This window comes from Streptomyces sp. NPDC047315 (assembly GCF_040643215.1).
Classification (GTDB): domain Bacteria; phylum Actinomycetota; class Actinomycetes; order Streptomycetales; family Streptomycetaceae; genus Streptomyces.
The window spans coordinates 113,510-316,726 of record NZ_JBEYTZ010000006.1 but is presented as its reverse complement, the minus strand read 5'-3'; the positions used below and the strand labels follow the sequence as shown (position 1 = coordinate 316,726).

Here is a 203,217-nt window from a genome sequence, read left to right as displayed (position 1 = left end):
CGGAGAACAACACCACCGGACGCTCGAACTCCCCCGCCACCTCCCGCACCACATGAACCGACTCCGACTCCAACGCATCCAAATGCGACAAGGCGTACGGACTGTCATCCACGTCGGCGCGCACGCCGGTCACCAGGCTCACACCAGGCCCCTCTCGGTCAACAGCGCGAACACGGCGTCCGCGGACTCCGCCACGGTCTGGTCCTGTGACTGGATGCGCAGGTCCGGGGAGACGGGCTCCTCGTACGGGTCGTCCACTCCGGTCAGTCCGCTGATCTCGCCGGCCGCCTGCTTGGCGTACAGCCCCTTCACGTCGCGCTCGGAGCACACCTCCACCGGCGTCGCGATGTGCACCTCGACGTACGGGGTGCCCGCGGTCTCGTGGCGCTTGCGCACGGCCTCGCGGCTGTCCGCGTACGGTGCGATCACCGGGACGAGCACCTTCACGCCGTGCGAGGCGAGCAGTTCGGCCACGAAGCCGATCCGCTGGACGTTCGTGTGGCGGTCCTTGCGGTCGAAGCCGAGTCCCGCGGAGAGGAACTCGCGTATCTCGTCGCCGTCCAGCACCTCGGTGCGGTGGCCGGCCGAGCCGAGCTGCTCGGCCAGGGCGTACGCGATGGTGGTCTTGCCGGCGCTGGGCAGGCCAGTCAGCCAGATGGTGGCTCCGGTCATGGCAGTCTCCTGAGTCGTCATCAGCCGTGCAGCCCGCATTCGGTCTTGCCCCGTCCGGCCCACCGGCCGGCGCGGGCGTCCTCGCCCGCCAGGACCCTGCGGGTGCAGGGCGCACAGCCTACGGAGGCGTACCCGTCCATCAACAGGGGGTTGGTGAGGACGCCGTGCTCGGCGACGTACGCGTCCACGTCGTCCTGGGTCCACCGGGCGATCGGTGACACCTTCACCTTCTGCCGCTTCTCGTCCCAGCCGACGACCGGGGTGTTCGCCCGGGTCGGGGACTCGTCCCGGCGCAGGCCGGTGGCCCAGGCGTCGTACCCGGCCAGCCCCTGCTCCAGGGGACCGACCTTGCGCAGGGCGCAGCACAGGTCCGGGTCGCGGTCGTGCAGCCTCGGCCCGTGCTCGGCGTCCTGCTCCGCCACGGTCTGCCGCGGCGTGATGGTGATGACGTTGACGTCCATCACGGCCTCGACGGCGTCCCGCGTCCCGATCGTCTCCGGGAAGTGGTAGCCGGTGTCGAGGAAGACCACGTCCACGCCCGGCAGGGCGCGGGACGCGAGGTGGGCGACGACCGCGTCCTCCATGGAGGAGGTGACGCAGAAGCGCGCGCCGAAGGTCTCGGCGGCCCAGGTCAGGACGGCGAGTGCGGGCGCGTCCTCCAGGTCGCGGCCGGCGCGCTCGGCGAGGCCGCGGAGTCGTTCGGCAGTCTGAGTGACCGTCATATGTCGTTCTCTCCACTGTCGTTGCGCTGAAGCCCACGGGCCAGCAGCCCGAGGAACTTCAGTTGGAAGGCTCGACTGCACGCCGCGCATTCCCAGGCGCCGTGCCCTTCTTCGCTGGGGCGCAGGTCCTCGTCCCCGCAGTAGGGGCAGTAGAACGGCGCGGCCCGCTCGCTCATGCCGTCCTCCTGTTCACGGGCGTGCTGGTGGGGGTGGTGGAGATGGTGGTGGTAGTGGTGCGGTACGGGCGGGGGACGCTCACTTGAGCGCCTCCTCGGCGGCCCTGGCCGCCCAGGTGGCGAAGCGCTCGCCCTCCGTGCGCTCCTGCTGGAAGCGGCGCAGGACGCGCTCCACGTAGTCCGGGAGTTCGTCCGCGGTGACCTTCAGGCCCCGGACCTTGCGGCCGAAGCCGGGGTCCAGGCCGAGCGCGCCGCCCAGGTGCACCTGGTAGCCCTCGACCTGGTTGCCGTCGTCGTCGAGGACGAGTTGGCCCTTGAGGCCGATGTCGGCGACCTGGATGCGGGCGCAGGCGTTCGGGCAGCCGTTGAGGTTGATCGTGATCGGCTGGTCGAACTCCGGGATGCGGCGCTCCAGTTCGTCGATGAGCGAGGCACCCCTGGCCTTGGTCTCGACGATGGCGAGCTTGCAGAACTCGATGCCGGTGCAGGCCATCGTGCCGCGGCGGAACGGCGAGGGCGTCACCCGCAGGTCCAGCGCCTCCAGGCCCGCGACCAGCGATTCGACCTGGGGCTCCGCGACGTCGAGCACGATCATCTTCTGCTCGGCGGTGGTCCGCACCCGGCCGGAGCCGTGCTCCTCGGCCAGCTCGGCGATCTTGGTGAGGATCGTGCCGTCCACCCGGCCGACGCGCGGTGCGAAGCCGACGTAGAAGCGGCCGTCCTGCTGCCGGTGCACGCCGACGTGGTCGCGCCACTGCTGCTGGGGCACCTCGGGCGCCGGCCCGTCGGCGAGCTTGCGCAGCAGGTACTGGTCCTCCAGGACCTGACGGAACTTCTCCGCGCCCCAGTCGGCGACGAGGAACTTCAGCCGGGCGCGGTTGCGCAGCCGGCGGTAGCCGTAGTCGCGGAAGATGGCGATGACGCCCTCGTAGACGTCGGGCACGTCCTCCAGCGGCACCCAGGTGCCGAGCCGCACGCCGAGCTTGGGGTTGGTGGAGAGTCCGCCGCCGACCCACACGTCGAAGCCGGGGCCGAGTTCCGGGTGGCGCACGCCGACGAAGGAGACGTCGTTGATCTCGTGCGCCACGTCCAGCAGCGGGGAGCCGGAGATCGCCGACTTGAACTTGCGGGGCAGGTTGGAGAAGTCCTTGTTGCCGATCACGCGGCGCTGGATCTCCTCGATCGCCGGGGTGCCGTCGACGATCTCGTCCTCGGCGATGCCGGCGACGGGCGAGCCGAGGATCACGCGCGGGGTGTCGCCGCACGCCTCCGTCGTCGACAGGCCCACCGCTTCGAGGCGCCGCCAGATCTCGGGGACGTCCTCGATGCGGATCCAGTGGTACTGGACGTTCTGCCGGTCGGTGATGTCGGCGGTGCCGCGGGCGAACTCCTGGGAGATCTCGCCGATCACCCGCAGTTGACGGGTGGTCAGCCCGCCGCCGTCGATTCGGACGCGGAGCATGAAGTACTTGTCGTCCAGCTCCTCCGGCTCCAGGATCGCGGTCTTCCCGCCGTCGATCCCGGGCTTGCGCTGGGTGTACAGGCCCCACCAGCGCATCCGACCGCGCAGGTCGGCGCCGTCGATGGAGTCGAAACCGCGGTGGGCGTAGATCGTCTCAATACGTGTCCGTACGTTGAGACCGTCGTCGTCCTTCTTGGTCTGCTCGTTGGCGTTCAGGGGCGTCATGTGGCCCACGGCCCACTGTCCCTCGCCGCGGTGCCGGCCGGTCTTGCGGTGGGGTGCGGCGGGGGCGGGCTCTGGAGGCGTGGCGGCCATGGCGGTGTCCTTCGAGGCAGCAGGAGGGCGGCTCTGAGCAGCACACCCGCTGGAGGCGCGACGGTGCGCAGGATGCGGTGTGCGGTGCGGTGCGGAGCGGGGCGTGCGAAAGCGCTGGAAGCGGGGCGAGGCGAAAGCGAGCAGGCAGGTGCGTGCAGAGGTGAAACGCGGCAGGGCGGATCAGATCAGGCGGCGGAGATGCTCGGCTGGTGCGACCGGGTACGGCTGTGCGGCGAAGCGTCAGCCGGCGGGACAGATGGCGCTGGACATGCGGCCGTGGTCGACGTGCCGCCGACTCACCAAGGCGATTCCAGGACGAGACATGGGGGAAGCGTGGCACGGCGGTCCGAGGCGAGTCCACCATCATCCGAATGGTGGACAATGATGTCTCGCTTGATGAGATGATGAGTGGTCAGTCGGAGTGGTCCCGACCGGGCGGCAGGCGCACCCGGTCGGGTCGTCGGGGCTGTCGGGTCGGCCGTCGGTCGGCTGTCTCGCCGGCTCAGCCGTGGGCGCCCGGCCAGGGCCCCGGGGTGGGCTGCTCGGTCTCGTCCGCCTCTTCCGTCTCGAAGAGCGTGAAGCCGCGCCGGACGTAGTTGTCCATCGCGTGCGGGCCGTCCTTGGAGCAGGTGTGCAGCCACACCCGCTTGGTCGGCGCGAGCCCCGGCCAGCGGTCCGCGAGGTCCCAGGCGCGGGCGGTGGCGTACGACAGCAGGTGCCCCCCGATGCCGCGCCCGCGGAAGGCGGCGATCAGCCCGAAGTAGACGATCTCCACCGAGCCCTCGTCCTGCGCCTGGATCTCCGCGTACCCCGCGGGCGTCCCCTTCTCGTACGCCACCCAGGTCTCGGTGCCGGGCCGGGTCAGGGTCTGCTCCCACTGCGCGTACGTCATCGGGAGCCGGTCGGTCCAGGTGACGTCCCCGCCCACGGCCGTGTACAGGAACCGGCTGAACTCGGGCGACGGCACCTCGGCCCGGACGACGGTGACGTCCGCGCCGGCGGGCTTGGCGGGGCGCTGGTCGGCGGGCGAGGTCTGTTCGAGGGACCAGGTGGTGACGCGGATGCTCATGCGGCCAGGGAACCACGTGCCGCTGCCGGCCCCAAGCGCGGGGCTCCCCGGCCGCCCCGGTCACTCCTTCTCGTACACCGAGACGTGGCTGCCGCTGTCCCGGGTGAAGGGGGACCGGTCCCAGCCGGCCCAGCGGTGACGCAGCCGCAACCCGGCGAGCCGCGCCATCAGGTCCAGCTCGCTCGGCCAGACGTAGCGCAGCCGCAGCGGGCTCAGCCGGGTGCCGGCCTCGCTGAAGGCGACGCGCTGGAAGGTGATCGCCTGCTCCACCGGGTCGTGGACCAGGAACTCCATCCGCACCGAGTCCTCGGTCAGCCCGCGGGTGGCCACCCGCTGGTGCTGGTCGAACTGCGTCAGGTCGACGAGGAAGCCCTCGACCACGAAGACCCCGCCCGGCGCCAGCACCGCCGCCACGTTGCGGAAGCAGTCGAGCTGGCGCTGCTGGCTCGGCAGGTTGTAGAGGGTGTTGTAGACGAGGTACGAGAGGTGGAAGGGGCCCTCCACCGCCACGTCGGCCATGTCGCCGATCGTGACCGGGATCTCGGCGCCGCCCGGCTTGGCCCGCAGCTGCTCCACCATCGCGGACGAGCCGTCGATCCCCTCCACCCGCACCCCGCGCGCGGTGAGGGGGAGGGCGACGCGCCCCGTGCCGATGGCGAGTTCGAGGGCGCGTCCGCCCTGCGGCGCCAACTCGGCCAGCACGTCGACGGCGGCGGCGGGGTCGCGCCAGCTGTGTTCGTCGTAGTCGGATGCGTAACGGTCGAAGAAAGCGGGATCGTTGAGTCCTGTCACGGCGCAGGAGTCAACCAGCCGGCCGTTCGCGGGCGCGAACGATTATCGCGGTGATGCCCCCGCCGACGGGGCGAACGGGCCGTGGATCAACAGGAGTGGGGGTCCGCGTGCGGGCCGCGCAGCACCTCCACGTCGATGCCGTCCGCGAATCGATAGGGCCGGCTGGCGAGCACGTGGGGGAGTTGGCGGCGTAGCCGGGACATCTCCGCGCGGACGGTGACCGTGCGCGTCGGGTCGCCGAACAGGTGCTCCGCGAGCTGGGCCGCGCTGCGGCCGTCGCGGTGGACGGCGAGCGTGCACAGCAGCTCGGCATGGCGCGGGCTGAGCTCCTGCACCCAACTGCCGGCCTCCCCGGACACCGTCGCGGAGGCGTGCCGCGGCCGGCTGAGGTCGAGCGCGATCTTGGCGACCGGGCCGGGGCCGCCGGGGCCGGTGGCCCGCAGGAGCCAGCCGCCGGGGACCGGCTCGACGGTGGCCGTGCCGAGCGAGGGGATCCAGCACGGGCCGGCCGCCGGGTAGCGGGGTAGTTGCAGCCGCCCCGGCGGGGGCGGCATGCCGATCACCGCCGCGGTCCAGCCGTTCGCGTCCACCACCACGGCCCGCCCGGTCATCTTGCCCAGCAGCGGCAGCGCGACGCTCCGCAGTCGCTCCAGCGCCGTGAGGTGCCGGGTGCGCAGCTCCGCCTCGGCGAGCCGGGTGACGGCGGTGACCAGCGGCAGCGTGGTGGGGTGCACGGTGGCGAGCGGGCCGCTGACGTTGATGACCCCGAGCAGCCGGCCGTCGCGCGGATCGGTCACCGGCGCGCCCGCGCACGTCCAGGAGTGGTACGCGGCGACGAAGTGTTCCGCTGCGTGCACGTGCAGCGGCCGACGGGCCACCAGGACCGTGCCGATGCCGCTGGTCCCCGTCAGCTCCTCGCTCCAGTCGGAGCCGACGACGAAGCCGTGCGCGTCGCCCTTGCGCAACACCGCCGCCTTGCCCTCGCGCCACAGCAGCCGGGAGTCGGCGTCCGCGACGGTCACCATGTGCTGGGCCGCGTCCGCAATGGACACCAGGCCCTCGCGCAGCACCGGCAGGACCTCGCGCAACGGGGACTCGCCCCGGCGCCGTTCGACCTCCTCGCGGGGGAGCACCCCGGGCCGCCGCCCCCGGTCGGGATCGAGGCCGGCGCGCAGCAGCCGCTGCCACGACGCCTCGATGTCCGCCCTGGGCCCGACCGGCGAACGACGCCCGCCGAGCGCTGCTTCCCGCACCCCCTTCAGCAGTCTGGTGGCCTCTGCCAGGTCCATGGCGGCGAGCTTGGCCAGATCCATCGGCTTGGTGGGCACGACGCGGTGGTCCTCCTCGGCCGCGGTACGGATGGCGTACCCGTGATGCGGCGATAGCTCGCAATGGCTGCAACCCCCTGCAACCCTCGCGAATGGGCGTGCGTGTGTACGAAGGTGTACAGCGCGAGGGGTGGTGCCGTGTCGGCGCAGCACCACCCCGACCATGATCATCTTTGTGGGCGGCCCCCGCAATACCGGGTGCCAAACCCTTTTGAACACGGTGCCCGGTGATGGCCCGGACCCCCGTTCGGCGCCGCCGTCACACCACGGCCCGCGCCCGCTCCACGATCGCCTCCGTCGGCAGGCCGCCGGGCAGCGTCCCGAACGCCGCCCCCCAGTCCCCGCCCAGCCGCGACGCGCAGAACGCGTCCGCCACCTCCGACGGGGCGAACCGCACCAGCAACGACCCCTGGTGCACCAGCGCCAGCCGCTCCACCAGCCGCCGCGCCCGCCCCTCGATGCCGTCGAGGTCGGCCAACTCGGTCAACAGGTCCTTGATCGCCCCGTCCAGCCGGTGGTCCGCGCCGCGCGCCTGCCCGACCTCCTGGAGGAACGCGTCCAGCGCCCCCGGCTCCCGCTGCAGCGCCCGCAGCACGTCCAGCGCCTGGACGTTGCCCGCGCCCTCCCAGATCGAGTTCAGCGGCGCCTCGCGCAGCAGCCGCGGCATCCCGGACTCCTCCACGTAGCCGTTGCCGCCCAGGCACTCCAGCGCCTCCGCCACCATCGGCGTGCAGCGCTTGGTCACCCAGTACTTCGCCGCCGGCACCGCGAGCCGCAGCAGGGCCCGCTCCTGCTCCGTGTCCGCGTCGTACGCCGCCGCCAGCCGCAGGCCCAGCACCGTCGCCGCCTCCGACTCCAGCGCCAGGTCCGCCAGCACGTTGCGCATCAGCGGCTTGTCGATCAGCAGCCCGCCGAAGGCGCTGCGGTACGCCGAGTGGTGCACCGCCTGCGCCACGGCCTGACGCATCTGCGCGGCCGAACCCACCACGCAGTCCAGCCGGGTGGCCGCGACCATCTCGATGATGGTCCGCACGCCCCGGCCCTCCTCGCCGACCCGCCGCGCCCAGGTGCCGTCGAACTCCACCTCGCTCGACGCGTTCGAGCGGTTGCCCAGCTTGTCCTTGAGCCGCTGGATGCGGAAGACGTTGCGCGTGCCGTCCGCGAGCACCCGCGGCACCAGGAAGCAGGTGAGTCCTCCCCCGTAGCCTTCGGCACGGGAGGTGCCCCCAGGGGCCTGCGCCAGCACCAGGAAGCCGTCCGACATCGGGGCCGAACAGAACCACTTGTGCCCGGTCAGGACGTACTCCCCGGCCCCGCCCGCCAGCGGCACCGCCGACGTGGTGTTCGCCCGCACGTCGCTGCCGCCCTGCTTCTCCGTCATCCCCATGCCGAAGAGCGCACCCGGCTTGTGACCGGCCGGCAGCAGCTCCTTTACGTACACGTGCGAGGTCAGCCGGGGCTCCCACTCGGCCGCCAACTCCGGGTCGGTGCGCAGCGCCGGCACCGCCGCGTGCGTCATCGACAGTGGACAGCCGTGCCCGGCCTCCGTCTGCGTCCACACCAGGAACCCGGCGGCGCGCCGCACGTGCCCCGCCGGCCGCCCCCAGGCGTCGGTGAGCCCCGCCCCGACGGCGTGCCCCAGCAGCCGGTGCCAGGACGGATGGAACTCGACCTCGTCGATCCGATTGCCGTACCGGTCGTGGGTGCGCAGCTTCGGGGGGTGCTCGTTGGCCAGCGCCCCCCACTCCTGGGCCTGGGCCGACCCCGCGGTACGACCCAGCTCGCCCAGTTCCTCGCGGACGGCCCCGATCAGCTCCGGCGCCACATGGCGCTCGACGGCTTCGGAGAGCGCGCGGTCGGACGCGTAGACGTCGTACCCCACCAGGGGCGGAGCCTGGTTGGTCACTGTGTGGGTGCTAGTCGCCATGCCGATACGGTAAGGAGGTGCAGGCAGCAAAAGAAACACCCGAACGGTCATCGGGCCGGCTCCACAGGGCCCGCGTCCTCTACCGGAACGTCTCCAAGCGGAGGATGGCCTGGCTGCTGCTGAAGGACACCGTCAACTCCTGCATCGAGTACCGCATCCTCGGGCTGGCGGCGGAGGCGGCGTTCTTCACCCTGCTGTCGCTGCCGCCGCTGATGATGGGTCTGCTCGGGCTCCTCGGCTACATCGACTCCTGGACCGACACCACCACCGTCGCCTCCATCGAGCAGAACATCCTCAGCGCGGTCGGTACCGTGCTGTCCGACCGGGGCGTCAACGAGATCGCCCGGCCCCTGCTGTCCGACGTCACCCACGGTGGCCGGCCCGACCTGATCTCCATCGGCTTCGCGATCGCCCTGTGGTCCGGCTCCCGGGCCGTGAACGTCTTCATCGACACCATCACCGTCATGTACGGGCTCGACGGCCACCGCGGCATCGTCGCCACCCGGCTGCTGGCGTTCCTGCTCTACCTCGTCGCCCTGCTCATCGGCGCGGTCGTGCTGCCGCTCGCGGTCGTCGGCCCCGACCGGGTGGTGGAGCTGGTGCCCTGGGGCAACACCGTCGTCACCGTCCTGTACTGGCCGGTGGTGATCCTGCTCTCCGTCGCCTTCCTGACGACGCTGTACCACGTCTCCGTGCCGGTCCGCTCGCCCTGGATCGAGGACGTGCCCGGCGCGCTGGTCGCCCTCGGCATGTGGGTCCTCGGCAGCTTCCTGCTCCGCATCTACCTCACCAGCACCGTCGAGGGCCCCACGATCTACGGCTCACTCGCCGCGCCCATCGCGGTGCTCCTGTGGATCGGCATCTCCGCCTTCGCCGTGCTCGTCGGCGCCGCCGTGAACGCGGCGATCGACCGCGTCTGGCCGTCCGTGGCCACCGCCGCCGCCCGCGCCGCCAACGAGCGGCTGCGCGAGGCCCAGGCGGTGGAGGTGCTGGCGCGGGCCCAGGCCGCCCGGCTGTACGAGGCGGAGGCCGACGACGACGGGGACGGCGGCCCCGGCGACATGCCGTCGGAGTTCCCCGAGCGCTGGTCCCGCTTCCTGCCCCCGGACGACGTGAAGTCCCGCATCCTGCACCCGGCCAAGACGGACCGTCCCGAGTCCCAGCAGAAGCCCGGACCCCCGCCCGAGGTCAACGGGCGCAGCCGCCCCAAGGACGGCCCCTGAGGACCGTTCCGTAACCTCGCAACGGTGTACGAGGAACGTGTCAGCGCGGTGGACGGCGCGGTGCTCTGGACGCGGGAGCAGCGCGCCGCGGACCCGGTGCGGGCGGTGCTGCCCGACGGCTGCATGGACCTGCTGTGGACCCCCGGACGTCTCTACGTGGCCGGCCCCGACACCCGGGCGTACGTACCGGGGGAGAGCGGGCCGCGCCGGTACGCCGGCGTGCGCTTCGCACCCGGCACCGCGCCCGCCGTCCTGAAGGTGCCCGCGCACGAACTCCTGGACCGCCGGGTGGACCTGGCCGACCTGTGGGGCGCACGCGCCGCGCGCCGGCTGACGGAGCGGATCGACGCCGCACCCGACCCGGTCGCCGCCCTGGAGGAGATCGCGGTCGCCCGTGCGGCCGACGCGCCCTTCGACCCGCTGCTGCGCGAGGTCGCCCGGCTCCTGGACGGCGGGGCGACGGTCGCCGCCGCGGCCGGCGCGGTGGGCCTCGGGGCCCGGCAGTTGCACCGCCGCGCCCTGGTGGGCTTCGGCTACGGCCCCAAGACCCTGGCCCGGGTGCTACGGCTCCAGCGGGCGCTCGACCTCGTCTGGCGCGGCGCCCCGTACGCCGGGGCCGCGCTCGCCGCGGGCTACGCCGACCAGGCGCACCTCGCGCGGGAGGTGCGCGACCTGGCCGGCATGACCCTCGGCGACTACTGCGCGTCGGCGAAGAGCGAGACGCCCGCGCCGTCGGGGTCGAGCACGACCGCGTAGCGCTGCCCCCACACCGCGTCCCACGGCGCCAGATGGCTGCGGTGGCCGGCGGCGACGAGGTCCGCGTGGAGCGCGTCGACGTCCTCGGGCCGGTCGCAGCGGAAGGCGAGGCCGAGTCGGTCGCCGCCCTGCGGGCGGGTCCACGTCGGGTCGTAGGTGCGCACCACGTCCTCGGTGTCCCACAGGACGCGCAGCCCGCCCGGGAGGACGGCCTCCACGTGCGGGGCGGCGTCCGCGTCGGCGGGCAGGTCGAGCCCGAGGCGGCGGTAGAAGGAGAGGGAGGCGGCCATGTCGGCGGCCACGATGCTGATCGCGTCGAGTCGTACGGTCATGAGCCCACCGTAGGAGCCGGCCGCGCGGCCGGTCTTGAACGAATCGGACACCCGGGGGTCGACGGGGCGGCGCCGGACCTGCGGCCGGCCGATCCGAACGGGTGATCTCCCGGCGCCACGGGCGTGGCCAGCCGCCCCGGGCGCGCAGCGGGCCACTCAATGAGGATCCAAGGGGGGCCACGACATCGACCCATCCCACGGAAACTCACGCACCGAGGACTCCACCGATGACCGAACTCCCCTCCGGGGCCCCCGCGCCCGGCGCACGCCGGGCCGTGGCGCGCCCCCGCAGCATCCGCCGTACCCGCACGGCCCTGGTCGCGCTGTGCGCGCTCGCCCTCGTCCCCGCGGCCGTCGCCATCGGCTCGCCCGCGGCGACCGCCGCCGCCCCGCGGCCCCAGGCGACCGGGCCCGCCGAGCCGGCGCCGGCCACGCCGCACCCGGGCACGCCCGGTCAGGGCGCCCCCCAGCCCGACATCACCCACCAGATCGACCCCAAGCCGACGCCCGCGCGGCCCCGGGCGGTGGTGACCGTCGGCGACGGCTTCCTGGCGGGGGAGGGCGCCCGGTGGGCGGGCAACGCCCAGGGGCTGAAGAACAACGGCGGCGTGCCCCAGGAGCTCCGGGACGCCACCGACCGCACCCGGTCCGCGGGCGTCGCCCTGGAGAAGATCTACAGCGCCGACTGCCGTCGCTCGGACGCCGTGGTGCTGGCCGCGAACGACGCCGGCCGACACCACAACATCGCCTGCTCGGGGGCGGCGACCGAGCAGCTGTCGCGACCGGTGGAGAACCAGCAGGCCCAACTGGAGCAGCTGCGGAAGCTGGCCACCGAGAACGACGTCACCGCCGTGATCGTCTCGGTCGGCGGGACGGACGTCCGCCTGACGGACACCATGGCGGTGTGCGCCGACGCCTGGAAGGACAACCGCTACTGCTCCACCGACCCCGCGATCACCGGCCCCGCCGGCGAACGCACCGCGGCGGTGGGGGAGAAGGTCGCCGAGGCCGTGCAGGCGGTGCGCGCCGCCGTCGAGGGCACCGGGTCGGCGCCGCGCGTGATCCTCCAGTCCTACCCGCTGCCGCTGGCGTCCGGCGAGGCCGCCGCCACCGACGGGCACGACGAGAACAGCTGGGACCGCTGGAGCGCGTACGGCTGCCCCTTCTACAACCGCGACCTCCAATGGCTCGCCAAGGACATCGGGCGGGCCCTCAACGCCGAGATCAAGAAGGCCGCGAAGGCCGCGGGCGCCGACTTCGTGGAGCTGGGCCGGCTGCTGGAGGGCCACCAGGTGTGCGCCAGCCAGCCGCTCCAGACGACGTTCACGGCCGACGGCACCGTGGATGCGCCGTCCGCGGCGCAGGCGCAGTGGGCCCGCTACGTACCCCGGGCGCGGGTGCAGCTGCCCGCCGACGAGGCGCGGGAGGTCCTGCACCCCAACTACTACGGGCAGCAGGCGCTCAGCCACTGCCTGACCGAGGTCGTCGGCAAGCTCACCGCCACGCCCGACCAGCCCGCGACGCGTGCGCGCTGCGTGGGCGCGGCCGACCGCTCGCCGCAGCAGATCACCGTTTCGTACGGCGGCTGAGCGGGCTCGTACTGTGCGCCCCCACCGGGCTTCGACGGCATCCGGTGGGGGCGCACGGCGGTGGGCCCACGGCGGTGGGCGGTGGATCAGCCGACCGGTGCGGAGGTCCGCTCCGCGGAGGTGCGGCGGCCGGCTCGACCGGGCGTGAGCAGCCGCTCGGCCAACTCGCCGAAGACCAGCCCGAAGACGGTCCACAAGGTGGCGTGGATCGCCAGCGTCGCGAGTCGGAACTCCCAGACCACGGAGGCCGGGAAGCCCTCTGGCACCTCGTCGAAGGACGGCAGGAAGGCGAACGCCAGGCCGACCGCGACGACGAAGCCGGCCGCGACCGCGACGGTCGCGTGCCAATTGCCCAGCCGGGGCGCCAGCCGCCGGCCGACGAGCACCGCGGCCACCGTGAGCAGCACGCTCAACACGATCATCAGGAAGTAGAGCGTGGTGCGCTCCCCGATGGTGTCCGGGTCGCCGACGGCCGGCGGGTTCGGCGGGTACTTCAGATACGGCACGACGTACGCGGCGAGCAGGGCGCCGGCCGAGACCAGCGCGGCGGTGGCGCGCGGCCCGAACCGGCCGATGCGGCCGAGGGCCACGCAGTACGCGAGGCCCGCGATGCCGCCGACGGCGAGCCCGAAGACCAGGACGCCGGTGGCGAGCCCGGCGGTGGACTGCACGGTGCGGCTGACGAGTTCCTCGCCGCCTTCGTGGTGGCCCTCGCTGTGCGCCTCCTCGAAGGCGATGGCTGCGTCGACCGGCCCTTCGCCGAGGAAGTACGCCACGGCCAGCGCGAACACGCCGGCGACCAGGCCTGCGAGCATGCCCCGTACGAGCAGGGCTCTGACGGATGTCGAGTTCACGGGGGCGGTCAGTGGCAGGGGAAGCCGAGCAGGTGACGGCCGTCGTGCACCCATTCGTGCACGGTCTCACCGGATATGACGGCGACGGCGCCCTGCTCGGCGCCGACGAAGTACAGCAGGACCAGCATCAGCACGCCGAAGAAGGCGGCCCACGGGGCGACGGCCTTCAGCGAGATGGGCGTGACGGCGACGGGCGGCGCGGTGGTGGGCGCGGCGGCAGGGGTGATGGAGTGGGCCATGGCAGAACCTCCAGTGGGAGCGACGCGTCCCGTTCGTGGTGCCTGAGAGTGCCGTGGCGAAGGGGTGGGGTCTGACTTCCCGTTCCCTGGGGGGCGCTGGCCCCCTGCGGGTGCGGGTACACAGTGGCGCGACCGTGCCGGAATCTCACCGGGCTTCCGTCACTCCTTCGTCATGTACACGTGACCGTATCGCGTACGGGTCGCTGCCGCCACGGCCTGAGGCAACGCCCGTACCCCCCTTGGGTCAAGACTGCGCCAAGCCCCGACCTGCGCCGTCGCCCTGCGAGCGCGTCGGCCGCGTGCGGCCTGGTGGCCGGTTGCTCGTGCAGTTCCGCCCCCTACGCCCAGGGGCGTCCAGCGCCCCTGAACCCTTCGTTCGCCCGCGGCCCGGTGGTGGGCTTGTCGCGCAGTTCCCCGCGCCCCTGAAACCCTCGTTCGTCGGCCGGCCGGTGGTCGGTTGCTCGCGCAGTTCCCCGCGCCCCTGAAACCCTCGTTTGTCCGCGGGCCGGTGGGTGGTTGCTCGCGCAGTTCCCCGCGCCCCTAAAAGCCCCTGCCCGACCCGCAGACAAGTGACGGGGGTGGCGAAACAGGGGCGCGGGGAACTGCGCGACAAGCCCACCACCGGGCCGCAGGTGTAAGACGGCACTCGGCGTTACGGCGCGTGGTTGAGGAAGGAGGGCTAGCCTGGCGCGGGCGCGCCGAAGGGGGTAGGGGATGGCCGTGCGGGTTGCTCTGCTGGCCGCGGGGAGCACCGCCGTGGGGCGCGACCCGCAGTTCGACCGCGGCGCACCCCTCGGCGAAACCGCACGCGCCTCCGTACGCGCCGCCGCCAGCCGCGTGCCCCGCACCCCGACCACCCTCACCGCCCCCTCGCCCCGCTGCCGCGACACCGCCGCGGAACTCGGCCGGACGGCCCTCGTCGAAGGCGCCATCGACGACTGGGACATGGGGCGCTGGCGCGGGCGCGCCCTCGCGGAGGTCGCCGCCGGGGAGCCCGACGCCGTCGCCGCCTGGCTCGGCGACCCCGCCGCCGTACCGCACGGCGGCGAGTCGCTGCTCGCGCTGTGCGAGCGGGTCGGCGGCTGGCTGGACCGGCTCGCCGACCCGGCGCCCGCGGGGCGCGTGCTCGCGATCGTCGAGCCGGCCGTCGTGCGCGCCGCGGTCGTGCACGCCCTGCACCTGCCGCCGCCGGCGTTCTGGCGGCTGGACGTACGGCCGTTGGCGCTCACCGAGCTCTCCGGGCGCGCGGGCCGCTGGAACCTGCGCCTGGGCGCGTGATCTCGCCCACACCCGCGGCGCGGGCGGGCGCGCGGCGGCCCCGCACCCCGGTGGCGAACGCCGCCGCGGAGCGCGGGAGTCCCGATCCGCGGCGCCGTGCGCGCGGTGGTGCGCGGACGTCCCCACCCGCCGCTCCGCCGTGCGCGGCGCGGCGTAACGTCAGCGGGTACCCGTACAGCTGCGAGGAGAGCCGACGTTTGACCGAGGAGGAGTTCGAGGACTTCTACGCACGCTCCGTCCACCGGCTCACCGGGCAGCTGTACGTCATGACCGGTGACTTCCACGAGGCGCAGGACGTGGTCCAGGAGGCGTTCGTACGGGCGTGGGGGCACCGGGCCCGGTTGGCGCAGGACCTCGGGCCCGAAGCGTGGGTGCGCACGGTGGCGTGGCGGCTCGCCGTGAGCCGTTGGCGGCGGGTGCTGCGGGGGCAGCGGGCCTGGCGGCACCGGGCGGACTCGACGGTCAGCGCGGGACCCGACCCGGCCGCGGTCGACCTGGAGCGGGCACTGCGGGACCTGCCCGCCCGGCAGCGGCTGTGCGCCGCGCTGTACTACGTGTGCGACCTGCCCGTGGAGCGGATCGCCGCCGAGACCCGGCTGTCCGCGGGGACCGTCAAGACCCATCTGTCCAGGGCGCGCGGCAAGCTCGCCGCCCACCTCGTCGACCACGCCGACCACGTACCGACCGGGGAGAGCCGCGATGCCTGACCACGACGAGTTGGTGGCGGACCGGCTCCGCACCGCGGCGGAGTCCGCCGCGCGACGGGCCAGACCCGCGGACGCCCGCACCATCGAGGCCCGGGGCCGGCGCCGGCGTCGCCGCAGGGCGACCGCGATGACGGGCGCGGGCCTGCTGTGCGCCGCGGTGTCGGTGGTGGCGTTCGCGATGACGGGCAGCGGCGGCGAACCGGCGCGGCCCGCCGAGCCGTCCGTCCACGTGCCGACCGTCGGCGTGCCGTCGGCCGACGTGAGCCCGCCCGTGCCGACGGCCACCTTCCCCGCGCCCCCGCCGACCCCGTCGCCGACCACCCCCGACCTGCCGCGCAGGGACACGCCTTCGGGCGGCTGAGCCCGCGACCGGCGCGATGTGATGTGCATCACGCGATGTCAACCAGAGTGCCGTCGAGGAACGTAAGGACGGCGAAGTCCGACCTGCGAGGAGCACGATGGCCGATCCGATCCTGACCGACGCCCCGACGACCGCCGCCGGTGCCTCCCTGGTGCCGACGCAGCCCGGGCCCGCGCCGTCGAAGTCGCCCCGGTCCCCGTCGACGGGCGACGGGGACGCAGACGGGGACGGGGACGCGGAAGGGCCCACGGCGTCGGCCTCCGCGGCGCGCCCCGACGCCCGCGGGCACGTCGTACGGACCGTCCTCGGCACGTACGTGTTCAGCACCCTCGTCCACCTCTCGGTGCTGGCCGTGATGATCCCGCCCGGCGGCCCCGGCATACGCGACCGGCTGCTGGCCTGGGACGCGCTGCTGTACCTGGACATAGCCACCGACGGGTACCCCGAGGGGTTCACCCGTACCGAGACGGGCGAGATAGGCGGCAACAACCTCGCGTTCTTCCCGCTCTTCCCCCTGCTCACCGGGGGACTGCACCGCATCACCGGGCTCGACGCCGGCGCGGCGGCCCTGGTGGTGGCGCACCTGTCGCTGCTGGGCGCGATGTTCGCCGTCCATGCCCTGCTGACCCGGCTGTACGACGGCCGCACCGCGACGGTCGGGATCGTGCTGCTCGCCGGCGCCCAGCCGATGGCCCTCACCTTCCTGATGGGCTACAGCGAGGCCCTGTTCGTCGCCCTGGCCGCCGCCGCACTGCTCGCCGCGCACCGCGGCGCCTGGCTGACCGCGGGCTGCGCCGGCCTGTTGGCTGGGCTGACCCGACCCGCGGCCTTCGCACTCGCCGTCGCGCTCGCGCTGGCCGCCCTGCTCGCCCTGCGCCGCGCCGGGCGCCTGGAGTGGCGCCCCCTCGCGGCGGTGGCGCTGGCCTGCGTCGGAACCCCCGCGTACCTGCTGTGGGTGGGCTGGCGCGCCGGCCAGTGGAACGCCTGGTTCCTGATCCAGGAGGCCGGTTGGGGGACCGCCTGGGACAACGGCGCGGGCTTCTTCGGCTTCCTCAAGGACACCTTCGAGCGCGGCGACGGCTGGGTGCCGGTGAGCACCGCCGTGCTCCTGGTGGGCGCGGTCGTCGCGACCGTGGTGGCCTGGCGCCGGGACGCCTGGCCGCCGCTGCTCGTCTACGGCACGACGGTGGTGGTGCTGACCTTGGCGCAGAGCAACTACTACCACTCCAAGCTGCGGCTGCTGGTGCCCGCGCTGGTGTTCCTGCTGCCCTTCGCCCGCGCGCTGGGCCGGGCCCGGCCGCGTACGGCCGCGGTCGTCCTCGTCGGGGCGACGCTGTTCGGCAGTTGGTACGGCGCGTACATGGTCACGGTCTGGCGCTACGCCATCTGAACCCGGCCCGGTGCGGGCGGATCAGCTCTCCATCGGGGTCACGGTCAGGTCGTCGCCGAGGGCCGCCGCGATGCGGGCGGCCCGCCCGTGGTCGCCCAGGCGCCGAGTCAGGTAGGCCACCGCGTGGCCCTGCCCCGGTGACCACCAGCCCGCCGAACCGCCGATGCCGCCCTTGGCGATCTTGTGCCGGTCCCTGAGCAGCCCCAGCGTCCAGGTCAGTTCGGTGTCGAAGAGGTCGTCGTGCCCGGTGACCTGGGGGGTGACGTACGCCTCGTGCAGCTCGCGGCCCAACAGCCGCCCGAGCGGTCCGTCCGCGTCGGTGAGGAGGGAGAAGAACCGGGCCACGGACGAGGCGCTGGCGTGCAGGTTCACCGCGCCGAACACCGAACGCCGCCAGGCGGCCGAGTTCGTGACGGCGGGGTCGAGCGGGCCGGCGGGGACCTGGAGCCAGGGGGCCGCGGGCAGTTCGGCGCGCCACGCGGGATGCGCGTGCTCCAGGTCGGCCACGCGCCCCAGGGCGTCGTCCGGCACCCCGAACCAGGCGTCGAGCCCAAGGGCCGGCCGCACCTCCTCGTTGAACACCTCGCCCAGCGTGGTCCCGGCCCCGGCGCGCAGGGCCCCGTCGATCAGATGGCCGTAGGTGAGGGCGTGCTCGCCGACGCGGGTGCCGGGCGCGTACTCCGGGGGCGCGGCGGCCAGGCTCGCCCGCAGCGCGGCGTCGTCCAGCGGGTCCACGCCCGCCGCCGATGCGGGGAAGCGGGGTTGGCCCGCCCGGTGGGTGAGCACCTGCCGCAGCGTGGTCCGCTCCTTGCCGTTGCCGCCGTACTCGCGCCAGACGTCGGCGAGCGGGCGGTCCAGCTCCAGCGATCCGGCGCGCACGGCCACCAGCGCCGCGAGCGCGGCGAAGGGCTTGGACACCGAGTACGGCTGGACGAGGGTGTCGGGGCGCCAGGGGCGGGTGCGTCCCGCGTCGGCCCAGCCGGCGCCGAGCCGCACCACCTCCTCTCCGCCGCGCCAGACCGAGAGGCCGGCGCCGGTCTCCGCGCCCTCGTCCACCAGCTCCTGGAAGACCCGGCGCGCTCCGTCGTATCCGTCCGTGGGCAATCCCCCGACTTCGACTGTCACTGCGCCCGCCTCCCGTGTGATCGATGAACGTCGATCAATATACCCCGTGGGGGTATATTTCGCGGGTGATGGCAGGTCAGCCCGTGCCGTACGTCTTGCCGAAGCGGGCGGACGGGGACCGTGCACCCGTCCGCCCGCACCGCGGGAGCCGCGCCGCAGCCTCACTCACGAGGCGCTCGGCGGTGGCCGGTACCGGAAGGTCAGCAGACGACCATCACGGAGAACGCACGGTTGTCGTCGACGCTCCCCGCCGATGGCGTCGCCGTACGGACGAAGATCTCGTTCGGGCCGCCCCGGTTGACGAAGACCGACGACGTGCCCGGGCCGGGGTCGGCGTCCTGGTCGCCGTTGAGCGTGCCGATCAGTCCGCAGTTGCCGAGCCCGAGGGTGGTGATCAGGCTGTATCGGCCCGTGCCGAATCTGGTGACGCTGCTGATGTTCTGGCCGCCGAGCAGCACTCCGTTTCTGCTGACCTTCGCCCAGATGTTGACGCTCGCCGCGCGCGACTCCGACGCGGTCTTCTGTAGGGGCTTGGTGGACTCCGCCGACGCGGACGAGACGGCGAAGGTGCCGCCGCCGACGAGCGCGAAGGCTGCCGTGGCCACGATCATTTTCCTGAACCGGTTCAAGGCCGTTCCTCTCTTCCGTTGCTGCTGTCTCTCTGTCGTCCTCTGCTGTCGCTTCCACCACCCCGTGAAGACCCCTCGGCGCAGCACAAAGCCGAGGGGAAGGGGGTGGGTGGGGTGCGGGACGACCCGGTGAGGGGTCCCGTAGGAAGAGAGATTCCTCGCGTTCCGGAGGCTGGGGAAGAGGCTGAACCCCCCGCCACTCAAAGGGGTGATGAAGCAGGTCGGGGGCGTGTTCGGGGGGCGGTCGCCAGCGCTTCTGGTCGGGGGGCGGCGCCGTCAGAACTGCGACAGCGGCTGCTCCGTCCAGATCACCTTGCCGTCCGTGGTGTAGCGGGTGCCCCAGCGGTCCGCGAACTGCGCCACCAGGAACAGCCCACGGCCGCCCTCGTCCGTGTTCGCCGCCTGGCGCAGGTGCGGAGAGGTGCTGCTGTGGTCGGACACCTCGCAGATCAGGGCCCGGTCCCGGATGAGTCGCACCCGGATCGGGCCCACCGCGTAGCGGATGGCGTTGGTGACGAGTTCGCTGAGGATCAACTCCGTCGTGAACGCCTCCTCCTCCAGCCCCCAGTCGGTGAGCGTACGGGCCACCCGGGCCCGTACGTCGCTCACCGCCGACGGGTCCGACGGCACGGCCCACTCGGCGACCTGGGATGCGGTCAGCAGCCGGGTCCGGCCGACCAGCAGCGCGATGTCGTCGCGCGGGCTCTCCGGCACCAGGGCCGAGAGCACGGCGTCGCAGGTCTCCTCGGGCGAACGGTCGCCGTGGCCGGAGAGGACGTCGCGCAGCACGGCGAGCCGCTCGTCGATGTCGTGGTCGCGGTCCTCGACGAGACCGTCCGTGTACAGCACCAGCATGCTGCCCTCCGGCAGGGTCATCTCCAGCGTCTCGAAGGGGAGCCCGCCCAGGCCCAGCGGCGGCCCGCCGGGCACGGCGGCGAACGCGGCCGTGCCGTCCGGGCGGACCACCAACGGCAGCACGTGCCCCGCCCGGGCCATCGTGCAGACGCCGGTGGCCGGGTCGTAGATCGCGATCAGACACGTCGCGCCGGTGACCCCCGCCTCCGGCTGGTCCACCAGGCTGGGCTCCTCGCCCGCGCCACCCGCCGACCCCGCCGAGCCCGTTGGTCCCGCCGATCCCGGGTCGGCGGCCGTCTCCTCCTGGTCCATCCGGGCCACCAACTCGTCCAGGTGCCACAGCAACTCGTCCGGCGGCAGGTCGAGGGTGGAGAAGTTGTGCACCGCCGTGCGCAGCCGGCCCATCGTGGCGGCGGCGTGCAGCCCGTGCCCCACCACGTCCCCGACCACCAGCGCCACCCGGGACCCCGGCAGCGGGATGATGTCGTACCAGTCGCCGCCGACCCCGCCCAGGCCAGCCTTCGCCGGGCGGTAGCGGTACGCGGCTTCCAAAGCGTTCTGCTCGGGCAGTCCGCGCGGCAGCAGACTGCGCTGGAGCGTGACCGCCATCGTGTGCTCCCGGGAGTAGCGGCGGGCGTTGTCCACGCTCACCGCGGCCCGCGCCACCAACTCCTCCGCCAGGGAGAGGTCGTCCTCGTCGAAGGGCTGGGGCCGCTGCGCACGCCAGAACATCGCCACCCCGAGGATCGCCCCGCGGGCCCGCAGCGGCACCGCGACCATCGAGTGGAAGCCGGCGGCGACGAGCCGACGGGCCCGGGACTGGGACTGCTGCTGCCACCCCCCGTACGCGGCGAGGTCCGCCTCCAGGACGCCCTCGCCGTTGCTGATGCCCGCCCCCAGCGCCGTCGACGGCAGGAAGCGGATCGTGGTGCCCAGCGTGAACAGGGCCGTGTCGTCGCGCGGCCCGCTGAAGGCCGTGCGCCGCATGTCCGCGACCGCCCCCGTCGGCGTCGGCTCCTCACCCCGCAGCACCGCCTCGGCCAGGTCGACGGTCGCGTAGTCGGCGAACCGGGCCGCGGCGAAGGCTGTCAGCTCTTCGCAGGTGCGCACCACGTCCAGCGTGGTGCCGATCTCCTCGCCGGCGTCGTACAGCAGCCGCAGCCGCTCGCGGGCCACGTCCACCCGGCCGCTGAGCGCCTCCAACTCCGTGGAGTCCCGGATGGTGGCCACCGTGCCGGGCGGGCCGCCGGCCTGGTCCGTGGCGCGCTGGTTCACCGCGAGCAGCCGCTGGCCGACCCGGTACACCTCGTCGTTGGCGATCCGGCCGGACGACAGCAGCCGTGCCGTGTGCGGGTCCAGGTCCAACTCGTCGACCGTGCGCCCCTCCACCTCGGCGGGCAGCCCCAGCAGCCGACGGGCCTCGTCGTTGACGAGCAGGATGCGCCGGTCCTCGTCGAGGATGAGCACGCCCTCACGCACGGCGTGCAACACCGCGTCGTGGTGTTCGTACATCCGGGTCATCTCCTCCGGACCGAGCCCGTGGGTCTGGCGTCTGAGCCGCCCGGTGACCAGGGCCGTGCCGACCGTGGCGAGCAGCAGCACGCACGCCGCCACCCCGAGCAGCAGCGGGAACTGCTCCTCGACGACCCCGCTCACGCGCTGTAGCCGCACTCCGGCCGCCACCAGTCCGATGACGGTGCCGTCGGAGGCGTGGACCGGCACGGTGGCCCGTACGTAGGGGCCGGGCGGCCCGCCGATGTGCTCGACGGTCGTGCCCCCCTTCAACACCGGTTCGATCGGGCCCGTGAACTTCTTCCCGATGAGGTCCGGATACGGGTTGGTGTACCGGATGCCCTCGGTGTTCATGACCGTGATGAAGTCGACGCCGGCCAACTTCCGGGCGGCCTCGGTGCGCGGCTGGAGGACGGCGGTGGGGTCGGGGCCCTTGAGGGCCGCCTCCACGCCGGGCGAGTTGGCGAAGGTCTCCGCGACGGCGAGGGCCCGGCGCTGCGCCTCGCGGTCGCCGTCCGACTGCGCGTTGAAGACGAGCGCGGTGATGCCCGCGGCGACGAGCAGCACCACGATCACGACCTGGAGGAGGAAGACCTGGCCCGCGACGGTGCGCACCGTGAGCATCCCCATCAGCGCACGCAGCCGTGGGCGACCGGATCGTACGGTCATGTCCTCTTTCTACACCTCCCTCAGGGGGCGGGCCATCCGCGCTCGGCGGGGCCGGACGGTGCACGCACGGGCGGCTCCGGGCCGCGGGAGGCGGGGCCGAACGACGGCGTCCGGGCCGGGGGACCCGCGGGAACGGCGTCCGGGCCGGGGACCCGCGGCGCCCGGGCGGGCCGCGCGCGTCGGCGCCCACTCAGACGCGGGAGTCGCGGGAGTCGCTGGGGTCGTTCACCTCCCCGGCGAGCATCCTGACCTCCTGGTCCGGGGTGCGCGTCGCCAGGCTGAACACCGCCGTCAGGGCCTCGGCCACGGCCGCCTCCGGAGCCGGTACGGGACCGGCCGCCCGCCAGGCGACGAAGCCGTCCGGCCGGACGAGCAGCGCCCCGCCGGGCTCCACGCCGTGCACCGCGGCCCAGTCCACCTCGTCCTCCGGCACCAGGTCCGCACCCGGGCCCCGGCCGAAGGCCAGCACCTCCAGCGGCACCGACAGCCGGGCCGCGTCGTGGCGGGCCGCCTCGCACCACACGGACCCCTCCCCGCACAGCAGCACCGGCACCCGCTCGTACAGGTCGAGCGTGGAGATCCGGGTGCCCGCGCGGGTCACCCACAGGTGGGGCGCCCGGGTGCCCGGCTCGGCCGTGATCCGCATCCGGTCCGGGACGACGGGCATCCGGGCGTCCGCGCCGAGCACCGCGCCCTGCGGATAGCAGTAGCCCATGGCGACCGTGAGGACGTCCCCCTGACGGGTGCTCGCGGACGCGGCGGGCGCGTAGCCGGGGTGGCTGTGCTCCGCGGAGCGGGCCGAGGCGCGGGCGCTGGTGGCCCGGGCGACCGGCAGGCGCTCGGCGCCGTACGTCTCCAACAGGCCCGGCCCCGCCCAGCCCCGTAGCACCGCCGCCAGCTTCCACGCCAGGTTGTGCGCGTCCTGGATGCCGGTGTTGGAGCCGAAGGCACCCGTCGGCGACATCTCGTGCGCGGAGTCGCCGGCGAGGAAGACCCGACCGGACGAATAGCGGTCGGCGACGCGTTCGGCCGCGTGCCAGGGCGCCTTCCCGGTGATCTGCACGTCGAGGTCGGGCACTCCGACGGCGGCCCGGATGTGGTCGCTGCACCGCTCGTCGGTGAAGGCGGACAGCGGCTCGCCCTCTTCGGGGTGCCAGGGTGCGTGGAAGACCCACAGCTCTTGGTTGTTGACCGGCAGCAGGGCGCCGTCCGCGCCCGGGCTGGTGAGGTAGCAGACGATGAAGCGCCGGTCGCCGACGACCTCGGCGAGGCCGTGCGAGGTGAAGGTCATGCTCACGTTGTGGAACAGCTCGCCGTTCCCGCTCTGTCCGATGCCGAGCCGCGAGCGCACCGGGCTGCGCGGCCCGTCCGCCGCGACCAGGTAGTCCGCCCGTACCCGGAAGAGCGCGCCGGTCTCCCGGTTCTCCACGACGCCCGTCACGCCCTGCTCGTCCTGCTCGAAGGAGTGCAGTTCGTGGGAGAAGCGCAGATCGGCGCCGTACTCGCGGGACCGCGCGTCCAACACCGGCTCGATGTCGTTCTGGCTGCACAGGCACCAGCCGCTGGGGCTGATCCTGCTGTGGCCGCCGCCCGGGTCGATCTCCCTGAACAGCCACTCCTCGCCGGCCCCCGTCAGGGAACGCGCCTGGAGGATCCCGTGGTTGTCGGCGAGCACCGCCGACGCCGTACGGATCTCCCGCTCCACGTCGGCGACCCGGAACAGCTCCATCGTGCGCAGGTTCATCCCCCGTCCGCGCGGATGCGTGGAGGTGCCCGAGTGCTTCTCGACCAACAGGTGCGGGATGCCGTGTCGACTCAGGAAAAGGGACGTGGCCAGGCCCACCAGGGACCCGCCCACGACCAGCACCGGCACCCGGTGCGCGGGCGCTTCGGGGGTCGGTTCGGCGGCTGCGGTCGTCGACTGCTTCGTGGGTCCGTCCATGGCGTTCGTGGGCTCTTCCATGGCTTCTGTGTGCCCGGTGCAGGAACGGTTCCCCCGCCCATTCACCCGCATGGTGCCCATCTCTCGCGCCGCCCGGGCCGGCGGATCACGATCGGATCACGGGAGCGCTCCGGCACGCCGGGGCGAACGCGCACAGCCGTGGAGCACCGCCCCGCCGCCGGCGCGCGGACCACCCCGACACCAACGAGGGACACGAACAGGCAAGCGACGGACGGACGACGGACGAGCGGGTCGGCCCGCAGCCCGACGGGCGTGGTCGCGAAGGAGCGTGAACACCGATGACCACCTTGTCGGAACGCATATCGCAGTCCGTCTTCGACGGCTCCCGGCTGCGGGTGATCCTGCTGCTGGACCTGCACGAAGGCGCCCAGAAGGAATTCCTTGAGGCGTACGAGCACATGCGCAACAGCGTCGCCTCGGTCCCCGGCCACATCAGCGACCAGCTCTGCCAGTCCATCGAGAACCCCTCGCAGTGGCTGATCACCAGCGAGTGGGAGAGCGCACCGCCCTTCCTCGCCTGGGTCAACAGCGAGGAGCACGTGCAGACCGTCCAACCGCTGCACGGCTGCGTGCGGGACACCCGGTCGCTGAAGTTCAACGTGCTGCGGGAGACCGGGCAGGCATTCAGCGTCGCCCCCGAACAGCAGCGCAGGCCGGCGGCCGACGCCCGCGCCTCGGTGCGCGTCGGCGACGGCGTCGTGCGCCACGCCCTCACCTTCACGGTCCGGCCGGGCAGCGAAGAGACCGTCGCCAAGATCCTCGCCGGCTACAGCTCACCGGCTGCCCGCGTCGACGACCACACCCGGCTGCAGCGCACCTCGCTCTTCATGCACGGCAACCGCGTCGTGCGGGCGATCGAGGTCCAGGGCGACCTGATGGCCGCACTGCGGCACGTCGCCAAGCAGCCCGAGGTGCGGGCCGTGGAGGAGGCCATCAACCCCTATCTGGAGCAGGACCGGGACCTGGACGACCCCAACTCCGCCCGGATCTTCTTCACCCGCGCCGCGCTGCCCGCGGTGCACCACGTCTCCGGCGAGGGCCGCCGGCCGCGCGAGGTCAACCGGCACGCCCTGTTCTACGAGGCCAAGGAGGGGTGCGGCCTGGCCGTCGCCCGACTCCTGTCCGAACAGGACGAGGAGGCCGCCGCGCACCCCGAGTACCCGATCGTCAGCAGCACCGTCTTCCACCGGGAGGACATCGTCGTCCGACTCGTCGACGTCAGCGGCCCGATCGAGGACCACGCGGTGGCCGCGCTCGGCGTCCAGGGCCCGCGCAAGGCCGCCGCACTCGCCCGACTGCTGGTCGACGGCGACCGACTGCCGCAGTCCCTGGACGTCCAACCGGGCGACGCGACGGTGGCCCGCTACGTCAGCCGCGCAGACATGCAGCTCATCACGGACCGGTTGGCACCGGACGAGAACTGACCCGCGCTCGAAGACGGAGCCCGATCACGGAGCCCGATCACGAGGCCCGACGTCGGGTCCCGACGTCGGGCCTCGAAGACGGAGGAAGAAGCCAGCATGACCACGCACACCCCACGCATCGTGGACCTCAGCGAGACCAAGCCCAACACCCGGCGCGGCGGAGACCTGCGCGCTCTGCTCACCCCCACCGCGGTGGGCGCGACCAGCGGGTTCATGGGCCTCGCCATCGTGCAGCCCGGCGAACGCATCGGCGAGCACTACCACCCGTACTCCGAGGAGTTCGTGTACGTCGTCAGCGGCCTCCTGGAGGTGGACCTGGACGACGTGACCCAGCAGATCCGCCCCGACCAGGGCCTGCTGATCCCGAAGGACGTACGGCACCGGTTCCGCAACGTCGGCGACGAAGAGGCCCGGATGGTCTTCCACCTCGGCCCGCTCGCCCCCCGGCCCGAACTCGGCCACGTCGACACCGAGGAGACCCCCGCCGCGGCGCCGCACGGCAGCCCGCCGCAGCGGTCGGAGGCCGTTTCATGAGGCGGCGGGTGGCGGTCACCGGGGTTGGCATCGTGGCCCCGGGCGGTGTCGGCGCCCCGGCGTTCTGGGACCTCCTGGAGAACGGGCGTACCGCGACCCGCGGCATCACGCTCTTCGACCCGGCGGGCTTCCGCTCCCGGATCGCCGCCGAAGTCGACTTCGACCCCCGTGCCCACGGCCTCGACCGGGAGGACGTCGCCCGCCAGGACCGGTACATCCAGTTCGCCCTGGTCGCGGCCCGCGAGGCGATACGCGACGCCGGGATCGAACCCGGCACCGAGGACCCCTGGCGCATCGGGGTCTCCCTGGGCAGCGCCGTCGGCGGCACCACGCGACTGGAGCACGACTACGTCGCCGTGTCCGCCTCCGGCACCCGCTGGGCGGTCGACCACCGCCCCGCGGGCCCCCATCTGCACCGCGCCTTCACCCCGGCCACCCTCGCGTCGGCGGTCGCCGAACAGGTCGGCGCCAAGGGCCCCGTGCAGACCGTCTCCACGGGCTGCACCTCCGGCCTCGACGCCGTCGGATACGCCTTCCAGACCATCGAGGAGGGCCGCGCCGACGTCGTCGTGGCCGGTGCCTCGGACTCCCCGATATCCCCGATCACGGTGGCCTGCTTCGACGCCATCAAGGCCACCTCCCCCAACAACGACGACCCCGAGCACGCGTCCCGGCCCTTCGACGCCGACCGCGACGGGTTCGTGATGGGGGAGGGCGGCGCGGTCCTCGTCCTCGAAGAGCTCGAACGCGCCCGCGCCCGCGGCGCCACCGTGTACTGCGAGCTCGGCGGCTACGCCACCTTCGGCAACGCGTACCACATGACCGGGCTCACCAAGGAGGGCCTGGAGATGGCCCGAGCCATCGACGAAGCCCTCGACCACGCCCGGGTCGACCGCACCGACGTCGACTACGTCAACGCCCACGGCTCCGGCACCAAGCAGAACGACCGCCACGAGACGGCCGCCGTGAAGCGCTCCCTGGGCGAGCACGCGTACCGCACGCCCATGAGCTCCATCAAGTCCATGGTGGGGCACTCGCTCGGAGCGATCGGCGCGATAGAACTCGTCGCCTGCGTCCTGGCGATGGACCGCCAGGTGGTGCCGCCGACGGCCAACTACCAGACCCCGGACCCCGAGTGCGACCTGGACTACGTGCCGCGCACCGCCCGCCCGCGGAAGCTGCGCACCGTGCTCTCCGTCGGCAGCGGGTTCGGCGGATTCCAGTCCGCGGTCGTCATGACCCGGCCCGGAGGGAGGACCTGATGGGCAGTTCCACGGGTGCCAGGCCCGACAGACGCACCGTCGTCACCGGCATCGGAGTCGTCGCCCCCAACGGCATCGGCGCCGACGTCTTCTGGAAGGCGACGCAGGAGGGCATCAGCGTCCTCGACAGGATCTCCCGCGACGGCTGCGAGCAGCTTCCGCTGCGGGTCGGCGGCGAGGTGCGCAACTTCGAAGCGGGCTCCGTCATCGAGGACCGGTTCGTGGTCCAGACCGACCGCTTCACGCACTTCGCGATGGCCGCCGTCGAACTCGCCCTCGCCGACGCCCGGCTCGGCCGCGCCGACTACGAGGACCAGCCGTACGCCGTCGGGGTGGTCACCGCATCCGGCTCGGGCGGCGGCGAGTTCGGCCAGCGCGAACTGCAACAGCTGTGGGGCCGCGGCTCCCGCTTCGTCGGCCCGTACCAGTCCATCGCCTGGTTCTACGCGGCCACCACCGGCCAGGTGTCCATCCGCGGCGGCTTCAAGGGCCCCTGCGGGGTGGTGTGCAGCGACGAGGCCGGCGGCCTCGACGCGCTCGCCCAGTCCGCCGCCGCGGTCGCCCGCGGCACCGACGTCGTCGTGGTGGGCTCCACCGAAGCGCCCCTGGCGCCCTACTCGGCCGTCTGCCAACTCGGATACCCGGAGCTGAGCCGCGGCGACGACCCGACCCGGGCCTACCGGCCGTTCACCTCCGACGCGTGCGGCTTCGCGCCCGCGGAGGGCGGCGCGATGCTGGTGACCGAGGAGGAGTCGACGGCGCTGCGGCGCGGAGTGCGCCCCCGGGCGTACGTCGCCGGGCACGCCGCCACCTTCACCGGGCCCTCCCGGTGGGAGGAGTCCCGCGAGGGGCTCGCCCGGGCGATCCGCGGCGCGCTCAAGGCCGCCGACGCCGCCCCGGAGGAGGTCGACGTGGTCTTCGCGGACGCGCTCGGCACCCCGGCGGCCGACCGGGCGGAAGCCCTGGCCATCGTCGACGCGCTGGGCGCGCACGGCCGGCGCGTACCGGTCACGGCGCCCAAGACCGGCATCGGCCGGGCGTACTGCGGCGGCCCGGTGCTGGACGTGGCCGCCGCCGTGCTGGCCATGGAACACGGCCTGGTGCCGCCGACGCCGAACGTCTTCGACGTCTGCCACGACATCGACGTCGTCACCGGCCGGGCCAGGCGCACCCCGCTGCGCACGGCGCTGGTGCTCAGCCGCGGGCTGATGGGGTCGAACGCGGCCCTGGTGCTGCGCGGCGCGGCACCCGACTGACCACTGCACCGACCGCGGCGATCGCACCGACCGCGACGGCCGCACCGACCGCGGCGATCGCACCGACGGCCGGTGCACCGCCGCACGCTTCACCGAGCGAGGGCACGAAGGAGTACCACCCATGAGCGAAACGGACAGCACGACCAGCCTCACCCACCGCGAACTGGCCGATCTGATGCGCAAGAACGCCGGCATCAACGTCGACCCCGTCGCGCTGGCGGACAACCCCACCACCCCCTTCGAGGAGTACGGCCTGGATTCGCTGGGCCTCCTCGGCATCGTGGCCACGCTGGAGAACCAGTTCGGCCATCCGATGCCGCAGGACGCGGAGCGCTGCAAGACGCCCCGCGAGTTCCTCGAACTCGTCAACGACACCCTGATGAAGAGCGGAGCCTGACGTGCCCGGACACACCGAGAACGAGATCACCGTCGCCGCCCCCCTGGACCTGGTCTGGGAGATCACCAACGACCTGGAGAACTGGCCGCAGCTGTTCAGCGAGTACGCCTCGGTCGAGATCCTCGACCGGCGCGGCGACACCACCACCTTCCGGCTGACCATGCACCCCGACGAGAACGGGAAGGTGTGGAGCTGGGTCTCCGAGCGCACCCCCGACCGGCAGAAGCGGCAGGTCGCCGCCCGCCGCGTGGAGACCGGTCCGTTCGAGCACATGGACATCCACTGGGAGTACTCCGAAGTGCCCGGCGGCACCCGGCTGCACTGGCGGCAGGACTTCGCGATGAAACGGGACGCGCCCGTCGACGACGCATGGATGACCGACAACATCAACCGGAACTCGAAGGTCCAGATGGCGCTGATCCGCGACAAGATCGAAGCGCGGGCCGGGGCGCGGCGATGAGCCCCGACCCCGCCGCGCCGGCCGCCCACCAGGCGCTGATCGTCGCCCGGATGGCACCGGACGCGGCGCCGGGGATCGCGGAGCTGTTCGCCGAGTCCGACCGGGGCGAACTGCCGCACCTGGTCGGTGTCACCCGGCGCAGCCTGTTCCAGTTCGGTGAGGTGTACCTGCACCTGATCGAGTCGGACCGGCCGCCGGGGCCCGCGATCGCGAAGGTGACGGAGCATCCCGACTTCCAGCGGCTGAGCGAGGACCTGAGGGCGTACGTCAGCGCGTACGACCCGGCGACCTGGCGCAGCCCCAAGGACGCGATGGCACAGCGCTTCTACAGCTGGGAGCGCGGCGGCTGAGCACGGACGCGCCCGACACGGCGACGCCCCGGAGACTCCAGGTCTTCGGGGCGTCGGCTCGACTGCGGTTCCTAGTCCGGAACGACTGCTTCGAAGGCGTGCAGATACGGGTTGATCGGCCGGACCGCGTCGATCCTCAGCCCCGCCTGCGTGATCCGCTCCACCATGCTCTCCCGGGTGTGCTTGGCGCCGCCGACGTTCAGCAGCAGCATCAGGTCCATGCCGGTGGTGAACTTCATCGACGGGGTGTCGTCGACCAGGTTCTCGATGACCACGACCCGGGCGCCGGGGCGGGCGGCGTCGATGACGTTGCGCAGCGTCAGCAGGGTGCTGTGGTCGTCCCACTCCAGGATGTTCTTGATGACGTAGAGGTCGGCGGCGACCGGGATCTCGCGTCGGCAGTCGCCGGGGACGATCTCGGCGCGCTCGGCCAGCGCGCCGCCCTCCCGCAGCCGGGCGTCCGCCTTCGCCACCACCTCGGGCAGGTCCAGCAGGCTGCCCCGCAGGTCGGGGTGCTTCTCCAACAGGCTCGCCAGCACGTGCCCCTGGCCGCCGCCGATGTCGGCGACCGACGCGACGCCTGTCAGGTCGAGCACCTCGGCGACCTCCCGCGCGGACTGCTCGCTCGACGTGGTCATGGCGCGGTTGAAGACCTGCGCCGACTCGTGCGCGTCCTGGTGCAGGTACTGGAAGAAGCCCTTGCCGAACAGTTCGTCGAAGACGGTGTCCCCGGAGCGGACCGCGTCGTCCAGCCGCGGCCACGCCGCCCAGGTCCACGGCTCGGTGCACCACAGCGCGATGTACTTCAGGCTGCGCGGGTGGTCCTCGCGCAGCATCCGGGACATCTCGGTGTGGGCGAAGGTGCCGTCCGGCCGCTCGCTGAAGACGTCGTAGCACGCCAGGGCCCGCAGCAGCCGGCGCAGCGGCTTCGGTTCGGCGGTCACGGCGGCGGCGAGTTGCTCCGCGGTGGCGGGCTCGTCGCCGAGGGCGTCGGCGACGCCGAGCCGGGCGGCGGCCCGCACCGCGGCGGCGCAGGCCGCGCCGAAGGCGAGTTCGCGCAGCCGCATCGCTGGCGGAGGGGCAGCGGGGTCGGTGACGGCGGCGGTCCGGTCGGGTCTGGTGCTCAGGGTGGTCATGGCTTCGTTCTCCTGGCGCGTGGGGGCGGGCCGGGCGGGGCCGACCATGGGGTCCGCCCGGCCCGGCCGGGGTGGTGCGGGGGAAGGTGCGGCGGCTGGCGTCAGCACAGTCCGCCGGGCTTGGACGAGGCGCACTCGTTCCGGGCGAAGGTGTTGCCCGAGCCGTTGCCGCGGTCGACCAGGTCCGCTGCGGTGTTGTCCGTCACGGTGTTGTGCTCGATGACGTTGTTGGTGTTCGTGGCGCCCACGTAGCTCTCGGCCAGGATGATGCCGCCGGCCAGCAGGGTGGTGCTGTGGTGGCCCTTGACGACGTTGCCCCGGATCTCGGTGGCGTCCGAGCCGGTGAGCACGATGCCGGAGCCCTGGATCGCGGGCAGCCGGGGCGTCTTGGCGCAGTACTTGTTGTTCTCGCGGATGTCGTTCGAGCGGATCGTGATGTCACCGGAGCCCGGCCGCGACTCGTCGCTGACGACGAAGATCCCGGCGCAGTTCGCGGAGATCTCGTTGGTCTGCGCGGACACGTTCCTGATCCGCTTGAGCATGATCCCGAGCCGGTTGTCGGTGAGCGTGTTGTCCGCGACGACCGAGCGGAGGCTGTCGTGGGCCGCGGCCTCCTGCCCGACGATGTTCGTCAGCATGATGCCGGCGTCCTTGTTGCCGCGGGCGACGTTGTCGCGGAACTCGGCCCGGGTCGACGCCTCCTGCCCGATGCCCCAGGTGCCGTTCTTCTCGGCCGTCACCTGTCGCACGGTCAGCCCGTCCGTGTGGGAGGCCCACAGCCCGCCCTTGGCGAACCCCGAGACCGTCAGGGAGCGGATGGTGACCCCGCTGACCCGCGCGTCCTTCGTACCGATGACACAGATGCCGTTGCCGCCCTTCGCACAGGCGTGCTCGGCCCTGCGGCGCTCGGCGTCGGCGGGCGGCGCGATCACCGTGCCGGGCCCGGCACCGCGCAGGGTGATGTCCGAGGTGGTGATCTGCACGCTCTCCCGGTACGTGCCGGGGGCGAGGACGACGACGTCCCCGGGCTTGGCCGCGTCCACGGCCGCCTGCACGGACTCGCCGGGCTGCACCGTGTGGCGCGCGCCGTGGTGACCGGCCGCGGTGGCCGCCGTCGGCGCCGCGGCCACGCCGGACACCAGCGCGGCGGCGGCGACGGCCAGGGCGCCGACGCGCCGCCGACGACGGCTGGGCAATCTGTGGTTTTTATGGGTTTTCGTCATGAGGCCGAAGCTAGGGGCGTTCCGGTGACCCTGCCACACGGGGTGACCAGATGGCTTCACGCTGTGCTGCGACCGGGTTGCCTTCCCGCCCCCGCCCCGGCAGGCGCGGTCTCGCCGTGCGGTGTGCTGCGGTGTGGCGTCTGCGGCCTGTCTGTGCCTGGTCGCGCAGTTCCCCGCGCCCCTGTTTCGCTTCCCCCGCCATTCGCCTGCGGGCTGGAGGTGGAGGTATTTAGGGGCGCGAGGAACTGCGCGAACAGCCCACCACCGGCCAGTGGAGATTAACGCTCCATCAGGGAAACGGCGGGGCTGTTAGGGGCGCGAGGAACTGCGCGACAAGCCACAGGCAAGCCACAGACGCCGCGGCGCAGCCCGCCGCACGGCGGAACCGCGCCTGCCAGGGCCCGGGCGGCGTCGAACGGACGTGCTCACCGTGCTCGGAGTGACGCCGAGTGGTCGATCGCCTACGTTGAGTCGGTGATCGGTTCGCGGCTCGGCGCGCTCGCCGGCAGGTCCCGGGGACGCCTCGTCCTGCTCGTGGGCCTCGCCGTGCTCGTCGTCGCGCACCTCGCCGGCGCCGTGCACCGGTCCGGGTCCACCGGGCCGCACCTCACCGTCGCCGCAGCGCCGTGCCATCACGAGGCCGCCGGCGCCTCCGCGCCCGCGCACGAGGGCGACGACGGGGGCGAGCACATCGACCACGGGTTCGACCGGCCCCGCGCCGCGGACGCGGACGCGGCCACCGCGCCGCAGCCGGACGCGGCGATCGAACCCGTCGCGCGCCGCGGCCCGTACCGGCCGGCCCCGTTCCGCGGCGCGGACGGCAGAACGACGCTCGTACGCCACTGCGTACTGCGGCAGTAGGCCGCGCCGCGCACCCCACCCCCCGGTGATCGCACCGGCAGTGCGGTGCGCCCGCGCGCCCCTGCACCTTCTGCCCATGCGCACCCGCGCCCTCGCCGCGGTGCGCAGGAGTCACGCACATGAACCGTTCCCCGTCGCTACCGCACGCCCCCGCGCCCAAGCGCCGACCCGCGCAACTGGTCGGCTCCACCCCCGTCCTGTGGATCGACGAACCCTTCGCGCCGCCCGGGCGCGGGTTCCACGCCAAGTTGGAGGGGGCCAACCCCGGCGGCATCAAGGACCGGCCCGCCCTGCACATGATCAAAGAGGCCCGCCGCCGCGGCGAGTTGGCGCCCGGCGCCCCCGTCGTGGAGTCGTCCAGCGGGACCCTCGGCCTCGGGCTCGCACTGGCCGGGCTGACCTACGGCCACCCCGTGACCGTCGTCAGCGACCCCGGGATGGAACCCGCCCTGGTGCAGCTGCTCGCCTCGCTCGGCGCGCGGGTGGACCAGGTCACGGCGCCGCACCCCGCCGGGGGCTGGCAGGAGGCCCGTCGGCTGCGGGTCGCCGAGCACCTGGCCCGCCGCCCGCAGGCGTACTGCCCCGACCAGTACGGCAACCCCGACAACGCCGCCGCCTACGGCCCGCTCGCCGCCGAACTGGTCGCCCAACTCGGCCGGGTCGACGTCCTGGTGGCCGCGGTCGGCACGGGCGGCCACTCGGCCGGGATCTCCGCCGCCCTCAGGGCGGCCAACCCCGACCTGAAGGTGATCGGCGTCGACGCCGTCGGCTCGACGATCTTCGGCCAGCCCGCCGGGCCCCGGCTGATGCGCGGCCTCGGCTCCAGCATCCACCCCGGCAACGTCGACTACGCGACCTTCGCCGAAGTGCACTGGGTCGCAGCCGCCGAAGCGGTGTGGGCCTGTCGGCTCCTCGCCCGCCGCCACTACGCCTCCGGAGGGTGGAGCGTGGGCGCGGTCGCGCTGGTCGCCGGCTGGGCGGCCCGTACGCTGCCTGCCGCAACCCGGATCGCGGCTGTCTTCCCCGACGGGCCCCACCGCTACCTGGACACCGTCTACAACGACGCCTGGTGCCACGGACACGGCCTTTTGGGCGCACCGCCCGCAGCCGACCCGGACGAGATCGCCGAGCCCGACGAACGCGCCGTCCGACGGTGGACGCGGTGCCGACGGGTCCGCGACCCGCTGGGCCGCGCCCCGCTGTCCGCGACGGCCGGGGCCGGCCCCCGGTGAGGGCCGCCCGGGCCGCCCTGGCCTCCTTCGACCCCGCCGTACGGCTACTGATGTACAACCAGTTCGGCATCAACCTCGGCTTCTACATGCTGATGCCGTACCTGGCCGACCACCTCGCCAACGGGCTGGGCATGGCGGCGTGGACCGTGGGCCTCGTCCTCGGTGCGCGGAACCTGTCCCAGCAGGGCCTGTTCCTCGTCGGCGGCGCGCTCGCCGACCGCTACGGCTGCACCCCGCTGATCGTCGCGGGCTGCGTGCTGCGCACGGTCGCCTTCGCCCTGCTCGCGGTGGCGAGCACCCTGCCCCTGCTGATCGCGGCCCTGCTGCTCACCGGCTTCGCCGGGGCGCTGTTCAACCCCGCCGTCCGGGCCCAGTTGGCCGCCCGGGCCGGGGAGGAGCGCCGGGTGGCGGCGTTCGCCCTCTTCAACGTCTTCTACCAGGCCGGCATCCTCGCCGGGCCCGTCGTCGGCCTCGCGCTGCTGACGTGGGACTTCCAGATGGTCTGCGCCGTCGCCGCGGCCGTCTTCGGGCTGCTTGCGGCGGGCCAGATCCGCTCGCTCCGCGGCGACGGCGCCGCGGAGTCGACAGACCGGGGCGCCCGACCGGCCTGGCGGACGGTCGCGGACGGCTGGCGCGCCATCGTCGCCAACCGGCCGTTCGTGCTGTTCGCCGCCGCCATGAGCGGCTCCTACGTACTGGCCTTCCAGCTCTATCTGGCGCTTCCGCTGCGCGCGAGCGAGGTCTTCGGCGCGGACTCGGGCCCGGTGACCGGAGCCGTCTTCGCCGTCTCGGCGCTCGCCGCCGTCCTCGGGCAACTCCGCCTGACGGGCTGGGCGAAACGCACCCTCGCGGGGCCGCCGGCGATCGCCGTCGGACTGCTGGTGATGGGCGCGGCGTTCCTCCCCCTCCTGGTGCCCGTGGGTACGAGCGCGGGCGCGGCCCCGCGGGCGGTGGCCCTGGCCGCACTCGTGCTCTGCGCCGCGCTGCTGGCCTGGGGCGGCGCGCTGCTCTACCCCTTCGAGATGGACACCGTCGTACGGCTGGCGAAGGGGCGCCTCGTCGCCACCCACTACGGGGCGTACAGCACCGCGTCAGGCGTGGCGGTCTGGCTGGGCAACCTCGCCGTGGGTGCGCTGTTCGACCTCGGGGCGGCATGGCTGCCGTGGGTCGCGCTGGCCGCCACCGGCGCCGGTTGCTCGGCCGCGGTGGCCGCACTGCACCGGCGCGGACACCTGACCTCCCGCAACGAGGAGCGCACCACCGCTTCGGCCGAGCCCGCCGCGTCCGCCGAATAGTCGAACAGCCGAACAGTCGAAGGGGGCCGGCGCTCGACGGAACGGCACCACCAGACCGGCCCGGTGGTCCACGGAACGGACTCCGGGCCGGTCGCCCCGAGGGCCCATATGTCGGTCCTCATCGATAATGCGAACTATGTCGAAAAAGTTCGATAGCCCGCACGAGCCGTCGACCCTCACGGTCAAGGGCCGGGACGTGCGGTTGCGCACCATCGGCCTGGTGCTGCTCGCCGCCCTGGCCATCTGGTTCATCGCCGCCAACACGGGGTCCGTGACCATCAGGCTCTGGATCCCCACCGTCACTCTCCCGCTCTGGAGCGTCCTCACGGTCACCCTGGTCGTGGGCATCGTGCTCGGCCTGCTCATCGCCCGACGCCGCGCGCGGCGGTGAACGGCAAGGCCGCCCGTCGGCGGGTCCTGGGCGAGGAGTCCGCCACGCTGCAGTCGCACCTGTCGCGGCTGTCCCGACTGCTGCCCTTCCTCCTCATCGCGGTCGGGATCGCGTTCCAGATCGCCACCCCCGCTCAGCTCAGCGGCACCCCGTTCTTCATCGCCGCCCCACTGATGGCCGCGCCGCTCTTCAGCACCGGACAGACCGTGGCCATCGGCGGGCTGGCCCTCGCCACCGCCGTGGCGCTGTGGGTGATCGAAGGGGAGGACGGCGACCCCGCCTCCCTGCGGAACTCGGTGACCCAACTGACCACGATCGTGTTCGTCACCGCCATCGCCGTCCTCCTGAACGTCGTGGTGCGCCGCGGACGCGATCAGCTCGCCTCCTCCCGCGAGGTGGCCGAAGCCGCCCAGCGCGCGGTGCTCCCCACCCCCGCCGAGAACATCGCGGGGCTGCGGGTGGCCGCCCGGTACGAAGCGGCCCAGCGGGAAGCCCTGATCGGCGGCGACCTCTACGGCGTCCGCCCCACACCCTTCGGCGTACGGCTGGTGATGGGCGACGTCCGGGGCAAGGGCATCGCCGCGATCGAGACCGTCTCCGTCGTCCTCGGCGCCTTCCGGGAGGCCGCGGACCAGGAGGAGACGCTGCACGCGGTGGCTCGGCGGCTGGATTGGGCGCTCGACCGGGAGCGGCTGGCCCGCGCGGGCGCCGACGACCCGGAGGACTTCGTCACCTGCGTCCTCGTGGAGATCCCCGCCGGCCACCGGGTCGTACGCGTCCTCAACTGCGGTCACCCCGCCCCCCTCCTGCTGGACGTCGAGGGGCGGGTCACCGCCCTCGCGCCCCGGTCCTTCCGCGTGCCGCTGGGCATGACGGACCTGGCCCCCGCCCACCACGGGCCCGACACCTGGGACTTCCCGCCGCAGGCCACGCTGCTCCTGTACACCGACGGCATCTCGGAGGCGCGGGACGCCGCCGGCGTCTTCTACGACCCCGCCGCATGGCTGACGGGCCGCGGGTTCCCGACCCCGGCCCGGCTCCTGAGCACCCTCGTCGACGACGTGCGCCGCTTCTCCGGCGGCCTCACCACCGACGACACCGCCCTGCTCGCCGTGTACCGGCCGCTGCCGCACCCGGTCCGCTGAACCGGCGCGCGAGGCCGCTCGTCACGGCCGGTCCGCCTCGACCCGCGCCCCCCATCGCCCGGTCGGCGGCCCGGGCCCGCAGCCGGTCGAGGTCGCCGACGAAGAGGCTCTCGTCGTACAGGCTGTTGATCGCCTGCACCGTGCCTCCGAGGCTGGTCGTGCCGGAGCGCAGGGCGAGCACGGCGGTCCCCGCCGCGGACATCGCCACCGCGCCCGAACTCGGCGCCGGCCACCAGCCGCACCGCCGGCGCGTCGGCTTTACGCGCAAGACGGACGGTGGTGCGCACCAGCGCGGGCAAGGTCCGCAGCACCGGCCACAGGCCGAGCCGGGCGAAGGCGCCGTCGTGGGTGCCGGCGCCGTCGGCGTACAGGAGGGCCCGCCGAAGAGGAGGTGCTCCGAGAAGTCCCCGGGCCGGGCGTCTGGCGGTGGATGGGTCGGCACGGAGTCCTCACGACGTCGGATGCGGGGCGACGCCGAGGTGCGGGGCTCCGTCAGGAGTTGCGCACCATGATGTCGACGAAGGTCTGCATGAGGCGCAGCTGCGGCACCCACTCCTGGACGAACAGCCACTGGCCGTTCGGATTCAGCTCCAGGAAGACGTGCTCGTCGTCGGGCGTCACGATGAAGTCGAAGGCCCCGTAGCGCAGGTCGAACTCGTCCAGCAGCGCGAGACAGGCGTCCGCCACCGATGGGGGGAGCTCGCCGACGGTCGCCCGGGGCTGCGAGTCCTGACGGCGCCAGTCGTACCTCGTTAGCTCGTTTTGCTGGGACTCGATCCGACAGGTGAAGATCTGGTCCTCGAAGACGGTGACCCGCAACTCGTGCTTCTTCTCCACGAGTTCCTGGAACATGCAGGCGCTCTGCCGCACGCTCTCGACCTTCGCCATGTCCTCGTCGGTGAACGGCCGGACCAGCGGCATGCCGGGCACGAACGTGTCGGGCGCGTGGTTCGCCACCTCGCCCGGCAGCAGGAACGGGCCCGTCATGGACTTGAAGACCATCCGCCGCGAGCACTCCTCGTAGAACGCGCGCACGTCCTCGGGGTCGTTGGTGACGACGGTCCTCGGCGAGGTGAGGCCGTGGGCCGCGCCCCTGGCCATCTGGATCATCTTGCTGTTGGCGTTGCGGATGTTGTTCGGGTCGCTCATCCAGTAGACGTCGGGATCGGCGAGGACGAGGTCCCACAGCCCCTTCAGGGCGGCCTCGCTCTCCCGCCTGGCGTAGGGGAACTCGACCCGGGAGAGGGACGGCGAGGGCCGGGCCACGAAGGGCTTGCGCCACCACACGGCCTTGATGCCGTCGAGGTCGATCGACCCGTCCTCGGTGTGCAGCCTGTTGGACCACTTCCCCCGCCGGAAGACCGAGTCGAGCCGTGCGCGCTGCGGAACGTCCTCGGGGTAGAAGAAGGCCGACTCCCGGCCGTTCCTGCGCAGCACCTCGGCCGCGGCGTAGGCGGTGGTGTCCCACCTCGCCGTGACGATCAGAATCGTCGCGTTGCCCATGACGTCACCCTCACCCTGTTCTGTCGAAGGACTCTCACCGTCGAGCGGTCGAACCGGGGCGGGGCACCGCGTTCCCCGCGGTCCGGAGAACGGCCCGTCACGTCGACGTCCTGCCGGCGCACCCGGAATACCGAAGGAGACCCGCCCCGATTCACCGGGTCCCGAGACCTACGCGACCGGCTCGATCACCGGGGCCACGGGACCGCGTCACGCTGCGTTCCGCACGGATGCGTCAGTCGTCGTTCTGCCACTCGTTGTCGCTGTCCGCGTCGGGAACGGTGTTGGTACTGGTGTGGTTGGCCATGCCGCCGCTCAACGCGAAGGGCGCGGTCGGCTCGGGGTCCATCAGGTACTCGACGAGCCGGTCGAGCTGCTGCTGGGCGTCCAGGTCCGCGAGGACGTCCGTGGTGCCCTTGATGGGCTCCACTTCGCTCAGCAGATGGCTGGCCATGACACGCGGTGCGGTTTCCATTCACGTCCCTTTCTGTGCGTCTTCTGTGCGTCGTGTTCCTGGCTGCGCGGTGCGTTCGTGTGCTCGTGAGGCAGCTCCCTTCGGCGGAGGCTTCAGCCGCCGGCGACGGCGGCCAGGATCGACACCGTGGTACCGGGCGCGACGACGGGGTCCACCGGACCCAGGCTGCGTACGTCGTCCTCGCCGACGTAGACACGGACGAAGGGGAGGGGTTGGAAGCGGTCGTTGACGATGCGCCCGACGAGGAGCGGAAACGCGTCGTGCATGTTCTCCAGCACCTGACGCACCGTGCCCCCTTGCACGGAGAAGCGCAGGACGCCTCCGGTGAACTGCGCCAAAGACGACGGGAGAGCGATGTGGACGTCACCCACGGGATCACCTCGGACGGCTAGGGAACGGACGGGACGGGAGTCAGGCGGGGGTCTTGAGGGGCACGGCCCGCGGAATGCTGTTGCCGCCCCTGCCGGGGTAGTCGAGGCCGGGGCAGACCACCCTGGCCACCGACATGAGCTCGGGCCGGGTCGACAGGTCGGCGACGACCGGTGGCATCCCGGTGTGCCGTTCGACCCGGGCGGCGACGTCCCGCAGCTCCGCGTCGAGGTCGTCGTGGGCGGCGCCGTACCCCTCGGTCGCCTCGGCCAGGGGCCGCCCCGCGACCGCGGACAACAGGGGGTCGGACACATGGGGCGGCCGGAAGTCGGACGGCAGGTTGTCACGGGTGGTGGCGATCCTGGTGAGCCGCGTCTGGACCGCCTCGGTGATCGCCCGGCTCATGGCCACGGCGACGTCCAGGTGGGCGCCGGAGCCCGCCGCGACGAGCGGGTAGAGCGGGGACCAGACGAACGCCACGAACACGGGAACCGACAGGTCGTTGCGGACCATCGCCACCTCGCACTGCACGTCCGCGTGGGCCAGCCGGTCGAGCAGGGACACCAGGTGCTCGTCGTGGACGGTGGAGAGGTCGACCGGTACGCGGGCGTCCGGGCCGAAGGAGTCGAGTCCGGCCAGCGCGTGGCGCTCGATCACCTCGTAGATGCCGTGCAGGCACGCCTCCGACGACGAGTTGCCCGACGCGAGGCCGTTGGAGGTGGTCCGGAACACCCGGGGCTCCCACTCGTCCGGGACCAGGGACGACAGGTGCAGCAACTGGACCGGCAGCGGCACCGGGGTGCCGTCGGTCAGCGTGCGGCCCTGCGTCCAGCCGAGCCGCACGTGTTCGAGCGGCTGGCTCAGCGGCCGGACGTTCAGCGCCCGCATCGGATAGGGGAGTTCGAGGTCGTGGGCGGTCGCTTCGAACCGGGGCGGGGCGAAGCGCTCCGCGTGCCACATCTCGATCGACTCCATCGCCGCGGATATCCGGGCCAGGAGCGGGGTGGCCCCCTTGCCCTGGGAGGTGCCGTACGTCTGGGACAGCGGGCGGACCGCCATCATCACGGGGATGCCGATGTGGTCCAGATGGGTCACGTCGGCGACCCGGGTGATGCCGAAGTCCCCGAGGTGCGGTGCGATGCGCGACCACGTCGCTTCCGCCGAAGCGGCGCGGTGCGTTCCCTTCAGCACGACCTTCTTCGTCATGCCGTCTCCGCCCGTCGGTGCTTCTGCCCTTTGACGGCCCCGACGACGAACGGTTGGAGGATCCTGACCGCCGCCTTCACGGTGGGGATCCCACGGCTGCGGCACTCGCGGGACAGCTCGTCGGACGAGATCCGCCACAGCTGGCACAGCAGGAGCCTGCTGGCGCCGTCGGAGAGCACGTTCGACGATTCCTGACGCAGGGGGTCGGCGTTCAGGCGGGCGAATTCCTCCGCCTGCTGGAGATGGAGAACAACGGCCTCGACGTCCGACGGTTCCTCGGCGTCCAGCAGGAGTTCCACCTCGTAGGGATCGCTCAGATCGGGTATCGGGCAGATGAAGTCGAACAGCCAGCTCCCTTTCCCCCTTGTGCTCGACTCCGGGAACCGTGCCACGCCGATCTTCCTGGAATAGGAGTCCGCCAGATCGCCCTCGTGTTCCCCGGGAGATTCCCGCTGGTGTCGCCGGTGGGTCTCCTCCACATACCGTTCCCAGGTGCGCGCATAACGAGGGTTGAAGATCTGCTGGTACGCGAGACGGCGGCCCAGCGGAGGGTCCCCGGCCATTCCCACGAAATGGTTGCTCCACCGGCGAAGGAACACCGTCTTCCACTCGGTGCCCTCCGTCCCCGTCACCCGTGCGACGACACCGGAGGCGACGAAGCGGCGTGCCGCGGCGACGGCGGAGAGGCAGTCCTTGCGCTTCAGGTCGAAGACGTACGGATCGGCGGCCACCTGTCGCCCGTACCACCGCGCCAATTCGGGCCGGCCGATCTGACGCAGGATGCGCAGGACGCGTTCCGGCGTCCGTGAGGGGTAGTACTCGCGGCGGAGCGCCGCGACGACGCCGTCGACCTCCTCCTCGCGCAGCAGGCCAGCGGAGCACGCGGCCCGCGCCGCGGCGTGCAGGTTGACCAGGGGAACGCTCAGGCTCGTGTACGGCGGTTCGCCCTCGTGCGCCACCGCCACCGCGTCGTCGCCGTCGAACACCCCGGCGCGGTAGAGCTCGTACACGGCGCCGACGCCCCGCATTCCGAAGGCGCTCAGCTCCAACGCCCGCAGGGCGCCGATGCTCGCCGCGCCGATGACGGTCACGCCTCGGTCCAGTGCGTACAGGTATTCCTTGTGACGCGGGCCCAACCTCTGGTGGTAGAAACCGTCGACGACCACCGCCACGTCCCCGGGAGCGAAGTCAGCGGAGAAGAAGTCCCCGTGGGAAACCGGTGGATGCAGTACGACTTCCGGGAACCGTCGGAGTATTTCGTCCGCCGGGCACGTCGGGCCGACATGGACATGGATCCTTCCCTTGGTCATGGGCCATCCCTCTGATACCGAGACGCGGAAGAACATCCTTGAGAAGGAACTCTAGAAGAGATGCGGAATCTTCTGCTGATCAGGATTGCGGGGTCCGTGACGGAAGTTGCGGGTCACCGAGCGCGCCTTGGAACTCCTGCGCCGTTTCGTACGTGGTCGTGATCCGATTTCAGGTGCCCGTGGTCATGGCACGGACGGGTACCGCCCTCGCTGCCGGTACTCCGACGGCGAGCAGCCGACGTGCTTCCTGAACGCCCGGGCGAAGTTCGCCGGGTTCGGGAAGCCGCAGACCCTGCCCACCTGGTTGATCGGGTCCCGGCCCGCGGCCAGCAGGTGGCGGGCGGCGTCCATCCGCAGTCCGGTCAGGTACTGCATGGGCGTCTTCCCCGTGGCGACGGAGAAGCGCCGCAGGAAGTGGTAACGGCTGAGATGCGCCTGGCCGGCCAACTCGTTCAGCGTGATGTTCTCCGACAACCTCCGCTCCATGTAGGTCCGTACGGTGAACAGCTGTTCCGCACTGAGACCGCCCGCGCCCGGGGACGCGGCCCGGAACGGATGGAGCAGGTACTGGGCCAGGTAGTGCGCGGCGGCAACGGCGTAGGGCTGCCCCGCACCCGTCCGCCAGGCGTTCAGCAGCACCGGTGCCATGGATGCGATGTGCGGGTCGAAGGCGCGCAGCGTGTGCAGCTCCGCGACGTCCCGGACGGGGGCCGTCGGGTGCGCGTCGAGGGTGTGCTGGAGGATGGGCAGGGGGAGCTGGATGCAGACCACGGTGAACGGCAACCGTCTCGGCGGCGTTCGACCCAGCCGCACGTGGTTGTTGGGCGCGATCCGACAGATCTCGCCGGGCATGAGCGTGGCGCTCCGTCGGCCGTGACCGTCCCGGCCCTGTATCAGGCACGACCCCTGTAACGGCGTGATGATCCCGAACCGTTCGTCCGGTATCCGGTACGCCCAGGCGTCGCCGTCGATCCCCGTGGCTTCCTTCTCCAGCACCAGCTCCTGCCAGCGGAAGTCGTGCAGTTGAGCAGCCATGTGGGTCTCCCTTGCGTGAAGGTGTGGGCGGTGCGCGGGAGGCGGGCAGCCGGCGTCACCGGGACCAGTGCCGGTACTGGTACTGGTGCTGGTCCTGGTGTGAGTGCGCCGCGGGCGCGGCCCGGAGCCTCGGCGACCGCTTCGCGGCACCGTGAAGGAACGCGTCGGGCTCGGGCCCGGGCACCGCGTCGTGCGGTGCCGATGGCCCCGGTCCCGTGAGTGCTTGCGTCAGCCGGCCGGTCGGGTGTCTGCGATCTGCGCCAGCCACTGTCCGAGCAGGGCCGACTCGGCCGACGTGAAGGGCTGTGGGGTGAACTCGTGCAGGGAGGACGCCAGCGTGGTCGCCGCCGCCTTCCGCGCGTCGTCCGCCGGCGAGGCGTCGGTGGACGGTTCGATCAGGATGGCCCGGTGGATCGCGTCGCGGACCAGGACCGACAGGTGCCCGTCCGGGTACTGCGAGGGACGGGAGATCAGGGCGAGCGCGACGCCGGTGTTCGCGGCCATGACCATGCGGGCGGCCTCCTCGGGAGGCACCCGGAGGCGTCCCTGCACGGCCAGCCGGTCGAGGACTTGACGCAGCAGGCGCATGGCCTCCGCCGTCGCCTCGGGCACGGAGCGCAGCGTCGGCGAGAACATCAGCTTGTAGGCGTTGGGGTTGGCCAGCGCGAACGCGGTGTGGCTGTCCCACCCCGCCCGCAGGTCGGCCAGTGGGTCCTCGGACTTCTTGGCGGCCCGCTTGACCGCCAGGTACTGGTCCCAGATGTGGTCGATCGTCGCCGAGAGCAGATCGTCCTTGTCATTGAAGAACCGATACAGCACGGGTTGTTGCACGCCGGCCGCCTCGCACACGGCGCGGGTGGACACGTCTCCGCTCGGCGACCCTGCCAGCAAGGTCGCCGCAGCCTCGATTATCGCCGATCTCGTATCCACGCAGTCGACGATAGCGCCCCCTGCATTCAATGACAACAAGAATCTGTATCGCCGATACGGCCGCGGCCGGCGCCGCCGGCCGCGGTCATGCGCACGACGGGAAGCGAGTGAAACGTATGGGTTTGTCGAGTTTGGTGCTATTTGTAGGTAGAGCGCATGGGTGGGAATTACTTGAAGCGGTATAGCCGGTCGACTGAGAAATGCCCCGCTCATGATGGGTTTCGCTCGTTCGGCGGTTTTCCGTCGTGCGGGCGGGCTTCATCCTGATGCCGTTCGGGAGATCTCGGTGAGGCCCTTGGTGGGGTAGATCGGTCGGGTATTGCGATGCGTTTCTTGGTGGATTCACAGAGGGGGTCGGCGCGAGCCCTGGCGTGTGCGATTGCTGCTTTGCTGATCACCTGGGTGGGAATGAGCGAGGCGACGTCGGCGCAGGGCGTGTTCACCTACACCGATGCGGCGACGGGGCGGCTGGTCTCGCTGGAGTATCCGTTGGACGCCAAGTGCTACGCGGCCAATGCCTCCGGTCATGCGCAAAACGGCACGGACAAGACTGCCCAATTGTTCGATGGCTATTCGTGCTCGGGGCTGCTCGTCGGTGAAATCGAATCGGGCGGGGTGCGGGGGCATGCGAAATTTCATTGGGTGCGGTTCATCTAGCGGGGCCGGTCCGGAATCGAAAGGAATCACGTCGTGAGGCGAAAGTCCATGCTGGCGGCGGTGACCGCTGGTCTTGCGCTGGTGCTGTTGGCGCCGATGGGCGGCAGCGCCGCCGAAGGCTACTTCTACTACACGACTCCGAACAACCAGCGGACGTTCGTGAAGGATCCGGAAGACCTGCACTGCTACAAGAGGGAGGGGATGGGTTTGACGAAGAACCTCACCGACACCCCCGTGGACGTGTACGGAAATTCGCAGTGCCTCGGAAGCCCGCTGGACACCCTGCAAGCGGGAGACGAGGAGACGGTTACCTTCACGGCGTTCCGGTTCCGCCCCGGTGAATTGCCTCGCTGAATTCCCTCGGTGATCCCGGGCCTTCGTCCGTCAACCAACGCGCGCCGCGGGCGCCGTCGGTTGGTGTGGTGGTGTGATGTGGCGCGGTGTTGGGGTGACTTGGACTGGTCGGGCACGTGGGCGAGGTGATCGTGCTGGTGCACTGGCATGGTCACCGCCCGGGCAACGGACCTGGGCCCACATCGAAGGGATTCGCCACCATGAGGCGAAAGTCCACGCTGCTGTCAGCGGCGACCGCTGCCCTTGCGCTGGTGCTGCTGACGCCGACCGGCGCCAGTGCCAGTGCCGAGGGCTACTTCTACTACACGACCAAGAACAAGGTGCAGTACATCAAGGACCCGCACGTCGAGGAGTGCTACAAGCGGGACGCCGACGGACACACCGAGAACGCCACCAACAAGACGGCGTACCTCTACGACAACACCCAATGCCACGGAACGCCGATCGAGACGATGCACCCCGGCGACTCCGAGCAGGTGCAGTTCCAGGCTGTGTACTTCCTGCGTTGACCTCGTTGCCGCCCCGCGTCGAGCGGGGCGGCAACTCGGGACCGCTCGGACATCCCCCGGATGCCGACCGCGGTCACAACCGTCGCGGCGTCAGCGGAGGAACTTCAAGCCGGCGAAGCTGATGCTCTCCACGTCGCCCGGGCGCATCGAGTCGATGGGCGTGCCCAGACACTGCGCGTTGTCGTAGAGGAACACCGTCTTGTTGGTCTCGTTCGAAGCGTGCCCGTTCCCCTCGCGCTTGAGGCACTCGTCGTCGTGCGGGTCCTTGATGAACTTCAGCGCCCCGTTGCTGGTGTAGTAGAAGTAGCCCTCGGCGGCGCCGGCTCCCAACGGTGCCAGCAGCGCCAGGGTCAGCCCGGCGATCGTCGCGCCGAGCAATGTGGTCCTTCTTCTCACGGCAGTCAGCCCTTTCCGATTCGCGCCGGGTCCATTGCCCCGGCCTCGTCCCTGCCAGTGCACCAGCACGATCACCTCGGCCACGTGCCCGACCAGCCCAAGTCACTCCAACACCGCGCCACATCACACCACCACAGTCATTCGCCGATCGGCGAAACGGACGGTCCACCCGGTCGGAGGCTGGCGGCACAACCTCCGGCGGTGAAAAGGTGAATCACGCGCACCAGCCGCATTCGGATTGGTGTGCGGAGAACGGCAACTCGCAGCAGACGACGAGAGATCCGGAACTCATGCCAGGTTACAAGCTCTTCATCACCCAGGACCCCGGGGCGCCCTACGCCAATGTCGACGACGTGACCATCGGAGGCCACGTGGTGGGTTCGGCATGGCACCACATCCTCCCCAAGGGGGATTTCCGGCACGATGGCGGTGCGAACCTTGCAGCTGGTTTGGCATCCCTGTGGAACACGATGATTCTGAAGAACAACGACGCCAGAATCGCCAAGCCGGTTCTTGACGCGATCATCCGCAGGATCGGGGATTACGGGACGAACCTCACCGCGGTCGACATCGAGCAAGCGAAGACCGTCGCCAAGGATCTCCGGGACGGGAAGATCACTCATCCGGGAAGCGGCACTCCGGACGGCTGGGACAGCTTCATCCAGGTGTACATCTGGCTGCCCGGAAACCTCTTCAGAGGGCCGCGGAACCGGGCGGACGACCCCAAGAACGGTTTCGACACGCCCGCTCAGTTGATCCTTCCCCAGAAGGATCAGTACAACTTGCTGTACGACGCCTATGGTGAAATCACCGCCTACCTCGGCAACCCGAGCAAGACGGGGTACGCCCAAACGGCCTTCACGAAGCTCGGGAAGGTCGCGGACACCTATCGAACGCGAACGGAGTTCTCCGCCGCCCAGTGGACGTGGGACTCCGGCAAGAACGCGCCGAAGGTCAAGGGCAGCAAGTAGACCCGACGAGCCCGCTGCGACGTCGGATGATTCGCCAACGAACTGGGGCTCCGGGCGCGGTCCGGAGCCCCAGTTCGCTCCAGTCGATGGGGCGACAGATCAGGAGTGTCGCCGCGCCGCCTACCGGTCCCGGGCGGGAGCCGCGATCCGGGCGCCCAGGCTGTCCCGCTCGTCCTGCGGCCAGTCGGCCCGCTCCTCCAGCAGCCCCCGTCCCGAGGCGTGCGCCCGGGATTCGGAAGCGGCCCAGGCGAACACGCCCTTCGCCATGGCGGAGGTGGCCCTCCGGGCGCGCTGCTCGTAGACCTCGGCGCGGATCGCGGCGACCGTCACGTCTTCGGGTTCGGCCCGGGCAGCCCATTCGACGAGGTGTCCGGCGAGCCGGTCGGCACCCTCGGCGAGCAGTTCCCGCGCCCGGGCGGCCAGCGCTCCGGCGCCGCCGGCCAGGGCCGCCACCTCCGCGGCGAGTGCGGACTCCGGTGCGGGCTTGAGGTGGGCCGGGTTCTGGTCGTACCAACCCCCGTACAGCCGCCACAGGTTGCGTACGACGAACTCGGGCTCGTCGTACGAGGGCTGGAGGTACGGCAGGTCCCGCAGTCCGTGCGGCGGCGCGACCGCGTGCAGGACCTCGTCGAGGGTGGCCCCGGTGTTCATGAGCTCCAGGGTCTGGGTGACGAGGGACTCCAGGTACGCCGCCGTGTTCTCCAGCGCCTCACGGACGCGGTCGGCGCCGAGGATGGGCACGCCGTGGCCGGGCAGCAGGGTCTCCGCCCCCAGCAGCGCCATCTGCCGCAGGGCGCGGGCCCAGTCCTCGGCGTAGCGCTGGACCTTCTGCGGGTTGCCGGCGTTGGGGGAGCTCCAGATGAACAGGTCGCCCGTGCACAGGGTGCGCAGTTCGGGTATCCACACGTAGGTGGCGTCGTCGGTCTCCCCGCGCGCGTGGACCAGTTCGAAGGTGAGGTCCCCCCGGCGCAGGGTGAGGCCCTCGCGGTACGTGGTGTCCGGCGCGCGGTAGTCGGTGGGCCAGGTGAGCCGGGGCTGGCGGAACTGGCGGCGGTTGATCGCGCCGTTGTACCCGGCGGTCCGGGCGTAGCGCTCGAACCGCTCGACGACGGCCTCGTGCGCGAACACCTCCGGCCGCGGCGCACCGCGCTCGTCGGCCTCGGCGTCGAAGGGGTGCACGCCGAAGACGTGGTCGAGATGGCCGTGGGTGAAGACGACGGACGTCAGCGCCGCGGACGACCAGTTCCGCACCGCGGCGTGCAGTTCGTCGGCGCTGCGCCACTCGCCCGAGTCCACCATGACGAGACCGTCGCCGGTGTCGAAGACGGCGACGTTGGCGAACCCGGTGAACAGGCCCGTGCGTTCGCCCACCGGGACCAACCCGAGGTCGCGCCAGCGCCCCGAGAGGTGGTCGACCAGCGGCGCCCGGCCGTGCCAGACGCGGTCCACGTACTCCAGATACTCCGTTGTGCTGTGCTGCGTCACAGGGCCCTCCGTCAAGGGAACGTCTCCAGCGGCTTGCGCTTTGGCCTATTAGCCTCGGAAGTCTCGTGACCGGGCGGGTTCGGTGCCAGTGCCTTGCCCCACAGGAGTTCGGGGGCGAGACTGTGACGCATCACAGAAACCGGTACGTGTTGGAGACGGCATGGGCGACAGCGACGCGATACGGGCGATCACCGAGCGCTGCGAGCGCAGGGTGAACGAGATCACCCGCCGGATCACCGTCGCGGAACTGGCGGCGGTGCCCGGTCTGCGTGAACTTCCCGGTGACGCCAGGGACACCGAGTTGGCCGCTTCGGTCCGGCACGGCCTGCGGCTCTTCCTCCGTCTCGCCCGCGGCGACGACGCACCGGGTGCCCGCGGCATCGACCACTTCCGCGAACGGGCCGCCGTGCACGCCGAGGAGGGGATCGCCCTCTCCGCCGTGCTCCAGGGGCACCTCGTGTGCAGCCGGGCGCTCTGGTCCGCCCTTCAGGAGTGCGCCCTGCCGGACGAGTCGACCGCGCTGCTGCGGCTGGCCGACCAACTGCTCGCGGCCCAGGCGCGGGTGCTGGGCGAGGTCGCCGACACGTACGCGGCCACCCGCGCCGCACTGGAGTCCGAGCGACAGGAGGAGCTGAGGGCCCTCGCCCGGGCGCTGCTGGCCGGCACCCTCCCCACCGAGCGCCGCTGCGAACTGGGCGTGACCGACGGGGGCCTGGTGATCGCCCTGCACCTCGGTCGGCTGGGCTCCGCGGTCGCGGCGCAACGGCGGCTGCGTCGGCTGCGCACCGACGTGGAGCGGCTGACGGGGACTCGACCGCTGATCCACTTCGAGGATCCACGAGGGGGCCAGGGGTACGTCGTCCTGCCCCACGGGCCGGACGGCGACGACGGATCGCCGCGGGAGCTGGCCGCGCGCCTGGACCGCGGCCTCGGTGAACCGACCCACCTGGCGTGGGCGGAGGCCGCCGGGTCCGAAGGGATCGCCACGGCGGCACGGACCGCCGTCGAGGTGCTGCGGGTGGTCCGCTCGCTCGACCGTCCCCCGGGCGCGTACGCCCTGGACGACGTCCTGTTGGAGTACCACCTCTCCCGGCCCGGGGAGAGCGGACGGGCCCTCGCGGGGGTGCTGGATCCGGTGGGCGGCCACCCCCAGCTGATGGAGACGCTGCGGGCCTATCTCGACGAGGGCCAGGACCGTCGCGCCACCGCGGAACGCCTCGCCCTGCACCCCAACACCGTCGACAACCGCATCGCCAGGGTCCGGGCCCTCACCGGCGTCGACGCCTCGACACCCCGCGGCTTCGCCCGGCTGCTCGCCGCGCTCGTCGCCCGCGACCTGCGGAGCGAGCCGCCGCCCAGCGCGCCGTCCTGACGCAGCGCGCCGTAGGCCCCCGGTGCGCGTGGGGTGCCGGGCCGGGCGCGTACGCGTCAGTGCCGCGCGAGTCGTACGGCGTCCCGCTCGGGCCGCAACCACACCAGGCTCACCACTGCAGCGACGACCAGCAGCCCGGCCGAGAGCAGGTATCCGTCGCGGTAGCCGGCGGCAGGGGTCGCCGCCGCGTCGACCACCGTGCCGACCGTCCACGGGGCCAGCCCGCCGGCGAGGGAGAAGACGAAGGACAGGGCTCCGAGCGAGACGCCCCGCCGGGCCGCGGGCGCGATCCGTCCCACCGCGAACTCCGCGCGACCGTTGCCCGTTCCGCGACCGTCGCCCGTTCCGTCATCATGGGCCTTCTCGGCGCCTCCGCACCTCCGCACCTCCGCACCTTCGGTGAGGCCGGAGTCCGGCCCCTCCCTGCCGAGTCGGGCCCAGACCACCGCCCACACCAGGCCGATCACCCCGACGGTGCCGAAGGCGGCGCGCCAACCGAAGCGGTCGATGACGACGGAGAGGACGGGGCCGGCGACGACCACCCCGGCGACGGCTCCCACGTTCACGATCGCGAGCGGAAGCTGACGCTCACGGGCCCGAACCAGCCGAAGAGGTGGTGGAACGCCACGGGGGCGGCGGGCCCTGTGGAGGCCGCGCCGAACTCGCTCCGGGGCAGGTCCATTTCCTCCGTGATCGGCGTCGCGGCCAGTCCGAGCACGGCCTTGTCGGCGAAGTTGACCAGCATGAAGCCCAGGAGCAGCCAGGTCGCCCGCCACCCCTGGCGCAGCACTGCGTCCCGTTCGGGCGTTGCCGGCGCCGTGGACGGGATCCTGGGGCTTTGCGTCGTCATCGGTTCCTCCTCGACGTCATCGCTTCCTCCTCGACACCGGTCCGGCCGCCGGGGAGGGCTTCCCGGCGGCCCGGGGCGCGTGTTTCGGGGAATGTGCTGACCTCGCGCCACGAGGGGCCATGGGGCGGGTTCACACGTTCGTGGACGCGGGCGTGTGACGGGTCACAAGACGGCCGGCGCTCTGCGCAAGCCCAGTCGATCCAAATCTCAGATCGCTGAACCTCTCGGCTTCAGACCCCTTGACATCAGGGAAATTCGATCAAAAACTAAATTCCAATTCACATCATCTCTTGGGAGGTGCGATGAGTCGACGAGTCCTTGTCGCGGGCGTCGGGATGATCCCGTTCGCCAAGCCGGGCAGCAGCGACGACTACGACGTCATGGGGGCCCGCGCGATCCGCGCGGCCGTCGAGGACGCGGGGGTCCCCTACGAACAGGTCCAGCAGGCGTACGCCGGATACGTGTACGGCGACTCCACGAGCGGACAGGCCGCGCTCTACCGCGTCGGCATGACCGGCATCCCGGTCGTCAACGTGAACAACAACTGCGCGACCGGTTCCTCCGCCCTGTGGCTGGCCCGCCAGGCCGTGGAGTCCGGCGCCGTGGAGTGCGCGCTCGCGGTCGGCTTCGAGCAGATGCAGCGCGGAGCGCTCACCACCCACTGGAACGACCGGCCCAGCCCCACCGGGCGCTTCAACGACCTGCTGGACGAACTGCACGGCATCGACGCGACGCTGCCGCGAGCGGCCCAACTGTTCGGGGGCGCGGGCATCGAGTACGTCGAGAAGTACGGCGTGGACCCCCGGCTGTTCGCCAAGGTCGCCGTGAAGTCCCGCACGCACGCCGCCCGCAATCCGTACGCCGTCTTCCGCGACCCGGTCACGGAGCAGGAAGTCATGGACTCCCCGCACATCTTCGGCCCGGTCACCCGGCTCCAGGCGTGCCCGCCCACCTGCGGCGCGGCGGCGGCCGTCGTGTGCAGCGAGGAGTTCGCCCGACGGCACGGCCTGCGCGCCGACGTGGCGATCAAGGCGCAGGCGATGGCCTCCGACCTGCCCGGGACCTTCGAGAAGAAGAGCATGATCGAGCTGGTGGGAGCCGGGTTGACCCGTTCCGCTTCGCAGCAGGTCTACGAGGCCGCCGGGGTCGACCCGCACGACATCGAGGTCGTCGAAGTGCACGACTGCTTCACGGTCAACGAAGTCCTCACCTACGAGGCGCTCGGGCTGTGCGAAGAGGGCGGATCGGAGAAGTTCGTCGCCGAGGGCGACCACACCTACGGGGGCCGGGTCGTCGTCGGGCCCTCGGGCGGGCTGATGTCCAAGGGACACCCGCTGGGCGCCACCGGACTCGCCCAGTGCACCGAGCTGGTCTGGCAGCTGCGGGGCGAAGCGGGGGCGCGGCAGGTGGACGACGTCACGCTCGCCCTCCAGCACAACCTCGGGCTCGGCGGCGTCGGCGTCGTCACCCTCTACGAAAGGGTCTCCTGAACATGCCCCTGGACCGATCCCTCATCGGCACCACCTCGCCCGAACTGGTCGTCGACGTCGAACGCGGCCGGCTGCGCTTCTTCGCCAAGGCCACCGGCCAGACCGATCCCGTCTACCGCGACCTGAACGCCGCCAGGGCCGCCGGCCACCGCGACCTGCCGGCGCCCCCGACGTTCCTGTTCTGCCTGGGCATGGAGGTGCCGAACCCCTTCGAATACCTGGAGGAGTTGGGCATCGACCCCGTGACGGTCCTCCACGGCGAGCAGGGCTTCGAATACCTCGCCCCGGTGTACGCGGGCGACACGCTCACCTACTCCACGCGCATCTCCGACATCTACGAGAAGAAGGGCGGCGCGCTCGAATTCCTCGTGCGCACCACGGAGGTGACCCGCCGGGGCGAACTCGTCGCCCGGCTCACCGCGTCGGCCGTCATCCGCAACAGGACCCACGAGGAGACGACCGCATGAGCGCCCTTCGACTCTCCCCCGGGGACGCGGTGCACCTCGACGTACCGAGGATCAGCCGGACGACGCTGGCCCTGTACGCCGGAGCTTCGGGCGACCACAACCCCGCACACGTCGACATCGACGCGTGCCGGGCCGTGGGCATCCCCGACGTCTTCACGCACGGCATGCTCTCCATGGCGTACCTGGGCCGGCTGCTGACCGACTGGGTGCCGCAGGACCGCGTCCGGGCCTACCGCGTGCGCTTCGCCGCGATCACCCCGGTGAACGCGGAGCCCGTGTGCCGCGGGGTGGTCACCGTGGTCGAAGACGGCCTCGCGCACCTCGACCTCACGATGAGCCTGCCCGACGGCACGGTGACCCTGAAGGGTTCCGCCGTCGTCGCCACCGACTGACCATCACGCACCGCCCCACCACGTAAGGACGTCACACCATGGGAACCATGGACGGCAAGGTCGCCATCGTCTCCGGCTCCGGCCGCGGCATCGGCCGGGAGATCGCCCTGAAGCTCGCGTCCGAAGGTGCCGCCGTCGTGGTCAACGACCTCGACGCCGAGCCCGCCGAGGAGACGGCCAAGGACATCGAGGCTGCCGGCGGCCGTGCGGTGACCTGCGTCGGCTCCGTCGTCGACGCGGACTTCGCGGAGCGGTTCGTCAACACCGCCGTCGAGTCCTTCGGCGGGCTCGACGTCATCGTGAACAACGCCGGCTACACCTGGGACACCGTCATCCAGAAGATGTCCGACGAGCAGTGGGACGCCATCCTCGACGTCCATCTCAAGGCCCCCTTCCGGATCCTGCGCGCTGCCCAGCCGTACTTCCGCAACAACCCCGTCGACCACCACCGCAAGGTCGTCAACGTCTCGTCCACCTCCGGCCTCGCCGGCAATCCCGGCCAGGCCAACTACTCCTCCGCCAAAGCCGGCATCATCGGCCTGACGAAGACGCTCGCCAAGGAGTGGGGCCGCTACCGCATCAACGTCAACGCTGTCGCCTACGGATGGATCCTCACCCGCATGACGGAGGCCACCGCCGCCGACGACGCGTACGTCGAGATCGAGGGCCGCAAGCTCCAGGTGGGACTCAACCCGCAGGTCGCCGAGACCCTCGCCCGCACGATCCCCCTCGGCCGCCCCGGCACCCCGAAGGAGGCCGCGGGCGCCGTGTACCTGCTGTGCACCCAGGAGGCGAACTACGTCTCCGGCCAGTGCCTCACCGTCGACGCCGGACAGCGCTGACCCCCTGCGCCGCACCGCAGGCCCCCTGTCCGGCCGTCCGTTCCGCGGCCGGACAGGCCCCCGTGCTCCCCATGGCCCGTCGCCGCCGCCGGGTCGTCACCGGAGGATGTCGTGTACCTCACCCAACCCCTGCACAGAGCACTCCAGCACGCGCCCGACGCACCGATGACCGCGTACGGCGAACGGACGAGGACCGCCCGGCAGGTCGCCGACCGGGTCGCCCGGCTCGCCTCGGCCCTGAAGGGCCTGGGCGTCACCGTGGCGGACCGCGTCGGGATCCTCATGCTCAACTCCGACCGCGTCCACGAGTCCATCTTCGCGATCTGGTGGATCGGCGCCGCGGCACACCCCGTCAACAGCCGCTGGTCACCCGCCGAAATCGGCTACGCCCTCAACGACTCCGGAACCGAGCTGCTCCTGGTCGACGACGCCTTCGCGGACCTCGTACCGGACCTCCGCACGCGCTGTGCCGGACTGCGCACCGTCGTCCACTGCGGCGACGGCCCCGCTCCCGGCGGGACGCTGCGCTACGAGGACCTGATCCGCTCCAGTACCCCGGTCCCCGACGGGCGGCACGGCGGGGACGCACTCGCCCTGCTCCTCTACACCGGCGGGACGACGGGGCTGCCCAAGGGCGTGATGATCAGCCACCGCGGCCTGCGCAGCTCGCTCGCCGGCTCCATGCTGGCCATGCGCAACGTCGACCGGGGCGGCGCGACCCTCGTGACCGCGCCGCTGTTCCACATCGCCGCCGTGTGCAGTTGGTACGCGCAGCTCGTCATGGGCGGAACCGTGGTCTTCCTGCCCCTCTTCCGACCCGCGGACTTCCTCGACGCCGTACAACGGCACCGCGTCACCACCTGCATCCTGATTCCCACCATGGTGCAGCTGCTCTGCGAGCACCCCGCCCTCGGCGACCACGACGTCTCCAGTCTGCGCAGCATCACCTACGGCGGCGCGGCGAGCTCCGGCGCGCTCCTGCGCCGGGCGATGGAGACCTTCCCCGGGGCCGGCTTCTCCCAGGGGTACGGCATGACCGAGACGGGGGTGCTGTGCACGCTCGGCCGGGAGGAGCACGCGGCGGGCGGCCCCCGGCTGCGTTCGACCGGGCGCGCCACCCCCGCGGTGGAGATCGCCGTGCTCGGTCCGGACGGCTCCCGGCTGCCGACCGGACAGGTCGGCGAGATCGTCACCCGCGGCGACCACGTGATGCTCGGCTACTGGGGGAAGCCGGACGAGACGGCCCGGGCGCTGCGCGACGGCTGGATGCACACCGGGGACGCGGGCCTACTGGACGAGGACGGCTACCTCTACGTCGTGGACCGCATCAAGGACATGATCATCACCGGCGGGGAGAACGTGTACTCCGCCGAGGTCGAGAACGCCCTCGCCACCCATCCCGCCGTCGCCTCGTGCGCCGTGATCGGCGTCCCCGACGACCGCTGGGGCGAACGCGTCCACGCCGTCCTCGTCCTGCGCCCTGGCCGCACGGCCACCGCCGAGGAGATCCGGGACCACTGCAAGACCCTCATCGCCGGCTACAAGGCGCCGCGCACCGTCGAGTTCGCCGACGCACTGCCCACCTCCGCGGCCGGAAAGATCCTCAAGCGCGTCCTGCGCGACGCGCCCCGCCCCGCCGCGCCCTGACCCCTGCCACCGCCCTTCGTGCAGGCCCCTTCGTACAGGCCCCTTCACACAGGAACGAGACGACACCCATGAAGCGCACCGTCTTCAACGAGGACCACGAAGCCTTCCGGACCGTGATCCGCGACTTCGTCCGCAACGAGGTGGTCCCCCACTTCGACGCCTGGGAGAAGGAGGGCCTGCCGCCCCGCGACCTGTTCCGCAAGCTGGGCGCCCTCGGGGTGATGGGCTTCGACATCCCCGAGGAGTACGGCGGACCGGGCGAGACCGGCTACAAGTACCAGGCCGTCCTGAACGAGGAGTGCGCGTACGCCGGAGTGATGCTCGGCCACTACGGCGTCAGCACCAGCATCGTGCTGCCGTACCTGCTCCACCTCGCCGACGAGGACCAGCGGCGGCGCTGGCTGCCCGGCATCGCCACCGGCGACATCATGCTGTGCATCGCGATGACGGAGCCCGGCACCGGCTCCGACCTGGCCGGCATCCGCACCACGGCGAAGCTGTCGGCCGACGGCAGCCACTACGTCCTCAACGGCGCCAAGACCTTCATCACCGGCGCCCGCAACTCGGAACTCTGCGTCGTCGTCGCCCGCACCTCGCCCGCCACTGCCGAGGACCGCAGGGCGGGCCTGAGCCTTCTCGTCGTCCCCACCGACAGCGAGGGCTTCGCCTACGGCCGCAAGCTGGAGAAGATCGGGCTGCGCTCGTCCGACACCAACGAACTGTCCTTCACCGACGTCCGCGTGCCCGTCGAGAACCTCCTCGGCAAGGAGGGCGAGGGCTTCGCGTACCTGGGCAACAACCTCGTCCGCGAACGCCTCGCCATCGGCGTCGAGGCCGTCGCCCGGGCCCGTGCGGCCATCGACTTCACCCAGGAGTACGTCCTGCAGCGCACCGTCTTCGGCCAGCGCGTGGGAGCCTTCCAGAACACCAAGTTCGTGCTCGCCGAGTGCGAGACCGACGTGACCGCAGCACAGGCGCTGTGCGACCGGGCCCTGGACCTGGAGGAGACGGGAGACCTCACGGCGGCCGACGCGGCGAGGGTGAAGCTGCACGGCACCGAGACCGCGGGCCGCGTCATCGACAAGTGCCTCCAACTGCACGGCGGCTACGGCTACATGCTGGAGTACCCGATCGCCCGGATGTACGCCGACACCCGGGTCAACCGGATCTACGGCGGCACGAGCGAGGTGATGAAGACGATCATCGCCAAGGACATGGGCCTGTGAGCACGGCCCGCCGCGGGGTGCTTCCGGGCTCGGAGGAGGTGGGAGGGCCGATCGGATGGCCTGGTCGGCCAGCGGGCGGGTCCGGCCCTCACTGTCCACCACCGGCGACCACCTGCATCGGCGTCCGGCATCCGGCGTCCGCGTTGGGCATTCGACAATCGGCATTGGCAATCGACATCGACATCGACATCGGCATTCGGCGGAAGAGCGAAGACGTGGCAGCGCGCAGACCACCCAACCGCAAGGCGCTCATCCGCTCCGCCGCCACCGACCTCTTCGTCCGGCGCGGATACCACAACGTCTCCGTGGCCGACGTCGCCGAAACCGTCGGCATCACCCCGGCCGCGCTCTACCACCACTACCGCAACAAGCAGGACCTGCTGTTGCACACCGTCCTGGACGCCCTCGACACGGTCGACACCACCATCCGCACGGCCGGCGACCTCGACGCCGCGATCCGCGCCCTGACGGCCCTCGTCGTCGGCCCCGGAAACCTGCTCGCCGTCTGGGAACGAGAATCCCGCCACCTGGAGGAGTCCCAGCGGGCAGCGGTCCAGGACCGCGAGGCGGACATCGTGGCGGACTTCCTCCCGCTGCTGCGAGCCGAGCGACCGGATCTGGACGCCCCCGAAGCGGAACTCGTCGCCCGCGCCGTCCTCGGCACCCTCGGAGGCCAGTCCCTGCGGCGCGGTGCTCCACGGCGCAAAGAGGAGGCCCTGGTCTTCCGACTGGCGGCGGCGGTGGCACGGGCACCCTTGACGCCGGCGCCGACGAGGCCGCCGGAGCCCGAGCCCGCGCCCGGCCCGTACGGCACGGGCACCTCGATGCCCCGCCGACGCCGCGACCAACTGCTCACCGAAGCCGTCCGACTCTTCGACGAGCGCGGCTACCAGTCCGTGACCATGGCCGACATCGGCGAGGCCGCCGGGATCGTGGCCTCGGGCGTCTACCGGCACTTCCCGAGCAAGACGGACATCCTGGTCACCGCCATGAACCGCGGCGGCGAACAACTGCGCACCGGGGCGGAGCGGGCGTTCTCCCTCGCCCGCTCCGCCGACGAGGTCCTGGCACTCCTGCTGCGCGCCCACGTCTCCGTCACCGTCGAACAGCGGCACCTCGTGGGGCTCCTCACCCACGAACGCAACCACCTGCCGAACAAGGAACGCACCGCGCTGCGCCACTACCAGGTCGACTACATGGACGTCTGGCTCCAGGCGCTCGGCGCGGTCGAGCCCGAGTACGGCGACTCCGACCTCCGCACCGTCGTCCACGCAGCCCACGCGATGATCCACTTCGTGGTCCGCACGACCACCGCGCCCTTCTCGCCCGACCTCCCCGAGCGCCTGACCGAGTTGGGCACCGCCCTGCTGTCCGCGAAGCGGTGACCGTCCCCTTCCAAGGCCCACCGCCTGAACAGAGGTTGGGCGGGCGACCTCGCGGACTGCCATGAGACGTCCGCACCGTTCCTGCAGCCGAGGATGGGTCTTCGGAGCGCGAGTTCATCCGTTCACCGCATCCTGCGGAGCGCGTCCGAGGGTGCCGCAGCCTCTGGGGTCGCTCGCATGTGGCGCGTCCAACGGAGTCCGCGACCGGGGACGGATCGCGGCGACTGGTCACGGCGCGGATACGTCTCAGCGGTCTGGTACCTCAGGGCCGTCGCCTTCGTCGACTTCCTGGGCGCCGTGTGGGTGTCCCTCGGAAACGACATCCGGCGGCACGGCGACGACGAGTTCGGCACGCCGTACCTGCTGACCGCAGGATTCTCCTCCGGAGCCATCGCCCTGTTCCTGGCGATCACCATGCGCCGGCGCAAACGTGCTGCCTGGATCTTCAATCTCGCCGCGGCCGGGCTGACTCTGGTGCTGACCGCCCTGGCCCTGGGGTTGCCGGCGTACCGGCCGCACGTCCAGAACTGGCTCGCGGCCCTGCTGACCGCGTTCTTCGTCGCCGCGCTGCTCGTCGGGCGGCGCGAGTTCTACGCGAAGGGCGACCCCGCCAACTCGAAACTGGCGGCGGTGGTGGGGATCCTCGGGCTGCTGGTCGGTTCGCTGCTCGCCGCCGCCATGGTCACGGTGACCAACGCGGCCCCCCATCCCGAACGTTCCGACTTCCCGGAGCGCTGGCACTACGGCCTGCTCCGCATGTTCTCGCTCGCCTACGACGACGTCCACTTCGAGGGCATCGCCACCCCTGGCTGGGCCAATGTGCTCATCAACCTGATGAGCACGACGCTGATCCTGGTGGTCCTGTACGCGGCCTTCCGGTCCCGGCGCGCCGTCGACCCGATGACCGAGGAGGACGAGCGGGACCTGCGGGCGCTGCTGGAGCGGCACGGCGACCGGGACTCCCTCGGCTACTTCGCCCTGCGTCGCGACAAGAGCGTCATCTGGTCGCCCTCGCGCAAGTCGGCCGTTGCCTACCGGGTCGTCAGCGGGGTCTCGCTCGCGTCCGGCGATCCGATCGGCGACCCGGAGGCATGGCCGGGAGCGATCGACCGATGGCTGGTCCAGGCCCGCGAACACGGCTGGACGCCCTCCGTGATCGGGGCGAGCGAGGAGGGCGGCACGGTCTACGTCCGACACGGGCTGAACGCTCTGGAGTTGGGCGACGAGGCGATCGTCGACATCGGCGAGTTCACCCTGGAAGGCCGGGCCATACGGGGTGTCCGCCAGGCGCACCGCCGCGTGGAGCGCGCCGGGTACACCGTGCGCATCAGGCGGCACGAGGACATGCCGCCGGAGGAGATGACGGAGATGATCGAGGGGGCGGACGACTGGCGCGACGGATCGACGGAACGCGGATTCTCCATGGCGCTGGGCCGACTCGGCGACCCGCAGGACGGGCGCTGTGCTGGCCACCCTCATCAGCGAGGGCGCCCTGCTGTGGGCGATCCGGCACGGCCTCGCGCCGCACTCGGCCGTCAACACCCTCGACGTCGGGGTGAGCTACGCGCTCGCCGGTGTCGTCGGCGTGCTCACCTATCGCATCGTGGCACCTTGGCGATACGCGTACCTCGCGGTGGTCCTGGCCGTCTACGGCATTCCCCTCGTCGTCGGCCGGACCTTCACCGACCTCGGCCACTTCACCTCGGTCCTCATCGGGCTGGCCTGCTATCCCCTCACCCGGCACCGGGGCCCCGCCTGGAACCCGAGGGACGTCCTGCCCCCGAACATCCGTCCCTGGAAGGGCGGTTGATACGCCATGTGCTGGTGGGCCCCGGTCCGCCGCCGGGTGCCGGAGTGAAGGAGCCGGGTGAGCGCCGGGCCCGATGCAAATGCGCCGGGGCGTGAGCTCGAACGGGCCGGAACACCGAGGTGTCCGGCATCGGGGGCGGGTATGCACCAACCGGTACGGAAGCCGCATCACACCCGGCCGCGCCGGGAGACCGCGGAATCCGCTGCCCACAGAGGCGTATCAGGCGTCCGGTATCCGCGGACGCCCCCAGCGAGGGGACGCACGGTCATGACCGTCAAGGGTGTGGATGTCTCGGCCTATCAGCCGACGTACGACGCGAGCGGACTCGACTTCGTGTTCGTCAAGGCCACTGAAGGGCACACCTGGACCAGTCCGGTACAGGGCAAGCAGGCTGCAGCGGCGCGGGACGCGGGCGTCGTGGTCGGCTTCTACCACTTCCTGTGGCCCCGTGACATCGCCTCGCAGGCCGCTCACTTCGTCGAGCGCTGCGCCGGTGTGCCGGGCGACGTCCTGGCGTGCGACTGGGAGACCACGAGTGACGGCACGGCCGCCTCCTGCGCGGAGAAGGACGCCTTCCTCGCCGAGGTGAGGCGGCTGCGGCCGAAGAACCGCGTGGTCCTGTACTGCAACACCGATTTCTGGCTCCACCGGGACACGAGCTCCGACTGCGGTGACGGCCTGTGGATTGCGGATGTGACCGAGGCCGGGCATCCGCGCGTCAAGCACGCCTGGCGCTTCCACCAGTACAGCTCGGCGGGCGGGCTCGACCGTGATGTCGCCGACTTCCCCAGCCACGCGGCGCTCCGCACCTGGGCGAGGGGGCTCCTGGCCTGAACGCGGGCGCGCGGTCGGCTCAGAGCGTGCCGCTCTTGCCGTGGCAGGGCTCGTCAGGACACTCGGCGTGGCTGGGTGACGTGGCCTGTGGGGTTGGTGCTGCACGCCGGCTGGGTAGTCGTCGATAAATGGATGGCGTGCCGCGTCGGCGTGGGACTAGCCTTCATCCCGTTCCGCCGGGAGGGCTGTGCCCCTCTCGGTTCGGTTGGTTGAGGAAGTCGGAGGTGAGGACTGTGATGACTGCCAAGGTGACGGGTCGTGCCCGTGTTCAGGAGTTCATCGTTTTCACCCCCGTGGTCTCCGGCTGACACCCTTTCGCTTCCGCGCGCCGAGCGCGCTGCCGGGGCCACCCTTTGAAGGGTTTCCCCATCTTGTCCAGCAATCTGCTGAACCCGTCTACCTCCACTTCCTCCGTTGACGTCGAACCTGCCCTCGCCCTCTACGGCTGGGACGACGCCTGGTCCGCTGCCTTCGCCCCGTACGCCGCGCAGGGTCTCGTGCCTGGCCGGGTCGTCCGGGTCGACCGGGGGCTGTGTGACGTCGTCACCGCGGACGGCACCGTGCGGGCCGACACCGAGTTCGTGGTGCCGCGTGATCCGATGAAGGTCGTGTGCACCGGCGACTGGGTCGCGGTCGACCCCGGCGGCAGCGATCCGCGGTACGTGCGGACGCTGCTGCCGCGCCGCACCGCCTTCGTGCGGTCGACCTCGTCCAAGCGGTCCGAAGGCCAGGTCCTGGCCACCAACGTCGACACCGTCGTCATCTGCCTGTCCCTCGCGGCCGAACTCGACCTCGGGCGGCTGGAACGGTACCTCGCCCTGGCCTGGGAGAGCGGCGCGCAGCCCGTCGTCGTCCTCAGCAAGGCCGACCTCGTGCCGTCAGCCGCCACGGTCGAACACCTCGTCCAGGACGCCGGGTCCACCGCGCCCGGCGTGCGGGTGATCCCCGTCAGCGCCCACACCGGCGCCGGCACCGACGTCCTCGCGGGCGTCGTCGCCGGCGGCACCACCGTGCTGCTCGGCGGCTCCGGTGCCGGGAAGTCCACCCTCGCCAACGTGCTCACCGGGGTGGACGCCATGGAGGTGCAGGCCGTACGGGACGTCGACGGCAAGGGGCGGCACACCACCACGACCCGCAACCTCCTGCTCCTCCCCGGCGGCGGAGTGCTCATCGACACGCCGGGGCTGCGCGGCGTCGGACTGTGGGACGCCGGCTCGGGCGTCGGGCAGGTCTTCGCCGAGATCGAGGAACTGGCCGCCCGCTGCCGCTTCCACGACTGCGCCCACCGGTCCGAGCCGGGGTGCGCCGTCCGCCGCGCCGTCGACGCGGGCGAGTTGCCCGTACGGCGGCTGGAGAGCTACGACAAGCTGCAGCGGGAGAACCGGCACATCGTCGCGAAGACGGACGCGCGGCTGCGGGCCGAACTGCGCAGGGACTGGCGGATCAAGGGCGCGCAGAACCGGGCCGCCGCCGACGCCAAGCGGGGGCGCCGGCCGCGCTAGAAGCAGCCGTCGGGCGCGAGCGCGTAGGTGATCGCCGAGGCCGGGGTGAGGCGCGCGCCCTCCTCGTGGGCGGCGGTGAAGCGGTCGGTGCCCAGTGCGGCGCGGATGGCCTCGGAGTGCCGCGCCCGGTCCCGGATTAGGCGCTGCATGCCGAAGAGGCCGATGGCGCCGATGGGCCGAACGGCCTCGGCCGCGCCGATGAGGCGGGCCGCGGTCTCGTGGCCGCCCAGTGCGTGGGCGGCCCAGGCCAGCGTTTCGACGACCGCCGCGGCGCCCACCCGGTCCTTGAGCACGCGCTTCGCCTCGATGCACTCCAGGAGCAGCGCCACCGCGGTTTCCGGCGCACCACGCTCCAGGTGGAGCAGGCCGAGGCACCACAGGACGTACGAGTGGTGCCACCGTTCGCCGGCCACCCGCCCCATGTCCATCGCCCGGGAAAGGTGCTCCTGTGCCTCGTCGTCGTGGCCCAGGTGCAGATGGGCCAGTCCCATCTGGGCCTGGGACATCGCGATGCCCATCCCGTCGTCGACGGATCGGCACACGGCCAGCGCCTCGGACGACTCGTGGATCGCCTCGTTCGACTCCTCGGAGAACAACCTGATCAGGCCGCGCACCATCTTCGCCCGCCCCCTGAACGTGGGCGTGTGCAGCATCTCCGCCTGCTCCTCCGCCGCGTCGGCGTACCGGCCGGCCGACGTGAGGTCTCCTTGGATCAGGGCGAGGAAGCTGACGGCCCACAGCGCCGGGAGCCGGTCCGCGGCGGGACCGCGGTCCTCGGCAGGTTCCTGTTCGAGACGCCGCCGCCCTTCGCTGACGTGCCCGCACGCGCTCCAGTACAGCCATAGCGCGCCCGCGATCCGTAGTCGGTCGGCCGCGCCGCCCGGGCAACTGGTGGACAGCGCGGTACGGAAGTGGTGGTGCTCGGTGCTGATCCCGTGCAGCGCGGACATCTGACCGGGGCCGTACCACTGCTCGGCGGCGGCCTCGGCCTGCTCGCGGCACCAGGCCAGGTGCTTTCGTCGGACGGCGGTCTTCTGCTGCTCCGACAGCCGGCCCGAGCCTTGTCCGCGGATCGTCTCCGGCATCTGGTAACGCATCACGTCGTCGTGGACCGAGGTGAACAACAGCGACTTGTCCACGATCCCCGAAACGGCGGCCAGCGGCTCGGGGACCCCGCTGCCGCCGGCGAGCGCCGCCACGAGATCCAGCGACATCGTGCCCGGCACCAGCGAGATCCGTTCCCACGCCCGGTTCTCCGCCTCCGTGCACAGGCTCTGACTCCAACTGAGGACGGAGTGGATCGTTCGGTGGCGGGTGTTGCCGGGCGGCCCGCTGGTGGCCGGGAGGGTGAAGGTGGTGTCCAGGTGTTCCAGCAGCTGGCCCACGGTGAGGGTGCGCAGCCAGCGGGTCGTGAGTTCGACGGCGAGCGGCAGCCCGTCGAGCCTGCGGCACAGTTCCACGACGGCGGCCCGGTTGGCGGTCGTCACCGCGAAGCCGCCCCGCACGGCCGCGGCGCGGTCCTGGAACAGGCGCAGCACGGGATAGCGGTCCACGGTCGTTTCGCTCGGGGCGGCACCCGGAGGAGGGAGCTCCAAGGGTGCGACGTGCAGCAGGTGCTCGCCCAGTACGCCCAGCGCCTGTCGACTTGTCGCCAGGAGCGTCAACCGGGGGGCCGCGCGCACCAGGGTCCGCACGAGGTGGGCGCTCGCCGCGTGCAGGTGTTCGCAGTTGTCCAGCACCAGCAACATGCGTCGGCCCGCCAGTTCCATCGCCAGCGCGGCTGCGGTGGTGCGCGCCGGGTCGTCTGCTATGCCCAGGGCGGTGGCCACCCGCTCCGGCAGCACGGCGGGATCGGTCAGGTCCGCCAGTTCGACCAGGCACACGCCGTCCGCGTAGTCACCGGCGTGCCGGCGGGCGAGCCAGTACGCCAGCCTCGTCTTGCCGACGCCTCCGGTGCCGATCACGGTCACGATCCGGGCGCGCGTCAGGAGGTCCTTTACCTCGCCCAACTCCCGCTCGCGGCCCACGAAGCTCGTCGGCTCGTCCGGTACCGACGTCTGCGTGTGCCACCACGGGCCGGACGACCGGCCCGGAGGTTCCGGTGCGGGTGCGTCGTCGTCGACCCCGGCGAGGGAGCGCCGCAACGCGTCCCAACGGAGCTGCCAGGCGTGGACGTCCCCACCGCAGCACCGCACGTACGCGAGGACGACGTCCAACGAAGGCAGGCGGTGGCCCGTCGCCGCCTGAGAGAGCGTGCTCGCGGCGTAGTTCGCGACGGCGGACATGTCCGCGTACGTCATGGCGGCCCGCCGGCGCAGTCGACGCAGGTCTTCGGCGAACTCGGTCAACGGGTCCGAACAGGACAAGTCAAGCGGCTTCTCCCTGCGCCCCGGCCCGTGCTGCACGGTTAGCCCCCCGACGCTTTGTTCGGTCGTTGACCGGTTGATTTCCTTCCCGGCTGAACTGGAGAACATTCTCCACCCTCGGCGATCCTCGTCCCCCGCCTTCTTGCGCTTCTCGCGCGACGGTCTCCGCACCGGGGCGGGCGTACGAAGGCGAGGAACGAATCCAATTGAGGTGTTTATGACAGCGCGTCCTGTGCGTTGGCTCCTGGCCGTGGTGGCTTCGACGGTCACGTTCGGCCTGTGCTTGTGGGCGGTCAGTGCGGTCTCCGCGCGATGGCTGCCGGAGGGGGAGGAGGCCCGCTGGGGCGTGTTGGCCGCGTTCGCGGGCGTGACCGCCGCCGCCGTCGGTGGCGCCGTCGGTTGGTGGGCCGCACAGGACGGAGCGGACCCGTCCGCGGATCGGCAGCGGATCGACCAAGAGGCGGACGTCACCGACGACGGGGACGTGGTGCAGATCGCGGGCGACGCGGGCGCCGGTGCGCCGAGGTCCGACGGGGGCCCGGGAGCGGGCTGAGCCAGCGGGCGAAAGCGTCGGGCAACGGCCGCGTCGTCCAGGTCGGAGGCGACCACGGCCGCCGAAAGAGGCGCCGTCGTGGCTGACGAGGACGGGCCCAGGAAGCACGACCAGCGCGCCGAGGCGTCCGAAGCCGGTAGCGTCATCCAGTACCAAGTCGACCGCCAAGAGAACCACTTCGGCCTCTCGCCCAAACTGGGCGTGGCCGGAATCCTCGTGATGACGCTCCTCGTGGGCTCGTTCTGGCTGCGCGACCGGCCGTCGGACCCGCCTCCCGCGGCGGGGGCCGAGGCGCCCTCACCCGCCGTGGCCACCGCGACGCCCCCTCCCGCGGACGGTTCCGCCGCGCCGTCGCTGGCGACCGAGGCGCCGACGGCCCCGACTACGCGAGGAGGCTGCCGGCAACCCGCCGTCAAACTCACCTCGACGACCTCCGGTCGTCCTTGCATCAAGGTGACCGACGACGGGAAGCTCCGGATCGAGGGCCACGTCGTCGCGAAGGGCGCCGGGGAGGTCACCGTGTTCGTCTGGTTGACCCACGGCAAGGACCACCGTCCCGACCGCGCTCCCCGACGTTGCGTCTACGAACTCGCAGCAGGCGGCACCCAGACGTGCGCCACGACCGTCGAGCCGGACCGGCCGGGAACGAAGTGGGACGTCGCCATGGAGGTCGAGGAGGGGAAGGTCGAGCTGCCGTCCTGGTGGGACAGCTTCCCCGCGGTGGTGGGCACCCAGAGCGGCCACCTGATCACCTGGCCGCTCGCCCCGTGAGGGAACTCGGCGCCGCGCCGGGGCACTTCCCGCCCCGCTGGCCGGCGGGTGTGAGGGCCGGTGCGTCCGGCGCCCTCCCGCAGCACCGGCCGCATTCGGCACGACTACTCCTCCGTCAGCCCCCAACTGTGGATCTTGCGGGGGTGGATGCGGATCAGTTCCCCGCTGAAGTGCGGGCCCAGCTCGTGCGGGCCCGTCAGGAGTTCCGCCACGCCGCGGACGTCCACGCCGCGCACCCGCCACGGGGTGACGCTCGCGATGTCGTCGACGACGATCGCGACCTTCGGGTTCCGCTGGAGGTTGCGCCACTTCTTCGTCGTCGCGAGCGCGAGGCCCCCGATCAGGATCGTGTCGTCGGGCTGGGGGAAGAAGGCGACGGGATTCGCCTGCGGCTGGCCGTTGGGGTCCACGGTCGCCAGGCGCCCCAGCCGCTGGGTGGCGAGGTAGGCCCGCTCGGCTTCGGTGAATTCGGTCATGCACGCAGCCTCACACGCCGACCGCAGCCGCGGGCATCGGACCATCGGCCTACGACCGTCGGTCGGGGGTGTCGCTACGTACACCCCCGATCCTCGCCCTGCCCCACCTGCCCGCGCCGCCGCGGCTGCCTAGCGTCGACGTGCGACGGACGGCGCGTCAGAAGCGCCACCGGTACGACGGGGTGAGGAGCACGCCATGAACAGCAGCGACGCACGAGCACAGGGCCACGCCCAGCGAACCGCGGACGACGACGCACGAGGGCTGCCTCCGGGGCCCCTGCGCATCGGCCCGGACGACCCCCGCTACGGCCATCTGGTCTCCCGCGGCGCCAGCAACCGGTTCCGCGGGAGGCCCGACCGGGTCTATCTCGCCGGCTCGACGCAGGACGTGGTGCGCGCGGTGCGGGAGGCCGTGCGGTCCGGGGCGCGCATCGCCGTCCGCAGCGGCGGGCACTGCTTCGAGGACTTCGTCGACCACCCGGACGTGACCGCGGTCATCGATCTGTCGCCCCTGCGGGAGGTCGTCTACGACCCCCACCACCGGGCCTTTAGCGTCGAGGCCGGGGCCACCGTCGGCGAGGTGTACCGGCAGCTGTACCTCGGCTGGGGCGTGACCCTGCCGGCCGGCTACCACGCCGAAGTCGGCGTCGGCGGACACGTGCCGGGCGGCGGCTACGGCCCGCTGTGCCGGCTGTACGGGCTGGTCAGCGACCACCTCCATGCGGTCGAGGTCGTGGTGGTCGACCGGGACGGCGAGGTGCGCACCGTGGTCGCCACCCGCCGCGAGGACGACCCGAACCGCGAGCTGTGGTGGGCCCACACCGGCGGCGGGGGCGGCAGCTTCGGCGTCGTGACCCGGTTCTGGTTCCGCTCGCCCGCGGCCCCGGCCGACGCCGACCCGACGCGCGCGCTGCCCGTACCCACCGCGACCGCGCTGACCTTCACCGCGAAGTGGAGTTGGGAGGGCATGGACGAGGAGCGCTTCGCCCGCCTCGTGCGCAACTACGGCGACTGGGCCGAGCGGCACGGAGCCGCGGACGACCCGGCCGCCGCGCTGTACGCGGAGTTCGTCCTGATGCGCCGCGCCACCGGCGACCATCTGCTCATCGGGCAGGTCGCGGCGGAGGAGGGACCCGACCGCAGGCTGTTGGACGGGTTCCTCGGCGCCCTGAGCGCCGGGACCGTACGGCCGGCCGAGGTGCGCCCCCGCCGGCTGCCCTGGCTCACCGCCGCGCTGCGCGGCTCCGGGGAGTCGGTCGGGGACTGGCACGTCAAGATCAAGTCCGGCTTCCTCCGCGGCGGGCTCACCGACCGTCAGACGGCCGTCGTCCACCGGCACCTGACGCGGGCCGACGTCGACGTGGTCGCCGGGAGCGTCGCCCTCAACACCTTCGGCGGCGCCGTCAACACCACTCCTGTCGCCTCGACCGCCGCACCGCACCGCGATTCGGTGCTCAAGCTCGCGGCCCTCGCAGCCTGGGAGCGGCCCGACCAGGCGTCCGCCCACCTCGCCTGGATCCGCGACTGCTACCGCGACCTGTTCGCCGACACCGGAGGGGTGCCGGTGCCGGGCGGCAACGTCGACGGCGCCTTCGTCAACTACCCGGACACCGACCTCGCCGACCCGCGGTGGAACACCTCGGACACCCCCTGGCAGACGCTGTACTTCAAGGACAACCACGCCCGGCTGCGCGCGGTCAAACGGCGCTGGGACCCGCGCGACGTCTTCCGCCACGCGCTCTCCGTCCGCCCCTGAATCGCGCCCCAGGGCACGCCCGGGACGCGCCCCAAACACCTCCACCTCCAGCCCGCAGACAAGTGACGGGGGATGAACAACAGGGGCGCGGGGAACTGCGCGACCAGCCCACCACCGGGCTGTGGAGACCAACGCTCCCTCAGGAAACGGCGGCTCCGTCCAGGCGCGGAACCTCGCGGGCACGGCCTAGGCCGGTAGGCCCCACCGCGGTGCCGGTGCGTTCGGCGCGACCGGGGCGATCCGGAAGTCCGGGCGGTCGCCGCGCCGCGCGACGAGCGCGGTTCCGCCGCGCGTCAGCTCGATCCGGATCGCCCCGTCCTGCGCCGCCTCCCACCGCAGGGGGCGGCCGTGGGCGTCGGTCACCTCCACCGGGCCGTCGATCCCGTGCCGTACGACGCACGGCGCACCCGCCTCGCTGCGCAGCCGCACCCAGCGGGTGCGGCCGTCCTGGCGGACCGCGCTCAGCAGGAACGCGCCCTGGGTGCGGAAGTCGTGCACCACCACGTCGCGCCAGAGCGCCGGGAGCGCGGGGAAGACCCGGATCACCCCGCCCCACGACTGGCACACCATGTCGTGCACCGACTGGGACGCCGACAGCGGCGTCTCGATCACCGGACCCGACTCCTTGTACATGGTGTTGGGCTGGATGTACCGGGCCATCAACTGCTCCAGGTAGCGCAGCGCGTCCTCGCCGGAGCCGAGCAGTGCGGACATCGAGGCCGCGCCGGTGAAGGTGTAGCCCTGGAGGGCGCCCTCGAAGCTCACCCAGTGGTCCAGGGACCGCTGGATCAGGGCGCGTTCCTCGGCGGTGCGGCCCGTGACCTCGTACAGCGGGTAGACCGCCAGCAGGTGCGAGTAGTGCCGGTGGGACTTCGCGAAGGGGACACCCGCCCCGATCATGAAGCCGTCTCCGTCGACCGGGTACGGCACCAGCTTGGTCAGCACCTCGCGCCAGCGCGGTGCCAGCGGATCGGCGATCCGCAGCTCCTGCGCGGACTCCAGCAGGGTGCGACAGCCCCAGCGCAGCAGCATCAGGTCGTAGTTGCAGTCGGGCGCGTCCACGCCGTACTCGGGGGAGAAAGTCGGCGGCAGGTGCAGCTTGCCGTCCGGGCCGGGGGAGAGGAAGTGCAGGTAGTACGAGACCGCCCGGCGCAGCAGCGGGAAGAGGGTGTCCCGCAGCAGCGCGCGGTCCAGGGTGTGGCGGTAGGAGAGCCAGACGTTGTGCAGGGCCCAGGTGAGGTTGCCGACCTCGGGGGTCGGCGGGTTGCGGCCGGGGACGCCGACGCCGTAGCCGTTGCCCGGCGGGGTGGCCCCGCCGTTGACGAGCCGGGTGTCGGTGGTGCGGGGGACGCCCGCGCAGTCGGCCCGGTACGGGGGCGCGACCTCGGCCGTCAACTGCTCGCGGTACTCCCCGAGGGCGCGGCTGACCGCGTCCAGCTCCAGGTGGTTGGAGCCGTGGATCAGCCAGTACTCCAACTGCACGTTCAAGTTCCACCAGGTGTTCGGCCACGGAGTGGGCTCCAGCCAGGGGCCGCACGTCGCCATCACGGGGGCGTCCCGGCGCGCCGCGGAGGCGACCTTGTAGAGCTGGATCCAGTAGAAGCGCTGGAGTCGGGCGTCGGGCAGGGAGAGGAAGCCCTTCCGGTAGAAGCGGTCCCACCAGGTCCGGTGGGGGCCGGCGAGGGAGTCGTACGGGGACGTCGACGCCCGGCGCACCGTGGCCAGGGCCCGGACGCGGGCGGTCGTCCGCGGGAAGGAGTGGGCCACCGTCACGTACAGCGTCCGGCGCGGCGGTCGGTCCGCGTTCGGAGCCGTCGTGCTCGCGTACGCCGTCCCGCCCCCGTACGGCGTCGTGCCGTGTGCGTACGGCGTCGTACGGTCGGTGCGCTCGCGCCAGGCGGTGACGTGCTGGCCGCCGGCGAGCAGCGGTTGCACCGCGGCCGTGACCGCGCCGTGCCGTTCGACGACGGCCGGCGGGTTGCCCGTGTAACCGTCGGGCAGCGGGCGGAAGGCGGCGCGCGGACTGATCGCCTCCGCGGGGTGGAAGACCCAGCGGAAGCCCGCCTCGCCGGTCGAGGGGGCGACCTCCACGGCCAGCACGGGCGAGGTGGCGTGGACGAAGGCCCGCAGCCGGAGTTCCCCGGCGGTGGTGGTCACCGTGCCCGTGAGTTCGGCGCCGTGCAGGCGCAGCCGCCAGTCGACCGCGGTGATCGTGCCGACGGGCTCCAGGGTGAAGTGGCCGATCGGCAGCCGGGCCAGCCCGAAGAGGGAGCCGAAGCGCGGGCGGTGGTCCTGGACGCCGGAGTGCTGGACGTTGAAGCGGACCGCGTTCGCGCCGCCGGGCTCGGCGTAGATGCCGGAGCCGAGGTGACCGTTGCCGAGGAAGGGGCCCTCGTACCAGGTCTTCGGCAGCCGGTGCCAGACCAGGTCGGCGTCGTCGAGCACGGTGCGCCAGGGGTCGGGGGCCAGCGCGGCGCCGTCGGGCGCGGCCCGGACGGGCAGGGCACCGGCGGCGGGGGTGGCGGCGGCGGTCAGCGCCGCGGTGCCGGAGGCGAGGACGGTTCTCCTGGACGGGGCGGGCGGGGGTGCCATGGAGCCTCCAGTCGTCCCAGTGAGCCGGCTTGGGCGCGCCGGTGAGCGAACGGGGCAGGGGCGGATGAAGGCGCCAGTCATCCGAGCTCTGTGTAGCGGAAGGTAGGGAAGGGAGTGAAGCGCGTCAATACAGCAGGGAGAGATCCGATGTGCGGGCGCGTATGTGAACGGTGGTGACGGAAGCCGCACACGGCGGGGCTTCCGAAAGGCACGCGCTAGCCCCAGATGACCGCGCCCAACCACGCCCCCACGACGAGTAGACACCCCAACAGCTCCACCAACACGCTCGTCCCGGCCGCGCGCATCGCCGTGCGCGTGGCGGCGGCGGCTTGGCCGTGGCCGCCCAGGCGGCGTCGCTCGCACAGATAGATGCCTCCGACGAAGCCCACGACGGCACCCACCACCGGCACCACGAAGAACCCGACGATCCCCCCGGCGCCCGCCCAGGCCGCCGTACGGCGGCTGGCCCCGGAGTCACGGATGCGGCGCGCCGGCAGCAGCCAGAGCACCACCTGGACGATCAACAGGAGGGCGGTCGAGCACACCAGCAGCACCCAGGCCAGCGCGGTCTGCTCGTGCAGCGACCACCAGAGCATCGCGGCCCACACCAGCCAGCGGCCCGGGACGCCCGGGATGAGCACCCCGACGAGCCCGAGCAGCATCACCAGGCCCAGCAGCAGGAGCTGCCCTATGCCGCTCATCTGCCCAGCGTGCCGGATGCCGGGCAGCTCCGCCGCCCGAGATCCGTCCCGCCCCGACCCCAGGCCCGCGGGGCCCTACGAGGGCAAGCGGGTCAGCCAACCGTTGGCGTGGGCGTGCCAGCCGAGTTGGAGGCGGGTACTGACGCCGCTCAGCTCCATCAGGCCCTTCACCCGCCGCTGGACCGTCCGCAGGCCGAGGTCCAGGTGCTTGGCGACCCGCGCGTCCGTCATCCCCGCCAGCAGCAGGGACAGGATCTCCAGGTCGGTCGCGTCGGGCCGCACCGGCGTCTCCTCGACCGCGGCCCCCTGCGCGCCGCTCCCGCCCGCACCGCCGAGCCGCAGCGGCACCGCGTCCCGCCACACCGCCTCGAACAGGCCCAACAGCGACTCCAACAGCCCGCTGCCGTGCACCACCAGCGCCGAAGGCTCGCCCAGCTCCCGCAGCGGCACCATCGCCAGCGCCCGATCCGCGATCACGAGCCGGGTCGGCACGCGGTCGGCCACCCGTACCTGATCGGCCCGGCCGAGCGCCGCCGTCACCCCGTGCACCCCGCCGGGCGCGGACAGCCGCTCCCGCGCCACGACGACGCGATGCGCAACGCCCGGCGCACCGGGACCCCCGTCCGCCCCGTAGCCCACCGGGTCGCCGGTGGCCAGGACGCACACCTCCGCCACCGCGCCGAGCCCCAACTGACGGAAGCGCTGCGCCACCGCGCCGGCGCCCGTCACGATCTCCACCAGATCGTGCACCGCGGGCTCGGCCGCCTCCGCCCGGTACGCCTCCGCGAGGTGCTCCGCCGCCCGCTCGGCCTGCTCCAACTCCTCGCGCTGCCGGGTCAGCAGCGCCCCGAGCGCCACCGCGGGCGGCGCCGCGACCCAGCGCCCGAGCCGCGCCGACGACTGCGCGGCCAGCCCCTGCCGTTCGAGGTGGCGCAGGGTCCGCTCCGTATCGGTCCTCGGCAGCGCGAGCCGGTGCGCGAGGTCCGAGACCTCGGCCGCCCCCAACGCCACCAGAGCCCGATAGGCGGACTCCTGCCTCTCGTCGAGACCTATCGCTCCCAGCACCAGACCCCGCCCCTCCCCGGACACCTGCGAACGCGTCCCGCCAGCCGCCGCGCTGACCGCGTCGAGCCTTCGCATTCTCCCGGCACACCTCACTGTGCCAAGGCGGCCGGGTCGAAACACGGTCGTCGGCGGGCGCGTCGCGCGTTCGTGACACTTATAGCTTTTCGACAAGCGCCGTTTTCCCGCGGCCCGTGCGGTGGAAAATATGGGCATGAGCCAGCAGGGGGAGCAGCCCACCGACGCGGCGGACGACTGGTGGAACCGGTTGTACGACGAGTCCGCCCTGGACACCGGCCGTCCTGCGGCCCGTACGGACGACGCAGTCGACACCCTCGACGACCGCTTCGCCTCCGCCACGGACGCAGTGTCGGAGCCCGTGCCGGCCGAGGAACCACCGGCCGCACCGCCCGCATCACCCGCACCGTTCACGCCATCCGCACCGGCTCCGCCGCCTGCTCCGTCCGCTCGGGCCGTGGTGCTCGACGAGCCGTCCGCCGCGTCGGACCCGGGGGCCGTGCGCCCCCGGGCCTGGTGGGAGGCCGACCCCGCCGACACCCTCGACGACCCCGAGTTCACCGCCGGGGAGCCGTCGCGCTCCGCCGAGCAGCCGCCTCACCTGGCCCGTACGACGACGGTCGACTTATCCCCGCCACCGCCGCCCGCAGTGGCGGCCCCGCCGCGGCCACCGGACCCCCGCCGCCCCGCCGACGCGGCACCCGCCCGGCCCGGCGCGGGCAGCCCGTGGGACGAACCGACACCCCCGCCCGTCAGCGCACCGCCCGTCAGCAAACCGTCCGCCGGCGCACCGTCCGTCCCCCGCGCCCGCAGGCCCGCCGACGCACGGCCCCACCCCGGATACGTCGGCGACGGACCGCCGACGTACGACGCGGAGCCCACCGCGCTGCCCGCCGCCGACCCCGACGCCGTCGAAGAACTCGTCGCCGACACCGTCCTGGACGGCGCGCACTACGGCGGCCTCACCCTGCGCGCCGCGTCCCTGCGCGGCGACTCCGCCCGCTACCGGGGCGAGCCGAGGCGCGACGCCCTGCTCACCGCCAGGTTCGGGACGGGCAACGGCGCACTGGTGCTGGTCGTCGTCGCCACCGGAGCCCGCGCCGCCGAAGGCGCCCACCGGGCCGCCGCCGACGCGTGCCGCTGGATCGCCGCGGCCGTCGGGCGCAGCCACGCCCGGCTGGCCGAGGACATCCGCGCCGGTCGGCGCGGCGACCTCAAGTCCGGGCTGCACCGGCTCACCGACCGCAGCCTCGGCAAGCTGCGGGCCACCGCCGCCGACCTGGGCGTGCCGCCCGAGGAGTACACCGCCGCGCTGCGCTGTCTGCTGCTGCCCGTCGACGCCCAGTGCCGCACCCGGGTCTTCTTCGGGGTCGGCCCCGGCGGCCTCCTCCGGCTCCGCGAGGGGGAGTGGCAGGACGTCGAGCCCCAGCCCTCCGAGGCGGCGGCGCCCACGGCCGGGGGAGAGCCGTCGGCCGGGCCGTTCCGCTTCCGGGCGTCCGTGGCCCGCCCCGATGACGTCCTTCTGCTGTGCAGCACCGGACTGGCCGATCCGCTGCGCGACGAGCCGGCGCTCACCGCCGAGCTGGCCACCCGCTGGGGCGCCGACGAGCCCCCGGGCCTGGCCGCCTTCCTCACCGACGTCCAGCTCAGGGTGAAGGGGTACGCCGACGACCGCACGGCCGTCGCCGTGTGGGAGTCCGGCGAAGCCACCGGGCGGGCAGGCGGGTAGCCGGAGTAAACGGGAGGCGAAATGCGGCGCGGCGTGGGTTGATGGATCTTCGGACCGTCAACGCGAGGAAGGGCACCCTCCCATGGCCAAGCAGAACGTGGCGGAACAGTTCGTCGACATCCTCGTCCGGGCGGGGGTGCAGCGCCTGTACGGAGTCGTCGGCGACAGCCTCAACCCCGTCGTCGACGCCATCCGCCGCAGCTCCTCCATCGACTGGATCCAGGTCAGGCACGAGGAGACCGCCGCCTTCGCGGCCGGTGCCGAAGCCCAGATCACCGGCAAGCTCGCGGCCTGCGCCGGCTCCTGCGGCCCGGGCAACCTCCATCTGATCAACGGGCTGTACGACGCCCACCGCTCCATGGCCCCGGTGCTCGCCCTCGCCTCGCACATCCCCTCCAGCGAGATCGGCCTCGGCTACTTCCAGGAGACCCACCCCGACCAGCTCTTCCGGGAGTGCTCCCACTACAGCGAGCTGATCTCCAACCCCAAGCAGATGCCCCGACTGCTCCAGACGGCGATCCAGCACGCCATCGGCCAGAGCGGTGTGAGCGTGGTGTCCCTGCCGGGCGACATCGCCTCCCAGCCGGCGCCGGAGAAGACGGTCGAGCACGCCCTGGTCACCTCCCGCCCCTCGGTCCGCCCCGGTGACGCGGAGATCGACAAGCTGGTGGCGATGATCGACGCGGCCGACCGGGTGACCCTCTTCTGCGGCAGCGGCACCGCCGGGGCGCACGCCGAGGTGATGGAGTTCGCGGAGCGGGTGAAGTCGCCCGTCGGCCACGCGCTGCGCGGCAAGGAGTGGATCCAGTACGACAACCCGTACGACGTGGGGATGAGCGGACTGCTCGGCTACGGCGCGGCGTACGAGGCCACCCACGAGTGCGATCTGCTGATCCTGCTGGGCACGGACTTCCCGTACCAGGCGTTCCTCCCGGACGACGTGCAGATCGCCCAGGTCGACATCCGCCCGGAGAACCTGGGCCGCCGCTCCAAGCTGGACCTCGCGGTCTGGGGCGACGTCCGGGAGACCCTGCGCTGTCTGAACTCGCGCGTCCGCGTCAAGAACGACCGCCGCTTCCTCGACAAGATGCTGAAGAAGCACGCCGACGCGTTGGAGGGCGTCATCAAGGCGTACACCCGCAAGGTGGACAAGCACGTGCCGATCCACCCGGAGTACGTGGCGTCCGTCCTCGACGAGCTCGCCGACGAGGACGCCGTCTTCACCGTCGACACCGGCATGTGCAACGTCTGGGCCGCCCGCTACATCTCGCCCAACGGCCGGCGCCGGATCATCGGATCCTTCAGCCACGGCTCGATGGCGAACGCCCTGCCGCAGGCGATCGGGGCGCAGTTCATCGACCGTGGCCGCCAGGTGGTCTCCATGTCGGGGGACGGCGGGTTCACCATGCTGATGGGCGACTTCCTCACCCTGGTCCAGTACGACCTGCCGGTGAAGGTGGTGCTCTTCAACAACTCCTCGCTCGGCATGGTGGACCTGGAGATGCTGGTCGCCGGGCTGCCCTCGTACGGCACCCACAACCAGAACCCGGACTTCGCGGCCATCGCGCGGGCGTCGGGCGCGTACGGCGTACGGGTCGAGAAGCCCCGGCAGCTCGCGGGCGCCCTCAAGGACGCCTTCAAGCACAAGGGGCCGGCCCTCGTCGACGTGGTCACCGACCCGAACGCGCTCTCCATCCCGCCGAAGATCAGTGCCGAGATGGTCACCGGATTCGCGCTCTCCGCGAGCAAGATGGTCCTGGACGGCGGCGTCGGACGCATGGTGCAGATGGCCCGTTCCAACCTGCGCAATGTGCCCAGGCCGTGAGGCCGGCGACTGTCGCATCGGACGTAGACGACATCCGCCCACTGCGGGAAAAATCCCCTCCCCGCGCAGCTTGACCACTTCGTCATGCGTGGCCCGCCCCTGATCAGGGCAGGGCTCTCGTGGAATGGTTCGACACGGAGAGCCGTGTCCGGAGGTCCGATGTCAACGGGTGGGGATGATGACTGGGCGTCAGGGAGGGGTCGGCTCCGCTGCAGAGGGAGCCGACAGGTACGGGGGCCAGCCCGCAGGGGTCCGGGGAGGGGAGCGGCTGCACCGGCGCATGGGGTGCGGCGATCTGAAGGCCGTGCCGGAAGTGCGGCACGGATTACGCGAGTTGTTGGGGCGCTGGGGCGGCCGGGAGGCCGCCGACGTGGCCGAGTTGTTGGCGAGCGAACTGGTGACCAACGCACTGATCCACACGGACCACGGAGCCGTGGTCACGGCGACGGTGGGGACGTCGACGCTGCGCGTGGAGGTACGGGACTTCGTCGAGGGGTTCCCGGAGCCACCGTCAGCGCTGACCGCCGTGGGCGGGCCGGCTGCCGGCGCGGGCATCTGCACGGGAATCGGCACGGGCGTTGGCAACGCTTCCGGCGCCGGCAACGCGTCCGGCACTGGCGGCACTTCCGACACCGGCAACGCGTCCGACACAAGCACAAGGACAAGCACAAGCACCGGCTTCGACGAGGCGGAGGCCATGCCGGACCCGGACCTCCTGGAGACGCACGGCCGGGGCCTCGCCCTGGTGCAGAGCCTCGCGGACTCCTGGGGCGTCCACACCCAACGCGCCGGCAAGGTCGTCTGGTTCGAACTGAACGCGCTGTCGGCCTGAGCGCCGGCGGCAGCCGCACATGCCGAAGGGGCGGTCCCGGTGGTTTCCCGGGGCCGCCCCTTCGGCATCACTGACGGTCGGTGCTCGCTCGTCGCCCGACAGTCCGGCCTCCGCTCAGCCGAACTGTTGCTCCAGATCCTTCAGCTTCCGCTCCAGCGAGTCCAGTTTGGGCAGCGTCATGGTGTCGTCCTCGGCCGTGAGGTCGACGACCTTGGCGTCAACGGGGGCCGGGGCCCCGGCCTGAAGGGAGGGCATGGATCGAAGCGGCGACAGTCCGGTTTCTATGGCAGGCTCCGCTACGGGTTTCGCACCCTCCGACAGGGCCGTGGCCGAACTCCCCGAGGCGCTGGAGCTCGCTCCGACGGCCGCGCTGGACGTCAGCACGGGCAGGTCTGGCTCGGGCAGGACCCGACCGCGGCCCCAGGCGCGGTGCGACCGGTTTATGGCCTTCAGCCGCGCGCGCTCCAACTTCGCGTGCTCACGGGAACGCTGCCGGTTGGCTTCCTTCGCCGCCCGGTCCTCGCGGACCTCCTCGACCGCCTCGTCCAGCGTCCGCACGTTCTCCAGCAGCATCAACGACCAGGCGTTGAAGGTCTCGCGGGGAGCGCGCAGCCACCGGACGACCCGGATCTGCGGCAGCGGGCGGGGCACCAGGCCCTGCTCGCGCAGGGCAGCGCGACGGGTCTGCTTCAGGGCGCGGTCGAAGAGGATCGCCGCGGACAGCGACATGCCGGCGAAGAAGTGGGGCGCGCCCGCGTGGTCGAGGCCGCGCGGGGCGTGGACCCAGTTGAACCAGGCCGCCGCACCCGCGAACATCCACACCAACAGGCGGGAGCCGAGGGCCGCGTCACCGTGGCTGGCCTCACGCACGGCGAGCACCGAGCAGAACATGGCGGCGCCGTCGAGCCCGAACGGGACCAGGTACTCCCAGCCGCCGGACAGGTTCAGGTTCTGCCGGCCGAAGCCGACCAGGCCGTGGAAGGAGAGCGCGGCTGCGACGGCGGCACAGCAGAAGAGCAGGACGTAGGAGGCCGTGGCGTACATGGCTTCCTTGCGCCGCCGGCGCTCCTCGCTGCGCTCCCAGGAGTCCTCGGGAGCGGCCTTGGTGGCCTTCTTGCCGCGCTGGAGCACGACGATCGCGATCAGCACTCCCACGAGCATCACGCCGCCGGGAAGCAGCCAGGAAAGCGATATGTTCATAGTGAATGGCGTCCCTTACATCTGCATCGCGGTAGGGCGTTTCAGCCGCCATACTGACCGAAGTCCGGGCGATCCCAGGGGTTTTCGTGGCAAGAGAACGCCAATGGGGCCATACGGCATACGGATAGGTGGGTTTAACTCGAACTGCCGTGCGGGCAGCGGGAGTTGCGTACGTTTTATATCACCCGGAAGGGGGGAGTGGCATCCGGAGCGTGACAACCGTCCTGCGCCGGTGGATCAGGCGCTCGGCAGTAGCCGCGCCACCCGGTCCGCATCGCAGGTGCGGGGGCAGGTGACGCAGGTGTCGTCGGGCCGAAGTGTATAGAACAGGCAGCAGCTCGCCCGGTCCCGGGTCGCCAACTGCTCGCCCGCGGGCCCGTGCAGCATGCGGAAGCCGGGCGTCCCGACGTACGGTTTGGCCACCGGCGTCCCCGGCAGCAGCATCTGAAGCTCCGTCATGGCCCGGGCCTCCTCGTCCGGGCCGAGCAGGCTGGCGACGTACCAGAGGCCCTCGACGACCTCGTCCGTGACCATGCCCCACAGCGCGCGCCGGCCGCGGCGCATCCGCGGGCCGAAGCCGTCCAGGAGGGGGCCCAGGTGGTCGGCGACGGCGGTGCGCACCTCGTCGCGCAGCGCCGCCTCGTCCGGGACGACGCGGGCGCCGGGCAGCCGCGCGGCCGGGTCGCCGGGCAGGCAGGCGAAGTCGGTGACGCGCAGGGTCAGCTGACGGAGGGTGCGCTGGTAGGCCACGCTCGACGGCGGCAGGTGGGGCACGCGGCGGCGCAGGAACCACGGGACGGTGATCAGCAGCAGCGCCGGCCAGGCGTAGCGGTGCAGGCCGAAGGTGGCGATGACGTCGGAGCGGGCGTCCTGGCCGTAGTCGCGCCGGAGCTGGTCCGCGTCCCAGGTGAGGAAGGCGTCGAGCGCGGCGCCCCCGGCCGCGAGGTCGTCGCCGCCGACCCAGCCGTCACCGCACGGGGTGGGGTCGCCGGGCCCCAGCTCGCGAATGCCCAGCGCGGGGTACACCTCGGCCAGTTGGGCGTACGCGTCCTGGACCGGCGAGGTGAGCGCTGGCAGCAGCGAGGGCAGGGTCATGGAGGGCCGCCGAATCACGATCGACTTCAGGTAAGGCTTACCTTACCTGAAGGAGGTGCGGTTTGACGTCCTGCCCGGTCCGCCTATCGTGCACACAGAGCACCGGGCGCGCGAGTCGGGCCCGGCGAACGGTGTGGCGCGGGCGCAGGAGGGGGCGCGATGGAGCGGGCTGCGGCTCAGCCCTCGGCGGGAGGCCGGGCGCGTTCCGCGACGGGTCCCCCCGGGGAAGGCCCGGCGGGGAGCGGCGGAACGCGGGGGCGCGGGCCCGGGGCGGAGGCGTCGGGGCGGGCGCCGTCCGTGCCGCTTCCCCGCTCCACCTCCGCGCCGCGCGTACCGGAGCAGGCGGGCCGGGCGGCAGCGGCAGCGGCGGGGCCGCAGGACGGCACCCACGGCACCGCGCAGGGCCCCGCGGCCGGGAAGGGCGTCGTCGCCGTACGACGCCACCTGGTGCGCGAACAGATCCTCCAGGCGCTGCGCGCCGCTCTCGCCGGCGGCGAACTCGTCCCCGGCGAGGTCTACTCGGCCCCCGCGCTGGCGGGTCGCTTCGGGGTGTCGGCGACGCCCGTGCGCGAAGCCATGCAGCAACTCGCCGCCGACGGCGCGGTGGACGTCGTGCCCAACCGCGGCTTCCGGGTCGCCGTCCGCAGCCCCCGCGAACTCGCCCAACTCGCCGAAGTGCGCGCCTTGATCGAGGTGCCGGTCGTCCTGGAGCTGGCGCGCACCGTCCCCGGCGAGCGCTGGGCCGCCCTGCGCCCGCTGGCGGACGCAGCCGCGACGGCCGCGGCCACCGGCGACCGCGCGCGGTACGGGGAGGCCGACCGCGCCTTCCACCGCGCGGTGCTCGCCCTGTCCGGCAACGACCAACTGGTGGCCGTCGCGGACGACCTGCACCGCCGCTCTCAGTGGCCGTTGCGCGCGGCCGGTGCCGACGGTGCCGCCGTGGCCGGGGGGCGGGCGGCGCTCCTCGCCGACGCGGCGGAGCACGGCGCCCTGCTGGACGCGCTGACCGCCCGCGACCTGACGGCGGTGAGCCCCCTGTTCCGAGGCCATTTACGGCCCGTGTGACGGGCCGTGTGGCCGTCCGGGCGACCCTGGCCCGGACGGGCCGGTTCGGGTTCGGAAGGTGGCGTCGTACGCCCTCAGGGCGGACCGGACGCGGCCCGGGCCGTGCCCGGTGGGTCAGGCCGCTGGCTTCGACGGCGTCGTGGTCGACCGGTCCGTACGGCCCTGACCGTCCGTCTGGGTGGGGAACGCGGGGGCCAGCCGGTCCGCCAGCCACACCGGCACGCCGCCCAGCAGCCGGAACAGCCGCCGCGCCTCGGCCAGCAGCCGCCCGGCCTCCGGCTCCGGCTCGCAGTCGGCGAGCGCGGCGAGCGCCGGCGCCACGCCGATCAGATAGCCCAGGTCCACCCGGATCCGCAGCGCCTCGGCGAAGCCCTGCTGCGCTTGGAGCAACTCGCCTTCTCTTAAGGCGAGTTGGGCCTGGTGATGATGGGTGAAGGAGAGCAGGAGCACGTCGCCCTGGGCCCGGGCGCCCTCGTGCGCACGCTGGTACGCGGCGCGGGCGGCCTGCGGCGAGTCCGCGATGTGCTCGGCGACCAGCCCGCGCCGGAAGTCCAGCAGCGGGCGCTGTGGCGACGTCGGGGACAGCAGGGCCGCGGCCCGGCCGAGTGCGGTGCGGGCCTCGTCCGCCCGGTCGCGCACGCCGAGCGTGGTCGCCGCGTAGGCCAGCCGTCCGCGTTCGCAGGCGGCGCCGCCGCGCTCCTCGTCGTCGCGGGCGCCGGCCTCGGCGATGCGGAGGGCGTCCTCCGCGTCCGCCCACCCGTCGGCGGTGAACATGCACCGTTCGACGAGGAGTCCGACCCGCTCCAGGGCCGCGGCCGGCTCCGCCGCGTGCGGGGCGAGCAGGGCCGCCGCATCGGTCCAGCAGCCGCGGGAACGCAGCCGCCACACCGCGGTCTGGAGTGGGTCGTCACCTGCTGTGGTTCCGGAACCAGACATGGCGGAATGCGCCACTACGCCCTCCCCGAGCACGCCAGCGAGCTGTTGAGTATGGGGAATCTCAGCATGGATCGGGCTGCCTGGCCAAGGGGTTGAGTGAATCAATTCACAATCTTTGGAAGGCGTGCGGGCAGCGGGACGACCACGCCCCGATGAGCCCCCGATGCGCGGTCGGGGGCTCATCGGGGCGTGGCTGCGCGGGCCGTGTCCCGTACGGCCCGAAGGGGTTCCCGGTCCCGTGTTCGAGCTGCTTCCGGCCGGTTCTCGATGATGCGGCCGACGCGCGGTCGAACGGATTTCGGCAGGGGCGCGGGATGGTTTTCGCGGTTGCGTTCGGCCGGTTTTCGACGGCAGTTCGAGGGGCGGTGCCGCGGGTGGCCGGGCGGGCTTTCAGGAGTGGTGGAACGTGCCCTCGCCCGCCGTCGACACCGTCACCCGATCGCCGGGGCGGAACTCCGGGGCGCCGGACGAGCGGACCGTCACCCGGCCGACGTCGGGGACTTCCAGCAGGAACAGGGCGTCGTGGCCGTGGAAGCGCACCTCGGTGACGCGGCCGTGGGCGCCCGGCGCCGCGTCGTCCGTGTCGGCTGCTTCGTCAGCGGAGCGCAGGCGCAGTTGCTCGGGCCGCAGGACCACGGTGCCGCTGCCGCGGGCGCCGCCTTCGACCCGTACGGCTCCCAGCGCGGTGGTGGCGGTGCCGGCGTCCGCCGTGCCGGCCAGCAGCACCGCGTCACCGACGAACGACGCCACCCACGGGTCGATCGGCCGGTGATAGAGCTCCTCGGGGGTGCCGCACTGGGCGATCTTGCCGTCGCGCACGACGGCCACCCGGTCCGCGGTGGACAGGGCCTCCTCCTGATCGTGCGTGACGAGGACGGCGGTGGCGCCGGCGGTGCGCAGCGCGGCCCGGACGTCGGAGCGCAGGCCCGCGCGCAGGGCGCTGTCGAGGGCGCTGAACGGTTCGTCGAGGAGGACCAGCGCGGGGCGCGGGGCGAGCGCCCGGGCGAGGGCGACGCGCTGCTGCTGGCCCCCGGAGAGCTCGTGCGGCATCCGCTCGCCGTACGCGCCGAGCCCGACGAGTTCCAGCAGCTCCGCGGTGCGCTCGGCCCGCTCGGCGCGCTTGGTGCCGGTGAGGCCGAACGCGACGTTCCGGGCGACGCTCAGATGCGGGAAGAGCGCGCCCTCCTGGGCGACGATGCCGACGCCGCGCCGCTCCGGCGGCACGTGGACGCCGGGCCCGCTGACGATCCGCCCGCCGAGGGAGACCTCGCCGGAGTCGGGGGCGACGAAGCCGGCGACGACCCGCAGCAGCGTGGTCTTGCCGCAGCCGGACGGGCCGAGGACCGCGGCCAACTCGCCCGCGCCGACGGTGAGGTCCAGGCCGTCGAGCACCCGCTCGCCCCGACCGTACGAGCTGGTCACCGCGGTGATGCGGAGATCCGTCATGAGCGCCTTCCGAGCAGATAGGAGGGAACGGCCGCGATGAGGACGATGGCCGCGGCGTACGGCGCGGCGCCGGCGAAGGCGCCCGCGCCCGTCTCGGTCCACAGCCGGGTCGCCAGCGTGTCCGTGCCGGTGGGACGGAGCAGCAGCGTCGCCGGCAGCTCCTTCATGATCACCACGAAGGTGAGGGCCGCGCCCGCGCCGATGCCGGGCGCCGCCAGCGGGACGGTGACCTCCCGCAACACCTGCAGCGGGCTGCGGCCGAGCGAACGCGCCACGTCCTCCAGCACCGGCGGGGCCTGGAGCACGGCCGCCCGGGCGGAGGCCACGGCGACCGGCAGGAAGAGGACGACGTACGCCACGATCAGCAGCGGCAGTTCCTGGTAGAGCGGATACGCGTACCGCACCGCGAAGAAGACGAGCGCCAGGCCCACCGTGATGCCGGGGACCGCGTGCCCCGCGTACACGGACTGCTCCAGCAGCCGGGCCAGCCGGCCGCGGTGGCGGGCGGAGAGCACGCCGACCGGGATCGCGAGCACCGTGGTCACGGCCGCTCCGACCGCGGCCACGGTGACGGTGGTGACCGTGGCGGACAGCAGCTTCTCGCCGTCGAAGCCGGAGTTGCCGACGGTGAGCCAGTAGCCCAGGGTGGCCAGCGGGAAGGCGACGGATGCGGCGGCGACGCCGGTGCACCACGCGAGCGCGGGCGCGGTCCAGGCGCCGAGGCGCAGCCGCACGGGCGGCCGGGCGCTGCCCCGGCCGGTGCGGGCGTGACCGGCGCGGCCTCGGGTGCGGTTCTCGGCCAGCACCAGCAGCACGGTCATGACGACCAGCACGCAGCCGAGCACGGCCGCCGGAGTGCGATCGAAACTGGCTTGATAGGACGCGTGGACGGCGCGGGTGAAGGTGTCGTAGCGGGTGATGGAGACCGAGCCGAAGTCGGAGAGCACGTACAGCGCGACGAGGATCGCACCGCCGGCCGCGGCGGGCCGCAGCTGCGGCAGGGTGACCTGCACGAAGGTCCGCAGCGCGCCGTGCCCCAGCGAGCGCGCGGCCTCCTCCTGCGCGGGGTCGATGCCGCGCAGGGTCGCCGCGACCGGCAGGAACACGTACGGGAAGCAGGCGAAGGTGAGGGTGATCGCCGCACCGGGCAGCCCGGCGAGCGACGGGGCCGCGGAGATCCAGGTGAAGGCGGCGACGTAGCTCGGCACGGCCAGCGGCAGCGTCGCCAGCACGGCCCACGCGCGGCGGCCCGGCAGGTTCGTACGGACCGTCAGCCAGGCCAGGGAGATGCCGAGCAGCAGGGATCCGGCCACCACGATGGCGGTGAGCTGGAGGCTGCGGCCGAGGAGTTCGAGGGTGCGCTGCTCGGTGACGATGCCCCAGGCGAAGCCCCAGCCGCGTTCCATGGCGCGGACGCCGAGGTAGCCGAGGGGGAGCAGGGCGAGCAGGGCCGCCGCGGCGGCCGGGAGCAGGAGGACGAGCGGAGGCGTACGCCGACCGGCTGCCGCGCGGGGCGCGGCAGCCGGGGTGCGCACGGGCCGGGAGGTGTGCGTGCTCATGGGCGCGTGAGGACGGGGCTGGCTCAGACCATCCCGGCTTCGCGGATCATCTCCAGCGTCTTCTGGAGCGAGTCCAGCTCACCGAGGTCGATCTTCGGGGCCTTCAGCGAGGCCAGCGGCGGGAGGTCCTTGACGGGCGAGACGACGCCGGCGGACAGCGGGTACTCCTTGGTCTCCGCCGCGAAGTACTGCTGGGCCTCGTCGGAGAGCAGGTAGTCGACAGCCTTCTGGGCCGCGGCGCTCTGGCCGCCGTTCTTGAGGACACCGACGCCCGCCACGTTCACCAGGGCGCCCGGGTCGCCGCCCGGCAGGAAGTGGATCTTGGCCTTGAGCTTGTCGGCGCCGACTTCGGCGGCCTTCTCGTACCAGTAGTAGTGGTTGATCAGGCCGAGGGAGACCTCGCCGGAGTTGACGGCGTCGAGGACGGCGCCGTTCTTGTCGTAGGGCTTGGCGCCGTTCGCCTTGAAGTCCTTCAGCCACTTCTGGGTGGCGTCGTCGCCCTTCAGGACGCGCATGCCGGTGACGAACGCCTGGAAGGAGGCGTTCGTGGGCGCGTAGCCGACCTTGCCCTTCCACTCCGGCTTGGTCAGGTCCATGACGCTGTCCGGGGCCTTGGGGGCCTTCTCCGGGTGGTACGCGATGACGCGGGAGCGGCCGGAGACGCCGACCCAGTCGCCCTCGCCGCCGCGGAAGGCGGCGTCCACCTTGTCCAGGGAGTTCTTCGGCAGCTCGGCGAGAACGCCCGCCTTCGACAGCGCGCCGAGGGCGCCCGCGTCCTGCGAGAAGAACAGCCCGGCCTTGGTCTTCTTGCCCTCTTCCAGGATCTGGGCGGAGAGCTCGGCGCTGTCGCCGTAGCGCACCTGGACCTTGGTGCCGGTGGCCTTCTCCAGCTTCTCGATGATCGGGGAGATCAGCTTCTCGTTGCGGCCCGAGTAGATGACCAGCTCGTCGGAGCCCTGGGCCTTGGCGTCGCCGTTCTTGCCGTTCTTGTCGTCGCCGCTGCCCTTGTCGTCCGAGCTGCCGCAGGCCGCGAGGACGGGGAGGAGCAGTGCGGACAACGCGAGTGCGGTGCCGCGACGAAGGGACGGACGGCGCATGGGGGCCTCCTGGACAGCCCGCGGCGCTCGGGGGGACCGGTCGTCGCACGGGAACACAAACGGAACGGTCCAATAAATATGGTGAGGCTTTCCTAACTGTCAATTTTCAGCCAGGTTGGAGATTGGCCGATGGCGGGGGTTTTGGTGCGCTCTGGTGGCTGTTCGTGGCGTTTTGTACGCCCCCTGGCTGTGATCGGATCGTTGGCATCCGGTCAGGCGGGGCAGGGTGTGTGGCGGGGTGTGTGGGTGTGTGGCGGGGGCCTCAGCCCATGCGGAGCGCGAGGAAGAAGTCCAGCTTGTCTTCCAGGCGCGACAGGTCGCGGCCCGTGAGCTGTTCGATCCGTCCGACCCGGTACCGCAGGGTGTTCACGTGCAGGTGCAGCCGGGCCGCGCACCGCGTCCACGAGCCGTCGGACTCCAAGAACGCCTCCAGCGTGGGGATCAGCTCGGCGCGGTGGCGCCGGTCGTAGTCCCGCAGCGGGTCGAGCAGGCGCGCGGTGAAGGCGCGGCGCACGTCGTCCGGGACGAACGGCAGCAACAGGACGTGCGAGGCCAACTCGTGGTGGCCGGCGGCGCACACCCGGCCGGGGCGGGCGGCGGCGACCCGACGGGCGTGCCGGGCCTCCTCCAGCGCACCGCGCAGGCCCTCGGCGGAGGAGACCGCGGCGCTCGCCCCGATGGTCAGCCGTCCGTCGTCGCCGAGTCCGGCCGACAGCGGCTCGCGGACCGCGGCCAGCAGCGCGTCCGCGTGCAGTGCCTCGGCGGAGGCGGGGGAGTCGCCCACCGGCGGTAGGGCGGACAGCGGTACGAGGGCGACGGCTTCGTCTCCCGCGTGTGCGACGGCGAACCGGTCGGAGGCGTCGGCACCGGCCGCGGCCGGGTCGACCAGGACTTCCTCCAACAGGGCCTGCGCGACGGCGCCGGCGTCGACGCCGGCCGCGTCCGGGCCCCAGTCGACCCTGGCGACCACGATCTGCCAGTGCGGGGCGGTGTCCAGACCGGGCAACAGGACGGGGGCGGCCACCCGCAGCCGGGCGGAGACCTCGGCCGGCGCCGCACCGGTCTGCACCAACTCCAACACCTCCTGGGCGAGCCGGCGGCGCACGGTGCGGGCCGCGTCGCGGCGGTCGCGTTCGACGGCGATCAGCTGGGTGACGCCCTGGAGCAGATCGAGCCGGGCGGACGGCCAGTCGCCGGCGTCCGCCTCGACGGCGAGCAGCCAGTCGGACAGCACACTCTCGCGCACGTCGTGGGAGCCGGGGGCGGCGGCGCGGTCGGCGTGCTGGACGGGGAAGAGCGAGTAGACCGTGCCGGCCACGGTGGTGCGGTGCGGGGGGCGGTGGCCGGCACGGGTGGCGGACAGGTGCTCACCGGCGAGAGCGGTGCTCACTTCGGCGGGCAGTGCTCCGGCGGTGGTTTGGTGAGCGGTGCTCTTGGTTGTGAGCGGCGCTCCGGTGGCGGTTCGGTGAGCGGTGCTCTCGGTTGTGAGCGGTGCTCCGGTGGCGGTTTGGTGAGCGGTGCTCTTGGTTGTGAGCGGCGCTCCGGTGGCGGTTCGGTGAGCGGTGCTCTCGGTTGTGAGCGGCGCTCCAGCTTCGCGAGCACCGCTCTCGGTTACTGCTGTGGCTCCTGCACCACCTGTGACTGGTGTGCTGCCTGAGGTGGCAGTGCCTGAAGTGACGCCCGCGCCCCCTGTGCCTCCCGAGCCCCCTGCACCACTTGCACCCCCCACACCACTCACGTCACTCGGCCCGGCGATCTGCCGCCCCGTCGGCGACAGCACCCAGGCACGCAGGTCCAGGTCGGAGCCGAGGAGGTCGAGCACCACTTCGGGGCCGCCGCCCGTCGGGCCCGACGTCATCAGCCTCCGGTGCCGGTCCACCACCGCCGCCAGGTCCCCGGCCCGTTCGCCGGACACCTGGCGCACCACGTACTCCGTGATCGTCGCGAACGCCACCGACTCGTGCACCGCGAACAGCGGCAGCCGGTGCCGTGCGCATGCCGCCACCAGGTCGTCCGGGACCGCCCCCAGCTCCGCCTCGCCCGCCGCGAGCCCCGCCACCTGCGCCTGCACCAGGATCCGTACGAACGGCTCCGAGTCCTTGGGCGAGTGCCGCCACGCCAAGCCGGTGAGCACCAGCTCACCGCCCGACAGATAGCGGCTCGGGTCGCGCAGGTCGGTCGTCATCACCCCGCGCACGCCGCGGTCCAGCTCGTCCTCGCCGCCCAGCAGCCGCAGCCCCAGCGCGTCGTTCTCCAGCAGTGCGCGCAGCCGCATCCGTCGCCGCCGATCCCTTGTCCGTGGTGGCCCGTCGACCTCGGTGGTTCGCACCACCCGACCCACGAACCAGCCGTGGGAGCCGCCGCCACTCGTCCTGCTTCCTCTTCGTCTGAATCTACAAGACGCCTGTACGGACCAGCCAACTCCTTCATGTCTTCGGTGACTGCACCTGGTGGGGCGCCGCTTGTGTACTGGCCCCACAGCGCGTGAAACAGGACAGCGAAGCACCCACCGCCAGGCCACCACCAGACCATCGTCAGGCCACCACCAGGCCAGTGCCATCGGCAGAAGAGAGCCCCGCATGGAGTTCCTCCGGCCCGCCAGCTGGGACGAAGCCCTCGCCGCGAAGGCCGAGCACCCCACCGCCGTGCCCATCGCCGGCGGCACCGACGTCATGGTCGAGATCAACTTCGACCACCGCCGCCCCGACCGCCTCATGGACCTCGGTCGGATCGACGAGCTGCGCCGGTGGGAGGTCGGCGCTGACACCGTCCGGCTGGGCGCCGGCGTCCCGTACGCGCAGATCGTCGAGCACCTGCGCGCCGAGCTGCCCGGCCTCGCGCTCGCCGCGCACACCGTAGCCTCCCCGCAGATCCGCAACCGCGGCAGCGTCGGCGGCAACCTCGGCACTGCGTCCCCCGCCGGGGACGCCCACCCCGCGCTGCTCGCCGCCGGCGCCGAGGTCGAGGTGGCGTCCGTACGCGGCACCCGCCGCATCCCCGTCGACGACTTCTACACCGGCGTCAAACGCAACGCGCTCGCGCCCGACGAGCTGATCCGGGCCGTCCACGTCGCGAGGGCCGACGGCCCGCAGCAGTTCAGCAAGGTCGGTACGCGCAACGCCATGGTCATCGCGGTCTGCGCCTTCGGCCTCGCGCTACACCCGCGCACGCGCACCGTGCGCACCGGCATCGGCTCGGCCGCGCCCACCCCCGTGCGCGCCCGGGTCGCCGAGGAGTTCCTGGCCGCCGCGCTGGAGGAGGGCGGCTTCTGGGAGAGCCGCAAGACCGTCACGCCGTCCGTCGCCCGCCAGTTCGCCCAACTGGCCGCCGGCGCCTGCCAGCCGATCGACGACGTCCGCGGCACCGCCGCCTACCGCCGGCACGCCGTCGGCGTGATGGCCCGCCGCACCCTGACCTGGGCCTGGGAGTCGTACCGCGGCACCGGTCGCCGCACCACCGAGGGAGCCGCCTGATGCGCGTCAGCTTCACCGTAAACGGCCGCCGTCAGCAGGCGGACGACGTCTGGGAGGGCGAGAGCCTGCTGTACGTGCTGCGCGAGCGCATGGGCCTGCCGGGCTCCAAGAACGCCTGCGAGCAGGGCGAGTGCGGCTCCTGCACCGTACGTCTCGACGGCGTGCCCGTCTGCGCCTGCCTGGTCGCCGCCGGGCAGGCCGAGGGGCGCGACGTGGTGACGGTCGAAGGGCTCGCGGACCACGCCCGACAGCGCGACGACCCCGCGAACGCCTCCGGAACCCCGCTCGACGAGGCACGCCGTTGGACCGCCCACGGCCACCCCGCCCACGCGGCCCCCGCACACCCCGCCCCTGCCCCTCCGGCCCTCGCCCACGAATCCGCCGGAGCCGAACTCGCCCCGATCCAGCAAGCCTTCATCGACGCCGGCGCCGTCCAGTGCGGCTTCTGCACCCCCGGCCTGCTCGTCGCCGCCGACGAACTCCTGGAACGCAACGCCGACCCCTCCGACGGCGACATCCGCGAAGCGCTCTCCGGCAACCTCTGCCGCTGCACCGGCTACGAGAAGATCCTCGACGCGGTCCGCCTCGCCGCCGTCCGTCAGCAGGGGGCCACCTGATGAGTACGCCAAGTACACGGAGTACACCGTCCGCACCGCGCACCCCCGCCACGCCCGCCGGCACCCCCACCGGCCTCACCCAGGGCTCACCCACCCCCGGCGGAATCGGCGAATCCACCCTCCGCCCCGACGGAACGCTCAAGGTCACCGGCGAGTTCGCGTACTCCTCCGACATGTGGCACGAACACATGCTCTGGGGCCACACCCTGCGCTCCCCCCTCGCCCACGCCGAGATCCGCGCCGTCGACGTCACCGCGGCCCTGGCCACCCCCGGCGTCCACGCCGTCCTCACCCACGACGACCTGCCCGCCGACGTGAAGCACTACGGCCTGGAGTTCCACGACACCCCCGCCCTCGCCCACCGCAAGGTCCGCCACCACGGCGAACCCGTCGCCCTCGTCGCCGCCGACCACCCCGAGACCGCCCGCCGCGCCGCCGCGAAGATCGTGGTCGACTACGCCGAACTGCCCGTCGTCACCGACGAGGCGTCCGCCACCGCACCCGACGCGGTCCTCGTCCACGAGCACCGCACCGACCACCACGCCGCCCACGTCCCGCACCCCAACGTCGTCCACCGCCAGCCGATCGTGCGCGGCGACGCCGCCGCAGCGGCCCGCCGCGCCGACGTCGTCGTCACCGGCGAGTACGTCTTCGGCATGCAGGACCAGGCGTTCCTCGGGCCCGAGTCGGGGCTCGCCGTCCCCTGCGAGGACGGCGGGGTCGAGCTGTACGTGGCGACCCAGTGGCTGCACTCCGACCTCGCCCAGATCGCCCCCGTCCTCGGCCTGCCGCCGGAGAAGGTGCGGATGACGCTCTCCGGCGTCGGCGGCGCGTTCGGCGGGCGCGAGGACCTGTCGATGCAGATCCACGCCTGTCTGCTGGCCCTGCGCACCGGCCGCCCGGTGAAGATGGTCTACAACCGCTTCGAGTCCTTCTTCGGACACGTCCACCGCCACCCGGCCAAGCTCCGCTACGAGCACGGCGCGACCCGCGACGGGAAGCTGACCCACGTCACGTGCCGCATCGTCCTCGACGGCGGTGCGTACGCCTCCTCCTCGCCGGCGGTCGTCGGCAACGCGGCCTCCCTCGGCGTCGGCCCGTACGTCGTCGACGACGTCGACGTGGAAGCCCTCGCCCTCTACACCAACAACCCGCCGTGCGGCGCGATGCGGGGCTTCGGCGCGGTCCAGGCGTGCTTCGCGTACGAGGCCCAGATGGACAAGCTCGCCGCCGCCCTCGACCTCGACCCCGTCGAACTGCGCCGGCGCAACGCGATGGAGCAGGGCTCGACCATGCCCACCGGCCAGCGCGTCGACTCCCCGGCCCCGGTCGCCGAACTGCTGCGCCGCGTCAAGGCCAGGCCGCTGCCGCCCGAGCGCCAGTGGGAGGTCGCCGGCGGCGGCGTGGACGTGCGGGCGCTGCCCGGCGGGCTGTCCAACACCACCCACGGCGAAGGCGTCGTGCGCGGCGTCGGCTACGCCGTCGGCATCAAGAACGTCGGGTTCTCCGAGGGCTTCGACGACTACTCGACCGCGCGCGTGCGGATGGAGGTCGTCGGCGGGGCGCCCGTCGCCACCGTGCACACCGCGATGGCCGAGGTCGGCCAGGGCGGCGTCACCGTGCACGCCCAGATCGCCCGTACCGAACTCGGCGTCGCCCAGGTCACCATCCAGCCCGCCGACACCCGGGTCGGCTCCGCCGGGTCCACCTCCGCGTCCCGTCAGACGTACGTCACCGGCGGCGCGGTCAAGCACGCCTGCGAGGCCGTCCGGGCGAAGGTCCTCGACCTCGGGCGCGCCAGGTTCGGCCCGTACCACCCCGCGTGGGCGACCGCCGAACTCCGCCTCGAAGGCGGCAAGGTGGTCACCGAGGGCGGTGAGGCCCTGGCGGACCTGGTCGACGTGCTGGCGGACGAGGCCGTCGAGGTTGTCAGGGAGTGGCGCCACCGGCCCACCGCGCCCTTCGACCGGGTCACGGGCCAGGGCGACGGCCACGTCCAGTACTCCTTCGCCGCCCACCGGGCCGTCGTCGAGGTCGACACCGAACTCGGCCTGGTGAAGGTCGTCGAGTTGGCGTGCGCCCAGGACGTCGGCAAGGCGCTGAACCCGCTGTCCGTGCTCGGCCAGATCCAGGGCGGCAGCACACAGGGCCTCGGCATCGCGGTGATGGAGGAGATCCTCGTCGACCCCGTCACCGCACGGGTGCGCAACCCCTCCTTCACGGACTATCTGATCCCCACCGTCCTCGACACCCCCACCATCCCCGTCGACCTGCTCGAACTCGCCGACGACCACGCCCCCTACGGGCTGCGCGGCGTGGGGGAGGCGCCCACGCTCTCCGCCACCCCAGCGGTGCTGGCGGCGATCCGGGCCGCCACCGGCCTCGAACTGAACCGCGTTCCGGTCCGCCCGGAACACCTCGCCGACACCTCGTGAGCCGGCCGCCACCACCGTGAACTGCGACGAGGGTAGAGGGGAGATCGCCGTGCTGGACATCGCCGACCGACTGCACCAATGGGCGCGGCGGGGGCGCGCGTTCGCCGTGGCCACCGTCGTCTCCGTCAGCGGCAGCGCACCGCGCGGGCCGGGCGCCGCGCTCGCCGTGGACCACGACGGCACGGCCGTCGGCTCCCTCTCCGGCGGCTGCGTCGAAGGCGTCGCGTACGACCTGTGCCGCCAGGTGCTGCACGACGGCCGGCCCGTGCGCGAACGCTTCGGCTACGCCGACGAGGACGCCTTCGCCGCCGGACTGACCTGCGGGGGCGAGATCGAGGTGCTGGTGGCGCGGGTCGAGCCGGACGACACCGCGGCGCGCGCCCTCGCCCTGGCCGCCCGCGGCACGACCTTCGCGCTCGCCCAAGTCGTCGACGGCCCGGCCGAACTCCTCGGCCGGTCCCTCCTCGTCCACCCCGACGGGCGGTACGAGGGCACCCTCGGTGGCCGCCCCGAACGGGACGCCACCGCCGCCGCGGAAGCCGGCGCCCTGCTCGACGCGGGCCGTACGGACACGGTCGTCGTCGGAGCGGACGGAGGTCGGTGCGGCGCCCCGCTGACCCTGCTCGTGCAGACCCGGACGCCGCCGCCCCGGCTGATCGTCTTCGGCGCGATCGACTTCGCCGCCGCCCTGGTGCGGATGGGGAAGTTCCTCGGGCACCGCGTCACCGTGTGCGACGCACGAGCGGTCTTCGCGACCCGGGCCCGCTTCCCCGAAGCGGACGAGGTCGTCGTCGACTGGCCGCACCGCTATCTCGCCCGCACCGAGGTCGACGCGCGGACCGTGCTGTGCGTGCTGACCCACGACGCCAAGTTCGACGTGCCGCTGTTGGTGCGGGCTCTGCGGCTGCCCGTCGCCTACGTCGGGGCGATGGGCTCGCGCCGCACCCACGAGGACCGCGAGCGCCGACTGCGCGAAGCCGGGCTCACGGACGGCGAACTGGCCCGGCTGCACAGCCCCGTCGGGCTCGACATCGGGGCGCGGACGCCCGAGGAGACCGCCGTGTCGATCGCGGCGGAGATCGTCGCGCGGCGGCGCGGCGGCAGCGGTGCGCCGCTGACCGACACGCAGACGCCCATCCACCACGACGGACGCACGGCGGCGCTGCGCTGATCGGACGCCTGCGCCGAGCGGGCGTCAGCCGGTGCGGCGCGCCACCACCAGCCGGCACCGCGGGCTGCCGTCCTCGCGCCGCCCCAACTCCTCCATCGGCCGCAACTCCACCGCGAACCCGGCGTCTTCGAGGGCCCGGCACACCGGTGCGAGCGCGAACGTCCGGTAGTACATGACGAACGGCGGCTTCCACACCGCGTTGCGTACGCGCATCGCCGCGTCGAAACCGAGGAGCGCCCAGTACGGCCGGGAACCGACCCTGGGCGGTGCGGGCTGCGGAAAGGCGAAGACGCCGCCGGGGCGCAGCGAGCGGTGGACGCCGTCGAACAGCGCCGGCCACTCCTTCGGCAGGAAGTGGCCGAACGCCCCGAAGCTGACGGCCAGGTCGTACGAGGCGGTGAAGGGGAGGGCGCGCGCGTCGGCCCGCACCCAGTTGACCACGGGCGCCCCGGGCTCCGCGTCCGCGCCCGTATCCGCGTCCGCCTCCGTGCTGGCCCTGGCCCGGGCGAGCATGCCCGCGCTGAAGTCGACGCCGGTGACCCGCTCGTCGCACAGCTGCCGCAACACGCCGACGCCCGCACCGGTGCCGGTGCACACGTCCAGGCCCGCCCGGAAGGGCCCGAGCGGGCGCACGGCCCGTACGAAGGGGTCCAGCAGCCGGTCGGGCGTGCGGAAGGGCGTCGCGTCGAACTTGGGGGCCAGCAGGTCGTAACCGCGCTCGACCGAGGAGAGCGCCTGCACGGCCAGCTCGCGGAGCGTGGGGCCGGATGAGGTGAACATCGTCCTCACCCTACGACGCCCCGCGCCCGGGCGGACGGGCCCGCGGCTCCGATCCGTCTCGACCCGGCCCGATCCGTCTCGACCGACCCCGACCCGACCCGTGTCGACCCGCCCCGACCCCGGCCCGGTCCGCCGGAATCCGGACGTCCGTGCCGCCCGGGCCCGAAGTTTTCCGATGCCCCGTGCATTCGAGCCAGCCGGGGGGACGATGATAAGTAAACGATGAGCAAATGCGAACATCGGGTCGTACGCGGGGGATACGTTCACCCCCATGAGTCCGACGAGTCCGACTGAAGTCCTTCACCTCAGCGCAGGCCACCCGGCCCGGACCCGCTCCGTTCTCCTCCCGGGCCCGGTCCCGGGTTCCGGACCGGCGCCCGGCCCGACCGCACCGCCCCTCCCGCGGGCGGTGCGACCGGGTCTGTAGCTCGTCACGGCCGACTGAGCCCCGGCCGTTTCGGCGAACAATTCCGGCCTTTGTCCAGCGAAACTCCGACGAGCAATACCCATTGGTGCGTCACATGTTGATCCACAACCTTGGCCAGGTCTCCGCTCCCGTGTGCGAAAGCGCGCCGGGCGGCGCAATTCCACAAAGAAGCGGCGCCCTTGCCGCCGTCAGGTCGTGTTCTCACCGCCCCGCCCCGGATGCCCTTGGCAGCACGGGCTACGCCGCCGTCGGTGCCGTGCGAGCCGTTGGCGCCGCCGCTCCGTCCGGCCGTATGGTTCGGTAACGCCGAATGTTCGGTCGGCACTACACATGGTCGACAGCAGGGACGCAGATGACCAACGAGCCTCTTGTTCCGGCGCAGCTGGGAAGGCCCGAACGCATGTGGCAACGCGCCGTCGTGCTGGTACTGATCGCTGTCACGAGAACCACGAGGCCGGTATTCCGCCTGGGCGACCGGGAACTGTCCTGTTCGCATTCCAACGGTGGTTGGACGCTCTCCCTCCACTCCGACGGAAAGGCGATCTTCTTCGGTCAGGACGTCGACTGCAGCGACACCACCTATGAGGGTGACAAGCCCGTGGACCTGCTCGCGGACGCCCCGGACTGGTTGCCGCACGATCGGCTCCGGGAACTGAACGACGGTTATGAACTGGGATATCTCTACTGGTGGGAAGAGGGCGCCTGGGCGCGGGCGCCCTATCCCGACTACGTGGCCGACGACGGCCTGGCCGCCTCCTGCGACGGATACGCCGGCATTTTCGACGACAAGTCGCTGGCGGACAGCTTCGCCGACGCCGGCTACCGCGACCGGGCCGCCGCGGAGCGGTTCGTACGACGGGTCGCGGAGGGCACGGTGGACACGGAGGCGCTGGAGGAGCTGATGGACTCCGCCTCCGAGCCGGGCCCGCTGCCCCGGGAGTCCCGGGTCCCCAACGCCCTGGAGTGGGCGGCCCGCCTCGGCGTCGCGGACCGCCGCGCCCCTTCGCACACCAGGTGACCCGAGCGGTCAGCCCGTCCTGACCAACTGGTCGGCCAGCTTGTTCAGCCGCTTGACGGTGCGCTCGTCGGTCGCGCCGGGCGCCGGCTCGACCCGGCGATCCAGCTCGTAGTACGCACCGTTGACGACTTCGGTTGCCGGGTCGCACAGCCGGACGACGTGCGCGGCGCCCGCGCTCGCCGCCGCGCCCTGGTGCGCGTACAGCGGCAGCAGTTCCGTCTCGCAGACGCCGGGGTGGACCGAGACCGCCGTGACGCGCCGGTCGGCGGCGAAGACGGTGAGCGCCAGTTGCGACTGGGCGTACGCGGCGAGCCGTGAGTAACGGCGGGTGCGCTGGGGGTCGTTCCACTGGATCGACGCCGTGCGGTGCAGCGAGGACGACACGTTGACGACACGGCTGCCGCCGCCGCCCGCGGCGCCTGTCGTGAGCGCCGGCTCCAGCAGGTTGGTGAGGAGGTAGTGGGCCAGGAAGTTCACCTGGAACGCGATCTCGTTGCCGTCCTCCGTGACGGTGTGGCGCTCGGGCGCGGCGACGGCGGCGTTGTTGACCAGGACGTCCAGTCGCGGATGGGCCGCGATCACGCGAGCCGCCAGCGCGGCCACCTCCTCCAGCCGGCTGAAGTCGGCCGCGTAGGCGCACAGCCGCGCGCCGTCGGTACCGGTGGTGGCGATCAGCCGGTCCGCGGCTGCCCGGCTCTCCTCGGGGGTGCGGCCGTGCAACAGCACGGTCGCGCCGCGCTCCACGAGCCGCCGGGCGGTTTCGTAGCCGATGCCGGAGGTCGCCCCGGTGATCAGGACGGTGCGGGACGAGAGGTCGACGACAGACATGGTCCATCCAAGGGGGAAGCGAGGGTTCGAGCCGACGCGGCTCGAACGGCGTGAGAGGAGTGAACGGAGGGTGAGCCCGGCAACCGCAGCCGTCCGAAGGGTGGTTCCAGGGGCGCCGGAGGTCGGGTCACGGCGCCCCTGGTGCCCGGTTCGGTCGCCCGGTGCCCCGGCGCGTTCAGTCGCGCGGGGGCGGGGAGGAAGGCGACCCCTGGTAGCGGGGCACGCGGCCGGCCGCCGTATGGGGCGGTCGGTCGGAGTGGGGCCACGCGCTGTTCACGTCCCTCATCGAAGCGGAGGATCCGACGCGTCGACAAGTGCCGCACGGGCTTGCTGACGTGCTCTTGCCGCCCCTCTGACGCCCCCTTGACGACGCCCGCTCCGCGCCGGCCCCGACAGTCCGCGGCAGCCTTTGCCATGGATACCCCCTGGGGGTATAAAGGATCTCAACGAGATACCCCCTAGGGGTACTAGCGAAGGGGATGGAGCCATGGCGTCGTACCAGACCACCTACCGCGTCGGCGGAGTCAACAGCGGGCACTGCAAGGCCATCGTCAGCAAGGCGCTGCGCGAGCTGGACACGGTCAACACGGTCCAGGTGGAGATCTCCACCGGGCTGCTGACGCTGGACACCACGGCGGAGCCGGACGACGCGGTCGTCTCGGAGGCGATCGAGGACGCGGGGTACGACTTCCTCGGCCGCGCCTGAGCCACGACCTGCCGGAGTTGCGGCCGTGCCTGAGCCACGACCGCGCCGGAGTCGTGGTCGCGACAACCGCGTGCGAACGGAACCGGACGGGCGCGTCCCTCGGGGTGGAAACCCGAAGGGACGCGCCCGCTGCCGTGTCTCGACCGCGGCGCTACCCGGGAGCGCCCGCCCGCGTGGAGTCGCCCGGAACCAGCGCGCACGGCACCGAGAGCGGCTGCGGAGTCCGCCCGGCGAGCGCGTCGATCAGCATGCCCGCGCACAGTGCGCCCGTACGGCGGGGGGCGAGCGTCAACAGGGTCAGTGCGGGGCGGGCGTTCGGCTCGCTGTCGCCCATCGCGGTGATCTGGAGGTCCCCCGGGATGCTCAACCCCAGGTCGTCGGCGGCGGCGCGCAGGGCCTCGCCGTACGTCTCGTTGAGCGCGTGGACCGCGTCCGGCCGGTCCTCGGCCCGTAGCAGCCGACGCGCCGCGTCCCGCGCCGGCTCCCCGTCCCGGACCCGCTCGACCGCGGCCGGCAGCCCGCGGTCCGCGCACCAACGCGCGTACGCCTGCTCGCTGTCGAGGGTGTACGCGTCGAGCTCCGGCCCGGTGAACAGCCCCGTCCGGCGCGCCCCGCCCGCCCTCAAGTGGTCCAGCGCCAGCGGTACGCCGGAGCCCATGTCGCTGTGCACGTACGGGATGTGGGCGTGCTCCGGGTCGATCGGGCGACCGTCGGTGACCACCGCGAGCCCGCGCCGCAGCGCCTCGGTGATGACGGGGTCCCCGGCGACGGGGTCCACGACGATCAGGCCGTCCATCGGAATCCGGGTCCACAGGTCCGTACCCGGCCGCGCCGGCACGACGACCAGCGCGTAGTCCCGGTCGACGGCCGCGACCATCGCGCCCGCGGTGAGCGAGGCGTAGTAAGGGCGGTAGGTCCGCTCCCACGCCTCCGCGCTCTGGTGTCCGGCGGCGAGGCCGACGACCCCGGTGCGGCCGGTGAGCAGCACCTGCGCCGCGGGGTTGGGGCGGTAGCCCAACTCGTCCGCGATGTGCCGCACCCGCTCCCGGGTGCGTGCGCTCACCTTGCCCTTGTCGTTGAGGGCGTGCGAGACGGTGGTGATGGAGAGCCCCGCGGCCCGCGCGACGTCCTTGATGCCGACGGATCGCGCGGTCTGCGGGCCGTGGGGCGGGCCGGCCGGTAGGGCCATCGCGTCCCTCCTCCTCGTGGCGGCTGCCGGTGCTGGGTGTCGGCGCCGGTGGGTGTTCGTGGCCGCGGGGTCGGTGCGTACGCGGTTCGTGGCCGCGGCCCGCTTCCGGGCGGCTCCAGCAGCCGTCCGGTGACCCCGTCCGAGGATCAATCTTCAACGATCTCTTGACTGCCAAAACCTTTTGGTTGAGCATATCGCCCATCCTCACCGCCCAAAACCTTTTGGTTCCTGCCGCGTCTGCGTTTTGGCTTGATCTGGGCGGCCTCTTTTCGACGTTTGGGAGCCACCGTGCGCCGCCGATCCGTCCGAGCCGTCGCCGCCCCCGCCCTGGCGGCGGCCCTCGCACTCACCCTCGCCTCCTGTGCCGAGAGCACCCCGGGCGGCTCCTCCAGCGCCGCCGTCACCCGGGCGAAGGACGGGGCCTACGGCGACTGCCGGGTCTCCGGCGAGAAGGGCAGCATCACCTTGAAGACGGTGGAGTCCGACACCCTCACCGTCGCCGGCGACCTGCCCTCGCGCGGCTGGTGGAACGGCGACACCGTCGCCGAGATCAAGAGCGGCTTCGAGTACTGCCTCGCGGCGCAGCTCGCCCACCGCGCCGGCCTGGACAAGCTGAAGATCCGCAACGTCTCCTTCGACGCGATGGTCGCCGGCAAGGGCAGCGGCTACGACCTCGCCATGGCCGAGATCTCCATCACCGAGGAGCGGAAGAAGGCCGTCGACTTCACCAGCCCGTACTTCGACTCCAACATCGGCGTGCTCGCCAAGCCCGGCACGGTCACCGCCGAGAACGTCCGCACCCTGCGGCTCGGCGTCAAGCAGGCCACCTCCGGGGCGAAGTTCGTCCAGGAGACCCTCAAGCCCGCCGAGGCGGCCCAGGTCTTCCCCGGTGACGCGGAGATGCTGGCCGCGCTCCAGGGCGGTCGCATCGACGCCGTCCTCACCGACACCGCCATCGTCCTCGGCCAGGCCAAGGGCTCGGACGGGAAGGTGGCGGTCGTCGGCCAGTACCAGACCGGCGAGTCGTACGGCGGTCTGCTGCCCAAGGGCAGCGCCAACACCGCCGTCATCAACGACGTGCTGGCCCAACTCGACCGGGACGGCACCCTCGACCGGCTCTCCGAGCAGTACCTGGGCGAAGCCCTCGGCGGCGACCCGGCCGCGGTCCCGATCTGGAGCCTGTGATGAACCCAAAGACCCAAAAGGCCCAACAGGCGCAAAAGTCCCAGAGATCTCAGCAGGCTCAGCAGACCCAGCAGGCCCAAGGACTCCGGAAGCCCGCCGCGCCCGATGCGGTAGCCGCGGTTGCCGCAACCACCGCGATCCGGCCCCCGGCCCCCGCCCGCGTGCCGGTGCCCACCCTCCTGGCGCCCATCGCCCTCGCCGTCGCCGCCCTCGCCGTGGTCTTCGCGGCCTGGACCGCCGCCACCCTGTGGCAGACCGCCCCCACGAGCGGCGCCTGGTCCTGGGTGCTCAAGGCCGTCGCGGTCGCCGGCGCCCTCGCCGCGCTCGCCGTGCTCAAACCCGCCGTCGAAGCCCTGCGCCGCGGCGCCCGCGCCCGGGCCGCCGCCCCGCACCCCGAGCGGATCGCCGACGCGCGCGCCGAAGCCGCCGATGCGCGCGAGGCCGCGTGGGTCGCCTGCGGCGGCTCCCTCGCCGTCGCCCTGCTGACCGTCCTCACGGTCTTCCTGCTCGCCAACGACCAGGCCGTGCAGGCCACCTTCTTCAGCCCCGAGGCGATCTCCGCCAGCTTCGCGGACGTCACCCGGGCCTTCGGCACCAACGTGTTCATCGCCGTCGCCGCCGAAGTCCTCGTCCTCGTCTGGGGACTGGTCCTCGCGGTCGCCAAACTGGCGCCCGGCCGCGCCGGCCGCCCCCTGCGCTGGCTCGCGACCGCCTACGTCGACGTCTTCCGCGCCGTCCCCAGCATCGTGATCATCTACCTGATCGGCTTCGGCCTGCCGCTCGCCCAGATCCCAGTCCTCAGCTCCCTCACCCCGACCTGGGCCGCGATCTTCGCCCTCACCCTCACCTACGGGGCGTACGTCGCCGAGGTCTACCGCTCCGGCATCGACTCCATCCACTGGAGCCAGACCGCAGCGGCCCGCTCGCTCGGCCTGTCCCACAGCCGCACCCTGCGCCACGTCGTCGTGCCGCAGGCCGTGCGCCGGGTCACCCCGCCGCTGCTCAACGACTTCATCGGGCTCCAGAAGGACACCGCGCTGGTCACCGTCATCGGCACCATCGACGCCTTCAACCAGGCCAAGATCTACGCCTCCAACGAGTTCAACCTCTCCTCCGTGACCGTGGTCGCCGCCCTCTTCGTCCTGATCACCATCCCGCAGACGCGGTTCGCCGACCGACTGCTGGCCCGCAGCGCCGCAGGGAAGGACTGAGTCCCATGGCATTCCTGGACATCGAGGGGATCCGCAAGTCCTACGGCAGCCACGAAGTGCTGCGCGGACTCGACCTGACCGTGGCACAGCACCAGGTCGTCACCCTCATCGGCGCCTCCGGCTGCGGCAAGTCGACCCTGCTGCGCTGCATCAACGCCCTGGAGGAGATCGACGCCGGCCGCATCGTCCTGGACGGCGACCCCATCTCGGGCCGCGGCGTGGACGTCGACCGGCTGCGCCGCGACGTCGGCATCGTCTTCCAGCACTACAACCTCTTCCCGCACATGGACGTGTTGCGCAACATCACCCTCGCGCCGACCGTCCTCGGCCGCGCCACCAAGGACGAGGCCGAGTCCGGGGCCCTCGAACTGCTGCGGCGCATCGGCCTTGCCGACAAGGCGACGGCGCTACCCGACCGGCTCTCCGGCGGCCAGCAGCAGCGCGTCGCCATCGTCCGCGCGCTGGCGATGCGCCCCCGGCTGCTGCTCCTCGACGAGATCACCTCGGCGCTCGACCCCGAACTGGTGGCCGAAGTACTCGCCATCGTCCGCGACCTCGCCGAGGACGGCATGACGATGGTGCTCGCCACCCACGAGATGGGCTTCGCGCGGGACGTCGCGCACAAGGTGTGCTTCCTGCACCAGGGAACGGTCCTGGAGGAAGGCCCGCCGGAGCAGATCTTCGGCGACCCCCGCGAGGAGCGCACCAAGGCGTTCCTCCAGCAGATTGTGGAGGCAGGACGACTGTGACACGGCCACAGGTCACCCCCCGGATCCTGACGATCCAACACGAGGACGGCACCGGCCCCGGGCTCGTCGGACGAGCCCTCGAAGAGTCGGGCCTCGCGCTGCACACCGTCCACCCCTGGGCCGGCGAACCCGTCCCGACGACCCTCGCGGACCACGCCGGACTGCTCGTCCTCGGCGGTGCGGCCAACTGCGAGGACGAACGGGCCGCGCCCTGGCTGCCCGCCGTGCGCGCCCTGGTGCACCGGGCCGTCGACGAAGCGGTCCCCCTGTTCGGCATATGCCTGGGCGGGCAGATCATGGCCCACGCCCTGGGGGGCCGCGTGGTGGTCCGCGACCGGGGGCCCGAGGTGGGTGTCGTACCGGTGCGCCGGCTGCCCGCCGCGGCGGACGACCCGGTCTTCGGCGCCGTGCCCGACGGCGCCCCCGCCGCCCAGTGGCACTGGGACGAGATCGGCGAACTGCCGCCCGGCGCCGTCCCGCTGCTCGGCGGTGACGACTGCCCGCACCAGGCGTTCCGGATCGGCCCCCGCGCCTGGGGCGTGCAGTTCCACCCCGAGGTGCTGGGCGACGCCGTCGCCGAGTGGTCCGCGTCCGATGGGCCGGCCGTGGCCCGCGCCGGCGGCGACCCGGATGCGGCCGTGGCGTCCGTCCGGGCCGCGGAACCCGCGCTGCGTGCCACCTGGACGCAGGCCGCCCGCGCCTGGGCGGACGTGGTCCACGCGGCCGGCTGACCGCCGCCCCCACCGCGCCGTGAGCGCACACGACGGCAGCCGCCACCCGGGGGTTCGGTGGCGGCTGCCGTCCGCTTCGTGCGACGGGGCGTCCTCAGGGCACCTTGGGCCCGCCGATGAGCTCGCCGTCCGCGTCGTACACCCAAGGGTTGGCGGTGCACCCGCGCAACCCCTTGATCTGCTGCATCATCGCCGGCGCGGGCTTGCCGGGCCCCGCGCAGGTGCGGTGCCCGTAGCCGAGTACGTGCCCCACTTCGTGATTGATGATCAGTGCGTGGTAGTCGTGCGGACGCCCGCGGTACTGCTCACTGAGCTCGACCCAACGGCGCACGTTCACGATCAGATCGGGCGCGTTGGCGCAGTTCACCTGCCCGCCCGTGTCCAACCCCCAGGCGCCGCACAGCTTGTCCGTGGTCTTCGGCGACACGATGTGGACGAGCATGTCGTACGGGGGAGCGTCGACCCGCTGGAAGGACGCGACGCCCTTGCGGGTCCAGCCGCGTTCGTGGCGCAGGATGCCGTCGATCTCGGCCGCGACGTCGTCGACGTCGAGTCCCGTGCCGTCCTCCAGCTTCACCCCGTACCGCACCAGCCGACCGGAGTGCCCGGCCCGGGCGCCGTTGCCCCGTGCCCAGGTGTACGTGCCCGGGCCCCGCTCCCGGTAGGAGGAGCGCGCCGGACGGTCCTCGCGCTCCTCGGCGGAGTCGGCCGGCCGCTCGGCCTCGGGCGACGGCTTCGTCTTCGCCTTCTCGGAGGAGGCCACCTCGGGGGACGCGCCGGTGTCGGCATCCGGCCGGTTCGGCCGGGACGAGGCCGCGTCGCGCGAGTCCGACGGGTCGGACAGCACGGTGAGGCCGCCCCAACCCACCGCCCCCACGCACACCAACAGGAGCAGGACCTTCAAGGTGGCCGAGGGCCCGGAGCGGCGGGCCCGCCGCGTGCGGCGACCCGGCGGGGCGGGGGCGCGGCGGGCCCGGCGGCTTCGGCGGTGGGAGCCGGTCGAGAGCCGACGGTCAGACATGGCAGAGCCTTCGCGGGGAGGGGAGCGGTGCGGACCCCAGTCCACGCGAAGGCACGTGCGATCTTGGTGAGCGAAGCCGCTCACACTGCTTTCACATCGGACACGGATACTTGGTGCAGATCAACGCGGTGAGGAGCGGGTGGGACGCATGAGGGTGCTGGTGGTCGAGGACGAGGAGATGCTGGCCGCGGCGATCGCCGAGGGGCTGCGGGACGAGGGCATCGCGGTGGACGTGGTCCACGACGGCGAGGCCGCGCTGGAGAACCTCGCCGTGCACGCGTACGACGTGATGGTCCTCGACCGCGACCTGCCCCTGGTCCACGGCGACGAGGTGTGCCGGCGCACCGTCGCCTCCGGCGCGGACGTCCGGGTCCTCATGGTCACGGTCTCCACCACCGTCGCCGAACGCGTCGCGGGCCTCGGCCTCGGCGCTGACGACTATCTGACGAAACCGTTCGCCTTTGCCGAACTCGTGGCGCGGATCAGGGCGCTCGGCCGGCGCTCCCGACCCGCCGCCCCGCCCGTGCTGGAACGCGCCGGCATCCGCCTCGACCCGCACCTTCGGCAGATCACCCGCGACGGCCGGTACATATCCCTGTCGCGCAAGGAGTTCGCCGTGCTGGAGGAGCTGATGCGGGCCGACGGCGCGCCCGTGTCCGCCGAGGCGCTGCTGGAGCGCGCCTGGGACGAGAACGTCGACCCGTTCACCACGGTCGTCCGGGTCACCATGCGCTCGCTGCGCCGCAAGCTCGGCGACGGGCCCGTCATCGAGACCCTGACCGGCGTCGGATACCGCATCCGATGATCCTGCGCGCACTCGGCGGCAGCCTCAGGGTCCGCCTCACGGTCGTCTTCGGCCTGATGTTCTTCGTCGCCGGCGCGGCGATCTTCGGCGGCGCGCTGATCCTGGTCGGCAACAGCATGGCGTACACCCTGAGTTTGCCCTTCCCCGCCGTCGAGAAGACCCTTGAGACCCCGTCCACCGAGGTGCCGTTCGCGCAGCCGTCGGCAGGGACCGCGGACGCGTGGACGAGCCCGCCGCCCGGGGACGGCGCCTCGGACGCGCCGCAGCCCACCGGCTGGCCGCCGTCCCGGGCCGAAGCGCCGCCGCTGCCCGAACAGCCCCGGACCCGCATCGAGATCGACCCCGCCTCCCGCGACACCATCCTCGCCTCCATGGAGACCAACCTCATGGCCAAGGGCGGACTCACCGTGCTCGGCGTCGGGGTGGTCGCCACCACCATGGGCTGGTTGGTCGCCGGTCGACTGCTGCGCCCGCTCAACCGCATCACCTCCACCGCCGAACGGATCGCCGGCCGCACCCTGCACCAACGCATCGACCTCGACGAACCCCCGGGCGAGGTCAAACGGCTCGCGGACTCCTTCGACAGCATGCTGGACCGCCTCGACCAGGCGTTCGCCGGTCAGGACCGGTTCATCGCCAACGCCGCGCACGAGCTGAAGACTCCGCTCGCGGTGGGCCGCACCCTGGTGGAGGTGGCCGTCGCCCGCCGCGCCGCACCGCCCGAGGTCAAGCAGCTCGGCGAGAACCTGCTCGCGGTCAACGAGCGCCACGAGCGGCTGATCGACTCCCTGCTCACCCTGGCCCGCGCCGAGAGCACCGCCTACGAACGACTGCCCCTCGACCTCGCCGCCATCACCGCCACCGTGCTCACCCACACGGCCGCCGGCGCCGAGGAGCGCGGCATCACCGTCGAGCGCGAACTCCACCCCGCGCCCGCCGTGGGCGACCCCGTGCTGGTGGAGCAGCTCGTGCGCAACCTCGTCGACAACGCGGTGAAGTACAACGTCCCGGGCGGAGCGCTCAGCGTACGGACCGGCACCGGCCGGGACGGCTCGACCCTCACGGTCAGCAACACCGGCGCCGTCGTCGCGGCCCACGAGATCCCGGTCCTCTTCGAACCCTTCCGACGCCTCACCGACCGGGTCGGCTCCGCGCGCGGCAGCGGCCTCGGGCTGTCGATCGTGCGCGCCGTGGCCCGTACGCACCAGGGCGACGTCACGGCCGAGCCGCGCCCGGGCGGCGGACTGACCGTGACCGCGACCGTGCCGACGCCCGGCCCGACGAACCGCGCCGGAACACCGCCACCCGGCGCAACTGCCCGTCCGTACCGCTGAGCTGACCGGGTCCCGGGCGCGGTTGAACACGTTCGAGTGAGGCCCGGCATCACCCCGGCGGGCCGGAGTGGCACATGGCACATGGGGGCGACGTGGTGTTTCAATCCGTATGCGTACTGTGCACACCTCGCCCGTACGCCCGCTCGTCCCTGCCGTCACTGCGTCAGGTTGATCGCGGTCCGGACGACGGTGTCCGAATCAACAGCGGGCCAGTGAACGGAGAACCCGTTCCGGTGCGAGGGCGCACGCACGCACGACGAATCCGGCATTGATGACGATCAGGCGACAGGTGTGTCCTGTCGTCTCCGCAGTAAGGGTTCTTCACGTGAGCACCACAACCATCACCCGCGACTGCCGCGGCGCCAGCAGCCACCGTGCGTACCGGCTGGGGCAAGCACCGGGCGGAGTTCCGCTGTTGGGCAACGCCCTCCAGCTCTTCCGCGACCCCCTCGACTACCTGCCGAGGCTGCGCCACGAGGGCGACCTCGTCAAGGTCAGGATCGGCGCCAACACGGCGTACCTGGCCTGCACCCACGACGTCGTCCAGGAAGTACTGCACAACCCGCGGACGTTCGACAAGGGCGGCGAGTTCATCGACACGATGAAGCTGCTGCTCGGCGACGGCGTCGGGACCTGCGGCGCCGCGGCGCACAAACGGCAGCGGCGGTACATCCAGCCCGCCTTCCAACGGGACCGACTCGTGCGCTACGCCAGCGTGATGCACGACGAGGTCACCGCCCTCACCGACGCCTGGCGCCCCGGCCGCGTCGTCGACGTCGGCACCGAGATGAGCCGACTCACCACCCGCGTCACCGCCCAACTGATGTTCTCCTCCGGCATCGCCGGCGACGCCGTCGCGGAGGTGCAGCGCTCCTTCCCCGTCGTGTGGAAGGGCGTGTACCGCCGGATGGTGATCCCCTTCCCGCTGCTGCACTCCCTGCCGACCCCCGCCAACCGGCGGTTCACCCGGGCGATGGAGCGCCTCGACGCGGTCATCGCCACCATGGTCGACGCCTACCGCAGGGACACCGCGGACCGCGACGACATCCTCACCGTGCTGCTCGCCGCCCGCGACGAACGGACCGGCCGCGGCATGACGGACAGCGAGATCCACGACGAGCTGATGACCGTGCTCGCGGCCGGGGTGGAGACCCCGGCGTCCGGGCTCACCTGGGCCTTCCACCTCATCGGCGAGCACCCCGAGGTGGAGCGCGAACTCCTGCGCGAGGTCGACCGGGTCCTCGGCGGACGCCCCGCGCGCTACGACGACCTGCCCGGGCTGCCCTACACCCAGCGCGTCGTCGCCGAGACCCTGCGGCTGTACCCGCCCGTCTGGTTCATCACCCGGCGCACTTCCGTCGACACCACCCTCGCCGGACACCCGGTGCCGGCCGGCGCCAGCATCTTGTTCAGCCCCTACGCCCTCCACCGCGACCCGGACGTCTTCGCCGACGCCGACCGCTTCGACCCCGACCGCTGGCTGCCCGAGAACGCGGCGAAGCTGCCGCGGAACGCCACGATCACCTTCGGCGGCGGCACCCGCAAGTGCCTCGGCGACGTCCTGGCGAACCACGAGAGCACCATCGCGCTCGCGTCGATCCTCTCCGCCTGGCGGCTTCGACCGGTACCCGGACACCGCCTCCGTCCGGTGGCCAAGGCCGAACTGACCGCCGGCCCGCTGCCCATGACGACAGAGCCCCGGGCGTGACCGGGCCGCTCGCCCCGCAAGGCGGCCCCGACGGAGCGTCACTCGACCTCTGGCCGAGCCCCGGCCACCCTCTGCTGGACCTCGAACCCCGCACCTCGCCGTGGGTCGACCAGTTGGAGGACGCCGTCCTGCGCTGGGCGGACGACTACGACCTCCTCGACAGCGCGGCGGCCCGGGACCGACTGGCCCGCAGCCACCTCGGGGAACTCATCGCCCGCTCCTACCCGGCGATGGGCTTCCACCGGGCCGAAGCCATCGCCGGCTGGTTCACCTGGGCGTTCGTCATCGACGACTGCTACGACCGACAGCCGGAAGGTTTCCTCGACTACGACTCGTCCGCTTTCCGGATGTTGCGACTGCTGACCCCCGACGCCTCCGTGCGACACAGCCAGGCCAGCCGTCTCGACACCGTGCTCTCCCAGGTCTGGCGGGAACTCGCGCTGGCCAGGAGCGCGGCCTGGCGGATGCGCTTCACCCTCCACATGACGCACTTCCTGGCCGCGTTCAAGTACGAGTCGCTCAACCGCAGGCACCGCCACACCCCCCGACTGCTCGGCTACACCCAGCTGCGCCGCGCCTCCGGGGGCATCACCCCCTCGCTCGACCTGTTGGAAGTGGCGTCCGACAGCGAGATCCCCCCGCTGCTCCACGAGACGGACCAGTTCCAGACCATGTTCAACCGCGCGTCCGACGTCGTCGTGTGGGTCAACGACATCGTGTCGTTGCGCAAGGAACTGGTGGCCGGTGAGACGACGAACGGCGTGCTCGTCCTCGCCCGGGAGCACGACTGCGGGCTCCAGGACGCGATCGACGCCGTGTACGGGCACGTGGGCCGGTGGGTAGAGGACTTCTGGCGGGCCCGCGAGGAGCTGCGCACCCTGTCGTACCAGTGGTTCGGACTGACCACCGCCGAGCGCGAGGCCGTCGAGTCGTACTCCGACGGCATGGAGGCGTGGATGCGCGGCAACCTCGACTGGTCGGCCTCGTCCGACCGGTACCGCCGCGCGGACGGCGTCCGACTGGCCAGCGACACCTCGCTGTTGCGGGGCGCGCGCCACGACCGGCTGGGCTGCCACGAGCACATCGAGGCGTCCTGACCGGTCGATGACGAGGGGCCGCCCATGCCGGCGCGGCCCCCGAAAGTGGCGGCCCGTGCCCCTACGGGCCGTCACCCCCTGCCCCGGAGGGCTCCTTTCCGCATCGTTCGGACGCCCGGCCGTCCGTGTTCGACGACGTGTTCCGGCCGAGTCCGAAGAAGCCGTCCGCAGGCCCCGGCGCATCCCCTACGCTCCTGAAGCTCGACCTCACGAACGGAGGGCCTGTGACGGGGATCGCGGTGCCGGACCAGGCGGGTCCCGAATCCGACCGAGGGGGGTCGGTCCGCCCAGCGGAGCCGGCCACGAGCGAGGCGTGCCGCCTGCTGTGCGTCGGAGCGCACGTCGATCCGCGCTACAGAGCCCAGGTCATCGACGAGTTGTACGTCCACGAGGAACGTTTCACCGCGCCCTCCTTCGGCTACGACGCGGCGCGCGTCCTCGCCCACGCCCTGCTGGCCCGCCGCACCGAACTGGCCTGGGCGCTGGGGATCCTGGCGCTGTGGGTGGCCGCGGTCCCGCTCTCCGACGGCTACTTCCTCCTGCTGCTGGTGCCGAGCCTCGTACTGGCGGTGGTCGGCCGGTTCAACGCGTCCGCCGCGGGTCCGCGCCCGCTGACCCGCGGCGTGGTCCTGCTCGTCCGCTGGTACACCCGGCTGATGCTCGCCCTGATGGGGGCGAAGCTGGTGGTCGGCGGGGTCGTCGGCCTCTTCGTCGACGCGCCCAGGACCAAAGGCGCGCCCGACGACTGGGTACGTCCACCGGACGCCAAGCCGTCGTCCGACGCCGTCGACATCACCGACGGCATCTGGCCCTTCGACGGCGCCGACATGTCCGACGAGTTCAACCCCTTCGCCGACTTCACCGCCTTCGACGGGTTCGACGGCTTCGAGGACCCGGCCCCCGCGCTGCTGGCCGCCTTCCTCTACGCACTGATCATCTTCCTGGTGGGGCTGCGGCGCGGCCAGAGCGCCCGGGTGATGACGGGCCCGCTGTCCGCCGTGCGCTTCCCCGACGTGGCGGGCGACCCCGCCGAAGCCGCCGCCGGTCTGCGCGGCCAGCGGATCATGGCCGAAATTCGGAGGGAACAGCACTCCTCGTTGACGATGTACCACTCGTCGAACCCGTTCCGCGGCGCCGGCACCGCCTTCCAGGCGTGGAGCCTCGCGGTCGAGCTGCGGCCCCGGGCCGACGGCCAACCCGTGCCGTTGAACAACCACGCCGTGCTGGAACGCATCCGACCGCTGGTCGCGGCCCTGCGGGCGCCGGCCCCCGGCTCGGCGGGAACCACCGAAGCGGTCCGCGACCGGCTGCGGGAACTCCGCATCGACGAGTGCGTCTTCCTGCCCGCCGACGGCATCCCCGACCGCGACGGCGCGCCGTACGAGGCCGAACTGGCGGCGGAGCACCTGGCGGACGCCGTCGAGGAGGGCGGCGAGGCCCGCCGGCACTTCCTGCGCGTCCGGGTCGGCGGCTGGGAGGAGGACGTCGTCGTCACCGTCTTCGTCCGGGTCCACACCCAGGGCGGCATGCTGATGCTGGAGGTCGCCCCGCACGTCCTGGCCCCCGTCAAGGAACGCTTCCGCGAGGCCGAGCGCGACGCGCACCGATACGCGTACAACGGCACCGCCGGCAAGCTCGCCTGGGCCGTCACCAACACCCCCGCCTCGGTCGGCACGGCCGTCTTCACCCTCTACAGCTCCTGGCTCGGACTGTGGGAGCAGGCCGTGGGCGGACACGGCGACGCGATGCCCGAGGGCCCGGTCCTGTCCGTGCGCGAGCGCGGTTCCAAGAACGACGGCTCGCCCTCGCTCACCGCGGAGGAGAAGGCGTCCCTCTTCCAGGAGATGGACGTCTCGCGGTACCTGAAGAGCATCCAGGACCGGATCACCGACGGGGTGTCCCAGGCCCTGCGGGAAGCCGGCTGGCAGACCGAGGAGTTCGAGCAGAAGATCGTCCACGTCAGCGGCGGGGTGTACATCGACTCCGCCAGCAACAGCGCCTTCGGCTTCGGCGAACACAGCGTCGCGATGGTGACCAACCTCAGCAAGTCCCAGGGCAAGAGCAGAAAAATGGGGGCAGACCATGACAGGGACTGACGGCCCTCCGGCACCGGGCGAACCGACGGCCGACGCCACGGGCGCCGCGGCAGCCACGGGCGCGACCGACGGGGCGGGTGTCACGGGCGCCACCGACCGGCCCGGTGCCTCGGGCGCGACCGTCCGCATCGGCTCGGTGGCGAACAGCGCGCTGACCTTCGGCGCGCACTCCACCGCGACCACCACCAACGTCAGCCACGGGGAGTCCGACGCCGCGCAGCGCGAACTCCTCGCGGCCGTCCGCGCCCTGAGAGCGGACCTGGCACGCTTCGTCAGCACCCCCGACACGGAAGTACTCGACGCCGAACTGGTCGCCACCGAGGAGGAGATCACCGCCTCCGGCGAAGCCGGCCGGCCCCGGCTGGAGCGACTGCGCTCCTCGCTCGCCTCGGCGGGCGAGTGGGCCGGCGCCCTCGGCTCGGGGGTCGCCGTCGCCGAACTCGTCGCCGCCCTCCTGGGAGGTTGAGGTGGCCGATGTGAACGAGGACGGCACGGCGCGCTGGGACGCGCGCGCCCAGCGCTGGGAGCGGGACGAGAAGCCCGTACCGTACACCGCGCCACCGCCCCCCTTCCCACGGCTGCCGCCGCAGTGGGACCCGTCCGGCACGGGGGCCCCGGCCGAAACGGTGCAGATCGGCGCCGACGGGCAGGCGATCCCGCCCTCGCCGGCCACCGCCCGCCGACGGCGGACCCGCACCGTCGCCCTGGTGGGCGCCGCGACGGCTGCCGTCGCCGCCGTCGCCACCGTGGTCTGGTACGTCCTCCTGGACGACGACTCCCCGCCGTCGCGCCCGGGTTCCTCGGCCTCCGCATCCGACGGCGCGGACGGATCAGGCGAGTCGGGCGAGTCCAGCGAGCGCCTGGACAGCATCGACTACACGGTCACCCAGGTCGAGGGCTACACGGTCGCCGTGCCCGACGGCTGGCTGCGCGACACCAGCTCCAGCAGCGTTGCCTACAACGACCCCTCCGGCGACGACCGGCTGATGGTCATGGACTTCTCCGACACCAGCGAAACCCCCCTCGCGCTGGTGACCAAGTCGGACACCGACCTCACCGGCCAGCTCGGTTACCGCCGGGTCAAGCTCGGATACGTGCAGAGCGGACCGGAGAACCCGACCAGCGACGCGGCCGAGCTGACCTACCGGTTCCAGCAGTCGCCTTCGGAAGAGATGCGCACCTGCATCGAGCGGGCCTTCACCGGGGACGACGGCGACGTCCACGTCGTGTACGTCTGCGGCGCCACCAGCGACATGCCCTACCAGCGCCGGCTGATGAACACCGTCCTGGAGCACTTCGACCCACCTGGGTACTGATCGAAGGCCCGGCTTCTTGCGGACCGGACCGGGTGACGCGCTGTCGGTCCCGTCTCGTAAGCTCCCGGCCATGAGCGGCGGGGACAACGCAAACGCGGGAAGACGCGTCATCGACGGGCGGTTCGAGCTGGAGGCGCGCCTGGGCGGCGGCGGCATGGGGATGGTCTGGCGGGCCAGGGACCTGCTGCTGGACCGGGCCGTGGCGCTGAAGGAGGTCCGGCCGCCGGACCCCGCGCTGGCCGAGTTCGACCCGGAGGCCGCCCGGTCACTGCGCGCCCGGGTGCTACGGGAGGCCCGGGCGCTCGCCCGCGTCGACCACCCCAACGTCGTCACCATCCACCACGTCGTCGACGGCGGCGAGGACACCTACCCCTGGCTGGTGATGGAGCTGGTCACCGGCGGCTCCCTCGCGGACCGGCTCGCCCGCGGCCCCATGGAGCCCGCCGAGGTCGCCCGGCTCGGCCGCGAGGTGCTGGCGGCGCTGGGGGCGGCGCACGCCGCGGGCATCCAACACCGCGACGTCAAGCCGGCGAACGTACTGCTGCGCCCCGACGGCCGCCCCGTTCTCACGGACTTCGGCATCGCCGCCATCCGCGAGTCCACGGTCCTCACGGCCACCGGCTCCATCATCGGCACCCCGGACTTCATGGCCCCCGAGCGCATCACCGGGGAGGACGGCGGGCCCGAGTCCGACCTGTGGTCCCTGGCGATGATGCTGTACGTCGCGGTGGAGGGCCGCCATCCGCTGCGGCGGGCCACGGCGCTGGCGACCCTCGCGGCCGTCCTCAACGAGCAGTTGCCGCCGCCGCGGCAGGCGGGGCCGCTGACCGGGGTGCTCCAAGCCGTCCTGGTGAAGGACCCGACGGCGCGGCCGGGCCCGGACGCCCTGGACCGGATGCTCGCCGAGGCGGCTTCGGGAAGCGCGGCGCCAAGGAAAGCCGAGCCGGGGAACGCTGCGCCGAGCACCGTGGGGACGCCGTCCGCCGCAGGAGCCGCCGCCGTCACCGGGGCGCAGTCCGCCGATGCCACGTCGTACCAACTCGCCCCGCCGGGCACGGCGGAAGGATTCGGCCCCTCCACTGCCTACCAGGGCGCGCCCACTCCCATCCCCATCCCCACCCCCGCCCCCGGGCCGGGTCCCACCGGCCCGCTGTCCGGCCCCGCGCCGCAGTCCGGTTCGCCCTCGCGCCTGGGCCGCCGCCTCATGATCGGTTCCTCCCTGCTGTCCACGGCGGTGATCGCCTCCCTCGTCTGGTTCCTCGTACCGGACGACGAGGACAAGAAGAAGTCGCCGGCGTCGATCGGCACCGGCAACACCGCCCTGCCGAGCCCCGGAGCGAAGGCGTCCGGCACCGCCACGGGCAAGGAGACGGACAAGAGCACGGACAAGAGCACGGACAAGGGGAAGGGTGCCGAGAAGGGCGAAGTGAAGGACCTGCTGACGCCCGAGGGCATCCGGCTGGCCATCAAGGAGCTGTCGTCCGTAGCCGACCCCAAGCGGATCGGGAGCTTCACCGTCTATCCGGAGTACGTGATGGTGCAGGCCATGGTGAAGGGCAGCGACACCAAGTACGACTCCTACATGTACCGCCTCGACGGCGGCGTCATGCAGCTGCCGAACAAGGGCGTGCTGTTCACCGGCAACAAGCCCTTCGACCTGGGTGCCTTCAACTGGGACGCGGTCCCGACCCTGATGGCCAGGGCGAAGCGCGATCTGAACGTCCAGGACCCGACCAGCCGGTACCTGTCCGTCCGCGAGCCGAACACCGTCTTCGACCGCTCGTTGGGCCTGGCGGTCTATCTGTCGAACGACTACCGGCAGTCCGGCCATCTGGAGGCCACCCCGCAGGGCAAGGTGAACCGTCTGAGCCCCGCGAAGTCGTGAGGACCGCCCACGCCCTCCGCCGCACCGTCTGCGCTTACGTCCGCGTTTGCGCGTACGTCACGACGCGCCCAGCGCGGCGATGACCCGGCCCACGTCGTCTGACGCGTCGGGCGGCAGCCAGCGCGAGGCGTGCACCTGGTGCAGCGCGGTCACCAGCCGGACGCGGTCGTCCTCGCCGCCGAGGTCCGTCAGGTATGCCGGCAGGACGAGCCCGAGCGCCTTGAGGTCGCCACGGGCGCAGAACTCCGCGAGCAGCCGCGCCACCAGCGGCTCCGCGGGTCGTTCCGGCACCGACCCCGACCATCTGAGGCCCTCGGCGACCGCGATGCGGATCCACTGCGCGTACGGCCCTTCGGGCACGTCGTCCAGGTGCTCGGCGGCGCGGGCGAAGTGCTCCCGGGCCCGGGCCGGTTCGTCGAGCTCCCGGTACGCGGCGGCGAGGTTCAGGTGCAGCGACGGATGGAAGCCGCGTACGCGCTCGTCGCCGACCCGGTCCGCCCGCTCAAGGCAGACCAGGTTCCAGTGCAGCGCGTCGCGGGGCGCCGGCTGGTGCCGGGCCACGTAGTGCGCGGCGACGCAGGCGGCGTAGTCGTCGACGGGGTCGGCGGCCTCGGCCGTCTCCCACGCCTGCCGGAAGAGCTCGTGCGCCCGCTCGGGGGAGCCGGCGGCCTCGGCACGCATGCCTTCCGCGCACAGCGCGATGACGGGGTGGTGGGGATCCATGGCCCTGGCCTTTCGGTCCTCGATCAGCATGCGGTGTCGGTGTCGGTGTCGGGGGTGGCGTCGGCGGTCAGGCGGACGGGCATCGCGAGGGTGGTGAAACCGCCCTGGTCGGCGGAGCGGATCACGACGGGCTGCGTCGCGTCGGCGACCTCCAGCAGCACGTCGGGGCCCACGCTCGCCTCCAGGGCCGGCAGCAGGACGTCCGGATCCATGGCGAAGGGGACCGGCACGCCCGTTCCGATGGCGGGCAGCTCGGCCCCGGGCCCGGGGCCGGACGCGATCGTCAGCCGGTGCGCCGTGGCCGTCAGGCGCAGTGCGCCCGTGGCCCGTGCGCCGTCGGCGACGGCGGCACACAGGGCGCCGCGGTCGACGACGATCCGCTGCCGCACCGGCGGCAGACCCGCCAGGACCGCCCCGTACTCCGGATACGCCCCCTCTTCGGCAGCCGCGGACAGCAGCGGCCACGTGGTGCGGTCGTCGCCGGACAGCCGGCCGCCCTCCGCTGCTTCCGCGGACGCCGTGATCACCACCTCCGACTGCCGCAGCGCCCAGGCGACGACCTCCGCCACCGCCCCGGCCTCCAGCGTCAGCCGGACCGGGCCGCCGGCCGCTGCCTCCACGGACGTCGGACGCAGCTCGCGCACCGCCAGCCGATAGCGGTCCGTGGCCACCACGCGCACCTCGTGGCCGTCGATTTCGACCAGGACGCGCCCGAGTACGGGGAACGCGCGCCGCGCGGCGGCCGGCGCGACCGCGGGCGCCACCTGCCGCAGGGCGCTGGCCCACTCGGCGCCGCCGACCGCGGCCCGCGCCGTTTCGCCCGCCGCTTCGTCCAGCTGGCGCAGGACGTCCGCGATCGTGGCGTGTGCCGCCGCCGCGGTCCGTCGGACGGTACGGGCGTGCTCCGCCAGGACCTCTTGGGCGCGGCGCCGGTCGCCGTCGAGGACCACGGTCGCTTCGGTGAGCGGCAGTCCGGCCTCCCGCAGCCGGCGCACCAGCACCGCGCGGGCCTCCTGCCGGGGCGCGTAGGAGCGGTACCCCGTGACCTCGTCCACGTACGCCGGGCGCAGCACCCCGCAGTCGTCGTAGAACCGCAGGGCGCTGGGCGCGAGCCCGACGAGGCGGGCGAAGGCCCCGATGCCCATCAGTTCGCCGCCGTCGCCGGCGGTTTCGTCGTCGTTCATGACGGCGATGGTGCGGGTTCAAGCGGCTCGAAAGTCAAGCGAGGCCAGCGGGCCTATCACCGCAACCCGGCGGAACCGCCGGCCCCGGGCACCACGTGATGATCACTGATCGATGTCAGAACCAACGACGTGGGGAACGAGACCGTGAAGACGCAAGGAACCCTCAACCGTCGCACCGCCCTCGCCGTCGGGGCCGTCGGCGCCGGATCGGCTCTGGCCGTCGGCCTGGGCGCGGCGCCCGCCGTTGCCGCCCCCGCCGGCGGACGGGGCCGCGGCGCCGCCCTCGGCACCACCGACCCCGCCGTCGCGGCGCAGTTGCGCGCGTACGAGAAGGAACACGGCGCCCTCCTCGGCGTGGTCGGCTACAACTTCCGCACCGGGGCGACCGTCGCGCACAACGCGGACCGGCCCTTCCCGATCTGCTCGGTGTTCAAGACGCTGGCCGTCGCCGCCGTGCTGCGCGACCTGGACCACCGGGGCGAGGTGCTGGCCCGCCGCATCCGCTACACGTACGACGACGTGCTCGCCGCCGGCGGCCCCGACTCCTCCCAGATCACCAAGAAGAACGTGGCGCGCGGGATGACGATCCGCGAGCTGTGCGACGCCAGCATCACCTACAGCGACAACTGCGCCGCGAACCTGCTGCTGCGGGAGCTCGGCGGCCCGACGGCGATCACCGAGTTCTGCCGTTCGATCGACGACGAGGTCACCCGCCTCGACCGCTGGGAGCCCGACCTCAACACCGCCGAGCCGGACCGCGTCACCGACACCACCACCCCGAAGGCCATCGCCGTCACCTACACCCGGCTCGTCCTCGGCACCGTCCTCAACCGCCCGGACCGCCAGCTGCTCACCGACTGGCTGCTGGCCAACACCACCAGCAGCGAGCGGCTGCGCGCCGGGCTGCCCGCGGACTGGAAGCTCGGCGACAAGACCGGGGGCGGCGAGTACGGCACCAACAACGACGTCGGCATCGCCTGGACGCCCGAAGGCGCGCCGGTGGTCCTCTCCGTCTTCAGCACCAAGCCCGACTCGCCCAAGGGCCCCCGGGACAACGCGCTCATCAAGAAGACCGGCGCCCTGCTGGCCGGGGCCCTCAGGTGACGGTCACCTGGTGCCGGACGACGGCGTCGAAGAGATAGCCCTGGGTGTTGTGGGCCGACCGGACGGGCTGGGTGTTCCCGGCCCGGTCGGTCGTCCGCGACAGCAGGTGGACGGGGCCGGTGCGCTCCGGCCGCCAGGGCACGGCCCACCGCACCCAGCCGTCGCGGCGCGGCACGTCGCACAGCCGTGCCGTCTGCCAGTGCGCACCGCCGTCCACGCTCACCTCCACCTGCCGCACGGGCGCGGCGGCCGACCAGGCGCGGCCGGTGAGCAGGTGCTCCCGGCCGGCCGGCAGCTGTGCGCCGGGCGCCAACTCGAAGGCGCTCTTGAGCGTCTGGCGGGTCAGCGGCGCGGACCCCTCGGGCGGGTGGCCGGCGCCGAAGAGCCGGTAGAAGCGGGTGGTCCACGGCGAGTCCAGCGGCGTCTCGCTGACCTCGATGTCACCGACCCACTTCACCGAGGCGATCCCTATCCACGACGGCACGACCACCCGCACCGGGAAGCCGTGGTCGTACGGCAGCGGCTCGCCGTTCATCTCGTACGCGAGGATCACGTCGTCCACCGCTTTCGCCAGCGGCAGCGGGCGGCGCACCCGCCCCAGGTTGACGCCGTCGGTGACGAACTCGTCGTCCAGGCCGCGGGGCATCACGGCGACGGCGGACGGCGACGCGCCCGCGCGCTCCAGCACGTCCCGCAGCCGCACCCCGCGCCAGCGGGCCGCGCCGATCGCGCCTAGTGTCCACGGGGTGCCGCTGACCGGCTCGCCCTGCTGCGAGGCGAAGTAGCTGCGGCCGTTGCCCGCGCACTCGACGACGGCGGTGCGGGTGACGGACGGCAGCGAGCGCAGTCGCGCGTAGTCGAACTCCACCGCGCGCCGGCCCCGCAGCCCGCTGCCCCACACCGTCAGCTTCCAGTCGCGCTCGCTCAGCCGGGGCGTGGCGGTGTGGTTGCGGACGAAGAAGCGGTCGGCGGGGGTGAGCAGCCCGGTGCCGCGGAACGCGTCGGTACGGGTCTCGGCGTTGGTGCCGCGCACCGTGAACACCTCGGGCGGCAGCGGCTTGACGATGCCCGGGGCCGCCCGCGCCGCGGGCGCGGCGGCCAGTTGGGCGGCGGCGACCGCGGGCCCGGCGAGCGACCCGGCGGCGAGCAGTTTCAGCAGGTCACGGCGGTCGACGGCAGGGGACACGGGCAGCCTCCCGGCAGCGGGACAACATCCTTCGTCGCGATGCTAGAGGCACCCGCCGTGCATTCGCGGGCAGTTCATCGAGTTGACACGATCAGCGCCGTGCGACGCCGGGGCGCGGCTCAGACCAGCAGGACCGCGGCGGCCCACACGAGCGTGAAGCCCGCGATGACCGGGCCCAGCGGTGCACCCTGCCCGCGGGCGTCGGCGTCCTCGGTCGGGCGCAGCTCCGGGTAGTGCACCATCGCCCGCAGCGCCTCGCTGGCCTCCGCTGCGGCGGAGCCCTTGCCGAAGCGCCGCTGGAGCCAACCGGCGCTCACCGGCAACAGCTCGATCTCCTTGCGGCCACCCGAGACGCTGATCTCGATGCCGTCGTGGGCGTGGCGGACGCCGGTGACCTGCTCCCAGCGCACCTGGCGCACGCGCCAGCCGCCGGCCACCCACACCCCGCTCCGGTCCGCGGTCAGACGCCAGTTGAGCGCCGTCGACACCATGGTCATGAAGTAGGGCAGCCCGAACAGCGCCACCACCTTGTACCAGGTCCAGTCGCCGTCCAGCACCTGCGCGAGGGCGAAGCCCTGCACCAGCAGCAGGAACACGCCGACGCCGCGGGAGCCGCCGTCGGCCGCCCAACTGCGCGGGGCCGCGGTCGGCCGCATCGCTTCGGCGACCTCGTGCACCGGGCGGCGCCGCGGACGTCTGCGCCCGGACTGCTGCTCCGGGGACTTGGAGATGCCCCGTTTGAGCGTCCGGGCGGCCAACGTCACGGGGGAGTCCGCGAGTCCCGGGGCGTACGGCCGTACGGGGGTGACGCTGCGTTCGAACTCGACCTCGTTCCGGCCCGTCGGCTCCGGGGCGAGGAAGGCGACCTCGGCACCGCCGAAGGGCGCGCCGAGGAGGACCGCCTCGCGCAGCCGCGGCTCCTCGTCGGTCCCGCCGAACAACGCGTCGTACCGTTCCTGCTGCGCGTCCACATCCGCATGCGCTTCTGCTCCCTCTTCTGCTTCCGCTTCCGCCCCGTCGTCCGGCTGTCGGCCCGGCTCGGCGACGTACATCGAGTGGAAGGTGAGGAGCGGGTGTTCGGCGGTGTGGTCGTCGGCCGCGTACACGTACGTGCGGGCGTCCTCCCGGCCCTCGTGCACCAGCACCCCGAGCGCGGGCAGCGTGCGCCCGTCGAGCGAGCGCGCCCTGGAGCGGCCGGTCAGCCCGTTGGCGACGAAGGCGACGCCCGGCACGGCACTCGCGAGGAGCAGCAGTTCCCAGCCCATGAGGTCGTACGGCTCCGAGACCAGTCGGACCCAGTCGCCGTCGACGACCAGTTCCACGGTGCTGCCCACCGGGTAGTCCTCGGGGAAGACGGTGTCGAGCGTGTGGCGCCGGTCGCCGTCCAAGGTCGCCACGACGAGTGTGGACACGTCGTCCTCGTCGGCGTCGACGTCGACGACCTCCGCGCTGACCCGGCTCGCGCCCGCGGCCCGATCGTCGTAGTCGGCCACGACGTCGAGGGCGGCCCACAGCGCGAACGCCGACACCGCCAGCAGCAGCCCCCCGACCACGAGCGAGAACTGCCCGCGCTTGAAGTCCCTTGCCGGGCGGGGGAGTCGGTGCCGCAGCTCCCCGGCGGCGGCCTCGGCGAGCGCCCGTTGGCGCCGTGCTGCGACGATCCGGTGGATCAGCGTCGCCACGGCGAGGACGATGGCGGCCAGCAGCACGAGCCGGCCCGTACCGAGGCGGGACACGGCGAACCCGGCATCGGCCAGCGTGGCCGCGGCGAGTGCCCCCAGGCCGGCCAGCGCCAGTCGCGGCTGCCGCAGGGTCCAGTACAGGCACAGCAGCGCCAACCCCGCCGCGGCCACGCTGCCCCACGCCGTGGCGCACGGCTCGGCCGCGGTGCACGCGCCCTCCGGTTCGGTGTCGATGAACCACACCATCCCGACGGCCAGCGCGCCCATCGCCACCAGCGGGTGCGCCCAGCGCCGCGGGGCGGCGGCCGACCACCGCGCGGCGTCGGCGGACCGCCAGGCGGCGGTGCCCGCGGGTATGTGCTCGGCGGGGAGGGGGAGAGGAAGTTCGCTCACAAATCGCATTATTGCGTGAGCTGTTCGAACGGCGACGCTCAGGCGGTGCTGTCCGGCTCCGGTCGTACGTCCTGCTCGGTGCCGTCGACGCACTCGGCGCGTTCCGTGCGCTCGTCCGGGCGGCGGGCCCGGCCGGGGCGGGTGTCCAGGGACCACAGATGCGTGCAGTTCGGGCACTGGAGGTGGACGACCGGCCCCTGGTTGGCGATCAGATAGCGCCAGTGGTCCCGGCAGTTGCGGCCCGCGGAGCACGTCGCGCAGGTTCGGGCGTCGTCACAGGCGGGGCAGGCGACCCAGGCGCGCCGGGCGTCGTCGGCCTGGGGGTCAATGGGCAGCCGCACGGCCCGGCCCCTCGTCCCGCAGCACCCCGACCGCCACCAGCATGTCGTACGTCCGGCGCTGCTCGTCGTCCAGGTCCGCGTACAGCCGTGCGTACGCCTCCTCCTCGTCGCGCAGCGCGGCCACGGGGTCCCAGTCCGGCCCCAGCGCGGCGACCACCTCGGCCCGGCGGCGGGCCTCCTCGAAGGTCAGGTCGATCGCGAAGGGCACGAGGGCGTCATCGCGATGCTGGTGATCCGTGGCTTTCATGGCATTGCTTCCGGTGTGGGGGTGTTCTCCCCAGCTGTACCAGAGGCCTTCACGCTGAAGGAAGGGTGAAGGAAGGGTGACCTAAGTCTCCCCGTCGACCGACACCCCCAACGCCCCCCGGCCCGGCGGCCGACCGGGGCGGGCCGGGGTGCCGGGTGTGGCGCGGATCACTCCGGTCGACGGACCGGCCGACCGACCGACCAACCGGCCGACCGCCCCGCGCCGGGCTCAGCCGGCCAGCCGGACGCCGCGCCGCCAGACCCCGCGCACGGCGCGGGTGGCCGTGACGTCCTTCGTCGGGTCGCCGGCGACCAGCACCAGATCGGCCCGCAGGCCGGGGGCGATGCGTCCGCGGTCGGTCAGGCCGAAGTGGTGCGCGGTCGCGCTGGTGGCGGCGGTCAGCGCGGCCAGCGGGGTGAGTCCGGCCCCGGTCAACAACTCCAGCTCGCGATGGAGCCCGTCGCCGTGGCGCGGCGCGAAGGGGGTGGCGTCGGTCCCGGCGAGCAACGGCGCGCCCGCGCGGTGCAGGGCCCCCGTCACCTGCGCCGCTCGGGCGGCGCGCCCGGGGTCGTCGACGCTGAGGGCTTCGAAGTACGCCAGCGTGGTCACGACGAACACTCCCTGCTCGGTGACGCGGGCCACGAGCCGGTCGAGCTCCGGGTCTCCCTGCGCGGTGTCGCTCCACACGTGGCCGAGTCCGTCCACGCCCGCGTCGAGGGCGATCCGCACGTCCTGCGCCGTGGAGGTGTGTGCGATGGTGCGCAGCCCCGCCGAGCGGGCCGCCGCCACCAGGGCGGTCGCGGTGTCCCGGCCGAGCGTGGGCACCGGGGTCCCGTCGGTCGGTCCGTCGTCGATCACGACCTTCAGGTAGTCGCTGCCGGCCGCGACCCGGGCGGCGACGAACGCGGCGGCGTCGGCGGGCGAGGAGGGGGTGTCGAAGGGTTCGAGCGCGTCCCACGGGTTCGGCAGCAGGTGTGCCGTCGCCTTCATGACCTGGATCGGATGGCCGCCCGGCGCGGTGGCCAGCGTCCCGGCGCTGCGCAGGTCGGCGACGTCGTCCCGGGCCGCGGCCAGGGCGCGCTGTCGGGCCAGGTTGGTCGGCAGGCAGAACATGTCGAGTTCGGTCGTCACGCCGTGTGCCAGGGCGGCGGCGAGGTCGCCGTCGAAGGTGTGGGTGTGGGCGTCGATGAGCCCGGGGAGCAAGGTCATCCCGGTGCCGTCGACCGTGACGTCGACCGAGACGTCGGCAGGGGCGCGACCCTCGGTGCTCGACCCCTCGGGAGCCCGGCGCCCGATCACGGCTCCTTCGATCAGGAGGTCCCGGCACTCGTGGATCCGCACTCCGTCGAACACGCGCACGTCGTGGATGAGGGTCCGCATGGGGTCTCGACCTCCGAGAGGTAGTTCGTGCAAAAATAGTCCACATGGCGATAGTACGCCAGAGAACTAAAATCACGGCTCCTAGAATTCCGGTCCATGAGTGGAGACACCGATCTGACGGACCGGATCGCCGCGGACTGGCGGCGCGAGCGCCCCGATCTCGACCTCGCGGCGGTCGCGGTCGTCGGCCGCCTCGCCTTCGTCGCCGAGAACGTCGTCGGTCCGGCGGGGGAGCGGGCCGTGCGCCGCCACGGCGTCAGCAAGGCCGAGTTCGACGTGCTCGCGACCCTGCGGCGCAGGGGTGCGCCGTACGTCCTCACGCCCTCGGTGCTCTCGGCCGAGTTGATGTCCTCCCGGGCGGGCATGACGAAGCGGATCGACCGGCTGGAGGCGGCGGGGCTGGTGGAGCGCAGCCTGGACGCGGACGACCGCCGAAGCTTCCGGGTCACCCTCACCGGGGAGGGGCGGCGGGTGGTCGACGCCGCGCTCACCGACCTGGCGGACGCGCTCACCCGGCTGGCGGCGGGCCTCGACGACACCGACCGCGCCGCGCTGGACCGCGCCCTGCGGGCCCTCGCGGGCGCGGCGGGCGAGCGGGATCTTGCGGACACCCCCTAGGTCGTGCCCGCAACGTCCCACGTGGCGCCGTGCGGCGTGCTGCGGTGTGGCGTCTGCGGCCCGTCTGTGGCTTGTCGCGCAGTTCCCCGCGCCCCAAAACACCCTGCCCTCGGCCGGCAGATAGGTGACGGGGCAGCGAAACGGGGGCGCGGGGAACTGCGCGAGCAACTCACCACCAGCCGGTAGAGATCAACGCTCCCGCAGGGAAACGGCGGCTACGTCAAGAGGCGCAGGAACGCGCGCGGGACTTTACGGACACGACCTCCCAGGGCAATACAGGGCGGCGCTGGACCGGAGGTCCTACGCGTGGGCCGGTGGGGCGTTCAGTAGCGCGTTGCCGAGTTCCGTGAGGCGTTCGGGGAGGTCGGGTCGGCCGCCGAGCCGGCCGGTGCGCACCGCGTTGTCGACGACCGTGAGCACCGCGCTGACCACGATCCGCGCCTCCGCCGCGTCCGCCTGCGGCCACTGCTCCTGATAGAGGCGGCCCCACAGGTCCAGGTACTCCCGCTGGCTCTGGCGCGCCGAGCGCCGCTCCTTCTCCGGGAGTTGGTCCAGCTCGCCGAGGAGCAGCCCGATCAGATGCGCGTGCTCCAGGGCGAAGTCGACGTACGACCGCAGCAGTCGGTGCAGGGTCTCGCTCGGGGTCCCGGGCGCCTCAAGCGCCCGCGCCGTGCCCGCCCGACGACCCTCGCCGCCGCGCAGGATGCCCGCCACCAGCAGATCCGTCTTGGTGGGGAAGTGCTTGTAGATGCTGGGCCCGGACGCCCCCGCTGCCTCTCCGATGTCGTCCGTGCTGACCGACTGGAAGCCCCGCTCGTCGAAGAGGCGCAGCGCCGTGGTGAGGATCTCCTCGCGGCGGGAGACGGCGAGCGCGGCGTACGCGCCGGGCGCCCGCTCCCGGTCCGCCGCCTCGGGGGCGGGGTCGGCGGTGCCCAGTTCGCAGTACACCACCGCGGACGCCATCCGCTGCATGACCTCCTCGAACCGGCGGCGCGGCAGCGACGTGCGATGCCACGAGATGGAGCCGTACACCGACAGCAGGGACCAGGCGAGCAGGGTCCCGTCGGCCGGGGACAGCTCCGGGCGGCGGGCGACGATCAGCGCGGCGAGCTGTCCCGCGATCTCGGTCAGGGCGTGCCGGGCCTGCTCGCGGTGCTCCGCCGGCAGGTTGCGGGCCTCGCGCTGCCAGATGACGGCCGCCCCGCGCCGGTCGATGGTCTGCGGCGTGACGTCGGCGAGGTAGCCGTCGAGGTCGTCCGCCGCGGCCACGGACGCCGACATCGTGTCGAGCGTGCGGTCCACCACGTGCGCCAGCAGGTCGGGCTTGCCGCGGAAGTGTCGGTACAGCGCGGGGGCGGTGATGCCGACGGCGGCGGCCACGTCCGCCACCGCGATGTTGTGGTAGCCCCGGTCGCGGAAGAGTTCGTGCGCCGCGTCGATGATCCGTGCCTTGCGGTCCGGGGGCCTACGGGTGCCCGTGCGCTTGGCGGCTTCGGTGGGCATCGCGGTCCGTCCCTCGCTGTGGGCCCCCCGGGCGGGCCACTGGCCCGGGGCGGCGACGTCGTTCGTCCGCACAAGGTACCGCACCCACCCCACCGTTGTGATCAAAGACTCACCAAGTGGAGTCACCCCTTCCGGCCGCCGGCGCTCGCGCTCGCGTTGCACCCCTTCGTCTCGACTGGGATCTGCTGTCGGAGTGCTGTCCGAAAGTGAACAATCCCTAACGTAGGGCGCACCTCGCCCCCGGCCTCCGCCCCGGCGCCCGAGGGTGCGCCCCCAGCCCTTCGTCCGGCGGCTCCGCCCCGGCGCGGAGCCGCCGCGCCGGCCGCTGGTTGATCATTCTTCGGTTCGCTCGCCGACATCCCCCGCTCGGGTCGGCCGGCCGGCCCTTGTGGTGACTGTGGTGAAACCGTTCATCTGGCATGAGAACCCCTTGACACAAGCCAAGACGGGCAAGAAAGTGAAGACGCGATAACCGAAGTAAGGGAGGGTGACATGAGTCGGCGAGCGCTCGTGGCCGGAGTGGGCATGGTCCCGTTCGCAAAACCCAGCGCGGCCCGTACGTACGACGAGATGGGGGCCGGCGCCGTCGACATGGCGCTGCGTGACTCCGGGCTCGACTACGCCGCGGTCCAGCAGGTCTACGCGGGATACGTCTACGGCGACTCCACCTGCGGACAGCGGGTGGTGTACCGGTTCGGAATGACGCGCGTGCCCGTGCTCAACGTCAACAACAACTGCGCCTCCGGCTCCTCCGCGCTGTGGCTCGCCCGCCAGGCCGTCGAGAGCGGCGCGACCGAGTGCGCGCTCGCCGTCGGCTTCGAGCAGATGCCGCCCGGCGCCCTCGGCGCCAAGTGGACCGACCGCCCCGTACCGCTCACCGACTTCGCCGCCGCGCTGCACGAGGTGTACGACGTCGACCCCGAACTGCCCATGACCCCGCAGTACTTCGCCGCCGCCGGCGAGGAGTACCTGTCGAAGTACGGCATGAGCCCGCAGACCCTCGCCAAGGTCGCCGTGAAGGCCCGCCGGCACGCCGCGGCCAATCCGTACGCCGTCTTCCGCGACCCCGTCAGCGAGCAGGACGTCCTGGACTCCCCGCGGATCGCCGGACCGCTGACCCGGCTCCAGTGCTGCCCGCCCACCTGCGGCGCCGCCGCCGCGATCGTGTGCTCCGAGGAGTTCGCCCGCGCTCACGGCATCGCACCCCGGGTCGCCATCGCTGCCCAGGCACTCCACTCCGACGACGCCGGACTCTTCGACGTCAAGAGCGCCATCTCGCTCGTCGGCGCCGACGTGACCCGTGCCGCCGCCACCGAGGTGTACGAGAAGGCCGGCGTCGACCCCCGGGACGTCGCGGTCGTCGAACTCCACGACTGCTTCACCGTCAACGAAGTCCTCAGCTACGAAGCGCTCGGCCTGTGCGACGAGGGCGAGGCCGAGCGCTTCGTCCTCGACGGCGACAACACCTACGGCGGGCGCGTCGTCACCAACCCCTCCGGCGGCCTGCTCTCCAAGGGCCATCCGCTCGGCGCCACCGGACTCGCCCAGACCGCCGAGATCACCTGGCAACTGCGCGGCGAGGCCGGCGCCCGACAGGTCGACGGCGTCACCCTCGGCCTCCAGCACAACCTCGGACTCGGCACCGCCGGAGTCGTCACCCTCTTCGAGAAGGTCTCGTAACCGATGCCCATCGACCGTGCCGTGATCGGCACCCGCACCCCCGAACACACCGTCGAGGTGGAACGCGGCCGGCTGCGCTTCTTCGCCCTCGCCACCGGGCAGGACGACCCCGGCTACGTGGACCCCGCAGCGGCCGGCGCCGCCGGCCACCGGGACCTGCCCGTCCCGCCGACGTTCTTCTTCTGCCTGGAGATGGAGAACCCGCACCGCGGTGACCTCCTCGCCGACCTCGGCGTCGACCCGCGCACCATCCTCCACGGCGGCCAGTCCTTCGAGTACCACGCCATGGCGTACGCGGGCGACCGCCTCACCTTCAGCACCGAGGTCACCGACGTGTACGCGAAGAAGGGCGGCGCGCTGGAGTTCGTCGTGCGCACCACCCGCGTCGTCCGCGACGGACTGCCCGTCGCCACGCTCAAGGGCACCATCGTCGTCCGCGGCGGCGCCGACCGAAAGACGGAGGCTGCGGCATGAAGACCGGAGACACCTTCACCCTCGCCGCACCCGAGGTCACCCGTACCGTGCTCGCCCTGTACGCGGGGGCGTCCGGCGACCACAACCCGGTGCACATCGACGTCGACGCCGCCCGCGCCGTCGGCATCGACGACGTCTTCGCCCACGGCATGCTCTCCATGGCGTACCTGGGGCGGCTGCTCACCGACGCCGTTCCGCAGGAGCGCATCCGCTCGTACGAGGTCCGCTTCACCGCGATCACCCCCGTGCGCGCCACCCCCACCTGCACCGGGACCGTCACCCGCGTCGAGGACGGCGCGGCCCACCTCGATCTGACGGTCGCCCTGCCCGACGGCACGGTCACGCTCCGGGGCAGCGCCGTCGTCGCGCTCGCCCCGGCGGCCTCGTGACCCCCGACTCCGGCCCCTCGTACGGAGTCGACTCGTACCGAATCAACCCGTACCGAATCGACTCGTAGAACTCGTAGAACTCGTAGAACTCGTAGAACTCGAAGGAAGAGACAGCACACATGGGAACCATGGACGGCAAGGTCGCCATCGTCTCCGGCTCCGGCCGCGGCATCGGCCGGGAGATCGCCCTGAAGCTCGCGTCCGAAGGCGCCGCCGTCGTGGTCAACGACCTCGACGCCGAGCCCGCCGAGGAGACGGCCAAGGACATCGAGGCCGCCGGCGGCCGTGCGGTGACCTGCGTCGGCTCCGTCGTCGACGCGGACTTCGCGGAGCGGTTCGTCAACACCGCTATCGAGTCCTTCGGCGGGCTCGACGTCATCGTGAACAACGCCGGCTACACCTGGGACACCGTCATCCAGAAGATGTCCGACGAGCAGTGGGACGCCATCCTCGACGTCCACCTCAAGGCCCCCTTCCGGATCCTGCGCGCTGCCCAGCCGTACTTCCGCAACAACCCCGTCGACCACCACCGCAAGGTCGTCAACGTCGCATCGGTGTCCGGGCTCTACGGCAACCCGGGCCAGGCCAACTACTCCGCGGCCAAGGCCGGCATCATCGGGCTAACGAAGACGCTCGCCAAGGAGTGGGGCCGCTACAAGGTCAACGTGAACGCCGTCGCGTACGGCTTCATCCTGACCCGGATGACGGAGGCCACCGCCACCGACGACGCGTTCGTGGAGATCGAGGGCCGACGCATCAAGGTCGGCGTTTCCCCGCAGATCGCCGCGGCCGTCGCCCGCACCAACCCCTTCGGCCGCCCCGGCACCCCCACCGAGGCCGCCGGCGCGGTGTACCTGCTGTGCACCCCCGAGTCGAACTACATCAACGCCCAGGTCATCACGGTCGACGGCGGCTCGCGCTGACGTCCGCCCCCTCGGCACCAGTCACCCTTCTCCGACGTCACCAGGGACCCGCCATGAAGCGCAGCATCTACAGCCAGGAGCACGAGGACTTCCGCTCCATGATCGCCGACTTCATCACCAAGGAGGTGCAGCCACACTTCGAGCAGTGGGAGCGGGACAACCTCGTCGACCGCGACCTGTTCCGCAAGCTCGGCGCCCTCGGCGTGATGGGCTTCGACATCCCCGAGGAGTACGGCGGCAGCGGCCCGATCAGCTACAAGTACCAGGCGGTCATCACCGAGGAGAGCGCCAGGGCCGCCGTCTCCTTCGGCCACTTCGGCGTCTCCACCGGCATCGTCCTGCCGTACCTCCTCAACCACGCGAGCGAAGAGCAGAAGAAGCGCTGGTTCCCCTCGATAGCCACCGGCGACATCATGCTGTGCATCGCGATGACGGAGCCAGGCACCGGCTCCGACCTGGCCGGCATCCGCACCACGGCGAAGCTGTCGGCCGACGGCAGCCACTACGTCCTCAACGGCGCGAAGACCTTCATCACCGGCGCCCGGAACTCGGAGCTGTGCGTGGTCGTGGCCCGCACCTCGCCGGCGCGCGCCGACGACCGCCGCTTCGGCCTCAGCCTGCTGGTGGTCCCCACCGACAGCGAGGGCTTCGAGTTCGGCCGCAAGCTCGACAAGATCGGGCTGCGCTCCTCCGACACCAACGAACTGTCCTTCACCGACGTCCGCGTCCCCGTCGAGAACCTCCTCGGCGAGCAGGACCGGGGCTTTTCCTACCTGGGCCGCAACCTCGCCCGCGAACGCCTCCAGATCGGCGTCGGCGCCTGCGCCACCGCGACCGCCGCCATCCAGTTCGCCAAGGAGTACACCCAGCAGCGGGAGGTCTTCGGCACCGCCGTCGCCTCCTTCCAGAACACCAAGTTCGTGCTCGCCGAGTGCGCGACCGAGGTCGCCGCGCTCCAGGCGATGGTCGACCGGGGCGTCGAACTCGACGACGAGGGCGAACTGACCGCCGCCGACGCCGCCAAGATCAAGCTCTTCGGCACCGAGGTCGCCGGCCGCGTCATCGACAAGTGCCTCCAACTGCACGGCGGCTACGGCTACATGCTGGAGTACCCGATCGCCCGGCTGTACGCCGACACCCGGGTCTCCCGGATCTACGGCGGCACCAGCGAGGTCATGAAGACCATCATCGCCAAGGACCTCGGGCTGTGACCGAGCGAGCCGGGGCCGCCGCGCGCGGCCCGCTGGCCGGGATCCGGGTCGTCGAACTCGGCGGCATCGGACCCGGCCCCTTCGCCGGGATGCTCCTCGCCGACCAGGGCGCCGAGGTCATCCGCGTCGACCGGCCAGCCGAGGCCGGCACGTCCTCACGCCATCCCGTCCTGCACCGCGGACGCCGCTCGGTCGTCCTCGACGTGAAGGACCCGGCCGGCGCCGAGGCCGCCCGCCGCCTCGTCGACAGCGCGGACGCCCTCATCGAGGGCTTCCGCCCCGGCGTCACGGAGCGGCTGGGCCTCGGCCCCAAGCAGTGCCTGGCCCGCAACCCCAAGCTGGTGTACGGACGGATGACCGGCTGGGGCCAGGACGGGCCGCTCGCCCAGGCGCCGGGCCACGACATCAACTACATCGCCGTCGCCGGCGCGCTGGGCGCCATCGGCGCCGACGGCGAGGTCCCCCCGGTGCCGCTGAACCTCGTCGGCGACATGGGCGGCGGCGGCATGCTGCTCGCCCTCGGCATCACCACCGCCCTGGTGCACGCCCAGCGCACCGGAGTCGGACAGGTCGTCGACGCCGCCATGACCGACGGCACCGCGATCCAACTAGCGCTCATCCACGGCCTGTTGGGCGTCGGACGCTGGGTGGACGCCCGCGGCGCCAACCTCTTCGACGGCGGCGCCCCCTTCTACCGCGCCTACCGCACATCCGACGGCGGCCACATGGCCGTCGGCAGCGTCGAGCCCCAGTTCTACGCCGCCCTGCTGGACGTCCTCGGCCTGAGCGACGACCCGCTCTTCGCCCGGCAGCACGACCGCGCCGAGTGGCCGAGGATGGCCCGGCGGCTCACCGAGGTCTTCGCCACCCGCACCCGGGACGAGTGGACGGCCGCCTTCGACGGCACCGAGTCGTGTGTCACCCCGGTGTACGGCCTCACCGAGGCGGCGCGCCACCCGCACAACGAGGCCCGGGGCACGTACTACACCGAGGACGGACTGCTCCAGCCGGCGCCCGCGCCGCGCTTCGCCGCCACCCCGCCCGACCGGCCGCGACCTGCGCCCCTCATCGGCGCCCACACCCGCGAGGTGCTGCACGAAATCGGCCTCGACGCCGCCGCCGTCGACGCCCTCACCCCGGCGACACCCCGCTGACCGCCAGCACGACGAAGGAAGAACACCAATGGGAACCATGGACGGCAAGGTCGCCATCGTCTCCGGCTCCGGCCGGGGCATCGGCCGGGAGATCGCTCTGAAGCTCGCGTCCGAAGGTGCCGCGGTGGTCGTCAACGACCTCGACGCCGAGCCCGCCGAGGAGACGGCCAAGGACATCGAGGCCGCCGGCGGCCGGGCCGCCACCTGCGTCGGCTCGGTCACCGACGACGGCTTCGCCGAGCGCTTCGTGGCCACCGCCACCGACACCTTCGGCGGGCTCGACGTCATCGTCAACAACGCCGGCTACACCTGGGACACCGTCATCCAGAAGATGACCGACGAACAGTGGCACACGATCTTGGACGTGCACCTGACGGCGTCCTTCAAGATCCTGCGGGCCGCCCTGCCCTACATCCGCAACAACCCCGTCGACCACCACCGCAAGGTCGTCAACATCTCCTCCACCTCCGGCTTCTACGGCAACCTCGGCCAGGTCAACTACGCCGCCGCCAAGGCCGGGATGATCGGGCTGACGAAGACGCTCGCCAAGGAGTGGGGCCGTTACAAGGTCAACGTGAACGCGGTCGCGTTCGGCTTCATCCTCACCCGGATGACCGAGGTCACCGCCGCCGACGGCGCCACCCTCACCATCGACGGCCGGGAGATCAAGGTCGGTATCAACCCGGAGCGGGCCGCCACCGCGGCCAAGACGATCCCGCTGGGCCGCCCCGGCACCCCCGAGGAGGCCGCCGGCGCCGTGTACGCCCTGTGCCTCCAGGAGACCAACTACGTCTCCGGCCAGTGCCTGGTGGTCGACGGTGCCCGTGTCTGAGCCCGTGCGCCCGAACCCCTTCGAGCCCACCGGGGGCGAGCGGTGAAGCGCACCGTCTACGGACCCGAACACGAGGAGTTCCGGCGCACCGTCCGGGCGTTCATCGCCAAGGAGGCCGTCCCGTACGTCCACGAGTGGGAGCGGGCCGGCCGGGTGCCCCGCTCCCTGTTCAAGGGCCTCGCCCGCATCGGCGCCCTCGGCTTCGACGTGCCCGAGGAGTACGGCGGCCCCGGCCCCACCAGCTACGCCTACCAGGCGATCATCCACGAGGAGGTCGCCCTGGCCGGCGCCTCCCTCGGCCACCACCACGTCAACACCGGCGTCGTCCTGCCGTATCTGCTGCGGCTCGCCGACGACGCCCAGAAGGCGCGCTGGCTGCCCGGCTGCGTCAGCGGGGACGTCCTCCTCGCCATCGCGATGACGGAGCCAGGCACCGGCTCCGACCTCGCCGGCATCCGCACCACGGCGAAGCTGTCGGCCGACGGCAGCCACTACGTCCTCAACGGCGCCAAGACCTTCATCACCGGGGGCGCGGTCAGCGACCTGGTCCTCGTCGTCTGCCGCACCAGCCCGTACGACCCGAAGGACCGGCGCGCCGGCCTGTCGATCCTGTGCGTGGAGTCCTGGTCCGAGGGCTTCGCCGTCGGCCGTACGCTCGACAAGATCGGCCGGCACTCCATGGACACCGCCGAACTCTCCTTCACCGACGTCCGGGTGCCGGCGGCCAATCTGCTCGGACAGGAGGGCCGGGCCTTCGCGCACCTCTCGCAGAACCTGCCGAGGGAGCGGCTGTCCATCGGGGTGGCCGGGGTCGCGCAGGCACGCGCCGCGATCCGCTTCACCACCGAGTACGTACGCCAGCGCGAGGTCTTCGGGACTTCCGTGGCCTCCTTCCAGAACACCAAGTTCGTGCTCGCCGGCTGCGAGGCGGAGTTCCGGGCCGCCGAAGCCATGGCCGACCGGGGCGTACGGCTCGACGACGCGGGCGAGTTGACCGCCGCCGACGCCGCGAAGATCAAACTGTTCTGCACCGAGGTCGCCGGCCGCATCACCGACGCCTGCCTCCAACTGCACGGCGGCTACGGCTACATGACCGAGTATCCGATCGCCCGGCTGTACGCCGACACCCGGGTCTCCCGGATCTACGGCGGCACCAGCGAGGTCATGAAGACCATCGTCGCCAAGGACCTCGGCCTGTAGCCGCGCCCGCGGCCACGCAAGCGGCCCCCGCTCCCTCGTCGTCGGGAGCGGGGGCCGCTTTGCGCGTGCGGTCAGAGCAGTTCCAGCACGGTCGCGTTCGCCAGACCGCCCGCCTCGCACATCGCCTGGAGGCCGTAGCGCACCTTCTCGTCGCGCATGTGGTGCACCAGCGTCGTCATCAGCCGGGCACCCGAACCGCCCAGCGGATGGCCGATGGCCATGGCGCCGCCGTTGGGGTTGAGCCGCCCGTAGTCCGCGCCGGTCTCGCGCAGCCAGGCCGCCGGCACCGAAGCGAACGCCTCGTTGACCTCGTACGCGCCGATGTCGTCCAGGGCGAGCCCGGCCCTCTTCAGCGCCTTCGCCGTCGCCGGGATCGGGCCGAGCGCCATCGTGATCGGGTCCGCGCCGGCCAGCACCGCCGTGTGGACGCGGGCCATCGGCGTCCAGCCGTTGGCGCGGGCGATCTCGCTGGTGGTGATCAGCAGGGCGGCGGCGCCGTCGGAGATCTGCGAGGACGTCGCCGCACTGATCACCCCACCCTCCTTGAAGGGCGTCTTCAACGCCGCGAGCTGCTCCGGCGTCGAACCGGTGCGGATGCCCTCGTCCGCCGTCACATCCCGTTCGACGCCGTCGACGTCCCCGGCGCGCACGGGCGCGAGTTGGGCGTCGAAGCGCCCGCCGGCCGCCGCGGCAGCGGCCTTCTCGTGCGAGTCCAACGCCAGCCGGTCCAACTCGGCGCGCGTGAAGCCGTACCGCTCGGCGATCAGCTCGGCGCCGCCGCCCTGGGAGAACTCCTCGACGCCGTACCGCCGCCGCACCCGCGGGCCGAACGGCCGGCCGTGCTGCACCGCGTCGCGCGCCGCGCCGATCGGCACCCGGCTCATGCTCTCCACGCCGCCGGCCACCACCACGTCGTACTGCCCGGCGACCACGAGCCCGGCCGCGAAGTGCACGGCCTGCTGCGAGGAGCCGCAGGCGCGGTCGACGGTCACCCCCGGCACCTCCTCGGGCCAGCCGGCGGCGAGCACCGCGTACCGGCCGACGTTCGCCGCCTGCTCGCCGATCTGGCTGACGCAGCCCCACACCACGTCGTCGACGGCCGCCGGATCGAGCCCGGTGCGCTCGACCAGCGCGTTCAGGACGTGCGCCGACAGGTCGACGGGATGGGCCCCCGCGAGCGCGCCGCCGCGCTTGCCCACCGGGGTGCGCACCGCGTCGACGATCACGGCGTCCCGCGGGGGAGTCACAGCAGCTCCAGGACGGTGGCGTTGGCCATGCCGCCGCCCTCGCACATCGACTGGAGGCCGTAGCGCACGCCGCGGTCGCGCATGTGGTGGACGAGGGTGGTCATCAGCCGCGCCCCGGAGCCGCCGATGGGGTGGCCGATGGCCATGGCGCCGCCGTTGGGGTTCATCCGCGCGTAGTCCGCGCCGGTCTCGCGCAGCCAGGCGAGCGTGACGGAGGCGAACGCCTCGTTGATCTCGAAGGCGCCGATGTCGTCGAGGGCGAGCCCGGCCTTCTTCAGCGCCTTCGCGGTCGCGGGGATCGGGCCCTTCAGCATGGTGACCGGGTCGGTGCCGACGACCACGGCGGTGTGGACGCGGGCGATCGGCGTCCAGCCGTTGGCGCGGGCGATCTCGCTGGTCGTGATCAGCAGGGCGGCGGCGCCGTCGGAGACCTGCGACGCGTTGCCCGCGGTGATGGAGCCGCCCTCGCCGAACGCCGGCTTCAGCCCCGCCAGCGTCTGCAGGGTGGAACCGCGGCGCACGCCCTCGTCGGTGTCGAAGACCCGCTCGACGCCGTCCGCGTCGGTGACGGTGACCGGGGCGATCTGCCCCTTGAAGCGGCCCTCGTCGAGGGCGCGCGCGGCCCGCTCGTGCGAGTCGAGGCCGTGCTGGTCCATCTCGGTGCGGGTGATGCCGTACTCGTCGGCGATCAGTTGGGCGCCCATGCCCTGGTTGAAGCGGACGCCGCCGTAGCGCTCCCACACCAGCGGCCCGTGCGGCTCGCCGAACCGGCCGTCGCCCCGGGTGGAGCCCAGCGGGATGGTGCTCATGTTCTCCACGCCGCCGGCGACGGCGACGTCGTACTGCCCGGCGATGACGCCGGCCGCGGCCTGGTGCACGGCCTGCTGCGACGAGCCGCACTGGCGGTCGACGGTGACGCCGGGGACGGACTCGGGCCAGCCGGCGGCGAGCACCGACGAGCGGGCGATGCAGCCCGTCTGCATGCCGACCGTGCCGGCGCAGCCCCACACGACGTCGTCGACGGTCGCCGGGTCGAGCCCGGTCCGTTCGACGAGCGCGGTGAGGACGGCGGCCGACAGGGAGGCCGAGTGCTGGGTGGACAGGGAACCGCCTCGTTTGCCGACGGCGGTGCGTACCGCGTCGACGATCACGGCGTCGCGCATGGGAGTCTCCTGGGCAAGTGGCTCGACGGAAATGGGGGACGGGGGCGGTTCAGGCGATGTCGACGACGGTGCGCAGCGCCTCACCGGTGTGCATCTGGCGGATGGCCTCGTTGATGCCGCTCAGCGGGACGTGGTGGGTGATCATCGACTCCAGGTCGATGCGGCCGGCGCGCCACAGGTCGATGATGGTGGCGTAGGTGCGGCGGACGTCACCGCCACCGTAGAAGGACGGCAGCACCTTCTTCTCGGTCATGACGAGTTCGGCCAGGTTGAGGTCGGTCAGATCGCCCCTGCCGCCCGCGCCGACGAGGCAGACCGTGCCGCCCGGGCGGGTGGCGTCGTACGCGGCGCGCAGCGTGCCGGCCTTGCCGACGGCCTCGAAGGCGTAGTCGAAGCCGACGCCTCCGTTGGACCGCTGTGCGGCGTCCGCGAGTTCATCGGGGGAGACCGCTTCGGTGGCGCCGAACTCCAGCGCCATCCGACGGCGGTTGGGCGTCGGGTCGACGGCGAGGATCCGCGCGGCGCCGGCGACCTTCGCGCCCTGGAGGATGCTCACGCCGACCCCGCCGAGGCCGATCACCACGACCGACGAGCCGGGCGCCACCCGTGCGGTGTTCAGGGCCGCGCCGATGCCGGTGGTCACCCCGCAGCCGATGAGGGCGGCGACGTCGTACGGCACGTCGTCGGGGACGGGTACGGCCGCGTTCCCGGCTATGACGACCTCTTCGGCGAAGGTGCCGGCGCCCATCATGCCGGGCAGCGCGCGCTCGCCGTGCCGGAAGTTGGGGGTGGCGAGGTTGCCGAAGCCGCTGCGGCACAGGTGGGTGTCGCCGGTGGCGCAGACCGCGCAGACGTCGCACGGCGGCATCCAGCAGACGATGACCCGGTCGCCGGGCGCGACGTGGCCGACGCCCTCGCCGACCTCGACGACCTCGCCCGCGCCCTCGTGGCCGGGGACGAAGGGCGCGGGGTGGGCGAGCACCCCGCTCATGGCGGACAGGTCGGAATGGCACAGTCCGGCCCGGTGCATCTTCACCCGGACCCGGCCGGGGCCGACGGAGACGGGGGCCACCTCGGTGACGTCCAGGGTGGCGTCCCCGGTGGCGTGGAGGATGGCTGCGTGCATGAACTCTCCCGGTGCGTGGTGGGTTTGCGGCCACGCCTCACGGCGTGGGCAGGTTGAGGGTCTGGTACTCGACGTAGGAGTCCAGCCCTTCGGGGCCGAACTCGCGCCCGACGCCGGAGTGCTTGAAGCCGCCGAAGGGCGCGGCGAGGTCGAGCCGGAAGCCGTTGACGGTGATGGTGCCGGTGCGGATGCGTCGGGCCACGGCGGTCGCCCGCTCGGCGTCGGCGGAGAACACCGCGCCCGACAGGCCGAAGTCGGAGTCGTTGGCGATCTCGACGGCCTCGTCCTGGGTGCCGTACCGGATCAGACAGACGACGGGGCCGAAGATCTCCTCGCGGGCCACCCGCATGTCGTTGGTGACGTCGCCGAGCAGCGTGGGCTCCACGTACCACCCGCGGGTCAGCCCCTCGGGCACCCCGCCGCCGGTGAGCACGGTGGCGCCCTCCGCGCGCCCGATGCGCACGTACTCCAGGTTCCGCTGCTGCTGGACCCGGGTGACCAGGGGGCCGACGACGGTGGCGGGGTCGGCCGGGTCGCCGACCGCGAGCGCGGCGAAGGCCCCGGACAGCGCGGTCGCCACCTCGTCGTACCGGGCGTCGGGGACCAGTACGCGGGTGAGCGCGACGCACGCCTGACCGCTGTTGGCGCCGCAGGTGCCGGCGACGATCGCGGGCACGGCGGTGGCCAGGTCGGCGTCGTCCAGCAAGATCGCCGCGGACTTGCCGCCGAGCTCCAGCGAGACGCGGGTCAAGTTGCCCGCCGCCGCTGCCATGACGGCCTTCCCGGCGGCCACCGAGCCGGTGAACGCCACCTTGTCGACGTCCGGGTGGCCCACCAGGTGCGCGCCGGTGTCCCGGCCGCCCGGCAGCACCGACAGCACGCCCTCGGGCAACCCCGCCTCCGTGCACACCCCGGCCAGCCAGTTGGCGTCCAACGGGGTCTCCGGGGACGGCTTGAGCACCACGCAGCAGCCGGTGAGCAGGGCGGGCGCCAGCTTCGCGGCGATCGTCATCTGCGGGACGTTCCACGGGGTGATCGCGGCGACCACGCCCACCGGCTCCCGGCGCACCAGGACCGGTCCGCCGACGCCGGCGCGCTCCTCCTCCTGCCGGAAGCCGGCGGCGACGGCGAGCGCGGCGCCGAACGCGCCGACCGCGGACAGGGCCTGTCCGCGCACGGAGAACGCGAGCGGCGAGCCGTTCTGGAGGGTGATCAGCTCCGCCAGCTCCCGGTGGCGCTCGGCGATCAGTTCCTTGATGCGGGTGACGACCGCGATCCGCTCGGACAGCGGGGTACGGGGCCAGGGGCCGTGGTCGAACGCCTTGCGCGCCGCCGCGACGGCCGCGTCGACGTCGGCGGCGGTGGCGTACGGCACGCGCCCGACGACCTCCTCCGTGACGGGGGAGACGACTTCGATGACGTCGCTGCCCGCGGGCGCGGTCCAGCGACCGCCGATGAACAGCTCCTGGTACGTGACGACGTGGCTCTCAGCGGGCATGCGGGACTCCTCGTTGGTGCGGTGGTGCACGGGGGTGCGGCGGTACGACGCCAGGTGCGCGGCGCCGGTTGCGTCAGGCGTCCGGGTGCAGACGTCGGCGCAGCTCGGACTTGAGGACCTTGCCGGTGGGCGTCAACGGCAGCGCGTCCACCAGGTGCACCTCGCGGACCTTCTGGTACGGCGCGACGCGCGCGGCGACGTGCGCCAGCAGGCCGTCGCGGAACGCGCCGTCGCCCACGGCCCGCTCCCGTGCGGCGGGCTCGACGACCACGAACGCGACGGGGACCTCGCCGACGGCCGGTTCGTGCCGTCCGACGACGGACGCCTGGGCCACGTCCGGGTGGGAGCACAGGACGTCCTCCAGCGGCTGCGGATAGACGTTGTAGCCCTTGTAGATGAGCATGTCCTTCGCCCTGCCGACCAGGTGGAGGAAGCCGTCGCCGTCCAGCCGTCCGACGTCGCCGGTGCGCAGCCAGCCGTCGACGAACTGTTCGGCCGTCAGCTCCGGCTCGCCCTGGTAGCCGTCCGTGACCTGCGGGCCGTGCACCCAGACCTCGCCGGGCTCGCCCACCGGGCGCACGCTCACCCCGTCCTCGGCGCGGACCTCGACGGAGGTGAGCGGCACCGGGCGCCCCACGGAGCCGTCCCGCGGGGCGGTGCCCGGCGGCGTGATCGTCACCCCCATCGTGGCTTCGCTCAGCCCGTAGCCCTCGGACACCTCCGCCTGCGGCAGTACGGAGCGCAACCGGGCCAGCGCCTTGCTGTCGATGGGGGCCGCGCCCGAGGTGACCAGCCGCAGCGACGACAGGTCGCGCCGCGTCAGCTCGGGGCTGGCGAGCATGGCGTAGAACATGGCGGGGGAGCCGGACAGATGGGTGACGCCGTGGGTCTCGATGTCGCCCACGAACTTGTCGGCGTCGAAGCCGCCGCCGGAGATGACGCAGGTGGCGCCCATGAGCGTGTTGCCGTTGTGACCCACCAGGCCCAGGCCGTGGAAGAGCGGCGCCACGGTGAGGTTCACGCACGCGCCGGGGACGATGCCGAGGTCCGGCGCGTCGGGGGAGCGCCGGGCGTGCAGCCCGCCGTCCTCGTCCAGCTCCGGCCGGGAGAAGGAGCGCCAGCAGGCGGTCTGGAGCACGTTGGCGACGAGGTTGCGGTGCAGGACGCGCACGGCCTTGGTGCGGCCCGTGGTGCCGCCCGTGAGCTGGAGGTGGGCCACCAGCTCCGGATCGGGCCGGTAGCCCTGAAGCGGCGGCACGGTCAGCAGGTCGGCGAGGGCCGGCCAGGCGTCCGGCAGCTCGGTGCCCTCCGGGGCCGGGCCCGCGGCGGTCGCGGGCACGTGCACCACCAGCCGCGCCCGGCTGAGCACCGCGGCGGTCTGCGGGGTGCGGACGGCCGCGGGGTGGGTGAACACCACGGCGGCCCCGCAGTCGTCGAGCTGGCCGCGCAGCGCTTCCGCGGGCTGGGCCGGGTTGACCGGTGCGACCGTGAGGCCGGCACAGAGGGCGCCGTAGTACGCCACGACGTACCAGAGCGTGTTCGGCATGTGCAGCGCCGCGACGTCGCCCGGCTCGAAGCCGCGGGCGCGCAGCGCACCGGCCACCCGCAGCGCGGCCTCGCGCAGCTCTTCGTACGTCAGTGACTCGGCGCCGTCCCGCAGGGCGACGCGCTGTGGGTAGGCCCGGGCGGCGCCGGCCAGGATCGCGTCGACGCCGACCCGGGGGATGTCGAGGGACGACGGGAGGTACGAGGGCCAGGCATGGGTCACGAGTTCTCCTGGTGACTGGCGGTGGAGGCGGGACGAATGGCGTCTAGTGAACAGCCAGTAGCTCGTTCTGTTGTCATGTACGCAGCGGCGAAGGGTTGCAGTCGGCCGTCAAGTGCGTGTCGAGGGGGCGATGGGAGCCCCCATGGGAATGAAGTTAATTCACGCTAACGTGGCTGTCTATGGTTGAGGCGGAGATCTTCCGGCGCTTGCGCCGCACCGCCCGCGGCCTGGTCACTGCCGCGGCGAGGCGTAGGGGCGCAACGCCGGCTCCCGCCGCGTCTTGGGCGCCGCGGCCAGCGCCGTGGCCGCCGCGGGCGCCACCACGGTCGTCGCGTGCACGACGTCGCGCGCGTCGACGCCGGGGACGTACGGATCGCCCAGGCACGCCCCCGCCGGCAGCCGCTTCGGATCGGCCGGCCCGGGCCGGGCCAGTGCGTCCAGCACCAGTCGGAACGCCACCGAGTCGTACACCAGGCCGATGTGGGTCACCAGCCGGATGCCGCACACCTCCTGGATCCCGATGTTGCGCGCCCCTTCCTTGGCCGCGGTCCGGTACGGCGTGACGACCAGGTCGTCCCGGGTGAAGATCGAGGTGTACGCGACGTCCCCGGGGGTCAGGTCGCCCGAGTTCAGCGCGGTGAGGAAGGCGGAGCCGCGCTTCATCTGGTGCGCCGCGGGAGCGCAGGGCAGCGCGCACAGCAGGTCGCCGGCGGCGGTGCCGTGCTCGGGGGTGCCGAGGCTGACGACGTCGTCGACCGTCCTTTGCAGCCCCGGCCAGAAGGTCAGCCCCCAGCGGACCTGCAGTCCGCCCTGGCTGTGGGCGACGACGTCGGCTTTGCGGCCGGTGGCGGCGTGCAGCGCGGCGAGGGCGTGCACGACGTACTCCGCCGACTCCTGGATGTCGCCCGTCGACCGGGCGGGCAGGTCCACGGTGCACACGTCGTACCCCTGCGCGCGCAGCGCGGGCGCGTAGTTCCAGCCCCAGTTGAGCGCGGCGTCCACGCCGGTGCCGTGGACGAGGAGGACCGGTTCGCGCCGTGAGCGCGGGAAGTCGGACGGACAGTCGAGCGCGGCGGCGAGCCGGTCGGGCGGGGTGGTGAGCGGCGGGCCCTCGACGGTGACGCGGGCGGCTCGTGCGGCTTGTGCGGCTTGTGCGGCTGCGGCCTGCGCTGCTGCGGGTGCGACGGGTGCGATGACGCCGGCCGCGGCGAGAACCGCGAGCAGCGCGCCGAGCACGCCGAGCGCGGTCAGGGCGCGGGCCGCGGCGCGGCGGCGACCCGGTGTGGGATGGGGGTTCGGTCGGTGGCTGAGCACGGATCACCTCCGCGGTTCGGGGTGTCCCTTCACGTTAGGGACGAGTCACGTCATGGTCCATAGAGCTCGGGAAGAACGGTTCATCTCTTCCCTCGGAAGGGTGTTTCGGATTCACTTGTGCTGGATTTGACGCATCTTCGGGGAGGGAGTCGTTGTGCGGGCGCAGGGGCGCGGTGATGTGGGGTCGGACGTTCCGTACGACGAACTCGCGGAGTTCTACCGGGTGATCGACACCGCGTTGGCGGCGTGTGCCGACTTCCGCGGTGCGCTGGAGCGGGTGGAGCACTCCCTGACGGAGTTGCGCGCCCTGCGCCGGCCCGGCCCGCCGCCGGTGGTGCTGGGCGGGGGCGCGACCCGGGAGGCGTGGGCGGAGTTCTCTGCGGCGTTCCGGGCGCTGAACGGAGCGTTGACGCATGCGCGGGTGGAGGGGTACCGGGCGGCGGTGGACGACGGCGGTCTGACGCTGAGCGAGCTGGCCAGGATGTCGGGCCACTCCCGCCAACAGGTCACCCGCCTGGTCAACCGAGGCCGCGACGCCCAAGCCCCACCCGAAGGCCCGTGACCCCTACGACTCCCTCGCGCCCGGGGACATACCCGCCGTACGCCCTGAGGCTTCCTGGTCTCCGCACCCCGGTGGTGGGCTTGTCGCGCAGTTCCCCGCGCCCCTAATTGCCCACGCCCTGCGGGCGTAGGGGGTGCCAGCGCAACGATCCGCAGATATCCGACGGGCGGAGCGAATCAGGGGCGCGGGGAACTGCGGGAACAAGTCCCACCGGGCCGTAGAGACCGGCGTGTCCCGCAGGGCAACGGCGGGTACGTCCTCGGTGCGCGGGCGCCCGCGGGGGCTAGGGCGACGTCACGCCTGCGGTGCGGGCCGCGTCCTGCGCGTCGCGGGGGAGGCGTACGTCCAGCGGCGCCCGCTTCCCACCCGGCACCAGCCGGTTCAACTCCCACCCGCCCCGATCCTTCGCCGTCGCCCGCAAGTTCCACGACGACGCCATCCCCGCGTACAGCAGCCCCTTGTCCTCGAAGGGCAGGAACACCCGCACGCCGTGCTGCGAGCGGTTGCCGAAGCCGTTCAGGGTCTCCGCCACCGCAGGCTCGCCCGGGTCGTCCATGCGCCAGACGTCACCGCCGCCGAGCGTCGCCTTCAGGGACGGCCCGACGACCGACTCCAGGGTCCTCTTCGTCGTCTGCGACAGCCCGTTGTTGACCGCGGTGAAGTGCGCGCCCGGGGTGATCAGCCCGGTGCTGTCGAACGTGGCCATGTACAGCCGGTCCTGGAAGACGGTGAAGGTCCAGGCGTACGCGTTGCCCACGTTGCCGTTGAAGCCGGCGGGGCCGAACTTCGGCTTCTGGCCGAGCAGGTTGGGCTTGGCGGTCCACCGCTTGGTGTTCGGGTTGTACACCGGCAGCTTCTCCTCCCCGTACAGCAGGGTGGTGCGCTGCCGGTCCGTGCCCGGGTCGCTGATCCGGAAGACGGTCGTCGGGCGGCTGGCGGAGAGCATGTCCCGCTTGCGCAGCACGTCGCCCTTGGGCTGCCCGTACGCCTTCCACATCGTCTGGACCGCGCCGACGGCCGCCTGGTTGTAGCTGCCGACGTACAACTCGCCGCGCCACTCGGTGAGCGCGCCCCACGCGACGCCCTTGCCGAGCACCGGGTCCGGGTCGTACTCGTCCCACGAGAAGATCGGCTTCCAGGCCGCCGCGCCGTCGAAGGTGAGTCCGGCCGCGGGGATCGGCGGGCTCATCCAGATCTTCGCGGGGCCGCCGCTGACCGCGGCCCGCTCGCCCGGCACCTGGGTGCCCCAGCCGGAGGCGACGAGGCGGTCCTTGAAGGTGGTGAGGTAGCCGGGGTCGTTCGCGAGCTGCGCGACGACCTCGAAGGAGAACGGGGCCTCCTTGTCGCCGGTCCAGCGCAGCACCCGGCCGCCGTTGACGCCGGGCGCCCGGCCCGCCAGGTACAGGTTGCCGTCCGCGGCCACCACGCCGCCGCGGGCGCTGACCAGGTCCGTGTACGCCTTGGAGCCGAGGAACTTGCCGGTGCTGCCCTCGAAGGCGAACATCGACAGGCCCTGGCCCACGGTCTGGCCCTCGTTCACCGACTGCCCGAAGAGGAAGACCACATCGTTGTGGGCGGCGGCGCCCCGCAGTCCGACCGTGCGTTTGAGCAGCGGATCGGAGGCGGGCGTCAGGTCCTCCACCTTCTGGGTGTCGGCGTTCACGCGCAGCACTTGCGGGGTGCGGGCGTCGCCGTAGATCTCGCCCAACTCCCCGGCGCCGGCGCCCTTGCCGAACTCGCACACGTCGGCGTTCTTCACCAGGTACGGGGTGGTGTCGCCGGAGTAGGTGGAGGAGGCGTTGCAGGTGACGTTGGACAGCGTGCCGAAGTAGGCGTGGTCGCCGGAGCGGGCCGCGCTCCACACGTACGCACCGTTGATCTTCGGCTGCGAGCCGGACGGGCAGGCCCCGTCCTTCGGCTCGGGGCTCGGCCCGCCGATGGCCGTGAAGCACTCGTCGACCTGCGCACGCGCCGTCTGCTGCACGTCGAGGATCGGCCCCCGGTGGGCCGCCTTCGACGAACGCGCACGCTCATCGGCGGAGACGGCTGCGGTGGGCGCGGCCGTGGCGCTGGCGTGCGGCGTGACGAGCGCCGCGAGGGCCGTCACGCCCGTGGCCAGCAGCGCGACGCGGCGACTGCGGGACGGGGCCGGGGCCGGCCGGCCGGTTCTGGTGGAATTCATGTCAGGGGCACCTCTGTGTCGTCGTCCGCTCACGTTCTGGGACGTGAGCGAGCATCGGGGCGCACGCCCGGGGTGCGTCAACACCTCCGGCGCCACGCTTGCGGCCCCGAACGAGGAGCGGCGCGGCGAGCAGGGGTCACGCGATGCTCCCGGGCGCGTGTTCGGCGACGGCTGACCGCGGCCCGATCCGCCGGCGCGCCGTCGACTCCCCTGCTGCACAGTCAAACTGACGGAGTGTCGAATCTTTCGCTCCTCTACCGCGTCCGACCTGTCCTTCTGTAGGTTCTGCGCGATCACCGTTGCGGTGATCACCGCTGCACCCCCCACCGGGCCCGCACCGGGCCCCACGTCAGGAGAGACAGCAGATGCGAAGATCCCCCCACCGGCGGCTGCGCACCGCCGCCGTCGGCGTGCTCGCGACGGCCCTCGCCTCCCTCGGCCTCGCGGCGCTACCCGCGAGTGCGAGTGCGAGCGCCACCGCCGACACGCGCCCCGTCATCGACGTAAGCTCCGCGACCGACGTACGCCTCGCCGTGCAGTACCGCACCACCGCCACCGCGGCCACCGTGCAGCAGGCCACGCCCCAGCTCACGGTCCGCAACACCGGTGGCACCCCGGTCCGGCTGGCCGATGTGAAGCTCCGCTACTACTTCACCGCCGACGCGCCCGGCGCGTCCCACCGCTTCGCCTGCGACTGGGCGGTACGGGGCTGCGCCAACGTCACGGGCGCCTTCGCCGACGTGCCGACGCCGACCGCGACCGCCGACCGCTACCTGGAGATCGGCTTCACGGCCGGCGCGGGCACCCTGGCCCCCGGCGCCGACACCGGCGAGATCCGACTGCGCCTCCACCGTGCCGACTGGCGGACCCTGGCCCAGTCCGACGACCACTCCTTCGGCGCCGAGCGGACCTCCTACGCCGACTGGCCCAAGGTCACCGCGCACCACGCGGGCGCCACCGTCTGGGGCGCTGCGCCGGGCGGCCCGGTCGACCCGCCCGCCCGCGCCCTCTTCGACGACTTCGCCTACACCGGCCACACCGACCCGGCGCTCGCCGCCCACGGCTGGAGCCTGCGCAGTTGGCCCGGCGGCCCGGGCGTGCCCGGTGCGACGTGGACGCCGCAGAACGTCTCCTTCGGCACCGCGGACGGCGCTTCAGTGATGACGCTGCGGACCGAGACCGCGGGGAGCGCCGCCAGCACCCGGCAGGCGGAGATCTCGACATCGGCGATGAAGTTCCGCAACGGCACCTACGCGGCCCGGGTGAAGTTCAGCGACGCGCCCGTGTCCGGCCCCGACGGCGACCACGTGATCCAGACGTTCTTCGCCATCAACGACCTCAAGGCGCCGATGGCCGACGACTACGCCGAGTACGACTTCGAGTACCTGCCCAACGGCGGTTGGGGCGAGACGGGCAACACCCTCTTCGCCACCTCCTGGGAGACGTACGACCCGAACACCGGGCAGGCCGTCAACCGGCACACCGCCGACCGCGCCGGCTACGGCGGCTGGCGCGACCTGGTCCTCACCATCGACGACACCGCCGTGCGCTACTACGTCGACGGTCGGCCCTTCGCCACCCACGACGCCGCCTACCTGCCCGAACGCCCCATGCTGATCGCCTTCAACCAGTGGTTGACGAGCCTGGCCGGGCAGTCGAGCACCGAGCCCCGCGCGTACGAACAGCACGTCGACTACGTGCTGCACGCGAAGGACGAGGTCCTTTCCCCCGCGCAGGTCGCCGAGCGCGTCGCGGCGTACCGCACGGCGGGCACGACGTTCACGGACACCGTGCCCGCGTCCTGAGCCGGTGGCGGGCACGGCCGACGCACCCGGCCGGACGTGCCCGCCACCGTGCCCGCGGCCCGGTCAGCCGATCGCGGCGCCGTACACGTGGTCGACGGTCATCGTGATCAGCACCCGACGGTCGGAGACCATCACCGAGCGGTACTCCGCCCAGTCGGGGTGCTCGCCGGCGGCGGCGCGGTAGTACGCCACCAGCGCCTCGACCTCCGGCCCGTCGGGGTCGGTGCCGGGCCCGGTGATCGTCGCCACGCCCTCGGCGGTCGCCCACGACATGCCGTCGGGCGCGGTCACCTCCAGCGTGGCCCGCGGGTCGCGGAGCAGATTGACCGTCTTGACCAGGCCGGCGCGCGTGGACACGTGGATGAGGTCGGCCTCCGGATCGTAGAAGGGCTGGACGGGGGAGAGCTGCGGACGGCCGTCCGCCTTGATCGTGGCGAGTACGCCGAGTCGACTGCCCGTGAGCAGGGCGCGCGGATTGAACGGTGTGGACGTCATGCTCCCGATCATGCACGCATCGCGGCGCCGGTGCGGTCCCAGGGCCTGTGATGGGCGGCGCGGCTGCGGGCCCGCCCGGCCCGGCGCGTCAGTAGTCGGTGCCCACGCTCCACACCGTGGCGGCACCCGTGGTGGAGCACGTCGCCACGGACCAGCCGGCGACCCTGACTCTCCTTCAGATGGCTGGTCCGGTCGAGGTGAAGACAGCAGAGACGGTCATGGCGATGGAGCTGCTGGAGACGGTGGAGGCGGTGGAGACGGCTTTAGGGGCGAGCGCACAGAATCGGGTGAAAGCCGGCCGGCCGGCCGTCCCGTCGGTCGCTCGTCGCGCGTGCGATCGCGCGGGGATCAGGTGGTGACCGTTCCCCCGGCGGTCCGAAGCCACGTGGTGCCGGACAGTGTGCCCACGCCGCGGCGACGCTGTCTGCCCAAGCGAGGGCAATGGTTTGCACCAATGGCGGCGCGCCCACCACCCACCCCGAGGGCACCGCGCGTCCAATGAGTTCGGACATCGCGGACCGTAGCTGTCCGCAAGGCTGGATAGCGTGGGCGCATGGCCCTCACGACGACGCCCCCCGTCCTCACCGACCGCGCCCTGAACCGGGCCACGCTCGCCCGCCAACTGCTGCTGCGGCGCGCACCCCGCTCCGAGGTGTCGGTGGAAGCGGCCGTACGTCACCTCGTCGGCCTCCAGGCGCAGAACGTCAAGCCGCCGTACGTCGCCCTCGCCGCCCGGCTCGCGGACTTCGCCCCCGAGGAGCTGTCGTCGCTGATGGCCGAGCGCGCGGTGGCCCGCATGGTCACCATGCGCTCCACCATCCACACGCACACCGCGGACGACTGCCTCGCCCTGCGCCCCTTCTTCCAGTCGGGCGGCCCCGACCGGGAGTTGCGGACCTTCCAGGCCCGGGGCGGTCTCGCCGGCGTCGACGTCGAGCGGCTGGCGGCGATCGCCCGCGAGCTGGTGGAGGAGGAGCCGCGGACGATGAAGGAGCTACGGGCCGCGCTCCTGACCCACTGGCCGCACGCCGACCCCTGGTCGCTCGCCGTCGCCGCCCGCTGCACCCTCCCGCTGGTGCAGGTCACCCCGCGCGGACTGTGGGGGCGCAGCGGTCAGGTCCAACTCACCACCGTCGAGCGGTGGTTCGACCGTCCGGCCGGCCTCGCGGCCACCGCCGAGGACGTCGTCCTGCGCTATCTGGCCGCCTTCGGCCCCGCCTCCGTCAAGGACATGCAGACCTGGTCGGGGCTGACCCGGATGCGCGACGCCTTCGTACGGCTGCGGCCCCGGCTCCTGGTCTTCCGCGACGAACGCGGCACCGAGCTCTTCGACCTCCCGGACGCCCCGCGGCCCGCCGATGACGCCCCTGCGCTGGCCCGCTTCCTGCCCGAGTACGACAACCTGCTGCTGTCCCACGCCGACCGGCGGCGCGTCGTCCTCGATCCGGCGCACGCCGAACGGACCTGGCAGGGCAATCAGTCCTTCCCGGTCTTCCTCCTCGACGGCTTCCTCGCGGGGACCTGGCGGCTGACGGAGGAGAAGGAGTCGGCGACCCTGACCGTGCAGCCCTTCGGCGCGCCGACCGCGGCACAGCGCACGGAGCTGACCGCGGAGGCCGAGCGCACGCTCACGGCCCTGGCGCCGGCCGCGACGTCGTACGACGTCCGCTTCGAAGCCCGTTAAGCTATCCGGAGGATGCCTCAGGTTAATGGCTGGAGGGTGAATGATTCTCGTCACGGGAGCCACCGGCACCATCGGCCGCCACCTGGTCCGGATGCTGACGGAAGCGGGCGCACCCCTGCGCGCACTGGTGCGGGACGAGGCCCGGGGGCGGGACCTGGGCTGTGACGTCGTGGTCGGAGATTTCGACGAACCGGCCACCCTCGCCGCGGCGTTCGAGGGCGTCGACGCGCTCCTGCTGAACAGCGGCGGCGCGCTGCCGGTCGCGGGGCAGCAGCCGATGGTGCGTCAACAGGCCGCCGCCGTCGACGCGGCCCGCGCCGCGGGCGTCCGGCACGTCGTGAAGGTCTCCGCCTGGCGGCCGGGCCCCGAATCGAAGCTGTCGGTGCGCGCGCACTGGGAGATCGAGCAGCGCCTCACGTCCTCCGGAGTGCCGTGGTCGACGCTGCGCCCCACCGGCTTCATGCAGAACTTCTTCACCGGCAGGGGAGGCTTCGCCGGTGACGGCTCGGTCCGCGGCCCGTACGGCAGCGGCCGGGTGGCGTACGTGGACGCGTACGACGTCGCCGCGTGCGCGGCCGTGCTGCTGACGGACCCGGCCGGCGCGCGCCGCCGCACGTACGACATCACGGGCCCCGAAGCCCTGGACCACGCGGAGATCGCCGCGAAGCTCGGCGTCCCCTTCCACGCCCAGACCCCCGCCGAGGCCGGCGCCCAACTGCGCGCCGAGGGCCTGCCCGACTGGTTCGTGACCGATCTGCTGTGGCTGTACGCGGACATGGCATCGGGCGGCCTGTCCGAAGTCACCACTGCGGTGCGCGAAGTGACGGGGCGTCCGCCGCGCACCTTCGACGCGTTCCTCGCCGACCGCGCCGCGTGACCGGCAGGCGTCCGTCACAGGCCGACGTCGCGGGCCCGGTGGTCGTCGAAGCCCTCCCGGCGCACCAGCAGCCGCGACCGTCCGCCGGACACGGCGACCACCGGAGGACGGCCCGTCATGTCGTACCCCGACGCCATCGACACGTGGTACGCGCCCGACGCCGGGACCGCCAGCACGTCACCCGGGCGTACGTCCTCCGGCAGTTCGGTCCCTTCCGCGAGCACGTCGCCCACCTCGCAGTGGCGACCGACCACCGTGGTCGCGCGCATCGGCGCGGCGGAGGCACGGCCGATCATCCGGACCGAGTACCGCGCCCCGTACAGCGCGGGCCGCGGATTGTCGCCCACCCCGCCGTCGACAGCGACGAAGGTCCGCCCGCCCGCGGAGCGCCGCACCGTCAGGACGCGGTAGAGCGCGATCCCGGCCGGTCCCGTGACGGAACGCCCCGGCTCCACGGTCAGCCGCGGCACCGGCAGGTCGAACTCCGCGCAGCAGCGCACCAGCGCGTCCTGGATGCGACGGCCGTACGCGGCGGGGGCCGGCGCGGGGTCGCCCGGGAGGTACGCCACCGCGAAGCCGCCGCCGAGGTCCACCTCCGGCAGGGTCACGCCGAAGCGGTCGCGGATCCGGGCCAGGAACGCCACGACGCGGCGCACGCCCCGCACGTACTGCTCCGGAGCGGTGATCTGGGATCCCAAGAGGGTGTGTACGCCCACGAGTTGAAGCCGCGGCTGGCCCAGGATCCGGGCCACGGCGTCCTCCGCGTCGCCCGTCGCGACGGACAGCCCGAACGGCAGCGCCGCGCCGCCGGCGGGGCCGGTGGCGCGGCCCTCCGCATCGACGCCGGGGGACACCCGCACCATCACCTGCTGCGCCTCCGGCCCCGGGACGCGGGAGGCGAGCCGGGCGATCTCGCACTGGGACTCGATCACGACGCGGCCGACCCCCAACCGTAGCGCGGTCGCCAGGTCCTGCGGGGACTTGGCGTCGCCGTGCAGCACGATCCGGTCGGCGGGGAAGCCGCGGGACGCCGCGAGCTCCAACTCGGTCGCCGAACACACGCCGAGGCCCAGGCCCTCGTCGGCGATCCAGTCCACCACCGCCCGGCACAAGAACGCCTTGGCCGCGTACACCACGTCGGCGTCCGGCAGGGCCCGCCGCCACGCCCGGGCGCGGGCGCGGACCTCGTCCTCGTCGAGGACGTAGACCGGGGTGCCGTACCGCTCGGCGAGCTCCGTCAGCGGCACCCCGGCCACCGCCACGTCCCCGCCGGGCGCGAGGACGGCGGACGCCGGCCACACCGACGGCGCGGCGAGTGCGGGTATCGACACCGGGACCGGAACAGCGGGTACCGCCGTCATGCGTACACCTCCACGAGGAGACGAAAGGGGGGAAGGGTGCGGGGGAGGGGCGTCAGTCGATGAAGGCGTGCACCGCGGTCACCGCCGACCAGACCGCGGCGGCGGCGCCGGTCAGCCGCAGCACGCCCACGGAGTCCGGGTCCCAGCCGCGCCGCGCACACGGCTGCGGTTGCGGCGCGGCGGCCGGGGTGCGCCGTACGGCCGGAGCCGGCGCGCTCAGCTGCGGGTCGACCGTCAGCGCGGTCACCCCGAGCGGTTCGGCGAGGGTGCGCAACGCCGGCTCCGCGAGCCTGATCCAACGCGCGTCCGCCCCGAGCGCGGCCGTCAACCGCCGCGGGCTGGTGAACGCGACCGCGGTGCGCACCCCGAGCGGGGTGCGCATGAAGCGCAGCTGGTGCCCACCGGCAGAGCCGAGCCGAACCGGCACGTACAGCGGCCCTGCCGGGCCGTGTTCGTGGGGGTCGGCGGCGTCGGTGTCCTCACGGGTGAGCGTGCTCATCGTCTGTCCTCCCTGGAAGGGGCGTCGGCTTCTTCGAAGCTATGCCCGAGGAGGGAGGGAACGGACGGTCCATGACGCAGCACTGATCTTCCACCCCCGGTCTTTTACGCGACCTTGTCGACCGGTCCCCCTGGCGGGCCGTAGTGGGGCGCGCGCTCCTGCGCCTTTGGACGTAGCCGCTGTAGTCCTGCGGGAGCGCTGGTCTCCACCGGCCGGTGGGTGGCTTGTCGCGCAGTTACCCGCGCCCCTGTTTCGCTGCCCCCCAGTCGTTCGTCTGCGGGCTGGGGCAGTGGGTTTGGGAGCGGCCAGCCCACCGCCGGGCCGCAGACGGATGGGGGTTTGGGGCGCTGGGGTCCCCCAGGTCCTCTGGGGCCGAGGGGGCGGAACTGCGCGACAAGCCCACCACGGTCCGCAGAGACCAACGCTTTGGTAGGACTACGGCGAGGGCGTCCAAGCGCGTGCTGGGAGCCCCACGCACCCCTCAACACCGGGGCGCGCGCCCGCACCACCCACCAGCTTCACCACGGTGAACGCGGTCGCGGAACGCTCGATCGGCGAGCCCACGCCGAAGGCGACCGCGACGCGGTGAACGCGAAGAGCCTGTCGAGTGACACCAGCAGGCCATGACAGCCCTCGGCGGGCCGCCGCTCAAGGGCTCACGCCGTATCCCCGCGCGCCCGTCCCCGAGCTACGGCAGCACTCCCGCCCGCCGGGCCGCGACCACGGCCTCCAGCCGGGTGTGCGCGCCCAGTTTCCGCATGGCGTCCCGCAAGTAACCTTTCACCGTCTCGGGGCGCAGCCCCAGCCGTTGGGCCGTCGAAGCGTTCGTCGCGCCGGACGCCACGCACGCCAGCACGTCGACCTCGCGCGGCGTGAGCGCCACCGCCGGCTGGTCGGCCTGCACCCCCGCCGCCGACAGCCTCGTGCACACCGACAGGATGGTCTCGCGCAGCGCCGGGTCCCCGATGAGCGGGGCGAGCGCGCGGAGTTCGCCGTACGCCTCGCGCACCTTCTCCCACGAGACGGAGTCCACGTCGGGCTCGCGCACCTTCGTCAACAGCTGCCGCACCTCGTCCCGGACGACCAGTGCCTGCTCCACGTCGCGCGCCGCCGCCACCGCCGCGTCGAAGATGCGGTCGCCGAGCGGAACCGGCTGCCGCATCGCGCCGTACAGCACCCCGCGGACCCGGCGGCGCACGACGACGGGCACGGCCAGCACGGAACACAGCCCCTCCGCCGTCACCGCCGCGTCGTACTCGTGGCTGATGTGGCGCGCCTTGCGGTAGTCCGTCACGCCGCAGGGCCGGGAGAGCGCGATCGACTTGCCGCCCAAACCGTTGCCGGCCGAGATGCCGAGGCCCTGGAGGGCGCTCGTACGCGCCCCGCTGACCTGCGCGATGCGCAATCGGTGGGTGTCGTGCAGCAACCCGCCGAACACCACGGACACCCCGGTGTTCCTGCGCAGCCGCACCAGCGCCGCCTGCATCTCCGCCACCTCGGCCGGATCGGACATGGCCCTGCTTTCCTCGTGGCTCGTCCCTGCCCGACCACCCCCGATCGGGGGTGGTGAGACCTACATCACTGATTACACGATGCTACTGAGTTGTGCGGCAAGGAGGAGGTCACATGGTGACAAGCGGCGTGACACAGGAGTTCCGGGAGGCCCGGGACTTCCTGCTGCGGCACCGGGACGACTACCAGATCGCGTACGACGGCTTCGCCTGGCCGCGTCCGACGCACTTCAACTGGGCGTTGGACTGGTTCGACGAGATCGCGGCGGGCAACGACCGCACCGCGCTCCACATCGTCGAGGAGGACGGCACCGACACGCTGCTGACCTTTGCCGAACTGTCCGAACGCTCGAACCGGGCGGCGAACTGGCTGCGCGACCAGGGGGTGCGCGCCGGCGACCGCGTCGTCGTGATGCTGGGAAACCAGCACGAGCTGTGGGAGACGGCGCTCGCCGCGATGAAGCTGCGCGCCGTCGTCATCCCGGCCACCCCGCTGCTCGGCCCCGTCGACCTGCGGGACCGCGTCGAGCGGGGTCGGGCTACGCACGTTCTCGTACGCTCCGTGGACGCGCCCAAGTTCGCTGACGTACCCGGTGACTACACCCGGATCGCGGTCGGTGAGCGGATCGAGGGCTGGCTCTCGTACGGGGAGGCGCAGGCCGAGGGCGCGTCGGACTTCCAGCCGGACGGCCCTACCCGTTCGGACGACCCCCTGATGCTGTACTTCACCTCGGGCACCACCGCCCGCCCCAAACTCGTGGAGCACACCCACACCTCGTACCCCGTCGGCCATCTGGCGACGATGTACTGGATCGGCCTCAAGCCCGGTGACGTCCATCTGAACATCTCCTCGCCGGGATGGGCCAAGCACGCCTGGTCGAACCTCTTCGCGCCGTGGAACGCGGAGGCGACCGTCTTCGTCCACAACTACGCCCGCTTCGACGCGGTCCGGCTGATGGCCGAGATGGACCGCGCCGGCGTGACCAGCTTCTGCGCGCCGCCCACGGTGTGGCGGATGCTGATCCAAGCCGACCTCGGCCTGTTGGCGAACCCGCCGCGCGAGGCCGTAGCCGCCGGCGAGCCGCTGAACCCCGAGGTCATCGAGACCGTGCGGCGCGAATGGGGCGTCACCATCCGGGACGGCTTCGGCCAGACGGAGACCGCGGTCCAGGTCGCCAACACCCCGGACCAGTTGCTGAAGGCCGGCTCCATGGGCCGCCCCAGCCCCGGGTACGTGGTGGAACTCCTCGACCCGGTCACCGGCCGCCCCGGTGCGCGCGAGGGCGAGATCGCGCTGGACCTGTCGACCAGCCCGGTCGGCCTGATGGCCGGCTACCACGGCGACGAGGAGCGCACGGCCGCCGCGATGGCAGGCGGCTACTACCGCACCGGCGACATCGGCACCCGGGACGTCGACGGCTACATCACCTACATCGGCCGCTCCGACGACGTCTTCAAGGCGTCCGACTACAAGATCTCGCCGTTCGAGCTGGAGAGCGCCCTGCTGGAGCACGAGTCCGTCGCCGAAGCCGCCGTCGTCCCCGCACCGGACCCGGTGCGGCTCGCGGTGCCGAAGGCGTACGTGGTGCTGGCCGACGGCTGGGAGGCCGGCCCGGACACCGCGAAGCTGCTCTTCGACCACTCCCGCTCGGTCCTCTCCCCCTACAAGCGCATCCGACGCATCGAGTTCGCCGAGCTGCCGAAGACCGTCTCGGGCAAGATCCGCCGCATCGAACTGCGCGAGCGCACCGCGAACGGCACCGTCAGCACCGAGTACGACGAGGGGGACCTGCGATGACGACCGCGACGACGGCCGGGACGACGCCCGGGACCTCGGCCGGGACGCCCGTCCGTGCCGCCTCCTACGAACACGGCACCGGCACCCGCGGGTTGCTCGGCGACACCATCGGCGAGAACCTCGCCCGGGCCGTGACCGCCCACCCCGACCGCGAAGCGCTGGTCGACGTGGAGTCGGGCGCCCGCTGGACGTACGCCGAGTTCGCCGCGGACGTCGAGCGGCTGGCCCGCGCCTTCCTCGGCGTCGGCGTCGCCAAGGGCGACCGCGTCGGCATCTGGGCGGTCAACTGCCCCGAGTGGGTCCTCGTGCAGTACGCCACCGCCCGCATCGGCGCCGTCATGGTCAACATCAACCCGGCGTACCGCGCGCACGAGGTGGAGTACGTGCTGCGCCAGGCCGGCATCACGGTGCTGTGCGCCACCGAGCGGCACAAGTCCAGCGACTACCGCGCCCTGGTCGAACAGGTCCACCCCGCCTGCCCCGACCTGCGCCGGATCTGCTACTTCGAGCACGAGTCCTGGGACGAACTGCTGGCCGCCGCCGACGGGGTGCCCGCCGACGCGGTCACCGCCCGCGAGGAGGAGCTGTCCTGCGACGACCCCGTCAACATCCAGTACACCTCCGGCACCACCGGCTTCCCCAAGGGCGCCACCCTCTCCCACCACAACATCCTGAACAACGGCTACTTCGTGGGCGAGACCATCAACTACACGGAACGGGACCGGATATGCATACCCGTGCCGTTCTACCACTGCTTCGGGATGGTGATGGGCAATCTCGCCGCCACCTCCCACGGGGCCTGCATGGTCATCCCGGCCCGCTCCTTCGACCCCGAGGCCACCCTGCGCGCCGTCGCCGAGGAGCGCTGCACCTCCCTGTACGGCGTGCCGACGATGTTCATCGCGGAGCTGAACCACCCCCGCTTCGCCGCGTACGACCTCTCCTCCCTGCGCACCGGCATCATGGCCGGCTCGCCCTGCCCGGTGGAGGTGATGCGCCGGGTGGTCACCGAGATGCACATGGCCGAGGTCTCCATCTGCTACGGCATGACCGAGACCTCGCCCGTCTCCACCCAGACCCGCCGCGAGGACGACCTGGAGCTGCGCACCGGCACGGTGGGCCGGGTCCTGCCGCACGTCGAGGTGAAGGTCACCGACCCGGCCACCGGGGTCACCCTGCCGCGAGGCCGGGCCGGCGAGCTGTGCACCCGCGGCTACAGCGTGATGCTGGGGTACTGGGGCGAGCCGGAGCGGACCGCCGAGGTCATCGACTCCGGGCGGTGGATGCACACCGGTGACCTGGCGGTGATGCGCTCCGACGGCTGCGTGCAGATCGTGGGGCGCATCAAGGACATGATCATCAGGGGTGGCGAGAACGTCTATCCGCGGGAGATCGAGGAGTTCCTCTACGGACACCCCAAGATCGCGGACGTGCAGGTCGTCGGGGTCCCCGACGAGCGGTACGGCGAGGAGATCCTGGCCTGCGTCATCCCGCGGGACCCCGCCGACCCGCCCACCCTCGACTCCGTCACCGCCTACTGCCGGGAACGCCTCGCCCACTACAAGATCCCGCGCCGGCTGGAGATCCTGGCCGACTTCCCGATGACGGTCAGCGGCAAGGTCCGCAAGGTGGAGCTGCGCGAGCGCTACGCCCCGGGCTGAGCAGCGTCGCGGCGCGCCGTCTCAGGTCGTGTCCGCGGGGGCGCCGGTGTCCACCAGGTCGGCCGCCGCACCGTTCACCGGCTGGGGCGTGCCCGTCAGGTCCAGGACGAACAGCGGGATCGCGAGCCGGTCGGCGCGGGCGCGGGCTTCGTCGGTGTAGCCCGCGAGGGAGAAGTACACCGTGGTGACGGCGGAGCTGAGGCCGTTGAGCCACAGGCACTCCACCTCGCGCAGCGTCGCCCGCCGCACCGACGGCTCGACCTGGGCGAAGACGCCCGGCCCCCGCAGGTCGACACCGGAGGACCCCGCGCCGTCGCGGTGGCCGCGCGCCTCCGGCCGGTGGACCACCTGCTGCACCACGTCGCGGAAGCCCAACCACGTCAGGTACAGGGCGGCGGCGTTCACCGCGTCCCGCGCCGTGCGGATGGTCAGCGGACGGAACCCGGGGCGGGGCGTCGCCGCGGTCCGCGGCAGCGGAATGTGCCCGGAGGGCCGTACGTCGGGCGGCGCGGCGGGCCAGATCGGCGCCGGGCCGCCCGGCTCCGGCCGGTCACCGCAGGGCTCCTCCCGTCCTTCCTGCTCCTCCTCGGAGTCCAGGGCGCGTACGGGCATGCGCAGCAACGCGCCGCAGGGGCAGCCGAGTTCGGGCTGGGGCCAGTCGTCCACCCGGGCGCACCCGGGACAGCGCACGCTCACCCAGTCCTCCCGCCAGGTCCGCCGCAACAGTGGATCGGGCGGCACGGTGCGCACCAGCGGGGGCGACACGGGAGCGCCGCAGGGGCACGGGAACACGGGCGCGGAGTACCGGTGCTCCCGCAGACAGGAAGGGCAACGCACGTTCACCGCGTCGGCCATCGAACTCTCCCGTCACACCCCGTCGTTCCCGGTCGGGGACATCGTCGCGCACTTCCCCCCTCCGTGGGAGAGCGCGGCGGTGCGCGACGGCGCGCGATCCGGAGCCCGCGGCCCCTTCGGACTCCCCAGACCCATCGGACCCATCGGACCCCTCGGAGCCCCCGAGGTCAGCTTTCCAAGACGTCGGCGATGCAGGCCAGGTAGAGGGCCATCGCGGTGCGCGGCTCGCGGACGTCGCGGCCCGTCAGGTCGTCGATCTTCGCCAGCCGGTACAGCAGGGTGTTGCGGTGCACGGCCAGCCGCTCGGACGTGCGCAGCAGGTGGAAGCCGCACTCGGCCCAGGCGATGAGGGTCTGCCTCAGGTCGGGCCAGTCGGCACGGCCGCGCACCCCGTCGAGGAGCGCCGCCGCGTACCGGGTCCGCTCGTGGCGCACCGCGGCGCCGACCAGTTGGGGGACCCGGAACTCGGCGACGGGGAAGACCCGGGTGTCGGGCCGCAGCGCGGGGCCGGAGCGCAGGACCGCCGCCGCGTCCCGGTAGGAGCAGTGCATGCCGGTCACGCCGGTGCCCGGTTCCCCCACGGCCACCCGGGCGTCGAGGTCGTGCCGCTCCGCGATCAGCTCCGTCAGCACCGTGCAGCGGTCCAGGAGCGGTCCCGCGGACGCGGACGCGGACGCGGCGTGCAGCACCAGGTGCCGGCCGGCGGAGAGTTCGCCCGCCACGTCCTGCGCGCTGCGGAACACCTCCCGCACCGTGCGCAGCAGCGACAGCCGGGGCACCGCCGACGCCCCGCCCGCGGTGCCCCGGCCGCGTACGTCCAACAGCACCGCCGTCCGCGGCAGTGACGCATCCAGGCCAGCTCGGACGCCCGCGCCCCGACGGTGTCGGCGTCGACCACCTCGGGGTCGTGCAGTGCGACGTCCCGGACGAAGTCGTCCACCGCGCGCTCGCGCAGCAGCGTCGAGCGCAGCAGGACCGCCTCCGCCAACAGGATCTCGGTCTGCCGACGCACCACGAGGCCGAAGCGGTACACCTCCGCCGGATCGCCGGTGAGGCACACCGTGCCCACCACCTCGGCGCCGACGATGACCGGCAGGCTCATGCCGGGCCGCACGCCGCGCAGCCGGCGCGCCTGGGGCGCGGTGTGGGTCGCCGCCCGGCCGGTGCGCAGCACCTCGTGCGACGCCTCGCGCACCGTGCCGAGCCGGGCCGTGTCGCCGCAGCCGATGACGACCGCGTCCCGCAAGTCCCGCGGCCCGCTCCTGGTCGTCATGGTCACCATGTGGTCCGTCGGCGCGGCCACCGCGTACGTCGTCGGCTGGCTGATGATGAGCACCGGGCACGACGACTGGCGCTGGATGCTGGCGAGCAGCGCCGTACCCGCCGCGCTGATCCTGCTGCTGCGGTTCGGCACCCCCGAGTCCCCGCGCTGGCTGATGAACCAGGGCCGGACCGACGAGGCGAAGCAGGTGGTCCGCCAGATGCTCGGCAAGGACGCCGAGCTGAGCGACCTGGAGGAGGAGGCGCAGACCGTCACCCGCTACGGCGACATCTTCCGCGGCGTCTACCGGAAGCGCACGGTCTTCGTCAGCGTCTTCTGGGCCTGCCAACTCCTGCCGATCTACGCCATCACCACATACGAGCCCACCATCAGCCAGTGCCTCCAGGCGATCTATCAGTCCGAGCTGTTCCCGACGAGCGTGCGCGCCACCGCCACCGCCACCGCCAACGGCTTCGCGACCGGCGCCAGCCGCATCGGCGCGGCGATCGGCACCTGGGGCGCACCGGTCGTCCTCGACCACAGCACCCGGCTGGCGATGTTCCTCGGCACCCTGGTCTGCGGTATCGGCTGGCTGGTCTCGCACCGGCTGGCGCCCGAGACCAGGGGCAAGACCCTCGCCGAAGCGAGCGGTGCCCGGCCCGAACCCCCGTCCCCGTCCCCGTCCCCGTCCTCCCCGACCGTCGCGAAGGAGCCTTCGTGAGGACCCCGTCGACGTCCGGATCGCCGTCCTCCGCCGTCGTCGTCGGCGGTGGGGTCGTCGGTCTGGCCTGCGCCCACCACCTGGCGCGCGCCGGCCTCGCGGTGACCGTGCTGGAACGCGACCGGCTCGGCAGCGGGGCGTCCCGCGGCAACGCCGGCGAGGTCGAGCTGGTCGAGGGCGCCCGGGTGACGACGGTACGGCGGCGGGCCGGCCGGATCGAGGTGCACAGCACGGCCGGCAGCCACGGGGCCGACACCGCCGTGATCGCCGCCGGGGTGTGGTCACGCGAGCTGTGCCGCGTCCTCGGGGTGGACTTCGACCTGGTGCCCGGCAAGGGGTACAGCTTCTCGGTCGCGGCGGATCCGACGCCGCGCCGACTGGTCCACCTCGGTGCCGCGAAGGCGGTGTTGACCCCGCTCGGGAAGCGGCTGCGGGTGGCCGGGACGATGGAGTTCGACCTCGATCCGGACCGCTTCAGACAGCGCCGGGTGGACGCCATCGTCGCGGCGGCGCGGCCGTACCTGCCGGGTGCGGGCTGGGAGCGGCGCGAGGAGGAGTGGATGGGGCCGCGCCCCATGACCCCGGACGGCCTGCCGCTGATCGGCCCCGTGCCGGGGCAACCCGGACTCCTCCTGGCGACCGGGCACAACATGCTCGGCCTGATGCTGGCGCCCGCGACGGGCCGCCTGGTCGCGGAGCTCGCGACGGGCACGGCGCGCGAGGACCTGGCGACACTGTTCGCCCCAGCACGCGCGGCCCGCCGCGCCCGGGTCCCCCGCCACTAGCGAGCCGGCCGCGCCGTTGCACTCCGTGTCGGCTGTCGTCTGCGACCCGGTGGTGGGCTTGTCGCGCAGTTCCCCGCGCCCCTAATTGCCCACGCCCTACGGGCGTATGGGCGGAACTGTGAGACAAGCCCACCACCGGCCCCTGGCGGCGCCCACGGCGCATCGGCGCAAGCACGCACAAGCGCGGCACGGGGGGACTTGGCAAGCCCGGCCCCTCCGCGGCCCGGCCCGCGTTAGGTTGGGGCCGTGCGATTGAGAGTGGAGTTCACGACCGAGCCCTTCGACCTGGACGAGGCACCGGCGCACGCCGTCGTCGCCCGGGAAGTGATCCAATCCGCCGACCTGGACGCGGTGGACGTGGGGCCCTTCGGCAACACGGCAGAAGGCCACGCAGACGCGGTGCTCGCCGCCGTCGACGCGCTGCTGCGCGACTCGCTCGGGGCCGGGGCCACGCGGATCTCGCTCCAGGTCAACGTGGTCGCGGAGGGGCACAAGTGACCGCTCGCGACCGCGCTTCCGCAGCAGAGGGCGGCCCGGCCGCGGACGGCGGGCATCCGCTTGCCCGCGCCGTCCGGCCGCTGGTGGACGCCATGGGCGCGGAGATCGTGCGCCCCGACCGCGCAGGGCCGGAGGACGTCGTCCTCGCCTGGGAGGGACAGGACGTCCTCGCCGTACGGCTGCCGCAGCTCTCCGAGTCGCTCGACCGCATCCTCGCCGCGCTGGAGCGCAGCCACGGCATGCCGCTGTCCGCGCTGGACCGCAAGGCGAAGCAGTCGGTGGTGCGGAACCTGGAAGCGCGGGGGGCGTTCTCCGTGCGGCACGGCGTGGAGACCGTCGCCGGCGCCCTCGGCGTCAGCCGCTTCACCGTCTACAACTACCTGAACAGGGAGAACGCCACGAAGGGCGAGTAGCCCGGCTGCTGATTTTCAACAAAGTGTTGACGGGGTTGTCGTGCAGCGCGTTAGCTATGCGCAGCCCGTTTCGACGCACCGCGAAAGCAGCCACGGAGGTTCCCGTGACGTCGAGTTCACCGCGCCTTCCGGGAGTACGGGGAGACCCGAGCGGACCGGCGACGGCCCCCGCCGAACTCGCCCGCTTCAACACCCTGCCGGCGCGGGCCGCGAGCGCCGAGCTGCACGAGGTCTGCGCCAGCGCCGCCTGGGGCGCCCGGCTCGTCGCCCGCCGCCCGTACGCCTCCGCCGAAGCCCTCTTCGCCGCCAGCGACTCGGCCGTCGCCGAGCTGACCGCGGCCGACCTCGCCGAAGCGATGGCCGGCCACCCCCCGATAGGCCGACCGAAGGCCGGGGATCCCCTTTCCGCCCGCGAACAGCGCGGGATGTCCGACGCGTCCGACGGCCTCAAGCGCGAGGTGCTGGAGCTGAACCTCGCGTACGAGGGGAGGTTCGGGCACGTCTTCCTGATCTGCGCCACCGGCCGGACCGGGGACCAGCTGCGCGACGCCCTGCGCACCCGGCTCGGCAACACGCCCCAGCAGGAGCGGGAGATCGTCCGCACCGAGCTCGGCAAGATCAATCGCATCCGGCTGGCCCGGCTCGTACCGACCGCGCGAGGGGCGTGAACCCTTGCCGCGCTCCGAGCGTCAGCACGAGCCAACACAGGGCAACGCAACGCAGAGGAAGTCACGCGCATGAGCACGCACTCCACCGCTTCGGTGTCCACGCACGTCCTGGACACCAGCACCGGCCGCCCCGCCGCCGGCGTCGTCGTCCACCTCGTCGCCCGCAGCGGGCCGAAGGACGCATGGACGGCCGTCGGCGGCTCCGCGACCGACGCGGACGGGCGCTGCAAGGACCTCCCGGCACCACCGGAGGGCACCACCCACGCACGCCTCGAATTCCGGACCGAGGAGTACTTCGGCAGTGCGGCCGGAGCGTTCTTCCCCGAGGTGACGGTCGCCTTCGCCGTAGTCGCGGGCGAACACTTCCACGTACCGCTGCTTCTCAACCCGTTCGGCTACTCCGTATACCGAGGGAGCTAGCGACAACATGCCCACGATCCTCGGCCAGAACCAGTACGGCAAAGCAGAGAACCGCGTGGTGCGGATCGTGCGCGACGGCGAGACCCACCACATCAAGGACCTCAACGTCTCCGTCTCGCTCAGCGGCGACCTGGACGACGTCCACCACTGCGGCTCCAACGCCAACGTCCTGCCGACCGACACCACCAAGAACACGGTGTTCGCCTTCGCCAAGGAACACGGCATCGACTCCGCCGAGCAGTTCGGCATCCACCTCGCCCGGCACTTCGTCACCTCGCAGCCGGCGATCCACCGCGCCCGCATCAGGATCGAGGAGTACGCCTGGGAGCGCATCGACAGCGACGCGGCGAACTCCCGCGCCACCGACGCCGACGCGTTCAAGCACTCGTTCGTCCGCAAGGGCCAGGAGACCCGACTCAGCCAGATCGGCTACGACGGCGAGCGCTGGCAGGTGATCTCCGGGCTCAAGGACCTCACCGTGCTGAACTCGACGGACTCCGAGTTCTGGGGGTACGTGAAGGACGGCTACACCACCTTGAAGGAGGCGTACGACCGGATACTGGCGACCGACGTCTCCGCCCGCTGGCGCTTCAACTGGACCGACGACGAGCAGCCCGCACCGGACTGGGAGGGGTCCTACGAGCAGGTGCGCCGGCACCTGCTGCACGCCTTCGCCGAGACGTACTCGCTCTCCCTGCAACAGACCCTGTACCGGATGGGGACCAGGGTGATCGACCGCCGCGGCGAGATCGACGAGATCCGCTTCTCGCTGCCGAACAACCACCACTTCCTGGTGGACCTCGCACCCTTCGGGCTCAAGAACGACAACGAGGTGTACTTCGCGGCCGACCGGCCCTACGGCCTGATCGAGGCCACCGTCCTGCGCGACGGGGCCGAGCCGCAGATCCCGGTCGACCTCACCAACCTCTGAACACGCCGCGATCCGCAGAGAGTCGAGGAACCGCCATGGCGCCTTCGCGCACCGTCATCGAGAACTGCGCCATCGCGACGGTGGACGCCCACGACACCGAACACCCCTCGGGACACCTGGTCGTCGCCGGCGACCGGATCGAGTCCGTCGGCGCGGGACCGGCACCCGCGGACCTCGCCGACGTCGTCCGCCGGATCGACGCCACCGGACACCTCGCCACCCCCGGCCTGGTCAACACCCACCACCACTTCTACCAGTGGCTCACCCGCGGCCTGGCCACCGATCACAACCTCTTCGACTGGCTGGTGGCGCTCTACCCCACCTGGGCGCGGATCGACGAACCGATGGTCCGCGCCGCCGCACAGGGCTCCCTCGCGATGATGGCGCGCGGCGGCGTCACCACCGCGATGGACCACCACTACGTCTATCCCAAGGGCTGCGGCGACCTCACCGGGGCGATCGTGGGCGCGGCGCGGGAGACCGGCGTCCGCCTCACACTGGCCCGCGGCTCCATGGACCGCGGGCAGTCCGCCGGCGGGCTGCCGCCCGACTTCGCCGTCGAGGCGCTCGACGACGCACTCGCCGCCACCGAAGAGGCCGTCGACACCCACCACGACGCGTCCTTCGCCGCCATGACCCAGATCGCGGTCGCGCCCTGCTCGCCCTTCTCCGTCTCCACCGAACTGCTGCGCCAGGGCGCCGAACTCGCCCGCCGCAAGGGCGTGCGGCTGCACACCCACGGCTCGGAGACGGTGGAGGAGGAGCAGTTCTGCAAAGAGCGCTTCGGCCTCGGACCCACCGACTACCTCGCCTCCACCGGCTGGCTCGGCGACGACGTGTGGATGGCCCACTGCGTCCACATGGACGACGCGGACATCACCGCCTTCGCCCGCACCGGGACCGGCGTCGCCCACTGCCCCTCCTCCAACGCCCGGCTCGCCGCCGGCATAGCCCGCGTCCCCGACCTGCTCGCCGCCGGCGTCCCCGTCGGCCTCGGCGTGGACGGCACCGCATCCAACGAGTCCGGCGAACTGCACACCGAACTGCGCAACGCACTCCTGGTCAACCGGCTCGGCGCACACAGACAGGCCGCCCTGACCGCCCGCCAGGCGCTACGGCTCGGCACCTACGGCGGAGCCCAAGTGCTCGGCCGCCACACGCAGATCGGCTCCCTGGAGGTCGGCAAGCTCGCCGACCTGGTGCTGTGGCGGCTGGACACCCTCGCCCACTCCACCATCGCCGACCCGGTGGCCGCACTGGTCCTCGGCGCACCCGCGCCCGTCACCCTCTCGCTCGTCGGCGGCACCGCCGTCGTCGAGGACGGGCGGCTCACCACCGTCGACGAGGACGCCGTGGCCCGCACCGCGCGCGCCGAGGCCCGGCGCCTGGCCGAACTCGCCCGCCCCTGACGCCGTTCAGGGGCGGGGACGGTCCGACCGAGGGGGACGGCCCTCGGGCGGCGCCGCGGGACCGTCCTCCTCCGGGACCGCGATGCCGGGAGGCGGCGCGCCCAGCCGTAGGCGCCAAGGGCGCGGCGCGCCCCTTCCGGCAGCGGCGGCGACCACCGCCGCACCCCGTGTCGCTCCACTTCGCACCACCTCCCTGACACCCACGTCCACGCCGACGTGCAACCGACCGGAGGAACCGCCGTGGCTGCCGAACCCACGCCCCACAGCGACACCAGCGACCCCCCAGAGCCCGCCGCCCCCACCGCGAATCCCGCCGTCGAGGGGACGGGGAAGCACCCCGTCGACGAGACGCTGCCGCCCGTCAAGCTCCTCACCAGCGGTCTCCAGCACGTCGCCGCGATGTACGCGGGCGTGGTGGCCCCGCCCATGATCGTGGGGCCCGCCGTGGGCCTCGACGCCCAGGACACCGCCTTCCTCATGGGCGCGAGCTTGTTCACCGCGGGCATCGCGACCCTCCTCCAGACCCTGGGCATCTGGAAGATCGGCGCCCGACTGCCGTTCGTCAACGGCGTCTCCTTCGCCGGCGTCACCCCGATGATCGCCATCGGCGAGGGCCGCGGCAGCGACGGCATCGCCGTCATCTTCGGCGCGGTCCTCGTCGCCGGTCTCGTCGGCTTCCTGCTCACCCCGTACTTCTGCAAGCTGGTGCGCTTCTTCCCGCCCGTCGTCACCGGCACCGTGATCACCCTGATCGGGCTCTCCCTGCTGCCCGTCGCCTTCCGCTGGGCCCAGGGCGGCAACGCCGCGGCCGACGACTACGGCTCGATGCGCAACGTCGGCATGGCCGCCCTGACCCTGGCCGTCGTGCTGGCGCTGCGCAAACTGCTCCGCGGCTTCCTGCAGCAGATCGCGATCCTGCTCGGCCTGGTCGTCGGCACGCTCGTCGCCGTCCCCCTCGGCATGACCGGCTTCGACGCCATCGAGGACGCGGACGTCTTCGGCTTCCCCACGCCCTTCCACTTCGGCGCGCCCCAGTTCGAGATCGCAGCGATCGTCTCCATGTGCATCGTGATGCTGGTCTGCATGACCGAGTCCACGGCCGACATGCTCGCCCTCGGCAAGATCGTGGACAAGCCGGCCGACGAACGCACCATCGAGGGCGGGCTGCGCGCCGACACCCTCGGCAGCGCCCTGAGCCCGCTCTTCAACGGCTTCATGGCCAGCGCCTTCGCCCAGAACGTCGGACTGGTGGCGATGACGAAGGTCCGCAGCCGCTTCGTGGTCGCCGCGGCCGGCGGCATCCTGGTCCTGCTCGGACTCTTCCCCGTCGCCGCGTCCGTGATCGCCCTCGTGCCGCTGCCGGTTCTCGGCGGCGCGGGCGTCGCGCTGTTCGGCACGGTCGCGGCGAGCGGCATCCAGACGCTGGCCTCGGCGGCGCTGGAGAAGGGTGAGAACGCGCTGATAGTGGCCGCGGCGGTGGGCATCGGCACGATCCCGATCGCCGCGCCCGACTTCTACCACGCCTTCCCCGAGGACATGTTGGTCGTGCTGGACTCCGGCATCTCGACCGGCTGCGTCGTGGCGATCGTGCTGAACCTCGCCTTCAACCACTGGGGACGCAGGTCTTTCGAACAGGGGGGCGCGGTGGAGGAGGCCACCGCACGGGAGCCCGCCGTGGACGAGGGCGTCGCGCCGGCGGGCGCCGCCGACGTCAGTCGATGTGGAAGCTGTCCCCGTACACCTTCCAGTCCAGCGGCGTGTTCAGGTTGAAGTTGCCCTTCCGCACGAAGACGCGTTGGGCGGTGTCCACCCGGCTGGTGTCCTCGCGCGCGGCCTCCTGCTTCATCGCCCACACCCGCGCGTCGAGGAAGGCGTTCAGATACGCCCTCTCGTCGCCGCCCCGGGCCGGTGGCTTCGCCTTCGCGAGCGCCTTCTTGCGGATGTTGGTGAAGCTGGTGCGGTCTCCGCCGTCGCCGTGCATCACGATCGCGTCGTAGTAGATGAACTGGCCGAGCACCCCGACGCCGTCGCCCTTGCCCCGGCTGACGGCTGGCTCGAAGTACACCCGGTCCCGCTCGTCGTTCTGCGCCTGCTTGAACGTCTCGCCCTGGGCGGCCCTGCGCCAGTCCTTGGTGCAGTTCGGGTCGAGCCCGGCGTGCGAGTCGCTGCCGTTCACGCCGTCGTGGTGGCGACCAGCGCGAACAGGGCCAGTGCGACGGCGGTCCGGGGCAGGTGGTGGTGGGGGGTGGTCACGGTGCCTCCAGCCGGTCGTGGGCGGCGAGACTGTCAGGAACCCTTCCTAACAGGATGTCTACCAAGCCGACTTCGGCCCCGTACGCCCATGCCGCGGCAAAGCCCAAGCCGCGCACCCCATACCCCGTATGCCCTTCAGCCGTCGGCCGCCGGCTTCGTCCAGCTCAGCGAGTAGCGACGCAGCACGTGCCGGCGGTAGCGCACGCAGGATGCCCGGATGCCGGGCGACGTTGGTGTTCCAGTACGGGCTCGGGTCATCGCGCTGCGGCATCGGGTCATCCTGGGCAGGGCCCGGTGTCAGACCCCCGTGGCATGCTCCAGGTATGGATCTTGACGGGGTTTTCGCGGAGCTGGACGGCGTGGGCTGGGAGGAGCTGGAGCACGCCTACGGGGAAGCGGAGGACGTGCCCGCGATGCTGCGCGGGCTCGTGGGGGACGAGGGCGAGGCGTCCGAGGCGCTCGGGGAGCTGTGGGGCAGCATCGTCCACCAGGGGACGGTGTACGAGGCGACCGCCGCCGCCGTGCCGTTCCTCGCCCGGCTCGCCGCCGGCGGGGTGCGCACGGTGGACCTGCTCGTCCTGCTCGGCGCCATAGCCGAGAGCACCGACGAGTGCGGCGTGCCGCAGCCCGGGGCGTGCCGCAGCGCCGTCGCGGCGCAGTTGCCGCTGGTGCTGCCGCTGTGCCGGGCGGCGGACGAAGAGGTGCGCCGGGCCGCGGTGTGGACCGCGGGGCGGACGGGGGACGCCTCGGCGCTGGCGGTGCTGCGCGAGCGGTGGGCGCGGGAGGCGGCGGCGGGGGTGCGGGCGGAGCTGCTGGCGGCCCTGGCGCACGTGGACCCGGCCGCCTCGACGGCGCTGGCGCTCGGCGCGCTCGCGGCGGACGTCCCGGGCGAGGTGCGGCTGGTGGCCGTGATGGCGTGCGTGGACGCGGGGCTCCCGTTCGGCGAGGTGCACCACGAGACCCTGCTGTCGCTGCTGCCCGCCGATCCGCTGGTCTCCGGCCGCTTCGACGAGGGCCGCAGCGAACCGCTCCACTACGTCGTCGACGCGCTGCTGATGCGGGACTCGGCCGCCGACCGGGAGGCCGCGTACGAACTGGTCGAGGCCGCGCTCGCGCTCGTCGACCCCGCGGCGCGGGCGGAGGCGCTGTGGGCCGCCGAGCACGCGTGCCTGATCTCCCGCGGCGCGCCCCCGCGGCTCGCGCCGGTGGTGGTCGCCCTGCTCACGGACCCCTCCTTCCCGCACACCGCTTCCGTGCTGCCGGTCCTGGAGACGATGGGCGCCCACGCCGCCGCGGGCGCGCCCGCGCTCGGCGTACTGGCCGACGGCGAAGGGGAGTTGGCCGACCGGGCGCTGGAGGTCCTGGCCCGCCTCGCGCCCGAGCAGGCCGCCCGGCTCCTCGCGCGGGACCTGGGCGGCCGGTCCGGCGCCGTCGACGCGATCACCAAGGCCGTGCCCCTGCCGTACGCACCCGAGTTGCTGAACGCGATCCGCATCGAGCTGACCGCGACCGCCGAGACGGTCGGGGCGGTCGATGCCGCCGAGCGGGCGGCGCCGTCGCGTCGGCGCAGGCTCACCGAACTGCTCACGGCCTGGGGCCCGCAGGCGTCCGCGGCGCTGCCCGAGCTCACCGTCCTCTTCGGCCGGTCGCCGGCGCTGTTCGCCGGGGCGCTCGCCGCGGTCTGTCCGCCCGAGCGGAGGGCGGAGACCGCCGAGTTGCTGCGCGGGGCCGCCGGCGCCGGCCCGGTCGACGACCGGTACGCGGCGGCCGAAGCGCTGTACGGCCTCACCGGCGAGAGCGCCCTGCTGGTCGCCGCGCTGCGGGACGCGCTGGCCGTCGGTGCGCAGCCGCGCGAGGTGGCCGTCGTGGAGGCCGCGGGCCGCCTCGGCGACGCGGGGGCCGCCCTCGTGCCGTACCTCCGCTCCGCCCTGACGCCCGCCGGCACGCACCGCGTCGTGCACGAACTGGACGTCGACGTCGCGGTGGCGCTCGCCCTGTGGCGGCTGACGGGCCGGTCGCAGGAGCCGCTGAGCGTCCTGGGCGGGGTCCTCGCGGAGGCCCGGGACCGGGAGTTCATGACCGGATCCGTACGTCGCTGCGCCCTGGCCGCGGCCGAACTGGGCACGGCAGCGGCACCGTTGGAGCCCGCCCTTGCGTCCTGCCTCACCGAGCCGCAGTACACCCCCGCCGCGGTCCTCGCGCTGCACGCGATGGGCGCCGCCCCGGCGGACGCCGCTGCGCTGGCACTGACCTGCGTCGAGAAGGGCGTGGACGCGATGACGGCGCTGGATGCCCTGGAGTCCCTGGGCAGCGGGGCCAGGACGGCCGAGGACACCGCCCGGCTCGTTGCGCTGGCCGAGCGGGACCTGCGGATATGGGCCACCCGCCGGGAGGGGCAGCTGGTCGCCGTCGACGAGCGCCTGCGGGAGCGGGCGGCCCGGCTGCTCAGCGGGGCCAGCTCGGACGGCGCCCGCTGAGGCCGACGACCCGGTCCAGCAGAGGGGCCCCGGCCTCGACCGGGACGATCGGGCCGAAGATGACGCCCCGCATCGGGTCGTCGTCGCCGGTGGCCGCCAGCAGCTCGTACGACACGCCCAGGGCGTCCTGGGGCGGGTCGTACGGCTGCCCGGTGGCGCGGGCGAGGTCCCAGCCGTGGACGACGATTTCGTTCAGGGCCACCATTCCGGCGACCGGCGCGGGCAGGGTGACGCCCCCGGCCCGCGTCGTGCCCTGCCACGCCGCCGGGTCGGACCACGCCTCGGCGACCTCGTCGAGCCGACGCGGCAGCACGGCCCGCCAGTCGGGGTCGAGGACGGGCCGTGCGCTGTTCGGGTCGGTGTCCGTCGTCGGGCCGAGTTCCTTGCGTGCGGTGTCCCGGAAGGCCGTGGTCAGCATGACCAGGTGCCCCAGCAGCTCGCGCACCGAGTAGTCGGGGCAGGGGGTGGGCGCCCCCAGTCCGTCGTCCGTCACGGCGGGCAGCAGCCGGGCGACGGCCTCGGCCGCGGGGCGGAAGTCGGGCGGGGCAGGCCGCCCCGCGCCGGTGGCCGCGGGGGTGCCCCCGCCGTCTGCGGCATCCGATTCGTTGATGTCGTTCATGTCGTTCATCCCATGGGTGTCGTGCTTGCCGTCCACACAAAGGGGACCGCCGGCCGGCCCGGAACTCATCGGTCGCCGTCCGTCGGTCCAATCTCCCGCCGGGCAGCACGAGTTCGTTCGCGTACGCGAGCGGCCGTTGAGCACCGCGCCGGCGCTGTCGGAGCGGGGGCGATTCTCCTCGGGGGCTTGCTGCGAAAGCCTCCCGACAGCCATATTGGACGGGTATTGGTCTGGACCATTACGGGCGTCATCCCCCACCGTCGCCGTTTCCCCCTCAACGGAGGCTCGATCGTGCACCGTCCCCCCACCCTCGTCGCGCTGGCCTGCGCGGCGGTCCTGCTTCCCGTGACCCTCACCGCCTGCGGCGGCGACGACGGGAAGGGGAAGAAGGACACCGAACCCCCCACCACACCCGCCGGCGTCACCGCGCAGGCGGGCAGCGCCACCTCCGTCCACGTCATGTGGAAACCGGCCACCGACGACGAGGCCGTCACCGGCTACCAAGTCCTCCAGCAGGGCCGCGAGGTCAAGTCCCTGCCCGGCAGCACGACGATGGTCGACGTGGACGGGCTGAAGCCCGGCACCGCGTACGCCTTCACCGTCCGCGCCCGCGACGCCGCCGGCAACGTCTCCGGGCCCAGCACCGCGGTCTCCGTCACCACCCCGGCCGCCAAGCCCGAGGACAAGAAGGCCCCCACCACGCCGACCGGGCTGCGCGGCACAGTCGACAGGGAGCGCGAGGTCAGCCTCAGCTGGCGGCCGGCCACCGACGACGCCCGGGTGACGTCGTACGACGTGTACCAGGAGGACACCCGCATCCACAGCGTCGCCGGCACCGAGACCACCGCCCGCGTCCCCCACCTGCGGCCGGGCACGGTGTACACCTTCACCGTGCGCGCCCGGGACGCGGCGGAGAACTCCTCGTCCGACAGCAACGCCGTCGACCTGACGACCCCGGCCGCGCCCGGCGCCGGACCCAACACCGCGCCCACCGACCTGACCGCCACCGCCACCAAGGGGAGCATCGAACTGACCTGGACCCCGCCGAAGACGGACGGGGTCGTCAAGTCCCACGAGCTGTACCTCAACGGGAAGATGGCCACCACCATCGTGTGGGGCGGCGAACCGCCCGCGGGGGGCGCCTCGTACACCATGACGATCAGCGACCCGCCCGGCACCCGCTACAGCGTCAAGCTCCGGGCGAAGCTCCCCGACGGCAAGTGGGGCGACTTCTCCGCCCAGCGCACGGTGGTGACCCGCTGATGGACCACCACCGTCACTGAACGCTTCTAGCGGCGCGAGGTGTGCTGGCGGCGGGTCGCCGCCAGCAGCACGCCGCCGGTGAGCACGACCGCTCCGGCCAGCCCGCCGACGCCGACGAGTGCCAGCGCGCCCGAGCCCGTGTCGGCCAGCGCCGCGCTCTTCGACGAGTCGGTTCCGGTGGATTTCGCCGCGGCGATGATCTGCTCGGTGACGACCTCGGGGTGCGACATCATCGACACGTGCGAGGAGTCGACCTCGACCGTCGTCGACTTCGCCCGTTCGGCCTGGAAGCGCTCCAGGTCCGGGGCGATCGCCTTGTCGTGCTGCGAGACCACGAACCACGACGGGACCGTCCGCCAGGCCGCCGCGGGCGCGGCCTCCTCGAAGCAGGCCGCGGCGATGGGCCGTTGCTCGACCGCCATCAGCCGGGTCTGCGAGCGCGCCAGGTCCGCGGCGAAGACGTCGTGGAACTTGTCCGTCTTGATGTACAAGTCCGAACCCTGGGTCTTGCCGTCCGAGAACGGGACCGGGTTCAACGCCGGTTGCAACTCGCTGCCCTGGAACTTCGTCGAGAGCGCCCCCAGGGTCTCCCCCTTGTCCGGCATGAACGCGGAGACGTACACCAGCGCCCTGACGTTCGAGTTCCCGGCCGCCGCACTGCCGATCACGGCACCGCCGTAGGAGTGGCCGGCGAGCACGATCGGGCCGTCCACGCTCTTGAGGACGCTCGCGACGTACGCGGCGTCCGAGGTCAGGCTGCGCAGCGGGTTCGCCGGGGCCAGCACCTCGTACCCGTCGTTCAGCAGCCGCTCGGCGACCGCGCTCCAGCCGGAGGCGTCCGCGAACGCCCCGTGCACCAGGACGATCGTCGGCTTTCCCCCCTTGCCGCCCCCCTTGCCGCCGCCCTTGTCGGCGCCGGTGGCGGCGGTGCTCGCGAGGGCGGGTGCGGCGGTCAGCACCGTGGTGGACAGCGCCAGCGCCACGGCGCCCGCCCGGGATATGCCGCGGCGGCGGGAGCGGCGCGACGCTGGGGACGCCGGGGATGAGGAGGGGGTGGAGGGGGAGGGGGACGCAGCCATGGCCGTCGCTCGATTCTTGGGGTGGGGAACGGCTGTCGCTCCTCAGCGTTTTCGCGCCGCCACCTCCCCGCACGCCCCGTGTGGCGCGAGAGTGACGCTCCGGACCGTCCGGGTGACCGCCCGCCGGCGGAGGGCCCCTGTCACCGCGCCTTCGCGACGGTCGTCAGTCCGGCAGTCGACGTCCGCCGAAGGCGCCCGCCGCGTCCGCCCGCCGCCACCACGCGGCCAGGGCGGGGCCGTCGAGCGAGGGCCAGTCGGGGGTCGAGGTCACCAGGGCCTCGCCGAGCCGGCGCCCCAGGTCGACCATGGTGCGGCCCAGGGCCGCCCGGGCCGAGTCGTAGCGCGCGAGCGCCGCGGCGGGGTCGGCTCCACCGGCGAGTGCGTTCTCCAGCAGCACCGCGTCCTGGAGCGCCTTGACCGCGCCGGCCCCGGTGTGCGGGCGGGCGATGGTGGCGGCGTCCCCCAGCAGCGCCAGCCGGCCGCTGACGCCGGGCTCGACGGTGACGTCGTACATCGGCTGGACGAAGAGCTCGTCGGGCGCGGTCACCTCGATCAACCGTGCCCAGAACGGGGGTAGATGATTGTGCGTCAGCCGTGTGAGGTGGGTGCACAGGGCGGTGCTGAGGGTGCCGGGCGGCAGGCTGGTGGGGGTGGCGAGCGGAAGGTCGAGACCGGGCGGCGGCGCGGCGTACAGCACCCAGTTGACCCGGTGGCCGCCCGCGCCGTCGGGGATGCGGTAGATCACCACGTGGCCGCCGGGGAACACCACGTACGCCGCCGCGTCCCGCTGCCAGCGCTCCCCGCCCGGCAGCCGCCCTTCGGGGTACGCGCCGCGCCAGGCCAGGTATCCGGCGTACCGGGGGCGGGCCTGCGGACACACCGCGTCCCGCACCGTCGAACGGTAGCCGTCGGCGCCGATCACCAGGTCGTGGCGGACGGCGCCGGCCGCGGTGCGGACCTCGACGCCGGCGGGGGTGTCCGCCACGCTCAGGACCGCGCTGCCCTGGTGGAAGGCGACGGGGTCGGGGACCCGGGCGCGCAGCTCCCGCCACAACGGGCCCCAGGCGTACGTGCGGAAGGGGAAGGCGTCGGTCCTGATCCGCCGGCCCAGACCGGGGCCCGCGCCGTCGCGGACGTACCACTGGCGCTCGACGAGCTCGACGCACGCCATTCCGGCGTCCAGGAAGCCCGCCGCCTCCAACTCCGCGTACCGGGCGCCGTGGACGCCGATGCCGACGCCGCGGTCCGCGAGGTCGCCGCCGGTGCGCTCGTGGACGGTGACGGACCCGTAGCCCGCGCGGTGCAGCGCCAGCGCCGCGGCACAGCCGCCGATGCTGCCGCCGACGACGGCCGCGGATGCTCCCGCCTTCGACTCCATGCGCCTCATCATGGCAGCCAGCCGCCCCCGGGCGTCGACGTCGGCTCGCTGCGTCAGCCGGTGAGCTGTTCGTACGCGGGCAGGGTGAGGAAGTCCTCGTACCGCTCGTCCAGCGCCACCTGCAACAGCAGGTCGTGCGCCTGCTGCCAGTGGCCGGCGGCGAACGCCTCGTCGCCCGACTCGGCGCGGATCGCGTCGAGTTCGTCGGAGGCGACCTTGCGGGCCAGCTCGCGGGTGGCGCGCTCGCCGTTCTCGAAGACCACGCCCGCGTTGATCCACTGCCAGATCTGCGAGCGGGAGATCTCGGCCGTGGCCGCGTCCTCCATCAGGTCGAAGATGGCGACGGCGCCCACGCCCCGCAGCCACGCCTCGATGTAGCGGATGCCGACCTGCACCGCGTTGCGCAGCCCCTCGTAGGTGGGCCGGGCGTCCAGCGAGTCGACGGCGATGAGGTCGTCCGCCGTGACCGACACGTCCTCGCGCAGCCGGTCCTTCTGGTGCGGCCGGGTGCCGAGCACGGCGTCGAAGGAGGCCGTCGCGATCGGCACCAGGTCGGGGTGGGCGACCCAGGAGCCGTCGAAGCCGTCCGCCGCCTCGCGGTCCTTGTCCGCCTTCACCTTCTCGAAGGCGACCGCGTTGACCTGCGGATCGCGCCGGGAGGGGATGAAGGCCGCCATGCCGCCGATGGCGTGGGCGCCGCGGCGGTGGCAGGTGCGCACGAGGAGTTCGGTGTAGGCGCGCATGAACGGCGCCGTCATCGCTACCGCGTTGCGGTCGGGCAGCACGAACTTCGCGCCGCCGTCGCGGAAGTTCTTCACGATGGAGAAGAGGTAGTCCCAGCGGCCCGCGTTCAGCCCGGACGCGTGGTCGCGCAGCTCGTAGAGGATCTCGTCCATCTCGTACGCGGCGGTGATCGTCTCGATGAGGACGGTGGCGCGGACGGTGCCCTGCGGGAGGCCGACGTGGTCCTGGGCGAAGACGAACACGTCGTTCCACAGCCGGGCTTCGAGGTGGGACTCCGTCTTCGGGAGGTAGAAGTACGGGCCCTTGCCGAGGTCCACCAGACGCTGCGCGTTGTGGAAGAAGTAGAGGCCGAAGTCGACGAGGGCGCCGGGGACCGCGCTGCCGTCGGCGGCGCGCAGATGGCGCTCGTTCAGGTGCCAGCCGCGCGGTCGCATCACGACCGTCGCCAGCTCCTCGTTCGGCTTCAGGGCGTACGACTTGCCGGAGCGCTCGTCCGTGAAGTCGATCCTGCGGGCGTACGCGTCGATCATGTTCAGCTGCCCGACGACCACGTTCTCCCAGGTGGGCGCGGAGGCGTCCTCGAAGTCCGCGAGCCACACGCGCGCGCCGGAGTTGAGGGCGTTGACGGCCATCTTCCGGTCCGTGGGGCCGGTGATCTCGACGCGGCGGTCCTCCAGGGCCGGGGGTGCGGGGGCGACCCGCCAGGAGTCGTCCGCGCGGATGGCGGCGGTCTGCGGCAGGAAGTCGAGCGTGCCCGTCCGGGCGATCTCGGCCCGGCGCTCGGCGCGCCGCGCGAGCAGTTCGTCCCGGCGCGGGGTGAACCGCCGGTGCAGCTCCGCGACGAACGCGAGCGCGGCCTCGCTCAACACCTCCTCCTGACGGTCCAGCGGGGCGGCGTCGACGACGGTGAGCGGGGACGGCGCTGGTGCGGACACGGGCGGTCACTTCCTTCGGCGGGAGGCGCGTGGGACGTGCGTTGAGCGATCCAAAATGGATACTAGTTTCCTCATCGTGGAAGCTCAAGGTGTGGTGGGTGTCGTGCGGTGCCTCCGAGGGGGCGTCCTTCGCCGGCTCAGCGGCGGGCCATCAGGAGTTGCGGCAGCTCCGCCGTCTGGTTCTGGGCGCCGGGCCGCAGGCCCGAGTCGGAGGAGTTCGCCCACTCCATCGTGACCACGGGTGCGGCGCCGTCACCGACGTCGATGCGCGCCCCCGCGAACCGTTCTCCCGCCGCCGTCTTCGGACGCAGCACCTCGGCTACTGCGCGGGCCGCGTCCGCGGACTGCGTCACGGCGCACAGGCGCTCCTTCGAGGCGCCGTCGTCCGTGGTGCGGGCGCCGATCGCGAAGAGCGTGAGCCCCGGCAGTTGGCGCGGCCGGTCCTTGCCGTAGAACGTGGCCTGGTAGGCGTCGTCACCGAGGCAGTCGACCGCGGCCCGGTGCGCCGGGTCGGCCGCCACCGACGCCTTGGGCGCGACCAACGGCAAGAGCGGTGCCCGCGCGCCGTAGGAGGTGGAGCGGACGGTGGACGACACGGTGAGCCGCGCCTCCTCGTCGGTGAACAGCGGCGCACCGTCGGCCTCGGTCTCGCTCCAGCCGCGCTTCTTCATCGCCCCGCTGACGGCGGCGACGTCGAAACGGCCGGTCAGGCGGGTGGCGTCCGATCCGATCTGTACGGAGGTGTCCACCGCCTTCTCGTCGAACCCGACCGCCTCGCTCACCGGTTCGCCCCGGTAGGCCGCCTGCGTCACCTCGGGTATGCCGAACCCGGTCAGCGCTGAGTACAGCTTCTGGTCCCGCGCGACGAGGCGTCGCACTTCGGGGACGTTCCAGTACGTGAGCGTCTGACCGGCTTGGTCCCCGGGGACGCCGCCGAGCGCGGCCGACAGCCCGACGCCGGCCTTCGCGTCCCCCGAGTCGCTGCCGGACCCGTCGCCGGAGTCGTCCCCGCAGGCCGCCGTACCCGCGGCGAGGACCGCCGCGAGCACCGTCGCCGTGACCCTCCTCTGCATCCTGCGGCCGTACACGCTCATCCCGGTCTCCTTGCTCGCGCCCCGTGTCGTCCTGATGACCGGTGCAGTCTTCCAGCCCGCGAGCGGAACGGATCCACGGAATTCCGCTGCCTGCCAGCGGCTGTTCTCCGGCGAGCGGGCTAAAAGGGGCTATACGGTGTCTAGTCGACCGCGGACCTGGGCGACGACGGCGCAGCCGAGTTGGTCGAACGGGGCGTCCGGCGGGGGTACGGGCAGCGCGGCGGCCCGGCGCGGGGTCGGGACGCCGGCATCGGCGTGGGCACCGACAGGAGGTCACCGACGGCACCCGGGCCGCCCTCGCGGCCTCCGCGGCGCTCACCACGCTCGTCCTCCTCCCCCCGCGCCGCGTCCCGCGTCCCGACCCCAGCGGGGAACCGGGTGGGTGGGCCGGCCGATCGGCCGGCTCCGCCCTGCCACCCTCGCCACTCGGATCGAGCACGAGACGGCTGTCCCGCTTGCCCTCAACCCTCCTTGAGGTTCTACGTTGCAGGGAGATGTTGATCCAGACATGAGGAGCGGTGGCCGAGATGCGTGCGATCCGGGTGGCGGAGTTTGGCGGACCCGAGGTGCTGACAGTGGCGGAGGTCGCGGACCCCGTGGCGGGTCGGGGACAGGCCGTGGTGGGGATGGCCGCGGTCGACGTGATCTACCTTGACACCCTGTTGCGAGCCGGCTGGGGCGGCGACTACTTCCCTTTGGAGCCGCCGTACGTCCCCGGTGGCGGTGGCGCGGGACGGGTGCTCTCGATCGGGGCGGGCGTGGACCCGGGCTGGGTCGGACGTCACGTTCTGGCCCGGGGCACGGGCGGCTACGCCGAGCAGATGGTGGCCGATGCACGGGAGTTGGTGGAGGTCCCCGAAGGGGTGGCGTCCTCGACCGCGGCTGCCCTGCTGCACGACGCGGTGACCGCCCAGATGCTGCTGCTCATGGGGCAGGTCCAGCGGGGCGAGTGGGTCCTTGTCGCGGCGGCGGCCGGGGGCGCCGGCTCGCTCGTGGTGCAGTTGGCCAAGGAGGCCGGCGGCCGGGTCGTCGCGGCGGCGCGGGGCGGGCGCAAGCTCGCGTTGGCGGGGGAGTTGGGTGCGGAGGTCACGGTGGACTACTCGGAGCCCGGCTGGCAGCAGCGGGTCATCGAGGCGACCGGAGGAGCGGGGGTCGCGCTGGCCTTCGACGGAGCCGGCGGCCAACTCGGCCGGGACGCCTTCGACACGGTGCGCAAGGGCGGCCGTTTCGTCACCTACGGCACCGCGAGCGGCGGCCTCGCTGACATCGACCCCGACCGTGCCGAACAGCGGGACGTCACCGTCACCAACGCCCTGGAAGCGGGCTCCCCGGGCGCCGAGGAGGTGCGGGCCCTGCTGGTGGAAGCCCTGCGCCGCGTGGCCGACGGCACTCTCCGCCCGACCGTCGGCGCGACGTACCCCCTCGCCGAAGCGGCCCGCGCCCACGAGGCCCTGGCCGAACGCACCACGGTGGGCAAGTCCCTGCTGCTGATCTGAGACGGGGCAAGGGGCGCGGGGTGTGTGCGAACAACCTATGCGGCCCGCGCACACCCCCTCACCCCTCCAGGCGCCACAGGTCCCCCTCCACGTCGATGTCGTACGCCTCGGCCACGTCACCGCACTCCACCAATACCAACTCACCCTGGTGCCGCTTCAGATACCCCTTGGCACCCTGATCCCCCCGCGCCTCGCGTGCCACGTCCGGCCAGCGGGCGGCGCCCAGGAGCACCGGGTGGCCGCGTTCGCCGGCGTACGTCGCCGCTGCCAGCGCGTGCCGTGAGGCGCCCGCCGCCTCGCGCACCCGCGACACCGCCCGCGCGCCGATGCCGGGCTGGTCCACGAGGACGACGAGCGCCGAGCTCGCCGACGCACCGGCCAGGGAGGTGAGCCCGGCGCGGAGGGACGAGCCCATGCCCTGCGTCCAGTGCGGGTTGTCCACGACCACACAACCCGTCAGATCCGCCTCGGCGCACACCCGGTCGGCCGCGGCGCCCAGCACCACGTGCACCGGGTCGCAGCCGCCCGCCCGCAGGGTGCGCACGGCGTGCTCCACCAGCGGCCGGCCCCGGTGGCGCAGCAGCGCCTTGGGCCGGCCGCCCAGCCGGCGCCCGCCGCCGGCCGCGAGCAGCAGCCCCGCGACGGCGCCGGGCAGCTCGGGATCGGTCGGTTCGTCAGCTTCGTACGTCATGGAGGACTGCCTACCGCACGCGCGCCCCCCGCGCTACGAAAGCCCGCGTCATCTGCGTGGAGCCGGCCGGGTGACCTCGGATAGGGTGCACCCTCCGGTGCACGGGCCCGAGTCGCGGGCCGCCGTGGGAAGTTGGTCGTGGGGGACGCGGAAAGATGACTGGGCGAGCATCACAAGGGCAGCAGGGGCAGCAGGAGCCACGGGGGCACCGAGGCGAGCCGAAGACGGTCTTCCAGCCGCTCGGTGACGGAGATCCGCGGCACGTCGCCGGATACCGCATCGCCGCCCGGCTCGGCGCCGGCGGCATGGGCAAGGTCTATCTCTCCTACACGCCCGGCGGACGGCCCGTCGCCATCAAGGTGATCCGGCCCGACTTCGCCCAGGACGCCGAGTTCCGCCGCCGCTTCGCCCAGGAGGTGCACGCGGCGCAACGCGTCCAGGGGCTGTACACGGCGCCCGTCATCGACGCCGATCCGGACGCCGAACAGCCCTGGCTCGCCACGGCGTACGTCCCCGGGCCCTCCCTCGCCGACGCGGTCGCCCAGCACGGGAAGCTCCCCGTCGAGACGGTGCTGCTGCTGGTCGCCGGCGTCGCGGAGGCGCTCCAGGTCATCCACGGCGCGGGCATCGTCCACCGCGACCTCAAGCCGGCGAACGTGCTGCTCGCCGCCGACGGGCCGCGCGTCATCGACTTCGGCATCGCCCGGGCCGCCGACGCCACCTCGCTCACCAGCAGCGGGGTCACCATCGGGACGCCGTCCTTCATGGCGCCGGAGCAGGCCGCCGGCAGTACCGTCACCCCGGCCACCGACATCTTCGCCCTCGGCCTGGTCGCGGCGTACGCGTCGACCGGGCGCGCCGCCTTCGGCGAGGGCACCTCGCACGGCGTGCTGTACCGGATCGTGCACGAGCAGCCGGACCTCACGGACGTGCCGGACCAACTGGTCGACCTGGTGACCCGGTGCCTGGTCAAGGAGCCGGGGGAGCGGCCCCCCGTCGCCGAACTCCTCACGCTGTGTCAGAACGCCAGCGGGGAAACGGTCCTGCGCAGGCCCGAGGAGTGGCTGCCGAGCAGAGTCGCCGCCGAGATCGGCACCCGCAAGGCCGCTCCCGCGCCGCCGGTGGCTCCGCCGCCGGCCGCTGCTGCTGCCGGTGCGCCGGCCCAGGTGCCAGCGCCTCCCACCACGCCGCCGCTCACCCCGCCCGCTGCGCCGGCGCAGGCGCCGACGGCCGTGCCGCCGCAGCCGGCCGCGCCTCCGCCGCCCGCCGAGGCACCGCAGCCGACACCGTACGAGCCCACCGCCGCGTCGACGCCCACCACGCCGCCGCCCGGCTTCGGGCCGGCGCCGGCGTCCGCGTACGGCCATCCGCAGCCCCAGCCGGCCGGCCACCCGCAGCCGGGCACGCCCACGGTCCCCGGCACGCCCTACGGCGGCGCACCCGGTCAGCCGTACGGCACCGGCACCGGGCCCAACGCCCCCGTGCCGCCCGCGCCCCCGAAGAAGCGCGGCAAGGCCATCGCCCTCGCCGTCGCGGCGACGCTGGCCGTGGGGGCGCTCGCCGGCGGCGGCGCGTACCTCGCGCTCGCCGACGCCGACGCCGACAAGGGCAAGGACAAGGCCCAGACGCAGCAGTCCGACCCCGCCGACGCCACGGACCCCGCCGACGCGACGCCCGCCGACGAGCCTCCGTCCGCCACGGGCGGCCCCGGCGAGCCCGTCGACGACCAGTCCCCGCCCGCGGTGCCCGAAGAGCCCGTCGCCGACCCCGAACCCACGGACCACAACACCATCAACCTCGTCACCGGGTACCACCTCACCTTCGGCGACGATCCGCTCAAGCCCGTCAACGACGACTCCAGCTCCGACCTCTCCTACGACTGGGACCTCAGCAAGATCGACGTGAACAACGGCAGGCTGGTCCTCCTGCGCCCCGGGCAGAAGGCCGAACTGGCCACCTGTCGGAGTGAAACCCGCTATGCCCAGGACCTTGACCTGGAAGTGCTTCCCAAGGGCTCCAAGTTCTGCGTGCTGACGAACACCGGACACGTCGGCATCGCCACCTACCAGGGGAAATCTCCCGACTCCGACCCGAGCAAGTTCGTCACGGTCGACGTCCGGGTGTGGCTCAACGCCGTGGAAGTCGCCCAACCGACGTCCTGAATTCGGTCCGATTTCGGTCCGTGGAGTGGCGCGCCCGCCCCTGGATGGCGTTAACTTGCCCGCAACTCTGGGTGGTTGAGTATCGACTGAGAGTCGTCGAGACACCCGGGGGGCGGGTGAGGGGGATGAGTCTGTTGCGAAGCGTGGGGCAGACGCAGGTGACGGACAGCGGCGAGGACCCGAGGGTGTTGGGTCTTCAGGAGGCCGTGTCGCGAATGCGCCGGGAGTTGGCGGCGCACCCCAAGCAGTTCTCCGATCGGGAGGTGGCCGAGGACGAACTGGCAGTGCTGGCCGCGATGGCGGAGTGCGGCGATCCGGAGATCCCCCGGATGCGGCGCGCCCTGCTGCTGATCGCCGGTGCGATCGGCTCGCTGAGCGCGCTGGCGCCCGCGCTCCTCCAGGTGCGCAACGCGGTCGACATGTTCGGCGAGCTACCGCGCCAGAGGTAGCTCGCGTGCCGTGACGGCCGCGCGGCCACCTGCGCCGACGCTTTGCCGTACGTCCACCGCGCGCTGGGGTGCGCCTGCGGTGGCGGCTCGGTGTGCGCGGCTCTAGCGTGACGTGGCAGGGGGTGTCACCGACACGCAAGCGAGCCGAAGGTGTGAATATGACCGACAAGCCGACAATCGTGCTCGTGCACGGCTTCTGGGGCGGCGCCGCGCACTGGGGCAAGGCGATCCTCGAACTGAAGGGGCGCGGCTACGACAAGCTCCACGCCGTCGAGAACCCCCTGACCTCGCTCGCGGAGGACGCCGAGCGCACCCGGAAGATGGTCAAGCAGGTCGACGGTCCGGTGGTGCTGGTGGGCCACTCGTACGGCGGCGCGGTCATCACCGAGGCGGGAGACCTGCCGAACGTCACCGGGCTGGTCTACATCGCCGCGTTCGCGCCGGACGCCGGTGAGAGCCCGGGGCAGATCAGCCAGGAGCACCCGCCCGCCGCGTTCGAGAACATCGCTCCCGACTCCGACGGCTACCTCTGGATCAAGCAGGACAAGTTCCGGTGGAGCTTCGGGCAGGACCTGTCGGAGGACGAAGCACTCGTCATGGCGGTCACCCAGAAGGCCCCGCTCGCCTCGACCTTCGGCGACAACGTCACCGCGCCCGCGTGGCGCACCAAGCCGGTCTGGTACCAGGTGTCCACCGGTGACCGCATGATCGACCCGGACAACGAGCGCCGGATGGCCGCGCGGATGAACCCCCGCAAGACCATTGAACTCGACGCCAGCCACGCGTCGCTGGCGTCCCAGCCCAAGGCGGTCGTGGACCTCATCGAGGAAGCGGCCAACGGCGCCTAACGCGCCGCGCCCCCGCTCCGCCCGCACGCTCGCTGCCGCGCCCCCGTCGAACCGGGGCGCGGCAGTCGTACGCCCACGCCTACCGCCTACGCCCCGCCCGAGCCCGTGTCCGCAAGCGCCGCCGACAGGTCCCGCGCCACTTCCTGGAGGATCGGCACGATCCGCTCCGTCGCCTCCTCGGTCACCCGCCCGGCCGGCCCCGAGATCGAGATCGCCGCCGCCGTCGGGGAGTCGGGCACGGACACCGCGAGGCAGCGCACCCCGATCTCCTGTTCGTTGTCGTCGACGGCGTAGCCCGCGCTCCGCACCGACTCCAGGGCGGCCAGGAAGCCCTCCGGCGTGGTGATCGTCTTCTCCGTGGCCGCCGGCATCCCCGTCCGTGCCAGCAACGCCCGGACGTCCTGCGCGGGGAGGTCCGCGAGGAGCGCCTTGCCCACGCCCGTGGAGTGCGGCAGCACCCGCCGTCCCACCTCGGTGAACATCCGCATCGAGTGCTTGGACGGCACCTGCGCCACGTACACGACCTCGTCGCCGTCCAGCAGCGCCATGTTCGCCGTCTCGCCGGTCTCCTCGACCAGCCGCGCCAAGTACGGGCGGGCCCAGGTGCCGAGGAGGCGGGACGCGGACTCGCCGAGGCGGATCAGCCGGGGGCCCAGCGCATAGCGGCGGTTCGGCTGCTGACGTACGTATCCGCAGGCCACGAGGGTGCGCATCAGTCGGTGGATGGTGGGCAGGGGGAGCCCGCTGCTGCCGGACAACTCGCTGAGCCCGACCTCGCCCCCGGCGTCGGCCATTCTTTCGAGCAGATCGAAGGCGCGCTCCAGGGACTGCACTCCGCCGCTGTTCGCTGGTTTGGCGGCGTCGGTGGAACTGGCGCTGGACGTCGGCACGGGCGGCGGTCCTTTCGGGCGGACGGGCGAGTGAGCAGCCTACCGGTCCGCTGCTTTCCGCACATCGCCGCTGGCCTCGGGTCTTCCCCGGTCAACGGCGGTCGGAAGGGGGCTCGGGAGCCCTTCTCGGGCGACCTCTTCGACCCCCATGGCCTTCTGCTCTGCGGAAGTTCTGCTCCATAAGGCGGAAGCTCTGCCCTCTTGACGGGTCTCGATCGAGGTGGCGAAGATTCGTTCGACGACTCTTCAACAGTTCGTTGAATTCTCGGATGGGGTGGCGGATGTCGAACGTGGACCCGAACGGCCCGGACCGGGGGCGGCGCCGGGCGCTCCGCTCGACCCGGGTCAGCCTCCCCGGCGGCAGCAGGCCCGCGCTCGTCACCGTCACGGACGGCAGGATCGACGCCGTGCTGCCCCACGACGCGCCCGTACCGACCGGCGCCCGAATGACGGACCTCGGTGACGACGCGCTGCTGCCCGGCCTCGTCGACACCCACGTCCACGTGAACGACCCCGGGCGCAGCGAGTGGGAGGGCTTTTGGACCGCGACCCGAGCCGCCGCGGCCGGGGGCGTCACCACCCTGCTCGACATGCCGCTGAACTCGTTGCCGCCCACCACCACGGTGGCGCACCTGCGCACCAAACGGGACGTCGCGCGGGCCAAGGCGCACGTGGACACCGGCTTCTGGGGCGGTGCGATACCCGACAACGCCGCGGACCTGCGACCGCTGCACGACGCCGGCGTCTTCGGCTTCAAGTGCTTCCTGTCGCCCTCGGGCGTCGAGGAGTTCCCCGCACTCGACGACGCCGCACTCTCCCGCGCCATGGCCGACACGGCCGCCTTCGACGGGCTGCTGATCGTGCACGCCGAGGACCCCGGCCGGCTGACGGAGCCGCAGCCCGGGCCCCGTTACGCCGACTTCCTCGCCTCCCGGCCGCGCGACGCCGAGAACACCGCCGTCGCCCGGCTGATCGCCCACGCCCGCAGGCTGGACGCCCGCGTCCACGTACTGCACCTGTCGTCCGCCGACGCGCTGCCGCTGATCGCGCGGGCCAAGGCCGACGGCGTGCGGATCACCGTCGAGACCTGTCCGCACTTCCTCACCCTCACCGCCGAGGAGGTTCCCGACGGGGCGACCGAGTTCAAGTGCTGCCCGCCGATCCGCGAGGCCGCGAACCGGGACGCCCTGTGGGCCGGGCTCGCCGACGGCACCGTGGACTGCATCGTCTCCGACCACTCCCCGTGCACGGGCGACTTGAAGACCGCGGACTTCGCCTCCGCCTGGGGCGGCATCTCCTCCCTCCAACTCGGCCTGCCCGCCGTGTGGAGCGAGGCGCGCCGGCGCGGACACGCGCTGGACGACGTCGTCCGCTGGATGTCCACGGGCCCCGCCCGCCTCGCCGGGCTGACCCGCAAGGGCGCCATAGAGCCGGGCCGGGACGCCGACTTCGCCGTCCTCGCGCCCGAGGAGACCTTCACCGTCGATCCGGCCCGGCTGCACCACCGCAACCGGGTCACGGCGTACGCGGGCCGCACCCTCCACGGAGTCGTCCGCTCCAGTTGGCTGCGAGGTGAACGCATCGCGACCGACGGGACGGTGGCCGGGCCGACCGGCCGACTACTCGAAAGGAACGACTGACCCCATGACCCAGCCGAACGCGGTCCCCTCCCCGCACACGTCCGCCGGGGCCTCCCTCCCGACGTTCACGGGCGCCGCCCGTCCGTATGCGGGCGGCGACCCCTACGCCGACTACCGCACCGCCGACTTCCCCTTCGCCCACGGAACGGACCTCGCCGACCGGCGGCTGGGCGCCGGGGTCGTCGCCGCCAACGACGAGTTCTTCGCCCACCGCGAGAACCTGCTGAAGCCGGGCCCCGCCGAGTTCGACCCCGAGCGCTTCGGCCACAAGGGCAAGATCATGGACGGCTGGGAGACCCGGCGCCGGCGCGGGAGCTCGCGGGAGCGGCCCCACCCCGCGGACGGCGACCACGACTGGGCCCTGGTCCGCCTCGGCGCACCCGGAGTGATACGCGGCGTCGTCGTCGACACCGCCCACTTCCGCGGCAACCACCCGCAGTCCGTGTCGATCGAGGCCGCCGCCGTGGCCGGCTCGCCCTCGCCCGCGGAACTCCTCGCCGACGACGTCGAGTGGACGGTGCTCGTACCCCGCACTCCCGTCGGCGGCCACGCGGCCAACGGCTTCGCGGTCGCGACCGAACGGCGCTTCACGCACCTGCGGGTCAACCAGCACCCCGACGGGGGCATCGCCCGGCTGCGGGTGTACGGGGACGTCGCGCCCGACCCCGGTTGGCTCGCCGCCCTCGGCACCTTCGACCTCGCGGCGCTGGAGAACGGCGGCCGGGTCGAGGACGCGTCCGACCGCTTCTATTCGCCGGCCACCAACACCATCCGACCCGGGCGCTCGCACAAGATGGACGACGGCTGGGAGACCCGCCGCCGCCGCGACCGGGGCAACGACTGGATCAGCTACCGGCTCGTCGAACAGGCCGAGATCCGCGCCGTCGAGATCGACACCGCTTACCTCCTGGGCAACAGCGCCGGCTGGGCGTCGCTCTCCGTACGCCAGGACGACGACGGCAGCGACAACAGCCATGGCAGCGACGCTCGCGGTGTCGGCGTTTCGATGTGGACCGAGGTGCTGCCGCGCACCCGCCTGCAGCCCGACACCAACCACCGCTTCGTGCTGGCCGCCCCCGTCGTCGGCCGTGACGTGCGCATCGACATCTATCCCGACGGCGGCATCTCCCGACTGCGGGTCTTCGGCAGCCTCACCGCCCGGGGCGCGGCCCGTCTCAGCGCCCGCCACCAGAAGTTGGGCACCCCTGATTAGCGGTGTGGGGAACTGTGCGACAAGGACTCACCGGCCGGTGGAGACCAATGCCCCCGCGGGGTTACGGCGTACGGTTTTCCTTCGGGGTGCCGACGGCTTCTCCAGCCGCCGGCGTAGGTGCACGGCAGTGTTGCCGTCAGCCGGTTCGCGGTGGCATTCGCAGCACACAACGGCCGGAACTCAACCGTCATTTGTCCCGCATTGCCGTCGCGCCTTTCCCGTATTGCCTTTTCGCTCGTCGCTTTCTTCGTTCCGGCCCGCCACGGGAAAGTTCCGGCCCGCCACGGGAAAGCCGGAAGAAGCGCCGACACGTGCGGAAGGCCGCGGCGGTCCTTGCGGGCCGCCGCGGCCTTCCGTCAGTCGACGATCAGCAGGTTCGCCAGGACGTGATGCGGTCGTTGGCGTGCGCTCCGATGTTGGGGCGCCACTCGCCGGGGCCCACGCTCGCGAGGAGCTCGCCCCGGTAGCTTGAGTGGTCGTAGAAGCAGATCCGTGACCTGGTGAGGTTCCCCAGGGAGGTCGTGCGGTCGTTCATCGTCGTTCCCACGTTGGGGACGTTGGCGCCGCCGGCCAGGAACGCGCCGTTGTAGTTGCTGTGGTCCCACACGCACACGGAGTTGGTGGTGCAGTCGCGCCAGTCGGCGGGCGCGGCGGGCGCTGCGTTCGCCGGCGCTGCGCCGGTCATGGCCAGGGTGCCCGTCAGACAGGCCCCGGCGAGCACGCCGGCCACGGTGGTCCTCTTCGACTTCATCAAAGTTGCCTTTCCCTCGCTGGTCGATGTGCCGCCGGGGGGAGCGGGAGGCCCCGCACCGCCCGGCGGCGCGCTTCAGCCTTGCTGACCATTGGTCAAAAGGATTCCTGAATAGCTCTGTTCGCGAGGAGAGCTGGACACGGCGGAAAGGAGCCGCCGTGCTCATCCCCCATCTACTGCTGCGTGCCCCCGGATGCGGTGCGGCACGGATGGTTCGGCTTTCTTCTGGCCGTCTGAATGGTGGTCAGGCATTCGGGCGGCGCGAGAAGGACGGTACGTGGAATGCGAGTTCGCTGTCCAGCGTCGGGTGAGGGAATTGGTCATGCCTGCTGGATTCGCGTTTCAGCTGATTCTCGTGGTGTATTTTGGCGTTGTGACCGACTCGGCCGGCTCGACTCACTCGACGCACGCGACGACTCGCGCGACGACCCACTCGACCGGGTCGACAGGCTCATCGGCTGCGGCTCTCCGCGATCATCACCGTCACGAAGCCGACGACCGCGATCACGGCATTGGTGAGCGCCGCGTGGTCCTGGAGGAAGGACACGTTCTCCGTGAGCAGCCGGGTGGCCCCGAGGAAGGGGAACCACCCCGTCAGCTCGCGGACGACGCCGGCGGCGCCGAAGAGCAGCAGCAGCCCGCCGACGGTTTCGAGGAGTTTCTTCATGTCACCGATGGTGATCCCGGCCGCCACCGCCCCGCGTCCGCCCTCCGGCTGCGGCGGACCGCCGAAAGTCTCGGCTTGCGCGACTTTGGTAGCCGTCCGCGGCCGACGGCGGGTGGACCGCCCCCCACCTGCGTAACTTTGTTCCATGACGCGTACGGAATACCCCTGGCTGCTTCCCTCGGCCATGGCCGCGGACCCGGAGCTCCACGATCCGCAGCTGGCAGGGGAGCGGCGCGTACGGACGACCGCCAAGGGCCGGCCGCGGCGCACCGTGCGCGACTGGGTCGTGGACCTGGTCGCGTTCCTGTTCGTCGCGCTGATCGGGATGGTCGTCATCGACACCAGCCGGCGGATCAACGGGGACGTCGGCGCCGTCCGCTTCGACGAGGTCGTGGGCTTCGTGAGCTGCTTCGCGATCTGGGCGCGGCGGCGCTGGCCGGTGCAGCTCGCGGCCGTGCTGTGCGTGGTCTCGGTGGCCTCGCCGGCCGCCGCGGGCGCCCTGCTGGTCTCTCTGTTCAGCCTCGCCGTGCACCGCCCCTTCAAGCCCGTCGCGATCGTCGGGGTGCTCGGGATCGCCCTCGGGGTCGTCCAGCCGTTCGTCCGCCCCGACCCGGAGACCACCACCCTCACCTCGATCGTCGCCGGCACCCTCGTCGTCCTGCTGGTGATCGGCTGGGGCCTGCTCGTACGCTCCCAGCGGCAGCTGTACGTAGCCCTGCGCGAACGGGCCCGCCGCGCCGAGACCGAGGCGGAGCTGCGCGCCGAGCAGGCGCAGCGGCTGGCCAGGGAAGCCATCGCCCGCGAGATGCACGACGTGCTCGCCCATCGGCTGACCCTGCTCAGCGTGCACGCGGGCGCCCTGGAGTTCCGCCCCGACGCGCCGCCCGCCGAGGTCGCCCGGGCGGCCGGGGTGATCCGCGACAGCGCGCACGAAGCGCTCCAGGACCTGCGGGAGATCATCGGCGTGCTGCGCGCACCGGGCGAGGGCGAGTACGGCGACCGTCCGCAGCCGACCCTCGCCACCCTGGACGCCCTGGTCGACGAGTCCCGCGAGGCGGGCATGAAGGTCGTCCTCGACAACGGCGTCCAGGAGCCGGCCCGGATGCCCGCCGCGATCGGCCGCACCGTGTACCGGATCGCCCAGGAGGGTCTGACCAACGCCCGCAAGCACGCCCCCGGCGCCGAGGTCACGGTCGCGGTCGAGGGCAGACCGGGCGACGGCGTCGTCGTACGGGTCGACAATCCGGCGCCCGAGGACGAGGTCGAGCCGGTGCCCGGCTCCGGGCAGGGGCTGATCGGGCTGCGGGAGCGGGCCACGCTCGCCGGCGGCAGTCTGGAGCACGGGGCGACGGGGGACGGCGGATTCCACGTGCGCGCCTGGCTACCGTGGGCGGCATGACTATCCGGCTGCTCGTCGTCGACGACGACCCCCTCGTCCGTGCGGGACTCTCCTTCATGCTCGGCGGCGCCGACGACCTGGAGATCGTGGGGGAGGGGGCCGACGGCTCCGAGGTGCCCGCCCTGGTGGCCCGGCTCGCCCCCGACGTGGTGCTGATGGACATCCGGATGCCGCAGGTCGACGGGCTCACCGCAACGGAGGAGCTACGGCGCCGCCCCGACGCCCCCGAGGTCGTCGTCCTCACCACCTTCCACGCCGACGAGCAGGTGCTGCGGGCGCTGCGGGCCGGCGCGGCCGGCTTCGTGTTGAAGGACACCGCGCCCGCGGAGATCGTGGCCGCGGTGCGTCGGGTGGCCGCCGGCGACCCGGTGCTGTCGCCCGCGGTGACCAGGCAGTTGATGACCCACGTCGCCGACGGGGCGGACCCCGCGACCGGGTCCCGAGACCCGCGCCGCACGGCGGCGGCCACCAAGGTGGCGGGCCTCGCGGAGCGGGAGCGGGAAGTCGCCGTCGCGGTCGGCCGCGGCAACTCGAACGCGGAGATCGCCGCCACGCTCTACATGAGCGTCCCCACGGTGAAGACCCACGTCTCCCGCATCCTGGCCAAGCTCGCCCTCAACAACCGCGTCCAGATCGCCCTGCTCGTCCACGACGCCGGCCTCCTGGACGACGACGACCCACATACCTGACGGGTGCTCAGGCCGAGAGCTGACGGGGGGTCATCATCTCGGCCACCAGGGGCCGGACCCCGCCCCGGCCCTGTTTTCGACGTCCGCACGGCGACGTAGCCTGACCCGATGACCACCACCCTCGACCTGACGGAGCTGCCGGGCTTCCGGGAAGACCCCTATCCGTACTACGCGAAGCTGCGCGCCAGCGGTCCCGTGCACCGCGTGTGCAACGCCTTACGACCCGTCGGCGACCCCAACGGCCACTTCTGGCTGATCGTCGGCCACGAGGAGGCCCGCGCCGCCCTCGTCGACCAGCGCCTCAGCAAGAACCCCCAGGTCGCCGGGTTCTCCGCGTCGGACACGGAGATCATCGGGCCGAGCCTGCTGCAGCGCGACCCGCCCCACCACACCCGGCTGCGCAAGCTGGTGTCCCGCGAGTTCACCCCGGGCCGCATGCAGCAACTGGCGCCCCGTGTCCAGGAGATCACCGACGAACTCCTCGACGCCATGGTCCCGGCCGGTCGCGCCGACCTCGTGAAGGACTTCGCCTTCCCGCTGCCCATCACGGTGATATGCGAACTGCTCGGCGTGCCGATCACCGACCGCGAATCCTTCCGCGAGCTGTCCAACGAACTCGTCGCCCCGACCGACCTCGGCAAGCGCGAGGGCGCCCTGCGCTACTTCGGCGGCTACCTCGACGACCTCATAGCGGACAAGCGGTCCAACGGCGGCTCCGACGACCTGCTCTCCGCGCTGATCCGCACCCGGGACGAGGGTGACGACCACCTCACCGGCCCCGAACTGCGCGCCCTCGCCCATCTGCTGCTGATCGCCGGCCACGAGACCACGGTCAACCTGATCGTCAACGGCGTCCGCGCCCTGCTCGCCCACCCCGAGCAACTCGCCGAGCTGCGCGCCGACTTCTCCCTCCTGGACGGCGCGATCGAGGAGGTGCTGCGTTACGACGGCCCGGTGGAGAGCGCGACGTACCGCTTCACCGCCGAGCCCGTGGAGATCGCCGGCACGGTGATCCCCGCGGGCGAGATGGTGATCGTGGGCCTCGGCCCGGCCGACCGCGACCCGACCCGCTTCCCCGACGCGGACCGCTTCGACATCCACCGCGACGCCCGCGGCCACATCGCCTTCGGGCACGGCATCCACTTCTGCATCGGCGCGCCACTGGCCAGGCTGGAGGCCCGCATCGCGCTGAAGACGCTGCTCACCCGCTGCCCCGAACTGGCCGTCGACCCGTCGGCGGGACCGCTGGAATGGCTACCGGGCCTGCTGATCCGAGGCGTACGCAGCCTCCCGGTGCGCTGGTAGGAACGCGCCCTCGCCGTGCGGCGGGCTGCGGTGTGGCGTCTGCGGCCTGTCTGTGGCTGTTCGCGCATTCCCGCGCCCCTGTTGTGCTTCCCCCGTCAGTTGTCTGCGGGCTGGGGGTGGAGGTGTTTGGGGCGCTGGGGTTCCCCCCGTGCCCGCAGGGCACGGGGCGGAACTGCGCGACAAGCCACCCACCGGCCGGTGGGGACCAACGCGCCCGCAGGGAAGCGGCGGATGCGTCCGGAGGCGCAGGGCCACGCGGGGCCGTACGGGCGCGCTAGGCGTCCGTGGCGATCTCGGTGAGGCGCACCGCGCGCCGCTCCCGGCGGGAGAGCTCGCACGCCTCGGCGATCCGCAGCGCCGCCAGCGCCTCCCGCCCGTCGCACGGGTTCTCCCGCTCGCCGCGCACCAGCTCGACGAAGGCGCCCAGCTCCGCCTCGTACGCGGGGGCGAACCGCTCCAGGAAGCCGGGCCACGGCCGCGGGGCGCGCGGCGGGCCCTGCGGCTCGGTGGAGGTCAGCGGGGTGCGCTCGTCGAGCCCGACCGCGACCTGGTCCAGCTCCCCGGACAGCTCCATCCGCACGTCGTACCCCGCGCCGTTGCAGCGGGTGGCGGTCGCCGTCGCCAGCGTGCCGTCGTCCAGGGTGAGCAGCACCGCCGCCGTGTCCACGTCGCCCGCCTCGCGGAACATCGAGGGCCCGGCGTCCGACCCGAGCGCGTACACCTCGACCACCTCGCGGCCGGTGACCCAGCGCAGCACGTCGAAGTCGTGCACCAGGCAGTCCCGGTACAGACCGCCCGACAGCGGCAGATATGCGGCGGGCGGCGGCGCCGGGTCGGAGGTGATCGCCCGTACGGTGTGCAGCCGACCCAGCCGGCCCGAGCGCACCGCCTCCCGGGCGGCGCCGTACCCGGCGTCGAAGCGGCGCATGAAGCCGAGCTGCAACTCGGTGCCCGCCTCCTCCACCGCCCGCAGCGCCTCCAGCGTCTTCGGCAGGTCCAGTGCGATCGGTTTCTCGCAGAAGGCCGGCAGGCCCGCGCGGGCCGCGCGGCCGATCAGCTCTGCGTGGGACGAGGTCGCCGAGGCGATCACCACCGCGTCCACGCCCCAGCTGAAGACCTCGTGGACGCCGGGCGCGGCCGTCGCCCCGACCTGCTCGGCCACCGCCGCCGCCCGAGCGGTGTCCGCGTCCGCGACGACCAGCGAGCCGACCTCCCGGTGGCGGCTGAGCACGCCCGCGTGAAACGTCCCGATGCGTCCCGTACCGATCAATCCGATGCGCATGCGCCCAAAATGGAGTCCGGCCGCCACCGCTGTCAAGACTTTGTCATGACAACCGGACTTCACGACTTCCCGTCAACATGAGAGCGCACTACGCTCGCTCCGTGTCCAAGCAGCCCAAACCAGAGACCGACCCGTCGGTGTCGCTCCAGCTGAGCGTGGACCGCACCAGCCCGGTCCCGCTCTACTACCAGCTGTCCCAGCAGCTGGAGGCGGCCATCGAGCGGGGCGCCCTGACCCCCGGCAGCCTGCTCGGCAACGAGATCGAGCTCGCCGGCCGGCTCGGCCTGTCCCGCCCCACCGTGCGCCAGGCGATCCAGTCCCTGGTCGACAAGGGACTGCTGGTGCGACGCCGCGGCGTGGGCACCCAGGTGGTGCACAGCCAGGTCAAACGCCCGCTGGAGCTGAGCAGCCTCTACGACGACCTGGAGGCGGCCGGCCAGCGGCCCGCCACCGTCGTGCTGCGCAACGCCGTGGAGCCGGCCGGCGCCCGCGTCGCCGCGGCCCTCGGCGTCGCGGAAGCCGCAGAGGTCCAGGCCGTCGAGCGGCTGCGGTACGCCCACGGGGAGCCCATGGCGCTGCTCACCAACCACCTGCCCGCCGACCTGCTCGCGTACGACACCGAACGCCTGGAGGCCACCGGCCTCTACCGGCTGATGCGCGCGGCCGGCATCACCCTCCACAGCGCCCGCCAGTCGGTGGGTGCCCGCGCCGCCACCGCGGCCGAGGCGGAACTGCTGGGCGAGGCGCCGGGCGCACCGCTGCTCACCATGGAGCGCACCACCTTCGACGACACCGGCCGGGCCGTCGAGCACGGCTCCCACATCTACCGCGCCTCGCGCTACGCCTTCGAGTTCCAGCTCCTGGTGCGCCCCTGAGGGCGCCGCCCGGGCACGCTCCCCGACCTCCGCACGGGTGAAATGTCAGGCGCGTAAGAATGTTCGGACAAAGTATTGACGGGGCCGTGTCACCGCCGTAGAAACTCACCCAGCCGCCAACCGGGCGGCCGGGAGTGAAGGCGGACCCACCATGCGAACCCACCGCACGGCAACAGCCCTGCTCGCCGCGTGCGCCCTGGTCCTTGCCGCCGGGTGCAGCAGCTCCGGAGGCAAGGAGGCCAAGGACTCCACGGGCGCGGACGGCGGGAAGGGCCGCGCGGCCGACACCCCCCGGATGAAGGTCGCCATGGTCACCCACTCCGGCGAGGGCGACACCTTCTGGGACATCGTCCAAAAGGGCGCCAAGGTGGCGGCGGCGAAGGACAACGTCGAGTTCCTGTACGCCGCCAACAAGGAGGGCAAGGAGCAGGCCCAGCTCGTCCAGTCCTACATCGACCAGAAGGTCGACGGGATCGTCGTCACCCTCGCCAAGCCGGAAGCCGTCCGGGACGTCGTCAAGAAGGCGGTGGCCGCCGGCATACCCGTCGTCACGATCAACTCCGGCGGCGAGTTCTCCCGGGCCCTCGGCGCCCTCACCCACATCGGCCAGGACGAGTCCGTCGCCGGCGAAGCCGTCGGCGAGGAGCTGAACGCACGGGGGAAGAAGAAGGCCGTCTGCGTCATCCACGAACAGGGCAACGTCTCCCACGAAGCCCGCTGCGCCGGGGTGAAGAAGAGCTTCAAGGGCACCGTGGAGAACCTCAACGTCGAAGGCACCAACATGCCCGCCTCCACCTCCACCATCCAGGCGAAGCTCCAGGCCACCGGGGACGTCGACGCCGTCGTCACCCTCGGCGCGCCGTTCGCCGCCGCGTCCGTGCAGGCCAAGAAGGGCGCGAAGGCCTCGGCGGAGGTCAACACCTTCGACCTCAACGCCGACGTCGTCAAACAGCTCAAGGCCGGCGAGATCGGCTTCGCCGTCGACCAGCAGCCCTACCTCCAGGGCTACCTCGCGGTCGACGAACTCTGGCTCAACAAGGTCAACCGCAACGTCGTCGGCGGCGGCAAGCCCGTGCTGACCGGGCCCGCCCTGGTCCGCCAGAAGGACGCCGACGCCCTCGCGGACCTCACCGCCGACGGCACCCGATGACCGCGCCGGGAGCGCCCCCGGTGACCACCCCGGCGTACCCGATGCCCACCCGCCCACCTGCCGTGACCCATACTTGGGCGGCTGGGGCGCAACATCTGGCCCCCGGGCCGCCCCGCCGGGCGCGGCACAGCGCAGGGCTAGCAGCAGTACGGCAAGAAGGGCACGGCGTCGTGGCAAGGGCAAGGACAGGGGTACGCGCGCTGGGCGCGGTGCTGGCGGCGGTGCTCGGATTCTCCCTGGTGGGGTGCAGCAGCACCGGCGGCAAGCGCGCCGAAGAGGCCCGCGAGGCCGCCGCGTCCGGCGGTAAGGCCACGGTCACCACGCCCCGCTGGACCTTCGCCATGGTCACCCACTCCGGCGACGGCGACACCTTCTGGGACATCGTGCAGAAGGGCGCCCAGGAAGCCGCCGCCAAGGACAACATCAACTTCCTGTACTCCAAGAACGACGAGGGCCAGCAGCAGGCCCAGCTCGTCCAGGCGGCCATCGACAAGAAGGTGGACGGCCTGATCGTCACCCTCGCCAAGCCGGACGCCATGAAGGACGTCGTCAAGAAGGCAGCCGCCGCCGGCATCCCGGTGATCACCATCAACTCCGGATCCGCCCAGTCCAAGGAGTACGGCGCCCTGACCCACATCGGCCAGGACGAGACGGTGGCCGGCGAAGCGGTCGGCGACGAGCTGGACGCCCGCGGCAAGAAGAAGGCCCTGTGCATCCTGCACGAGCAGGGCAACGTCGGCCACGAGCAGCGCTGCGCCGGCGCCAAGAAGACCTTCGACGGCGAGCTGCAGAACCTGTACGTCGACGGCACCAACATGCCCGACGTCCAGGCGTCCATCGAGGCCAAGCTCCAGACCGACCCGTCGATCGACGCCGTCGTCACCCTCGGCGCGCCCTTCGCGGACACCGCGGTCCGTGCCAAGGAGACCGCCCGCAGCAAGGCCGAGATCGACACCTTCGACCTCAACCCCAAGGTCGCCGCGGCCCTCAAGGCCGGCACGCTCGGCTTCGCCGTCGACCAGCAGCCCTATCTGCAGGGGTACGAGGCCGTCGACCTGCTCTGGCTCTACCGGTACAACGCCGACGTCCTCGGCGGCGGCAAGCCCGTGCTCACCGGACCGCAGATCCTGACCAAGGACGACGCGGCGCAGTTGGAGGACTACACCAAGCGGGGGACCCGATGAACGCGACCTCTCCACCACCACCGGTGGGCCTGGACAAGGAGGCGGCCGGCGACGAGCGGCTGCTGCACACCTCGGTGCTGCGCAAGCTGCTGGGCCGCCCCGAGCTGGGCTCCGTCGTCGGCGCCGTCGCCGTGTTCCTCTTCTTCTCGATCGTCGCGGACTCCTTCCTCCAGGCGTCCAGCTTCTCCACCGTGCTGTACGCGGCCTCCACCATCGGGATCATGGCCGTCCCCGTCGCCCTGCTGATGATCGGCGGGGAGTTCGACCTCTCCGCGGGCGTCCTGGTGACCACGTCGGCGCTGTTCTCGTCGATGTTCAGCTACCAGATGACCGCCAACGTCTGGGTGGGCGTCTTCGTCTCCCTGCTGGTCACCCTGGCCGTCGGCGTCTTCAACGGCGTCCTGCTCACCCGTACCAAGCTCCCCAGCTTCATCATCACGCTCGGTACGTTCCTGATGCTGACCGGCCTCAACCTCGGCTTCACCAAGCTGATCACCGGACGGGTCTCCACCGACTCCATCAGCGACATGGAGGGCTTCGCCGCGGCGAAGAAGGTCTTCGCCTCCGAGCTGGTCATCGGGGACGTGACCTTGAAGGTCACCATCCTGTGGTGGCTGGGCCTGGTCGCCCTCGCCACCTGGATCCTGCTGCGCACCCGCTTCGGGAACTGGATCTACGCCGTCGGCGGCAACGCGGACGCGGCCCGCGCGGTCGGCGTCCCGGTTGCCCGGACCAAGATCGGCCTCTACATGGGGGTCGCCTTCGCGGCCTGGATCTCCGGACAGCACCTGCTCTTCTCCTTCGACGTGGTGCAGTCCGGAGAGGGCGTCGGCAACGAGCTGATCTACATCATCGCCGCGGTCATCGGCGGCTGTCTGATCACCGGCGGCTACGGCTCCGCGATCGGCTCCGCGGTCGGCGCGTTCATCTTCGGCATGACCAGCAAGGGCATCGTGTACGCGGAGTGGAACCCCGACTGGTTCAAGTTCTTCCTCGGCGCGATGCTGCTACTCGCGACCCTGCTCAACGCATGGGTGCGCAAGCGGGCGGAGGCGTCACGATGACCGAGAACACAGAGAACACAGAGAACACAGAGAACGCCGCGAACGACGCCGAGCGGCCCCCGCTGGTCGCACTGGACGAGGTCAGCAAGTACTACGGGAACATCCGCGCCCTGGAGGGCGTCTCGCTCCAGGTGCACGCCGGCGAGATCACCTGTGTGCTCGGCGACAACGGCGCCGGCAAGTCCACCCTGATCAAGATCATCGCGGGGCTGCACCAGCACGACGCCGGCACCTTCTCGATCGAGGGTGAACAGACCCGGCTCTCCTCCCCGCGCGCCGCCCTGGACCGCGGCATCGCCACCGTCTACCAGGACCTGGCCGTGGTGCCCCTGATGCCCGTGTGGCGGAACTTCTTCCTCGGTTCCGAGCCGGTGAAGGGCACCGGGCCGCTGCGCCGCCTCGACGTGCGCACCATGCGCGAGACCACCCGCTCCGCGCTGCTGCGGATGGGCATCGACCTGCGGGACGTGGACCAGCCCATCGGCACGCTCTCCGGCGGCGAGCGCCAGTGCGTGGCGATCGCCCGCGCGGTCCACTTCGGCGCGAAGGTCCTCGTCCTCGACGAGCCGACCGCGGCGCTGGGCGTCAAGCAGTCCGGCGTGGTGCTGAAGTACGTGGCCGCGGCGCGGGACGCCGGCCTGGGCGTGGTGCTGATCACCCACAACCCGCACCACGCGTACCTGGTCGGTGACCGCTTCGTACTGCTCAAGCGCGGCACCATGACCGCGAGCCACACCAAGGACTCCGTGACGCTGGACGAGCTCACCCGGCAGATGGCGGGCGGCAGCGAGCTGGACGACCTCCGCCACGAACTCGAACGCTCGGGCACCACGACGCCCGACGAGTGACGGGCCCGCCCGGGCGGCGGCGGGTCCGCCCGCCCGGGCCCTCCGTCCCGCGACCGAACCCCCACCCCACCCACACACCGCAGATGGCAGAATCGGGTCCGGCGGGCCCTCCCGTCACGCAACGAACCCCACGCCCCCGAGACCCCGCAGGGACATGAGCACCTACCGCGACTTCGCGCACCGCGGCTCCGCCCGCGCCACCGTCCTGCGTACCGTCGGGACCCGAGAGCGCCGGTCGCACCTGACCGCACCGCGCGTGCCCACCGTCGGCATCGACATCGGCGGCACGAAGGTCATGGCCGGGGTCGTTGACGCGGACGGCGTGATCCTGGAGAAGGTCCGCACCGAGACCCCGCACAAGTCGAAGAGCCCCAAGGTCGTCGAGGACACCATCTGCGAACTCGTCCTCGACCTGTCCGACCGCCACGACGTGCACGCCGTCGGCATCGGCGCGGCCGGCTGGGTGGACGCGGACCGCTCCAAGGTCCTCTTCGCCCCGCACCTCGCCTGGCGCAACGAACCCCTGCGGGACGCCCTCTCCGCCCGCCTCGCCGTCCCCGTCCTCGTCGACAACGACGCCAACACCGCCGCGTGGGCGGAGTGGCGCTTCGGCGCCGGCCGAGGCGAGGACCACCTGGTGATGATCACGCTCGGCACCGGCATCGGCGGCGCGATCCTGGAGGACGGGCAGGTCAAGCGGGGCAAATTCGGGGTCGCCGGCGAATTCGGCCACATGCAGGTCGTCCCGGGCGGCCACCGCTGCCCGTGCGGCAACCGCGGCTGCTGGGAGCAGTACAGCTCGGGCAACGCACTGGTGCGCGAGGCCCGCGAGCTGGCCGCGGCGGACTCCCCGGTCGCCCACGGCCTGATCGACCGCGTCGGCGGCAACATCGGCGACGTCACGGGGCCGCTGATCACCGAGCTCGCCCGGGACGGCGACGCGATGTGCGTGGAGCTGTTCCAGGACATCGGCCAGTGGCTGGGCGTGGGCATCGCGAACCTCGCTGCCGCGCTCGACCCGTCCTGCTTCGTGATCGGCGGCGGCGTGAGCGCCGCCGACGACCTGCTGATCGCCCCGGCGCGGGACGCCTTCCGCCGCCATCTGACCGGCCGCGGCTACCGGCCCGAGGCCCGGATCGTCCGCGCCCAGCTCGGCCCGGAGGCCGGCATGGTCGGCGCGGCGGACCTCGCCAGGCTGGTCGCCCGCCGCTTCCGCCGCGCCAACCGCCGACGGGTCGAGCGCCACGAACGGTACGAGCGCTACGCCCAGGCCCTGCGCAACCCCGGCGCGGCCCGCTCGCCCCGGGAGACCTGACCGGAGCCGGCCCCGGCCCGCCCGTTCCCCGGGCCGCCCGTTCCCGCCCGGACCCGCCTCCGGAGCGCGTTCGTGCCGGTGAACCGTAGACTTCAGTTCCGCCCACCCACCAGGAACCGCAGTCATGAGCGTCGTACCCCGTCAGTCCGCACCCGTGGACGAGTCCGGCTTCCGGCCTCCCGAGGGCCGCCGGCACATGATCATCCGCCGTTGGCTGACGGCGGTCGTCATCGTGCTGCTCATCGGGATCCCCGCCGGATATCTGGTCGTGTCCGCCGAGCAGAGCCGCGACAGCGGCCGGGACAAGGCCGCGGAGTCCTCGGCGACGGGCCTGCGCGAGAGCTGGCCCTCGCAGATGAAGCGACGCATCTTCGAGGTGCCGATCCCGCCGGAGTCGGAGCGGGTCGCCTACTTCGAGACCAGCAACTGGAAGACCAGCCGGCTCTACGTCCAGTTCACCACCACCTCCGCCGGCCTGGACCTCTTCCTGGAGTCCATGGGCACCAGCCGCACGGCGCTCCAGCCGGGCCTGGTCACCATCGGCACCAAGGAGGCGACGACCGTGGGGTGGACCTTCACCCCGGGCGAGCGCGCCTGGACGGGGCTGACCAACCCGCAGGACAAGCCCCGCCCCACGCAACAGGTCGTCGTCGACCTGACGAACACGGAACGCCCCCGCGTCTACGTGGTCTCCACCACGACCCCGTAGCGCCACCTGTTTCGCTTCCCCCGTCACTTGCCCGCGGGCTGGGCAGGGGTTTTTGAGGGCCTGGGGTCCCCCCAGGCCCTCTGGGGCCGAGGGGGCGGAACTGCGCGACAAGCCCACCACCGGGCCGCGGAGACCAACGCTCCCGGACAGCGACGGCGGCTACGTCAAGAGGCGCAAGGGCGTGCGGCTACGGGCGCTGCGCGGCCATCACGTGGTCGCGACCGCCCTCGACGTGCGCGGTGATCGCCCGCCGCAACGCCCCCGCGTCCCGCGCCCGCAACGCGTCGACCATCTGCTGGTGTTCGTCGTCGATGCGTTCCAGATCGTGGCCCGAGCGCACCCACCGTCGGCTGTACGGCTCGACGAGGTGCAGCAGTTGGTCGATGAAGCGCAAGGTGAGGCGGCGTTCGGAGAGCGCGTACACGCGCCGGTGGAACTCGTAGTTGAGGGAGGCCCGCACCGCCGCGTCGGCGCCCTGACGGCGCATCTCGTCCGCCAGCTCCTGAAGGGCGTCGATGTCCCGGTCGCGGCAGCCGCGCACGATCTCCTCGGCCAGGTGCGGCTCCAACTGCAGGCGCAGTTCGAAGAGTTCGGCGATCTCGCCGTGGCTCAGCTCGGCGACCAGCATGCCGCGCTGCGGCACCACCTCGATCAGACCCTCGGCGGCCAGCGCGTGCAGCGCCTCCCGCAGCGGGATGCGGCTGACCTTCAACTCGGTCGCCAGCTTCTCCTGCACCAGGCGGGTGCCCGGCAGCAGTCCGCCGTTGCGGATCGAGGTGCGTAGCCGTTCGGCGATGACGCCTGCGCTGTTGCTCGTGCTGCTGGGGGTCCGGGCTACTCGGGTCACTTCGTCACTCTATCCCTTGTGCTTACCCGCAGCGACTGTATACATTCGCCACTCGTTCATATCGAATGTATACAGCCACTGCGGACCACGGGTTCACGCCATGCGTCCACGTCACCAGAAAGGGCCGCCGGATGTCACGTGCCATCGACGTCGCCGTCATCGGAGGAGGGCTGCTCGGGCTCGCCACGGCCCGGGCGCTGCTGCGTGCCAGGCCCGACCTGTCCGTCACCGTCCTGGAGAAGGAGGCGCACTGGGGCGCCCACCAGTCCGGGCACAACAGCAACGTGATCCACAGCGGCCTGTACTACGCGCCCGGCTCCCTCAAGGCCCGCCTCGCCCGGGCCGGCGGCGAGGAGATGATCCGGTACTGCGAGCAGCACGACGTGCCCGTCAAGCGCACCGGCAAGCTCGTGGTGGCCACGTCCACGGCGCAACTCGCCGGCCTGGACGCCCTCGCCGAGCGCGGTCGGGCCAACGGCGTCACGGTGCAGCGGCTGAACCGCGCCGAGTTCGCCGAGCGGGAACCGCACGTCGCCGGGGTTGCCGCGCTGTCCGTCGCCGACACCGCGATGACAGACTTCGGCCGGGTGTGCCGCGCCCTGGCGGCCGAGCTGACCGGACTCGGCGCCGAGCTGCGCACCCAGTCGCCCGCGCTGTCCTTCGCCACCGACGGGGACCGGACCGTGATCCGTACGCCCCACGACGAGCTGCGGGCCAAGATCCTGGTGAACTGTGCGGGCCTGCACAGCGACAAGATCGCGGCGGCGGCCGGTGACCGCCCGACGGTGCGGATCATGCCCTTCCGCGGGGAGTACGCCGAGGTCAGGCCGGGCCGCCGCGGGCTGGTCAACAACCCCGTGTACCCGGTGCCGGACCCCGAGCTGCCCTTCCTCGGCGTGCACGTCACCCCCATGCTCGACGGCACGGTCCACGTGGGTCCCAACGCCGTGCCCGCGCTGGCCCGCGAGGGCTACCGCTGGCGCGACGTGGAGCCCCGTCTGCTGGGCGAACTGCTGCGGGACCCGGCCCTGCGCGGTCTCGCCCGGCGCTTTTGGCGGCACGGCGTCACCGAGATCAGCCGCTCGCTGATCTGGCCGCTGTTCGTCCGCGAAGTGCGCCGCATGGTCCCGGAGATCGAGAGCCGGGACATGCGACGGCACGGCAGCGGCGTACGCGCACAGGCGGTCACGGCGGACGGGCAACTCGTCGACGACTTCATCATCAACCGCACCCCGCGCGCCGTCCACGTGCTCAACGCGCCGTCCCCCGCGGCCACGTCGAGCCTGCACATCGGCAGCAAGATCGCCGGGGACGTCTTCGAGCAGCTCGGCCACGAGGACTCCGCCCGGGCCGTGCGCGAAGAGTCCGCCGCGAGCTGACCGCCCCGCTCGGCGCCGACCCGGCCCCACCCGGCGCCGAGCCCGCTCCACCCGACGCAGAACCCCGCCCCCCACTTCCCCTTTCCCTGCTCCACCCCGCTCTTTGCTCCATCAAAGGTGATCGAGGACAGCACATGGCGAAGCACCCGCAGACAGACGCGCCGGACTCCGGACCTCCCCCCGCCACCGCCCGCCGCCGCGTCGCCACCGCCACCATCGTGGGTTCCGCGCTGGAGTGGTACGACTTCTATCTCTACGCCTCCATGGCCGCGCTGGTCTTCGGCAAGATCTTCTTCCCGCAGACCGACGACACGGCCGGCACCATGGCCGCCTTCGCGACGTTCGCGGCCGGATTCCTGGCCCGCCCGCTGGGCGGCATCATGTTCGGTCACCTCGCCGACCGCATCGGCCGGCGCAACGTACTGATCATCACCTTCGTCCTGATGGGCGTCTCCACCGGGCTGATCGGCCTGCTGCCCACGTACGAGTCCGTCGGCGTCATGGCACCCGCCGCCCTGGTCGTCCTGCGCATCCTGCAGGGCCTCGGCTCCGGAGCCGAGTACGCCAGTGCCGCGGTCGTCGCCTACGAGCACGCCGACGAGAACCGGCGCGGCCGGCAGGGCGCCTGGCCGGCCCTGGGGCTCAACCTCGGACTGCTGCTGTCCTCGCTGACCGTCACGGTGCTCACCACCATGGACGAGGAAGTCCTGTTGGACTGGGGCTGGCGCGTCCCGTTCGTCGCGAGCTTCGCCCTCGCGGGCGTGGGCCTGTGGGTGCGGCGCCGGGTGCCCGAGTCGTCCGACTTCCAGGCCACCAAGAAGAAGCAGGAGCAGGAAGCCGCCCCGCAACTGCCGTTCGTCACCCTGCTGCGCAAGCAGCGGCGCGGGCTCGTCGTGGTACTGGCCGTCTCGCTCGGCTACAACGCCCTCAGCTACATCTTCAAGACCTTCTCACTGGCCTACCTCTCGGACTTCCAGGACGTCTCGGCGAGCGTCGGCGCCTTCGGCATCACCCTGGCCAGCGCCACCGCCATCGTCACCGTGCCGCTCTTCGGCTGGGCCAGTGACCGCTTCGGCAGCCGCAAGGTCCTCGCGGTCGGCGGCGTCGCGTCGGCGCTCTTCGCCTTCCCGTTCTTCGTCCTGCTCGACACGCAGAACTCCGTGGTGATCTGGGTCTGCCTGATCATCGCCACGGGCGTGCTGGCGCCGATGATGTTCGCCCCGCAAGGAGCCTTCCTCTCCCGCCAGTTCCCGGCGGACGTCCGGGTCAGCGGAGTCGGCACGGGACGGGAGATCGGCGCCGCCGTCTCGGGCGGTCTGGCCCCGCTGGCGGCCCTGGCCATCGTCGGCGCCAGCGCCACCAACGCCACCTGGGGCGTCTCCCTCATCCTCGTCGCCGGAGCCGTCGTGGTGGTGCTCGGCGCCGCCTTCGACCGGGGCGCCCACCCGACCCCGCCCGCCTAGGGCCAGGACTCCGCCGGGGCCGAGCGGAGTCCCGACCAGACGCCGGAGCGGGACGACGTCCCCGTGGGACAGCCCCGCTGACGAAGCGTCACCCATGAACGGGGTTGGCCCGGACCGAACCGCGGTCCGGGCCAACCCCGTTCAGCAGTGCAAGGACCAGCGGCCCCAAGAAACACGACCTAGTGCGAGCCGCTCCACGGCGCGGGGACGAAGGTCCAGGTGACCTCGGCGGGGCCGGGGCCGGAGTTGTGCCAGGTGTGCGGTTCGCGGCCGGAGAAGGTGAGGGTGTCCCCGGCGGTCAGCGTCTGGGCGTGGTCGGTGAAGCGGATGGTGATCTCGCCGCTGACGACGTGCAACACCTCCACGTCGCAGTTGATCGTGTACAGCTCGGCGCCGCCGTGCGCGTCCGGCTCCAAGTGCGACCGCAGGATCTGGATCTTCGACTGGGCGCGGGGGGTGACCATCCGGTCCTCGACGCCGTGGCCGCCCATGTTCAGCCGTGGCGCCGCGTCCCCGCGGATCAGCTCGGTGTCGGCGCCCTCGAAGAGCGAGCCGACCGGCAGCGACAGCACCTGGCAGAGGGTGACCAGGGAAGAGACGCTGGGTGAGGTCTCGTCCCGCTCGACGCGGCTGAGGAAACCCCTGGTGAGCCCGGTGGCGGCGGCGACCTGCTCGATGGTGAGGCCCTGGGCCTTGCGAGAGGCCCGCAGGCGCGCTCCGACGCGTACCGGATCGGTGGACGGCGTCGGGTGCAGCGCTTTCATTGAAATCCTCGCGTCACTCGTACGGCTTCTGGACAACCCTTGACAGAGCGGTCGCTCGGGGCAAACACTACCCGGAATGAAAGTTGCCTAATAAGCATTATTTGTTGTGTATAGGTAACTTCCCCTTCTGGAACAGATCCGAGGTTCGGATGAACAGCGTCGAACCCCCCAGGCCCCCGATCGGCCCCCCGGACGCGAGCGTGAGCCCCCGCTACGCGGGCATCGCCACCTTCGCGCGACTGCCCCGGCTGGAAGACGTGGGGCGGGCCGACATCGCCGTCGTCGGCGTGCCCTTCGACAGCGGGGTGAGCTACCGGCCCGGTGCCCGCTTCGGGCCCGCGCACATCCGCGAGGCGTCCCGACTGCTGCGGCCCTACAACCCGGCGCAGGACGTGGAGCCCTTCGCCGCGCAACAGGTCGCCGACGCGGGCGACGTGGCCGCCAACCCGTTCAGCCTCGACGAGGCGGTCACCCAGATCCAGGCCGCCGCCGAAGCGCTGACCGCGGACGGCACCCGACTGCTGACCCTCGGCGGCGACCACACCATCGCCCTGCCGCTGCTGCGCGCCGCCGCCCGACGGCACGGCCCCCTCGCGGTGCTCCACTTCGACGCCCACCTCGACACCTGGGACACCTACTTCGGCGCCCCCGTCACGCACGGCACGCCCTTCCGCCGCGCGTCCGAGGAGGGACTGATCGACCTCACCGCCAGCCTGCACGTGGGCACCCGCGGACCGCTGTACTCGCGCCAGGACCTACGGGACGACGAACGCCTCGGGTTCGCCGTGATCTCCAGCCCCGAGATCGAGGCCGAGGGCCTGCCCCGGGCGATCGAGCGCATGCTCGCCCGCCTCGGCGACCGGCCCGTGTACCTCTCCATCGACATCGACGTCCTCGACCCGGCGCACGCGCCCGGCACCGGGACCCCCGAAGCGGGCGGGATGACCAGTCGCGAACTGCTCGCGATGATCCGCGCCCTGCGCGGGGTGCACCTGGTGGGCGCCGACGTGGTCGAAGTCGCCCCCGCGTACGACCACGCCCAGCTCACCGCCGTCGCCGCGGCCCACACCGCGTACGAGATCCTCTCGGCGATGACGCCCGACCACCTGCCCGAGCCGGACGACCGGCCCCAGGAACGATAGGGGAAGGCCATGACCTCCTCGGACGTCGCCACCCAGCGCGACTCGGCGATCGAACAGCACTCCATCGACTACGTACCGTCCGCCGAGCGGCACGGCAAGGTCTGGCACCAGGGACCGTTCTGGTTCACCGGCAACTTCGTCCTGCCGACGATGGTCGCCGGCTTCGTCGGCGCCTCCATGGGACTGAGCGTCTGGTACAGCGTGCTGGCGATCGTCCTCGGCGTCGGCGCCGGCACCTTCTTCATGGCCTTCCACGCCAACCAGGGCCCCCGGATGGGGCTGCCCCAGATGATCCAGTCCCGCGCCCAGTTCGGCAGCCGGGGCTCCACGGTCCCGTTCGCCGCGACCGTCTTCGTCTACGTGGGCTTCCTCGTCTTCGACACGGTCCTCGCCGAACAGGGCCTCGGACTGCTGCTGCCGGACGGCAAGCTGTTCTGGTACCCGGTCCTGATCGCGCTGTCGATCGTCATCGCCGTCGTCGGCCACGACCTGCTCCACTTCGTCCAGCGCTGGCTCACCTACCTGCTGGTCCTGGTGTTCGCGGTGCTCACCGTGGTCGCGATCGTCAACTTCGGCTCCAACCCGGTGCCCGCCGACGTGCCCGCCGCCACCGCCGGCTGGGACCTGACCGCCTTCCTGGTCCAGTTCTCCCTCGCCGCCGGATACAACATCAGCTACTCCGTCTACGTCTCCGACTACACCCGCTACCTCCCGGCGAACGTGCCCGCGCGCGGCCTGATCACCGCCGTGTACTCGGGCGCCGCGTTCTCCGCGGTCTGGCTGATGTCGCTGGGCGCGATCCTCGCGAGCTACCTGCCCGACCCCGACCCGATCCTCGCCCTGCGCGAGGTCGGCGACATGCTCTTCCCCGGCTTCGGCCTGATCGTCGTGATGACCTCGGTCCTCGCCCTGATCTCCATCATGGGCGTCAACGCCTACGGCGCGATGCTCACCGGCGCCAGCGCCCTGGACGGCTTCCGCAAGGTGCGCCCCACCGTGCGGCTGCGCGTCACCGGACTCATCGTGGTCGGCCTGGTGTCCCTGGTGGTCGCCCTGCTGATCCCCGACGACTACATCGGCAGCTTCAACAACTTCGTGCTGATGATGCTGTACTTCCTGGTCCCGTGGACCGCGGTCAACCTCGTCGACTTCTACTTCGTGCGCCGCGGCAAGTACGCCATCGCCGAGATCCTGAAGCCGGACGGCATCTACGGCCGCTGGGCGTGGCGCGGCGTGACCGCCTACGTCATCGGCTTCGCCGCGATGATCCCGTTCTTCTCGACGAGCTTCTACGTCGGCCCCGTCGCCGACGCGCTGGGCGGCGCGGACTTCTCGTTCGTCGTCGGACTGACCGTCTCCGGCGTGCTCTACCTGCTGTTCTCCCGGAACCTGGACCATGAGGCCGAGGCCGTCGCCCGGGCGGCGAGCGAAGCCGAACTGGAGGGATCCCACCGATGAGCCAGCAACCGCCCCGACCCGCGGAACCGACCGGCACCGACGCCGCCGGGGTCACCGTCGCCGTCTGCCAGCTCGCCCCGCAGGTCGGCGACCCGGCGGGGAACCGGCATCGGATCGACGCTGCGGTCCGGGCGGCGGCCGAGCGCGGCGCCGACGTCGTGGTCCTGCCGGAG

Annotated in this window: 185 protein-coding genes and 4 pseudogenes (1 of these 189 running past the window's edge); 109 read left to right on the top strand and 80 right to left on the bottom strand. The window is 72.5% G+C overall.

Annotated features, from left to right (window positions below):
• The 9 genes and pseudogenes from ABZ842_RS09395 to ABZ842_RS09355 all read right to left on the bottom strand — a co-directional run.
• A pseudogene (locus tag ABZ842_RS09395) lies at window positions 1–136 on the bottom strand (sulfate adenylyltransferase small subunit); the annotation flags it as partial.
• Between the two features lie 2 nt (window positions 137–138).
• On the bottom strand, window positions 139–672 hold the full coding sequence (gene cysC / locus ABZ842_RS09390; RefSeq protein ID WP_361534325.1) for an adenylyl-sulfate kinase: 534 nt from the start codon (window positions 670–672) through the stop codon (window positions 139–141).
• Between the two features lie 20 nt (window positions 673–692).
• Window positions 693–1,394, bottom strand: coding sequence for a phosphoadenylyl-sulfate reductase (locus tag ABZ842_RS09385; RefSeq protein ID WP_361534322.1), 702 nt, complete (start codon window positions 1,392–1,394; stop codon window positions 693–695).
• Window positions 1,391–1,570 carry a hypothetical protein gene (locus ABZ842_RS09380; protein WP_361534319.1) on the bottom strand — a complete coding sequence of 60 codons (180 nt, stop codon included), beginning with the start codon at window positions 1,568–1,570 and terminating at the stop codon, window positions 1,391–1,393. The genes ABZ842_RS09385 and ABZ842_RS09380 overlap by 4 nt, the downstream gene beginning before the upstream one ends.
• Window positions 1,571–1,649: 79 nt before the next feature.
• Window positions 1,650–3,347, bottom strand: a complete 1,698-nt coding sequence (locus tag ABZ842_RS09375) for a nitrite/sulfite reductase (protein WP_361534316.1) — start codon at window positions 3,345–3,347, stop codon at window positions 1,650–1,652.
• Window positions 3,348–3,849: 502 nt separating this feature from the next.
• Window positions 3,850–4,416: a GNAT family N-acetyltransferase gene (locus tag ABZ842_RS09370; RefSeq protein ID WP_361534313.1), complete on the bottom strand. Its 567-nt coding sequence runs from the start codon at window positions 4,414–4,416 to the stop codon at window positions 3,850–3,852.
• A 60-nt stretch (window positions 4,417–4,476) separates the two neighbouring features.
• Window positions 4,477–5,208: a class I SAM-dependent methyltransferase gene (locus tag ABZ842_RS09365; protein ID WP_361534310.1), complete on the bottom strand. Its 732-nt coding sequence runs from the start codon at window positions 5,206–5,208 to the stop codon at window positions 4,477–4,479.
• An 86-nt stretch (window positions 5,209–5,294) separates the two neighbouring features.
• Window positions 5,295–6,536: a GAF domain-containing protein gene (locus ABZ842_RS09360; RefSeq protein ID WP_361534307.1), complete on the bottom strand. Its 1,242-nt coding sequence runs from the start codon at window positions 6,534–6,536 to the stop codon at window positions 5,295–5,297.
• A gap of 259 nt (window positions 6,537–6,795) precedes the next feature.
• On the bottom strand, window positions 6,796–8,463 hold the full coding sequence (locus tag ABZ842_RS09355; RefSeq protein WP_361534304.1) for an acyl-CoA dehydrogenase family protein: 1,668 nt from the start codon (window positions 8,461–8,463) through the stop codon (window positions 6,796–6,798).
• A 17-nt stretch (window positions 8,464–8,480) separates the two neighbouring features.
• On the opposite strand from ABZ842_RS09355, the gene ABZ842_RS09350 reads away from it, so the two are divergent.
• Window positions 8,481–9,686, top strand: a complete 1,206-nt coding sequence (locus ABZ842_RS09350; protein WP_361534301.1) for a YihY/virulence factor BrkB family protein — start codon at window positions 8,481–8,483, stop codon at window positions 9,684–9,686.
• A 24-nt stretch (window positions 9,687–9,710) separates the two neighbouring features.
• Window positions 9,711–10,442: a DUF6597 domain-containing transcriptional factor gene (locus ABZ842_RS09345; RefSeq protein ID WP_361534298.1), complete on the top strand. Its 732-nt coding sequence runs from the start codon at window positions 9,711–9,713 to the stop codon at window positions 10,440–10,442.
• Here the strand turns inward: ABZ842_RS09345 and ABZ842_RS09340 are convergent.
• The gene (locus ABZ842_RS09340) at window positions 10,382–10,774 is read right to left on the bottom strand and encodes a VOC family protein (protein ID WP_361534295.1); all 393 of its coding nucleotides are present in this window, start codon (window positions 10,772–10,774) and stop codon (window positions 10,382–10,384) included. The genes ABZ842_RS09345 and ABZ842_RS09340 overlap by 61 nt on opposite strands.
• 227 nt (window positions 10,775–11,001) lie before the next feature.
• Between ABZ842_RS09340 and ABZ842_RS09335 the strand changes: the two genes are divergently transcribed.
• Entirely contained in the window at window positions 11,002–12,363 is a 1,362-nt protein-coding gene (locus tag ABZ842_RS09335; protein ID WP_361534292.1) for a GDSL-type esterase/lipase family protein, read from the top strand.
• An 86-nt stretch (window positions 12,364–12,449) separates the two neighbouring features.
• Here the strand turns inward: ABZ842_RS09335 and ABZ842_RS09330 are convergent, their stop codons facing one another.
• Together ABZ842_RS09330 and ABZ842_RS09325 are read right to left on the bottom strand one after the other, a co-directional pair.
• Window positions 12,450–13,217 (bottom strand): CbtA family protein, encoded by a 768-nt coding sequence (locus ABZ842_RS09330; protein WP_361534289.1) that lies wholly within the window; start codon window positions 13,215–13,217, stop codon window positions 12,450–12,452.
• Between the two features lie 8 nt (window positions 13,218–13,225).
• Window positions 13,226–13,456 carry a CbtB-domain containing protein gene (locus ABZ842_RS09325; protein ID WP_361534286.1) on the bottom strand — a complete coding sequence of 77 codons (231 nt, stop codon included), beginning with the start codon at window positions 13,454–13,456 and terminating at the stop codon, window positions 13,226–13,228.
• Between the two features lie 714 nt (window positions 13,457–14,170).
• Here ABZ842_RS09325 and ABZ842_RS09320 point away from each other — a divergent pair.
• From ABZ842_RS09320 to ABZ842_RS09305, 4 genes are all read left to right on the top strand, one after another.
• Window positions 14,171–14,734 (top strand): histidine phosphatase family protein, encoded by a 564-nt coding sequence (locus ABZ842_RS09320; protein WP_361534283.1) that lies wholly within the window; start codon window positions 14,171–14,173, stop codon window positions 14,732–14,734.
• 197 nt (window positions 14,735–14,931) lie between these two features.
• Window positions 14,932–15,441, top strand: coding sequence for a SigE family RNA polymerase sigma factor (locus ABZ842_RS09315; protein WP_361534280.1), 510 nt, complete (start codon window positions 14,932–14,934; stop codon window positions 15,439–15,441).
• Window positions 15,434–15,802 carry a hypothetical protein gene (locus ABZ842_RS09310; RefSeq protein WP_361534277.1) on the top strand — a complete coding sequence of 123 codons (369 nt, stop codon included), beginning with the start codon at window positions 15,434–15,436 and terminating at the stop codon, window positions 15,800–15,802. Before ABZ842_RS09315 ends, ABZ842_RS09310 begins: the two co-directional genes overlap by 8 nt.
• 97 nt (window positions 15,803–15,899) lie before the next feature.
• Window positions 15,900–17,192 (top strand): hypothetical protein, encoded by a 1,293-nt coding sequence (locus ABZ842_RS09305; protein WP_361534274.1) that lies wholly within the window; start codon window positions 15,900–15,902, stop codon window positions 17,190–17,192.
• Window positions 17,193–17,213: 21 nt separating this feature from the next.
• Here the strand turns inward: ABZ842_RS09305 and ABZ842_RS09300 are convergent, their stop codons facing one another.
• The 4 genes from ABZ842_RS09300 to ABZ842_RS09285 form a co-directional block, all read right to left on the bottom strand.
• Window positions 17,214–18,317, bottom strand: a complete 1,104-nt coding sequence (locus tag ABZ842_RS09300) for a serine hydrolase domain-containing protein (RefSeq protein WP_361534271.1) — start codon at window positions 18,315–18,317, stop codon at window positions 17,214–17,216.
• A 200-nt stretch (window positions 18,318–18,517) separates the two neighbouring features.
• Window positions 18,518–18,922 (bottom strand): hypothetical protein, encoded by a 405-nt coding sequence (locus ABZ842_RS09295; protein WP_361534268.1) that lies wholly within the window; start codon window positions 18,920–18,922, stop codon window positions 18,518–18,520.
• 300 nt (window positions 18,923–19,222) lie between these two features.
• Window positions 19,223–21,982, bottom strand: coding sequence for a SpoIIE family protein phosphatase (locus tag ABZ842_RS09290; protein WP_361534265.1), 2,760 nt, complete (start codon window positions 21,980–21,982; stop codon window positions 19,223–19,225).
• A gap of 190 nt (window positions 21,983–22,172) precedes the next feature.
• Complete coding sequence (locus ABZ842_RS09285) at window positions 22,173–23,945, bottom strand: FAD-dependent monooxygenase (RefSeq protein ID WP_361534262.1); 1,773 nt, start codon at window positions 23,943–23,945, stop codon at window positions 22,173–22,175.
• Window positions 23,946–24,223: 278 nt separating this feature from the next.
• Between ABZ842_RS09285 and ABZ842_RS09280 the strand changes: the two genes are divergently transcribed.
• The 7 genes from ABZ842_RS09280 to ABZ842_RS09250 all read left to right on the top strand — a co-directional run bounded on the left by ABZ842_RS09280 (window position 24,224) and on the right by ABZ842_RS09250 (window position 29,628).
• The gene (locus ABZ842_RS09280; protein ID WP_361534259.1) at window positions 24,224–25,369 is read left to right on the top strand and encodes a SchA/CurD-like domain-containing protein; all 1,146 of its coding nucleotides are present in this window, start codon (window positions 24,224–24,226) and stop codon (window positions 25,367–25,369) included.
• 96 nt (window positions 25,370–25,465) lie between these two features.
• Window positions 25,466–25,903 (top strand): cupin domain-containing protein, encoded by a 438-nt coding sequence (locus tag ABZ842_RS09275; protein ID WP_361534256.1) that lies wholly within the window; start codon window positions 25,466–25,468, stop codon window positions 25,901–25,903.
• Window positions 25,900–27,165, top strand: a complete 1,266-nt coding sequence (locus ABZ842_RS09270; protein WP_361534253.1) for a beta-ketoacyl-[acyl-carrier-protein] synthase family protein — start codon at window positions 25,900–25,902, stop codon at window positions 27,163–27,165. The genes ABZ842_RS09275 and ABZ842_RS09270 overlap by 4 nt, the downstream gene beginning before the upstream one ends.
• A complete protein-coding gene (locus ABZ842_RS09265) occupies window positions 27,165–28,421 on the top strand; it encodes a ketosynthase chain-length factor (protein WP_361534250.1) in 1,257 nt (418 codons plus the stop codon). The genes ABZ842_RS09270 and ABZ842_RS09265 overlap by 1 nt, the downstream gene beginning before the upstream one ends.
• A 121-nt stretch (window positions 28,422–28,542) precedes the next feature.
• Entirely contained in the window at window positions 28,543–28,818 is a 276-nt protein-coding gene (locus tag ABZ842_RS09260) for an acyl carrier protein (RefSeq protein WP_361534247.1), read from the top strand.
• Window position 28,819: 1 nt separating this feature from the next.
• Complete coding sequence (locus tag ABZ842_RS09255) at window positions 28,820–29,278, top strand: SRPBCC family protein (RefSeq protein WP_361534244.1); 459 nt, start codon at window positions 28,820–28,822, stop codon at window positions 29,276–29,278.
• Window positions 29,275–29,628, top strand: a complete 354-nt coding sequence (locus ABZ842_RS09250) for a TcmI family type II polyketide cyclase (protein ID WP_361534241.1) — start codon at window positions 29,275–29,277, stop codon at window positions 29,626–29,628. The genes ABZ842_RS09255 and ABZ842_RS09250 overlap by 4 nt, the downstream gene beginning before the upstream one ends.
• A 71-nt stretch (window positions 29,629–29,699) precedes the next feature.
• Here ABZ842_RS09250 and ABZ842_RS09245 read toward each other — a convergent pair whose 3' ends face one another.
• Window positions 29,700–30,764 carry a methyltransferase gene (locus ABZ842_RS09245; RefSeq protein WP_361534238.1) on the bottom strand — a complete coding sequence of 355 codons (1,065 nt, stop codon included), beginning with the start codon at window positions 30,762–30,764 and terminating at the stop codon, window positions 29,700–29,702.
• 101 nt (window positions 30,765–30,865) lie between these two features.
• The gene (locus tag ABZ842_RS09240; protein ID WP_361534235.1) at window positions 30,866–31,960 is read right to left on the bottom strand and encodes a right-handed parallel beta-helix repeat-containing protein; all 1,095 of its coding nucleotides are present in this window, start codon (window positions 31,958–31,960) and stop codon (window positions 30,866–30,868) included.
• A gap of 501 nt (window positions 31,961–32,461) precedes the next feature.
• On the opposite strand from ABZ842_RS09240, the gene ABZ842_RS09235 reads away from it, so the two are divergent.
• From ABZ842_RS09235 to ABZ842_RS09215, 5 genes are all read left to right on the top strand, one after another.
• Window positions 32,462–32,848, top strand: coding sequence for a hypothetical protein (locus ABZ842_RS09235; RefSeq protein ID WP_361534232.1), 387 nt, complete (start codon window positions 32,462–32,464; stop codon window positions 32,846–32,848).
• Between the two features lie 119 nt (window positions 32,849–32,967).
• Entirely contained in the window at window positions 32,968–34,080 is a 1,113-nt protein-coding gene (locus tag ABZ842_RS09230) for a pyridoxal-phosphate dependent enzyme (RefSeq protein ID WP_361534229.1), read from the top strand.
• A gap of 50 nt (window positions 34,081–34,130) precedes the next feature.
• Window positions 34,131–35,375: an MFS transporter gene (locus tag ABZ842_RS09225; protein ID WP_361534367.1), complete on the top strand. Its 1,245-nt coding sequence runs from the start codon at window positions 34,131–34,133 to the stop codon at window positions 35,373–35,375.
• Between the two features lie 136 nt (window positions 35,376–35,511).
• Complete coding sequence (locus ABZ842_RS09220) at window positions 35,512–35,766, top strand: LapA family protein (RefSeq protein WP_361534226.1); 255 nt, start codon at window positions 35,512–35,514, stop codon at window positions 35,764–35,766.
• Entirely contained in the window at window positions 35,763–36,911 is a 1,149-nt protein-coding gene (locus ABZ842_RS09215) for a PP2C family protein-serine/threonine phosphatase (RefSeq protein ID WP_361534223.1), read from the top strand. Before ABZ842_RS09220 ends, ABZ842_RS09215 begins: the two co-directional genes overlap by 4 nt.
• Before the next feature lie 492 nt (window positions 36,912–37,403).
• On the opposite strand, the gene ABZ842_RS09210 is transcribed toward ABZ842_RS09215, so the two are convergent.
• The 7 genes from ABZ842_RS09210 to ABZ842_RS09180 all read right to left on the bottom strand — a co-directional run bounded on the left by ABZ842_RS09210 (window position 37,404) and on the right by ABZ842_RS09180 (window position 43,736).
• Complete coding sequence (locus tag ABZ842_RS09210) at window positions 37,404–38,414, bottom strand: MvdC/MvdD family ATP grasp protein (protein ID WP_361534220.1); 1,011 nt, start codon at window positions 38,412–38,414, stop codon at window positions 37,404–37,406.
• Window positions 38,415–38,646: 232 nt separating this feature from the next.
• The gene (locus ABZ842_RS09205) at window positions 38,647–38,886 is read right to left on the bottom strand and encodes a hypothetical protein (protein WP_361534217.1); all 240 of its coding nucleotides are present in this window, start codon (window positions 38,884–38,886) and stop codon (window positions 38,647–38,649) included.
• A 92-nt stretch (window positions 38,887–38,978) separates the two neighbouring features.
• Window positions 38,979–39,257, bottom strand: a complete 279-nt coding sequence (locus tag ABZ842_RS09200; RefSeq protein WP_361534214.1) for a MoaD/ThiS family protein — start codon at window positions 39,255–39,257, stop codon at window positions 38,979–38,981.
• A 40-nt stretch (window positions 39,258–39,297) separates the two neighbouring features.
• A complete protein-coding gene (locus tag ABZ842_RS09195) occupies window positions 39,298–40,461 on the bottom strand; it encodes a YcaO-like family protein (RefSeq protein ID WP_361534211.1) in 1,164 nt (387 codons plus the stop codon).
• Complete coding sequence (locus ABZ842_RS09190; RefSeq protein WP_361534208.1) at window positions 40,458–41,627, bottom strand: TfuA-like protein; 1,170 nt, start codon at window positions 41,625–41,627, stop codon at window positions 40,458–40,460. The genes ABZ842_RS09195 and ABZ842_RS09190 overlap by 4 nt, the downstream gene beginning before the upstream one ends.
• A 327-nt stretch (window positions 41,628–41,954) precedes the next feature.
• Entirely contained in the window at window positions 41,955–42,806 is an 852-nt protein-coding gene (locus ABZ842_RS09185) for an AraC family transcriptional regulator (protein ID WP_361534205.1), read from the bottom strand.
• Between the two features lie 228 nt (window positions 42,807–43,034).
• Window positions 43,035–43,736 (bottom strand): TetR/AcrR family transcriptional regulator, encoded by a 702-nt coding sequence (locus tag ABZ842_RS09180; RefSeq protein ID WP_361534202.1) that lies wholly within the window; start codon window positions 43,734–43,736, stop codon window positions 43,035–43,037.
• A 387-nt stretch (window positions 43,737–44,123) separates the two neighbouring features.
• Between ABZ842_RS09180 and ABZ842_RS09175 the strand changes: the two genes are divergently transcribed.
• From ABZ842_RS09175 to ABZ842_RS09165, 3 genes are all read left to right on the top strand, one after another.
• A complete protein-coding gene (locus tag ABZ842_RS09175) occupies window positions 44,124–44,393 on the top strand; it encodes a hypothetical protein (RefSeq protein WP_361534199.1) in 270 nt (89 codons plus the stop codon).
• A 33-nt stretch (window positions 44,394–44,426) separates the two neighbouring features.
• Complete coding sequence (locus ABZ842_RS09170) at window positions 44,427–44,747, top strand: hypothetical protein (protein WP_361534196.1); 321 nt, start codon at window positions 44,427–44,429, stop codon at window positions 44,745–44,747.
• 200 nt (window positions 44,748–44,947) lie between these two features.
• Complete coding sequence (locus ABZ842_RS09165) at window positions 44,948–45,256, top strand: hypothetical protein (protein WP_361534193.1); 309 nt, start codon at window positions 44,948–44,950, stop codon at window positions 45,254–45,256.
• Between the two features lie 90 nt (window positions 45,257–45,346).
• Here the strand turns inward: ABZ842_RS09165 and ABZ842_RS09160 are convergent, their stop codons facing one another.
• Window positions 45,347–45,652 (bottom strand): hypothetical protein, encoded by a 306-nt coding sequence (locus tag ABZ842_RS09160; RefSeq protein WP_361534190.1) that lies wholly within the window; start codon window positions 45,650–45,652, stop codon window positions 45,347–45,349.
• A gap of 290 nt (window positions 45,653–45,942) precedes the next feature.
• On the opposite strand from ABZ842_RS09160, the gene ABZ842_RS09155 reads away from it, so the two are divergent.
• The gene (locus ABZ842_RS09155) at window positions 45,943–46,623 is read left to right on the top strand and encodes a hypothetical protein (RefSeq protein WP_361534187.1); all 681 of its coding nucleotides are present in this window, start codon (window positions 45,943–45,945) and stop codon (window positions 46,621–46,623) included.
• A 120-nt stretch (window positions 46,624–46,743) separates the two neighbouring features.
• Here ABZ842_RS09155 and ABZ842_RS09150 read toward each other — a convergent pair whose 3' ends face one another.
• On the bottom strand, window positions 46,744–48,108 hold the full coding sequence (locus ABZ842_RS09150; RefSeq protein WP_361534184.1) for an alkyl sulfatase dimerization domain-containing protein: 1,365 nt from the start codon (window positions 48,106–48,108) through the stop codon (window positions 46,744–46,746).
• 160 nt (window positions 48,109–48,268) lie between these two features.
• Here ABZ842_RS09150 and ABZ842_RS09145 point away from each other — a divergent pair, with 160 nt between their 5' ends.
• Window positions 48,269–49,480, top strand: coding sequence for a helix-turn-helix domain-containing protein (locus tag ABZ842_RS09145; RefSeq protein WP_361534181.1), 1,212 nt, complete (start codon window positions 48,269–48,271; stop codon window positions 49,478–49,480).
• 56 nt (window positions 49,481–49,536) lie between these two features.
• Here ABZ842_RS09145 and ABZ842_RS09140 read toward each other — a convergent pair whose 3' ends face one another.
• Window positions 49,537–50,046 carry a hypothetical protein gene (locus ABZ842_RS09140; protein ID WP_361534178.1) on the bottom strand — a complete coding sequence of 170 codons (510 nt, stop codon included), beginning with the start codon at window positions 50,044–50,046 and terminating at the stop codon, window positions 49,537–49,539.
• Window positions 50,043–50,330, bottom strand: a complete 288-nt coding sequence (locus ABZ842_RS09135) for a hypothetical protein (RefSeq protein ID WP_361534175.1) — start codon at window positions 50,328–50,330, stop codon at window positions 50,043–50,045. Before ABZ842_RS09135 ends, ABZ842_RS09140 begins: the two co-directional genes overlap by 4 nt.
• A gap of 302 nt (window positions 50,331–50,632) precedes the next feature.
• Here ABZ842_RS09135 and ABZ842_RS09130 point away from each other — a divergent pair, with 302 nt between their 5' ends.
• The 11 genes and pseudogenes from ABZ842_RS09130 to rsgA all read left to right on the top strand — a co-directional run bounded on the left by ABZ842_RS09130 (window position 50,633) and on the right by rsgA (window position 61,925).
• Window positions 50,633–51,820, top strand: a complete 1,188-nt coding sequence (locus ABZ842_RS09130; RefSeq protein WP_361534172.1) for a lipid-transfer protein — start codon at window positions 50,633–50,635, stop codon at window positions 51,818–51,820.
• 2 nt (window positions 51,821–51,822) lie between these two features.
• The gene (locus tag ABZ842_RS09125) at window positions 51,823–52,287 is read left to right on the top strand and encodes a MaoC family dehydratase N-terminal domain-containing protein (RefSeq protein WP_361534169.1); all 465 of its coding nucleotides are present in this window, start codon (window positions 51,823–51,825) and stop codon (window positions 52,285–52,287) included.
• Window positions 52,284–52,679: a MaoC/PaaZ C-terminal domain-containing protein gene (locus ABZ842_RS09120; protein WP_361534166.1), complete on the top strand. Its 396-nt coding sequence runs from the start codon at window positions 52,284–52,286 to the stop codon at window positions 52,677–52,679. The genes ABZ842_RS09125 and ABZ842_RS09120 overlap by 4 nt, the downstream gene beginning before the upstream one ends.
• A 38-nt stretch (window positions 52,680–52,717) precedes the next feature.
• Window positions 52,718–53,521 (top strand): 3-oxoacyl-ACP reductase family protein, encoded by an 804-nt coding sequence (locus ABZ842_RS09115; protein ID WP_361534163.1) that lies wholly within the window; start codon window positions 52,718–52,720, stop codon window positions 53,519–53,521.
• A 111-nt stretch (window positions 53,522–53,632) separates the two neighbouring features.
• Window positions 53,633–55,168, top strand: coding sequence for a long-chain-fatty-acid--CoA ligase (locus ABZ842_RS09110; RefSeq protein WP_361534160.1), 1,536 nt, complete (start codon window positions 53,633–53,635; stop codon window positions 55,166–55,168).
• Between the two features lie 68 nt (window positions 55,169–55,236).
• Complete coding sequence (locus ABZ842_RS09105) at window positions 55,237–56,394, top strand: acyl-CoA dehydrogenase family protein (protein WP_361534157.1); 1,158 nt, start codon at window positions 55,237–55,239, stop codon at window positions 56,392–56,394.
• A gap of 164 nt (window positions 56,395–56,558) precedes the next feature.
• Window positions 56,559–57,779, top strand: a complete 1,221-nt coding sequence (locus tag ABZ842_RS09100) for a TetR family transcriptional regulator (protein ID WP_361534154.1) — start codon at window positions 56,559–56,561, stop codon at window positions 57,777–57,779.
• A gap of 177 nt (window positions 57,780–57,956) precedes the next feature.
• Window positions 57,957–59,243, top strand: a pseudogene (locus tag ABZ842_RS09095) (phosphatidylglycerol lysyltransferase domain-containing protein); the annotation flags it as partial.
• Between the two features lies 1 nt (window position 59,244).
• Window positions 59,245–59,589, top strand: coding sequence for a rhomboid-like protein (locus ABZ842_RS09090; RefSeq protein WP_361534364.1), 345 nt, complete (start codon window positions 59,245–59,247; stop codon window positions 59,587–59,589).
• A 267-nt stretch (window positions 59,590–59,856) separates the two neighbouring features.
• Entirely contained in the window at window positions 59,857–60,423 is a 567-nt protein-coding gene (locus tag ABZ842_RS09085; RefSeq protein ID WP_361534151.1) for a GH25 family lysozyme, read from the top strand.
• Window positions 60,424–60,794: 371 nt separating this feature from the next.
• Window positions 60,795–61,925, top strand: coding sequence for a ribosome small subunit-dependent GTPase A (gene rsgA / locus ABZ842_RS09080; protein ID WP_361534148.1), 1,131 nt, complete (start codon window positions 60,795–60,797; stop codon window positions 61,923–61,925).
• Here the strand turns inward: rsgA and ABZ842_RS09075 are convergent.
• A complete protein-coding gene (locus tag ABZ842_RS09075; RefSeq protein ID WP_361534145.1) occupies window positions 61,922–64,291 on the bottom strand; it encodes an AAA family ATPase in 2,370 nt (789 codons plus the stop codon). The genes rsgA and ABZ842_RS09075 overlap by 4 nt on opposite strands.
• A gap of 217 nt (window positions 64,292–64,508) precedes the next feature.
• Between ABZ842_RS09075 and ABZ842_RS09070 the strand changes: the two genes are divergently transcribed.
• Both ABZ842_RS09070 and ABZ842_RS09065 read left to right on the top strand, forming a co-directional pair.
• Window positions 64,509–64,844 (top strand): hypothetical protein, encoded by a 336-nt coding sequence (locus tag ABZ842_RS09070; RefSeq protein WP_361534142.1) that lies wholly within the window; start codon window positions 64,509–64,511, stop codon window positions 64,842–64,844.
• 78 nt (window positions 64,845–64,922) lie between these two features.
• On the top strand, window positions 64,923–65,615 hold the full coding sequence (locus ABZ842_RS09065; RefSeq protein ID WP_361534139.1) for a hypothetical protein: 693 nt from the start codon (window positions 64,923–64,925) through the stop codon (window positions 65,613–65,615).
• Between the two features lie 104 nt (window positions 65,616–65,719).
• On the opposite strand, the gene ABZ842_RS09060 is transcribed toward ABZ842_RS09065, so the two are convergent.
• Complete coding sequence (locus tag ABZ842_RS09060) at window positions 65,720–66,091, bottom strand: PPOX class F420-dependent oxidoreductase (protein WP_361534136.1); 372 nt, start codon at window positions 66,089–66,091, stop codon at window positions 65,720–65,722.
• A gap of 196 nt (window positions 66,092–66,287) precedes the next feature.
• Between ABZ842_RS09060 and ABZ842_RS09055 the strand changes: the two genes are divergently transcribed.
• The gene (locus ABZ842_RS09055; RefSeq protein ID WP_361534133.1) at window positions 66,288–67,847 is read left to right on the top strand and encodes an FAD-dependent oxidoreductase; all 1,560 of its coding nucleotides are present in this window, start codon (window positions 66,288–66,290) and stop codon (window positions 67,845–67,847) included.
• Window positions 67,848–68,033: 186 nt separating this feature from the next.
• Here ABZ842_RS09055 and ABZ842_RS09050 read toward each other — a convergent pair whose 3' ends face one another.
• From ABZ842_RS09050 to ABZ842_RS09040, 3 genes are all read right to left on the bottom strand, one after another.
• The gene (locus ABZ842_RS09050; protein ID WP_361534130.1) at window positions 68,034–70,439 is read right to left on the bottom strand and encodes a glycoside hydrolase family 95-like protein; all 2,406 of its coding nucleotides are present in this window, start codon (window positions 70,437–70,439) and stop codon (window positions 68,034–68,036) included.
• A 215-nt stretch (window positions 70,440–70,654) separates the two neighbouring features.
• Entirely contained in the window at window positions 70,655–71,140 is a 486-nt protein-coding gene (locus ABZ842_RS09045; RefSeq protein WP_361534127.1) for a DUF456 domain-containing protein, read from the bottom strand.
• A 75-nt stretch (window positions 71,141–71,215) separates the two neighbouring features.
• Entirely contained in the window at window positions 71,216–72,205 is a 990-nt protein-coding gene (locus ABZ842_RS09040; RefSeq protein ID WP_361534361.1) for a helix-turn-helix domain-containing protein, read from the bottom strand.
• A gap of 211 nt (window positions 72,206–72,416) precedes the next feature.
• Between ABZ842_RS09040 and ABZ842_RS09035 the strand changes: the two genes are divergently transcribed.
• From ABZ842_RS09035 to ABZ842_RS09025, 3 genes are all read left to right on the top strand, one after another.
• Window positions 72,417–73,949 (top strand): protein phosphatase 2C domain-containing protein, encoded by a 1,533-nt coding sequence (locus tag ABZ842_RS09035; protein ID WP_361534124.1) that lies wholly within the window; start codon window positions 72,417–72,419, stop codon window positions 73,947–73,949.
• 82 nt (window positions 73,950–74,031) lie between these two features.
• Window positions 74,032–75,774, top strand: a complete 1,743-nt coding sequence (locus ABZ842_RS09030; protein WP_361534121.1) for a pyruvate dehydrogenase — start codon at window positions 74,032–74,034, stop codon at window positions 75,772–75,774.
• Window positions 75,775–75,898: 124 nt separating this feature from the next.
• Window positions 75,899–76,606: an ATP-binding protein gene (locus ABZ842_RS09025; RefSeq protein WP_361534118.1), complete on the top strand. Its 708-nt coding sequence runs from the start codon at window positions 75,899–75,901 to the stop codon at window positions 76,604–76,606.
• A 114-nt stretch (window positions 76,607–76,720) separates the two neighbouring features.
• Here ABZ842_RS09025 and ABZ842_RS09020 read toward each other — a convergent pair whose 3' ends face one another.
• Entirely contained in the window at window positions 76,721–77,806 is a 1,086-nt protein-coding gene (locus ABZ842_RS09020) for a DUF2637 domain-containing protein (RefSeq protein WP_361534115.1), read from the bottom strand.
• Window positions 77,807–78,043: 237 nt separating this feature from the next.
• Window positions 78,044–78,901, bottom strand: coding sequence for a (2Fe-2S)-binding protein (locus ABZ842_RS09015; protein WP_361534112.1), 858 nt, complete (start codon window positions 78,899–78,901; stop codon window positions 78,044–78,046).
• Between the two features lie 159 nt (window positions 78,902–79,060).
• Here ABZ842_RS09015 and ABZ842_RS09010 point away from each other — a divergent pair, with 159 nt between their 5' ends.
• Window positions 79,061–79,966 (top strand): GntR family transcriptional regulator, encoded by a 906-nt coding sequence (locus tag ABZ842_RS09010; protein WP_361534109.1) that lies wholly within the window; start codon window positions 79,061–79,063, stop codon window positions 79,964–79,966.
• 114 nt (window positions 79,967–80,080) lie between these two features.
• Here the strand turns inward: ABZ842_RS09010 and ABZ842_RS09005 are convergent, their stop codons facing one another.
• The 5 genes from ABZ842_RS09005 to ABZ842_RS08985 form a co-directional block, all read right to left on the bottom strand.
• Window positions 80,081–80,902: a hypothetical protein gene (locus tag ABZ842_RS09005; protein ID WP_361534106.1), complete on the bottom strand. Its 822-nt coding sequence runs from the start codon at window positions 80,900–80,902 to the stop codon at window positions 80,081–80,083.
• A gap of 390 nt (window positions 80,903–81,292) precedes the next feature.
• On the bottom strand, window positions 81,293–82,348 hold the full coding sequence (locus ABZ842_RS09000; RefSeq protein ID WP_361534103.1) for an ABC transporter ATP-binding protein: 1,056 nt from the start codon (window positions 82,346–82,348) through the stop codon (window positions 81,293–81,295).
• Window positions 82,345–83,907, bottom strand: a complete 1,563-nt coding sequence (locus ABZ842_RS08995) for an iron ABC transporter permease (protein ID WP_361534100.1) — start codon at window positions 83,905–83,907, stop codon at window positions 82,345–82,347. Before ABZ842_RS08995 ends, ABZ842_RS09000 begins: the two co-directional genes overlap by 4 nt.
• Before the next feature lie 23 nt (window positions 83,908–83,930).
• Complete coding sequence (locus ABZ842_RS08990; RefSeq protein WP_361534097.1) at window positions 83,931–85,004, bottom strand: iron ABC transporter substrate-binding protein; 1,074 nt, start codon at window positions 85,002–85,004, stop codon at window positions 83,931–83,933.
• Window positions 85,005–85,266: 262 nt separating this feature from the next.
• Window positions 85,267–87,279, bottom strand: coding sequence for a PucR family transcriptional regulator ligand-binding domain-containing protein (locus tag ABZ842_RS08985; protein WP_361534094.1), 2,013 nt, complete (start codon window positions 87,277–87,279; stop codon window positions 85,267–85,269).
• A gap of 304 nt (window positions 87,280–87,583) precedes the next feature.
• On the opposite strand from ABZ842_RS08985, the gene ABZ842_RS08980 reads away from it, so the two are divergent.
• The 4 genes from ABZ842_RS08980 to ABZ842_RS08965 are packed head-to-tail and all read left to right on the top strand — an operon-like array spanning window position 87,584 to window position 92,700.
• Complete coding sequence (locus tag ABZ842_RS08980; RefSeq protein ID WP_361534091.1) at window positions 87,584–88,477, top strand: FAD binding domain-containing protein; 894 nt, start codon at window positions 87,584–87,586, stop codon at window positions 88,475–88,477.
• A complete protein-coding gene (locus tag ABZ842_RS08975) occupies window positions 88,477–89,094 on the top strand; it encodes a (2Fe-2S)-binding protein (RefSeq protein ID WP_361534088.1) in 618 nt (205 codons plus the stop codon). The genes ABZ842_RS08980 and ABZ842_RS08975 overlap by 1 nt, the downstream gene beginning before the upstream one ends.
• Entirely contained in the window at window positions 89,094–91,529 is a 2,436-nt protein-coding gene (locus tag ABZ842_RS08970; RefSeq protein WP_361534085.1) for a molybdopterin cofactor-binding domain-containing protein, read from the top strand. Before ABZ842_RS08975 ends, ABZ842_RS08970 begins: the two co-directional genes overlap by 1 nt.
• Window positions 91,530–91,578: 49 nt before the next feature.
• Window positions 91,579–92,700 (top strand): XdhC/CoxI family protein, encoded by a 1,122-nt coding sequence (locus ABZ842_RS08965; protein WP_361534082.1) that lies wholly within the window; start codon window positions 91,579–91,581, stop codon window positions 92,698–92,700.
• Between the two features lie 24 nt (window positions 92,701–92,724).
• On the opposite strand, the gene ABZ842_RS08960 is transcribed toward ABZ842_RS08965, so the two are convergent.
• Complete coding sequence (locus ABZ842_RS08960) at window positions 92,725–93,480, bottom strand: methyltransferase domain-containing protein (RefSeq protein WP_361534079.1); 756 nt, start codon at window positions 93,478–93,480, stop codon at window positions 92,725–92,727.
• A gap of 827 nt (window positions 93,481–94,307) precedes the next feature.
• Between ABZ842_RS08960 and ABZ842_RS08955 the strand changes: the two genes are divergently transcribed.
• Window positions 94,308–94,925, top strand: coding sequence for a hypothetical protein (locus ABZ842_RS08955; RefSeq protein ID WP_361534076.1), 618 nt, complete (start codon window positions 94,308–94,310; stop codon window positions 94,923–94,925).
• Window positions 94,926–94,934: 9 nt separating this feature from the next.
• On the opposite strand, the gene ABZ842_RS08950 is transcribed toward ABZ842_RS08955, so the two are convergent.
• The gene (locus ABZ842_RS08950) at window positions 94,935–95,753 is read right to left on the bottom strand and encodes an SDR family NAD(P)-dependent oxidoreductase (protein ID WP_361534073.1); all 819 of its coding nucleotides are present in this window, start codon (window positions 95,751–95,753) and stop codon (window positions 94,935–94,937) included.
• A 487-nt stretch (window positions 95,754–96,240) separates the two neighbouring features.
• Here ABZ842_RS08950 and ABZ842_RS08945 point away from each other — a divergent pair, with 487 nt between their 5' ends.
• Complete coding sequence (locus tag ABZ842_RS08945; RefSeq protein ID WP_361534070.1) at window positions 96,241–96,459, top strand: cation transporter; 219 nt, start codon at window positions 96,241–96,243, stop codon at window positions 96,457–96,459.
• A gap of 151 nt (window positions 96,460–96,610) precedes the next feature.
• On the opposite strand, the gene ABZ842_RS08940 is transcribed toward ABZ842_RS08945, so the two are convergent.
• Window positions 96,611–97,648 carry a LacI family DNA-binding transcriptional regulator gene (locus ABZ842_RS08940; protein ID WP_361534067.1) on the bottom strand — a complete coding sequence of 346 codons (1,038 nt, stop codon included), beginning with the start codon at window positions 97,646–97,648 and terminating at the stop codon, window positions 96,611–96,613.
• 288 nt (window positions 97,649–97,936) lie between these two features.
• Here ABZ842_RS08940 and ABZ842_RS08935 point away from each other — a divergent pair, with 288 nt between their 5' ends.
• The 4 genes from ABZ842_RS08935 to ABZ842_RS08920 are packed head-to-tail and all read left to right on the top strand — an operon-like array spanning window position 97,937 to window position 101,524.
• Window positions 97,937–98,833 carry an ABC transporter substrate-binding protein gene (locus ABZ842_RS08935; RefSeq protein ID WP_361534064.1) on the top strand — a complete coding sequence of 299 codons (897 nt, stop codon included), beginning with the start codon at window positions 97,937–97,939 and terminating at the stop codon, window positions 98,831–98,833.
• Window positions 98,833–100,044: an amino acid ABC transporter permease gene (locus tag ABZ842_RS08930; RefSeq protein WP_361534061.1), complete on the top strand. Its 1,212-nt coding sequence runs from the start codon at window positions 98,833–98,835 to the stop codon at window positions 100,042–100,044. Before ABZ842_RS08935 ends, ABZ842_RS08930 begins: the two co-directional genes overlap by 1 nt.
• A gap of 5 nt (window positions 100,045–100,049) precedes the next feature.
• A complete protein-coding gene (locus tag ABZ842_RS08925) occupies window positions 100,050–100,793 on the top strand; it encodes an amino acid ABC transporter ATP-binding protein (protein WP_361534058.1) in 744 nt (247 codons plus the stop codon).
• A complete protein-coding gene (locus ABZ842_RS08920) occupies window positions 100,790–101,524 on the top strand; it encodes a type 1 glutamine amidotransferase (RefSeq protein WP_361534055.1) in 735 nt (244 codons plus the stop codon). Before ABZ842_RS08925 ends, ABZ842_RS08920 begins: the two co-directional genes overlap by 4 nt.
• A gap of 94 nt (window positions 101,525–101,618) precedes the next feature.
• On the opposite strand, the gene ABZ842_RS08915 is transcribed toward ABZ842_RS08920, so the two are convergent.
• The gene (locus ABZ842_RS08915) at window positions 101,619–102,545 is read right to left on the bottom strand and encodes a DUF3152 domain-containing protein (protein ID WP_361534052.1); all 927 of its coding nucleotides are present in this window, start codon (window positions 102,543–102,545) and stop codon (window positions 101,619–101,621) included.
• 148 nt (window positions 102,546–102,693) lie between these two features.
• Between ABZ842_RS08915 and ABZ842_RS08910 the strand changes: the two genes are divergently transcribed.
• The 8 genes from ABZ842_RS08910 to ABZ842_RS08875 all read left to right on the top strand — a co-directional run bounded on the left by ABZ842_RS08910 (window position 102,694) and on the right by ABZ842_RS08875 (window position 112,786).
• Entirely contained in the window at window positions 102,694–103,350 is a 657-nt protein-coding gene (locus ABZ842_RS08910) for a response regulator transcription factor (protein WP_361534049.1), read from the top strand.
• On the top strand, window positions 103,347–104,684 hold the full coding sequence (locus tag ABZ842_RS08905) for an ATP-binding protein (protein ID WP_361534046.1): 1,338 nt from the start codon (window positions 103,347–103,349) through the stop codon (window positions 104,682–104,684). The genes ABZ842_RS08910 and ABZ842_RS08905 overlap by 4 nt, the downstream gene beginning before the upstream one ends.
• Window positions 104,685–105,009: 325 nt before the next feature.
• Window positions 105,010–106,392, top strand: a complete 1,383-nt coding sequence (locus ABZ842_RS08900; RefSeq protein WP_361534043.1) for a cytochrome P450 — start codon at window positions 105,010–105,012, stop codon at window positions 106,390–106,392.
• Window positions 106,389–107,489, top strand: a complete 1,101-nt coding sequence (locus ABZ842_RS08895; protein ID WP_361534040.1) for a hypothetical protein — start codon at window positions 106,389–106,391, stop codon at window positions 107,487–107,489. The genes ABZ842_RS08900 and ABZ842_RS08895 overlap by 4 nt, the downstream gene beginning before the upstream one ends.
• 224 nt (window positions 107,490–107,713) lie before the next feature.
• Window positions 107,714–109,585, top strand: a complete 1,872-nt coding sequence (locus tag ABZ842_RS08890) for a hypothetical protein (protein WP_361534037.1) — start codon at window positions 107,714–107,716, stop codon at window positions 109,583–109,585.
• On the top strand, window positions 109,572–110,051 hold the full coding sequence (locus tag ABZ842_RS08885; protein ID WP_361534034.1) for a hypothetical protein: 480 nt from the start codon (window positions 109,572–109,574) through the stop codon (window positions 110,049–110,051). Before ABZ842_RS08890 ends, ABZ842_RS08885 begins: the two co-directional genes overlap by 14 nt.
• 1 nt (window position 110,052) lies before the next feature.
• Window positions 110,053–110,901 carry a hypothetical protein gene (locus ABZ842_RS08880; RefSeq protein ID WP_361534031.1) on the top strand — a complete coding sequence of 283 codons (849 nt, stop codon included), beginning with the start codon at window positions 110,053–110,055 and terminating at the stop codon, window positions 110,899–110,901.
• A gap of 70 nt (window positions 110,902–110,971) precedes the next feature.
• Window positions 110,972–112,786 carry a serine/threonine-protein kinase gene (locus tag ABZ842_RS08875; protein ID WP_361534028.1) on the top strand — a complete coding sequence of 605 codons (1,815 nt, stop codon included), beginning with the start codon at window positions 110,972–110,974 and terminating at the stop codon, window positions 112,784–112,786.
• A 57-nt stretch (window positions 112,787–112,843) separates the two neighbouring features.
• On the opposite strand, the gene ABZ842_RS08870 is transcribed toward ABZ842_RS08875, so the two are convergent.
• Both ABZ842_RS08870 and ABZ842_RS08865 read right to left on the bottom strand, forming a co-directional pair.
• Window positions 112,844–113,539 (bottom strand): hypothetical protein, encoded by a 696-nt coding sequence (locus ABZ842_RS08870; RefSeq protein ID WP_361534025.1) that lies wholly within the window; start codon window positions 113,537–113,539, stop codon window positions 112,844–112,846.
• Window positions 113,533–114,693 carry a MerR family transcriptional regulator gene (locus tag ABZ842_RS08865; protein WP_361534022.1) on the bottom strand — a complete coding sequence of 387 codons (1,161 nt, stop codon included), beginning with the start codon at window positions 114,691–114,693 and terminating at the stop codon, window positions 113,533–113,535. Before ABZ842_RS08865 ends, ABZ842_RS08870 begins: the two co-directional genes overlap by 7 nt.
• A 144-nt stretch (window positions 114,694–114,837) precedes the next feature.
• On the opposite strand from ABZ842_RS08865, the gene bla reads away from it, so the two are divergent.
• Window positions 114,838–115,797, top strand: coding sequence for a class A beta-lactamase (gene bla / locus ABZ842_RS08860; protein ID WP_361534019.1), 960 nt, complete (start codon window positions 114,838–114,840; stop codon window positions 115,795–115,797).
• Here the strand turns inward: bla and ABZ842_RS08855 are convergent.
• The 5 genes from ABZ842_RS08855 to ABZ842_RS08835 all read right to left on the bottom strand — a co-directional run bounded on the left by ABZ842_RS08855 (window position 115,790) and on the right by ABZ842_RS08835 (window position 121,026).
• Window positions 115,790–116,983: a sulfite oxidase gene (locus ABZ842_RS08855; protein WP_361534016.1), complete on the bottom strand. Its 1,194-nt coding sequence runs from the start codon at window positions 116,981–116,983 to the stop codon at window positions 115,790–115,792. The two genes, bla and ABZ842_RS08855, sit on opposite strands and share 8 nt — an antisense overlap.
• 119 nt (window positions 116,984–117,102) lie before the next feature.
• Complete coding sequence (locus ABZ842_RS08850; protein ID WP_361534013.1) at window positions 117,103–119,058, bottom strand: hypothetical protein; 1,956 nt, start codon at window positions 119,056–119,058, stop codon at window positions 117,103–117,105.
• A gap of 38 nt (window positions 119,059–119,096) precedes the next feature.
• A complete protein-coding gene (locus ABZ842_RS08845; protein ID WP_361534010.1) occupies window positions 119,097–119,399 on the bottom strand; it encodes a hypothetical protein in 303 nt (100 codons plus the stop codon).
• A complete protein-coding gene (locus ABZ842_RS08840) occupies window positions 119,383–119,646 on the bottom strand; it encodes a DUF6400 family protein (protein WP_361534007.1) in 264 nt (87 codons plus the stop codon). Before ABZ842_RS08840 ends, ABZ842_RS08845 begins: the two co-directional genes overlap by 17 nt.
• Before the next feature lie 228 nt (window positions 119,647–119,874).
• Window positions 119,875–121,026 (bottom strand): amidohydrolase family protein, encoded by a 1,152-nt coding sequence (locus ABZ842_RS08835; RefSeq protein WP_361534004.1) that lies wholly within the window; start codon window positions 121,024–121,026, stop codon window positions 119,875–119,877.
• Window positions 121,027–121,122: 96 nt separating this feature from the next.
• On the opposite strand from ABZ842_RS08835, the gene ABZ842_RS08830 reads away from it, so the two are divergent.
• A complete protein-coding gene (locus ABZ842_RS08830) occupies window positions 121,123–121,644 on the top strand; it encodes a MarR family transcriptional regulator (RefSeq protein WP_361534001.1) in 522 nt (173 codons plus the stop codon).
• 300 nt (window positions 121,645–121,944) lie between these two features.
• Here ABZ842_RS08830 and ABZ842_RS08825 read toward each other — a convergent pair whose 3' ends face one another.
• On the bottom strand, window positions 121,945–123,147 hold the full coding sequence (locus ABZ842_RS08825; protein ID WP_361533998.1) for a TetR family transcriptional regulator: 1,203 nt from the start codon (window positions 123,145–123,147) through the stop codon (window positions 121,945–121,947).
• Between the two features lie 492 nt (window positions 123,148–123,639).
• Between ABZ842_RS08825 and ABZ842_RS08820 the strand changes: the two genes are divergently transcribed.
• The 8 genes from ABZ842_RS08820 (at window position 123,640) to ABZ842_RS08785 (ending at window position 131,010) form a co-directional block, all read left to right on the top strand.
• Window positions 123,640–124,827, top strand: coding sequence for a lipid-transfer protein (locus tag ABZ842_RS08820; protein ID WP_361533995.1), 1,188 nt, complete (start codon window positions 123,640–123,642; stop codon window positions 124,825–124,827).
• Window positions 124,828–124,830: 3 nt separating this feature from the next.
• On the top strand, window positions 124,831–125,301 hold the full coding sequence (locus ABZ842_RS08815) for a MaoC family dehydratase N-terminal domain-containing protein (RefSeq protein ID WP_361533992.1): 471 nt from the start codon (window positions 124,831–124,833) through the stop codon (window positions 125,299–125,301).
• Window positions 125,298–125,690 (top strand): MaoC/PaaZ C-terminal domain-containing protein, encoded by a 393-nt coding sequence (locus ABZ842_RS08810; RefSeq protein WP_361533989.1) that lies wholly within the window; start codon window positions 125,298–125,300, stop codon window positions 125,688–125,690. Before ABZ842_RS08815 ends, ABZ842_RS08810 begins: the two co-directional genes overlap by 4 nt.
• Before the next feature lie 119 nt (window positions 125,691–125,809).
• Complete coding sequence (locus ABZ842_RS08805; RefSeq protein ID WP_361533986.1) at window positions 125,810–126,613, top strand: SDR family oxidoreductase; 804 nt, start codon at window positions 125,810–125,812, stop codon at window positions 126,611–126,613.
• A 53-nt stretch (window positions 126,614–126,666) separates the two neighbouring features.
• A complete protein-coding gene (locus tag ABZ842_RS08800) occupies window positions 126,667–127,824 on the top strand; it encodes an acyl-CoA dehydrogenase family protein (protein WP_361533983.1) in 1,158 nt (385 codons plus the stop codon).
• A complete protein-coding gene (locus tag ABZ842_RS08795; protein ID WP_361533980.1) occupies window positions 127,821–128,978 on the top strand; it encodes a CaiB/BaiF CoA-transferase family protein in 1,158 nt (385 codons plus the stop codon). Before ABZ842_RS08800 ends, ABZ842_RS08795 begins: the two co-directional genes overlap by 4 nt.
• Before the next feature lie 28 nt (window positions 128,979–129,006).
• The gene (locus tag ABZ842_RS08790; RefSeq protein ID WP_361533977.1) at window positions 129,007–129,810 is read left to right on the top strand and encodes an SDR family oxidoreductase; all 804 of its coding nucleotides are present in this window, start codon (window positions 129,007–129,009) and stop codon (window positions 129,808–129,810) included.
• 42 nt (window positions 129,811–129,852) lie between these two features.
• The gene (locus ABZ842_RS08785; protein WP_361533974.1) at window positions 129,853–131,010 is read left to right on the top strand and encodes an acyl-CoA dehydrogenase family protein; all 1,158 of its coding nucleotides are present in this window, start codon (window positions 129,853–129,855) and stop codon (window positions 131,008–131,010) included.
• A gap of 71 nt (window positions 131,011–131,081) precedes the next feature.
• On the opposite strand, the gene ABZ842_RS08780 is transcribed toward ABZ842_RS08785, so the two are convergent.
• The 6 genes from ABZ842_RS08780 to ABZ842_RS08755 all read right to left on the bottom strand — a co-directional run bounded on the left by ABZ842_RS08780 (window position 131,082) and on the right by ABZ842_RS08755 (window position 139,126).
• Window positions 131,082–132,257, bottom strand: a complete 1,176-nt coding sequence (locus ABZ842_RS08780; protein ID WP_361533971.1) for an acetyl-CoA C-acyltransferase — start codon at window positions 132,255–132,257, stop codon at window positions 131,082–131,084.
• The gene (locus tag ABZ842_RS08775; protein ID WP_361533968.1) at window positions 132,254–133,420 is read right to left on the bottom strand and encodes a thiolase family protein; all 1,167 of its coding nucleotides are present in this window, start codon (window positions 133,418–133,420) and stop codon (window positions 132,254–132,256) included. The genes ABZ842_RS08780 and ABZ842_RS08775 overlap by 4 nt, the downstream gene beginning before the upstream one ends.
• A gap of 49 nt (window positions 133,421–133,469) precedes the next feature.
• On the bottom strand, window positions 133,470–134,546 hold the full coding sequence (locus ABZ842_RS08770; protein WP_361533965.1) for a zinc-binding dehydrogenase: 1,077 nt from the start codon (window positions 134,544–134,546) through the stop codon (window positions 133,470–133,472).
• A gap of 37 nt (window positions 134,547–134,583) precedes the next feature.
• Window positions 134,584–136,044 carry an aldehyde dehydrogenase gene (locus tag ABZ842_RS08765; protein WP_361533962.1) on the bottom strand — a complete coding sequence of 487 codons (1,461 nt, stop codon included), beginning with the start codon at window positions 136,042–136,044 and terminating at the stop codon, window positions 134,584–134,586.
• Between the two features lie 73 nt (window positions 136,045–136,117).
• The gene (locus ABZ842_RS08760) at window positions 136,118–137,812 is read right to left on the bottom strand and encodes a class I adenylate-forming enzyme family protein (protein WP_361533959.1); all 1,695 of its coding nucleotides are present in this window, start codon (window positions 137,810–137,812) and stop codon (window positions 136,118–136,120) included.
• A gap of 231 nt (window positions 137,813–138,043) precedes the next feature.
• On the bottom strand, window positions 138,044–139,126 hold the full coding sequence (locus ABZ842_RS08755) for a hypothetical protein (RefSeq protein ID WP_361533956.1): 1,083 nt from the start codon (window positions 139,124–139,126) through the stop codon (window positions 138,044–138,046).
• Between the two features lie 154 nt (window positions 139,127–139,280).
• Here ABZ842_RS08755 and ABZ842_RS08750 point away from each other — a divergent pair, with 154 nt between their 5' ends.
• The gene (locus ABZ842_RS08750; RefSeq protein WP_361533953.1) at window positions 139,281–139,688 is read left to right on the top strand and encodes a hypothetical protein; all 408 of its coding nucleotides are present in this window, start codon (window positions 139,281–139,283) and stop codon (window positions 139,686–139,688) included.
• Window positions 139,689–139,971: 283 nt separating this feature from the next.
• On the opposite strand, the gene ABZ842_RS08745 is transcribed toward ABZ842_RS08750, so the two are convergent.
• Window positions 139,972–141,870 carry a hypothetical protein gene (locus ABZ842_RS08745; RefSeq protein ID WP_361533950.1) on the bottom strand — a complete coding sequence of 633 codons (1,899 nt, stop codon included), beginning with the start codon at window positions 141,868–141,870 and terminating at the stop codon, window positions 139,972–139,974.
• Between the two features lie 365 nt (window positions 141,871–142,235).
• On the opposite strand from ABZ842_RS08745, the gene ABZ842_RS08740 reads away from it, so the two are divergent.
• Entirely contained in the window at window positions 142,236–143,675 is a 1,440-nt protein-coding gene (locus ABZ842_RS08740; protein WP_361533947.1) for a cellulose binding domain-containing protein, read from the top strand.
• Between the two features lie 63 nt (window positions 143,676–143,738).
• Here the strand turns inward: ABZ842_RS08740 and ABZ842_RS08735 are convergent, their stop codons facing one another.
• On the bottom strand, window positions 143,739–144,170 hold the full coding sequence (locus ABZ842_RS08735) for a PPOX class F420-dependent oxidoreductase (RefSeq protein ID WP_361533944.1): 432 nt from the start codon (window positions 144,168–144,170) through the stop codon (window positions 143,739–143,741).
• Between the two features lie 116 nt (window positions 144,171–144,286).
• Between ABZ842_RS08735 and ABZ842_RS08730 the strand changes: the two genes are divergently transcribed.
• The 3 genes from ABZ842_RS08730 to ABZ842_RS08720 all read left to right on the top strand — a co-directional run bounded on the left by ABZ842_RS08730 (window position 144,287) and on the right by ABZ842_RS08720 (window position 146,731).
• Complete coding sequence (locus ABZ842_RS08730) at window positions 144,287–144,529, top strand: hypothetical protein (protein WP_361533941.1); 243 nt, start codon at window positions 144,287–144,289, stop codon at window positions 144,527–144,529.
• Between the two features lie 194 nt (window positions 144,530–144,723).
• Complete coding sequence (locus tag ABZ842_RS08725; RefSeq protein ID WP_361533938.1) at window positions 144,724–145,854, top strand: winged helix DNA-binding domain-containing protein; 1,131 nt, start codon at window positions 144,724–144,726, stop codon at window positions 145,852–145,854.
• Between the two features lie 40 nt (window positions 145,855–145,894).
• Window positions 145,895–146,731 (top strand): NAD(P)H-binding protein, encoded by an 837-nt coding sequence (locus tag ABZ842_RS08720; RefSeq protein WP_361533935.1) that lies wholly within the window; start codon window positions 145,895–145,897, stop codon window positions 146,729–146,731.
• A gap of 14 nt (window positions 146,732–146,745) precedes the next feature.
• Here ABZ842_RS08720 and lysA read toward each other — a convergent pair whose 3' ends face one another.
• The 3 genes from lysA to ABZ842_RS08705 form a co-directional block, all read right to left on the bottom strand.
• Window positions 146,746–148,092 carry a diaminopimelate decarboxylase gene (lysA, locus tag ABZ842_RS08715; RefSeq protein ID WP_361533932.1) on the bottom strand — a complete coding sequence of 449 codons (1,347 nt, stop codon included), beginning with the start codon at window positions 148,090–148,092 and terminating at the stop codon, window positions 146,746–146,748.
• A gap of 52 nt (window positions 148,093–148,144) precedes the next feature.
• Window positions 148,145–148,591, bottom strand: a complete 447-nt coding sequence (locus ABZ842_RS08710; protein WP_361533929.1) for an SAV_915 family protein — start codon at window positions 148,589–148,591, stop codon at window positions 148,145–148,147.
• Between the two features lie 688 nt (window positions 148,592–149,279).
• On the bottom strand, window positions 149,280–150,104 hold the full coding sequence (locus ABZ842_RS08705; RefSeq protein ID WP_361533926.1) for a LuxR C-terminal-related transcriptional regulator: 825 nt from the start codon (window positions 150,102–150,104) through the stop codon (window positions 149,280–149,282).
• 113 nt (window positions 150,105–150,217) lie between these two features.
• Here ABZ842_RS08705 and ABZ842_RS08700 point away from each other — a divergent pair, with 113 nt between their 5' ends.
• Entirely contained in the window at window positions 150,218–151,900 is a 1,683-nt protein-coding gene (locus tag ABZ842_RS08700) for an AMP-binding protein (protein WP_361533923.1), read from the top strand.
• Window positions 151,897–153,561, top strand: coding sequence for an AMP-binding protein (locus tag ABZ842_RS08695; RefSeq protein ID WP_361533920.1), 1,665 nt, complete (start codon window positions 151,897–151,899; stop codon window positions 153,559–153,561). The genes ABZ842_RS08700 and ABZ842_RS08695 overlap by 4 nt, the downstream gene beginning before the upstream one ends.
• 21 nt (window positions 153,562–153,582) lie before the next feature.
• Here ABZ842_RS08695 and ABZ842_RS08690 read toward each other — a convergent pair whose 3' ends face one another.
• The 3 genes and pseudogenes from ABZ842_RS08690 to ABZ842_RS08680 form a co-directional block, all read right to left on the bottom strand.
• Window positions 153,583–154,416 (bottom strand): hypothetical protein, encoded by an 834-nt coding sequence (locus ABZ842_RS08690; protein ID WP_361533917.1) that lies wholly within the window; start codon window positions 154,414–154,416, stop codon window positions 153,583–153,585.
• A gap of 167 nt (window positions 154,417–154,583) precedes the next feature.
• Window positions 154,584–155,237, bottom strand: a complete 654-nt coding sequence (locus tag ABZ842_RS08685) for a helix-turn-helix domain-containing protein (protein WP_361533914.1) — start codon at window positions 155,235–155,237, stop codon at window positions 154,584–154,586.
• Window positions 155,238–155,395: 158 nt separating this feature from the next.
• Window positions 155,396–155,689 (bottom strand): annotated as a pseudogene (locus tag ABZ842_RS08680) (sugar diacid recognition domain-containing protein); the annotation flags it as partial.
• Here ABZ842_RS08680 and ABZ842_RS08675 point away from each other — a divergent pair.
• The 9 genes from ABZ842_RS08675 (at window position 155,643) to ABZ842_RS08635 (ending at window position 163,292) form a co-directional block, all read left to right on the top strand.
• A complete protein-coding gene (locus ABZ842_RS08675; protein WP_361533911.1) occupies window positions 155,643–156,398 on the top strand; it encodes an MFS transporter in 756 nt (251 codons plus the stop codon). The pseudogene ABZ842_RS08680 and the gene ABZ842_RS08675 sit on opposite strands and share 47 nt — an antisense overlap.
• Complete coding sequence (locus tag ABZ842_RS08670) at window positions 156,395–157,183, top strand: FAD-dependent oxidoreductase (protein ID WP_361533908.1); 789 nt, start codon at window positions 156,395–156,397, stop codon at window positions 157,181–157,183. Before ABZ842_RS08675 ends, ABZ842_RS08670 begins: the two co-directional genes overlap by 4 nt.
• 246 nt (window positions 157,184–157,429) lie before the next feature.
• Entirely contained in the window at window positions 157,430–157,681 is a 252-nt protein-coding gene (locus ABZ842_RS08665; RefSeq protein ID WP_361533905.1) for a hypothetical protein, read from the top strand.
• Window positions 157,682–157,773: 92 nt separating this feature from the next.
• Complete coding sequence (locus ABZ842_RS08660; protein ID WP_361534358.1) at window positions 157,774–158,094, top strand: helix-turn-helix domain-containing protein; 321 nt, start codon at window positions 157,774–157,776, stop codon at window positions 158,092–158,094.
• Window positions 158,095–158,288: 194 nt separating this feature from the next.
• Window positions 158,289–158,762, top strand: coding sequence for a 2-oxo-4-hydroxy-4-carboxy-5-ureidoimidazoline decarboxylase (uraD, locus tag ABZ842_RS08655; protein WP_361534355.1), 474 nt, complete (start codon window positions 158,289–158,291; stop codon window positions 158,760–158,762).
• 69 nt (window positions 158,763–158,831) lie between these two features.
• Window positions 158,832–159,182: a hydroxyisourate hydrolase gene (uraH, locus tag ABZ842_RS08650; protein ID WP_361533902.1), complete on the top strand. Its 351-nt coding sequence runs from the start codon at window positions 158,832–158,834 to the stop codon at window positions 159,180–159,182.
• Between the two features lie 7 nt (window positions 159,183–159,189).
• Window positions 159,190–160,113: a factor-independent urate hydroxylase gene (pucL, locus tag ABZ842_RS08645; RefSeq protein WP_361533899.1), complete on the top strand. Its 924-nt coding sequence runs from the start codon at window positions 159,190–159,192 to the stop codon at window positions 160,111–160,113.
• Window positions 160,114–160,148: 35 nt separating this feature from the next.
• Window positions 160,149–161,522, top strand: coding sequence for an 8-oxoguanine deaminase (locus ABZ842_RS08640; protein WP_361533896.1), 1,374 nt, complete (start codon window positions 160,149–160,151; stop codon window positions 161,520–161,522).
• Window positions 161,523–161,873: 351 nt separating this feature from the next.
• Window positions 161,874–163,292, top strand: a complete 1,419-nt coding sequence (locus ABZ842_RS08635) for a nucleobase:cation symporter-2 family protein (RefSeq protein ID WP_361534352.1) — start codon at window positions 161,874–161,876, stop codon at window positions 163,290–163,292.
• On the opposite strand, the pseudogene ABZ842_RS08630 reads toward ABZ842_RS08635, so the two are convergent.
• Window positions 163,234–163,698 (bottom strand): annotated as a pseudogene (locus ABZ842_RS08630) (chitosanase); the annotation flags it as partial. The gene ABZ842_RS08635 and the pseudogene ABZ842_RS08630 sit on opposite strands and share 59 nt — an antisense overlap.
• Window positions 163,699–164,098: 400 nt before the next feature.
• On the opposite strand from ABZ842_RS08630, the gene ABZ842_RS08625 reads away from it, so the two are divergent.
• Window positions 164,099–166,252, top strand: a complete 2,154-nt coding sequence (locus ABZ842_RS08625) for a HEAT repeat domain-containing protein (RefSeq protein WP_361533893.1) — start codon at window positions 164,099–164,101, stop codon at window positions 166,250–166,252.
• On the opposite strand, the gene ABZ842_RS08620 is transcribed toward ABZ842_RS08625, so the two are convergent.
• Complete coding sequence (locus tag ABZ842_RS08620; protein WP_361533890.1) at window positions 166,221–166,880, bottom strand: TIGR03086 family metal-binding protein; 660 nt, start codon at window positions 166,878–166,880, stop codon at window positions 166,221–166,223. The genes ABZ842_RS08625 and ABZ842_RS08620 overlap by 32 nt on opposite strands.
• Window positions 166,881–167,162: 282 nt before the next feature.
• Here ABZ842_RS08620 and ABZ842_RS08615 point away from each other — a divergent pair, with 282 nt between their 5' ends.
• Window positions 167,163–168,134, top strand: coding sequence for a fibronectin type III domain-containing protein (locus ABZ842_RS08615; protein WP_361533887.1), 972 nt, complete (start codon window positions 167,163–167,165; stop codon window positions 168,132–168,134).
• Window positions 168,135–168,160: 26 nt separating this feature from the next.
• On the opposite strand, the gene ABZ842_RS08610 is transcribed toward ABZ842_RS08615, so the two are convergent.
• From ABZ842_RS08610 to ABZ842_RS08595, 4 genes are all read right to left on the bottom strand, one after another.
• The gene (locus ABZ842_RS08610; protein ID WP_361533884.1) at window positions 168,161–169,213 is read right to left on the bottom strand and encodes an alpha/beta hydrolase; all 1,053 of its coding nucleotides are present in this window, start codon (window positions 169,211–169,213) and stop codon (window positions 168,161–168,163) included.
• Window positions 169,214–169,376: 163 nt separating this feature from the next.
• A complete protein-coding gene (locus tag ABZ842_RS08605) occupies window positions 169,377–170,591 on the bottom strand; it encodes an FAD-dependent monooxygenase (RefSeq protein WP_361533881.1) in 1,215 nt (404 codons plus the stop codon).
• 53 nt (window positions 170,592–170,644) lie between these two features.
• Window positions 170,645–172,270, bottom strand: a complete 1,626-nt coding sequence (gene aceB, locus ABZ842_RS08600; protein ID WP_361533878.1) for a malate synthase A — start codon at window positions 172,268–172,270, stop codon at window positions 170,645–170,647.
• A 137-nt stretch (window positions 172,271–172,407) separates the two neighbouring features.
• Window positions 172,408–173,364, bottom strand: a complete 957-nt coding sequence (locus ABZ842_RS08595; RefSeq protein WP_361533875.1) for a hypothetical protein — start codon at window positions 173,362–173,364, stop codon at window positions 172,408–172,410.
• Between the two features lie 527 nt (window positions 173,365–173,891).
• Here ABZ842_RS08595 and ABZ842_RS08590 point away from each other — a divergent pair.
• The gene (locus tag ABZ842_RS08590) at window positions 173,892–174,860 is read left to right on the top strand and encodes a zinc-binding dehydrogenase (protein WP_361534349.1); all 969 of its coding nucleotides are present in this window, start codon (window positions 173,892–173,894) and stop codon (window positions 174,858–174,860) included.
• 58 nt (window positions 174,861–174,918) lie between these two features.
• Here the strand turns inward: ABZ842_RS08590 and ABZ842_RS08585 are convergent, their stop codons facing one another.
• Window positions 174,919–175,551 (bottom strand): nucleotidyltransferase family protein, encoded by a 633-nt coding sequence (locus tag ABZ842_RS08585; RefSeq protein ID WP_361533872.1) that lies wholly within the window; start codon window positions 175,549–175,551, stop codon window positions 174,919–174,921.
• 155 nt (window positions 175,552–175,706) lie between these two features.
• Between ABZ842_RS08585 and ABZ842_RS08580 the strand changes: the two genes are divergently transcribed.
• The 3 genes from ABZ842_RS08580 (at window position 175,707) to ABZ842_RS08570 (ending at window position 179,010) form a co-directional block, all read left to right on the top strand.
• Window positions 175,707–177,713, top strand: coding sequence for a protein kinase (locus tag ABZ842_RS08580; protein WP_361533869.1), 2,007 nt, complete (start codon window positions 175,707–175,709; stop codon window positions 177,711–177,713).
• A 131-nt stretch (window positions 177,714–177,844) separates the two neighbouring features.
• Window positions 177,845–178,162, top strand: a complete 318-nt coding sequence (locus ABZ842_RS08575; RefSeq protein WP_361534346.1) for a DUF5955 family protein — start codon at window positions 177,845–177,847, stop codon at window positions 178,160–178,162.
• Between the two features lie 158 nt (window positions 178,163–178,320).
• Window positions 178,321–179,010, top strand: a complete 690-nt coding sequence (locus ABZ842_RS08570; protein ID WP_361533866.1) for an alpha/beta hydrolase — start codon at window positions 178,321–178,323, stop codon at window positions 179,008–179,010.
• 86 nt (window positions 179,011–179,096) lie between these two features.
• Here the strand turns inward: ABZ842_RS08570 and ABZ842_RS08565 are convergent, their stop codons facing one another.
• A complete protein-coding gene (locus tag ABZ842_RS08565; protein WP_361533863.1) occupies window positions 179,097–179,900 on the bottom strand; it encodes an IclR family transcriptional regulator in 804 nt (267 codons plus the stop codon).
• Between the two features lie 281 nt (window positions 179,901–180,181).
• Here ABZ842_RS08565 and allB point away from each other — a divergent pair, with 281 nt between their 5' ends.
• Together allB and alc are read left to right on the top strand one after the other, a co-directional pair.
• A complete protein-coding gene (gene allB, locus ABZ842_RS08560; protein WP_361533860.1) occupies window positions 180,182–181,540 on the top strand; it encodes an allantoinase AllB in 1,359 nt (452 codons plus the stop codon).
• A gap of 4 nt (window positions 181,541–181,544) precedes the next feature.
• Window positions 181,545–182,753, top strand: a complete 1,209-nt coding sequence (alc, locus tag ABZ842_RS08555) for an allantoicase (RefSeq protein WP_361533857.1) — start codon at window positions 181,545–181,547, stop codon at window positions 182,751–182,753.
• A gap of 367 nt (window positions 182,754–183,120) precedes the next feature.
• Here the strand turns inward: alc and ABZ842_RS08550 are convergent, their stop codons facing one another.
• Complete coding sequence (locus tag ABZ842_RS08550; RefSeq protein ID WP_361533854.1) at window positions 183,121–183,504, bottom strand: peptidase inhibitor family I36 protein; 384 nt, start codon at window positions 183,502–183,504, stop codon at window positions 183,121–183,123.
• Between the two features lie 451 nt (window positions 183,505–183,955).
• Window positions 183,956–184,171, bottom strand: a complete 216-nt coding sequence (locus ABZ842_RS08545) for a hypothetical protein (RefSeq protein ID WP_361533851.1) — start codon at window positions 184,169–184,171, stop codon at window positions 183,956–183,958.
• A gap of 145 nt (window positions 184,172–184,316) precedes the next feature.
• Between ABZ842_RS08545 and ABZ842_RS08540 the strand changes: the two genes are divergently transcribed.
• The 3 genes from ABZ842_RS08540 (at window position 184,317) to ABZ842_RS08530 (ending at window position 187,564) form a co-directional block, all read left to right on the top strand.
• Entirely contained in the window at window positions 184,317–185,570 is a 1,254-nt protein-coding gene (locus tag ABZ842_RS08540; protein ID WP_361533848.1) for a histidine kinase, read from the top strand.
• Window positions 185,567–186,259, top strand: coding sequence for a response regulator transcription factor (locus ABZ842_RS08535; RefSeq protein ID WP_361533845.1), 693 nt, complete (start codon window positions 185,567–185,569; stop codon window positions 186,257–186,259). Before ABZ842_RS08540 ends, ABZ842_RS08535 begins: the two co-directional genes overlap by 4 nt.
• Window positions 186,260–186,367: 108 nt before the next feature.
• Complete coding sequence (locus tag ABZ842_RS08530) at window positions 186,368–187,564, top strand: cytochrome P450 (RefSeq protein WP_361533842.1); 1,197 nt, start codon at window positions 186,368–186,370, stop codon at window positions 187,562–187,564.
• 274 nt (window positions 187,565–187,838) lie between these two features.
• Here the strand turns inward: ABZ842_RS08530 and ABZ842_RS08525 are convergent, their stop codons facing one another.
• Complete coding sequence (locus ABZ842_RS08525) at window positions 187,839–188,846, bottom strand: Gfo/Idh/MocA family oxidoreductase (RefSeq protein ID WP_361533839.1); 1,008 nt, start codon at window positions 188,844–188,846, stop codon at window positions 187,839–187,841.
• Window positions 188,847–188,923: 77 nt separating this feature from the next.
• Between ABZ842_RS08525 and ABZ842_RS08520 the strand changes: the two genes are divergently transcribed.
• From ABZ842_RS08520 to ABZ842_RS08490, 7 genes are all read left to right on the top strand, one after another.
• The gene (locus ABZ842_RS08520; protein ID WP_361533836.1) at window positions 188,924–189,721 is read left to right on the top strand and encodes a GntR family transcriptional regulator; all 798 of its coding nucleotides are present in this window, start codon (window positions 188,924–188,926) and stop codon (window positions 189,719–189,721) included.
• Between the two features lie 151 nt (window positions 189,722–189,872).
• Complete coding sequence (locus tag ABZ842_RS08515; protein ID WP_361533833.1) at window positions 189,873–190,871, top strand: sugar ABC transporter substrate-binding protein; 999 nt, start codon at window positions 189,873–189,875, stop codon at window positions 190,869–190,871.
• A gap of 200 nt (window positions 190,872–191,071) precedes the next feature.
• Window positions 191,072–192,055 (top strand): sugar ABC transporter substrate-binding protein, encoded by a 984-nt coding sequence (locus ABZ842_RS08510; RefSeq protein WP_361534343.1) that lies wholly within the window; start codon window positions 191,072–191,074, stop codon window positions 192,053–192,055.
• Entirely contained in the window at window positions 192,052–193,119 is a 1,068-nt protein-coding gene (locus ABZ842_RS08505) for an ABC transporter permease (RefSeq protein ID WP_361533830.1), read from the top strand. Before ABZ842_RS08510 ends, ABZ842_RS08505 begins: the two co-directional genes overlap by 4 nt.
• Entirely contained in the window at window positions 193,086–193,967 is an 882-nt protein-coding gene (locus tag ABZ842_RS08500) for an ATP-binding cassette domain-containing protein (protein WP_361533827.1), read from the top strand. Before ABZ842_RS08505 ends, ABZ842_RS08500 begins: the two co-directional genes overlap by 34 nt.
• A gap of 154 nt (window positions 193,968–194,121) precedes the next feature.
• Window positions 194,122–195,282 (top strand): ROK family glucokinase, encoded by a 1,161-nt coding sequence (locus ABZ842_RS08495; RefSeq protein WP_361533824.1) that lies wholly within the window; start codon window positions 194,122–194,124, stop codon window positions 195,280–195,282.
• A gap of 124 nt (window positions 195,283–195,406) precedes the next feature.
• Entirely contained in the window at window positions 195,407–195,991 is a 585-nt protein-coding gene (locus ABZ842_RS08490; RefSeq protein WP_361533821.1) for a hypothetical protein, read from the top strand.
• A gap of 187 nt (window positions 195,992–196,178) precedes the next feature.
• On the opposite strand, the gene ABZ842_RS08485 is transcribed toward ABZ842_RS08490, so the two are convergent.
• On the bottom strand, window positions 196,179–196,838 hold the full coding sequence (locus ABZ842_RS08485; RefSeq protein ID WP_361533818.1) for a GntR family transcriptional regulator: 660 nt from the start codon (window positions 196,836–196,838) through the stop codon (window positions 196,179–196,181).
• A 131-nt stretch (window positions 196,839–196,969) separates the two neighbouring features.
• On the opposite strand from ABZ842_RS08485, the gene lhgO reads away from it, so the two are divergent.
• Complete coding sequence (lhgO, locus tag ABZ842_RS08480; protein ID WP_361533815.1) at window positions 196,970–198,217, top strand: L-2-hydroxyglutarate oxidase; 1,248 nt, start codon at window positions 196,970–196,972, stop codon at window positions 198,215–198,217.
• A 134-nt stretch (window positions 198,218–198,351) separates the two neighbouring features.
• Window positions 198,352–199,680, top strand: coding sequence for an MFS transporter (locus ABZ842_RS08475; RefSeq protein ID WP_361533812.1), 1,329 nt, complete (start codon window positions 198,352–198,354; stop codon window positions 199,678–199,680).
• A 179-nt stretch (window positions 199,681–199,859) separates the two neighbouring features.
• Here ABZ842_RS08475 and ABZ842_RS08470 read toward each other — a convergent pair whose 3' ends face one another.
• Entirely contained in the window at window positions 199,860–200,444 is a 585-nt protein-coding gene (locus ABZ842_RS08470; RefSeq protein WP_361533809.1) for a helix-turn-helix domain-containing protein, read from the bottom strand.
• Window positions 200,445–200,593: 149 nt separating this feature from the next.
• On the opposite strand from ABZ842_RS08470, the gene speB reads away from it, so the two are divergent.
• The 3 genes in view from speB to ABZ842_RS08455 are tightly spaced (at most 9 nt apart) and all read left to right on the top strand, a layout consistent with a single transcriptional unit that may run on beyond the window.
• Complete coding sequence (speB, locus tag ABZ842_RS08465) at window positions 200,594–201,586, top strand: agmatinase (protein ID WP_361533806.1); 993 nt, start codon at window positions 200,594–200,596, stop codon at window positions 201,584–201,586.
• 9 nt (window positions 201,587–201,595) lie between these two features.
• A complete protein-coding gene (locus ABZ842_RS08460; protein ID WP_361533804.1) occupies window positions 201,596–203,044 on the top strand; it encodes a cytosine permease in 1,449 nt (482 codons plus the stop codon).
• Window positions 203,041–203,217, top strand: partial view of a nitrilase-related carbon-nitrogen hydrolase gene (locus tag ABZ842_RS08455; protein ID WP_361533801.1) — the beginning only. The gene runs 708 nt beyond the window's last position; the window shows 177 of its 885 coding nt (coding positions 1–177); it begins with the start codon at window positions 203,041–203,043; its stop codon lies beyond the right edge, outside the window. Before ABZ842_RS08460 ends, ABZ842_RS08455 begins: the two co-directional genes overlap by 4 nt.

Coding starts and splice junctions, on each gene's coding strand:
- ABZ842_RS09265 (WP_361534250.1), top strand. CDS start 27,165: ATGGGCAGTTCCACGGGTGCCAGGCCCGACAGACGCACCGTCGTCACC.
- ABZ842_RS08530 (WP_361533842.1), top strand. CDS start 186,368: ATGACCACCACCCTCGACCTGACGGAGCTGCCGGGCTTCCGGGAAGAC.
- ABZ842_RS08595 (WP_361533875.1), bottom strand. CDS start 173,364: ATGAGCGTGTACGGCCGCAGGATGCAGAGGAGGGTCACGGCGACGGTG.
- ABZ842_RS08970 (WP_361534085.1), top strand. CDS start 89,094: ATGAGTACGCCAAGTACACGGAGTACACCGTCCGCACCGCGCACCCCC.
- ABZ842_RS09155 (WP_361534187.1), top strand. CDS start 45,943: ATGCCAGGTTACAAGCTCTTCATCACCCAGGACCCCGGGGCGCCCTAC.
- ABZ842_RS09260 (WP_361534247.1), top strand. CDS start 28,543: ATGAGCGAAACGGACAGCACGACCAGCCTCACCCACCGCGAACTGGCC.
- ABZ842_RS09125 (WP_361534169.1), top strand. CDS start 51,823: ATGCCCCTGGACCGATCCCTCATCGGCACCACCTCGCCCGAACTGGTC.
- ABZ842_RS08945 (WP_361534070.1), top strand. CDS start 96,241: ATGGCGTCGTACCAGACCACCTACCGCGTCGGCGGAGTCAACAGCGGG.
- ABZ842_RS08790 (WP_361533977.1), top strand. CDS start 129,007: ATGGGAACCATGGACGGCAAGGTCGCCATCGTCTCCGGCTCCGGCCGG.
- ABZ842_RS08610 (WP_361533884.1), bottom strand. CDS start 169,213: ATGGCTGCGTCCCCCTCCCCCTCCACCCCCTCCTCATCCCCGGCGTCC.
- ABZ842_RS09230 (WP_361534229.1), top strand. CDS start 32,968: ATGAACCGTTCCCCGTCGCTACCGCACGCCCCCGCGCCCAAGCGCCGA.
- ABZ842_RS08515 (WP_361533833.1), top strand. CDS start 189,873: ATGCGAACCCACCGCACGGCAACAGCCCTGCTCGCCGCGTGCGCCCTG.
- ABZ842_RS08990 (WP_361534097.1), bottom strand. CDS start 85,004: ATGCGCCGTCCGTCCCTTCGTCGCGGCACCGCACTCGCGTTGTCCGCA.
- ABZ842_RS08535 (WP_361533845.1), top strand. CDS start 185,567: ATGACTATCCGGCTGCTCGTCGTCGACGACGACCCCCTCGTCCGTGCG.
- ABZ842_RS09165 (WP_361534193.1), top strand. CDS start 44,948: ATGAGGCGAAAGTCCACGCTGCTGTCAGCGGCGACCGCTGCCCTTGCG.
- ABZ842_RS08825 (WP_361533998.1), bottom strand. CDS start 123,147: ATGCCCACCGAAGCCGCCAAGCGCACGGGCACCCGTAGGCCCCCGGAC.
- ABZ842_RS08960 (WP_361534079.1), bottom strand. CDS start 93,480: ATGTTCACCTCATCCGGCCCCACGCTCCGCGAGCTGGCCGTGCAGGCG.
- ABZ842_RS09340 (WP_361534295.1), bottom strand. CDS start 10,774: ATGACCGTACGACTCGACGCGATCAGCATCGTGGCCGCCGACATGGCC.
- ABZ842_RS08830 (WP_361534001.1), top strand. CDS start 121,123: ATGAGTGGAGACACCGATCTGACGGACCGGATCGCCGCGGACTGGCGG.
- ABZ842_RS08765 (WP_361533962.1), bottom strand. CDS start 136,044: ATGCCCGCTGAGAGCCACGTCGTCACGTACCAGGAGCTGTTCATCGGC.
- uraH (WP_361533902.1), top strand. CDS start 158,832: ATGAGCACGCACTCCACCGCTTCGGTGTCCACGCACGTCCTGGACACC.
- ABZ842_RS08995 (WP_361534100.1), bottom strand. CDS start 83,907: ATGAGCACGCACACCTCCCGGCCCGTGCGCACCCCGGCTGCCGCGCCC.
- ABZ842_RS09115 (WP_361534163.1), top strand. CDS start 52,718: ATGGGAACCATGGACGGCAAGGTCGCCATCGTCTCCGGCTCCGGCCGC.
- ABZ842_RS08520 (WP_361533836.1), top strand. CDS start 188,924: ATGAGAGCGCACTACGCTCGCTCCGTGTCCAAGCAGCCCAAACCAGAG.
- ABZ842_RS09210 (WP_361534220.1), bottom strand. CDS start 38,414: ATGGGCAACGCGACGATTCTGATCGTCACGGCGAGGTGGGACACCACC.
- ABZ842_RS09335 (WP_361534292.1), top strand. CDS start 11,002: ATGACCGAACTCCCCTCCGGGGCCCCCGCGCCCGGCGCACGCCGGGCC.
- ABZ842_RS08700 (WP_361533923.1), top strand. CDS start 150,218: ATGGTGACAAGCGGCGTGACACAGGAGTTCCGGGAGGCCCGGGACTTC.
- ABZ842_RS08930 (WP_361534061.1), top strand. CDS start 98,833: ATGAACCCAAAGACCCAAAAGGCCCAACAGGCGCAAAAGTCCCAGAGA.
- ABZ842_RS08915 (WP_361534052.1), bottom strand. CDS start 102,545: ATGTCTGACCGTCGGCTCTCGACCGGCTCCCACCGCCGAAGCCGCCGG.
- ABZ842_RS08925 (WP_361534058.1), top strand. CDS start 100,050: ATGGCATTCCTGGACATCGAGGGGATCCGCAAGTCCTACGGCAGCCAC.
- ABZ842_RS08980 (WP_361534091.1), top strand. CDS start 87,584: ATGGAGTTCCTCCGGCCCGCCAGCTGGGACGAAGCCCTCGCCGCGAAG.
- ABZ842_RS09000 (WP_361534103.1), bottom strand. CDS start 82,348: ATGACGGATCTCCGCATCACCGCGGTGACCAGCTCGTACGGTCGGGGC.
- ABZ842_RS08740 (WP_361533947.1), top strand. CDS start 142,236: ATGCGAAGATCCCCCCACCGGCGGCTGCGCACCGCCGCCGTCGGCGTG.
- ABZ842_RS09290 (WP_361534265.1), bottom strand. CDS start 21,982: ATGACCGTACGATCCGGTCGCCCACGGCTGCGTGCGCTGATGGGGATG.
- ABZ842_RS08800 (WP_361533983.1), top strand. CDS start 126,667: ATGAAGCGCAGCATCTACAGCCAGGAGCACGAGGACTTCCGCTCCATG.
- ABZ842_RS08500 (WP_361533827.1), top strand. CDS start 193,086: ATGGGTGCGCAAGCGGGCGGAGGCGTCACGATGACCGAGAACACAGAG.
- allB (WP_361533860.1), top strand. CDS start 180,182: ATGTCGAACGTGGACCCGAACGGCCCGGACCGGGGGCGGCGCCGGGCG.
- ABZ842_RS08770 (WP_361533965.1), bottom strand. CDS start 134,546: ATGCACGCAGCCATCCTCCACGCCACCGGGGACGCCACCCTGGACGTC.
- ABZ842_RS08950 (WP_361534073.1), bottom strand. CDS start 95,753: ATGTCTGTCGTCGACCTCTCGTCCCGCACCGTCCTGATCACCGGGGCG.
- ABZ842_RS08540 (WP_361533848.1), top strand. CDS start 184,317: ATGACGCGTACGGAATACCCCTGGCTGCTTCCCTCGGCCATGGCCGCG.
- ABZ842_RS09385 (WP_361534322.1), bottom strand. CDS start 1,394: ATGACGGTCACTCAGACTGCCGAACGACTCCGCGGCCTCGCCGAGCGC.
- ABZ842_RS09145 (WP_361534181.1), top strand. CDS start 48,269: ATGGGCGACAGCGACGCGATACGGGCGATCACCGAGCGCTGCGAGCGC.
- ABZ842_RS08705 (WP_361533926.1), bottom strand. CDS start 150,104: ATGTCCGATCCGGCCGAGGTGGCGGAGATGCAGGCGGCGCTGGTGCGG.
- ABZ842_RS08910 (WP_361534049.1), top strand. CDS start 102,694: ATGAGGGTGCTGGTGGTCGAGGACGAGGAGATGCTGGCCGCGGCGATC.
- ABZ842_RS09135 (WP_361534175.1), bottom strand. CDS start 50,330: ATGACGACGCAAAGCCCCAGGATCCCGTCCACGGCGCCGGCAACGCCC.
- cysC (WP_361534325.1), bottom strand. CDS start 672: ATGACCGGAGCCACCATCTGGCTGACTGGCCTGCCCAGCGCCGGCAAG.
- ABZ842_RS08660 (WP_361534358.1), top strand. CDS start 157,774: ATGGGCGCGGAGATCGTGCGCCCCGACCGCGCAGGGCCGGAGGACGTC.
- ABZ842_RS08955 (WP_361534076.1), top strand. CDS start 94,308: ATGTGGCAACGCGCCGTCGTGCTGGTACTGATCGCTGTCACGAGAACC.
- ABZ842_RS09325 (WP_361534286.1), bottom strand. CDS start 13,456: ATGGCCCACTCCATCACCCCTGCCGCCGCGCCCACCACCGCGCCGCCC.
- ABZ842_RS08975 (WP_361534088.1), top strand. CDS start 88,477: ATGCGCGTCAGCTTCACCGTAAACGGCCGCCGTCAGCAGGCGGACGAC.
- ABZ842_RS09120 (WP_361534166.1), top strand. CDS start 52,284: ATGAGCGCCCTTCGACTCTCCCCCGGGGACGCGGTGCACCTCGACGTA.
- ABZ842_RS09310 (WP_361534277.1), top strand. CDS start 15,434: ATGCCTGACCACGACGAGTTGGTGGCGGACCGGCTCCGCACCGCGGCG.
- ABZ842_RS08805 (WP_361533986.1), top strand. CDS start 125,810: ATGGGAACCATGGACGGCAAGGTCGCCATCGTCTCCGGCTCCGGCCGC.
- ABZ842_RS09015 (WP_361534112.1), bottom strand. CDS start 78,901: ATGACCCTGCCCTCGCTGCTGCCAGCGCTCACCTCGCCGGTCCAGGAC.
- ABZ842_RS08505 (WP_361533830.1), top strand. CDS start 192,052: ATGAACGCGACCTCTCCACCACCACCGGTGGGCCTGGACAAGGAGGCG.
- ABZ842_RS09205 (WP_361534217.1), bottom strand. CDS start 38,886: ATGGAAACCGCACCGCGTGTCATGGCCAGCCATCTGCTGAGCGAAGTG.
- ABZ842_RS08840 (WP_361534007.1), bottom strand. CDS start 119,646: ATGAAAGCCACGGATCACCAGCATCGCGATGACGCCCTCGTGCCCTTC.
- ABZ842_RS09375 (WP_361534316.1), bottom strand. CDS start 3,347: ATGGCCGCCACGCCTCCAGAGCCCGCCCCCGCCGCACCCCACCGCAAG.
- ABZ842_RS08820 (WP_361533995.1), top strand. CDS start 123,640: ATGAGTCGGCGAGCGCTCGTGGCCGGAGTGGGCATGGTCCCGTTCGCA.
- ABZ842_RS08745 (WP_361533950.1), bottom strand. CDS start 141,870: ATGAATTCCACCAGAACCGGCCGGCCGGCCCCGGCCCCGTCCCGCAGT.
- ABZ842_RS09020 (WP_361534115.1), bottom strand. CDS start 77,806: ATGAACATATCGCTTTCCTGGCTGCTTCCCGGCGGCGTGATGCTCGTG.
- ABZ842_RS09280 (WP_361534259.1), top strand. CDS start 24,224: ATGACCACCTTGTCGGAACGCATATCGCAGTCCGTCTTCGACGGCTCC.
- ABZ842_RS08720 (WP_361533935.1), top strand. CDS start 145,895: ATGATTCTCGTCACGGGAGCCACCGGCACCATCGGCCGCCACCTGGTC.
- ABZ842_RS09035 (WP_361534124.1), top strand. CDS start 72,417: ATGAGCCAGCAGGGGGAGCAGCCCACCGACGCGGCGGACGACTGGTGG.
- ABZ842_RS08525 (WP_361533839.1), bottom strand. CDS start 188,846: ATGCGCATCGGATTGATCGGTACGGGACGCATCGGGACGTTTCACGCG.
- ABZ842_RS08940 (WP_361534067.1), bottom strand. CDS start 97,648: ATGGCCCTACCGGCCGGCCCGCCCCACGGCCCGCAGACCGCGCGATCC.
- ABZ842_RS08690 (WP_361533917.1), bottom strand. CDS start 154,416: ATGGCCGACGCGGTGAACGTGCGTTGCCCTTCCTGTCTGCGGGAGCAC.
- ABZ842_RS09055 (WP_361534133.1), top strand. CDS start 66,288: ATGAACAGCAGCGACGCACGAGCACAGGGCCACGCCCAGCGAACCGCG.
- ABZ842_RS08710 (WP_361533929.1), bottom strand. CDS start 148,591: ATGAGCACGCTCACCCGTGAGGACACCGACGCCGCCGACCCCCACGAA.
- ABZ842_RS09185 (WP_361534205.1), bottom strand. CDS start 42,806: ATGGCTGCTCAACTGCACGACTTCCGCTGGCAGGAGCTGGTGCTGGAG.
- ABZ842_RS09370 (WP_361534313.1), bottom strand. CDS start 4,416: ATGAGCATCCGCGTCACCACCTGGTCCCTCGAACAGACCTCGCCCGCC.
- ABZ842_RS09105 (WP_361534157.1), top strand. CDS start 55,237: ATGAAGCGCACCGTCTTCAACGAGGACCACGAAGCCTTCCGGACCGTG.
- ABZ842_RS09305 (WP_361534274.1), top strand. CDS start 15,900: ATGGCCGATCCGATCCTGACCGACGCCCCGACGACCGCCGCCGGTGCC.
- ABZ842_RS08640 (WP_361533896.1), top strand. CDS start 160,149: ATGGCGCCTTCGCGCACCGTCATCGAGAACTGCGCCATCGCGACGGTG.
- ABZ842_RS08475 (WP_361533812.1), top strand. CDS start 198,352: ATGGCGAAGCACCCGCAGACAGACGCGCCGGACTCCGGACCTCCCCCC.
- ABZ842_RS08905 (WP_361534046.1), top strand. CDS start 103,347: ATGATCCTGCGCGCACTCGGCGGCAGCCTCAGGGTCCGCCTCACGGTC.
- ABZ842_RS08815 (WP_361533992.1), top strand. CDS start 124,831: ATGCCCATCGACCGTGCCGTGATCGGCACCCGCACCCCCGAACACACC.
- ABZ842_RS08865 (WP_361534022.1), bottom strand. CDS start 114,693: ATGAACGACGACGAAACCGCCGGCGACGGCGGCGAACTGATGGGCATC.
- ABZ842_RS09380 (WP_361534319.1), bottom strand. CDS start 1,570: ATGAGCGAGCGGGCCGCGCCGTTCTACTGCCCCTACTGCGGGGACGAG.
- ABZ842_RS08545 (WP_361533851.1), bottom strand. CDS start 184,171: ATGAAGAAACTCCTCGAAACCGTCGGCGGGCTGCTGCTGCTCTTCGGC.
- ABZ842_RS08675 (WP_361533911.1), top strand. CDS start 155,643: ATGACGACCGCGTCCCGCAAGTCCCGCGGCCCGCTCCTGGTCGTCATG.
- ABZ842_RS08550 (WP_361533854.1), bottom strand. CDS start 183,504: ATGAAGTCGAAGAGGACCACCGTGGCCGGCGTGCTCGCCGGGGCCTGT.
- ABZ842_RS09005 (WP_361534106.1), bottom strand. CDS start 80,902: ATGTCTGGTTCCGGAACCACAGCAGGTGACGACCCACTCCAGACCGCG.
- ABZ842_RS09270 (WP_361534253.1), top strand. CDS start 25,900: ATGAGGCGGCGGGTGGCGGTCACCGGGGTTGGCATCGTGGCCCCGGGC.
- ABZ842_RS08810 (WP_361533989.1), top strand. CDS start 125,298: ATGAAGACCGGAGACACCTTCACCCTCGCCGCACCCGAGGTCACCCGT.
- ABZ842_RS09220 (WP_361534226.1), top strand. CDS start 35,512: ATGTCGAAAAAGTTCGATAGCCCGCACGAGCCGTCGACCCTCACGGTC.
- ABZ842_RS09085 (WP_361534151.1), top strand. CDS start 59,857: ATGACCGTCAAGGGTGTGGATGTCTCGGCCTATCAGCCGACGTACGAC.
- ABZ842_RS09025 (WP_361534118.1), top strand. CDS start 75,899: ATGGTTCGACACGGAGAGCCGTGTCCGGAGGTCCGATGTCAACGGGTG.
- ABZ842_RS09285 (WP_361534262.1), bottom strand. CDS start 23,945: ATGGAAGAGCCCACGAACGCCATGGACGGACCCACGAAGCAGTCGACG.
- lhgO (WP_361533815.1), top strand. CDS start 196,970: ATGTCACGTGCCATCGACGTCGCCGTCATCGGAGGAGGGCTGCTCGGG.
- ABZ842_RS08985 (WP_361534094.1), bottom strand. CDS start 87,279: ATGCGGCTGCGCGCACTGCTGGAGAACGACGCGCTGGGGCTGCGGCTG.
- ABZ842_RS08835 (WP_361534004.1), bottom strand. CDS start 121,026: ATGCGGACCCTCATCCACGACGTGCGCGTGTTCGACGGAGTGCGGATC.
- ABZ842_RS08620 (WP_361533890.1), bottom strand. CDS start 166,880: ATGAACGACATGAACGACATCAACGAATCGGATGCCGCAGACGGCGGG.
- ABZ842_RS08585 (WP_361533872.1), bottom strand. CDS start 175,551: ATGACGTACGAAGCTGACGAACCGACCGATCCCGAGCTGCCCGGCGCC.
- ABZ842_RS08590 (WP_361534349.1), top strand. CDS start 173,892: ATGCGTGCGATCCGGGTGGCGGAGTTTGGCGGACCCGAGGTGCTGACA.
- ABZ842_RS08775 (WP_361533968.1), bottom strand. CDS start 133,420: ATGCGCGACGCCGTGATCGTCGACGCGGTACGCACCGCCGTCGGCAAA.
- ABZ842_RS08605 (WP_361533881.1), bottom strand. CDS start 170,591: ATGGAGTCGAAGGCGGGAGCATCCGCGGCCGTCGTCGGCGGCAGCATC.
- ABZ842_RS08735 (WP_361533944.1), bottom strand. CDS start 144,170: ATGACGTCCACACCGTTCAATCCGCGCGCCCTGCTCACGGGCAGTCGA.
- ABZ842_RS08875 (WP_361534028.1), top strand. CDS start 110,972: ATGAGCGGCGGGGACAACGCAAACGCGGGAAGACGCGTCATCGACGGG.
- ABZ842_RS08460 (WP_361533804.1), top strand. CDS start 201,596: ATGACCTCCTCGGACGTCGCCACCCAGCGCGACTCGGCGATCGAACAG.
- ABZ842_RS09320 (WP_361534283.1), top strand. CDS start 14,171: ATGGCCGTGCGGGTTGCTCTGCTGGCCGCGGGGAGCACCGCCGTGGGG.
- ABZ842_RS09195 (WP_361534211.1), bottom strand. CDS start 40,461: ATGACGAAGAAGGTCGTGCTGAAGGGAACGCACCGCGCCGCTTCGGCG.
- ABZ842_RS09250 (WP_361534241.1), top strand. CDS start 29,275: ATGAGCCCCGACCCCGCCGCGCCGGCCGCCCACCAGGCGCTGATCGTC.
- ABZ842_RS08490 (WP_361533821.1), top strand. CDS start 195,407: ATGAGCGTCGTACCCCGTCAGTCCGCACCCGTGGACGAGTCCGGCTTC.
- ABZ842_RS08495 (WP_361533824.1), top strand. CDS start 194,122: ATGAGCACCTACCGCGACTTCGCGCACCGCGGCTCCGCCCGCGCCACC.
- ABZ842_RS08695 (WP_361533920.1), top strand. CDS start 151,897: ATGACGACCGCGACGACGGCCGGGACGACGCCCGGGACCTCGGCCGGG.
- ABZ842_RS08625 (WP_361533893.1), top strand. CDS start 164,099: ATGGATCTTGACGGGGTTTTCGCGGAGCTGGACGGCGTGGGCTGGGAG.
- ABZ842_RS09050 (WP_361534130.1), bottom strand. CDS start 70,439: ATGGCACCCCCGCCCGCCCCGTCCAGGAGAACCGTCCTCGCCTCCGGC.
- ABZ842_RS09060 (WP_361534136.1), bottom strand. CDS start 66,091: ATGACCGAATTCACCGAAGCCGAGCGGGCCTACCTCGCCACCCAGCGG.
- ABZ842_RS09245 (WP_361534238.1), bottom strand. CDS start 30,764: ATGACCACCCTGAGCACCAGACCCGACCGGACCGCCGCCGTCACCGAC.
- lysA (WP_361533932.1), bottom strand. CDS start 148,092: ATGACGGCGGTACCCGCTGTTCCGGTCCCGGTGTCGATACCCGCACTC.
- ABZ842_RS08870 (WP_361534025.1), bottom strand. CDS start 113,539: ATGCTGATCGAGGACCGAAAGGCCAGGGCCATGGATCCCCACCACCCC.
- ABZ842_RS08580 (WP_361533869.1), top strand. CDS start 175,707: ATGACTGGGCGAGCATCACAAGGGCAGCAGGGGCAGCAGGAGCCACGG.
- ABZ842_RS09045 (WP_361534127.1), bottom strand. CDS start 71,140: ATGAGCGGCATAGGGCAGCTCCTGCTGCTGGGCCTGGTGATGCTGCTC.
- ABZ842_RS08725 (WP_361533938.1), top strand. CDS start 144,724: ATGGCCCTCACGACGACGCCCCCCGTCCTCACCGACCGCGCCCTGAAC.
- ABZ842_RS09130 (WP_361534172.1), top strand. CDS start 50,633: ATGAGTCGACGAGTCCTTGTCGCGGGCGTCGGGATGATCCCGTTCGCC.
- pucL (WP_361533899.1), top strand. CDS start 159,190: ATGCCCACGATCCTCGGCCAGAACCAGTACGGCAAAGCAGAGAACCGC.
- ABZ842_RS09030 (WP_361534121.1), top strand. CDS start 74,032: ATGGCCAAGCAGAACGTGGCGGAACAGTTCGTCGACATCCTCGTCCGG.
- alc (WP_361533857.1), top strand. CDS start 181,545: ATGACCCAGCCGAACGCGGTCCCCTCCCCGCACACGTCCGCCGGGGCC.
- ABZ842_RS09275 (WP_361534256.1), top strand. CDS start 25,466: ATGACCACGCACACCCCACGCATCGTGGACCTCAGCGAGACCAAGCCC.
- ABZ842_RS08885 (WP_361534034.1), top strand. CDS start 109,572: ATGACAGGGACTGACGGCCCTCCGGCACCGGGCGAACCGACGGCCGAC.
- ABZ842_RS09225 (WP_361534367.1), top strand. CDS start 34,131: ATGTACAACCAGTTCGGCATCAACCTCGGCTTCTACATGCTGATGCCG.
- ABZ842_RS09070 (WP_361534142.1), top strand. CDS start 64,509: ATGACAGCGCGTCCTGTGCGTTGGCTCCTGGCCGTGGTGGCTTCGACG.
- ABZ842_RS08470 (WP_361533809.1), bottom strand. CDS start 200,444: ATGAAAGCGCTGCACCCGACGCCGTCCACCGATCCGGTACGCGTCGGA.
- ABZ842_RS09355 (WP_361534304.1), bottom strand. CDS start 8,463: ATGGCGACTAGCACCCACACAGTGACCAACCAGGCTCCGCCCCTGGTG.
- speB (WP_361533806.1), top strand. CDS start 200,594: ATGAACAGCGTCGAACCCCCCAGGCCCCCGATCGGCCCCCCGGACGCG.
- ABZ842_RS09010 (WP_361534109.1), top strand. CDS start 79,061: ATGGAGCGGGCTGCGGCTCAGCCCTCGGCGGGAGGCCGGGCGCGTTCC.
- ABZ842_RS08570 (WP_361533866.1), top strand. CDS start 178,321: ATGACCGACAAGCCGACAATCGTGCTCGTGCACGGCTTCTGGGGCGGC.